Source organism: Rhodococcus sp. PvR099, assembly GCF_017833315.1.
In the GTDB taxonomy this organism is placed as follows: Bacteria; Actinomycetota; Actinomycetes; order Mycobacteriales; family Mycobacteriaceae; genus Rhodococcus_G; species Rhodococcus_G oryzae.
In genome coordinates this window covers 2836109-3059967 of record NZ_JAFIBV010000001.1, presented here as the reverse complement: position 1 = coordinate 3059967, position 223859 = coordinate 2836109, and the positions used below count along the sequence as shown (strand labels likewise).

The following is a 223859-nucleotide window of genomic DNA, read 5'->3' as shown; positions in this document are numbered from 1 at the left end:
GGTTGGCTCGGAGTCCTCGGCGCCCGCCGGCGTGCAGATGGATCAGGCGACGACCGCGAAGCTGGATTCGGCAATAGCGGAGGCGGTCCGGAAGACCGGGGTACCGGGCGCGATCGTGGGCGTGTGGGGACCGAACGGCAGCTATGTCAGAGCAACGGGGACGGCGGACACCGCGACCGGGGCTCCCATGAAGACGGACTTCTACAGCCGGATAGGTAGTGTGACCAAGACTTTCACCGCGACGGCTCTGCTACAGCTGGTCGATGAGGGCAAGGTCGGACTCGATGATCCGATCTCGAAGTACGTCGACGGTGTGACCGAGGGCGACAGAATCACCCTGCGCCACCTGGCGGGCATGCGAAGCGGGCTGGCCGACTACACGTACGACGAACAGTTCGGCACCGATTTCCTTGCCGACCCCAAGGGTGATTTCAGCCCTTGGCAGCTGGTGGGATACGTCAAGGGCGACCCGTTGCATTTCGAGCCGGGTGACCGGCTCGAATACTCCAACACCAACTTCATCCTGCTGGGGATGGTCGTCGAGAAGGTATCGGGGGACTCGATGACGAACATCATCAAGGGGAAGATCCTTGAACCGCTGGGGATGAAGGACACCAACTTTCCCACGTCGAACGCTTTCCCGGAGCCGCACGCCCAGGGTTACACGACGCAGACGAAGGACGAGACGCTCGGGGTCGCGACCGATTGGAATCCGTCGTGGGGGTGGGCTGCCGGTTCGATGATCTCGACGCTCGACGATCTGCGGACCTGGGCGCACGCGCTGTACAAGGGCGACCTGCTCGATGCGGATACCCAGAAGCAGCGATTGCAGATGCTGCCGGCTGAGGGGATCGACGGGGTCGGGTATGGCCTCGGGGTCTTCGATGTGCAGGGATGGATCGGGCACAACGGGAGCCTGCCCGGCTACAAGAGCGTCGTCGTATACCTGCCGGAGAAGGATCTGACCATGGTCATTCTGATCAACTCGGACGTCGACACGCTGGACACCGGGTCGAGCGGTGTCCTCGCCACCGCGATCACCGAGGTGATCAGTCCCGATCACCTCTACACGTTGAGCGGATAGGTCCGGTAGCAGGCCAGGCGCGCATCCGTGCTGTCGGTTTCGGGGCCTCGGAGGCGGCCAGATATGATGGGCGCGCTTTGTCCGCCTCCTTAGCTCAGTGGTAGAGCACTCGCCTTGTAAGCGAAAGGTCGTCAGTTCAATCCTGACAGGGGGCTCCACGGGATCCGGCGTCTACCAGCGCGAATAGTTGGTGGCGCCGGATTTCTCGTTACAGGATCCGGCGAAACTGTCACGGGTCGTCACAACTGATTGCAAACCCGCGGTGGCGAGCGTGAGCGAATCGTCCTGCGAGTGCATGTAGGTGCGCGTCGTGGATGTCGAGTCAGCGTGCCCGAGCCGCGCCGAGATGACCGCGGTGGGGACGCCCTGCAGGTGCATGAGCGTGCCGCAGGTGTGCCGCGCATCGTGCAGCCGGATCGGCGGAACCTTCGCCGCTGTGCAAATCGTCCGCGGCACAATCGCCTCGATCGGGTGCATTGATAATGGGCCACAGTCACCAACATGTTGCGCCGCGTCGAGGTGACCAGTTGGTAGACCCGCTTGAGATCTTCCTGATGTGGACGTACCCCGACCTGGAGTTGGCAGGAAGATGACTTCGACGGCGGCCGTCACTGACCAATTGCTGGCCACTAAGAGCCAGCCGACCCACACAGCAGAGCTGTCCGCCTAACGTCGTGACCTAACGGGGAGTCCAAAACTGACCAGGAGGCAGACGGTATGCGTGTTCTTATCAGTGGAGACGCGACATCGTGCTGCTGAGCACCTCCGATACCGACTGGCACGACGACTCGACGCCAGCGTAGACGTTCCTGCCGTGCATCCGCCGCGCCGGTCGGCCAGACCGGCGACTCGGTCGCGGTCGAGCACCGTCAACAACACCTCCATGACGAAGGGCACTCCCGCAACACATTGGGGATTGGTTCAGCGCGCGGCGCTCATCCATCTCGGGAAGGCGTGTAGATGGATTTCAGTTTTGATGAAACGCAGCTTGCCGTCGAGGAAACGGTCCGAGGGGTCCTCTCCCGGGAGTCGCCCTCTGCGCAATTGTGGTCAGTGCTTCAGGATGCAGGATTGCATGTGCTCAGCATTCCGGAGGAGCATGGTGGCGCCGGCCTGGGCGCAGTCGAGGTCGGCATCGTTGCTCAGGCATTGGGTGAAGCTGCCGTAATAAGTCCATTCGTGGGTGCCGGTATTGCTGGCCTGGTGGCATCGCGGACTGCTGCGGGAATCGAGATCGACGACTGGTGCAAGGGCATCGCTTGCGGAGAGGTGACTGCAGTCAGTGCGCGGGCGCCAGGGCGCATGGGCGTTCCTGAAGCAGTCCCGGTCGAGGGCGATGCCGTTGTGAAAATCGATGGTGACTTCAGCGCGGCGCAGTGCGCTGAGAACGCCCGATGGTTACTCATCCCGACTACGACTGGGCCGGGCCTGATCGATGCAACGCAGCAAGGCGTGACGGTCGTACCGATCGCGAGTTCGTTGGGAACTGAAGATCCCAGTGCACCGATCGACAGTCAATTCCGACTCGTAGACGTTCGGTCCAAGCCGGTGTTCGGCGACCGTCCTGATGCACCGGATCTGTTTGCCGATCTTCACCGCACGGTATTCCTTTCCTATGCGAGCGGTCTCCTGAATGGTGCGTTGAAGTTGACGGCGGATCATCTCAGGAGTAGGACACAGTTCGGGCGCCCCTTGGCAACGTTCCAGGCCGCATCGCAGGAGATTGCCGACATCTACGTCCTAGCGACCGCCTTGGAATCGACGTCCCTGTATTGCAACTGGACTCTCGACAACGGTGGGAGTGCCAGCACCGAACTCGATGCTGCCCTGTTCATGTTCGCGGGCGAGGGGCGCGCGGCGATGCAGATGTGTCACCACTTGCACGGGGGACTGGGTGTAGACGTCACTTACCCAATGCACAGATACTTCTCATTGGCCAAGGATGTCGTGCGCCATTGTGGTGGTGAGAGACAGAATCTCAGAAGGTTGGGTAATCGATGTTCATTGGTCTGACTTCGGAACAAGAGTCACTGCAGAGCGAAATCCGTTCGTATTTCGAATCTCTCGTGAGTGAAGGCGATGTTTCTTCGCTGCTACACGACCGTCACGGCCCAGTGGCCAAACGGATCGTTCGTCAACTCGGACAGGACGGTTGGCTGGGGGTCGGCTGGCCGAAAGAGTTCGGTGGCCGAGGTTTCGGCTCGTTAGAGCAGCAGATCTTCGAGTCGGAGGCGGTGCGCGCGAGCATCCCACTGTCGTCCGTCACCCTGCAAACGGTCGGACCGACTCTGCTGCGATACGGCACTGACGAACAGAAGCAACGCTTCCTGCCGGGCATACTGCGTGGCGAAATCGAGTTTGCGATCGGATACACCGAGCCCGACGCGGGTACCGACCTTTTCTCTTTGTCCACCACGGCGAAGAGGCAATCCGACGGGTCGTACGTCGTCAATGGTCAGAAGACTTACACCACCGGCGGGCATAGCGCGGACTACATATGGTTGGCCGCACGGACCGGCAGCGTGGAATCGCGCCACCGCGGTCTGTCGATACTGATCGTCGACACCAACGATCCGGGATTCAGCTGCACCCCGGTCATCTCACTCGACGGCGCACATCACACCAATGCCACCTACTACGAGGACGTGCATGTTCCGGCGTCGATGTTGGTCGGTGAGGAGAACAAGGGGGTAAGGTACCTGATCTCCCAGCTCAATCACGAGCGAGTGATGCTGAGTCCGTCCGGGCGTATCGCTGCTGTCTACGACCTCGTGCACCGTTGGGCCGCATCAGAGGGGTTGTTGGACATTGACGACGTGAGGGAATGTCTTGGAGAAATCGTCGCGGTTCTGAAGGTCAACAACGTATTGAACTGGCGTGTGGTGGCGTCCGCAGGCCCCGAAGGGCCAAGTCAGGCGGACGCGTCTGCTTCCAAGGTGTTTCACACCACCCGCGTGCAACGCGTGGCCCGGATCGCCGAAGACATCATCTACTCGTGGGGTGACCTCGCTGATCCATACACGGCCCAGACCTTGAAATCACTGGACGTTCATTCCAAGCGGAACGTGGTGATTACCTTCGGCGGCGGTGTCAACGAAGTGATGCGAGACATGGTCTCAGAGGTTGGATTGGGCCTGCCGAAAGTCACCCGCAGGTGACGATGATTCACGGTCAAGCACGGCAGGCGACCGATCCGTGCGTTGTTGCGCGATCCAGCGATGGTGAACAGGATCCGCGAGAGCAGTTACACAAGTCCCTGTGAAATCACTGGAATCAGTGCATGACCGCCGTCTACGCAGTGGCACGCCCTGCGTGCTGAAAGCTGGGTGAGCGGCCCGATGACCGTCACCGCCAGGACGACAGGAGAAGCTGAGTTGGACTCTGGCGTTTCCTCTGGAAGCGCCAGATGCGGCCGCAGGGGTCGCATTTCGCCAATCGATGGCAATGCCAGGAGCTCTCGAAACTTGTGGCGCACGGCTACGTGGATTGTCTGGGTATGTCAGCGTTTCGCTGAGATCGGGCAGGTAGATCAACTCACGCGCGACAACCGACAAACGGTGGGAACTTCGGCCGTTTGTGTCAACGCCCTCGCCAATCGTGACTGAGAACTTCGGTGGCGCAGTTCGACTCGGACCTGCGCCACCGGATACGGCTCCCGGGCGCCGCTATTCGCTACGTCCGCTGGGTCTCGGTGAGGGTGTCGGCCAGCGTTCGAAGTTGTTCGGTGGCAGCACCGAACAGAAATTCGGTGCGTTTGGCGGCCGTAAAGTAGCGATGTACCTGGTAGTCCAGGAAGATGCCGATGCTGGCGTGCACATGGACCATGGTGTGCGCCACCCGATGGCCGGCCTCGGCCGCCCAGAATTTCGCGGTGGCGATTTCGGCATCCGCGAGAAGGCCCTCGGATTCGCGCCAGGCCGCTTGCCAGAGGCTCAGTCGTACCGCCTCGACGTCGAGGTAGGCGTCGGCCAGACGTTGTCTGACCGCCTGGAACTCGCCGATCGGCCTGTCGAATTGCTTTCGGGTGATGGCGTATTCGCTGGTGAGTTCCAGGCCGCGCTCCAAGACGCCGAGTTGGTAGGCACAGGCGGCGATGGTGGCGCGGCGATGCGCCCATCCGGCTGAGCCGTCGCCGGGCGCGCCGAGCGCAGCGGTGCGGCCTACTGCCGTGTCCAGTTCCAGCAGAGCGGCGTCGGAGCCGTCGACGACTTGCTGTTGGGTAGTGCGCAGTCCACGGGTAGCGCGATCGAGCACTAGCAGCAGCGGGCCGCCGTCGGCTACCGCCTCGACGAGGAAGGCATCCGCGAACGCGCCCGCCGGAACTGCGCTGTGCGAGCCGTAGATGCGCCAGCCGGCATCGGTGCGCTCGGCGGTGAATCGGTGGTCTTCCGTGGAGAGAGCCACGGCGACAGTGGCGGTGCCCGCCGCGACCGGAGCGGCCCACCGTGTCTGCTGTTCTTTGTCGCCGAATTGCGCGATCGCGGCAGCTGCGACCGCCGCGCTGGTCAGGTACGGTGCGGGCGCGACTGTGCGGCCGATCTCGATAAGCACGCTGCACTGTTCGAGCACGCTGAACCCGCCGCCGACCGAGGCGGGCAGCGCGGCCTCCAGGAGTCCGGCGCGGGCGAGGGCCGACCATAGCGTGCGGTCGAAACCCGTCGCGTCCGGGATGTTCTTGGCGGTCCAGTCGGTGAGCACGGTGCGGGCCAGTCCGGCCAGGTCGTGCTGGGCATCGGTGAGGGTGAAGTCCATGAGAAGTCCTCGAAATAGGTCAGCGGGTAACAGGCAGGCCGAGCGCGGTCTTGGCGATGATGTCGCGCTGGACCTCATTGGTGCCGCCGCCGAAGGTCAGGATGAGCGATGATCGGTGGAGGCGTTCAATTCGGCCGCGCAGCAGCGCGCCAGCGGAGTTCTGCCGTACCACCGATGCGGCGCCCAGCACCTCCATGAGCAATCGGTAAGCTTCCGTGGCCAATTCGGTGCCGAAGACCTTGGTCGCGGAGGCATCCGCGGGGTGGAGTTCACCGGAGTCCGCAGCCCAGGCTATGCGCCAGTTGCGCAATTTCAGATACTCTATGTGGGCGTGCACGCGAGCGAGATGTAGTCGCGCCCACTCTGAGTCGATAACCCGGGTACCGTCGGCGCGGGTGGTGGTCTCTGCCCATTCCCAGACCTGGCGAAGCGATTCCTGAAGTGGTGCAGCGGAAGTCAACGCGACTCGCTCGTGATTGAGCTGGTTGGTGATCAGCGGCCAGCCGGCGTTCAGTTCGCCCACCACATTCGTGACGGGCACCCGCACATCGTTGTAGAATGTTGCGCTGGTGCCGGGACCGGCCATGGTGTGAATCCTGCTCCAGGAGAAGCCCGGTGCCGTGGTGGGCACGATTAGAATGGACATGCCGCGGTGCTTGGTCGCCTCCGGATCGGTACGGGCCGCCAGCCAGATGTAGTCGGCGTATTCGATGAGGCTGGTCCAGGCCTTCTCGCCGTTGATGACGAACTCGCTGCCCTCGTGTACCGCTCGGGTGCGCAGTGACGCCAGATCGGTGCCTGCGTCGGGCTCGGAGTAGCCGATGGAGAAGTGCAGCTCGCCCTTGGCAATTCGGGGCAGGAAGAATGCCTTCTGCTCGGGGGTGCCGAAGCGCATGATGGTCGGGCCGACCGTGTTCACGGTCAGGAACGGGAAGGGGACGCCCGCGGCGGCGGCCTCGTCATTGAAGATCAGTTGGTCCATGGCCGGCCGGTTCTGGCCGCCGAATTCCTCGGGCCAGCCCAGGGTCAGCCAGCCGTCGCGGCCGAGGGTGCGAACGACCTCTTTGTAGGCGTCGGGATCGCCGTATTCGCCACCGGATCCAGCTAGAGTCTCGCGGATTTCGGGTGTCATCAGGTCGGTGAAGTAGGAGCGCAACTGCTTGCGCAGCTGTAGTTGTTCGTCGTTGAAGTCGATGTGCATCGTGGTCCTTGGATTCGGATGTCTGAGCTCTTCCGAAAATAGAACAGGCTCACCTCGAAGAAGGGCTGTTGTGTAGCAGGAAGCTGCCGTCCCGCGTGGCAGAGAATTGCCACGCCACAGAGTGCTTTAGTGATCTGATCACTTAGATTGACAGCTTGTCGGGGGTGCCAGTAAGCCTGGTTTTCATAGTCGAAGGTGGGGTCATAGAGCTATGTATCCAGAGGGGACGCAGCACTTTGAAATTGGAGCGAAGCAACCAGACCGGGGTGGGGTGGATGTGGGTTCACTGCTGGCGGAGGCGCGTCGCCTGCTCGATCACGCGATAGCCGAACATCACAGTGTCCGCAGTGCGGCCGGAGACGTCGTCCGGTTGCGCCCAGGTGAGGGGTGGGAACACGATCTACAGCAATTGCTACAACGTGTTCGCAAAGAGGCCATGCTCGCGGTGGCGAGCCCGCTGCGGATCCAGCGGCATTACCAGCCAGGTCGGCGAACGGTCGCGGATATGCTCTCGACCGGTAAGGAAGTCCGTCTGCTGTACACCCAGCACTACGCCGAGACACGCGATTATGAATCGTTGCGGCAACAGCCCGAACTGTGCGACCGGATCCGGGTGTCCAACGCCGACTTCCACAATATGGTCATCATCGATCGACAGGTCGCAGCGGTTTGGGGCGGGACCGGTGAGCAACGGCCCTATGGGTACGTCATCAGCGATCCCGACCTGCTCCGGGTGCTGCATCAATTCGCCATGGTCCTCTGGGAATCGGCGCCGGGGCTGTCCAGGCACTTCACATTGCCGCAACCGGAATTCGCCCAGATGACGCTGGCTGTGTTGCGCGCACTCGACCTCGGATTGAAGGACGAGCTCGCCGCGCGCCGGCTCGCCGTGTCGCTACGAACTTACCGCCGCTACGTTGCCGACATTATGGTTCGACTCGGGGTCACCACCAGGTTCCAAGTCGGCGCTCGCGCGGCAGAGCTTGGTCTGCTCAAGGCATTCTCGGAACAGTGACGTCGAGCGTTGGAGTCGTCGGGTGACCTGTGTACCGACTATGCGGGAACGATGTGATTCCGGACCCTACCGATGACGACTTGTGTCGAGTCGTGCGGCGAACGGCGGCGGACCACGCTCGGCCGCGCAGCTGCGTCGGGCAGATTTCCCCGACGCTGTGGCCCGGCTACATGCCGATCCTCTCGGCGACATAAGTCGCCGAGAGGTGCCGCCTCTGCTTGTGCATGGCGCCGGACCTGCCGCACGGTGACCGCCACTGCGCCGGCCCAGATGACGGCGGCCGAGCCGATCGGCCTCATCCCTTTGCGGCTCCGTACGCGACCATGCGCCGCTCGCGACCGCAAGCGCGACCCGCCCGCTGTTGCGCCCATCGGGACCTTCGCAACGGTGAAGAGTGGAAATTGCCGCTCGGCGCGCGCTGATCGGCGGATACTCGACATGACCTGGTAGCCCGGCGAGGTGAGTGGGGCGGTGGCGGCATGACATGGGCGCTACCCGTGATCGCTGGGGTCCTGCTCGTCTTCGCGGCGCTGTCCCGGCGCCTCGCCGGCACGCCGATCACGGCTCCGATCGTCTTCACCGCGGCAGGCCTCCTGCTCGGGGGGAGGTCTGCGGGTCTGATCGACGTGCACGTCACCGCCGAGACGGTCAAGCTGCTCGCCGAGGTGACGCTCGCGCTGGTGTTGTTCTCCGATGCCGCCCGGGTGGACCTGTCCGCCCTCCGCACCGAGATCTCCCTTCCTGCTCGGTTACTCGGCATCGGCCTGCCGCTGACCATCCTGGCGGGCTTCGGTGCCGCGGTGGTCGTGCTCGGCGACCTCGCCTGGCCCGAGGCACTGCTGCTCGCGGTGATTCTCGCCCCGACCGACGCCGCGCTCGGGCAGGCCGTCGTGACCCTCCGGTCTCTGCCGCTGCGGGTCCGGCAGGGCCTGAACGTCGAGAGCGGGCTCAACGACGGCATCTGCGTGCCGCTCTTCCTCGTCGTGCTGGCCATCGCGGAGGCGGAATCCGGTGCGCTCGGCGGCGGTGCCGCGGCCCGGCTGGTCACCGAGCAGATCGGGTACGGGATCGCGGCGGGCGTCGGAGCGGGCGCGATCGCCGCCACGATCCTGGCCGCCGCGCGTCGGCGCGGCACGATCGACCCGCTGTGGGCGCAGATCGTCCCCGTGACGGCGGCCCTGCTCGCCTACACCGCCGCCGTGCCACTGGGTGGCTCGGGTTTCATCGCCGCGTTCATCGGCGGACTGACCTTCGGCGCGATCCGACGCAGAAGCGGCGGCGGCGAGGAAGAGGGGGCACGCCTGCTCGACGAGGCAGGCGACATGTTCAGCGCCGTGACCTTCATCGTCTTCGGTGCCGTGCTGCTCGGCCCCGCCCTCGGGCACCTGTCCTTGGCCGTGCTCGGCTACGCGGCGCTGAGCCTGACCGTCGTCCGGATGGTCCCCGTCGCGCTGTCACTGGTCGGCACGCACCCGCGTGCGCCGACCGTCGCGTTTCTCGGTTGGTTCGGTCCCCGCGGACTCGCCACGATCGTCTTCGTCATCCTCATCCTCGAGGAACCGGGGCAGCTGCCCCACGAGGACCTGCTCGTGACGACGGCGGTGATCACGATCGGGGCCTCGGTGCTGGCCCACGGGCTCAGCGCGGCGCCGCTGGCCGACCGCTACGCCGCCTGGTTCCGCCGCCACCCGCGCGACGAGGACGACCTCGCGAAGCGGGGTTCGCCGTGAGTCCTTCTGGCGGCGAATCGCCCCAGTGCGGTGGCACCGCCAGCGCGGCGGGCAGGCGGGTCGTCGCGTCGCCCTGTGCGGCGTTGACCTGGAACTGAGTCAGGAAGATGGTCTCGGTCAGATCCGCGCCCCGAAGATCCGCTCCCCGGAAGTCGGCGCCGATGAGATCGGACGACCGCAGGTCGGCCTTACGCAGGTCCGCGCCGATCAGGTACGCGCCCCGCAGGTTCGCGCCCCGCAGGTCCGCACCGCGCAGCTTGGCGCCGATGAGGTCGGCTCCCCGGTGCTCGCGCTTGCGGCCCGGCACGGCCCCGCGGACCAGCTCACTGACCCGGAGCAGGAGCACGTTCACCTCCTGACGGTGGCGATCGACGTCGATCCGGGCCACCGTCGCGGGGTCGCCCTCGGTCAGCTCCACCGTCCGGTCCCAGGCGTCGCGGAGTTCGGCGTGGACCGGTTCGGCGGCCGCGATCGTCAGCGACTCGTTCAGGTACCAGAGCAGCTCGTGCAGCTGCCGCATGATCGGGAAGACCTCGAACATCGCGCCTGCCCCGGCCGGGTCCCGGCGCCAGTCGCGCCCCTCGAAGGTCTGCTGCGACACCTTCTGGCCTGCGCCGAAGCAGTCGTAGACGGTGCAGCCCGTGAACCCCCTGTGCCGCAGGTCCGTGTGGATCCCGCACCGGAAGTCGTCCAGGAGGTTCGTGCACGGCCGGCCCGCGGACTTGTCGACGGCAAAGTCCGCCGACTTGGCGAAGGGCAGCGCCACGCAGCACAGCGCGAAGCAATTGCCGCAGTCCGCATTCAGGCTAGGGGTCGTCGGTGGGGGCAGCTGGTCGGCAGGCACGGAAGGCGATCTCTCGGTCGGGTGATTGCCCGCGAGTCTAGTTGCCCCGCGGGGGCGCCCAGCCGCCGAAGGCGCGCTCCAACTCGAGCGCGGCGGCGATCGTCAGGTGATCGTTGCCCATCCCGCCGACGATCTGGACGCCCAGCGGCAGCCCGGCCGAGCCCAGCCCGAGCGGTGCCTGGGTGACCGGCAGCCCGGCGAGGCTGAACGGGGCGACCGCGTTGGTCCGCCACGGCTGGCCGGTGGACGCGCCGTGTCGCGGCGCGACGGCGGGCATCGTCGGGTGCAGCAGCAGGCCGTCCCCGATGATCGCCGTCACCTCGTCCGCCGCCGTGTGGGCGGCGGTGGCCAGCCGCCGCACCAGCGGCTTCGGCAACAGCTTCTCGAGAACCTCGCCGATCACCAGCGACCGCATCGGCGCCGTGTGCTTGCCGCGCGGCGCGACCAGTTCCGGCAGCGAGAGGGGATGGGCGCCCTCCCCGCGCATGATCTCCGCGAAGCTGATGCCCGTCTCCTCGGCCAGGACGATGGTGGTGAACAGGCCGATCTGGCGCAGCGACGTCATCGTGACGTGCTCGACCTTTGCGCCTGCGTCCTCCAGCGCGGCGGCGGCCCGGTCCCGCGCGCGCAGCATCTCGCGGCCGGTGCCCGGCAGGAACGCGTCATCGACGAGGGTCACCCGGACGCCGGTCAGCGAGGTCGACGCGGGGTCGTGCAGCGGCACCTCCCGTACGAGGGGGTCGACGCCGTCGGGGCCCGCCATGATCTCCAGCAGGGGCATCAGGTCCTGGGCGCGGCGCGCCAGCGGACCGTTCGCGCACATCCGCGCGACCCCGTAGGGCGGTGGCCAGGATCCGGTGACGGGCAGCAGTCCGGTCGAGGGCCGGTGCCCGAAGACCCCGTTGCAGAAGGCCGGGATGCGAATCGACCCCAGCGTGTCGGTGGCGATCCCGATCGGGGACCCGCCGCTGCCGATCACGGCACCCTCGCCGCCGGAGGAGCCGCCCGCGCTGCGCCGACGGTCGTAGGCGTTGTTGGTGCGCCCGTAGACCCGGTTGTTGCTCTCGATCCACATGCAGCCCTCGGACGTGTTCGTCAGGCCGAGCACGATCGCGCCCGCGTCGAGGACGCGCTGCACCACCGGCGCGTGTGCCGCGGGGCGGATATGCTTGCGCGCAACGACTCCCGCGGTGTTGGGCATGCCTGCGACGGCGAGCGACTCCTTGACGGTCACCGGAACGCCCGCGAGCGGCGGGAGTGCGTCCGGCCCATCGGCGGCCAATCGCGCGTCGACCTCGTCCGCCTCCCGCCGGGCGGCGTCGTACCGTTCGACCACCACCGCGTTCAACGCCGGGTTGACCCGATCGAGCACCGCGATGTGCGCTTCGACCACCTCGCGCGAACTGAGCGACCCCGCCCGGATCGCGCCCGCCAGCGCGACGGCCGACTCCTCGGTGATCTCCACGTACCCTCCTGACCCTGCACTCTGGACGAGCCCGGCCGACTCGTGCGTGACAGTTTGACATGAGATGTCAACGTGCATCGAGGGCGGTCGGGGACCGACGAGAACGCCCCCGCCGAGCAGGTCGGCGGGGGCGTTCTCGTCACGGTGGGGGAGCGGTCAGCACTCGCCCTTGATGCCGGCGTCCACGCCGCGCTGGAAGTCCTTCTGGTCCTGCTCGGACTTGGTGGCCCAGTCCGGCGCGGCCTTCGCGAGGTTCGCGAACTCGGCGCCGATGGCCTCCGGCGTGGCGGCCTCGTCGGTGATGCCTGCGTCCTTGAGGGTCTTGATGTACTCGCTGATCCCGACGCAGGTGTCGTGGTAGATGTCGCCGGTCAGCTGCGGGGTCTCGCCGATCGCCAGCTCCTCGACCGTGCTGGCGGCGGAGTCGCTCGTCTTCTCCTCGGAATCAGAGCTGCAGCCGACGAGGAGGAAGGGCACGGCGGCGGCCGCGACGGCGGCGATCAGGGTTCGTTTCATGCCCGTATCAGTACCAGACGATCGGGCCGGCTCCGACAGCGCACCCCGTTCCGTCCGCTCCCGGATCCGTTGTCCCACAAGAGCTAGTCGGTCGGGGCGAGCTCGGCGATCAGGGCTTCGACGCGGGATCGGATCTCGTCGCGGATCGGGCGCACCTGCTCGACGCCCCGACCGGCCGGATCCGCCAGCTGCCAGTCGCGGTAGCTCACGCCGGGGAACACCGGGCAGCTGTCCCCGCAGCCCATGGTGATGACCACGGTCGAGGACTCGACCGCGTCGGGGGTGAGGATCTTCGGAGACCGTGCGGAGATGTCGATCCCGAGCTCGGCCATCGCGGCGACCGCGGCCGGGTTGACGGCGTCGGCGGGCGCGGAGCCTGCGGAGCGGACCTCGATCGCGTCGCCCGCGAGGTGGGTGAGGAAGCCGGCGGCCATCTGGGATCGGCCGGCGTTGTGGACGCAGACGAACAGGACGCTGGGTGTGGCTGCCATGATCGGCCTTTCGTCAGGCGGGGAGGTTGGCGGAACGGAAGCGCCCGCGCAGCGCGAGCGAGACATAGACGAGCCCGACCAGGACAGGAACCTCGATCAGCGGTCCGACCACCCCGGCCAGCGCCTGCCCGGAGGCGGCGCCGTAGGTGGCGATCGCGACGGCGATGGCGAGCTCGAAGTTGTTGCCCGCGGCGGTGAACGCGAGGGTCGTGGTGCGCTGATAGCCGAGGCCCAGCCCGGCGCCGAGCGCGTAGCCACCGCCCCACATCACCGCGAAGTACACCAGCAAGGGGATCGCGATGCGGACGACATCGAGGGGATGTGAGGTGATCTGATCGCCCTGCAGGGCGAAGAGCACCACGATGGTGAACAGCAGTCCGTACAGCGCCCACGGCCCGACCTTGGGCAGGAACGTGCCCTCGTACCAGTCTCGGCCCCTTGCCTTTTCGCCGAATCGGCGGGACAGGTAGCCGGCGACCAGCGGGATGCCGAGGAAGATCAGCACCGACCTCGCGATCTGCCACGGCGAGGTGTCGATGGTGGTCTGCTCGAGACCGAGCCAGCCGGGCAGAACGGAGAGGTAGAACCAGCCGAGGGCGGCGAACATGATCACCTGGAACACGGAGTTGATCGCGACCAGGACAGCGGCGGCCTCGCGGTCCCCGCAGGCCAGGTCGTTCCAGATGATGACCATCGCGATGCAGCGGGCCAGCCCGACGATGATCAGTCCGGTGCGGTACTCGGGCAGGTCGGGAAGGAAGATCCAGGCCAATGCGAACATCAGCGCGGGGCCGAGCACCCAGTTCAGCACCAGCGAGCTGATCAGGAGCTTGCGGTCGCCGGTGACGGTGTCGAGTCGGTCGTAGCGGACCTTTGCCAGCACCGGGTACATCATGATCAGCAGGCCGAGGGCGATCGGCAGCGAGATGCCGTCGATCTCCACCGCGCTGAGCACGTCGCCGAGTCCCGGGATCATGTTGCCGAGCAGCAGCCCAGCGACCATCGCGGCGCCGATCCACACCGGCAGGAAGCGGTCGAGGGTGGAGAGTTTGCCGACGACGGCCGGATGGCCCCCGGTGGTCGCTGGCGCGCTCACGCGGTCACCGCGGCGGTGGGATCGGCGTCCGCGAGTGCCGACGAGAGTCGGTGCAGCGCGGCGGGGATCACCCGGTAGTAGACCCAGGTGCCGCGGCGCTCGGAGTCCAGCAGGCCCGCCTCGCGCAGCACCTTGAGGTGATGCGAGATCGTCGGCTGGGACAGATCGAAGGAGGGGGAGATGTCGCAGACGCAGGCCTCGCCGCCGTCGTGGCTCGCGATCAGGCTCAGCAGGCGCAGTCGGACCGGGTCGCCAAGGGCCTTGAACGTGCGGGCGATCTCGTGTGCGTGGCCCTCGCTCAGCGGCTCGCGGACCAGCGGCGAGCATCGCTCGGTGACGTCGGTCAGCGTCAGACCTTGATTCGACATGTGTCTATATTGACACCTGTCGATGTAAAGCGCTACCGCAACTGTGCGCGATGCGTACCCCAGTCGGGGTACGGATCGCGCACAAGCGGCTATGCCGCCTGCACCGCCTGCTCCTCGGCGGACGTGATGGCCGACCGCAGCAGGTCCGCGACGTCGGACACCAACCGCACCTCGACGGACTCGAGCACGTCAGCGGGGACGTCGTCCAGGTCCGGCTCGTTGCGGGCGGGCAGGAACACAGTGCTCAGCCCCGCCCGCTGCGCCGCCAGCAGCTTCTGCTTGGCGCCGCCGATCGGCAGCACCCGCCCGTTGAGCGTGACCTCGCCGGTCATGCCGACGTCCGAGCGCACCGGGCGGCCCAACGCCAGCGACACCAGCGCCGTCACCATCGTCACCCCCGCGGACGGCCCGTCCTTGGGCACCGCCCCCGCGGGGACGTGGATGTGGATGCTCCGGTCCAGGGCGGCGGGGTCGACGCCCAGTTCCTTCGCGTGCGAGCGGACGTAGGACAGCGCGATCTGCGCCGACTCCTTCATCACGTCGCCGAGCTGCCCGGTCAGGGTCAGCCCCGCCTTGCCCTCGGTGGCGTTCGCCTCGATGAACAGCACGTCCCCGCCGAGCCCGGTGACGGCGAGACCGGTCGCGACCCCGGGAACCGAGGTCCGCTCGTGTGCCTCGGGGGTGAAGCGCGGCCGGCCCAGGAGGTCCCTGAGCTGGTCGACGCCGATCACGACCCGCTCCGGCGCGGCGATGCCCGCGAGCCGGGTCGCGGCCTTGCGGAGCGCCTTCGCCAGCAGCCGTTCGAGCTGCCGCACCCCGGCCTCCCTGGTGTAGTCGGCCGCGATCTCGCGCAGCGCGTCCTCGGTGACCTCGACCTCGTCCGCGGTGAGCGCGGCGCGTTCGAGCTGGCGCGGCATCAGGAAGTCCCTGGCGATCGCCACCTTGTCGTCTGCGGTGTAGCCGTCGACGGTGACGAGCTCCATACGGTCCAGCAGGGCGGCCGGGATCGACTCCACCACGTTGGCCGTCCCGATGAACACCACATCGGACAGGTCGAGGTCGAGATCGAGGTAGTGGTCGCGGAAGGTGTGGTTCTGCGCCGGGTCCAGCACCTCGAGCAGGGCCGCCGCAGGGTCGCCGCGGTAGTCCGAGCCCACCTTGTCGATCTCGTCGAGCAGCACGACCGGGTTCATCGAGCCGGCCTCGTTGATCGCGCGGACGATCCGCCCGGACAGCGCGCCGACGTAGGTGCGCCGGTGCCCGCGGATCTCCGCCTCGTCGCGGACGCCACCGAGCGCGACGCGAACGAACTTGCGTCCCAACGCTCGTGCGACGCTCTCGCCCAGCGAGGTCTTGCCGACGCCGGGCGGGCCGGCGAGCACCATGACCGCGCCCGAGCCGCGACCGCCGACGACCTCCATGCCCCGCTCCGCGCGGCGCGCGCGGACCGCCAGGTACTCCACGATCCGGTCCTTGACCTCCTCCAGGCCGTGGTGGTCGGCGTCGAGGACCGCGCGGGCGGCCGCGACGTCGGTGCTGTCCGTGGTGCGGACCGTCCACGGCAGTTCGAGCACCGTGTCGAGCCACGTGCGGATCCAGCCGGACTCGGGGCTCTGATCGCCCGCCCGTTCCAGCCGGCCGACCTCGCGTAATGCGGCCTCGCGCACCGAATCCGGCAGGTCCGCGCCCTCGACGCGGGAACGGTAGTCGTCCGCCCCGTCCGCCTCGCCCTCGCCGAGTTCCTTGCGGATCGCGGCGAGCTGCTGCCGCAGCAGGAACTCGCGCTGGCTCTTCTCCATGCCCTCGCGGACGTCGTCGCCGATCTTGTCGGCCACCTCGACCTCGGCGAGGTGCTCCTTCGTCCAGTCGATCAACACGGTCAGACGCTCTGTCGCCGAAGGCGTTTCGAGGAGCTGTCGCTTCTGCAGGTCGGTCAGGTAAGGGGCGTATCCGGCGGTGTCGGCGATGGCCGAGGGGTCGGTGAGCCGGTTGACCGAGTCGATGACCTGCCAGGCCTCGCGGCGCTGCAGGACCGCGACCACCAGGTTCTTGTACTCGTGGGCGAGTTCGGTGGTCCGGCCGTCGGGCGCGTGGTCCTCGACGAGTTCGGCCTCGACCCACAGCGCGGCGCCCGGTCCGGTGACGCCGGTGCCGATGCGGGCGCGCCTGCCGGCCTTGAGCACGGCGGCCGGGGCCCCGCCGCTGAGCCTGCCGATCTGTTCGATGGAGGCGACCACGCCGAACGCCGCGTATCGGTCCTCGAGGCGTGGGGCGAGCAGCACGCGGCCGTCGCTGCTGCTGCGGGCCGCGTCGATGGCGGCCTGTGCCGGTTCGTCGAGCTCGATGGGGACGACCATTCCTGGCAGCACCACCGGTTCCGCCACGAACAGCACGGGGAGACGTTCGGTTGTTGTCATGACCCTGCCCTTCTGAAGTTGAGCGTGCGATGCTCAACCTCGTCGATTAGGGGTCTGTTCCCGCCACTGCGGCGTTTCGCCGTGGGCGGACGCGGCGCCGAAGTGTGGCGCGAGAGATAGGTGAGGCTACCCTGTGTTTCTGTTCACGCTTCGCCCTGTTCGGCGGCGACCTCTTCAGCTTCGCGATCCACGTCAACCTCTGACGCACGCAGCGCGACAAAGGGGCGCCTCCCGGCGGGGAGGCGCCCCTTCTGCCTGGGTCACGGGGAGGTCGTGTGCCGCCTGGCCGCGTACACCAGCGCACCCACGCCGAGCACCGCCAGCCCGCTGAGCACGGAGGCGAGGGGCAGCGCGAAACCCAGCACCACGCAGCCGAGGGCGCCGAGGATCGGGACCCCCGGCCACGCCCTGCCCTCCGCGCGCGTCAGCGTCAGCGCCGAGCAGTTCGCGATCAGGTAGTAGGCCAGCACGGCGAACGAGGAGAACCCGATCGCGTGCCGCAGGTCCGCGACGGCGGCGAGCACCGCGACGACCACACCCACCATCAACTCCGCGCGGTGTGGCACGCCGAAGCGCGGGTGCACGGCGGCCAGCCCGCGCGGCAGGTGGCCGTCGCGCGCCATCGCCAGGGTGGTGCGCGAGACCCCGAGGATCAGCGCGAGCAGCGAGCCGAGCGCGGCCAGCACCGCACCGACCCTGACCACCGGCTCCAGACCGGGCGCCCCCGCGGCCCGCACCACCTGCGCCAGCGGATCGGTCGCCGCCGCCAGCCCCTGCGGGCCAAGGGTTTTCAGGGCCGCCGCCGCGACCAGGGCGTACACCACCAACGTGATGCCCAGCGCGATCGGGATGGCAAGGCCGATGGTGCGGCGCGGGTCGCGGACCTCCTCGCCGAGGGTGGCGATCCGGGCGTAGCCTGCGAACGCGAAGAACAGCAGTCCGGCGGCCTGCAGCACACCCAAGGCGCCGCCCGAGCCGCCGTCCGCCCAGTGGCTCGGCGCCGCGGAGCCCAGGCCCACGACGACCACGACCGCCAGCACGGCGAGCACCACCGCGACCAGGACCCGGGTCAGCAGCGCCGACTTCTGCACTCCCACATAGTTGACCGCGGTCAGCGCGAGCACGGAGGCCACAGCGACGGCGTGCGCGTGCGCGGGCCAGGCGTAGGCCCCGACGGTCAGGGCGATCGCGGCGCAGGACGCGGTCTTGCCGATCACGAAGCCCCAGCCGGCCAGGTATCCCCAGAACTCGCCGAGCCGCTCGCGGCCGTACACATAGGTCCCGCCCGAGCTCGGGTATCGGGCCGCGAGCCGGGCGGACGAGGTGGCGTTGCAGTAGGCGACAATCCCGGCGACCGCCAGCGCGAGGGGCAGCGCTGTCCCGGCGGCCTGCGCGGCAGGGGCGAGGGCGGCGAAGATCCCGGCCCCGATCATCGAGCCGAGGCCGATCAGCACGCTGTCGCGGACCCCGAGCGTGCGGGCGAGTTCGGGCACCGTCACACGGTAGGGGTGGATTCGGCGCAGCGCCACCGGAACCGGTTGCCGCGGCGTCTAGCTGTATTCGGTGCCGTTGCCCCGGCCGCCCTTGAGCCAGCGGCCGGGCAGCCGGCCGGCGAGGTCGCCGAGCGGGCCCACCGCCGCGCTGAGGACCCCAACGGTCTCGCGGAGCAGTTCGATGCTGTCGCCCATCTTCTCGAGGTTGGGCGCCAGGGACGCCAGCGTCTCGGAGAGGCTGACGATCTGGTCGAGCGGTCCGCCGTCCGCGATGATCCGTTCGAGCGCGCCGTCCTTGGCCAGCAGCGTCTCGAGGATGCCGTCCTCCTCGAGCGCGCGCTCGATGAGTCCGCCCTCGCGGGTGAGGGTTTCGAGCGGACCGGCGGTGGCGGTGAGGCGTTCGAGCGGTCCGTCCTCGGCGGTGAGCCGGTCGAGCAGCCCGCCGGGGGCGAGCAGCCGCTCCACCGGTCCGTCCACGTCGAGCAGTCGGTCGACAGGGCCGCCGGTGGCGAGCACACGCTCGAGCGGCCCGCCCGGTTCGATGATCCGTTCCAGGGTGCCGCCGGGTGCGGTGAGCCGGTCGACAACGCCGCCCGGTTCGAGGAGTCGGTCCAGTGGCCCGCCGGGGCGCATCGCCTGGCCGAGTGGACGCTGGTCCGAGGCGAGCTCGGCGACCTGTTGCAGCAGCTTCAGCGGTCCGGAGGGGTTGGCCGAGGCGAACCCGCCGAGGCTCGCCGCCGCCCCGGGGGAGGTCGAGGCGGCGAGCATGACCCGGGCGGCGCCGAGGGCGGTTTCGGCCACCCCCAGCGCCGAGTCGGTGATCGCGAGACTGGCCCGCACCGGGAGTGTGACCATCGCCACCAGGTTCATGAAGTAACTGTAACCCTGGGGTGACGGGCAACACGCCCGGTCCGGGTGCGGCGGGTTGTCAGTGCAGGACCTTGAGTCCGATCACGCAGCCGACGATGCCGAGGATCAGCAGGACCTTGACGATCGACGACGATTCGGAGCCGGTGATCATCGCGTAGGCGACCGTGAGGGACGCGCCGATGCCGACCCACACCGCATACGAGGTACCGATGGGGAGAGAGCGCATCGCGTAGGCGAGCCCGCCCATGCTGATCACGAGGGCGACGCCGAACACGATCGAGGGGTTGAGCTTCGAGAAACCCTCGGACTTACCGAGAGCGGTGGCCCAGATGGCCTCGAAGATTCCAGAAATGACGAGCACGATCCATGCCATGGTGTGATTCTCCCAAGGCACCGTCTTGTCGCTGGCCGGGTACGGTGCTGCTCGTCCGGATGTCATGTTGACGTCTTTACCGTAGCAAACGAAATGCCCCGGGTGCGGGTGTCTTCGGTCACCACCGCCGCAAAGGCGGACGTCAGCTCCGCGGCACCCGCGAGATCTGAACGATCGCAAGCCGATTGCCCAGCCCGCCCGGATACGGCGAGATGCGCAGGCTGGACAGCGCCCACTCGTCCTCGCCCGCCCGAAGCCGTGCCACCGCCTCGACGGGCTCGACGGATCCGGAATCGAAGCGGGCGCGGGCCAGCTCCAGCACGCCCTGATCCTCCGGGTGGATGACCCGGTTGCCGCCCTCGATGCCGCGCCAGTGCACCCACGGGGCCGGCTCTGCCAGCCACATGGTCAGCACCCCCAGCTCGGTCTCGAACAGCGCTGTGTAGATCCCGGCCCCCCGCATCACCTCCTGCATGCCGAGCTCGGCGAGCGTCGGCCTGCGCGGCTCGACCGTGTCGGTGACGTCGTGCCAGAGCAGGCGCAGGCCCGCCTGCCCCGGTTCGGTCCTGGCCCTGGCCCAGCAGTGCCACCGCATGATCCGGCCGTCCGCGTGCAGCACGCTCATGTCGGCGTCCCATCGGGCGCCCGGCTGCGGATTGAAGGCCAGTGCGAACAGCGATTCCGACTCGTCGAACTTGACCGCCTTGGCGTAGTACTCGGCCGGCGTCCGTTCGGTGACGTGGTCGGCGGGGCTGACCCCGGACATCATCGACGCCTCGAGCGTCTGCGCGATCATGAGGCGCTCGAGCAACCAGGAGATGCCGGACGCCATCCGCGGCGGCGAGGGCGGGGCGTCGGCCTCCCCGATCCACAGTTGGACGCCGTGGGTGTCGCCGGACGGTCCGAGGACGGGGAAGGCCTCGAGGCGGTACCGCTTGCGTTCGCCCCTCTGGCTCTGCGCCTCGAGGACCTCGCGGCGGCGGCCGGACCGCACGGCCTCGACCAGTGGTTCGACCCGGACGCCGGGGGCGGGCGACAGCCGGCCGGCCGAGGTCCACGCGCGCACCGTTCCGCCGGTGCTGACCACGGTGGGCGAGTCCTCGGCCAACGTTTCGATCAAGTGCCATTCGTTCACGGTGTCTCGACGCTCCCGGTCATCGCGATCGGATCCGGAGCGTGAAGCCGCGTGGCTTGAGGGTGACCGCTTCCTGGATGTCCAGTGTGTACGCCGGGTCGCCGGTGAACTCGTACCGGCGCAGCAGTTCCGCCAGCGTCAGCACGGCCTCGTGGAGCGCGAACTGGCGCCCGATGCAGGACCGGGGGCCGGTCCCGAACGGCCGGTACGCGTCGCGCGGCCGCTTGCGGGCCTGTTCCGGCAGGAAACGGTCCGGGTCGAAGGTCTCGGTGTCGTTTCCCCACACCGGGTCTCGATGCAGCTGCGGTAGCAGCACGAACACCCAGGATCCCATTGGCATCGCGTACCGGCCGCCGAGCATCGTGTCCGTCCGGACCTTGCGGAAGTAGCCAGGCGCGGCGGGCCACAGGCGCAGGGTCTCGTCGACCACCCGGCGCAGGTACCGCAATTTCCCGATCTGGTCGAAGGAGAGCGGGGCGTCGCCGGGGGCCACGGCGTCGATCTCCGCGCGGGCTGCGGCCGCGATCTCCGGGTGCTTGGCCAGGTAGTAGAGGGCGAATCCGAGTGTCCCCGCTGTGGTCTCGTTGCCAGCGACCAGAAACGTGAGTACCTGGTTGCGGATGTTCACCGGGTCGAGGGATTCCCCGCTGGCCGGGTCGACGGTGCCCAGCATCAGGTCGAGGAGGTCGTCGTGACCACCCTGGTGTCGGCTCCGCTCCGCGATCACGTCGTCGACGACCGAGCGCATCAGAGCGATATCGGCCTTATGCTGTTCGGCGGCCTTCCGGCCGAACAGCTTTCGCACGAAAGGAAGGTCGTTCGAGGTGCGGTTGATGTGAGCCAGCGCCCGCGACATGGCCGTCACGAACGGGTCCTCTGACACTGGTCGCTCCGCGGGCTCCGCTCCTGCGGACTTCGTGAACGAGCCGAAGTCGTAGCCGAACCCGGCCAGTCCGATCACATCGAGGGTGAGCCGGTTCATGTCCCGGGAGACGTCGACCGGGTCGCCGGTGGCCGCGGCACCGTCCCACGCCGACCGGAGGCCGTCGAGGGCCCGGAGCATCGAACCGTGATAGCCGCGCAGCGCGGCCTGGCTGAAGCCGGGGGCCAGGATGTTGTGTGCCTTGGCCCAGTTCGGCTCGTTGTTGAACGCCGTGAACAACCCGTCCTCCGCAATGCTGCGGAGTTTGCGGATCGGCTGGCCGAGGGACTTCGCCCAGGTCGATTCGTCGTTGACCTCCGACACCAGGTCGACGCCCGAGACGACGACGAGGCGCTGGCCGACGATCTTGCGCTCGAAGATCGGGCCCAGTTCGGCGGCCATCCGCATTTCCTTCTGCACCGGCTTGGCCGGGTCGACGCTCAGCAGATCGCCCAGCACAGGTAGCCGGTGGCGGGGCCTCGGGATGACGGCTGCCGGCCCCACCGGCGCGGCCGGCGCCGGATCGGTCGCAGGGGTCGGCCCGGCGATGGTGTGCGGGCACTTGTCGGCGGTCACACCCAGAGTCTGCCGCATCGCCGGGTGCGGGGATCCGCGGTGTCGGCAGGTGCTCGTCGGTGGGTCGTCCGCCGGGCGAATCCCAGGTGGGACCGCCCGGCGGGCGCCTCGCGATCCGGACCCCTCGAGAATGCGTGAGCACCCGATTTCCGGATCGAGTCGGAGGACGGCACGAAAGGGACGCCGGACGGCGCGCGTCCGGTGCTGTGACCGTCGAGGTCGGCGTGGCCCTGAGAGAATCAGGCAAGCCACACCGTGAGTGCTGCATCCGGTTCCGACGTCGACAGGAACCGGGGAACTCCCGAGGGAGCGCAAGGGAAACTCTAGCGCACGGGTCCTCGAGCCGACTCACAGGAAGTTCACAGCCGATGTCCAGCCTCCTGGCAGCGATCACGAACAAGATGGGGGAGTGAGCGCCACCAGAACCGAGGCCAGGGTGTTGGTCGTCGACGACGAGCCGACCATCGTCGAACTGCTGTCGGTGAGCCTGCGGTTCCAGGGCTTCGAGGTCGAGACCGCCGCCACCGGGCCGGAGGCCCTCGACCGGGCGCGCGGCTTCCGGCCGGACGCGGTGATCCTGGACGTGATGATGCCCGGCATGGACGGCTTCGGCCTGCTGCGCAGGCTGCGGGCCGACGGCGTCGACGCGCCGGTGCTGTTCCTCACCGCGCGGGACGCGGTGGAGGACAAGGTCGCCGGGCTCACCCTCGGCGCCGATGACTACGTCACCAAACCGTTCAGCCTCGAGGAGGTGGTGGCCCGGCTGCGGGTGATCCTGCGACGGGCGGCGGGCGGCGCGCAGTCCGCCGAGTCCGCACGTATCCGGTTCGCGGACCTCGAGCTCGACGACGACACCCATGAGGCGTGGAAGGCAGGCGAGCCGGTGTCGTTGTCGCCGACGGAGTTCACGCTGCTGCGGTACTTCATGGTCAACGCAGGCGTGGTGCTGAGCAAGCCGCGGATCCTCGATCACGTGTGGCACTACGACTTCGGCGGCGAGGTCGGGGTGGTCGAGTCGTACGTGTCGTACCTGCGGCGCAAGGTCGACACCGGGGACCGGCGGCTGATCCACACCCTGCGCGGGGTCGGCTACGTGATGCGCGAGCCCAGGGAGCCGTGATGGCGCGCCAGGTCCCGCTGCGGTTGTCGCTGGTGGCGGCGCTCGTGCTGCTCGCGGGCCTTGGGTTGCTCGTGTCAGGGGTTGCGGTCACCTCGTCGCTGGAGAACTCGTTGGTCGCCCGCACCGACGAGGTGCTGCGCGACGCGGCGCACGGCTGGGCGAAGCCCCAGGCGCTGCCGTTGCCGCCGCCTCCGTTCGCGCTGCCCGCGCCCGGGCCCGACCGGCCGCCGACCCAGTTCTTCGTCCTCGTGCAGGCCCCCGGCGGACAGCCCCAGTTCGTCATCAACGACGACGCCAGCCAGCCGGATCTGCCGCAGGATCTCGGTTCGGAGCCGGTCACGGTGGGCTCGGTCGGTGACCCAGGGGAGCGGTGGCGGGTGCTGGCCAACACCTCGCCGATGGGCACGGTGACGGTCGCGGTGAGCCTGTCCGACGTCGACGCCACCGTGCAACGGCTGGTGATCCTCCAGCTCGTGATCGGGGCCGTGGTTCTGCTGATCCTGGCCGTGCTCGGGTACTTCGTCGTTTGGCGCAGCCTGCGCCCGCTGGTCGAGGTGGAGCACACGGCCGCGGCCATCGCGGCCGGGGACCTGCACAGCCGGGTGCCCGAGTACGGCGGCAGGACCGAGGTCGGCAGGTTGTCGGCGGCGCTCAACGGGATGCTCGCCCAGATCCAGACCGCGTTCGCGGCCACAGAGGCCTCCGAGGAATCGGCCCGCCGGTCCGAGCAGAAGATGCGACGCTTCGTCGCCGACGCCAGCCACGAGCTGCGAACCCCGCTGACCACCATCCGCGGGTTCGCCGAGCTGTACCGGCAGGGCGCGATGACCGACACCGGGCTGCTGATGTCGCGGATCGAGGGCGAGGCCGCCCGGATGGGCCTGCTGGTCGAGGACCTGCTGATGCTGGCCCGGCTCGACGCGCAGCGCCCGCTCGAACGCGCGCCGGTGGATCTGCTCACCGTCGCCTCCGACGCGGTCCACGATGCCAGAGCAGTTGCCCCACAACGCGAGATCGGGCTCGAGGTGCTCGGCGGCCCCGGGCAGGCCGAGGTGCTCGGCGACGAGGCGCGGCTTCGCCAGGTGCTCGGCAACCTGGTGGGCAACGCGCTCAGCCACACCCCGGCCGACGCCGCGGTCACCGTCCGGGTCGGGACCGAGGGGCCGGACGCCGTGCTGGAGGTCGCCGACACGGGGCCTGGACTGGACGCGGAGACGCGGGAGCGGGTCTTCGAGCGGTTCTACCGCGCGGACAGCTCTCGCACCAGGGAGTCCGGCGGCAGCGGGCTGGGCCTGTCCATCGTGTCGGCGCTGGTCGCCGCGCACGGCGGCACGGTCGCGGTGGAGTCGCCGGAGGGCGGCGGCGCGGTGTTCCGGGTGCTGCTGCCGCGGATCGAGCGGCCCGACTAGCCCCACCGGCCGGCGGCGGCAGCGTGCCCCGCCGAGTGTGCACCTGTGTGCGCACCCACTCGACGTTTGCGACAGCAGGTGCACACTCGGCGGAACCAGCGGCGGTGTCAGGCCGGGACGTTCGCCCCGTGGCCGAGCTCGCGCAGCGTCGCCTTGATGGTGGCCTGCGCCTCGTCCAGGGACTCCGGCGAGGGGTTCGGGTCGGCGCCCGAGATGTTGAAGTCGCCGAGGCTGAATGCCGGGAACACGTGCAGGTGCAGGTGCGGCACCTCCAGCCCGGCGATCAGCAGTCCGGCGCGCGGGGCGTCGAAGCCCTTGCGCACCGCCTGCCCGACGATCTGCGCGACCTTCGTGCACTTGGCGAGCACCTCGCCGTCGAGGTCCTGCCACTGGTCGATCTCGGCGCGCGGGACCACCAGCGTGTGGCCCTGGGTGATCGGGTTGATGGTGAGGAAGGCGACGACCTCGTCGTCCTCCCAGACGAACCGGCCCGGGAGGTCGCCGGCGATGATCATGCTGAAGACGGATGCCATGCCGCGATTATGCCGGGTGACCCGATACGTCGGCGAGATGCACTTTGGCGTCGTCGTAGCCGGCGGAGCCAGCGGCTTCGGCGGAGGTGTAGATCAGGTGCAGCACCCCGGTGGTGAACGTCTGGGCGGAGATCAGGCGCAGTGGGATCGGCGCGCCCTCCTCGAACAGCCGCTTGCCGCTGCGCAGGGCGATGGGGTGCACGAGCAGATGCAGTTCGTCGATCAGCCCCGCTGCCAGCAACTGCTGGACGATCGACGGGGAACCGCTCATGGCGATATCCGTCGCGCCCGGCTGCTGCTTGAGCTCGGTGACGGCGTCGACCAGCTCGCCCGCCAGCTGTTCGGAGTTGCGCCAGGTGAATTCGAGATCCCGGCGGGAGACGACGATCTTGCGGGCATCGCCGAGGGCCTTGGCCATGCCGGCGTCCTCGCCGCCCGTGGCTTCCCGCCCCGGCCAGGCTCCGGCGAAACTGTCGTAGGTCTCGCGGCCGAGGAGCAGGGTGTCGGCTGACGCGAGCTGCGAGCCGACGGCCGCGCCCATCTCGTCGTTGAAGTAGGGGAAGTGCCAGTCCTGAGGTTCGCCGACGACGCCGTCGAGCGAAATGAACAGGCCTGCGGTGATTCTGCGCATGGGAGTGCTCCTGGCGGTGTGGTCGGGCGCGGCTGCGAGCGGATCAGACGGCGTATTTTGCTGTACCGGTGAGGAATTCGCCTGCGGGCGGGGTGAGGAGCGCGATGTTCGGGTTGTGACTCAGCTTGGCCAGTTCCACGTGCTGGGCGTTGGGCAGGGCCGCGGTGATCGCGCGAGCGGCGGTGCGCAGCAGATCGCCGCTCTTTCCGCCGGAGATGACCAGGGTCGGCACGGTGATGTCGGACCAATCCGCCGCGCGCAGCGGTTCGCCGCGCATGTAGTCGCCCATGACGGCCCAATCATGTGCGGTCGCAGGGGCGGTCGCCTTCAGGCTCTTCCAGAACGGTGTGAACCGCATGACGGCGACGAAGGGGCGGGGCATGCCCATGGCGTGGGTCATGTAGAACTTCACGACGTCGGCGCGGCGGTCCTCGGCGATCAGCTTGTGCAGCGTCACATCAAGATCCGCGGCGGGAACGAAGTCCTCGTGGTTCACGACGAACGGCGGTTCGAAGGCGATGACCTTGGTGATGCCGGGCACCCGGCCCGAGGCGGCCGCCAGCAGCGCGAGTCCCGCGCCGGAGGACCAGCCGAACAGTGCGGCGGATCCACCCGTCGCCTCCACCAGGGCGGCGATATCGTCGATCTCGTTCTCGACGTCGTACACGCCCGGCGAATCGCTGCTGTCGCCCCGGCCGCGACGGTCGTAATTGATGACGGTGAGACGGTATTCATCGGCCAGCTTCTGGGCCAGCTCCACCATTTTCGGGAATGCGCGGTAGCTGAATGCACCACCGACGAGAATGACTGTTCCGGCATCGCCACCGACGTAGCGGTCGAAGGCGAGCGTGATTCCGGCTGGCGTGGTGATGGATTCCATGATCTGAGTCCTTTCGTCGAACTCTCTTGTCACCGTTCGGTGGGTTCAGCAATAGAGACGGCGGTCGGCTCCGGTACTCATCGCCACCGACGTGTGACATAAGTCACATCATGTCCGCAGGAAGTTGCCAGCCTCGGTCCAGGGACACCACAGGTTCGGCCGCGAGGGTGGGCCGCATGACGAAATCACTGGTCCGGGGCGAGACGGCACCGGAACCGCCACCGGACGCCCAGACCGTGGCGCTCGACGTGGTCATCCCGGTGTACAACGAGGAACGCGACCTCGAGCGCTGCGTGCGGCGGCTGCGTCAGCATCTCGACGCGTCGGTTCCGTACCCGAGCCGAATCACCGTCGCGGACAACGCGAGCACCGACTCGACCCTCTCGGTCGCGGCGCGGCTCGCCACCGAGTTCGACGGGGTCCGCGTGGTCCACCTCGACGAGAAGGGCCGCGGCCGGGCACTGAGCGCGGTGTGGGGCGGATCGGACGCACGGGTCGTCGCGTACATGGACGTGGACCTGTCCACCGACCTCAACGCGCTGCTGCCGCTGGTGGCGCCGCTGCTGTCCGGGCACTCGGACCTCGCGATCGGATCGAGGCTCTCGCGCTCGTCACGGGTGGTGCGCGGGCCCAAACGCGAGGTGATCTCCCGCTGCTACAACCTGATCCTGCGCGGAGCCTTGCGAGCGAAATTCACCGACGCCCAGTGCGGTTTCAAGGCGATCCGGACGGACGTCGCGCGACGGCTGCTGCCGCTGGTGCAGGACACCGGCTGGTTCTTCGACACCGAACTGCTGGTGCTGGCCGAGCGGGTGGGTCTGCGGATCCACGAGGTGCCGGTGGACTGGGTCGACGACCCCGACAGTTCCGTCGACCTCGTCGCCACCGCGCTCGCCGACCTCAGGGGGGTGGTGCGGGTCGGACGGGCGCTGGCCACCGGCGCCCTGCCGGTCGCCGCGCTCCGGGAGGGGCTCGGCCGCGAGCCGCTGGTGCCGGGGGTGCCGCGCGGGATGGTCGGGCAACTGGCCCGGTTCGCGGTCGTCGGGGTCGCCTCGACCCTCGCCTACGCGCTGCTCTACCTGGCACTGCATCCCGTGATCGGCGCCCAGGCGGCGAATCTCGTCGCGCTGCTCGTCACCGCGGTGCTCAACACCGCCGCCAACCGGGCGTTCACCTTCGGGGTGCGCGGCCGGTCGGACGCCGCCAAACACCAGGCCCAGGGCCTCGCGGTCTTCGCGTTCGGACTGCTGCTCACCAGCGGATCCCTGTTCGCCCTGCACCGCTGGCTGCCAGACGCCTCCAAGCATCTCGAACTCGCGGTGCTCGTCGCCGCGAACCTCGTCGCCACCGTCACCCGGTTCGTCGCGCTGCGCTGGGTGTTCCGCAATCACCACGAAGGAGTCACTCCGTGACCACCACCACCGCTGCACCGCAGATCGTGACGGCGCACCCCGATCCAGCACCGCCGCGCTTTCGGTGGGAACCGTGGCTGCTGGCGGCGCTGCTGATCGGGACCGCCGTCGCCTACATCTGGGGACTCGGCGCCTCCGGCTGGGCCAACTCGTTCTACTCCGCCGCGGTGCAGGCGGGTTCGGTGTCCTGGAAGGCCTTCTTCTTCGGCTCGTCGGACGCCGCGAACTCGATCACCGTCGACAAGCCGCCCGCCTCGTTGTGGATGATGGCGCTGTCGGTGCGCGCGTTCGGCCTCAGCTCGTGGAGCATCCTCGTGCCGCAGGCCCTGATGGGGGTCGCCACCGTCGCCCTGCTGTGGGCGACGGTGCGGCGGTATTTCGGCGCCGCGGCCGGGCTGCTCGCCGGGCTCGTGCTGGCGCTCACGCCGGTCGCGGTGCTGATGTTCCGGTTCAACAACCCGGACGCGTTGCTGGTGCTGCTCATGGTCGCCTCCGTCTGGGCGCTGCTGCGCGGCGTGTCGGACGGCCGGACCCGGTGGCTGGTGCTCACCGGCGCGTTCGTCGGGCTGGGCTTCCTGACCAAGCAGCTGCAGGTGATGCTCGTGGTGCCGCCGCTCGCGCTGACCTACCTGCTTTTCGGGCCGCCGAAGCTGGGCAGGCGGGTGCTGCAGCTGTTCGCTGCGCTGGCCGCGATGGTCGCCGCCGCCGGCTGGTGGCTGCTGACCGTGGAGCTGTGGCCCGCCGACTCCCGTCCGTGGATCGGCGGCTCGCAGGACAATTCGATCCTCGAACTCACCCTCGGGTACAACGGGCTCGGCCGACTCAGCGGCAACGAGCGGGGCAGCGTCACGCCGGGACAGGGGCCGGGGCCGGGCACGGAGGCCGCCGGGATGCCGCCCTTCGTCGAACTGCCCGGTGGTGGTCCTGGCGGGATGTGGGGGAGTACCGGCATCACCCGGATGTTCGACCTGGAGCAGGGCGGTCAGATCGCGTGGCTGATACCCGCCGCGCTCATCCTCGGCATGCTCGGAATCGTGTTGTGTGGCAGGAGTGCCCGCGTCGATCCCCGGCGGGCGGCTTTCGTGCTGTTCGGGTCCTGGCTGGTCGTCACGGGGCTGGTGTTCAGCTTCATGGCCGGGATCTTCCACTCGTACTACACGGTCGCGATGGCCCCGCAGGTCGGCGCTCTGGTCGGCGCGGGCGCGGTGCTGGCCTGGCGCAGGCGGGCCGACTGGTGGGTCCGCGTCGTGCTGGCGGGCACCCTGGCCGCGAGCGCCGCGTGGGCATGGGAGTTGCTCGGTCGAAGCTCGTCCTTCCTGCCGTGGCTGCGCTGGACGGTGCTGGTGGTCGGCGCCCTCGCGGCGGTGGCCCTGCTGTGGCCGCGCCTGAGCGGGCGGGTGGCAGCGGCGGCCGCGGTGGCGGGGATGCTCACCGGGCTGGCGGGCCCGGCCGCGTACGCGGCAGACACCATCGGGACCCCGCACGGCGGCGCGCTGCCCACCGCCGGGCCGAGCGCCCGGGGACTGCCGTTCGACCTCGGCGAATACGCCGGGGCGGGGTGGATGATCGTCCAGGACGGCAAGGTGATGGTGGGTCCGCCGCAGACGGGCGCCGCCCCCGGGACCCCGGGGACCGGGCCTGCGCCGGGCGGACCTGCCGGGAACCCGCCGGGAGGACGCGCGGGAAAGCGGCCGGGCGGGCCAGAACAGATGAGTGGGGGCGGCCCCGGCGGCGGGTTGCTGAACGGCAGCGAGCCCAGCGCTGACATGACAGAACTGCTCGAACAAGACGCAGACCGGTACACCTGGGTGGCCGCCACCGTCGGCTCCAACAGCGCCTCCGGGTACCAGCTGGCCACCGGGGATCCGGTGATGCCGATCGGCGGCTTCAACGGCAGTGACCCCTCGCCGAGCCTGGCGCAGTTCCAGCAGTACGTGGCCGAGGGGAGGATCCACTACTTCATCGGGGGTGGCGGCATGGGCCCCGGCGACTCCGGCGGCAGCGGTGCACAGATATCCGAATGGGTCGCACAGACCTTCGCCGCCACCACGGTTGATGGCGCAACTATGTACGACCTGACCGCGCCTCGGGTACAGGCCGGGCCGTAGTCTGAGGTCCGTGCGCGTACTCGTTATCGGCTCCGGAGCCCGTGAACATGCCCTTCTTCTCGCCCTCGGGCGCGACCCGGGTGTGACGGCCCTGTTCGCCGCACCCGGCAACGCCGGGATCGCCAAGATCGCCGAGCAGCACCCCGTGGACGTCGCGTCCGGGGAGGCCGTGGTGGCACTGGCGCAGAAGGTCGCCGCGGACCTGGTCGTGATCGGCCCCGAGGTGCCGCTGGTGGTCGGCGTCGCCGACGCCGTCCGCGCGGCCGGGATCGCGTGCTTCGGGCCGTCGGCCGATGCCGCGCGGATCGAGGGTTCCAAGGCATTCGCGAAGGACGTGATGGCGGCGGCGGGCGTGCGGACCGCGCACAGCGAGATCGTCGACAGCCCCGCCAACCTGGACGAGGCCCTTGATCGCTTCGGCCCGCACTGGGTGGTCAAGGACGACGGGCTGGCCGCAGGCAAGGGCGTCGTCGTCACCACCGACCGCGGCGCCGCCCGCGATCACGCCGCCGAGCTGCTCGAGACCGGGCACCCGGTCCTGTTGGAGTCCTACCTCGACGGGCCGGAGGTGTCGCTGTTCTGCCTGGTCGACGGCGAGACCGTGGTGCCGCTGCTGCCCGCGCAGGACCACAAGCGGGTCGGCGACGGCGACACCGGGCCGAACACCGGCGGCATGGGCGCCTACACCCCGTTGCCGTGGCTGCCCGAGGAGACGGTGACCCAGATCGTCGACGAGGTCGTCGTCCCGGTGGCCGCGGAGCTGGTCAAGCGCGGCAGCGGCTTCTCGGGTCTGTTGTACGCCGGACTGGCGATCGGCAAGGACGGCCCCGCCGTGGTCGAGTTCAACTGCCGCTTCGGCGACCCGGAGACCCAGGCGGTGCTGGCGCTGCTGGAGTCCCCGCTCGGTAAGCTGCTGAACGCCACCGCGACCGGAACCCTCGCCGAGGTGGCCCCGCTGCGCTGGCGCGACGGTGCCGCGGTGACCGTGGTGCTGGCCGCCGAGAACTACCCCGGACGCCCCCGCACGGGCGACGTGATCAGCGGTGCCGATGCGAAGGATGTGCTGCACGCGGGCACCGGCCTGCGCGAGGACGGCGCCGTGGTGTCCTCCGGCGGCCGGGTGCTCAGCGTCGTCGGGGTCGGCGCCGACCTGACCAGTGCGCGCGAGGACGCCTACGCCAAGCTCGCCGAGGTCCGGCTGGCAGGCGGGCACTTCCGCCGCGACATCGGGCTCGCCGCCGTCGAGGGCCGCATCACCATCTAGTTGGTCGCTGGTCCAGGTCGTCGATGCGTAAAACAGTACTGGCGATTGTGTTCTCGCACTGTCGTTTCCGCGATCCATTCCGGACTGTGAGCGGCGTCAGGATTACCGAACGGTAACGTGCGACTTCTCTCGTATAACAGGTTCCAGTTTTATTGGCCCTGACAGAGAGGTTCCGTTGAGCGAGTACCAGGCGTCGCGAGGCACGGCAGCGACCACTTTCAATCCCCAGCTTTCCCGCAGGAAGTTCATGGCGGCAACGGGTTTCGCGGTGGGGGCCGCGGCGCTCTCCTCCTCGTGGGCCTCGGCGGCGGCATCGCCGCGGCGCGCCCTCAACACCGGCGACCGGGTGCCCGCCCTGATCATCGGCAGCGGGTACGGCGGCGCGGTGGCGGCGCTGAGGCTGACACAGGCGGGAATCGACACCCACATCATCGAGATGGGCCGGGCGTGGACGACGCCCGGCTCCGACGGCAAGATCTTCTCCCCGATGCTCACGCCGGACAAGCGGGCCTACTGGTTGAGGACGCGTACGGCGCAGCCGGTTTCGCACTTCTCGGGCGGCTCGGTGGACAAGGATATCGAGAAGTACGTCGGCGTGCTCGACTGCGAGAACATGGGCGGGATCAACGTCTACCAGGGTCGAGGGGTCGGCGGCGGTTCGCTGGCCAACGGCGGCATGGCCGTGACGCCCAAGCGGGGCTACTTCGAGGAGATCCTGCCCTCGGTCGACTCCAACGAGATGTACGGGACCTTCTTCCCGAGGGCGAATGCCGGTCTCGGGGTGAACAACATCGACCAGGCCTGGTTCGAGTCCACCGACTACTACCAGTTCGCCCGGGTCGGCAGGAAGACCGCGCAGCGCTCCGGATTCCAGACGACCTTCGTGCCCAACGTCTACGACTTCGACTACATGAAGAAGGAGGACGCCGGTCAGGTCGCCAAGTCCGCGCTGGCAGGCGAGGTCATCTACGGCAACAACGCCGGGAAGAAGTCGCTGGACAAGACCTATCTGGCGCAGGCATCGGCCACCGGCAAGCTCACCATCACCACGCTGCACGAGGTGACCAAGGTGGCGCCGGCCGCCAGTGGCGGCGGGTACTCGGTCGAGATGAAGCAGATCGACGAGCAGGGCAATACCGTCGCGACCAAGACGGTCACCGCGGACAAGGTCTTCTTCGCCGCAGGCAGCGTCGGTACCAGCAAGCTGCTCGTCGCGATGAAGGCGCAGGGTCACCTGCCGAACCTTCCCGGTGCGGTCGGTCAGGGCTGGGGCAACAACGGCAACGTCATGGTCGGCCGCGCCAACCAGGGCTGGGACCCGACCGGCGCCAAGCAGTCGTCGATCCCGACGATGGGCATCGACAACTGGGCCGACCCGGCCGGTCCGGTCTTTGCGGAGATCGCGCCGTTCCCGGCGGGCACCGAGCTGTGGGTCAGCCTCTACCTGGCGATCACCAAGAACCCGGAACGTGCCCAGTTCCAGTACAACTCGTCGACCGGCAAGGTGGGGCTGTCCTGGCAGGCCTCGCAGAACCAGCCCGGCATCGACATGGCCAAGCGGGTGTTCGACAAGATCAACTCCAAGGAGGGCACGATCTACCGCACCGACCTGTTCGGTGTGTACAAGACGTGGGGCGACGGACTGACCTACCACCCCCTCGGTGGTTGCATCCTGAACCAGGCGACCGACAACTTCGGGCGGCTCCCGGAGTACCCGGGCCTGTACGTGATGGACGGGTCGCTGGTGCCGGGCAATGTCGGTGTCAATCCGTTCGTCACCATCACCGCCCTCGCCGAACGGAACATGGCCACGATCGTCGCGAACGATCTGCATTAGTTCCACCCGTTGGTGATCGTGTTCCCGCAATTGCCGGGGGCGCCGCGGTGTGGGCCTGGGCCCACATGGGGCGCCCCCGGTGCATGAGAATCGTTGAACAGTACTGGTGATAATGCTGCGGCACAGGCATTTCGAGCATTTCGATATGTGCTGCGGGGTTTCGATTTATTACCGGTCGGTATTGCGAATCTCGACGCTGTCACGGCTGTATAACGAGTTCTACTTTATTGGCCCGTGATCAGAGAGGTTCCGTTGACCGAATACCAAGCGTCACGAAGCTATACAGCGACCACCAAGTCGCAGTTTTCCCGCCGTAGGTTCATGGCGGCGACGGGCCTGGCGGCGGGCGCCGTTGCGCTCGCGCCGTCGCTGGCTGCCACCACGGCCGCGGCATCCCCGCGTCGCGCACTCAACACCGGTGACCGGGTGCCCGCCCTGATCATCGGCAGTGGCTACGGCGGTTCGGTGACCGCGCTGCGGCTGGCGCAGGCGGGTATCGACGCCCACATCGTCGAGATGGGACGGGACTGGGGTACGGCCGCCTCCGGGGTCTTCACCTCCACCACCTCGCCGGACAAGCGCGGGTTCTGGCTGAGGAACCGTACGGCGCAGCCGGTCTCGCATTTCATGGGCGTCTCGATCGACAAGGACATCGAGAAGTACGTCGGCATCCTCGACTGCGAGAACATGGGCGGGATCAACGTCTACCAGGGCCGCGGCGTCGGCGGCGGCTCCCTGGTCAACGGCGGCATGGCTGTCACGCCCCGACGCGGCTACTTCGAGGAGCTCCTGCCCTCGGTGGACTCCAACGAGATGTACGGGACGTTCTTCCCGAGGGCGAACGCCGGGCTCGGCGTCAACAACATCGACCAGGCCTGGTTCGAGTCGACCGAGTGGTACAAGTTCGCGCGCACCGGGCGCAAGACCGCGGAACGGTCTGGCTTCAAGACCACCTTCGTGCCCAACGTCTACGACATGAACTACATGAAGCAGGAGGCGGCGGGCGCCGTGCCCAAGTCCGCGCTGGCGGGCGAGGTCATCTTCGGCAACCATGCGGGCAAGAAGTCGCTGCCCAAGACGTACCTCGCGCAGGCGGCCTCGACCGGCAAGGTCACCATCACCAGCCTGCACCGGGTCACCAAGGTCGTGCCGAGCGGGGCCGGCTACTCCGTCGAGATGGAGCAGATCGACGAGCAGGGCAACGTCGTCGCGACCAAGACGGTCACCGCGGACAAGGTGTTCTTCGCGGCAGGCAGCGTGGGCACCAGCAAGCTGCTGGTGGCGATGAAGGCGCAGGGGCATCTGCCGAATCTGTCCGGCGAGGTGGGTCAGGGCTGGGGCAACAACGGCAACGTCATGGTCGCCCGCGCCAACCACCTGTGGGACCCGACGGGTGGCAAGCAGTCGTCGATCCCGACGATGGGCATCGACAACTGGGACGACGCCGGGGGACCGGCGTTCGCGGAGATCGCGCCCTTCCCTGCCGGAGCCGACCTGTTCATCAGCCTGTACCTGTCGATCACCAAGAACCCGGAACGCGCCCAGTTCCAGTACAACTCGTCGACCGGCAAGGTCGGGCTGTCATGGCAGACCTCGCAGAACCAGCCCGGCATCAACATGGCGAAGCGGATCTTCGACAAGATCAACTCCAAGGAGGGCACGATCTACCGCACCGACATGTTCGGTGGCTACAAGGTCTGGGGCGACGGACTGACCTACCACCCCCTCGGCGGCGCGATCCTGAACAAGGCCACCGACAACTACGGCCGGCTGCACGGACACCCGGGCCTGTACGTGATGGACGGCGCGCTGGTGCCGGGCAACCTGGGCGTCAATCCGTTCGTCACCATCACCGCTCTCGCGGAACGGAACATCGCCGCGATCGTCGCGAACGACATGCACTGACATGAGCACGACCGGTACCGAATAGCAGCACCCCCTGCCGACAGCGGCCCCGAGGATTCGATCCTCGGGGCCGCTGTCGTCGCGGTTGCGGTCGGCCAAACGGCCCGGGCGCTCAGTGCCCCGCGCCCGAAGTCTTCTTGCGCTTGCCGGGGATCCACGCGGCGCCTCGCGGCGTTGTCGCAGGTCCAGGTAGAACCCCGCTACCTGGACCTGCTCCGCCTTGCGACGCATCCACGTGGATCCCCGGCAATCATCAATGGACTTCGAGCGCAAGGCACTAGCCTCGTCCCGGTGCGAGAAGAGTCCCAGCGATCCCAGGTCCCCACCTTCCATGTGATGGACGTCTGGAAGGCCGCCACCGAGCGGGCCCGAACCCACGGCGATGTCCTGACGCTGGCCGCGGGGCAGCCGTCCACCCAGGCGCCTGGCCCCGTGCTGCGTGCGGCGCACGAGGCCCTCGGCGCCCAATTGCTCGGCTACACCGAGACGTTCGGGATCCTGCCGCTGCGGGAGGCGATCGCCGGGTACCACAGCGCGAAGTCGTCGATCGCGGTCGATCCGGACGAGGTCGTGGTGACCACCGGCTCGTCCGGCGCCTTCACCCTGATCTTCCTCGCGGCATTCGACGCGGGCGACACGGTGGTGGTGGCGCGGCCCGGATACCCGGCGTACCGCAACACGCTCACCGCGCTCGGCTGTCGGGTGCTCGAACTCGACTGCGGGCCGGAGACCCGCTTCCAGCCGACGGTCGCGATGCTCGAGGCGCTGGACGAGCCGCCCGCAGGACTGGTCGTCGCGAGCCCGGCCAACCCGACCGGCACCGTTATCGACCCGACCGAACTCGCCGCCCTCGCGCGCTGGTGCGAGGAGCACGGCACCCTGCTGATCTCCGACGAGATCTACCACGGGATCGAATTCGGCTCCGGCCACTCGGCGACCGCGTCGGCCTGGGAGACATCGCGCGAGGCCGTCGTGGTCGGCTCGGTCTCCAAGTACTTCTCGATGACCGGCTGGCGCCTGGGCTGGATGCTGGTGCCTGCGTCGCTGCGCCGCGCGCTGCAGCGACTCGCCTCGAACATGACGGTGTGCCCGCCCGCGATCTCGCAGCACGCGGCGGTCGCGGCCTTCACCGACGAGTCCATGGCCGAGCTGGACGGGCACGTGCGGCGGTACGCGGCGAACCGTGACCTGGTGCTGGCCGCGCTGCCTACACTGGGAATCACGGACCTGGCCCCGGCGGACGGCGCCTTCTACGCCTACGCCGACATCGGCCATCTCACCGACGATTCGACGTCCTGGTGCGCGGAACTGCTCCGGGAGACCGGGGTGGCGCTGGCGCCGGGCGTCGACTTCGACACGGTCCGCGGCGACCGGACCGTGCGGATCTCGTTCGCCGGCGCGACGGCCGACGTGCAAGAGGCCCTGGAGCGATTGGGGCGAAGTGCTGCACTCGGACACTGACGGGACGGCGGCCTCGCCCGCGCCCGCTCAAACGAAATCGACTCGGCGCAGCGCTTCCGCTGGCACGATGGGCCGGGTGTCTTCCGCGGCGACTCCCAAGGGCGAACGACGCCGGATGGCGCTCGTCGAGGCCGCGGCCGACCTGATGCTCGAGGGCGGGTTCGAGGCGGTCCGCCATCGGGCGGTGGCCCAGCGCGCCTGCCTGCCGCTCGCGTCGACCACCTACTACTTCGATTCCCTCGACGACCTGATCGCGCGGGCGGTCGAGCTGAGCGGCAGCCGGGAGATGGACGCCATGCGCGCCCGGATCGACCGGATCACACAGGCCGACCGCGACTCCGCGGCCGTCGTCGAGCTGATCATCGAGCTGTTGGTCGGCCCGATCGAGGGCGTCACGCGGGAACACCTCATCGCCAGGTACGAGTGCTTCATCGCGTCCGCGCGGCATCCCCAGCTGCACGAGGTACAGAAACGGCTGCGGGTCCAGTTCGACGATGCGCTCGGTGAGGTGTTGCGCCGGTCCGGACGGCAGGTCCGGCAGGAGGGACTGCGCAGGCTGATCTGCGTGGTGGACGGGGCCATCGTCGGGGCGCTGAGCGAGTCCGACCCCGACCCCGAGAAGTTGGCAAGGGAGATGCTGTCGGACGTCATCGAGGTCGCGGCGCCGCCGCTCCCGCCGCTCCCGCCTGAGGAGCCGGAGCTGTAGCCGCACGCCCCGGGTGGCGCGGCTGCCGGTCCCGCGGGCGGCGGCCGTAAACTGGGCGCTCGTGAGCCGCATCCCCAACGTCCTTGCCAACCGATACGCCAGCCCCGACCTGAGGGAGCTGTGGTCGCCCGAGCACAAGATCGTGCTGGAGCGTCAGCTGTGGCTGGCGGTGCTGCGGGCGCAGGCCTCGCTCGGCATCGACGTGCCCGAGGACGCGCTCGCCGACTACGAGCGGGTCCTCGAGCAGGTGGACCTCGATTCCATCGCGGACCGCGAGCGGGTGACCCGGCACGACGTCAAGGCGCGGATCGAGGAGTTCAACGCCCTCGCCGGACACGAGCACGTGCACAAGGGCCTGACCAGCCGCGACCTCACCGAGAACGTCGAGCAGCTGCAGATCTTCCGTTCGCTCGAGCACGTGTATGCGCACGGCGTCGCGGTCGCCGCGCGGCTCGGGGAGAGGGCCGCCGAGTACTCGTCGCTGGTGATGGCGGGCCGCAGCCACAACGTCGCCGCGCAGGCCACCACCCTCGGCAAGCGGTTCGCCTCCGCCGCGGACGAGCTCCTCGTCGCGCTGACCCGCCTGCGCGAGCTGATCGACCGGTACCCGCTGCGCGGCATCAAGGGCCCGATGGGCACCGCCCAGGACATGCTCGACCTGCTCGGCGGCGACACCGAGAAGCTCGATTTCCTCGAGGCGAAGGTCGCCGAGCACCTCGGCTTCGCGCACGTGCTGACCAGCGTCGGCCAGGTGTACCCGCGCTCGCTGGACCACGACGTGCTGTCCGCGCTGGTCCAGGTGGGCGCAGGCCCGTCCTCGTTCGCGCACACCATCCGCCTGATGGCGGGCCACGAGCTGGTCACCGAGGGCTTCCAGCCCGGCCAGGTCGGCTCGTCGGCGATGCCGCACAAGATGAACACCCGCTCCTGCGAGCGCGTCAACGGCCTGCAGGTCGTGCTGCGCGGCTACGCGTCGATGGCGGCGGAGCTGGCAGGCGCGCAGTGGAACGAGGGCGACGTGTTCTGCTCGGTGGTCCGCCGGGTGGCGCTGCCCGACGCGTTCTTCGCGATCGACGGACAGATCGAGACCTTCCTGACCGTGCTCGACGAGTTCGGTGCGTACCCGGCGGTCATCGAGAAGGAGCTCACCCGCTACCTGCCGTTCCTGGCCACCACCCGGATGCTGATGGCCGCCGTGCGCGCGGGCACCGGCCGCGAGACCGCGCACGAGGTCATCAAGGAGCACGCGGTCGCCGTCGCGCTGGCGATGCGCGAGGACGGCCGCGAGCCCGACCTGCTCGACCGCCTGGCCGCCGACGACCGGTTCCCGCTGGACCGCGCGCAGCTGGACGCCGCGCTGGCCGACAAGTCCGCCTTCATCGGCGCGGCCGAGTCCCAGGTGGCCACGGTGGTCCGCCGGGTCGGTTTGCTGGTGGAGCAGAACCCCGAGGCGGCGAAGTACTCGCCTGCGCCCATTCTGTAGGCGGCTTCGCCGCCCGTGCGCGGTTGACGAGTGTCTGGACTCGTCAACCGCGCACAGGCGCGTCAGCGCAGTTTGTCGAGGATGCGGCGCAGCTCGGCGCGATCGTGCCCGTCGAGCGCCGCGAAGAAGTCCTCGGCGTCGTCGGCGCGCGCCGTCTCGAGCTCGCCGATGATGCGGCGACCGGCGTCGGTCAGGCGGACGCACGTGGCGCGCCGGTCGGCGGCGTCCGGGACCCGTTCGGTGAGCCCGCGTTCCTCGAGCCTGTCGACGACCTCGGTCGCGGACCGCGGCGCGATGCGCAGTGCCTTCGCGACGTCGCCGAGCCGAGGATGCCGGTCGGTGTCGCGGTCGATCACCTGCAGCGCGCGGTATTCGTGCGGCGACAGCTGCCAGGGCTCCAGCGCGACGAACCAGCGTCGGCGCAGGGCGCGGGCGCTGGACATCAGGAGATCCCGGAGGGTGTCGGGGTGCTGCTGGTCCATGGTGACCTAGGCTACCTCACTTGACAGTCACCTCATAGTGAGGGAACCTCAGTATGTCTTACCCCGACATACCGAGAGGGGTGGTTGTATGACAAGCCCCCGAAGCGGCGAGCCCGGACCGGGTCCCCGCTCACGCAAGATCGATCCCGCCGACCGCGCCCAGCTGGCCGAGTCGCCGGTGAGCCTGCGCCGGATCGGCGCCCTGTTCTCGCCCTACCGCCCGCAGATCGCCGTGGTCACCGTGCTGATCGTCGCGGCCTCCGCCGTCTCGCTGGCCAACCCGTTCCTGGTCCGCGCCGTCATCGACAAGGCCATTCCCGACCAGGACGTCACGCTGCTGATGTGGGCGGTGATCGGCATGCTCGCCGTGACCGTCGTCGGCTCGGTGCTCGGTGTCGTGCAGACCTGGATCTCGACCACGGTCGGCCAGCGCATCATGCACGGACTCCGGACCCGGGTGTTCGCGCACCTGCAACGGCAGTCGCTCGGCTTCTTCACCCGCACCAGGGGAGGGGAGATCCAGTCCCGCCTCACCAACGACATCGGCGGCATGCAGACCGTGGTCACCTCGACCGCCACCTCGATCGCCTCCAACGTCACCACCGTCGTCGGCACGGCCATCGCGATGGCCGTGCTGAGCTGGCGGCTCTCTCTGCTCTCGCTGATCGTGCTGCCACCCGCGATCTGGTTGACCCGCAAGGTCGCCCGGATGAGGCGGGAGATCACGGCGCAGCGCCAACGCACCCTTGCCGACATGCAGACCCAGATCGAGGAGTCCCTGTCGATCAGCGGAATCCAGCTCGGCAAGACGCTGGGGGCGGGTCCCGCGATGTCGGAACGCTTCGCAGACACCTCGCACCTCCTCGCCGATCTCGAGGTCAGGTCGCAGCTCTCCGGCCGCTGGCGGATGGCCACGATGAACATCGTCTTCGCCGCCATCCCGGCGCTGCTCTACCTCGCGGCGGGCCTGCCAGCGACGTCCGGCGGCATGACCATCGGCACCCTGGTCGCCTTCACCGGGCTGCAGGCGGCGCTCTTCCGGCCGCTGATGAGCCTGCTCGACGTCGGTGTCTCGGTGACCAGTTCGCTCGCTCTGTTCAGCCGCATCTTCGAGTACCTCGACCTCCCCGTCGAGATCGACGACCCCGAGCACCCCGTGCACCTGCGCCGTGAGGACGTGGCGGGCGCGGTTCGGTTGGACGACATCTGTTTCCGCTACGAGGGGTCGGACCGGAACGCCCTCGACTCCGTGAGCATCGATGTGCCCGCCGGATCCTCGCTCGCACTGGTCGGCGAAACCGGTTCGGGCAAGACCACTCTCGCCTCCCTGGTGGCGCGCCTCCACGACCCGAGCATGGGTTCGGTGCGCATCGACGAGGTCGACCTGCGGTCGATCCCGCTGGCGGAACTGTCCGAACTGGTCGGCGTCGTCTCCCAGGAGACGTACCTGCTGCACGCCACCATCCGCGAGAACCTGCGGCACGCCAGGCCCGACGCCACCGACGCCGAGATCGAGGCGGCGGCGCGCGACGCCCAGGTGCACGAGCTGATCGCGTCACTGCCCGACGGCTACGACACCGTCGTCGGAGCGCGCGGTCACCGGTTCTCGGGCGGCGAGAAGCAGCGCATCGCGATCGCGCGCACCCTGCTGCGCGACCCGCGGGTGCTGATCCTCGACGAGGCGACCAGCGCGCTGGACAACGAGACCGAGCGGGCCGTGCAGGCCGCGCTCGACACTGTCAGCCGGGGACGCACCACGATCACCATCGCGCACCGGCTGTCCACGATCCGCGACGCGGACCAGATCGTCGTGCTCGATCGCGGACGCGTCGCCGAACGCGGTACCCACGATGACCTGATCGAGCTCGGCGGTAGGTACGCGGCGCTACTGGCGCGTGGCGGCGGCCACGCCGGCGCGGCGGCCGAAGAACGTGCCGTCGCCTAGCGACGTGCCGCTGATGTAGCCCCAGGAGTGCAGCCCCGACGTGGCGCGGCCTGCGGCGAACAGCCCATGGATCGGGTCTCCGTCGAGGTCGAGAACCTGGCCGTCGACGGTGGTGCACAGCCCGCCGATGGTGAACACCTCCGCGCCGCCCCGGCCCGCCTCGCCGTACTCCGGCGGGGCGATGCCGCGCTGGACGTCGATCGCGGCGAACGGCGACTGCAGCGGTCGCAGCCACGTCGCGGACTTGTGGAAGTAGGGGTCCTCGCCCTCGGCGGCGTGCCGGTTGTACTCGCCGACGGTGGTGACGAGCGCGCCGGGCGGCATGCCGATCTGCTGCTCTAGTTCCTCGAGTGTCTCGGCCACGAAATGCGGTTGTACGCCCCAGCGTTCGTTGACCGGCACCTCCTCGTAGGCTCGCTCGTCGAGGATCACCCACACCTTCAGTCCGTGCTTGTACAGCGCCGCCTGCCCGACCAAACCGGGGTAGACGTCCTCGTTGATGAAGCGCTGGCCGACGCTGTTGACGATCATGCCGCGCACCATCATCCCGGGGATCAGCGAGATGCCGACCTGGCCGGCCGACATGTGCTTGACGGCGGCGCCGACGGCCTGGGCCATCACGATGCCGCGGCCGTCGTCGCCACCATCGCTGTTGACGCCGAGCCCCACCAGCTGCGGGGCGTGCTGCGCGACCATCTCCGCGTTGTCGGCGAATCCGCCGGTGGTGAGCACCACCCCGCGGCGCGCCCGGTAGGTGTAGGTCTTGCCGTACTGGCGGGCGAGCACACCCACCACCCGGCCGGCCTCCACGATCAGTCGGGTCGCGTAGGTGTCGGTGTGCACCGCCGCGTCGGTGGCCGTGACGGCCTCGGACAGCTTGTGCATCAGGACCTTGCCGCCGAACCCGTCCGAGGTGACCCGGTGTCCGCGGGGCGCGGGCCTGGCGAGCTCCGCGAAGGGATAGGAGTTCTCGCCCATCCACATCAGGCCGTCGTCGGTCGGCGGCACCCATGTGGGCGAGTTCCACAGCGACGGCTTGAACGGCACTCCGTGGTCGACCAGCCACTGGTAGTGCGCGACGCTGTCCCGGCTGTAGAGGCCGACCTTCTCCTTGTCGGCGTCGGGTCCGAGGGCGGCCAGCAGGAACGCCTCCATGTCCTGCGCGGAGTCCTCGAATCCGCAGGCCCGCTGGATCTCGGTGCCGCCGCCGAGGTACATCTCGCCACCCGACAGCGCCGACGATCCGCCGCCGCCGCTCGCCTTCTCCAGGATGACGACCTCGGCGCCCGCGGCCGTCGCCTCCAGGGCCGCGGCCGCGCCTGCGCAGCCGTAGCCGACGATCAGCACGTCGGTCTCGTGATCGAAGTGTTCGACGTCGCCCGCATCGAGGGGCGTCACCGGATTGCGTGCGCTCATGTCACAACTCCCATCCACTGTCGGTGGGCATACCCTAGGACCGCCGCGCCGGCGCGAGAAGGGGATTGCCCGTCAGCCGGGATGGCCCGTGGGGCCTATCATCAATCCCCATGAGCCACTGCATTTTCTGTGCCATCATCGCGCGCGAGGCGGAGGCGAGCCTCGTGTACGAGGACGAGCACACCGTGGCGTTCATGGACATCCGCCCGTTCACCCCCGGCCACCTGCTGGTGGTCCCGAAGCGGCACGCGTCGGGGCTCGCGCAGCTCGACCCGCAGGACGGCGGCCGGATCTTCGCCGTCGGTCAGCGATTGGCGGCGGCGTTGCGGGACAACGGCACCGACGCGGCGGGCCTGCCCGCCGACGGCCCGGGCGCCGATGGGGTGAACCTCTTCCTCGCGGACGGCGCCGTCGCGGGCCAGGAGGTCTTCCACGTGCACCTGCATGTAATCCCGCGCACCTCCGGCGACGGGTTCGGTCTCCGCGGTCGCCCCGTCGCCGCGCGCAGGCCGGATCTCGACTACCTGGCCGGTGCGCTCCGCCGCCGGCTCGATTCGGTCTAGGCGATCACATGGACCAGACGACCGGCCCCGCGCTGTACCGGCTCTTCCCGGAACTCGAGGCGACCCTCCCGTACCGCAGGCTCGGCTCCGGCCCGACCCCGATCACCCACCTCGAGGGGCTCGGCCCGGCGAACCGGCTGTGGTGCAAGGACGAGGGCGTGTACGGGGCAGGCGGCTGGGGCGGCAACAAGGTGCGCAAGCTGGAGTGGATCATCCCGGACGTCCTCGCCCGCGGTTCCCGGCAGATCTTCAGCGTCGGCGGCCAGGGCACCAACTGGGGGCTGGCGACGGCCCTGTACGCCCACGAGTTCGGCATCGACACGGCCCTGGCCCTGATCGATCAGCCGATGGACGAGCACGTGCACGCGCAGCTCGAACGGCTGCGGCACTCCGGTGCCGCACTGCATTTCACCCGGACGAAGGCCCGCACGATCGCGGCGGCGCCGTGGCTGTTGCTGCGGCACGCGCGCGGCGGCCGCCTGCCCTACTTCCTGCCCGCGGGCGGATCCTCGCCGCTCGGGACCCTCGGCTATGTCGAGGCCGCGCTGGAGCTGGGCGCGCAGGTCGAGGCAGGCGCGATGCCGGAGCCGACGCACGTGGTGACCCCGGTGGGCTCGGGCGGCACAGCCGCTGGGCTGCTGCTGGGACTGCGCCTGGCAGGCCTGCGCACCCGGGTGGTCGGGGTGGTCGTCAACGACACCCTGCCGCTGGCCGAGCGGGACCTCGTCGGGCTGGCGCGCAAGACCGCGCGGCTGCTCACCCGGCGCGGGGCCGCGCTCGGCCCGGTCGAGTTCGAGCCGGGAGCGATCACCGTGACCCGCGACTGGCTGGGGCCCGGATACGGGTTCGCCACGCCCGAGGGGTCGGCCGCGGAGCGGATCGGCGCGGACCACGGGCTGACCCTCGATCCCGTCTACACCGCAAAGGCACTCGCGGGCGCGCTGGCGATGGACGCGGACGGCGCTCTCGGCGACGGGCCGGTCCTGGTGGTCGACACCTACGGCCCGCGGGGGGACTGAGCGATCAGTCGCCGCGAGCTCGGTCCGCGTGACCCAGGTCCCGCTCCGGCGCCACCACGTCGCGCACGCGCTGCTTGAGCGTGACGATGTCGGGAAAACCGCCGTCGCGCTTGCGGTCCCACAGCAGTTCGTCGCCGATCGCGATCCGGAATACGCCGCCGGTGCCCGGGATCAGGGCCACCTCGCCGAGGTCGGTGCCGAACGTGTTCAGCAGTTCCTGCGCCATCCAGCCGGCCCGGAGCAGCCAGTTGCACTGCGTGCAGTAGGTGACGGTGACGCGGGGCGCGGCGGTGGTCATGCCTCCAGGGTGTCAGACGACCGCCGCGCGCCGCTCCACTCGGTGATGGGCCTGCCCTCGACCAGGTGCTCGTCGACGAACCGTTCGACCCGGTCGGCGCGCAGTTCCGCGTACCAGGAGTTGTCGGGATACACCGCCACGACGGGGGCCTGCGAGCACGGGAACAGGCAGCCGGTCTGGGTGACGAGGACATCCTCGTCGCCGAGGCCGCGGGTCTCGAGCGCGCGGTCCAGTGCCTGCGCGGCCTCCGGGCCGCCGCGGGCCGAGCAGCGCGGACCCCGGCACACCAGGACGTGCCGAGTGAAGCCCGGCACCTCGTCCCACGCGGGGGAGGTCAGGGGAGCGGTGGTGGTGCGGGCCGCGGAGGTGGGGCCCGAGATCGCGGCGTCGAGCAGGTCGACGTACGTGTCGGTGTCGCTCAGCGGCCCGGCGAGGCGGATGTCGGGGACATCCGGTCCGCGCTCGCGCAACCAGTGCCCGATGACGCGGCGGAACCACGCGTCGATTTTGCGGTCCAGCACGGTCTGGGCACTGATCACCACGACCTCGGTGGCGCCCGCCGCGGCCGCCTCGTCGAGCGCCGTGGTGACGGATGTCCCCGAGCCGCCGAGCACCGCCGTCACGAAGTCGGTGTCCGGGTGCCGGTCCCGCAGCACCCGCAGCGCCCCGTTCACCTGGTCGCGGGGATCGGCGCCGCGGTCGGTGGGCGCGGTGACGATCACCCACCGGGACTGCTGAATCATGTTCACGGCGTGACCCTTTCGGTGGTGTCGGCGGTGGTGCCACACAGCACCACCAGCGGGCGGCCGGTCCGTGGATGGGGCTGCACCAGGGCGTCGAGGCCGTACACCTCCGCGAGCAGCTCGGCGGTGAGCACCGACTCCGTCGGGCCCTCGGCGACCACCCGGCCATCGCGCAGCACCACCAGGTGATCGCAGTACATCGCGGCCAGGTTCAGGTCGTGCATCGCGGCCACCGTGGTCAGCCCCCTGGCCCGGATCAGTTCCAGGAGTTCGAGCGAAGCCGAGACGTCGAGGTGGTTGGTCGGCTCGTCCAGCAGCAGCACGCAGGGTCGCTGCGCGAACGCCCGGGCCAGCTGGGTCTTCTGCTTCTCGCCGCCGGACAGGCTCTGCCACAACCGGTGTCGCAGATCGGTGATCCCGGCCGTCGCGAGGCATTCGGTGACGAGTTCGCCAGTGCCGCGTGCGGCGGGGCGGGCCCAGCCGCCGCGCTGCGGGATGGTGCCGAGTTCGACGATCTGTTCCACCGTCAGGTCCAGTTCGGTGGCCGAATGCTGTTCCACCAGTGCGACGGTCCGCGCGAACTCGCGCCGGTTCATCCCGGCCGCCGGTTCGTCACCGAGCAGCACCCGGCCGCTCTCGGGACGCTCGAGCCGAGCGATGGCCGACAGCAATGACGTCTTGCCCGAGCCGTTCGGCCCGATCAGCCCGGTGACCTGTCCGGCCGGGGCAGTGCACGCCACCCGGTCGAGGATCCGGCTGCCCCCGGCCGACCAGGTGACGTCCTCGACCCGGATCTCCGGGGTGTGGTGGCTCATGCGCGAGCTCCCTGGCGTCGGAGCAGCCACACGAATGCAGGCACCCCGACGATGGCGGTGACGATGCTGATGGGCAGTTCTCGCCCGGGCATGACGGTGCGGGCGGCGATGTCGGCCCACACCAGCAGCAGCGCGCCCATCAGCGCCACCACCGGGAGCAGGCGTGCGTGCAGTGGCCCGACGAGCATGCGGGCTGCGTGCGGCACCACGAGCCCGACGAACCCGATGATGCCTGCCTGCGCGACCAGCGCCGCCGTGCACAGCGACGCCACCGCGTACAGCACCCAGCGGGAGCGCTCGACGTTGGTGCCCAGGCTCGCGGCCGCACGCTCACCGAAGGCGAACGAGTCCAGCACCCGGCTGTAGGCGAGGACGATCGTCATCGTCACCGCGACGACGACCAGGATGCCGACCAGACCGGACCAGCGCACGCCTGCCACCGAGCCGAGGGTCCAGCTCAGCACCCGGTGGGCGGCGTCCCGGTCGCCGAACAGAACCAGCGCCGACGTCAGCGCCGCCGCCAGCTGCCCCACCGCTATCCCGGCGAGGACGAGCCGGCCGGGCAGCAGCACCCCGGACCGGGACGTCGCGATGAGGAACACCAGCAACAGACTCCCCAGGGCACCGAGGAACGCGGCCGTCGAGACGGCACCGAATCCGAGTGCGCCCACCGCACTCGCGCCGGTGGTGAGCGCCAGGACCGCGCCCAACGACGCGCCCCCCGACATGCCGAGCAGGTAGGGGTCGGCCAACTGGTTGCCGGTCAGTGACTGGAGCACCGCGCCGCACAGGGCGAGCCCCGCGCCGATCGCCGCGGCCGCCAGCACCCGCGGCAACCGCAGGTCGACGACGATGTGCGTGGTCAACAGGTCGGTGCCGCGGCCGATGCCGAGCCGTCCCGCGATCGACTCGACGACCGTGCCGATCGACAGGTCGGCCGCGCCGATCGCGACCCCGGCCGCGCAGCTCACCGCGAGCAGCGCGACCAGGATCACCGACCATGCGGTGCCGGTCGTGGTGGCTGCCCGGGCGGGGGCCCGGGTGGACGCGGTCACGCCCCGTCGCCGCCCAGCTGCCCGGCGACCAGCGTCGCGCCCTCGATCGTGCGCGGACCCGGCGTGGTCGTCGAGAACGGGAGGACGACGAACGCGTCCTCGCGCACGGCCTTCAGATCCCGCAGCGCGGGGTCGCCGCGCAGGTAGTTCTTCTTCTCCTCGGCCGTGTCCCATGAGGCGTCGGCGAGCACGATGACGTCCGGGTTCGCGGCGAGCACCGTCTCCCAGCTGCCGTCGGCCCAGGATCCGTCCAGGCCGGCGAAGATGTTGGTGCCGCCGACCGCGTCGATGATCAGCTGCGGCCCGCCGGCATTGGCACCCACGTACGGCGTCGTGGTCTTGCTGTCGTACCAGAAGATGCTCTTGCCCTTCGCGGGCGCCGCCGCCTCGATGCCGGTCAGCGTCTCGCGCATCTGCGCGACCACCGCGTCGGCCTCGTTTTCGCGGCCGAACATGATCCCGTAGTCGGTGATCTCGGTCGCGATCGAATCCCAGGCGACCGCGGGCCGCTTCGACCTGTCCTTGCAGCCGAACGGGGAGACATAGGTGGCGACGCCGAGCTCGTCGAACGACTCGTGCGAGCCGACGGCCTTGTCGTCGAACGCGCTCGAGTACGACGCCGTCACCAGGTCGGGCTTCGTCTCGAGCAGGGCCTCGCGGCTCGGGAAGTCCTTCTCGTCGAGAGCCGGGACCTCGGCGTACGCCGCCTGCCACTGGGGGGCGATCGTGTCGTCGAGGTAGGCCGTGCCCGCCATCTGGCCTTGGGCGCCGATCGACAGCGCGGTCTCGGTGGCGCCCTGGTTGAGGGTGACGCCCCGTTCGGCAGGCCCGCTCATGGTGACGGTGCGGCCGCAGTTCTCGAGGGAGATGGTCGCGGCTTCGGAGTTCGACGATCCGCCGCACGCGGACAGGGTGAGCGCGGCAGCGAGCGATGCCGCGGCAGACGCGATGACTCGGTGTGAAACAGGGGTGCGCAAAGCGACCCGCCTTCCATGACTCGTGGAAAACATGCAGGTATGCGTCACGGCCGGTCTCCTGGCTCGGCAGGGATGGCCGCCGGCTACGCCTTCCCGGACGCTTGCGCATCCAGTGGCTGGGGCGGACCCCGAGTAGCCGACGTACCTGCTCACAGTGGCGAGTACCGCGCCGGCTTTGCACCGGACTTCCCGAACACCGCGACAACGGTTGCAGGATAGACCAATGCCCGCGCAGGGCGATCGCCCGCGAATCGGTGGGGGAGTGACCGGATAGGGTGCCGGTGTGCGCCCCTCACTCAGCGACTACGCCCACCTGGCCGGCGGCAAGGTCCGCGACCTCTACACGATCGACGACGAGCACCTGCTGCTGGTCGCGAGCGACCGGATCTCCGCCTACGACCACGTGCTGAGCACCCCGATCCCCGACAAGGGGCGTGTGCTCACCGCGATGAGCGTGTTCTTCTTCGAGCAGCTCGGCGGCATCAACCACCTGGCCGGTGCACCCGACGACGAGCGGATCCCGGCCGAGGTGCTCGGCCGAGCACTCGTGGTGCGCAAGCTGAACATGGTGCCGGTCGAGTGCGTGGCCCGTGGTTACCTCACCGGGTCCGGGCTCGCCGACTACCAGCGCACCGGCGCCGTCTGCGGCGTGGAGCTGCCCGAGGGTCTCGTCGAGGCGAGCAAGCTGCCCGAGCCGATCTTCACCCCGGCCACCAAGGCGGTGCTCGGCGAGCACGACGAGAACGTCGACTTCGCGACCGTGATCGATCAGCTCGGCCAGGAGCTGGCGATCAAGCTGCGCGAGGACACCCTCGACATCTACTTCCGGGCGGCCAGCTTCGCGGCGGACCGGGGCATCATCCTGGCTGACACCAAGTTCGAGTTCGGCCTCGACGCCGATGGCAACCTGGTCCTCGCCGACGAGGTGCTCACCCCGGACTCGTCCCGCTACTGGCCCGCCGAGGGCTACGAGCCGGGCCGGGTGCAGCCGAGCTTCGACAAGCAGTTCGTCCGCAACTGGCTCACCGGCCAGGAGTCCGGCTGGGACCGGGCGAGTGACACGCCCCCGCCGCCGCTGCCCCAGGAGATCGTCGACGCCACCCGGTCCCGCTACATCGAGGCCTACGAGCGTATCTCCGGGCTGTCCTTCGACGACTGGGTCCAGACCCCGGTGTAGCCCGTCACGCCGCGGCACGCACCGCCTAGGCTGGCGGCATGACTTCGTCCGTCACCCCGGTCAGCAGCCCCATCGCAGCCCCGGTCGCCAAGAAGGTCCCCCTCCAGCGCACCCACCACGGCGACACCTTCGTCGACAACTACGAGTGGCTGCGCGAGAAGGACGACCCCGAGGTGCGCGCGTACCTCGAGGCGGAGAACGCCTACACGGAGCAGCAGACCGAGCACCTCGCGCCGTTGCGGGAAACGATCTTCCAGGAGATCAAGGCCCGCACCCAAGAGACCGACCTGTCGGTGCCCTCCCGGATGGGTCAGTGGTGGTACTACTCCCGCAGCTTCGAGGGCAAGCAGTACGGCGTGCAGTGCCGGTGCCCGATCTCCGGCCCGGACGACTGGACCCCGCCGGTGCTCTCCACCGACACGGAGATCGAGGACGAGCAGGTGCTGCTCGACAGCAACCTGCTCGCCGAGGGGCACGACTTCTTCTCCCTTGGTGCGTTCTCGATCACCCTCGACGGCCATCTGCTGGCGTACTCCGTGGACACCGCAGGCGACGAGCGGTACACCCTGCGCTTCAAGGACCTGCGCACCGGCGAGCTGCTCGCCGACGAGATCCCCGGCACCGCACCCGGTGCCACCTGGTCGGTGGACAACGAGCACGTCTTCTACATGACGGTGGACGAGGCCTGGCGGCCCGACACCGTCTGGCGGCACAAGCTGGGCACCGCGCAGTCCGAGGACGCGCAGGTCTTCCACGAGCCGGACGAGCGGTTCTGGGTCGGCTTCGGGTCCACCCGCAGCGAGAAGTACCTGATGATCTGGATCGGCTCCAAGATCACCTCGGAGATCCGCTGCCTCGAATCGGACGACCCCGAGGGCGAGTTCCGGGTGGTGCTGCCCCGCGTCGACGGCGTCGAGTACAGCGTCGAGCACGCGGTCGTCGCGGGCGAGGACCGGTTCCTGATCCTGCACAACGGCGACGTCGACGGCGTGAAGGCGGAGAACTTCACCCTGGTCGACGCCCCGGTGGCCGACCCGACCGACCAGCGGACGCTGCTCGCGCCGCGCCAGGATGTCCGGCTCGAGGACGCCGAGGCGTTCGCCGGTCACCTGGTGCTGAGCTACCGGCGCGAGGCGCTGACCCGGCTCGCGGTGTGGCCGTTGACCGCCGACGGCTACGGCGAGATGCGCGAGCTCGAGTTCGACGAGGAGCTGTACTCGGTGGGCGCCGGGTCCAACCCGGAGTGGACGGGCCCGCTGCTGCGGATGGGCTTCACCTCGTTCATCACGCCCAGCCGGGTCTACGACTACGACGTGGCGACCGGCGAGCTGATGCTGCGCAAGTCGCAGCCGGTGCTCGGCGGCTACGACCCCGACGACTATGAGCAGCATCGGGATTGGGCCACCGCGGCGGACGGGACCAAGATCCCGATCTCGATCGTGCAGCGCAAGGGAGTGACCGCGCCCGCGTCGATGCTGCTCTACGGCTACGGGTCCTACGAGTCCAGCATGGACCCGGGCTTCTCGGTGGCCCGGCTCTCGCTGCTCGACCGCGGCGTTGTCTTCGTGGTCGCGCACGTCCGCGGCGGCGGCGAGATGGGCAGGCACTGGTACGACAACGGCAAGATGCTGACGAAGAAGAACACCTTCACCGACTTCGTCGACTGTGCGCGGCATCTCATCGACGCCGGTCGCACCACGCCCGCGCAGCTGGTCGCGGACGGCGGCAGCGCCGGCGGACTGCTGATGGGCGCGGTCGCGAACCTGGCGCCGGAGCTGTTCGCGGGCATCCTGGCGAACGTGCCGTTCGTTGACCCGCTCACCTCGATCCTCGACCCCTCGCTGCCGCTGACGGTGATCGAATGGGACGAGTGGGGAAACCCGTTGGCGGACAAGGACGTCTACGAGTACATGAGGTCGTACAGCCCTTACGAGAACGTCGCGGCCAAGGACTACCCGGCGATCCTCGCGATCACCAGCATCAACGACACCCGGGTGCTGTACGTCGAGCCGGCCAAGTGGGTGGCCGCGCTGCGGGCGACCAAGACGGGTGACGCGCCGCTGCTGCTCAAGACCGAGATGAGCGCCGGTCACGGTGGGGTCAGCGGCCGCTACGAGAAGTGGAAAGAGGTCGCGTTCGAGTACGCCTGGGTGCTCGCCACGGCGGGCGCGGTGAGGTAGTTCGCGCCGCGAACCACTACCTTCATCCCATGACCGACGCAGCGACCCGCCACCACCGCGACCCGGTGCCGCGAGAGGAACGGGACGACTGGGTGCCGGTCGACCGCCGGATCCTCGGCCTCGATCGCCGAACCCTGTTGCCTGCTCTGGGAATTCTCGTGCTGGCGTTCCTGTACGCCACCGTCGTCCCGGCGATCGACCGGTCGATCGATTATGACGACCCGGTTGCGGCGGGTGAGGTGCTGGTGCTCAAGGCCGGGGTGACCGTCGACCCGCCGGACGGGTGGAATCTCGTATCCGGACTGCGCGAGACCGATGCCACCACGAGTGGTATCAAGGGCACCGACGCGGTGTTCGGTAGCGGGACGATGATCCTGTCGATGCACGCCACCGACTTCAGTGGGTCTGTCGACGCGCTGCTCGACGAGGCCGCCGAACGCAGCGAGGGCATGAATCGCGCGGCGGGTATGCGGCTCACCGGGGAGCGGCACGAGATCTACTCGACCATGGGCACACGCGGGGTGATCGAGAAGTTCACCGAGCCCAATCGGGAGGGGTTCCTCGCGGCCTTCGTCGACGACGGGACCGCCGTCACGATCACCGCGGCGGGACTGCCTGGCGACGTCATCGCCGACAATGCCGACGTCGAGGCGACGCTCGGCAGCATCCGGTTCGAGCGCCAGGAGGCCGGCGAATGACCGCACTTACAGGTGACGCCACCGGTGATGTGGACAAGCAGCTCCAACTGACCGCGATCGTGCGGTCCGGGTACGGCCGTCCGTACCGGATCTACCAGCCGCGCAACCTCGCGTTCTGGGTGTACTGGCTGATCATGGCGGCGGGGGTGGTCCGGCTGCTGGAGAACCTGGCCCCCGGAGCGCCCGTGCTGACCACCGCGCTGGTTGCCGGGGTGATCGTGTTCGCCCTCTACACGGTGCCGTTCTGGCTGATCATCAGCCATGTCGACCGGTTCAGGAGCGTGCCCGTCAAGGTGCGCGTCCTGGCCTTCCTGTGGGGCGGCATAGGCGCGACCTTCGGCCTGGCGATCGCCGCGAACGACCCGATCCGGTCGATCTACACCAAGCTCTACGGTCAGGCCTTCGCGCTGGACTGGAGCGCCGCGCTGACCGCGCCGTTCACCGAGGAGATCGGGAAGGCCGCCGGATTCGTGCTGATCCTGCTGCTCGCGCCGCGGGTCGTGCGGACCGCCTTCGACGGGGCGATCATCGGCGCCTTCATCGGACTCGGCTTCCAGGTCTTCGAGGACCTGCTCTACGCCGTCTCCGCCGCGGCCGGGGCGTTCGGCGCGGAGCAGGGGCCAGCCGTCGTGCAGACGATCGTCATGCGCGCCGCCACCGGCATCGCCTCACACACCGTGTTCAGCGCGATCTTCTGCATGGGCCTGGTGTGGTTGATCGGCAGGCCGGACGAGCCCCGGCGCATCGGCCGTGGCTTGGCGCTCATGGTGGGCGCCATGGCGCTGCACGGCGTCTGGGACTGTGCGGCCGCGCTCTCGCACGGCACGATCGTCGGCGTGATCGGGGTCTGGATCCTGGTGCCGATCGTGATGTTCACCCTGCTGGTGATGGGCCTGCGCAGGGCCGCCGAGCCCGAGCGCGCCTGGGTTCGCGCGATCCTCACCCCCGAGGTCGATCGCGGGGTCCTCACCGGACCCGAGCTGGCCGCGGTGAGCGGCACCGGCCGCGAACGCAAGGCATTCCTCAAGGCCACGGGTGATCGCGCCGCGCGACAGCGCGCCGGCCACGTGCTGACCGCGGCGGGCGAGCTCGCCGAGCAGATCGCGGAGGACGGCGGGCGCGAGACCCCCGCCACCGCGTTCGCCCGATCCGAGGTCGCCAGGCTTCGCTGATCGATCTCGGGGCCGCGCCTACCGAGCAGGTGGGGGACCGGCCACACCGCCGAGGAGGATGTCCGGCATCCGGCGGGCGAGCGCGTCGGCCTCCTCGTCGGCCATCAGCAGTCGCATCACCATGCTGCCGCCGACGATGAACAGCATGGTGGCCTGGGCGTCCAGTGCCGCGGCGTCGGGTTCTCCCGCGCCCCGGTCGTCCGCGCCGCCCCTGCGCAGGGTGTCGGCCAGCATGCCGACGCCTGGCCCGCCGAAGTCGGTCCACAGCGCCGTCAACAGGTCCTCGCGATCGCGGAACGCCGCCAGCAGGCCGGGCAGCGCGGCCTTCACCTCCGGTCGGCCGAAGAGCTCGAGGGTGTAGGCGCAGGACCGGCGGATCCACGCCGCCGGGTCGGCGGCGTCGGCGACCGGCGTCGCGTCGTCCACCCAGCCGAAGATCGCCTCGAACACCAGGTGCGTCTTGGACGGCCAGCGGCGGTAGAGGGCCGGCTTGCCCACCCCCGCGCGCTCGGCGATCGCCACCATCGTGGTCTGGTCCCACCCCGTCTCGGCCAGCAGCTCCCTGGCGGCGGCCAGCGCGGCATCGTCGATCGCCGGATTCCGCGGCCGCCCGCGCCTGCGCTCGCCGTCCTTCTCCGCTGTCTCTTCGCCAGAAGTCATTGTCAATAGCGTAACGCGGTGTTACGTTGCAAAAATCGTAACTCGAAGTTACGTAATGACTTGTATCACACCGGAGGAAGCTGACATGGCGGAGCTGTTGGAGGGCAAGACGGTCGTGGTCTCGGGGGTCGGCAACGGCCTCGGGCGGGAGATCGCGCTGGCCGCGTACCGCGACGGCGCGAACGTCGTGCTCGGCGCGCGGACCGAGGCGAACCTCAAGGCGGTCGCCGAGGAGGTCGACCCCACCGGGGAGCGGGTCGCGTACGCGGTCACCGACATCCTCGAGAAGGAGGCCTGCGGTGAGCTGATCCGCACGGCCGCCGATCGCTTCGGGGGAGTGGATGCCCTGGTGAACGTGGCCGCGAAGGAGGACGTCTTCGGCGGGCTGGAGGGCGCCGACCTGGACGCATGGAAGTCGATGCTCGACGCCAACGTGATCGGCACACTCACCCTGACCCAGGCCGCGCTGCCGGAGCTGAAGAAGCGGGGCGGCTCGGTGGTGTTGATCGGTTCGCAGGCGATGTTCCATCCGCAGCTCCCGCAGTCCGCGTACGCCACGTCGAAGGGTGCGCTCCACGCGGCGATGTGGTCGCTGGCAAAGGAGCTCGGTCCGTACAAGATCCGGGTGAACACCGTCGTCCCCACCTGGATGTGGGGCCCGCCGGTCGAGCTGTATGTCGGTCTCGCGGCCGCAGAGCGCAAGGTTCCCGAGGAGACCATCATCGGCGAGATCACCAAGAACATGCCGCTCGGCGAGGTGCCCGCCGACGATGACGTGGCCAACTCGGTGGTGTTCTTCGCCTCCGACCGGGCCCGGATGCTCACCGGTCAGACCCTGTTCGTCAACGCAGGCGAGTACTTCCGCTGATCGGCGAAACCTGTTGATGCACATCGATATTTGAGAGGCAGCAAGGCATGAAGCACAAGGTCATCGTCTGGGGCACCGGCGTCGTCGGCAAGCTGGTCATCCGTGAGCTGATCGATCACCCGGCCTTCGAGCTGGTCGGCGTCATCGTGCACGACCCCGCCAAGGACGGCGTCGATGTCGGCACCCTGATCGGTGTCGACCCGGTGGGGCTCGCCGCCACAACAGATTTCGAGGCCGCCCTCGCAGTGGAGGCCGACGCGGTGGCCTACTACGGTCCGACCGCGGAGTACGCAGTGCAGAACATCGACAACATGACCGCCGCGCTGCGCTCCGGCAAGCACGTGGTGTCCACCTCGATGACGCCGCTGGTCTACCCCGAGCCGTGCCCGCCGGAGATGAAGGTCGCGCTCGAGCAGGCCTGCCAGGAGAGCGGAAAGTCCTGTTTCACCACGGGAATCGACCCCGGGTTCGCCAACGACCTCTTCCCGATGACACTGATGGGTGTCTGCGGCCGGGTCGACAGCGTGCGGGTGCAGGAACTGCTGGATTACGCCACCTACGAGGGCGACTACGGCCCCACCATGGGCATCGGCGCGCCGATCGAGCAGGCCGCTGTGCTCGAGATCCCGGAGGTGCTGATCTTCGCGTGGGGCCACACCATCCCGATGATCGCCGATGCGGTGGGGGTGAAGCTGGACCGGATCGACACGGTCTACGAGAAGTGGGCGGCCACCGAGCCGATCGAGTACAAGTTCGGCGTCATCGAACCCGGCCAGTGCGCCGCGGTGCGATTCGAGATCCGCGGCTGGGTGGGCGACGAGGCGAAGATCGTCATCGAGCACGTCAACCGGATCACCAACGACGCGGCGACGCACTGGCCGCGGGCCACCTCGGTGGACAACGACGTGTACCGGGTGATCATCAAGGGCAGCCCGAACATCACCCAGGAGACCGTGTTCCGAGGCGAACAGGATGACAACCCGATCACCGGTGGGTGCCTGGCAACCGGGATGCGCGCCATCAATGCGATCCCGTTCCTTGGTGACGCCAAGCCCGGCCTGCTCTCGGCGCTCGACTTGCCGCTGATCGCAGGCAGGGGCACCATCCGATCATGAACCTCCTGCTGACCGGCGCGTTCGGCAATATCGGCTCGCACGTGCTCGCCGAGTTGCTGGGCCGCGGTCACCGGGTGCGATGTCTTGCCCTCGACACCCCCGAGGACGGGCGCCGGGCGCGCGGGTTCGCGGGGGTGGACACGGTGTGGGGCGACATCCGGGACGCCGAGGTCGTCGCGGCGGCCGTCGAGGGCGTCGAGGTGGTGCTGCACCTGGCGGCGATGATCCCACCCGGGAGCGAGCTCGATCCGGAGCAGGCCAGGCAGATCAACGTGGACGGCACCCGTAATGTCATCGATGCCTGCTTGGCGCAGCCGCGTCCGCCGAAGCTGTTGTTCGCCTCCACCTTCGACGTGCACGGTCATACGCTGGACCGGGACCCGCCGCGGCGGGTGGACGACCCGAGGGTCGCCACCGATGCGTACACGGCGCACAAGATCGAGGGCGAGGACATGGTGCGGGGGTCCGGCCTGGACTGGTTCATCCCGCGCTTCGCGGATGTCCCGATCCTGGGGCTCCGCAAGCCGGACCCGATCATGTTCGAGATCGGCCTGGAGAACCGGATCGAGGTGCTGCACCCCGCCGACGCCGCGGTCGCGGTCGCGAACGCCCTCGAGACCCCGGCGGTGTGGGGCCGGGTGTTGTTCCTCGGCGGCGGCGCGGGCTGTCAGATCACCTATCGCCAGTTCCTGACCGAGATGCTGGGCGCGATGGGCCTGGACATGCTGCCGGACGACGCGTTCAGCGGCAAGGTCTATGCCACCGACTGGGTGGACACGGCGGCCAGTCAGCGACTGCTGGGCTACCAGCGTCGCGTCTTCGACGACATCGTCTCGGACATCGCCGCCACCCTCGGGTGGCGGCGGCACCTGATGCCGCTCGCCAGGCCTTTCGCGCGGCGGGCCATGCTGCGGATGAGTCCCTACGCTGGCGCCACACGGGTGGCCGCCGCGCCGCGGTGAGGCGTCACCGCCAGACATAGCGCACCTGCGGCCTGCCCGCGCGCCCGTACTCCGTGTGCCGGTCCACCAGTCCGTCCTCGGCCATCCGCTCGAGATACCGCCAGGCGGTGACCCGGGAGACCCCTGCGGCCTCCGCCGCCTGCGATGCGTTCAGGCCGGACTCCGAGGCTCGTACGGCCGAGGAGATCTCCTGCAGGGTCTGCGGCGCAACACCTTTCGGTGCGGAGGAGCGCTCGTCGGTGCTTCGCAGGACGGCCATCGCGCGGTCCACGTCTCGCTGGCTGACCGCCTTCTCGCCGGTCGGCAGCGCCCGGCGGAACTCGAGGTACCGCTCGAGCTTGTCCCGGAAGGCGGCGAAGGTGAACGGTTTGAGCAGGTACAGCACGACGCCCTGCGCCACGGCCGCGCGGACCATCGACAGGTCGCGGGCCGAGGTGATCGCGATGATGTCGGGGGTGGGCCGCACCCCGCCGAGCGCGGCGGCGACGTCGAGGCCGCTGCCGTCGGGCAGCCCGAGGTCGAGCAGGATCAGGTCGATCGGCTCGTCGGTGGCGTTCGCCGCGGCGACCGCCCGGATCGCCGCACTGCCGGTGTGCACCACCGAGTGCACGGTGAACCCGGGTACCCGGCCGACGTAGGTGCGGTGCGCCTCCGCGATGAGGGGCTCGTCCTCGACGACCAGTACGCGGATCATTCGGTGTCTCCGAGGGGGATGCGGACGAGGACCACCGAACCGTAGGTCATCTCGGCGGTGATGGTGCCGCCGTGCCTGGTGATCACCTGCATCACCAGCGCAAGGCCGAGCCCGCGTTGATCGGACTTGGTCGAGTATCCCCGCGCGGTGGCCCGCTCCAGTGCCTCGGGTGACATCCCTGGTCCGCTGTCCGCGACCCGGATGCTGAGCTCGGGGCCGTCGGAGCGCATCGTGACCTCAACCCATGGCCGTTCGTCCTCGGCGCTCGCGCCCGCCGCGTCGATGGCGTTGTCGACGAGATTGCCCACGAGCGTGACCAATTCGCGGGCGGTGAGGGGACCGGTGGCAGGCAGCGCGGTGTCATCGGTGACCGTGAGGTCCACACCCCGCTCGGCGGCCTGGTTCACCTTGCCCAACAGCAGGGCCGCAAGGGCCGGCTCCGCGATGGCCGTGGTCAACCGGTCGATGAGCTGCTGCGACAGCGCGAGCTCGGCCGTGGCGAACGCGACGGCCTCCTCGGTGCGGCCGAGCTCGACCATGGTGACGACGGTGTGCAGCCGGTTCGCCGACTCGTGCGCCTGGGAGCGGAGCGACTCGGTGAACAGTCGCACGGAATCGAGTTCCCCGGTGATGCTCTGCAATTCGGTGTGGTCGCGCAGGATGGTCACCGTGCCGATCACCCGGCCCTCGAAGGACACCGGATCCTGGTTCACCACGAGCACGCGGTCCCCGGTCAGGTGGACCTCGTCCTTCACCGGGCCCGGCCCCATGATTCGCAGCGACTCCGGCAGCTGCGCGCGGGTGACCGGGCCGTCGGGCAGCATCAGCAGGCGTCGCGCCTCGTCGTTGACCACCTCGGCGACGTCCGAACCCGCGTCGAAGACGAGCAGCCCCTCGCCGATCGAGTGCAGCACCGCGTCGTGGTGTTCGTAGAGGGTGCGCAGCTCGGCCGGGGCGAGGCCGAGCGTCTGGCGGCGCAGTCGCCTGCTGAGCAGGACCGAGCCGAGGGCCGCCACGACGAGCGCGACGGCCGTCACCCCGAGCAGCAGCGGCAGTCCGTGCAGGAACTGGTCGATGATCTTCTCCCTGGTGACACCCGCCGCCACGAGGCCGACGATGTGGCCGTCGGCGTACACCGGCGTGACCGCGCGTATCGACGGGCCGAGCGATCCGGTGTAGGTCTCGGTGAAGGTCTCGCCTGCCAGCGCGCGGTCGATGTGGCCGCTGTACTCCTGCCCGATCATTGCGGGATTGGTGTGGGTGTACCGGGTTCGGTCCGGCGCCATCACGACGATGAAGTCGATGCCTGTGGCCAGTCGGATCCGCTCGGTCTGTGGCTGCAGCGCCGCGCTGGGGTCGGGGGAGAGCAGGCCCGCCGCCGTCGAATCGGTCCAGGCGATCGATTCGGCGACCGCCGTCACCTCGCGCTCGGTGGCCGCGTCGGCGTCGCGCCGCTCGTCGAGAATCGTCACCACGCTGCCGGTCAGCACGACCACGGCCAGCACCAGCAGTTGCAGCACCAATACCTGGCCGGCGAGGCTCGCGCGCCGTCGGGACCTGATCATTCGTCCGTCCTCTCGTGAACGAAATGCACGCAACCGTGACTGCCGTCGCGGCGCGCTACACCATTCTTCATGAGGCGAAGTGATGCAGCTCACTTCCTTGAGAGGCAGTCAAGAGGACCAGTCATGACCATCGATTCGAAGCGGGACGATACGCCACCACCGCCGACCGCGGGCAAGCGTGACCGGACCCATTGGCTGTACCTGGGAGTGATCGTCGCCGTCGTCGCCGGTGTGCTCGTCGGCTGGCTCGCACCGGAATTGGGCAAGTCCCTCGGGGTGCTCGGCACCCTGTTCATCAGCCTGATCAAGATGATGATCAGCCCGGTCATCTTCTGCACGATCGTGCTGGGCATCGGCTCGGTGAAGGCGGCGGCCAGCGTCGGCAAGGTCGGTGGGCTGGCACTGGCCTACTTCCTCGGGATGTCCACGGTCGCGCTCGGTATCGGGCTGCTCGTCGGCAACCTGCTCGACCCCGGCAGCGGGCTGCACCTGAGCGCCGCGACCTCCTCGGCCGGCGCGGACCTCGCCGAGAAGGCGCACGGCGCGGGCGGCACCATGGACTTCATCGCCGGGATCATCCCGACGTCGCTGCTGTCCTCCCTCACGGTCGGCAGCGTGCTGCAGACGCTGTTCGTGGCGCTGCTCGTCGGGTTCGGGCTGCAGTCCATGGGCAAGCAGGGCGAACCGATCCTGCGCGGGATCGGCTACGTCCAGAAACTGGTGTTCCGGATCCTGGCGATGATCCTGTGGCTGGCGCCCATCGGCGCCTTCGGGGCCATCGCGAATGTGGTCGGCCAGACCGGTCTCGGCGCCGTCGTGCAGCTGGGCACGCTGATGGTCGGCTTCTACATCACCTGCGCGATCTTCGTCTTCGGTGTGCTCGGCCTGATGCTGCGGGCGGTGTCCGGGTTCTCGATCTTCAAGCTGGTCCGCTACCTGGCCCGGGAATACCTGCTGATCTTCGCGACCTCCTCCTCCGAGTCGGCGCTGCCGCGGCTGATCGCCAAGATGGAGCACGTCGGGGTGCAGCGCACCACCGTCGGCATCGTGGTGCCGACCGGGTACTCCTTCAACCTCGACGGCACCGCCATCTACCTGACGATGGCCTCGATCTTCATCGCCGACGCGATGGGGCAGCCGCTCGCGCTCCCCGAACAGCTCTCCCTGCTGGTGTTCATGATCATCGCCTCGAAGGGCGCGGCGGGCGTCAGCGGAGCAGGCCTGGCGACCCTCGCCGGTGGGCTGCAGAGCCATCGACCGGAACTGCTGGACGGCGTCGGGCTGATCGTCGGCATCGACCGGTTCATGTCCGAGGCCCGCGCGGTCACCAACTTCTCCGGCAATGCGGTGGCGACCCTGCTGATCGGGACCTGGACGCGCACCATCGACGCGTCGAGGGTGCGGACCGTGCTGGACGGGAAGCTGCCGTTCGACGAGACGACAATGGTGGACGACCACCTGCCCGAGGACGGTCCGATCGCCGTCCCGCACGATGGCAGCGAGAAGGTCGGCGCCGCACGAGTTCCCGTACCGTTGGCCTCATGACGAACCCCCTGAACATCGAGATCAACACCCTCGGCGGGTCCCCGACCTCGCTCGGTGCCTACGACGGAAACGCGATCCTGTTGGTCAATGTCGCCTCCAAGTGCGGGCTCACGCCGCAGTACACGGCGCTCGAGCAGCTGGCCAAGGACTACGCGGACCGCGGCCTCACCGTGGTCGGCGTGCCCTGCAACCAGTTCATGGGGCAGGAGCCCGGCACCGCCGAGGAGATCGAGACCTTCTGCTCGACGACCTACGGCGTCTCGTTCCCGCTGCTGGAGAAGATCGAGGTCAACGGCGAGGGCAGGCACCCGCTGTACGCCGAGGTCACCAAGGCCGCCGACGCCGAGGGCGCGGCAGGCGACGTGCAGTGGAACTTCGAGAAGTTCCTGCTCGCGCCCGACGGCACCGTGGCGAACCGCTTCCGCCCGACGACCGTGCCGGATGCGCCCGAGGTCGTCGCGGCCATCGAGGCCGTGCTGCCGAAGTAGCGACGCAGCCGACGAAGGCGGTCACGCACCTGGTGCGTGACCGCCTTCTCGCGTTCACCCGAACAGTGCGGCGAGCCGCTCGACGCGCGCGGCCTCGTTGTCCGGCGCGAGCCGCTGCCCGCGCGTGAGCACGCACATTCCGTGCAGCGCGCTCCAGAAGACCTCGGCCCTGGTCCCGGCGTCGCCGGTCGAACCGCCTCCGATCGCCGACACCAGCGTCTCGAACCCCGCCCGTAGTTCCGGCGGGGTCGATTCGTGTGCGAACCGCACCCCCAGCCGCATCGAGAACATGGCCTCGTAGGTCGCGGGATTGTCCGCCGCGAAGTCCAGGTAGGCGCGGATGAACGCCGTCAGCCGTCCCGCCTCGTCGGCGCCCTCCAGTGCCCGCCGCATGGCCGTGGTGAAATCCGCGAATCCGACCAGCGCGACCGCGCTGACGATGCCGTCCCTGCCCTCCGGGAAGTGCCCGTACAGCACCGGAGGGCTGTACTCGATCTCATCGGCCAGGCGCCGCGTGGTCACGGCGGGCCAGCCCTCCTTCTCGGCGATGGTCCGAGCGCATTCGACGATCCTGTGCGCGCGATCCTGCCGCTCCCTCTCCTTGCGTTCTCGAACTCCCATGCCAAAACTCTATCACTGATAGACAAGCGTTCATCGGTAAGTTAACGTTGGTAGAAATACTACAAACGAAAGGCTTGGCCATGTTGAACTGGATCGGACTCGTCATCAGCTGGATCGGTGCGCTCGGGATCATCGCCATCGGTGTGGCCTATATGGGGAAGAACGCGAAGAACGCGGCCGGCTTCGGTCTGCCCACCAGCCCGGCGCCGGATGCCCGCGGCTGGTGGCAGGTCAAGGGCATCCGCGACATCGCCTCGGGCCTGCTGGTGATCGTCTTCACCTTCGCCGCGCGCGACCAGCTCGCGCTCCTGATGCTGCTGCTCGCCTTCGTTCCCCTCGGCGACATGTGGATCGTGTTGACCAACGGTGGTCCGCGCAAGGCCGCGTTCGGAATCCATGGGGCCACCGCGGTCGCGATGATCGCCGCTGCAGGGCTGCTGGTCGCATGACCGGCGAGGAGTGGGCGGCCTCGGCACGGGCGGACCGGGCCGAGGTGGTGGGGAACGACAGGGCCTCGATGCATCTGCTGTACGACGCCTCGGACACGGCGGGTGCGCTCAGCTCGCTCGAGGTCCACCTCGGGGTCGGGGCGGACGGCGCCGCGCCACATTTCCACACCAGGTCGTCGGAGCTGTTCTATGTCCTCGACGGCGAGCTGCGCGTCATGGCAGGCGACGAGATCGTGACCGTGGCGGCGGGTGGCTCCCTCGTGGTGCCCAAGCTCATGCCACATGCGTTCGGTGCGACGCCGGACTCCGCGGCCCGGGTGCTGATCGTGCTGACCCCCGGGGTGCAGCGGTTCGAGTACTTCCGGCTGCTCGCGAGGATCCAGGCGGGGGAGGCGTCGGTGGAGGAGCTCGCGCCCGCCCAGGAGGAGTACGACAACCACTTCGTCGATGCGCCGCAGTGGTGGCGGGACCGCAACGGGTCGCGCACCCGCCCGTAGGTCCGGCCGAGGGCGCTGCTTCTCGCCGAATGCTCACGTCGGCGTCAGCGGCCGTACATCTTCGGGTGCGACCCTGGGCGCATGGCCGGACAGCTGATCGTGTCGCTCTCGGGGATCCGGGCCGAGACCAGGGACCTCGCCGCCGACTTCGCCAGGGAGATGGACGGGCGCGGGGTTCAGCTCTCGCTGCTCGTCGCCCCGCGCCTGAAGGACAAGTACCGGCTGGTCCGCGACGAGGGCACCCAGGACTGGCTGCGGCGGCGGCAGGCGGGCGGCGACGCCATCGTGCTGCACGGATACGACCAGGCCGCCACCAAGAAGCGCCGCGCCGAGTTCGCGGCCCTGCCCGAGCACGAGGCCGCGCTGCGGCTGCTGGCCGCGGACCGGGTGATGGAGGAGACCGGGCTGCGCACGCGCGCGTTCGCCGCGCCCCGCTGGCTGGCCTCGCCCGGCGCGGTGGCCGCGCTGCCCCGCACCGGGTTCCGGCTGCTCGCCGGGGCCGCGGGCATCCACGATCTCGAGCGCGGCACGGTGGTGCGGGCCCGGGTTCTCGGTGTCGGCGAGGGTTTCCGGGCGGAGCCATGGTGGTGCCGGGCGCTGGTGCTGGGCGCGGGCCGCACCGCCCGTCGCGGCGGGGTGGTGCGCCTCGCGATCTCCGCCAAGCAACTCGGGCGGTCCGGGCCGCGGCAGGCCCTCCTCGACGCCGTCGACCTGTCGCTGCACCACGGCGCGCAGCCGACCGGATATCGCTGGCAGGCCAAGGGTTCCGGATCGCGGGTGGCCTGAGTCGACATTATCTCGAGACCTGCCACGTCAACTGGACGTTTGGTCTACAGTCCGATTCGTTTGACGTACGGATCGATCGGACAGTGGAGGTCGCGTGACCCGGAATTCTCTCTCCCGGCGGAGGTTTCTCACTGCCGGTGCCGGCGCGGCCGCAGCTGTCGCCGCCACCTCGATGCTGCCGCCGTCGCTGCAGCGTGCGCTGGCTACGCCGGTCCGCCCGGGAGGACTCGAGTCGGTCGAGCACGTCGTCCTGATCATGCAGGAGAACCGGTCGTTCGATCACTACTACGGAATGCTGCGCGGGGTGCGCGGATTCGGTGACCCCAACTCGTTGCGGTCGCGGACCGGGGCCTCCGTATTCGAGCAGCCGGGCCCGAACGGTCCGGTGCTGCCGTTCCCGATCAGGGACTCCGCCGCCGCCCAGCGGATGGACACCCAGAACGTCACCGGGCTCGACCACAGTTGGGAGGGCGGACACCAGGCCCTCGCCGACGGCTGGCACGACGGCTGGATCGCGGCGAAGACGGGCACGACGATGGCCTACTACGACCGCCAGGACATCCCGTTCCACTACGAGCTCGCGGACGCGTTCACGATCTGCGACGCCTACCACTGCTCGGTGCCGACGTCGACCAGCCCCAACCGCAACTACTGGGTGTCCGGGTACACCGGATTCGAACCCGCAGGCCTGCTCCCGGCCGGGGCGGCCGGGTTGACCGGGTCGGCGGGGCCGGCCGGGTCGTCGGAGCCGGGTCCCGAGGGGCGCGCCGTCACCAACGCCGCCTACGACCCCTGGCATGCCGGGTACGGGTGGACCACCGTCCCGGAGCGGCTTCAGGCCGCAGGCATCTCCTGGAAGACGTACCAGGAGTGGGACAACTTCGGCGACAACAACCTCGAGTACTTCGCCACCTTCAAGAAGGTGGGGTCCCACCTGCTGGGGAACCCCGGCCTGGTCCCGTACGAGCTGCAGACGCTGGCCGGCTTCTATCTCGCGCTGCCCGAGTTGCCACCCGCCGCCCAGGACGTGGCGCTGGGGGCGCTCGAGGTCGCGGTGAACGGGCTTTCCCCCGCCGACCGTCAGCTCTACGACCGCGGGCTGTACCGGTCGCGGCCGGGCACGCTCGCCGCCGAGTTCCGCAAGGACGTCGAGTCGGGCAAGCTGCCGCAGGTCAGCTACCTGGTTCCGCCCGAGGTGGATTCGGAGCACCCGTCCGGATCGTCGCCTGCGGCGAGCGCGACGCTGCTGTACCAGGTGCTCGACGCCATCGCCTCCGACCCGGATCTGTGGGCGAAGACGGCCGTGATCGTCAACTTCGACGAGAACGACGGTTACTTCGACCACGTGCCGCCGCCGCGTCCGCCGCTCTCGGTCGACTCGGAGTGGGTGGCCGGTCAGCCGCTCGGTCTCGGACCGCGGGTGCCGATGACGATCATCTCGCCCTGGACCGTGGGCGGGTTCGTGTGTTCGCAGGTGTTCGACCACACGTCGGTGAACCAGTTCCTGGAGAAGCGGTTCGGGATCACCCAACCGGAGATCGACCCGTGGCGGCGCACGGTGAGCGGCGACCTGACCTCGGCCTTCGACTTCGCCAACCCGCGCAGTCGGCCGAACGTCGCGCAGCCGCGGCCCACCCCGCCGCTGGAGCCGCGGTGGACGCCGACGCCACCGGCCCTGCAGCGAATGCCGGTGCAGGAGGGCGGTACCCGGCCCGCCCGGGCGCTGCCGTACCAGCCCGACGCCTACGCGACCGCGGACCCCGGGGCTCGTTCGGTGACGGTGCACCTGGTGAACTCCGGTGCCGCCTCGGCGCACCTGGCCCTGTACCCCTATGCGGGCGAGTTCGGCGCGCCGCGGCACTACGACGTCCGCGGCGAGATCGAGGACACCGTCGCCCTCCCCGGTCCGCGCTACAGCCTGACCCTGTTGGGCCCCAACGGTTTCAGGAGGGAGTTCGCCGGCTCGACCGATGGCGCGGCGGCCGCGCTCGAACTGTCAACCAGGGTCGACGCGGCGGCGGGAGCGCTCGACCTGACGGTGAAGAACCCTGGGGAGCGTGGGCTGACCGTCGTGATCGACGGCCAGCGCCGTCGACTCGCGGCAGGCGGCAGGGAATCGATGAGGGTGCAGTCGGTGGACGGCTGGTATCAGGCGACCGTGACCGTCGACGAGGACCCGGACTTCAGGCGCACGCTCGTCGGACACATCGAGAACGGCCGGGCCGGCGTCAGCCAAGCAGTCTGAATCGGCGAACGGGGCGCGACCCGATGGGTCGCGCCCCGTTCGCACGATCAGAGTCGGGTGACCTTCAGCCCACCCTCGTGATAGTCGGCGCGCAGGCGCTTCTTGTCGAACTTGCCGACGCTGGTCTTCGGGACCGCGTCGATCAGCGTCCAGTTCTCCGGCACCTGCCACTTGGCGACCTTGCCGTCGAGGAACTGCTGCAGCTCCTCGACGGTCGTCGTGGTGCCCTCGCGCAGCACCACCGCAACCAGGGGGCGTTCGTCCCACTTCTCGTCGGGCACGCCGATGACGGCGGCCTCGGCGACGGACGGGTGTCCCATCACGGCGTTCTCCAGGTCGACCGAGGAGATCCACTCGCCGCCGGACTTGATGATGTCCTTCGAGCGGTCCGAGAGGCTGAGGTAGCCGTCGGGCGTGATCGATCCGACGTCGCCGGTCTTGAGCCAGCCGTCGTCGAACTTGTCCGCCGCGTCGACCCCGTAGTAGGACGCGGTGATCCAGGGCCCGCGGACCTCGAGCTCGCCGACGGAGGTGCCGTCGCAGGGGAGGACGGTGCCGTCGTCGCCGATGAGTCGGGCCTGCACGGAGGCGGGGAACCGGCCCTGGGTGTAGCGGTACTTCCACATCTCGTCGCCGGTGGTGCCCGCGGGCGGACGGGCAACCGATCCCAGCGGGGAGGTCTCGGTCATGCCCCAGGCGTGCAGCACCGAGACGCTGTGCTCGTCCTCGAAGGCGTGCATCAGGGCGGGCGGGACCGCGGATCCGCCGATCAGCACCTCCCGCATCGAGGAGATGTCCTGCGGGTGGTGCTCGAGGTGCAGGTGCAGGCCCTGCCAGATGGTGGGCACCGCGGCGGCGAGGGTGGGCTTCTCGGCCGCGATCAGCTCGGCGAGCGGGGCGGGCTGCAGGAACCGGTCCGGCATGATCAGCGAGGCGCCGATCATGAACGCGGCGTACGGCAGGCCCCAGGACATGGCGTGGAACTGCGGCACCACCGCCAGCGCGCGGTCGCCCTGGGCGAGGTTCGGGCCGTCGGACATGCACACCTGCATCGAATGCAGGTAGATCGAACGGTGCGAGTAGACAACACCTTTCGGGTCACCGGTGGTGCCGGAGGTGTAACACATCGCCGCGGCGCTGCGCTCGTCGACCTCGGGCCAGTCGAACTCGCCGGGCTGTCCCTCGATCAGGCCCTCATAGGTGTGGACCTGCACCCCCTCAGGCGCCTCGAGCCCGGCGGTGGAGGAGCCGGTGACGATCACGTGCTTGACGGTGGTCAGCTGTGGCAACTGCGGCGCCAGCAGCGGGATGAGGGACGGGTCGACGATGATCACGTGGTCTTCGGCGTGGTTGGCCACGTGCACCAGCTGCTCCGGGAACAGTCGGATGTTCAGCGTGTGCAGGACCGCGCCCATCGACGGCACCGCCAGGTACGCCTCGAGGTGCTCGGAGTTGTTCCACATGAACGTCGCGACCCGCTGGTCCCCGGTGACACCGAGGCCGCGCAGGGCGTGCGCCAGCGCCGCGCACCGCCTGCCCACCTCGGCGTAGGAGGTCCGGCGGGGCCCCGACTCGGTCCACGTCACCACCTCCGCCGCACCGTGCACCGTGCTCCCGTGCCGTAGCAGTTGGGCGATCGACAGCGGGGCGTCTTGCATCGTGCTCAGCATGGGTGGCTCCTGTGTGACGGCGACTGATGACTGTGACCGTAGTCACCTCGCCGCGCGGGCGCTCGTCCGCCCCTTGGCCGCCGAAGCGGTCAGCTCACCTCGGTGCCGGACTCGGCGGGGAGCACCAGGAACTCGGTTCCGGCCGGCCCCATCTCGCGGAGCCGGCCGTAGTAGATGCCGGTCGCGGGGTCGTTGATGATGCCCTGGTGGATCGGCACCGCGACCCGCGGCGCGACGGCCCGCAGGTAGTCGACGGTCTCCGAGATCTTCATCCACGGCGCGACGGCGGGGATGGCCAGCACGTCGATCGGCTGCTCGGGCACGAACAGGGAATCGCCAGGGTGCAGCAGCCGCGCGGGCGCGGCGGGGTCGCCGAGGAGGTAGCCGGTGTTGTCGATCACCGGGATCTCCGGGTGGATCACCGCGTGCCGCCCGCCGACGCCGGTGACCTGGACGTCGCGGATGGCGAACGTGTCGCCCGCATGCACAGCCGTCCACCGGCCGCCGAGCTGCGCAGCCGTCTGCGGATCCGCGTACAGCGCCGCGCCCGGGTTCGCCTCGACGAGGGCGGGCAGCCGCGCCGGGTCGGCGTGGTCGGGATGCTGGTGGGTGATGAGGATGGCGTCCAGGCCGGTGATGCCCTCGAAGCCGTGCGAGAAGTTGCCGGGATCGAACAGGACGGTTGCCCCGTCGATCTCGGCGAGCACGCAGGAGTGGCCGAAGTGGGTCAGTCGCATGGGTTCGAGTATGCGCCGGTAAACTGCCTGTTGCCCGGCGGATCATTCCCGGGCGCACCGGAGCACCTAGCGAGGAGCAGCACGTGGCCCGTGTCGTTGTCGATGTCATGCCCAAGGCCGAGATTCTCGATCCCCAAGGGCAGGCAGTTGTCGGCGCCCTGCCCCGACTCGGGTTCACCGGAGTGTCGGATGTTCGCCAGGGCAAGCGTTTCGAGCTCGAGGTCGACGACAGTGTCGACGACGCCGAGCTGGAGAAGATCGCCGAGTCGCTGCTGTGCAACACGGTGATCGAGGACTGGAAGGTCACCCGAGTCCAGTGAACATGAGCGAAGCGACGCGGAGTGGCTCGGGCGCCCGCATCGGAGTCATCACTTTCCCCGGCACCCTCGACGATGTCGACGCTGCCCGCGCGGTGAATCTGGCAGGCGGCGAGGCGGTCAGCCTCTGGCACGGCGATGCCGATCTCAAGGGCGTCGACGGGGTCATCGTGCCCGGCGGCTTCTCCTACGGCGACTACCTGCGCTGTGGCGCCATCGCCCGGTTCGCGCCGGTGATGGAAGAGGTCATCAAGGCCGCGGCAGGCGGCATGCCGGTGCTCGGCATCTGCAACGGCTTCCAGGTGCTGTGCGAGGCGGGGCTGCTCCCTGGCGCCCTGACCCGCAACGAGGGCCTGCACTTCATCTGCCGGGACCAGTGGCTGAAGGTGGAGTCAACCTCGACCGCGTGGTCCTCGAGGTACGAGTCGGGCGCCGAGATCCTCATCCCGCTCAAGTCGGGAGAGGGCCGGTACCAGGCCTCGGAGAAGGTCCTCGACGAGCTCGAGGGCGAGGGCCGCGTGGTGTTCCGCTACTCGGGCGACAACCCGAACGGCTCGCAGCGCGCGATCGCGGGTATCGCCTCGGCGAACGGCCGGGTCGTCGGCCTGATGCCGCATCCCGAGCACGCGACCGAGTCGCTGACCGGACCCAGCGACGACGGCCTCGGCATGTTCTACTCGGCGCTGGACGCGGTCCTCACCGCCTGAGCAGAGCTCGAGGCGAATCCCGCACAAAGGGCGGACCGGTCATCCGGTCCGCCTTTTTGCTACCGTCCGGCCATGATCTCGACGATCGTGTGGGGGACAGGGAACTTCGGGCGCGCGGCGATTCGCGCGGTCGACGCGCACCCTGGTCTGGAACTGGCGGCCGTGCTCGTGCACGACCCCGGCAGGTCCGGGCGGGACGCGGGCGACCTGGGCGGCCTCGGCCGGGCGCTCGGGCTGCAATCGACCGACGACGTCGCGGCCGTCCTGGCGACCGGCCCGCGTGCGGTGGTGTACGCGGCCTCCGGTGACATCCGCTCGGCCGAGGTGGTCGCCGACATCTGCGCGGCGCTCCGGGTCGGCGCGATCGTGGTGACCCCGTCGATCTACCCGCTGTACGACCATCGCGACGATCGGCACGAGCTGCGCGAGGAGATCCGCGCCGCGATCGCGGAGGGCACCGGCTCGCTCTTTGTGACCTGTGTGGACGCCGACTGGACGAACGAGATGGTGCCGCTGCTGCTCGGCGGGCTCGGCGCGGGTGTCGACCGGATCCACTGCCAGGAGATCGTGGACTATTCCGGGTTCGACCAACCCGACTCGGTGCGCTTCCTCGCGGGCATGGGCGAGCCGCTGGACTACCTGGCGCCGATGATCGCGCCCAGGATGCCGACGACGGTGTGGGGCGGTCAGGTGAGGTTGATGGCCCGGGCGCTCGGTGTCGAACTCGACGAGATCCGCGAGACCCTCGAACGGCGGCCGCTCGAGGCCTCGATCGAGACCGACGCGATGGGCAAGTTCGACGCCGGTGGGCAGGGCGCGCTGCGCTTGCAGGTGCAGGGCATCGTCGGCGGGGAGCCGCGCATCGTGATCGAGCACGTCAACCGTATCGACCCGACCTGCGCGCCGGACTGGCCGAGCCCGCCGAACGGGCAGTCCGCCGCGCATCGGGTGATCGTCGAGGGCGACGCGCAGATCGCGATGATCGCGGTGAGCGCCGCCCCCGCAGGCGGCGACGAGGCGATGTCGGTGGGTCGGCTGGTCGGCGCCATCGACTGGCTCGCCGGCCAGGCCCCTGGCCTCTACGACGCGCTCGACGTCCCGCTGTGCCCGGCGCGCGCACCGGTGTTGGCGGACGCCCCAGCCTGAGTCGGCCGAACGCCCACGAGAACGTGTTCCAGTTGGGTAGCGTCCCGGCCATGATCTCAACGGTGGTGTGGGGTACCGGAAATGTCGGCCGGGCGGCCATCAGGGCCGTCGATGCGCACCCGGCGCTCAAGCTCGAGAACGTGATCGTGAACAACCCGGACAAGGTCGGCCGCGACGCGGGGGATCTGTCCGGGCTCGGCTCCGAGCTGGGGGTCGCGGCGACCGACGACATCGAGGCGGTGCTGGCCGCCAGCCCGGGCGCGGTGGTATACGCGGCCTCCGGCGACATCCGGCCCGACGACGCGCTCGCGGACATCTGCCGGGCGATCCGCGCGGGCGCGGTCGTCGTCAGTCCGGCGCTGTACCCGCTCTACGACCCGACCAACGCACCGCCCGAACTGCGGGACCCGGTGCTGGCCGCCATCGCGGAGGGCGGCGGCTCGCTGTTCGCCTCGGGCGTCGACCCCGGCTGGGGCAACGATGTGCTGCCGCTGCTGCTCAGCGGACTGGGCAGCACCGTCGACGTGATCCGTTGCCAGGAGATCTTCGACTACTCCACCTACGACCAGCCCGATTCGGTGCGCTACCTGGTGGGCATGGGTCAGCCGATGGACTACCTGCCGCCGATGATCGCGCCGACGATCCCGACCATGGTGTGGGGCGGGCAGATCCGGATGATGGCGCGGGCGCTTGGCGTCGAGCTCGACGAGATCCGCGAGACCCTCGACCGGCGCGCGCTCGACGCGACCGTCACCACCAAGACGATGGGCGAGTTCGAGGCGGGCACCCAGGGCGCGGTGCGGTTCGAGGTGCAGGGCATCGTCGACGGTGAGCCCCGGATCGTCATCGAACACGTCACCCGGATCCACCCGACGTGCGCCACCGACTGGCCGATGCCGCCGGACGGCGACGGCGCCCACCGGGTGATCATCGAGGGCCGCCCGCGCATCGAGGTGTCGGTCGAGTGCACCGACGAGGACGGCAGCCGGTCCGCGGGCGGAAACGCCACCGCGGTCGGGCGGTTGGTGAGCGCCATCGACTGGCTGGTGGCGGCGGAACCCGGAATCTACGACGCGCTCGACGTCCCGCTGCGCCCCGCAGTCGGCAAACTCGGAAAACGGTAGTCACGAAAGGACGAGCCATGCTCATCGACATTCCCGAAGACAAGGACCCGATCGGGTACGTGTGGGGCGAGATGGTCCCCGGCATCGGGATCGCGGCCTCGAAGTTCTCGCTGTCCGTGTACGAACACTCGACCATCGACCTGCGTGCGTTCGAGGCCGCCCGGCTGCGGATCGCGCAGATCAACGGCTGCATCTTCTGCCAGGACTGGCGCACCGAACGGGACGGCAAGAAGGTGGAGGCCGGTTTCGACGATGCGGTCGAGAACTGGCGCACCACCGACGTTTTCGACGATCGCACCCGGCTGGCGGCGGAGTACGCGGAGCGGTACGCGCTCGACCACCACGGGCTGGACGACGAGTTCTGGACCCGGATGTTCGAGCACTACACCCAGGCCGAGGTCGTCGAGCTCTCGATGAGCATCGGCTCCTGGCTGGCGTTCGGCAGGCTCAATCACGTGCTCGGACTCGACAGCGTCTGCGTGCTGCCGGGCCACTGAGGACCCGCCGGGGCGCGGCCGATCAGTCGGTCGGCGCCCCGGGCAGGGCGTCGAAGAAGTCGGCGCTCGGGGTGAAGAACGCGGATCCGGTGACCGGGACCGAGAAGTCGAGCAGCCGGTCGTAATTGCCGGGCGGATCGCCGAGGAACATGTTCGCGAGCATCCGTTCGGTGATCGCGGGCGTGCGGCAGTAGCCGATGAAGTACGTGCCCATCTCGCCGTCGCCGACGCGGCCGAACGGCATGTTCGCGCGCAGGATCTCCAGCGACTCGCCCTGCTCGTCCTTGATGGCGTTCAGTGCGACGTGTGAGTTCGCCGGCTTGACGTCGGCGCTCATCTCGATGTCCTCGAGCTTGGTGCGCCCGATCACCTTCTCCTGCTCGGGAACCGGCAGCGCCTCCCACGTCGACATGTCGTGCAGGTACTTCTGCACGTGCACGTAGGAGCCGCCCGCGAAGGCCGGGTCCTCGTCGCCAACGGTGACCGCCGCGACGGCGCCTCGCCCAGACGGGTTCTCGGTGCCGTCCACGAAGCCGATCAGGTCGCGGTTCTCGAAGTACTGGAAGCCGTGCACCTCGTCGACCACGGTGGCCGCGCCCGCGAGCCGCTTGGCGATCTGGTGTGCGAGCTCGAAACAGGCGTCGAGGCTCATCGCCCGGATGTGGAAGAGCAGGTCGCCCGGAGTGGACGGGGCCTGGTGCTTCCCGCCGCGCAACGCCGGGAACGGGTGCAACTGCGCGGGTCGCGGCCCGGCGAACAGTCGGTCCCAGGCGTCCGAGCCGATGCTGACGATCAGTTCCAGACCCGAGCCCGGCACCCGCAGCCCGACCGCCCGGCGGAGGCCTGCGGCGTCCGCGAGCAGCGAGCGAGTGAGCGCCTCCCCCCCGGCGTCTACGGTCGCGACGAGGAAGATGGCCGCAGGGGAGAGGGGGCTGGTCACCGTCTGGGACTCGGGAGCCCGTGGCGGGCGAGGCGATTCGGTCATCGTGGGCTCCGGTCTGCGTCGGGTGTGGCTCATCCTGTGCGCCAACGGTAGTCGACCTCGGCGGCGGTCCCCGCGAACGAGTTCGCGCCGAATGTCGGTGCCCGGCGGTAGCGTTCGGGCATGACACTGACACTGGGCATGATCACCTTCGACAGTGCCGAACCGGGTCCGCTCGCCGCGTGGTGGGCCGAGCGGGTCGGTGGCCGGATCGAGCAGGAGAACGACGGCTGGTTCTACATGGTCGAGGTGCCGGGCGCCGCGCACAAGCTGGCCTTCCAGAAGGTGCCGGACCCCACGCCGGGCAAGAACCGGGTGCACCTCGACATGATCGCGGAGGACCTCGACGCGGAGGTTGCCGAGCTGACCGCTGCCGGTGCGCAGGAGTACGAGCGGCACGACATGGACGGCTTCCGGTGGGTCACCCTCACCGACCCGGACGGGAACAGGTTCTGCGTGTCGGGCAGCCACTGACGGGGTCGACCCGGTCACTAGGATCGACTCATGCCGCAGCTCACCGACGCCACCGCAACCGGGCTCTGCTCCTTCGTCGACGCGTCGCCGTCACCGTTCCACGTCTGTGAAACGGTCGCGGCCGAGCTGACCGTCGCGGGCTTCGTGCGGCTGCGGGAGACCCAGGGCTGGCCGTCGGCTCCCGGTCGATACTTCCTGGTGCGCGGCGGCTCGCTGGTCGCATGGAGCACCGAGGCCAGCGGGCGGGAGGCGGCGCCGTTCCGGATCGTCGGCGGCCACACCGACAGCCCGAACCTGCGGGTCAAGCAGCACCCCGACCTCGATTCCGCCGGCTGGCAGCTGGTCGGCCTCGAGCCGTACGGCGGCGCGTGGCTGAACTCCTGGCTGGACCGAGATCTGGGCATCTCCGGCCGGTTGAGCATCCGCGACGGAAACACGCTGCAGGAGAAGTTGATCCGGGTGGATCGGCCGATCCTACGGGTGCCGCAGCTGGCCATCCACCTGTCGGAGGATCGCAAGGGGGTGCAACTCGACCCGCAGCGGCACGTGAACGCGATCTGGGGTGTCGGCTCCTCACCGCGGCGGTTCCTCGGTTTCCTGGCCGAGGAGGTGGGCGTCGATCCGGGTGCGGTGCTCGGCTGGGAACTCATGACCCACGACCTGGCGCCGAGCGCGGTGGTCGGGCTACACGACGAACTGGTCAGCGCGCCGCGCCTGGACAACCAGGGCACCTGCTACGCGGGCAGCCGGGCGTTGCTCGCCGCGGTGGAGAACCCGGCCGAGGCGATTCCCGTGCTGGCCCTGTTCGACCACGAGGAGGTCGGCAGCATGTCCGACCGCGGTGCCTTCTCCGACCTGCTGAACTCGGTGCTCGAGCGGATCGTGCTGGCGCGCGGCGGCGGCCGGGAGGACTTCCTGCGCGCGATGGCGGGCTCGGTGTGCGCGTCCGGGGACATGGCACATGCCACCCATCCGAACTACCCGGACCGGCACGAGCCCGCGCACCGGATCGAGATCAACGGTGGCCCGGTACTCAAGGTCAACCAGAACCTGCGGTACGCCACCGATGCGGCCGGTGCGGGCGCCTTCGCCCTCGCCTGCGATCAGGCGGGCGTGCCGCTGCAGCGCTACGTGCACCGCGCGGACCTGCCGTGTGGTTCCACCATCGGACCGATCACCGCGTCGCGGACCGGGCTGTCCACCGTCGACGTGGGAGCCGCGCAACTCGCGATGCACTCGGCGCGAGAGCTGATGGGTGCGGCCGACGTGACCTCGTACGCCGAGGCGCTGGCGGCTTTCCTGACGCCCGCGGAATAAGGCCGGTCGGCGAAGGTGTTTGTTGACGTTTAGTAACAATTGCCCCAACAGGCACCTCAGTAACAATTTTCTCGTGGTTGGCTGGGCCGCGCTCATTTCCGCGCGCCCTGTCCAGCCCCGAGAGGAACATCTCCGTGCACGCACTGAGTCGGTCGTGGTCGTCCGCCCTGTCCGCGACGGTGGTCGCGGTTGCCCTTGCGGCGTCGGCGGTCTCGCCGGCCTCGGCGGCGGAGGGCGGCCCCTGCGGTCAGGGCGGATCGGGCAGTTCGAGCGGCGGGAGCAGCGGTAGCAGTACCGGATCGCTTGCCGGGGCGCTGCCGTGGCTCACCGGCCCGCCGGACGGCGGCGTCCCGCAGTTGACCGGCAAGACCAAGGCGATCGAGATGGTCACGGGTCCGGGCAGCCCGAACAACACCATCTCGCGCTTCAACGTCTCGGGCACCGACCTGGGCATCATGTGGGACAACGGAAACGCGCTCGGCCGCCACGACGTGATGATGGCGTTCGGTGACACCGTCGGCGACTGCGAGGCCGACGGCGACGACTGGCGGAGCAACGTCCTGTTCCGCAGTTCCGACACTGTGCTGTCCGACGGCATGCGGATCGACAGCTCGCCGCTGGCCGGCCCGAACAATTCCAAGGAGATCATCCCCGGCTTCGCCATCCCCGGCGAGTACACGACCATTCCCACCGCGGGCATCGCGGTGAACGGGGTGCAGTACGTCCGGTTCATGTCGGTGCGGTCCTGGGACACCCCCGGCAACTGGACCACCAACTACTCGGCCATCGCGTACTCGACCGACAACGGGGAGAACTGGACCGCGGACCCGGCGACCGTCCGCGCCAACACCGAGGGCATCGGTATCCCGGGCATCCCCGCGGTGAACCCGGCCAATTCGAAGTTCCAGCAGAGCGCCTTCGTCGACGGTAAGGACGGCTTCGTCTACGAGTACGGCACCGAGTCCGGCCGGCAGGGCACCCCGCTGCTCGCCCGCGTCCCCGCCGCTCAGATCCGCGACCTGAACGCCTACACGTACTGGAACGGCAGCGCTTGGGTCGCCGACCTCGCGCAGGCCACACCGGTGATCGGCTCGCCGGTCAGCGAGCTCGCGGTGCAGTGGAACGACTACCTGAACAAGTGGGTGGCGATGTACACCGACGAGACCAACTCGCTCGTGATCCGGCAGGCGGACCGGCTCGAGGGCCCGTGGAGCGGCAAGCAGACCATTCTCAGCGGGGTGCTGGTGCCCGCGCTCTACGGCGGGTTCATGCACCCGTGGGCCACGGGCCAGCACCTGGAGTTCGTTGCCACCACCTGGGACCGCTACAACGTCATCTACATGCGCACAGACCTGAACGGTCTGCAGATGAGGGCCACGGATCAGGCCGACCGTCCCGACCCGGCGACCACAGGAGACGCGCGGCTGCTGCGGGTGGAGTACCCCGACGAGCAGTGACGGCGCGGGTGGCCGCTACCAGTGCGGGGGCACGCTGTCCTGGCAGTTAGACTTTGCCCAGGCAGCGTGGCGCCAGCCGCGGCCGATTTGACTCCTCCAGGGAAGGGACCCGACTCCCCGTGTCTTCAGAGACGAGCACCGTGCAGGTCGACACCGTCACCAAGGCCGCAGCGACCCCGGATGTCGCCCAGCCCTTCAAGGAACTGGGACTCAAGGAAGACGAGTACACCCGGATCAAGGAGATCCTCGGTCGGCGCCCGACCGATGCCGAGCTCGCGATGTACTCGGTGATGTGGAGCGAGCACTGCTCCTACAAGTCCTCCAAGGTGCACCTGAAGTACTTCGGCGAGACCACCACCGACGAGATGCGCTCCTCGATGCTCGCGGGCATCGGTGAGAACGCGGGCGTCGTCGACATCGGCGACGGCTGGGCGGTCACCTTCAAGGTGGAGTCGCACAACCACCCCTCCTACATCGAGCCCTACCAGGGCGCGGCGACCGGCGTCGGCGGCATCGTCCGCGACATCATGGCGATGGGCGCCCGCCCGATCGCGGTCATGGATCAGCTCCGCTTCGGCGCGGCGGACGCGCCCGACACCCGCCGGGTCGTCGACGGCGTCGTGCGCGGCGTCGGCGGCTACGGCAACTCCCTCGGCCTGCCGAACGTCGGCGGCGAGACCGTCTTCGACGCCTCCTACGCGGGCAACCCCCTGGTGAACGCGCTGTGCGCGGGCGCGATGCGGGTCGAGGACCTGCACCTGGCGTTCGCCTCCGGCGCGGGCAACAAGATCATCCTGTTCGGCGCGCGCACCGGCCTCGACGGCATCGGCGGCGTGTCCGTGCTCGCCTCGGAGACCTTCGACGAGTCGTCCGGCGGTCGCCCCAAGAAGCTGCCCGCCGTGCAGGTCGGCGACCCGTTCACCGAGAAGGTGCTCATCGAGTGCTGTCTCGACCTGTACAAGGCGAAGCTGGTCGTCGGCATCCAGGACCTCGGCGGCGCCGGGCTGTCCTGTGCCACCTCCGAGCTCGCGGCCGCGGGCGACGGCGGCATGCACATCGACCTGGACAAGGTGCCGACCCGCGCGACCGGCATGACCGCGGCGGAGATCCTCTCCAGCGAGTCGCAGGAGCGGATGTGCGCTGTGGTCACCCCCGAGAACGTGGACGCGTTCATGGAGGTCTGCCGCAAGTGGGACGTGCTCGCCACCGTCATCGGTGAGGTCACCGACGGAGACCGGCTCACCATCGACTGGCACGGCGAGAACGTGGTGGACGTGCCGCCGCGCACCGTCGCGCACGAGGGCCCGGTCTACGAGCGTCCCGTGCAGCGTCCCGCCACCCAGGACGCGCTCGTCGCGGACACCACCGCCTCCCTCGCGCGTCCGACCACGCCGGAGGAGCTGAAGACGACGCTGCTGAACATGGTGGCCTCGCCGCAGCTGTGCAGCCGCAACTGGATCACCGAGCAGTACGACCGCTACGTGCGCGGCAACACCGTGCTCGCCGAGCAGGCCGACGCGGGCGTCATCCGGATCGACGAGAAGACCGGCCGCGGTATCGCGCTGGCCACCGACGCCTCCGGCCGCTACACCGCATTGGACCCGTACGCCGGTGCCCAGCTCGCGCTGGCCGAGGCGTTCCGGAACGTCGCGGTCACCGGTGCGACCCCGAAGGCCGTCAGCAACTGTCTCAATTTCGGATCGCCGGAGGACCCGGGCGTGATGTGGCAGTTCCAGCAGGCCGTGCGCGGCCTCGCCGACGGCTGCGCCACCCTCGGCATCCCGGTCACCGGCGGCAACGTCAGCTTCTACAACCAGACCGGCTCGACGGCCATCCTGCCGACCCCGGTGGTCGCCGTCCTCGGTGTGATCGACGACGTGCACCGCCGCATCCCCACCGGACTCGGCCTGGAGCCGGGCGAGACCCTGATCCTGCTGGGGGAGACTCGCGATGAGCTTGATGGCTCGATCTGGGCCCAGGTCGAGCACGATCACCTCGGTGGCGTGCCGCCGAAGGTCGACCTGGCGCGCGAGCAGCTGCTCGCCGACATCCTGCTGGCCGGCTCGCGGGACGGGCTGGTCAGCGCTGCGCACGACCTGTCCGAGGGCGGCCTGGCCCAGGCGGTCGTCGAGGCCGCGCTGGCAGGCGAGACCGGCTGCCGGATCCTGCTCCCCGAGGGCGCGGACCCGTTCGTCACGCTGTTCTCCGAGTCGGCAGGCCGAGTCCTTGTCGCGGTGCCGCGCACCGAGGAGACCCGGTTCACCGGCATGTGCACCGCTCGCGGCCTGCCGTGGGTGCGCATCGGTGTCGTCGACGAGGGCTCGGACTCGATCGAGGTCCAGGGCCAGTTCTCGGTGAGCATGGCCGAGCTGCGCGAACTGTCGGAGGCGACGCTCCCCGAACTCTTCGGCTGAGTCCTTGACCGGGGGAGAGGTCGGGACCAAGCAGGCCGGGGGAGCGGTCGGGACGAAGCACGAGCAGTCCAGCTGGGTCGAGGTCCTCGCCTCGCCCGAGGAACTACGAGAACGGCACCCCTTCGTGGGCTGGGCGTGGGGTCTGCTGCGGCTGGACTACACGGGTATCGCGTTCGCGGCGCTGTTCTTCTGCTGGTCGCTGACACCGTCCCTGCTGCCCCGGGACTGGCTCTACCAGGGCCTGATCGGTGGCATCACCGCGGCCATCGGCTACGGCGTCGGAACCGCGGTCGGGTGGGCGGTCAACCGGCTCCTGCTGGCGCGGTTGCCCTGGTGGCCGCCGCCCACCAAGGTGCAGCTGGCGCTCAAGATCGCGGTGCCGATCCTGTCGCTGCTGGTGTCGATCGGCATGCTCATCGCCTCGGCGGCCTGGCAGCGTGAGCTGGCCGCGCTGACCGACGCCGAGGGCACCACCACCACCGGCTACCTTCGCACGCTGCTGCTCAGCATGCTGGTGGCGGCGCTGCTGATCTCGTTGTGGCGGGTGCTCCGGGACCTGGTGAGGTTGGTCGCCCGCTACCTGAACCGGTGGCTGAAGGTGCCGCGTTCCGCCGCCGCACCGATCGGCGTGGTGCTGGTCGCGTTCCTCAGCTACACCATGGTGACGGACGTGCTGTTCGACGCCGCCTACGCGGCGATCAACTCCGCGTTCAGCCTGCAGAACAACACCACCCGCGAGGGCGTCGAGCAGCCGACCGCCCTCGAGCGGTCCGGCAGTCCCGACTCGTACGCGAGCTGGGAGTCGCTCGGCTTCGAGGGCCGGAACTTCGTCTCGCGGGGCATGCACGCCGACGAACTCACAGCGGTGAACGGGAAGCAGGCGCTCGAACCGATCCGTGTGTACGCGGGGCTGGAGACGGCGGCGGACACCGACGCCCGACTGGACGTCGTGATCGCCGAGCTCGAGCGCACCGGAGCCTTCCACCGCAGTGTCCTGGTGGTCATACCGACCACCGGCACCGGCTGGGTCAACCCGACCGCGGCCGAGGCGATCGAGCTGGTGCACAACGGCGACAGCGCCCTCGTTGCCAACCAGTACTCGTACCTGCCCAGCTGGATCTCGTTTCTTGCGGACCGGAACAAGGCCGCCGAGGCGGGGCGGGCGCTGATCGGCCGCGTGCACGAGCGCTGGCTGCGCGAGCCCGCGGAGACCAGGCCCAAACTGCTGATCTACGGGGAGAGCCTCGGAACGCAGGCAGGCGAGGCGGCGTTCGACGGGCTCGCCGACATCCGGGAGACCGTCGACGGGGTGCTGTGGGTGGGTCCGCCGAACTCGAACACCCTGTGGAGCCAGCTCGAAGCACGGCGGGACCCGGGCACTCGGCAGGTCGAACCGATGTACTCCGACGGGCTGGTGGTGCGTTTCGCCAATGACGCGGCCTCGATCGGGAGTCCGGCGTCCCCGTGGATGAAGCCCCGGGTGCTCTACATCCAGCATCCGTCGGACCCGGTGGTGTGGTGGAGCCCGGACCTGATCTTCAACCGCCCGGACTGGCTGTCGGAGGCGCCGGGCGACGACCGCCTGCCGGACATGCGCTGGTTCCCGTTCGTCACGTTCTGGCAGGTCGCGGCCGACCTCGCCAACGCGGCGGGGGTGCCCGACGGCCACGGCCACAACTACGGCACCACCGTGCTCGACGGCTGGGTCGCGGTGGCCGCGCCCGACGGCTGGACCGCCGACGACACCGAACGCGTCCGCGCGGCGATCGACGCGAGGGCAGGCACGCAGGGACCGGAGAAGTGACGTGGACAGCGGGGGGGAACGTGACGGACCACTGGAGCAAGCCGCCGACATTGCGCGGTGAGTTCGTGCTGCTGCGCCCGACGACGCCTGCCGACGTCGACGGGTTGGCGAGGGCGCACGACGATCCCGAGACGTTGCGCTTCTTTCCGTATGGGATCGAGTCGGAGCCGCCGTCCGTGGCATCGGTCGACCACGCGCTACGGTCCGGGCGGCAGACACTCACGCAGGTGGACGCCGCGACCGGTGAGATAGTCGGTACCACCTCGATCTACAACATGAGCGAGCTGCACGGTCGGGTGACGGTGGGCTACACATGGCTCGCCTCCCGTGTGCGGGGCACGGCGATCAATGCGGAGTCGAAACTACTTGTGCTGGAACATGTTTTCGGCACTCTCGGGGCGCGCCGGGTGGAACTGAACGTCGACGACCAGAACGTGCGCTCGCGCGCCGCCGTCACCGCGATCGGCGCAACGGAGGAGGGTGCGCTCCGTCGGCATGCCCGCAGGCGCGATGGCACGGTACGGACCACGATCGTCTACTCGGTGACGGACGAAGAATGGACTCGGGTGCGGGACGGTCTGCTCGCCCGCATCTCGCGCCGATCAGCGAACCGGCCCGCCGCCGACGGGTTGGCGCGGTGACCGCACGCAAGAAGATCGACCCCGCCGACCTGAGGGCGGCGCTGCTCGAGGTCCGCGACTGGCTGGCCGACACCGACGCTCCTGCGCCCAGCCGGGCCCAGCTCGCGGCCGCCGTCCGGCTCAGCGCCAGGACCCTCGAGAACACCGCACCGGGGTCCTCGGTGGAGGTGCGGGTGCCGCCGTTCGTCGCGGTGCAGTGCGTCGCGGGACCGCGGCACACCAGGGGCACCCCGCCGAACGTGGTGGAGACCGATCCGCGGAGCTGGCTGCTGCTGGTGACCGGGGGACTGACGTTCGACGACGCCTCGGCGACGGGCGCGCTCACGGCGTCGGGCACCAGGGCCCGCGAGATCGAGCACTGGCTGCCGCTGCTCCGCTTCTGAGACCGGGAGGCCTGTGGTCAGTACGCCCGCCGTTAACCCGTAGAATGACCTTGCCCCCCATCCCACCCCCTAGGGAGCAACCCCGGTGACTCCAGCCGAATTGTCGGTCAACAGCCCGAATCTTCTCGCACCCGCAGACCTGTCGGATCAGGACGAGCAGCCGCCCCGCGAGGAGTGTGGCGTCTTCGGCGTCTGGGCTCCCGGTGAGGATGTGGCGAAGCTCACCTATTACGGCCTCTACGCGCTGCAGCACCGTGGTCAGGAGGCGGCGGGTATCGCCGTCGCCGACGGCTCGCAGGTGCTGGTCTTCAAGGACCTCGGCCTGGTCAGCCAGGTGTTCGACGAGCAGACTCTCGGCGCGATGCCGGGGCACGTCGCTGTCGGGCACTGTCGGTACTCGACCACCGGGTCCACCACCTGGGAGAACGCCCAGCCCATCTTCCGGACCACCGCGGCAGGCACGGGCATCGCGCTCGGCCACAACGGCAACCTGGTGAACACGGCGGAGCTGGCGACCAGGGCGCGCGAGGCCGGGCTCATCAACCCCAAGCAGCCGGGCCGAGGCACCTCCGACTCCGACCTCGTCGGCGCGCTGCTCGCGCACGCGGCGGCCGACCGCACCATCGAGCAGGCCGCGATGGAGCTGCTACCCACTCTGCGTGGCGCGTTCTGCCTGACCTTCATGGACGAGCACACCCTGTATGCGGCACGCGATCCGCACGGCGTCCGCCCCCTCTGCCTCGGCCGTCTCGACCGCGGCTGGGTCGTCGCCAGCGAGACCGCCGCGCTCGACATCGTCGGCGCGTCGTTCGTCCGCGACATCGAGCCGGGCGAGATGCTGGCGATCGACGCCGACGGCGTCCGTTCCTCGCGTTTCGCGAACCCGACGCCCAAGGGCTGTGTGTTCGAGTACGTCTACCTGGCCCGCCCGGACAGCGTCATCTCCGGCCGTTCGGTGCATGCCACCCGCGTCGAGATCGGTCGCAGGCTCGCCAAGGAACACCCGATCGAGGGCGACCTGGTCATCCCCGTTCCCGAGTCCGGCACCCCGGCCGCGGTCGGTTACGCGCAGGGTTCCGGGATTCCGTACGGCCAGGGCCTGATGAAGAACGCCTACGTCGGCCGCACCTTCATCCAGCCGTCGCAGACCATCCGGCAGCTCGGCATCCGGCTCAAGCTCAACCCGCTCAAAGAGGTCATCCGCGGCAAGCGCCTGATCGTGGTGGACGACTCCATCGTCCGTGGCAACACCCAGCGCGCGCTGATCCGGATGCTCCGCGAGGCGGGCGCGTTGGAGATCCACGTGCGGATCGCCTCCCCGCCGGTCAAGTGGCCCTGCTTCTACGGCATCGACTTCGCCTCACCCGCGGAGCTGATCGCCAACGGCGCGGGGGCCAGCGAGGCCGGCGGCGTGACCAGCCACAGCATGGACGAGATGCTCGAGGGCGTCCGCCGCTCGATCGGCGCCGACACCCTCGGCTACGTCTCGATCGAGGGCATGATCGCCGCCACCGAGCAGCCCGCGTCCCGACTCTGCTCGGCGTGCTTCGACGGTAATTACCCGATTGCGCTGCCGACCGAGACCTCGATGGGTAAGAACGTGCTCGAGGGAATGCTGGAGAGCACCGCGGGCGTCGCGGCGAAGCAGGACAACGACAACGCGAGCGCGTTGAGTCGACCGTAGGCGCTCAGCGCCCACACGTAGATCACCATGCGGTGCCCCAAGGCGCCGCCGAGAAGATGGCTGGAGCAGCGAATCCGATGACCGACGACAACGACCGCCCCACCGGCGCCTCCTATGCGGCGGCGGGGGTGGACATCGAGGCCGGAGACCGGGCCGTCGAGCTGTTCGCCCCGCTGGCCAAGAAGGCGAGCCGCCCCGAGGTGATCGGCGGCCTCGGCGGATTCGCCGGGCTGTTCGCGCTCAAGGGCGGGTACAAGGAGCCGCTGCTCGCGGCCTCCACCGACGGCGTCGGCACCAAGATCGCCGTCGCGCAGGCCATGGACAAGCACGACACCCTCGGCCTCGACCTGGTCGCGATGGTCGTCGACGACCTCGTGGTGTGCGGCGCCGAGCCGCTGTTCCTGCAGGACTACATCGCCGTCGGCCGGGTCGTGCCGGAGCGGGTCGCCGAGCTGGTCAAGGGCATCGCCGACGGCTGCATCATCGCCGGCTGCGCGCTGCTCGGCGGCGAGACCGCGGAGCACCCCGGACTGATGGCGGACGGCGACTACGACCTCTCCGCCACCGGCGTCGGCGTCGTCGAGGCGGATGCCGTGCTCGGCCCGCAGCGGGTGCGCCCTGGCGACGTGGTGATCGGCATGGGCTCGTCGGGCCTGCACTCCAACGGCTACTCGCTGGCCCGCAAGGTGCTGCTCGAGATCGACCGCATGTCGCTCGGGGGCCACGTCGAGGAGTTCGGCCGGACCCTCGGTGAGGAGCTGCTCGAGCCGACCAAGATCTACGCCAAGGACTGCCTGGCCCTGATCGCCGAGACCGACGTGCGAACGTTCTGCCACGTCACCGGCGGCGGCCTGGCGAACAACCTCGCCCGGGTGATGCCGAAGGGGCTCGTCGCCGAGCTCGACCGTGGCACCTGGAGTCCGGCGCCGGTGTTCGCGATGATCGCGCAGCGCGGCCGGGTGGAGCGGGCCGAGATGGAGCAGACCTTCAACATGGGCGTCGGCATGGTCGCCATCGTGGCGCCCGAGGACGTCGACCGTGCGCTGGCGGTGCTGACCGCCCGCCACATCGACTGCTGGACGCTCGGCACCGTCGCCAAGGCATCGGACAAGCAGGAAGGATCCGACCTCGTTCGCATGGTCGGAGACCACCCGCGCTTCTGATCCCACAGCACAGAGACGAACGGACCGTCGACCCCCTTCGTGGGAGGTCAACGGTCCGTTCGTTTATGTGTTCAGCAGATCGAGATTGCGCGCCGACCGTACATGCCGAAATGCGGGGGAGCCGGTGGGCTTCCCCGCATTCCTGTACTTCGCCGTGTCAGCGGCGCCAGTCGTCGCTTTCGTCGTCGTCCCAGCGCGACGCAGTGTCGTCGGAACGCTGGTCGGCGAGGACCCCGTTCCGGTGGGAGCTGGACGAACCTCCGGACAGTTCCTTTTGCAGGCTGTCGAAGTTCGTGGACGGCGAGCTGTACTTGAGCTCGCGTGCAACCTTGGTCTGCTTTGCCTTAGCCCGGCCGCGGCCCATGGCCAACCCCCTCGCGCTTCCGCGGGGCGGCCTGGGAATTTTTGGCGGCCCCGTTTGAGTGTGTATTTCTTCCTGAGACACACTCTAGCCTGAGAACTCGGCGTGCGCTCCCACCCCAGGCCGCGTTGGGTGTCTGATTTATCTCAGAACGCCGGGAATCGCCCGAATTGTGCCCACCCGAACACCCCCACCCAGTACCGGTGGCGAGGCGAGTTCCGCCAGATCCTCGGTCCAGGCGACCCCGAGTCGGTGCAGCAGCGCGGCCGTGAGCGGCAGGCGGGCGCGTTCGCCGCCGTCGTCGATCTTGAGCGCGAAGGAGGTGCCGTCGGGCAGCGCACCCGCGTGCACGCCGTCGGCGCCCACCTTGCAGAGCAGGCCCGGTACGGCGCTCATCAGCAGGAAGTCGTCGTGACCGGTGCCGGACACCAGCCACGGTTGCTCGCGGACGGCATCGGCCACCGCTCGTTCCTCGCTGTCGGCGGCCGCGGTGGCGAGCGTGGCGAATCCGCGCGCGAGGGCGGAGAGCGAGAGCGGCACGATCGGCAGGCCACAGCTGTCGATGCCCAGCTCGTAATCCGTCTCACCGGCCAGTTCGGCGATGGTGTCCATCACCGCCAGCTGGATGGGGTGTGTGGGCTCCAGGTAGCTCTCCAGCGGCCAGTCGCGCGCCACGCAGGCCGAGAGCATGGCCGCGTGCTTGCCGGAGCAGTTCATGAAGATCCGGCGCGGCAGCGCCCCGGAGGCGAGGACGCGGGCGCGGGCGGTCTCGTTCGACGGCAATTCGGGAGGGCACCGCAGTTGGTGCTCGGCGAGCCCGCTGCGGGTGAGCAGCCGGTGCACCACAGCGACGTGCTCGGGTTCACCCTCATGCGAGCCGGCGGCGATCGCCAGTTCGCGGTTGTCGGAGGGGGCGAATCCACTGCGCAACAGGGCCACGGCCTGCATGAGCTTGTTCGACGAACGGGGATAGATCGGGGTGTGTACCTCGCCGAGGGCCAGGATGACCTCGCCGTCCGGGTCGAGCACGACCACCGAACCGCGGTGCACGCACTCGCGGAAACCGGAGCGATCCACTTCGACCAGTTCGACGCTCAATACTCCACCTGCACCTTCCGTCCGGCGATCCGTCGGCGTGCCTTGTCTGCGACAGTAGGCGACAGGTCTGGCTGCTGCTCGAGCAACGCGACCAGATTTTCCGGGTCCCGCCCGGTGAACAGGTCGCGCACGGTCACCCCGTGGGCCGGCACGTGCACGCGGTGGATCGCATCGCCAGCGGTCACCAGGCCGCCGCGCACCACCCGCAGGTAGGCGCCGGTGTCGGCGCGGTCGGCGAAACGCTTGACCCAGCGAGGTTCCCCGGCCCACACACCGAAGGTGCCGCACGGGGTCCGCGGGCCGGTCACTTCCAACTCGGCGGCGAGATCGCCGTCACCCAGGCGCCAGCGTTCGCCGATCACCGCGTCGCTCGCGGCGATCCCGCTGATCCGGAGGTTCTCGCCGAACCAGCCGGCGGGCAGCTGCCGTCCCAGCTCCGACTCCCACCGCTGCGCCTCGTCCTGCTGGTACGCGTACACCGCCTTGAACGTGCCGCCGTGGAACTCGGTGTCGCAGATGTGGTCCCCGTCCATGCCCGCGGGGCCGATCCGTACCGGCCCGTCGACGGGCCGCTTGTCGATCGCGGTGCGCGGCACCCGCTTGGTGCCGCTGTCGCGCTCGGCGTGCACGACGCAGACGGCGTCGACGCGCCCCGCGCCGCTCACCGGCCGCGCAGCCGGTCGACGGCGGCCCGGCCCGCCTGCACAGCGTCGTAGCTGGGCACGGAGTCGGCATCGATCGAGGCGGCCACCGAGCCGGCGAGCAGCGCGGTGTCCACCGGAACGGTCCGCTTGACCAGGGCCAGTGCGATGGGGCCGAGCTCGTGGTGGTCGACGACGGTGCCCAGGTGCCCGACGGTCCTGCCGTCCGCGGTGACCGCGTCGCCTGGCTCCGGGCGGGTGTCCGCGGACCCGTCGAGATGCAGCAGCACCAGGTGGCGCGGGGGCTTGCCGAGGTTGTGCACCCGGGCCACGGTCTCCTGGCCGCGGTAGCACCCCTTGTCCAGGTGCACGGCCCCGTGCTCGGCGATGCCGCCGATCCAGCGGGCCTCGTGCGGGATGGTGCGCTCGTCGGTGTCCACGCCGATCCGGGGGCGCACAGCGGCCACCCGCAGCGCCTCGAACGCCCAACTGCCCGCGGGCGCGGCGCCCGCGGCGGTCAGCGTCTCCCACCAGCGGGCGAGCTGGTCGCGGGGCACGATCAGATCGAAGGCGTGTTCGCCGGGCCACGGCATCGAGCGCAGGAAGCCGCCCCCGGGCAGCGCGACCGCGCCGTAGACCGGCGGAAGTGAGGCGATGCCGAGAGCGGCAAGGATTTTCGGCCGGCGTACGTCGGGCCCGAGCAGGCTCAGGACGGCCATCTCGGGCGCGGCGGCGGGCTCGGCCTTCGCCCAGAACACCATCTTCTGGAGGAATGCCAGCAGGCCGGGGCCGTGGGTGCGCTCGGTGTCGATCCAGGTGGTTCCGTCCAGATCGGTCAGCACGAAGTGCTCCTCGACCCGGCCCTGCAGGTCGAGGCTCAGGTTCTCCGCGGAACCGCCGTCGGGCAGCTGCGCGATGTGCTGGCTGGAGATGGTGTGCAGCCAGGTGAGGCGCTCGTCGCCGCCGATGGAGAGCACGAAACGGTTCGAGCGGTCCACGATGGCGGCGGCGTTCTCGGCGCTGCGCTGCTCGCGCAGCGGGTCGCCGTAGTGCCAGGCGACCCCGGCGTCGAGGGAATCGTCGGGACCGGCGACGGCACCGGGATAGGACAGCAGCGGACTGGGGGCGACGCTCGGCGACTCGGACACAGCTCCATAATAGGAGCGTCCGGCCGCGGCCGGACGGTCGTCCTAGGCTGTTGGCATGGCTCCTCGCGTACTGGTGACCCTCGACGGCAAGGTGCACGACCCCGACGTCCCGCTGCTCTACGCGGACGACCTGGCGGCCGTGCGTGGTGACGGAGTGTTCGAGACCGTGCTGGTCCGGGGCGGTTCCCCGTGCACCATCGAGCTGCATCTCGAACGGCTGAACAACTCCGCGGCGGCGATAGACCTGCCGGAACAAGACCTGGACCGCTGGCGCGCGGCCGTGAAGACCGCCCTCGCGGAGTGGGACGGCGACGGCGAGGGGTTGATGCGGCTGGTGCTCAGCCGTGGCCGCGAGATCGGCGGGGGGCCGACCGGTTATCTCACACTCGGCCCCATCGACGATCGCGTCGCGGCCGTCCGGCGCGACGGGATCGCGGTGGTCACCCTGCCCCGCGGGTTCTCGGTGGACCTGGCGGCGCTCGCGCCGTGGCAGTTGCTGGGCGCGAAGACGCTGTCCTACGCGACCAACATGGCGGCGCTGAGGCATGCGAACTCGCTTGGCGCCGACGACGTGATCTTCACCAGCAGCGAGGGTCTCGTGCTCGAGGGCCCCCGCTCCACGGTCGTCATCGCTCGCGGCCGCACGCTGATCACCCCGCCGATCGAGCAGGGGATCCTGCCGGGAACCACTCAGCGGGCGCTTTTCGAGATCGCGGGCGAGCACGAGTTCCGCACCGAGGTGGCGCCGCTGCGGCCCGCGGATCTCATTCTGGCGGACGGTGTCTGGCTGCTCTCGAGTGTGACTCTCGCCGCACGGGTGCGGGCCTTGAACGGCCGGGTGACGACGGTGCCGGAGATCGCCGAGGAGCTGTCGGCGCTGGTCGACCTGTCGGCGGAGACGGTTGGGGCGATGCCGGACGCCGTCTGAGTGCGGTCCGGGACGAGCACGGGCGACTTGACTCCGCTACTACTGTCGGTAGTAGATAAAGGCCTGCGGCAAAAGGTCGCAGGACGTACCTTTTGAAGCGGGACTGAGGCGTCAGCCCACGACTCGGCCCCGGTCACGCCTGTTCAACGGGCACTGCATGGGAGAAGCCATGGACGCACTGGACGTATCTCGGTGGCAATTCGGAATCACGACCGTCTACCACTTCATTCTCGTCCCGCTCACGATCGGGCTCGCCCCGCTCATCGCGATCATGCAGACGATGTGGGTGATCACCAAAAAGGATCACTGGTATCGGCTCACCAAGTTCTTCGGCAAGTTCTTCCTCATCAACTTCGCACTCGGCGTCGCCACCGGCATCGTGCAGGAGTTCCAGTTCGGCATGAACTGGAGCGAGTACTCACGCTTCGTCGGTGACGTGTTCGGGGCGCCGCTGGCGCTGGAGGGCCTGGTCGCCTTCTTCCTCGAATCCACCTTCCTCGGCCTGTGGATCTTCGGCTGGGGACGGCTGCCGAAACTCGTTCACCTGGCGACGATCTGGTTGGTCGCGATCGGTGTCAACGCCTCCGCGTTCTTCATCATCGCCGCGAACTCGTTCATGCAGCACCCGGTGGGTGCTCGGTACAACGCGGAGCGCGGTCGCGCCGAGCTGACGAGCATCTGGGAACTGCTCACCAACAACACGGCCTTGGCGGCGTTCCCCCACGTGGTGGCGGGCGCGCTCCTCACCGCGGGCACGTTCGTCGCCGGTATCGGCGGCTGGTCGATGGTGCGCAGCATGCGCAGGGCAAAGGAGGCCACCGATCCGGCGGTCTCGGGTGAACACGAGAACACCGCCCGGACGATGTTCCGCCCGGTCACCATCCTCGCCCTGTGGGTGATGGTGGCCTCGGGTGTCGGCCTCGCGATCACCGGCGACATCCAGGCCAAGCTGATGTTCGAACAGCAGCCGATGAAGATGGCATCCGCGGAATCGTTGTGCCACACCGAGACCGGTGCCGATTTCTCCATCCTGACGGTCGGAACGCAGAACAACTGCGAGAACATCACCCAGCTCATCAGCATCCCCGGGCTCACCTCGTTCCTGGCGAACGGCGACCCCAACTCCACCCTCCAGGGCGTCACCGAACTCCAGGCCCAGTACGAGGAGCAGTTCGGACCGGGCAACTACAAGCCCAACCTGTTCGTCACCTACTGGACCTTCCGCGCGATGATCGGCTGGGCGGCCGGCTCGGCCATCCTCGCGGTGGTCGGGCTGTGGATGACCCGCGGCGGCCGGGTCCCGGACAAAAAGTGGTTCGGGTGGCTGTCCCTCCTGGCCATCCCCACGCCGTTCCTCGGCAACAGCGCCGGATGGGTGTTCACCGAGATGGGCCGCCAGCCCTGGGTGGTGCACCCGAATCCGACCGGGGTGGACCAGATCCGGCTGACCGTGGATCAGGGCGTGTCGGACCATCCGACCGGTCTCGTGGTCTTCTCGCTGATCGTCTTCACCCTCCTCTATGCCGCGCTCGGCGTGGTGTGGTTCATGCTGATCCGCCGCTATGCGATCGCAGGCCCGTCCGACCACGACAAGCATCCGCCAGGTGACGAAGAAGAGCCCGAGGAACCGGGCGAGCCCAAACAACTGTCGTTCGCGTACTGAGGCGGGAGAAGACCATGGGACTTCAGGAATTCTGGTTCATCCTCATCGCGGTGCTCTTCGTCGGCTACTTCGTCCTCGAGGGCTTCGACTTCGGTGTCGGCATGCTGTTCCCGGTGCTCGGCCGCACAGACACCCGCCGACGGGTCATGCTCAACACCATCGGCCCGGTCTGGGACGGCAACGAGGTCTGGCTGATCACCGCGGGCGGTGCGTTGTTCGCGGCCTTCCCGGACTGGTACGCGACCCTGTTCTCGGGGTTCTACCTACCGCTGCTGTTGATTCTGGTCGCGCTGATCCTGCGCATCTGCGCGATCGAGTGGCGCGGCAAGATCGACGATCCGACCTGGCGAGCTCGCTGCGACATCGGCATCATGATCGGCTCGTGGGTGCCCGCCGTCCTCTGGGGCGTCGCGTTCGCGAACATCGTGCGCGGCGTGGCCATCGACGAGAACAAGAAGGTCGTCTCCGGCTTCTTCGACCTGCTCAACCCGTACGCGCTGCTCGGCGGCGCGACGACGGCCATCGTGTTCGCGCTGCACGGCGCGGTGTTCCTCGCACTCAAGACCTCCGGTGATGTTCGCGAGGACGCGGTGAAACTCGCTGCGCGACTGTCGATCCCGACGGTCGTGGTGGCCGGGGCGTTCGTGCTGTGGACGCAGCTGTCCTTCGGCAAGGGCTGGACATGGATCCTCGTCGCGGTGGCGGCCGCCGCCCTGGTCGGGGTGGTCGCGCTGACCGCCGCGGCACGGGAGGGCTGGGCCTTCGTGCTCACCACGGTCGCGGTCGTCGCCACGGTGGCGCTGCTCTTCGGCTCGCTCTACCCGAACCTGATGCCGTCCACCATCGACGAGGCATACAACCTGACGATCTACAACGCGTCGTCGAGCCCGTACACACTCAAGGTGATGACCTGGGCTGCGGTGTTCATGACGCCGGTGGTCATCGGTTACCAGGCCTGGACGTACTGGGTGTTCCGCCAGCGGATTTCGACCAAGCAGATCCCGCCGTCGATCGGTCTGCCCCTGAAGACGCGTTAGATGTCGCTCGACGCACCGGCCGCGCCCGCGGAGCACGCCCGCAGGCGCGGTCCGGTGGACCCCCGGCTCTGGCACTACTCGAGATCGGCCCGCGGCTACCTGCTGCTCACGGTGGCGCTGTCCCTGGTCACCGCGGGCACGGTCATCGTGTCGGCGCTGATGATCGGCACCGTGCTGGCCGGGGTGATCACCGACCCGGCCGCGCGGACGCCCGCCGCGTGGGGGACCGAGCTGGCGGTGCTGGCCGCCGCGGTCGCGGTGCGGACGGCGTCCACCTGGGCGCACTCCCGATACGCGCACCGTTCGGCGTCGAGGGTGATCGGGGAGCTCCGCGGCGAGGTGCTCGAGGCCGCCGCCGAACTGCCCCCGCGGAAGCTGGACCCGCGGCGCGGTGAGCTCGCCACCGTCCTCACCCGCGGGATCGAGGGCCTGCGCGCGTATCTCACCGGCTACCTGCCCGCCCTGATGCTGGCGGTCACCGTCACGCCGCTCACCCTGCTGGTGATCCTGTTCGCTGATCGGACCTCCGCGGTGATCATCGCGCTCACGTTGCCGCTGGTGCCGGTCTTCATGATCCTGATCGGGCTGCTGACCAAGGGCAAGGCGGCCGCCTCGCTGACCACGATGACCGCGTTGTCCGCGCAGCTGCTCGACCTGTTGGCGGGCCTGCCCACGCTGCGGGCGCTCGGTCGCGAACGGGGCCCGGCGGCACGGGTCCGGGCCCTCGGGGACGCGCACCGGCACACCACCATGTCGGCGCTGCGGATCGCGTTCCTGTCCGCGATGGTGCTCGAGCTGTTGGCCACGCTCTGCGTCGCGCTCGTCGCGGTGAGCATCGGCCTGCGACTCGTGTTCGGCGGCATGGAACTACGCGGAGGCGTGATCGCGCTGATCCTCGCCGCCGAGGTGTACCTGCCGTTGCGGATGGTCGGCGCGCAGTTCCACGCCGCCGAGGACGGGATGGCGGCCGCCGAGAAGGCCTTCGGGGTGCTGGACGACAGGGAACCGGTCGTCGCGGGGGACGGCGACCGCGCCGTGCCCCTCGGCCCGATCGTGCTGCGCGCGGTGGGGGTGCGGGCCCGCGGACAGTGGGCCCCGCGCGGCCTGGACGCGGTCCTGGAACCGGGCCGGGTCACCGTGCTCACCGGCGCCAACGGATCCGGCAAGTCCACCGTGTTGCACCTGATCCTCGGTCTCGCCGACCCCGACGAGGGGGAGGTGTCGGTCGGTGGGGTGCCCGTGCGCGCACTCGACGCCGAGCAGTGGTGGCGCGAGGTGGCGTGGCTGCCCCAACACCCGGTGCTGATCCCCGGCACCCTGCGCGAGAACCTGGAACTCACCGGTCCGGTGGCGAGCGATGCCGACGCCGTGGACAGGGCCTGCGCGGCAACGGGATTCGATTCGGTGCTGGCCGATCTCCCGGACGGCTGGCGGACGCGGGTGGGGGTTGGTGGCCTCGGCCTCTCGCTAGGGCAGCGGCAGCGGCTGGCGCTGACCCGCGTGCTGCTCTCCGATGCCACGGTGGTGCTTCTCGACGAGCCGACCGCGCACCTCGATCCCGCCACCGAGGCGACGGTGCTCCGGTCGGTGTGCGGTCTCGCCGCCCGCGGCCGCACCGTGGTGATGGTCGGGCACCGGGACACGGTGCTCCGGGCCGGCGACGAGGTGGTGCTCGTCGAGGCCGCCGACGGTGCGGACCTGGACTCGGAGGTGCCGGCATGAGCCGCGATCCGCTCCTGCGTGCCCTCCGACTGCTGGAACTGCGGCCGGGCCGGGTCCTGTCCGCGGTCGCGGCCGGGGTCGCCACCCTCGGCAGCGCGCTCGCCCTTGCCGCGTTGTCAGCCTGGCTGATCACCAGGGCCTGGCAGATGCCGCCGGTGCTGGATCTCTCGGTCGCGGTGGTCTCGGTTCGCGCCCTTGGCATCTCGCGGGGTGTGTTCCGCTACCTGGAACGGCTCGCCACCCACGACGCCGCGCTGCGCGGCACCACCGCGGCCCGCGAACGGATCTACCGCCGGCTCTCCACCGGAGACCCCGCCGCCCCTGCCGGACTGCGCCGTGGGGACCTGCTCGCGCGCACCGGGGCGGACGTCGACGCGCTCGGCGACGTGGTGGTCCGGGCGCTTATCCCGATGGCCGTCGCCGCGATTCTGGCCGTCGCGGCGACCGTCGGGCTCGCGCTGATCTCGCCCGCCGCGGCGCTGGTGCTGGCCGCCGCGCTCGTGGTCTCGGGGGTGCTCGCGCCGGTGCTGTCCGCACGGGCCGCGCGGATGGCGGAGGCGGACGGCGCCGTCGCGTCGGCGCGCTTCAGTGAGACCGCGGTGCTGGCCCTCGATCACGCCGCCGAACTCCGCGTCGCGGGCAGGCTCGGCGAGACGGTCCGGGCGGCCAACGACTGGGAGGCCCGCGCGATCCGCGCCACCGACCGGTCCGCGGTCCCGTCCGCCTTCGCCGCGGCCGCGACACCGCTCGCGATCGGGGCGAGCGTGCTGGGGTCGCTGCTGATCGGTATCTCGCTGTACGGCCCCGACGGCGGGGCCCCCGGCGAGATGACCCCGATGGCGTTGGCGATCCTGGTGTTGGTGCCGCTCGCCGCGTTCGAGGGCACGGCCGCGTTGCCCGCGGCGGCGGTCGCGCTGACCAGGGCGAGGCTTGCGTCGGTGCGCATCGTGGACCTGCTCGACCGGTCGGGGGATCCGGTGCCGACCGGGGGTGTGCCGGTGGAGGGGCCGGTGCACCTGCGCACCGAGAACCTGCGCTGCGGGTGGCCGGGCGGCGCTGTGACCGAGCCGCTGGACCTGCACCTGGCACCGGGCGCCCGGGTCGTGATCGTCGGACCAAGCGGCGCGGGCAAGACCACCCTGCTGATGACGCTGGCGGGGCTGCTCGCCCCCGTTGCCGGGGCGCTGACGGTGAACGGGACGCCGGCCGGATCGGTGGACGCAGACTCGCTGCGTCGCACGGTGGGGTTCTTCGCCGAGGACGCCCACCTGTTCGACACCTCGTTGCTGGAGAACCTGCGCGTTGCGGACGGGGAGCTGGACGAGGAGGGCGCGCGGGCGCTGCTCGAGAAGGTCGGGCTGGGGGACTGGGTGTCGGGGCTCCCGGACGGCGTGCACACCTCGCTGGCATCGGGCGGCCGGTCGGTGTCCGGTGGCCAGCGTCGACGTCTGCTGCTGGCCCGGGCCATCGCCTCGCCCGCGCGGGTGCTGCTGCTGGACGAGCCGACCGAGCACCTCGATGCGGAGGCGGGCGCGGCGCTGCTGCGGGGCCTGCTCGATCGCGACGGCACGCTGGTGGCGCCGGGCCGGACGGTCGTGTTGGTGACCCATCAACTGCCCACGGGTACCGCTACCGACCAGGTGCTGGCGGTGCGGCGCAACGAAACGCACGTGTCGGGCCGACGTTCCCTGGCATAGTGGCCACGCGACCGTGTCGATGATCAGGGGGGATCTATGGGATTGTCTGCTCGCGGACTTGTCGGTGGTGTGGTCTTAGCGCTCGCATCCGGACTGGTTGCGGCGTTGGTGGGGGGCGGGACGGCAGGGGCGATCCCGGTCTACCCTGTGGCCGATCCGGATCCCTTCTTCAGCGCACCCCCGGACCTCGCGGAGCGCGCCCCCGGTGACGTGCTCAAGGTCCGGCAGATGCCGCCCAACCTGTACTTTCCCGGGAGCCAGGTCTGGGAGGTGCTCTTCCGCACGAAGGACTCTGAGGGGCTTCCGATGGCGGCGAACACCACCTACCTGCTGCCACCGAACCACGTCCCGGACGGTCCGCTGGTGTCGTACCAGCACATCATCAACGCGCTCGGGAACAAGTGCAAGATCGCGACCGAGCTCTACACGACCGACCCCTTCACCCAGATCCGGGAGGCACCCGGCCTGAACATCGCGCTCGCGCGTGGCTGGGCGGTCGCCCTTCCCGATCACCTCGGGCCGAGGATGGCCTACGGTGCCGCGAAGCTCGGCGGCCAGATCACCCTCGACGGTCTGAAGGCAGTGCGGAAGATCCCCGAGTTCCAGGCGGCGAACAGCCCGATCGGTCTCGCCGGCTACTCCGGGGGCGGGATGGCCACCGGCTGGGCTGCCGCCCTGGCACCCACATACGCGCCCGAGCTGAACATCGTCGGCGCGGCCCAGGGCGGCGTCCCGATGAACATAGGAAAGATGGCCCAGGCGCTCGGTGCGAACCCGCACCCGGCGTTCGGCCTCGCGATGGCGGCCGCGCTGGGGCTCGAACGCGAGTACCCAGACCGGGTCGATGTCTCGGGCCAGCTCAACGACCAGGGCCGGTGGCTGCAGCAGATGATCCAGAACGGCTGCACCAACGAGATCATGTTCTGGGGCATCGGGCGCAGCGCGATGCAGGTGACGGACAACAAGGACTTCATGAACAATCCCTCCGCCTGGGTGGTGATGGACGAGAACAGTCTCGAGCTCTACCCAGGGGTCCCGGACTTCCCGATCTTCGAATGGCACAGCCCCACTGATGCTTTGATTCCGGTCGACTCCATCGACAACACCCTGCGGCGCTACTGCGCGGCAGGCACGCCGGTGGAGACGCTCCTGACCCCCACCCCGGACCACCTCTCCGCCGCGGCCCTGGGTCTGCCGCAGGCACTCGATTGGATCGACGGCCGGTTCCGCGGTGTGCCTGCCCCGTCCACGTGCTGACCTGCGCACGGACGGAGAATAATCCGTTGCGCACCCCCGGGGCCGGGCGTACCTTCGTCCGTACACGAGGAAGGAGGTGGTCTGAAGTTGAAGAACTACAGGACGCGTGAGGTGGCTGTCAGCTAGCCGCTACCGCTGACGGTGGGGTTCCATCAACCGCGCACTGCGGCTGGCGAATCCCAGGCAGCTACCCGGCCCCCGAGTCCCCGGTCGAGTCCCGACCGGGATCCGTGCGACAAACGTCCGCGCACGGGTACGGCTCGGGGGTCGTTCTGCGCTCCGCGCCCGTGCGCGCGTCTCACCCCGATTGGGGTATAAAGCGCGCACAGTTCGGGCAGGGATTTGCACCCCGCCACCCGCCGCGCTCGAGGAGAGCGCGTACCTCGGCCGCCACCTGACACGGCTCCTCGTTCACCTCCTCCCATCCGAAGACCAGTTGGTCCCGGCCGGCCAGGGAGGCCGCGTTCGAACGGCGACGATCGCGTCGGCGCACCTTCCGCGACGAATGCCACCTGTGTCCGTCCAGACGCACGACGAGAACCGCCGCCGACCCGGTGTACGTGACGTCCTCGTAGAGCGTCACGCCGTCGACCGTCACCGGGCCCTGCCGCACTGCGTCCGGGAGTCCGTGCGCTCGTTCGACATCGACTGCGTAGTGGAATTCGAGTACCGACTGGATCCCGTTCGCAAGCATCGAGCATGCGTCGGCGATGGCCCGGTTGTACCGTCGCGGTTTGCGGTCGACGATCCGTGATTGGAGCCGGGACAGTCGGATTCCGCCGTTGGTGACGCTCGCGACCACCGATCCGTAGGCGAGTCGGGCAGTCGGCTGATCGACGGCGAGGTCGATCGCGGTGTCCGGCGGCGAGGTCCGTGGCGGTTCCGTTTCGACACCGATGCGGGAGAAGGCGCGGGAGCGATGCACGATCACCCCGGGATGCAGCAACTCGCCGATCGACGGGACGGGTTCGTGGGCGCGCGGTGGCCTGCGGATTGCCGTCGCATACTGGTTCACGGCGGACGAGCCGTACGGCACCGTGATATGTACCGGTCCGCCGCGCGCCAGTGGTAGCAGTCCCCACTCCTCCGCCGCGGTGTCGTGGCTGAGCATCGCGACGCCGCCATAGAGCAGCGCCGCGCGTAGGAGCATGGGGCGGCTCAAGGGTCCCGTCGTGACGGCGTAGACGCCGTGCAGCGGACGCTGCCACTGGCCGGATTCGAGAAGGTACTGGACATGCTTACGCGTGTAGCCCGACCGGTGTGCTTGTGCGGCCGATAGGAGGCCGTCCTGCGACCCGAGCAGCTGCTCCAGTGATTCGAGATCTGTGGCGTTGGACATAGGCCGGACGTTGTCGGCCGGCACCGACCGTCAACGTCACGACAGCCGCAGCACCGTCACTGCCTGTGGATGATTCCGGGCCTGTTGGTAACGCGAGAACCGTGCGTGGTTCTTACCCCGACTGGGGTGCAACACGCGCACGGGCGGCGCAGCCGCTGCTAACCGATGTAGCGGGCGAGGCGGGCCGAGAGGTGTGGCTTCAGCGGACCGTCGGCGAGGATGCGCTCCTCGACGTAGGCGAGGTCGCCGCCCTCGACGATCCCGTACAGGCGCTTGGCGCCGCCGACCACGGCACCCTGCTTGCTGCGGATGACCACGTCGGTGGCGAGCTCCCAGCTGGACTGGGTCAGCGCCCGGCCGTAGTACAGCTCGACGACCCCGGAGCTGTGCGTGAGCAGCAGCTCGACGGTCTCCTCGTCGATGCTCCCCGGGATGCCGTCTCCCGCGACGCGCCAGTACCCGCTCTCACGCAGGTCCGGCCGGACATACTCGCCGTCGGAGTCGAGGACCCAGGTCTGTGATTCCCAGTGCAGGTAGTTGCCGCCGTTGTGCGAGACCACGATCTGCTGGCCGAAGCGGTACTCGCCGTCGGCAGGGTTATTGGCCTCGCCCTCGCCGCGCCAGACGCCGACCAGGGGGAGCAGCGCGAGCATGCCCGGGTTCAGGTCGGGGCCGAGCCGCAGGTTGGCGGTGTCCTCGGGGATGGGGAGATCGGGCAACACCGGGATGTTGCGTGCGCTGGTTTCCTTTGCGCGCTCCTCGGCGGCGGCCACGGCACGATCGCCGCTGCCGCGCTGCACGGACACTGCATCAGACGGTGCGCCCTCGCCCGATTGGGCCTGCGCATCGTCGTCCGGACCGGACGTCTGGCTCACGACTCGTCGGTCACCAGGCGGTACACGACATACAGCGAGAACCAAGCAATCAGCACGGAGGCGAAGGCGAGTAGAACCTCGAAGAAGATGACCACGGCATCAGTGTAAACCGCTGCGTCGCAGCCGCATGCCGTGGGTGCCGACTGCACCGGAAACGCCGAAGCGGCCCCGCTCCCTGGTGGGGGAGCGGGGCCGCGGGGTCGAACTGTGCGCGCTTTTCACCCTGGTTGGGGTGAGACTCGCGCACGGGCGCCGGAGGCGCTACTTCGAGACGGTGATGTCCACGTTGTGGACGCCGTTGCCCTCGGGGGTGACGGTCGTGTCGCCGTTGCCGGTGCTGGACAGCGCACGCACGGTCCAGGTGCCGGGGGCGGCGAAGAACCGGAAGTCGCCGGTGCCCGAGGCCACGACCTCGGCGGTGAACTCGCCGGTGCCGTCCAGCAGACGGACGAACGCGCCGCCGACCGGCTGGCCGTCAGCAGCCAGCACGCGGCCGGTGATGACGGTTTCCTTCTCGACGTCCACGCCCGCGGGCAGGGTCTGACCCTGAACAGGTGCTCCACACATAACTAGGCTCCCAACTCGATCGGTGCACCCACGAGGGAGCCGTACTCAACCCAGCTGCCGTCGTAGTTCTTGACATTGTTCTTGCCGAGGATCTCCTGCAGCACGAACCAGGTGTGGCTCGAGCGCTCGCCGATGCGGCAGTAGGCGATCGTTTCCTTGCTCTCGTCGAAGCCCTTCTCGGCGTAGAGCTTCGTCAGGTCCTCGTCGGACTTGAAGGTGCCGTCCTCGTTGGCGGTGGTGCTCCACGGGATGTTGATGGCGCCGGGGACGTGGCCACGCTGCTGCGCCTGCTCCTGCGGGAGGTGCGCCGGCGCGAGGATCTTGCCGGAGAACTCGTCGGGGGACCGCACGTCGACCAGGTTCTTGCTGCCGATGGCGTTGATGACCTCGTCGCGGAAGGCGCGGATGGAGGTGTCCGGCTCGCCGGCCTGGTAGGTGGTGGCCGGGCGGACGACCTCGTCCTTCGACAGCGGGCGACCGTCGAGCTCCCACTTCTTGCGGCCACCGTCGATCAGCTTGATGTCCTGGTGGCCGTACAGCTTGAAGTACCAGTACGCGTACGCGGCGAACCAGTTGTTGTTGCCGCCGTAGAGCACGACGGTGTCGTCGTTGGCGATGCCCTTGGCGGACAGCAGTGCGGAGAACTGCTCGCGGTTGAGGAAGTCACGACGGACGCCGTCCTGCAGGTCCTTGCGCCAGTCGAGCCGGACAGCACCCTCGATGTGGCCGCCGTCGTAGGCCGAGGTGTCTTCGTCGACCTCGACGAAGACCGTCTTCGGTGCGTTGAGGTTCTGCTCGGCCCAGTCGGCAGAGACCAGGACGTCGGAGCGAGCCATGGTTTTCCTTTCGATACTTCTTGCGGGGTATGTGGGGGTGGTGCGGCCGAGGCCGGTTGGATTGCGCGGCTACGCCGCGGTGATCGATGTCGACCTGCGGAAGCGGGCCACGAGCGGGTAGATCTGGCAGCCGAGGCAGAACGCGAAGGCCGCGTTCAGCAGTGCGGCGAAGAGGGCGAACCCGGTGGCCACGGTGCCGACGACCGTGAGGCCGGTGAGGAAGCCCGCCACGCCGACGACGGCGAAGACGAGGCCGACGAGCTGGGCGAACCGCAGCGGGGCGACCGGCTCGCGTTCGGTGGTCGGGGACAGCCGCGGCGCGACGAACCGGGCGAACACCTGGCCGTACGGGCTGTTGCGGGGGCCACGGGCCGCGCCGAGTCCGAAGACCACGGCCTGCGCCGCGAGCAGCAGACCGGCCGCGACCAGGGAGAACGTCGACAGCACGAGCACGGCCACGAGGACACCGGTGGTGATCCAGGCCGCGAACCGCGGACCGCGGACGTCGACCTGGTCGGCACTACCGGTGCGGGACCGGGAGGTGGTGGAGGTGGACATGGGAGAGAACTCCTGCGCTTGAAACGGATGCCTTGACGTGCGGAGATGAACCGCGGGTATTCCGGATTGCGATCACGGCGCGGTGCTCAGGCAGGAGATGCCGGATGAGCGGAGAACGTCAGCCGTGGAATCAGCAGCAGGTACAGCAACAACCGCCGAGGCGGCACAGATCAACTGTGCGGCGTCGGGTGAGCATGAGCTCCTGGCTGGTTTGCACGAGAGGCAGCTTACCCGTTTTCGGGCGGGTGTGAATCCCCGGGCCCGCACAGGGGGAGCAGCGCGGCCCGCAGGTCGGCGGCGGTCGGAACCCCGGACACCCGGTACCGCTGCACGCCCGCGGCGTCGAAGATGAACGTGGTCGGCAGCGACAGGACGCCGAGTTCGGCTGCGAGCGCGGGGTTCTCGTCGATGTCGACCTCGATCTCCACGGCCCGCGTCGACGCCGGGTCGAGTTCCCCGTCGAGCGTCTCGAGCACCTGGCCGATCACCCGGCGGACGGCCGCACAGGGCCCGCACCAGTCGGCGGAGAAATGCAGGACGGCCGGGCCCGCGCCCGCCACCCCGGCCTCCGCGAGCAGGGCGCGGCGGGTGTCGGAGCCGGAATCGGACGGTGCGGTGGCCCGCACGGCGCCCGACCGGGCCCGCAGCACCAGCCCCGCCGCCGCGGCAGCGACGAGGACGAGCGCGAGGACGAGCAGACCGGTCATGGTGTCTGCAGATCGTCGAGGTTGATCACCACGTTCTCGCCGGAGCCCTCGATCACGACCTGCGAGCCCTCCGCGTAGACCTTGGTCGGCAGCACGCCGAAGGGCAGCTGCTGGGCCTCGACGGTGCGGGTGAACAGCCCGAGCACGGCGGGTTTGAACGGTCCGGGGACGGTGAAGTCCGCATTGCCCTCGGGGCCGAAGTAGAGGTCGGTGGCGACGATCTTGACGTCCTCGCCGTCGAGGAGGAGGTCGGCCTGCACGCTGACGGCCGCCGACAGCGGACCGATCGGAACCGTGCCGGTCAGCACCACGCCGCCGGAGGTGGTCATCCCGGAACCTCCGGATCCGCCGGTGCCGTCGGACTTGTCCGCGGGCGGCGCGGACACCTGGAGGTCGGGGATCCCGAGGAACTGGCCAAGAGCGGTGGCGTCGATCAGGATCCGGCCGTCGAGCTGGTCGACGGGGACCGTCTTGACGGTGCCGTTCACCAGGTCGGATGCGGGGATGTTGACCCCGCGCAGGTTCGCCTCGACGGTGACCTCGCCGAGGACCTGGCTGTCGACGCCCCGCGCACGGATCTCGACGTTCTCGTATTTGCCGTCCACTGCCTGGGTGAGGAAGGGGAAGCCGCCGATGGTCACGTCGGGGTCCGAATTGAGCTCACCGCCCTCGCGCAGGCTCCGTGAGACCCGATACTCGGAGTAGGCGGCCGCGCCGAAGTCGACGACCACCGCGAGCGCCAACAACAACACGAGGCTGAGAATCAGTTTCCGCACCGCACCATTGTTGCTGACCCGAACGGGGCTGTGTGGGGTGCCCACCGGGCGCGGCACGTTAGTCTGTTCGAGTATCGCGTCACTGTCGGCCGTGCCCGGGCACATGAAACGGCGAGAAGGGGAGGCCGCGTGGAGCTGCTCCTGCTGACCTCGGACCCACACCCTGAGTCGGTGCTGCCTTCACTTGCGCTCCTGGCACATACCGTGCGACCGGCCCCGACGGAGGTCGCCTCGCTGCTCGAGGCCGGATCCGCCGACATCGCGCTGGTCGATGCCCGGACCGATCTGGCCGCCGCGCGCGGCCTGTGCCGGCTGCTCGGCAGCACCGGATCCGCGGTTCCCGTCGTCGCGGTCCTCACCGAGGGCGGCCTGGTCGCGGTGAACGCCGACTGGGGTCTCGACGACATCCTGCTGCCCGGCACCGGGCCCGCCGAGCTCGACGCCCGGCTGCGGCTCCTGGTGGGGCGCAGCGGCGGCGTCGCCAGCGCGGAGAGCTCCGGCAAGATCACACTCGGCGAGTTGGTCATCGACGAGGGCACCTACACGGCCCGGCTCCGCGGTCGCCCGCTCGACCTCACCTACAAGGAGTTCGAGCTCCTCAAGTACCTCGCGCAGCACGCGGGCCGGGTGTTCACCCGCGCACAGCTGCTGCAGGAGGTCTGGGGTTACGACTTCTTCGGCGGCACCCGCACGGTGGACGTGCACGTCCGACGGCTCCGCGCCAAGCTCGGCCCCGAATACGAGGCCCTCATCGGTACGGTGCGCAACGTCGGCTACAAGGCCGTCCGGCCCAGCCGCAAGTCCGGCGCCGCGCCGCAGCCCGTCGACGACGGTGGCGATGACGACGGCGGCGCGGTCGACGATTCGGAGCTGACCCCGGCGAACGGGACGGTCCTGTAGATGCCAGAGGCGGCCAGGAGCTGGTTCTATCTGCTCGACGAGGACCAGGTCGCGCAGGTGCACGGTGTGCTGGACCGGGCGCTCGCGGCCGACGGGACCGCGCCGCTCTCCGAGCAGGCCGTGCACCACGTCGTGGGTAAATCGGAGTCGTCGCGGCATCTGCTGTGGACGCTCGACGATTCGATCGTCGGTTACGCGAGCCTCGAGCCGCCGCACGGAGAGCATCCGGCGATGGTGGAGGTCGCCGTCGACCCGGCGCATCGGGGTATCGGGATCGGTCGTGGCCTGGTCAGGGAGGCCCTGGCACAGGGCGGCGAGGGCACCCGGTTCTGGGCCCACGGAGACCTGCCCGCCGCCCGTGCCGTCGCCGCGCACCTCGGTCTGAGTCCCGTCCGCGAGCTGCTGCAGCTGCGCAGGCCGTTGGACCGGCCGGAGTTGCCGGACGTCGCGGTGCCCGACGGCGTGATCCTGCGGACCTATGCGGGGGCGGAGGACGACGCCGAGTTGCTGCGCGTCAACGCCGCGGCCTTCGACTGGCATCCCGAGCAGGGGTCCTGGACCGAACGGGAGATCGCCGAGCGCCGCGCCGAATCCTGGTTCGACCCCGAGGGTCTGTTCATCGCGGCCGATGCGGGGACCGGCGCCGTCCTGGGATTCCACTGGACCAAGGTGCACCCGGCGACGTCCGAATCGGGCGAACTCGGCGAGGTGTACGTGGTGGCGGTCGACCCGGCGGCGCAGGGCAGGGGCCTCGGCCGGCTGCTCACCGTCGCGGGTCTCCGGTATCTGCGCGATCGTGGGCTGGGGACCGTGCTGCTGTACACCGAGGCGGACAACGTCGCCGCCCTGCACACCTACGAACGGCTCGGATTCGAGCGGTTCCACGTGGATGTCGCCTACGCCTGAGGGCCTGTTCGCCGTGGCCAAGGGTGAGATCCGCCTCACCCGGTCATGAGTTCACCCTCCGTTCACCATTCTGGGACGCTCTGTCCACCACCTGCCCCTACCTTTCTCGTTGGGCGGCGCCGTGCTGCCTGGTGCAGCGCTGATGCGGACTGCGCCACGGAACACCGCCCGACACGGGCGTGAAGTTGAGCCTCCCGGAGGAAATAGCGTGAACCTCAAGCGCAGTGCTGCGATGTTCGGTGTGCTGGCCGCAGGTGCCATGGCCCTGACCGCGTGCGGCAGCGACGACAACTCCGCCTCGGGCACGACGGTGGACACCTCCGCCTCGAACGCCGCCTGCGAGGGCAAGGACACGCTGTCCGCGGCCGGTTCCTCCGCGCAGAAGAACGCGATGGACGCCTTCACCTCCACGTACATCGCGGTGTGCAAGGACAAGGGCAAGACCGTCAACGTCGCCTACAACCCCAGCGGTTCGGGTGACGGGCGCACCCAGTTCATCGCCAAGCAGATCGACTTCGCCGGCTCCGACTCCGCCATCAAGGCCGAGCAGGCCGCCGCGGCCAAGGAGCGTTGCGCGGGCAACGACGCCTGGAACCTGCCGCTGGTCTTCGGTCCGGTCGCCCTCGCCTACAACATCGACGGCGTCGACAACCTGACGCTCAACGGCGAGGTCATCGCGAAGATCTTCAACGGTGGCATCAAGAAGTGGAACGACCCGGCCATCGCCGCGCTCAACAGCGGTGCCACCCTCCCGGACCAGGACATCACCGTGATCGTCCGCTCCGACTCCTCGGGCACCACCGACAACTTCCAGCAGTACCTGACCACCGCCTCGAAGGGCGCGTGGACCCAGGGCGCAGGCTCCGACTTCGTCGGCGGCATCGGTGAGGGTGCGAAGGGTTCGGCAGGCGTCGCGCAGGCCGTCGCAGGCGCGCCCGGCTCGATCACCTACGTCGAGAAGTCCTTCGCGGACCAGAACAAGCTCAAGGCAGCCCAGATCGACAGCGGCGCGGGCGCGGTTGCGCTGACCGAGGACTCGGCCGCCAAGGCCATCAGCGGCGCCGCCTTCAAGACCGAGGGCGTCGGCGACCTCACGCTGGACCTGAAGTCGATCTACGGCACCACCGAGGCCGGCGCGTACCCGCTGGTCCTGGCGACCTACGAGATCGTGTGCTCCAAGGGCTACGACGCCGACACCTCCGCGGCCGTCAAGTCGTTCCTGACCAGCGCGGCCAACGAGGGCCAGGCCGAGCTGTCCGCGCAGGGCTACGTGCCGCTGCCCGCCACGGTCAAGGACAAGCTGAACGCGTCCATCTCGGCCATCGGCTGAGTCTTCCGACCGGTCCAGGCTCTATATTCGACGAAGAAGATTGCGAGCGCAGATGAGCGACGCGCCCACCCAATCGGCACCTCGCACCCCCGACCCCGGTGACGCCGGGGCGGGGGTGGGGGGTCCGCTCGGAACACCGGAGGCACCGATCACTCCAACAACCGCAGCCCCGTCCAAGACGGTGACGCGCCCGGGTGACCGGGTCTTCACCTCGATGGCGACCGGCTCGGCCGTGTTCATCTCGGTGCTGATCGGCGCGATCGGTGCGTTCCTGGTGTGGCGGGCGGTGCCCGCACTCGCCCGCAACGAGGTCAACTTCCTCACCAGTTCCGAGTGGGTCACGCAGGACATCAACAACATGGCGTTCGGTGTCCTTGACCTGTTCCAGGTCACCGTGCTGGTGTCGTTGTTCGCCCTGGTGCTGGCCATGCCGGTGGCGCTCGGCATCGCGATCTTCCTCACCGAGTACTCGCCGAAGCGGCTCGCGCGGCCGCTGGCGTACGTGATCGACCTGCTGGCCGCCGTGCCGTCCATCGTGTACGGCCTGTGGGGCCTGCTGATCTTCGCCCCCGCCATCAAGCCGCTGGCCGTCTGGCTCAACGAGAACCTGTCCTGGATCCCGTTGTTCGCCACCGGCTCCGGCTCGATCGCGGGCGGCGGCACGATCTTCACCGCGGGCATCGTGCTCGCGGTGATGATCCTGCCGATCATCACCGCGGTCACCCGCGAGGTCTTCGTGCAGACCCCGACCTCCCAGATCGAGGCGGCGCTGGCGCTCGGCGCCACCAAGTGGGAGGTCGTCAAGACCACCGTCATCCCGTTCGGAAAGTCCGGCTACATCAGCGGTTCCATGCTCGGCCTCGGCCGGGCGCTCGGCGAGACGATGGCGCTCTACATGATCCTGCGCACCACCTCGAAGGCGTTCGGATGGTCGCTGTTCGACAGCGGCTCCACGATCGCCTCGAAGATCGCGCTCGGTTACGCCGAGTTCAACAACGAGATCCAGGCCGGCGCCTACATCGCGGTCGGACTGGTGCTGTTCATCCTGACCTTCGTGGTCAACGCAGCGGCCCGCGCCGCGATCGCCGGAAAGAGGGCCTGACATGACGGTGACCCTCGATCGACCCGTCAAGAAGCCGACCTTCCAGGGGGTCAGCAAGCGGCGACGCTTCGCCGATCTGACGGCGGCGGTGCTCGTGACCCTCGCGGTGCTGGTCGCGCTGGTGCCGCTGGTGTGGGTGCTCTATACGGTGATCGTCCGCGGCTTTCCCGCCATGGCCAGCGCGACCTGGTTCACCAACTCGTTCAGCGGCCTGTCCGCGTCCGCCACCGGCGGCGGCATCTACCACGCCCTGATCGGAACCCTGATCCAGGGACTGGTGTGCGCGGTGCTGTCGATCCCACTCGGACTGTTCGTCGCCATCTACCTGGTGGAGTACGCGGGCCCGTCCAAGCTCGGCCGGCTGACCACGTTCATGGTCGACATCCTCAGCGGTGTCCCGTCCATCGTGGCCGCGCTGTTCATCTACGCGCTGTGGATCGCGACCTTCGGCTTCCCCAAGTCGGCGTTCGCGGTGTCCCTGGCCCTGGTCCTGCTGATGGTCCCCGTCGTCGTCCGCAGCACCGAGGAGATGCTCCGCATCGTGCCGCAGGACCTGCGCGAGGCCTCCTACGCGCTCGGCGTGCCGAAGTGGAAGACGATCATGCGGATCGTCGTCCCCACCGCGCTGCCGGGCATCATCACCGGCGTCATGCTGGCCCTGGCCCGTGTGCTCGGTGAGACCGCGCCGCTGCTGATCCTGGTCGGCTACGCGCCCTTCATCAACTTCGACATGTTCAACGGCGAGATGGGGTCGCTGCCCGGCGTCATGGTCGCCGAGATGAACAACCCGACCGACGCGGGTGCCAGCCGTATCTGGGGCGCGGCGCTCACGCTGATCATGCTGATCGCGGTGCTGAACATCGCGGCAAAGGCGATCGGTCACCTCTCCCGGGTCCGGAGCAAGTGACCCCATGACGACCACCACGCTCACACAACCCCGAGGGAGCCACCATGGCCAAGCGTCTTGATCTCAAGGACGTCAACATCTACTACGGCAAGTTCCACGCCGTCGCGGATGTGGGTCTGTCCGTGCCCCCGCGCAATGTGACCGCGTTCATCGGCCCCTCCGGCTGCGGAAAGTCCACGGTGCTGCGCTCGCTCAACCGCATGCACGAGGTCACCCCCGGTGCCCGCGTCGAGGGCGCCATCCTGCTCGACGGCGAGGACATCTACGGCTCGCAGGTCGACCCGGTCGGCGTCCGCCGCACCATCGGCATGGTGTTCCAGCGTCCGAACCCGTTCCCCACCATGTCGATTCGCGACAACGTGGTGGCCGGGCTGAAGCTACAGGGCGTGCGCAACAAGAAGCAGCTCGACGAGGTCGCCGAGCAGTCACTGCGCGGCGCCAACTTGTGGAACGAGGTCAAGGACCGCCTCGACAAGCCCGGTGGCGGGCTCTCCGGCGGCCAGCAGCAGCGTCTGTGCATCGCCCGCGCGATCGCGGTCTCGCCCGACGTGCTGCTCATGGACGAGCCGTGTTCGGCGCTCGACCCGATCTCGACGCTGGCCATCGAGGACCTGATCACGGAGCTGAAGAAGGACTTCACCATCGTGATCGTCACGCACAACATGCAGCAGGCCGCCCGGGTCAGCGATCAGACCGCGTTCTTCAATCTCGAGGCCACCGGCAAGCCCGGCCGGCTCGTCGAGATCGACGACACCGAGAAGATCTTCTCGAACCCGACGCAGAAGGCCACCGAGGATTACATCTCCGGTCGCTTCGGCTAGACAGCCCTCGTCGAACGGGCCGTTTTCGGGTATCGCTCTCGGGCGATGCCCCGGAAACGGCCCGTTCGCTTTTCGGTGCCTGCCGATACGAGAACGCCCCGACCGGTGATCCGGTCGGGGCGTCGTGGTCGTGTGGTCAGGATTCCAGCGAGGTGGTCTCTTCGGGGTCGACGGGCATCTTGCCGGTGACCAGGAAGATGACGCGGCGGGCGACCTCGACCGCGTGATCGGCGAAGCGCTCGTAGAACCGGCCAAGCAGGGTCACGTCGACGGCCGCGGCCACGCCGTGCTTCCACTCCCGGTCCATCAGCACGCTGAAGAGGTGGCGGTGCAGATCGTCCATCGCGTCGTCCTCCTCGCGGAGCTTCGCGGCCCGCTCGGGGTCGCGGGTCTCGAGGACCTCACGCGCGCCTGCGCCGAGGGCGACCGCGATCCGGCCCATCTCGGCGAAGTAGCCGTTGACCTCCTCGGGCAGCACATGGTTCGGATGTCGGCGGCGAGCGATCTTGGCGACGTGCAGCGCCAGCGCCCCCATCCGGTCGATGTCCGCGACGATCTGGATTCCGCTGACCACGGACCGGAGATCCCCTGCGACCGGCGCCTGCAGCGCGAGCAGGGCGAACGCCCGCTCCTCGCATGCGACGCTGAGTTCGGTGATCTGGTCGTGATCGCTGATGACCTGTTCGGCCAGCGAGAGGTCGGCCTGGAGCAGCGACTGGGTCGCCCGCTCCATGGCCGCGCCCGCCAGGCCCGCCATCTCGCCGAGCATGTCGGCGAGCTCGGTCATCTGTTCGTTGTAAGCCACGCGCATGGAATCAAAGCCTACGGTGTGTGGGATACCAAGTCACGGTCATTGGGTTAACGCGGCATGAATGACGGTGCACGTCAGGGCGGTAAAAGCCGGTCAGGCGCAGGAATCGTCTGCCGCATTGGTGAACGCCAGATCAGCGGGCAGGGCGTCGGCCGCGGCGCCGCTCGCGGAGGAGTTCTTCGGGGCCATGGTCGGGGTCAGGGCGGCGCCGACGGACTTCGGCGGGGCCACCTTCCCGGAGAAGCTCGACCCGAGCACCACCTCGACGATGCCGCCGAGATCGGAGGACTCTTGTAGCACCGCGCCGGGCAGCGAGGACGCCACCGTAGCGGCCTCCGCCTCGAGCTCGGGCGAGTAGCGGACCAGCGTGTTCGTGCTGGTGCCGCTGTAGTTCCCGACGCTGTAGATCTGGAATCCGTACGCGCCGAGATCGTCGGAGGCGGTGGCGGCGAGCCCGGTGACACCGGACCCGTTGGACACCTGCAGCGAAACGTCCATCGGGCTGACCGCCTCGAGCGCGGGCGGCGCGGGTGCGGCGGGCTTCGGGGCCGCGTGCGCGGAGGAGGGAGCCGGGTCCTTGCGCTCCTCGCCCGGTAGGGGCTCGTCGTCGATGATCGCCTGGAAGATCGCGTCGATGTCGTCCTGGCGGGGGATCTCGTTGCCCAGCTCGTTGGTGCCCGCGGTGGGGACAGTGAGGAACGTGACAGCGCCCGCATCCACGTTTTGCAGCGACCTGCCCAGCATCACGAGCGACTTGGTGTCGATGTTCTGGACGAAGGTGTCGCGGGTGAAGGCGTTGATGAAGCCGTTGAGCTTGCCCGGGTCGAACAGCACCTTGTTCGACAGCGCCCCGCGCAGCAGTGAGGAGAGGAACATCTGCTGGCGCTTGATCCGGCCGTAGTCCCCGTTGCCCTCGGCCTCGACCTTGCGCGCCCGCACGTAATTCAGCGCGGTGGCGCCGTCGATCGTCTGCTTGCCCGCATTCGGCAGAACCGTTCCGAGTTCCCCGTCGACCAGGGGTGTGGTCGTGCAGACCTCCACCCCGCCGACCTGGTTGACCATCGACTCGAATCCGGAGAAGTCCATGGCCACGAAGTGGCCGATCTTGAGGCCTGACATCTTCTGGATCACCTTGACCAGGCACTTCGGCCCGCCGAACGCGTAGGCCGAGTTGAGCTTGTCGTTGTCCGCCGCGGGATTCATCTCGGTCGAATACTGGCCCGTGTCGCTGTTCCAGTCCGCGCAACTGGGCCGAGCGATGTCCAGGTCGCGGGGGAACGACACCGCGACGACCCGGCTGCGGTCCGCCGGGATGTTGACCAGGATCACGGTGTCCGCGCGGGCACCCTCGGCGTCTTCGACCGAACCGGCGCCCACGCCGCCGTTCGCGCCCGCCCTGGTGTCGGTGCCGACGATCAGGTAGGTCTCGTCGCCGGTCTGCCCACCCGGGTCGACGACGTCGGTGCTGTCGAGGTCGAGCGCGGCCACCTGGCTGAAACCGTTGTCGGTGTTGCGCAGGTAGCCCCACGCGACACCGGTGATCCCCACGGAGGCCGCCGCGGCCACCGCGACCGCGCTGCGGCCGAGCACCCGCCACCGCTTCTGCTTGCGGCTCTTGCTCGCGGCGAGCCGGGTTTCGCCGGGCGCGCCGACGCGGACAGGGTCACCCGCGGCGGGACCGACGTGTTCGGGCTCCGCCCGGCGCAGCCAGCCGGTGGTCGGCGCGGGCGGCGGGTCGGGCACCGGATCCTGCCGCGGACGGGCGGGTGGCAGCGGCGACACCGCGGGAGTCTTCATCCGGCCGCTGTCAGCCGGCGGCGGGCTGTCGCGGTTCACCAGGTCGGAGACGGAGATCCGCTCGGTGTGCTCGCCGGGTTCGGCGTGCCTGCGACCGATCCGGCCGCTGTCGGTCCGCTGCTGGTCGGGAGGGCCGGGAGGTCCGGGAGGCTGCTGTGATTCGGGACGGTACTGGGGCCTGCTCACGTGCGAGAGCGGTCGTTCCCAGGGAGCGCGACCTTCAGGCACTTGGCCCGGAGTCTGATCGTCGCTCACCTACTTGAACCCTGCCTCTCACGTTTGCATCCACCGCCGCACCGGACGGTCACAACATGATACTTATCGGGACCGCTGGTTCCACTCAGGCTCGAGAGCGACCAGAGGTCACTGGTCAGCCGCCCGAGTGCATCAGGTCGGCGCCCGCCGGGACCAGGCAGTCCTCCGGATCGTCGAGCCAACCCTCGGGCAGGGAGACCTTGCCGGGCGACCCCTGGCGGCCGCGCGGACCCTCGGCGTCCTTGGGGAAGGGCACCGTCGGGTCGAGCTGGGCGAGGAGGTCGTCGAGCTCGGTGAGGGTGGACACCATGGCCATCGCCACCCGCATCTCCGATCCGGCGGGGAAGCCGCGGAGATACCAGGCGACGTGCTTGCGCAGCTCGCGCAGGCCCTTGTCCTCGCCGTGGTGGTCCGCCAGGAGTTCGGCATGCCGTCGGATGATGGACGCGACCTCGCCGAGGTTGGGCGGGGTCGGCTCGGGGGTGCCCGCGAGTGCGGCGCTCAGCTCGGCGAACAGCCACGGCCTGCCGAGGCAGCCGCGGCCGACGACGACGCCGTCGCAGCCGGTCTCCGCCATCATCCGGACCGCGTCCTCTGCGGCGAAGATGTCGCCGTTGCCGAGGACCGGGACGTCGGTGACGTGCTCCTTGAGCCGGGCGATCTCGTTCCAGTCCGCGGTGCCCGAATACCGCTGGGCGGCGGTGCGCGCGTGCAGGGCCACCGCGGCCGCGCCCTCGCCGGCGGCGATGCGCCCGGCATCCAGGTGGGTGTGGTGCTCGTCGTCGATGCCGACCCGGAACTTCACGGTGACCGGGATGTCGGTGCCCTCGGTCGCGCGGACCGCGGCCGCGACGATCTGACCGAACAGGGTGCGCTTGTACGGCAGGGCCGCGCCGCCGCCCTTGCTGGTCACCTTGGGAACCGGGCACCCGAAGTTCATGTCGATGTGGTCGGCCATGTTCTCGTCGACGATCATCTTCGCGGCGGCGTAGGTGGTCGCGGGGTCCACGGTGTACAGCTGCAGCGACCGTGGCGTCTCGGTGGGCCCGAAGGTGGTCATGTGCAGGGTCGCGGGCTGGCGCTCGACCAGCGCCCGCGCGGTCACCATCTCGCAGACGTACAGCCCGGAGGTGCTGCCCGAGCGGGCGAGCTCCAGCTCACGGCACAGGGTGCGGAACGCCACGTTCGTGATGCCCGCCATCGGGGCGAGCACGACGGGGCTGCGCAGCTCCAATGAGCCGATTCGGAGGTGCTGGCCGGCGGGTGATGACATTCGATACCTCTATAGAAAGGGCTGTGCCCGGTACCTGTTTCGGTACCGGGCACAGAATAGCTGGCGCTGTCAGCGCCGGTGTTCGCTGCGCGGGCTCCGCTCAGGAAGCCTGCTGCTCGCGCTTGGCGGCCTCACGGGCCAGCATGCGGTCGCGCTGCTCCTCGAACTTGGTGGCCTGTGCGTCGAGGTTCTCGAGGAACTTGGCGAGGTCCTCGCGGGTCTGCTCGCCCTCGGCGGTGAAGTCGGTGCGGTCGAAGATGTTCCACTTGCGGAGCACCGGCATCACCACCTCCTCGAGGTGCTGGCGGAGGTCGTAGATCCCGTGCTTGGCCATCAGGACGCCGTTGCGGCGGAAGTTGGGCATGCCCGCCCCTGGCATCTGAAAGTTCTGGACGATCGTGTTGATCGATCGCAGCGCCTGATCGGGCGCCAGGTCAAGGGCCGCGCTGCAGATGTTGCGGTAGAAGATCATGTGCAGGTTCTCGTCCGCGGCGATGCGCTGCAGCATCTTGTCGGCGACGGGCTCGTTGCAGGCCTTGCCGGTGTTGCGGTGCGAGACGCGGGTCGCGAGTTCCTGGAAGGTCACGTAAGCGACGGAGTGCAGCAGCCCGGCGGCGCCGCCGTCGGGCAGCGAGGAGTAGCCGTTGGTCATGTGCTCCATGCGGAAGCGCTCGAGCTCGACAGGGTCGACGGCGCGGGTCACGACGAGGTAATCGCGCATCACGATGCCGTGCCGGTTCTCCTCGGCGGTCCAGCGACCGACCCAGGTGCCCCAGGCGTGGTCCATCGAGAAGTTCTCGGCGATCTCACGGTGGTAGGACGGCAGGTTGTCCTCGGTGAGCAGGTTGGTGATCATGGCCGCGCGCGCGACCTCGTCGAGCTGAGACTGCTCGATGTCCCAGTCGTCGCCACCCATGGCGGCGAAGTTGCGGCCCTCGTCCCACGGGACGTAATCGTGGGGGTGCCATTCCTTGGCCATGGAGATGTGGCGATTCACGTTCTCCTCAGCAACCTGCGCCAGCTCCTGAAGCAGTTCGAGTTGGGTCAGATCCCTGGCCATACGCATGCCCTCCAAGTGTTGTCTGAAATCGGCTCAACGTAGCCTACGGGACCGTAACCACGTTGTGAATCGTTTGAAATGCTCACAGCCTGGGAATTACCACCGGGTATGGGACACCCCGTCCGGGTCATCGGCCCCCTCCAGCTTTCCGTTACAGCCCTGCTCGGAAGGGATGTCGCGCGTACTTTCTCCGCGCACGGAACTGGCGGCGTCCCCGATTCGGGACGCCGCCAGTTCTGGAGGGATTCGTGCGTGCGGACTACTTGCGCCCGCCGCCGAGCAGGCCGCCGAGCAGGTCGCCGAGGCCGCCGGCCGCGCCGCCACCCGCCGCGCCGCCGAGGAGGCTGCCGAGGACGTTTCCGAGGCCGCCCGCCGACTGTCCGCCGCCGCCGAGCAGGCCGCCGAGCAGGTCACCGATGCCGCCGCCGGACTGGGCCTGTGTGGGCGCCGCCGCGCCGCCGCCGGAGAACTGCTTGGCGATGAACGCCAGCACGATGGGGGCCAGGATCGGGAGCAGCTTGCCGACGAGGTTGCTGTCACCGGCGCCGCCCGTGTTGCCGAGCGCGCTGATCACCTGGTTCTTGTTGTCACCGAACACGTTGTTGACGATCTTCTCGCCGTCGGCCTCGTCGACCTGGTCGATGTCGACGCCGCCGGTGAGCAGGGCCGGATCGGAGTGCTGAGCGAGGGCGGTTTCCAGCGATGCGGCACCCGCCGGGTCCTGGGCGTTCGCCTCGAGGCCGCCGACCAGGGTCGGAATGGCCGTCTTCACGGCCGCGGTCGCGGTCTCCTCGTCGACCCCGAGCTTGGCAGCGATCTGGCTGATCGGGATCTGGGACAGAAGGTCGTCAAGTGATGCCATGGGTGCCCGCCTTTTCGTGGACGCTCTTTTCTCGAGCGTCCGGGTGCGTCCGACACTAGTGACCGTTTCGGCAGGTTGGGAGGATCGCCGCGCGGACCGGCGCGTCGATTCAGCCGGTCGCGGAGGCCTTTTCGCGCGGCACGAGGCATGCGAACAGCGCCACGACGAGCCCGCCGGCAACGAGATTGAGCCCCATCTGATTGCTCAGCAGGTTCGATGCATGGTCGCGGAACTCGTCGCCGAAGCGTTCATTGACCCGAAAGAAGAACGCGGCCAAGGTGATCACGCCGACGATGATGCCGACCCAGCCGAGCGCCCTCGAGCCGACGAGCGCGCTGAGCAGGATGAGTGCCGCCGAGATCACCAGCAGCATCGCCATCGACTTGTAGAACGCCACCGACTGATCGCCGAGTTGCTCGAGTGCCCAGCCGGCAGGGAAACCGTTTCGGAGATCGTCGATCCCGACATCGGTGGGCGTGACGTCCTGCATGATCGGCAGGAAGGCGCCGATGCCGACCGCGATCCCGCACAGCAGCAGGACGAAGTGGACCCAGGTTCGCATGGCGCTCTCCCTCGCATCGGATCGGGTGTCACGCGTGCTACACCCACGGTAACAACACGTGCGGTCCGCCGCTGGCGGAACCCGAGCGATGCGAGCAGGATTCACGCCATGGGCGACAACATGCGACGTCTCGAGGAGATCATCGCCGATCTCCCGGAAGCCGAGCGGGTCGATGTGGCCGCGTGGGGCGACCACCCCACCTTCCGGGTGCGGGGCAAGAACTTCGTGTTCAGTGACAACACGGCCGAGCATCTCTCGTTCAAGCTGACGAAGGACGAGGCCGCCGCGGTGGTCGCCACCGAACCCGGGGCGAGTCCGTCCGGTTACGGCCTGGGCAGGCACGGGTGGGTGGCGCTCGACGTCGAAACCGATGCGGACGGGGAGCGCTGGGCGCAACTGCGCGAGTGGGTCCGGACCAGCTTCATCTTGGTGGCGCCGAAGACGCTCGCGCGCCGGGTGCTCGAGGAGGACGGTGCGAGATGAGCGAGGAGAACGCGACCACCGGTGCGGTGCCGGCAGGGAAACAAGGTCTGCCCGGCTGGGCCAGGAAGGTGTTCGCCGGGCTGGTTCTCGCTGTCGTCCTGGTGGTCACGTACTTCATCCTGGCCGCCTTCCTGCCGAGATGGTGGGCGCAGCAGGCCGGGGCGTTGTCGTCGGGCAGCTTCACGAGGGGCATCGCCTGGGGGCTGATGTACGGCGTGCTGTGCACGGTGGTGCCGCTGTTGCTGTTCTTCCTGGCCTGGCGGGTCCGCGGCCGAAAGCACAGTCGCGTGGTGCAGGTGGTGGCGGTGACCCTGGGAATCGTTGCGGCGCTACCGAATTTGCTGACGCTGACAGTGGTGTTCGGGGGGAACACCGCTGCGCATGCGGGGGAGCGGATCCTCGACGTGGATGCGCCCGGATTCCGGGGCGCGTCGCTGGTCGGCGCGATCATCGGGGTACTGGCTTTCGCGGTGTTCGTCGCGCGCAGCGTGTCCTATCGACGCCGAGGCGCCGAGCTCGCCAGGATGCGCGAGGAGGAAAGGGTGCGCCGAGAGGCGGTCGCGGCGGACGCGGAAGCCGTGCCGGGCCCGGACGAGCAGGGCTGACCCCCCGACTCAGGTCCGGCGGGCCACGAAGTCGCGGAAGCGCCGGACTGGTGGGGTCATGTGGCGGTCCGGTGCCCAGATCATCCCGATCTCGCGCGCCGCACGCGCGCCGCGGATGGGGATGATCACGATCCCGTCGGGCCAGCGGGCCGCCCGCGCGACCGGGACCAGCGCCACCCCGAGCCCGGCGGACACCAGTCCCGTCGCCGTGGCGAGTTCACTGCTCTCGAAGACGATCTCGGGCGTGAACCCGGCCCCCTCCGCGGCCTCGTCGAGCAGCCGTCGCATGCCGAAATCGGGATGCATGGCGATGAAGGGCTCGTCCGCGGCGTCGCCGAGGTCGATGGCCGCCCGGCCGGCCAGGCGATGCCCGGCGGGAACCGCGAGCGCGAGGGGCTGACGGCTCAGCAGCAGCCACTGCAGGTCGGCCGCGTCCGGTCGGGGCGAGACCACGGCCAGGTCGGCGTGACCGGACCGGACCCGTTCGCCGAGGAGCCCGGCGGCGTCCTGGTGCAGCGCGAACCGGATCTGCGGCGCCTCGGCGCGGAAGCCCCGGATCAGGTCGGGGACCAGCCAGGTGCCGAACGAATGCAGGAAGTCGAGTCGCACGGTGCCTGCCGTGGGACTGATCATCGTGGCGATCCGCTCCTCGGCGTTCGTGAGTTCGTTCAGCGCGCGCGAGGCGTGCTCGAACATCAACCGGCCGTGCTGGTTGAGGCGGAGGCGGCGTCCGTGGCGGTCGAACAGCTCGACGCCGAGCTGTCGCTCGAGCCGGGCCAACCGTCGCGACAATGTCGGTTGGGACAGTCGCAATAGGTCGGCCGCGGAGGTCACCTGGCCCTCCTCGGCGAGGACCACGAACCATTTCAGGTAGGTGGAGAGCATGTCGGTCCCGATCCGTTGGCGACTACATATGTCTTCTCTGCATATAGAACACCGAAAACTCTCATTATGTCGATAAGTGCAGGTCGGTCAGGATGGACTTCGGAGGCCATTCGATGACTATGACGACGACACTCACGCGGCAGGACGCACCGCACCGGCGCGGAACGCCCGGCTATACCCGGATCACGCTCGCCCTGTTCGCGGCCGGACTGACCACCTTCGTCTCGATGTACTCGACGCAGGCGCTGCTGCCCGCGCTGGCACAGGATTTCGGGGTGCCGCCCGGCACGGCCGCGCTCGCGGTCTCGGTGACCACCGGCATGCTCGCGCTGGCCGTCATCCCGGCGAGCGTGCTCTCCGAGCGGTTCGGACGCACCAGGGTGATGGTCTGGTCGGCCGTGCTGTCCTGCGCGGTGGGATTGGTGCTGCCCCTCAGCCCGACGATCGAATGGCTACTCGTAGGGCGCGTGGTCCAGGGGCTGGCCCTGGCTGGGATCCCGGCCGTTGCGATGGCGTATCTCGCGGAAGAGGTGCACGGCAGGGATCTGGGTGCCGCGATGGGCCGGTACGTCGCCGGAACCACGATCGGCGGACTCCTGGGCAGGCTGATCCCGTCCACGGTGCTCGACATGAGCACGTGGCGATGGGCGATGGAGGCATCCGCGGTGGCGGCGGTGCTGCTGGCGGTGGTGATGACCAAGACATTGCCGGGGTCGCGTTTCTTTCGGCCGAAGCGGGTGAGCTGGGGGACCGTCACGGCCAATCTCTTTCTGCACCTTCGTAACCGGGATCTCAGGGTGCTGTTCGCGCTCGGTTTCATCCTGATGGGCGGTTTCGTCTCCGCCTACAATTTCCTCGGTTTTCGGCTGCTGGCCCCGCCGTTCGATCTGACGGAGGCCGCGGTCGGCGCGGTCTTCCTGCTCTACCTCTCGGGGACGGTCACGGCCGCGGTGGCCGGTCGGCTGGGCGACCTGGTCGGCAGGCGATGGGTGCTCCTGGCAGCGGTATGTGTGAGCGCGGTCGGCCTGGTGGTGACGCTGCCGGACGTTCTCGCGCTGGTGTTGGTCGGCATGCTGCTGTTCACCGGAGGGTTCTTCGCGGCGCACTCGGTGGCGAGTGGCTGGGTGGGTGCACTCGCCACCGAGCACCGTGCGGAGGCGTCATCGCTGTACCTGTGCGCCTACTACCTCGGCTCGAGCCTGGCCGCCGCAGGCGCCGGCCTCGCCTTCGGGTGGGGCGGATGGACGGCGACCGTGGCCTATGTCGGTGCGCTGCTGCTGGCCGCCATCTGGCTCTCGCTGTTGATGCTGCGGGCGCCCGAGGTCAGACGCGCTGACGCGCCCGCGTGAGGGGCGGGCTGGTCTGCTGTTTCGCCGCCAGGCCGAGCGCGCCCGCAGCCGTGACGATCGCCCCAGCGGCAACGGACACGATCGCCGCCGCGGTCGTGCCGTTGGGGAAGTCCATCGCCAGCGGTGTGGCGAGCAGGAAGAGCCCGAGTGCGATGAGACCCCAATGGCTCGACCGCGATTCGGTGGACATGGCCCACAGGCCGACGGAGTAGGCGAGCAGACCGAGGATGAGGATGGCGCCGGTGATCTGCCGGTAACCCCGATCCGGCACCCACATGCTCAGCAGCACGAGGGCGATTCCGGTCGCGACGACGACCATGTCGCGGCGTACCTCGCGGACGTGTTCGGAATCGCTCATGGCAGCCTCCCTGATGGTGCGCCGCCACGCTCACCGGCTTCGGGGATCGGAGCGTGACGTCACTCGCTTCCGGTGTCCCCATTCTGGACCCGCGGTGGGTGGGTGTCGAGCCACGAATCGGATTCGGGAGGAACTCAGTCCAGGCCGGCATTTCCGCTCGACGGGCTGCTGAACAGGGGCTGCGGTGCGGGCGCAGAACTCGGCGTCGAGACCGAGGCGGTGAGGCTGGTGTTGTCGGGGTGGCTGAAGAGCGCGACCGGGGGGTCGACCATGTGTTCCATTGGGAGAGCATGCTCCAATCCGGCGCGGAAGGCCATTGACGCGGCCTGGGCGTGTCGACGGAGGTGGCCGCAACGCGGCCGGGGCCGGAGACGAAACGGTCCCGCCAGGCGATCGCCTGGCGGGACCGATGGTGCCCCCAGTAGGGCTCGAACCTACGACCTGCGGATTAAAAGTCCGTAGCTCTACCAACTGAGCTATAGGGGCGCGGTGCAGGAGTCTAGTGGCTTCGCCGCGTCGGCGAGGACAGGACCCCGGCAACGGTGACCGCGCCGATCAGGGCCGCGTCGGCACGCGTTCCCGGCCGGGTGCGCGATGATGGCGGGGAGGCCATGGGAGGGCTGATGGAGAAGCCGCGAATCGGCACGGTTCAGGTGTCGTGCGAAGTCCGTAACCGGCTCTACCGGAAGGCGGTGCTGGTCGGTTCGGATCTTCCACTCGACGAGATCGCCTCGTACCGGTCGGACGAGGACGCGCTGATCTGGGTCGACCTGCTCGCCCCGTCGGTCGGCGATATCGTCGCGCTGTCCCCGCTGATCGGCGGCGAGGTGGCCTTGCATCCGTTGGCCGTCGAGGGGGCGATCACCGGACATCAGCGTCCCCGGCTCGTCAGGTTCCGCGATCACAGTCTGTTGCATACGCGCGCTGTGCGTTTCGAGGCGAAGGGCGGTCGGCTCAGTTCCACCGACATCTCGATCTTCATCCTCGACCGTGCGCTGATCACCATCCGGTCCGATGACCGTTTCGCGATCGATCCGATCCTCGAGGACTGGGACGACAACTCTGACCTCGCGGGCTTCGGTGTCGGCTTCCTGCTGCACACGGTTCTCGACGAGATCGTGGACGGGTATTTCGTCGCACTCGATGCCCTGGACGAGGAGATCCAGGGGCTCGAGGACGAGTTGCTGATCTCGGACGGCGCGCAGAGCGCGGGACGGTCGAGGAACGCGGTCCAGTTGCAGAGCTTCACGCTCCGCAAGGCGGTGGTGCAGTTGTCCCGGTCGGTGCTCCCGATGAACGAGGCCTTCAGTGCGCTGCTCCGGCAGGGCGCGCACGTGCTCGACGCGGAGATGACGCCCTACTACCAGGACATCTACGACCATGCCCTGCGGGCCACCGAACGAATCGACGGGCTGCGCGACACCATCGAGTCGATTCTCGCGACCCACCTTGCGATGCAAGGTAATTCGTTGAACGAGATCATGAAGAAGCTCACCGCATGGGCCGCGATCATCGCCATTCCCACCGGGGTGACGGGCTATTTCGGGCAGAACATCCCGTTTCCCGGTTTCGGTCAGACGGAGGGGTTCTGGCTGAGCACGGTGTTGTTGGTCGGGCTCGCCTTCGGGTTGTGGCTGAGTTTCAAGCGCCGAGACTGGCTGTGAACGGGGGCGCCGCCGCACGGTGTCGCGAACGCAAACGGCTCGGGTGCGCACCCCCTGCGCCGCACCCGAGCCGGCTGAATCGTACCACTCGGTGTGTTCTGCGGTCTGGATACCTTACCCGCAGGTAGGTGGAATCCGCATGAGGTTCCCCCGAAATGGTCCAAATTAGGGCTAAGGTGACAACGAGGTCGTCTGGTGGCCTGTCGGGGCACGGGATAGAGCTGCACGGTTTTCGGAGGCGACTGGCTCACATGGCACGTCAACAGGAACGCGCACGTAGGACGCGCGCGGCGATCGTCGAAGCCGCTGCGGTGGAGTTCGCCCGCCGCGGCTATGCCGCCGCGTCGGTGAACACGATCCTGGAGGGGTCGCACGCCACCAAGGGCGCGATGTACTTCCACTTCGAGTCGAAGGAAGAGCTGGCCCGGGCCGTCCTCGCGTCGGCGCTCGATCACTACACGCAGACCAACGATCGTTGGAAGGCCGTCGACGCCGACCCGTTCCAGGTCCTGCACTCGATCATCGTGGAGCTGGCGGAGCGGTTCGCCAACGACGTCATCGTCCAGGCGGAGTTCCGGCTGATCGTCGAGCCCGAGTTCTACGCCGAGGTGCGGTCCGGTGGTTCGCAGGTGTGGGGGCAGACGGCGCACGAACTCGTGCTGCGCGCACAGACCGAGGGTCATCTCCGGCCGGGGGCCGACCCCGGCACGTTCACCCGCGTCCTCGGCGCGGCGCTGGCCGGCCAGCGCTACATGCTCGACCTCACCGCCGACAGCACGCCGCTGCCCGAACGGTTCGAGGAGGCGCTCGCGGTCGTGCTCGAGGCGATGGCGTCGCAGGAGTGGCTCGAGGGCTGGCATCGCACCGGTTGGCTGGACCTGCGCGCCGACACCGGTACCGAAACCCCCGAAAATGGGCCAGAAACCGGCTCTGACCATTCGATTTGAGTTTTCCCGAATCAGTGTCTTAAGCTATCCCAGCTCCCAACGGAAAGCCGTTGAGGGAATTGCCGGAGAGATCCGGCGGGGCCCCCTTCGTTTAGCGGCCTAGGACGCCGCCCTTTCAAGGCGGTAGCGCGGGTTCGAATCCCGTAGGGGGTACAGTTCGACCGGTAAGATCGAGTGTTGTTGACACCAACACTCTGCAAGGCCCTGTGGCGCAGTTGGTTAGCGCGCCGCCCTGTCACGGCGGAGGTCGCGGGTTCGAGTCCCGTCAGGGTCGCAAAGTGCCGTTGGTTAGGCACAGCGCGATAGGCATTCGGTTCGGGTGCCGCCCGGCCAGGTAGCTCAGTTGGTACGAGCGTCCGCCTGAAAAGCGGAAGGTCGCCGGTTCGATCCCGGCCCTGGCCACCATGAGTGGTTACTGAAACTCCGGCTTCGAGTTCAACTCGAGGTCGGAGTTTTTTCGTTGGTTCGCAGGGTCACCGGCTGCCCGGGCTGACGATCCCGTTGTCGAAGGCGTACACGATCGCCGCGGCCCGGTCCCGAAGCCCGAGCTTGAGGAAGATGTGACCGACGTGACTCTTCACGGTGACCCCGGAAATCCCTAGCTCCCGACCGATCTCCGTGTTGGTGTGTCCGCGCCCGATCAACGTCAGCACGTCGAGTTCGCGTGCGGTCAGATCGTCGAGGGTCGAGGTGCTGTTGCCGGGAACCGGCGCGGACGTGCGGTAGGTGGCGAGGACCCGCTCGGTGACCGCCGGGTCGAGGCAGGCACCGCCCTCGGCGATGGTCCGAATGGCGCGAATGAGTTCCTCGGCGGGCGAATCCTTGAGGATGAAGCCGGCGGCACCCGCGCGCAACGCGCCGGAGAGCAGATGATCGTCGTCGAAGGTGGTCAGCACCAGCACGGGCGGCGGTCGATCGGTCGATTGCAGCTGCCTCGTCGCCTCGATGCCGTCGACCCGCTTCATCCGCAGATCCATCACCACGACGTCGGGAGAGTGGAGCGCCACCGCGGCGGGTACCTCGGCGCCATCGGCGCACTCGCCCGCGATGATGAAGCCGTCTTTGCGCCGCAGGATCCGTCGCAGTCCCGAGCGAACCAATTCCTGGTCGTCGACCAGGAGCACCTTGACGTCCGTCGCGGTCACGAGAGCCCGGGGATGCCGCGCGAGAGCATGCAGTTGCGGATCTCGGTCCCGAGCGGGAACTCGGCGCGCACCGACCACCCGTTCGCGTCCGGGCCCGCGACCAACGAGCCGCCCAGGAGTTCGGCGCGCTGTCGCATCCCCCTCAGGCCGGAGCCGGCGCCGGGCTCGGATCGTGGCGCGCGGTGGGTGCCGTTGACGATCGACACGACGACCGCATCGTCCGCCACGCGGAGCCGGACCTTCGCGGTCTCGCCCGGCGCATGCTTGACGACGTTGGCCAGCGATTCCTGGGTGATCCGATACAGGCCGAGACCGGTCGCCGCGGACACGGCCTCCGGACTGCCGGTCAGGTCGTACTTGACGTGCACGCCCGCGCGGACGAAGTCTGCAACGAGTTCCGGGATGTCGGCGATGTCCGGCTCTGGTGCGACCCTGGACGGTCCGGCGTCGAGCAGGCCGACGGTTTGCCGGATGTCGGCCATCGCCTGCCGCCCCAGGCGCTCAGCGTCGGTGAGGGCCTCGATCGCCTCGTCGACATCGCGATCCTCCTGGAGCGCTCGGCGGGCACCGGTCAGGTGCAGCAGCGTGATGCTCAACGAATGCGCGATGACGTCGTGAACCTCGCGGGCGATGCGCCGCCGTTCGTCGCTCGCGGCCTGCTCGGCGCGGCGGGCCACGGCTTCGCGCTCCCGTTGCAGCAGGCGCAACTGGGTCTGGAGTACGAAACCCACCATCCACCCGAGCACCACGCCGGTGACGTAGGGCGGGATCCCTTCGAGATCGCCGAGGGTGGCCGCGGCCGCGATCATCGCGACCGCCGCGACGGCAAACGTGACGCTGACCCTCGGTCCGGTGGTCGCCGCGACCTGGGCGACTCCGACGATGAGAATGAACGGCGCGATGTCGTTGGGCACCGGATCCAGCAGCAGCAGTGCAGTTCCGACAAAGGTGGTGGCCATGAGGGTGACGGGCACCAGCCGGGGGTGGGGCAGCGGCAGGCCGAGCGTGAGCCACAGGCAGGCACTCATCGCGATCAGCCCGCCGAGCAGCGCCCATCCGGGAGGGATGAGGGCTCCGCGCTGCGCGACCGCGACGGTGGCGGCGGCGATCAGGCAGATATCGCTCGCGATCGGGATCGCGGGCGGGTAGTCATAGGGCAGCACCGCTATGCGGCGGTGTACGTACTCCGATACCACCTTCACCCCGCCAGCCTAAGGGCTGATCCGGCCGTCGGCATCGTGCCACGAGCGGTCACGGTCTCCACCCACGGTAGGAGACGAATCGCGACCCTGGCATGTCGATCCGGGTTCGAGGACTCCGTAGCGTCAGCGGTACCGACAGATACGGAGGTGAGTTCAGTGTCCTGGAATGACTTTCACGCACGCGGTGCCGTGCTTCAGCTGGTCTTGGAGCGGGCTCGGGTCGACCCGGGCGATCCCGGGCTGTTCGTCGACCTGCCCGACATACAGAAGCTGTTCGGCGGACCCGACGGTGTCCTGCTCGCGCTCGAGCATCGATGGACCACCCACCTCGCGGCGAAACTCGATCAGGCGATCGAGGACGGCGCCCCGCCGAACACCGCCTGGAACGAGCTGACCGCCGAGCAGCCCGAGCTGCGAGCGGTGCTGGACCGCTATGCCCGCCGTTCGCCGTCCCTGCGCGCGGCCCAGCACGCGGAGCGGGGAATGATCGGCGCGCACTTCAACGCCCAGGTCCATGCCGACGACAGCGGCGGGCTCGGCGGCGGCCGCCAGGAGTCCGGTGCCGCCGCGGCCTCGCCCGCCTCGGAGTCGGTGGTCAGCCGATGCTGAAGGGCTGTCCCCAGAGGGTGACGGTGCCCTTGACGTTCTCGGTGTCGACGGTGACGTTGACGTAGGAGCGGGCCTGCGCGTAGCCGGCGCAGCCCTCGACGCCCATGGTGGAGTCGGCCCAGGTGACGCTGCCGGTGGCGCCCTCGAAGGAGTGCTGGCCGGAGTGCGACTCGCCACCGAAGTCGTCGGCGGACTCGAGGTCGAGGACCGAGAAGCTCGCGGCCTCGCCGGGTCCGATGGAGACGTTGCCCGCGGTGGCGGCCTCGGGCTCGCCCGCGGTGCCGTCCCAGCCGGCACCCATACCGGACTCACCGCCGGCCTCGCCGCCGAGGGTGAGCTGGCAGGCCACGACGTAGCCGGGCTCGATGTAACCGCCCTCGGCGCCGGAGCCGCCGGAGATCTCGACCTTCGCCGAGCCCGACACCCACACGTTGCGGTGCAGCGGGGTCGCGCCCATCGAGCCGGAGATGTTCGCGGACTCGCCGGTCATGGTGACGGTGACGACGGTGCCGTCGGCGAGCGTCTTGGTGATGGTGCCGCCGGGCAGCGGCACGAAGGTGTCGGCATTCGCCGCACCCGCCGACAGGAAGCCGACCGCAATCGCGGCGGCCGCGCCGACGGCGGAGATCCGCAGCCCGCGACGCAGGCCGATCGTGCTGGAGTTCATGAAATCCCCTCTGAGGGTTCAGGTATCGAGTTGAGGTGTGGACTGTGCGCGCCGCAGGCGCTATCCGATGCTGAAGGGCTGGCCGTACAGGGTGGTCTTGGAGTAGTCGTTTCCGACGATCTCGACCACGGTGTACGAGCGGGCCTGCGCGTAGCCGCCGCAGTTCTGGATCTCGATCTGGGTGTCCTGGTACTGCACGGCGTACTTGCCGTTCTTCTTGATGTCCTTACCCGCGACACCCACGAACTTCACCTGACCGGCCGAGACCGGGACCGTCAACGACCCGGAGATCGACGGGCCGTCCATGCTCACGCCCATCCCGATCGACCCACCGAGACCGGTGATGTCGACCTGGCAGCCCACGATGTAGCCGGTGCTGATCCGCGAGACCCCATGCGTCGAGGAGTTGTTGGTGCCCTTGTCGTTCGTCGCACCGTTCCACGGACCCGCCTCGCCCTCACCGGAGACACCGGTGACATCGGCGCTGACGGTGCCCGAGACCCACGCGGTGCGGCCGGCACCATTGGCGGCCAGCGACGGCGAGATCAGGACACTCTCACCGGTACGGGAGACCACCGCACCCGGCCCGGCCTTCTGCCCGTCCGGCAGCGGCACAAACGTGTCGGCATGCGCCGCACCGGTCGACATCAGGCCGATCGCCACGGCCGCGGCAGCACCGACGCCAGCAATACGGATGCCGCGCTTACGGATCTCGCTCATTGAATCCCCTTCATCGGCCGCGGCGCGTGGGCATGCGGCACCAGGTCACATGGAAATGATTTCCAGAAACCTAGGGATGGCAGGGGGGTGTTGTCAAATGTCCTCCCGGGGAAGGCTTTTCGATCAAATGAGTGCACGCATGCGCATTATATACTTTGACAATCATTTGCAATAAGGCCGAAGCTGGTGGGCATGACCCAGACCCTCACTCCTCGTGTTCGCGCCGCGGCGGCGTCCGCCGTCCTCGCGATCGCCCTGCTCGCCGGCTGCTCGTCCGGGATCGACCCGCAGGACCAGGCCACCGCCGCCGCTGGATCCGAAACCGCTGGACCGGTGGAGGCTTCGGGCGCGACACCGCGTCTCGCGGTGTCATACGACGGTGGCGTCCTGGTGCTCGACGCCGAGAGTCTCGAGGTGGTCGGACAGGTACCCGTCGACGGCTTCACCCGGCTGAACCCGGCGGGAGACGGCAGGCATGTCCTCGTCACCACCGGCGACGCCTTCGAGGTGCTCGACACCGGGACCTGGTCCGAGCCGCACGGCGACCACTCGCATCACTACACCGCGGCCCCGGCGCTCACCGGCACCGAGTTCGCCGCGAACAAGCCCGGCCACGTGGTCCGGCACGCCGATCGCACCGTGCTGTTCCACGATGGGTCCGGGCTGGTCGAGATGTTCGATCCGCACGGGCTGGCGGAAGGGAAACCGGCGGTGGACAGCCACACGACCGCCGAGCCGCACCACGGGGTGGCGGTGGAACTGGAGAACGGCGGACTGATCACCACGCTCGGCGACGAGAAGGCCCGCACTGGCATCGTCGTCCTCGACAGGGAGCGCCGGGAGGTCACCCGCAACGAACACTGCCCCGGCGTGCACGGCGAGGCGGCGGCCGCAAACGAGGTCGTGGTGTTCGGATGCCAGGACGGGGTGCTCGTCTACCGCGATGGCGTGGTCACGAAGATCTCGAGCCCGGACGCCTACGGCCGGATCGGCAACCAGGCAGGCACGGACACCTCCGACGTGGTGCTCGGCGACTACAAGACGGACCGCGACGCCGAACTCGAACGACCGCAGCGGGTGATGCTGGTCAACACGACAACCGCAGCGATGACGCCCGTCGACCTCGGCACCAGCTACACCTTCCGGTCCCTCGGTCGCGGCCCGCGCGGTGAGGCGCTGGTGCTGGGTACTGACGGCTTCCTGCATGTGATCGACCAGAACACGGGGGCGGTGACCAACCGGATACCGGTGCTCGGTGCCTGGACCGAGCCGGAGAAGTGGCAGTCGCCGCGGCCGGCCCTGTTCGTCGACGGCGGTACGGCCTACGTCAGTGATCCGGCCGCGAAGTCGATCCATGCGGTCGACCTCGCGGCCGGCACCGTGGCCCGTTCGGCGGTGCTGCCGCAGTCGCCCATCGAGCTGACCGGCGTCGGCGGCTAGCTGTACAGCCAACCGCCGCGCGGAGGTCAGCTTGCCGAGGCCCAGCTGTCCGGGCCGAACACCTCGTAGTGGATGTGCTCGGCCGGGACCTGGCGTTCCATCAGCGTCTCGCGGACGGAGAGCATGAACGGCAACGGCCCGCACAGGTAGACCTGGGTGTCCGGCTCGATCTGGATGGCGGACAGGTCGGCCCGGCCGAGGTGCGTGGTGTTGCCCGCGGCCCGGGTGCCCAGGTCCTCGTACCACCGGTGCATCACCGCGAACGGTATCCGCTGCACCAGCTCGGTCAGCTCCGCCCGGTGCGCATGCTGGGCCGGGGAGCGGTCCGCGTGCAGCACGGAGACCTGGCGCGGGTCGCCGGTGGCGGCGAGGTGGTTGAGCATCCCGATCATGGGGGTGCAGCCGATCCCGGCGGACACCAGCAGCAGGGGAGTGTCGTCATCCTCGAGGACCAAGTCGCCGAAGGGCAGCGAGACGGAAACCTCGTCGCCCTCGAAAAGATTGCGGTACAAGTGGTTCGAGACCTCGCCCGCCGGAGTTGCCGACCCGTCGGGCAGCGGCTGTGCCGGGACAGCCTTGACGCTGATCTGCCACTCGGACTGCGACGGCGCGCCGACCAGGCTGTACTGCCGGATCTGGCGTGCGCCGTCGGGCAGTCGGACGCCGACGGAGACGTACTGTCCCGGCCGGTACGCGGGCAGGGGTTCGCCGTCGGCCGGCTCGAGGATGAAGGTGACGGTGTCCGCGGACTGGAGGACGCGTCGGCCCACCACCATGCGACGCCAGACGTCGCCGGCCTGGACCCCGGACGCGGAGTAGAGGTCGGCCTCGAGTCCGATCAGGGTGTCGGCCATCAGCCAGTAGACCTCGTCCCATGCGGCCGCGACCTCCGGGGTGACGGCTTCGCCGAGGACCTCCACGATCGCCTCGAACAGGTACTTGTGCACGATCACGTACTGGTCGGCGGTGATGCCGAGCGAGGCGTGCTTGTTCGCGATCCGCGACATGATCAGCTCCGTGCGGGGGGCGTCGGGGCTGACCTGCAGTGCCGCGAATGCGGCGATCGCGCCGGCGAGGGCCTTCTGCTGCTGGCCCTGCTTCTGGTTGCCCCGATTGAACAGATCGCGTTCGAGTTCGGGATGGGCGGCGAACATCTTCGGATAGAAGAGCGCGGTGATGTCCTCGATGGCAGCGCCCACGGCGGGGAGGGTCGCCTTGATGACTTCGGTGGATGCGGGGGAGAGGGTCATGACCCGACGGTATTTAACTTGCATCTGAGATGCCAGTATTGTGACGCACTCCACTACGGTGCGTAGTAGGTCTCCTACCTGTGGGTTCGTCGGTATCTCAGGCGGCGTCGGGCAGGTCTGCGAGGCAGGACTCGGCGTGCGCGGACAGGAACCGGTCGGCGTCCTCCTCGTGGCCGGTGGTGGTCAGCAGCTCGGCGAGGATGTGGGCCTGGCGGAGGTTCGCGGCCCGCGCGACGGCCTCGAGGAAGTCGCGATCAGTGAAGAGGTCCGCGGTGTCGTCTGCGCGCTGGAGGATCATGCAGAGGTCGGTCATCTCGGGCTCCGATCGGTGTGCGGATCCGCCGGGGGTGTCCGGCGGGTTTTCCGATATACCGATGGTGACGGAGATCTGTGAGCGCACGGTGTGCGCTCCTTGGCAATTCGCTAAGGGTTGGGATTGCTGGTCCGCTCCCAGGCGGACAGGCGTCGCTCGCTCACGAAGCGCCGCGGCTTGCCTGTGTGTGGGTCAGCGAATTCAATCGAGCGGGCCAGCAGTTGCAGTGGACTCGAATAGTCCTCCGGTGCAACGTCATACAGTCGTGGATAGAAGCTGTCGCCGACGATCGGGATGCCGAGTGAGTTCAGGTGAACCCGCAGCTGGTGCATTCTCCCGGTGCTCGGGAGCAGTCGATAGCGCGCCAGATCGCTGCGTGCCTCGAACAGCTCGATGCGGGTGTGGGCGTTCGGTTCCCCCGGTGCCTCGATGCACTGCAGCATTCCGCGTTCCTTGATGATGCGGCTGTGCACGGTCCGTGGCAGTGTCAGCGCCGGATCGAATCCGGCGATCGCCTCGTACTCCTTGGTCACCAGCCGCTGTTCGAACAACAGTTGGTACGCCCGCCTGGCCTCCTGCCGGACCGTGAACACCAGCACGCCTGCCGTCACGCGGTCCAGGCGATGTGCGGGGGTGAGCTCGGGAAGGTCCAGGTCGCGGCGCAGCCGGACCAGCGCCGACTCGACGATGTGCCTGCCCCGCGGCGTGCTGGCGAGAAAGTGCGGCTTGTCCACGACCAGCAGGTCCCGGTCCCGGTGCAGGATCTCGATCTCGAACGGCACCCGCGCCTCGACCGGCGGGTCTCGGTAGAGGTACACGAACGAGCGCGGCGCGAACGCGGTCTCGCTGGTGACCGGCACCCCGTTCCCGCCCATGACCTCTGCCAGTGCGACCTTCTCCCGGAGCCGCGACGCATCGTCGGGGAACCGGGCGAGCAGGTACTCCATCACCGTGGTCCACGGGCCGCGTTCGGGCAGCCTCAGCCGGGTGGGGTTGAGGCCGTCGCGGACGGGGAGCGGGGCGGCGGACACACCTCGGAGGGTAGGCGGTCGCCCCCGGCCGAGGCCAGAATCGGCCGGCCTAGGGGGCCTCCACCCGCACGGACCGCCCCTCGTGTGCCGAGCGGCGAATGGCGTCCAGCACAGCCTGTCCGGCGACGCCGTCCCGGAAGGTCGCCGCCGGGGGCTCGTTCGGGTCGGGGGCCTGCCCGAGAATGCGCCTGCGGAATGCATCGGCGAGCCGGGCATACGGGGCGCGATCGAGCCCGGTCGAGTGCATCCAGTCGTAGGTGGTCTGGAAGAGGTCGTGCGGCGGCGGTTGCGGGGCAGGGTTGGTCAGGTCGGCCGGCATCGGTACCTCGTGCTCGCCGGTCGCGTCGGCGTGAAAAACCCTGTCGCCGTTGATCGACAGGGTGCCGAGCATGCCCGCGATGCGGGTGGTCATCAGCAGTGGTCCCCACGCGCCGACCGTGCTCTGCAGCACGCCGTCGACTCCGGTCGTGGTGCGGAAGTGCACGGTGAAGGAGTCCTCCGCGCTCTGCCCACGGTCGGCGACGACCGGCAGCCCGGCGCTGACCATCTCGAATTCGCCCAGGGTGCTACGGATCTGGTCGATCATGTGGGTGCCCTGCGCGCCGAGCCAGCCGCCGCCACTGTTCGCGTCGGTCCACCAGCCGGGCGCTTCGCTGCCCTCGGCGGCGAACAGCGGCAGGTGCATGAGGAAGGTGGCGAGCCGCGGGGCGCCGATCGCCCCGCGGCGGATCTGCCGGGCGAGCAGCGCCTGGGGGCTCGCGTAGCGGAACTCAGTGCCGACCATGTGCACGACGTCGGACTTCTCGGCGGCGGCCAGCATCGCCCGAGCCTCGCTCAGGTCTGCCGCGAACGGCTTCTCACACACCACATGCAGCCCTCGCTCGGCCGCCTCGACGGCCAGGGCGGCATGGGTGTGTGGCGGCGTCGCGATGGTGACTGCGTCGATGTCCGTGACCGAGAGGGCCTCGTCGAGGGAGGTCGCGGCGTGCGGTATCCCCATGCGCTCGGCGCGGTCCACGGTTCGTTCCCGATCGCGGCCGACGAGGGCGCGGACCTCGAACCCGGCATCCCGGAACGCCGGTACGTGGGTGATGCAGCCGAAGCCGGTCCCGATCACGGCCAGCCCAAGTGTCTTGTCCGTCATGTGTGTCCTTGTCCGTAGTTGGTAGTTATCCGATGTAACTGATGGGAGGTCCGGCGGAATGTTGTCCGACGGTGGACCAGGCGTCACGCGTACCGTATGACGCTTAGATCGTTTGCAGCATAACGCTATTCAAAATAGTCATGGGTGATTGACGGCTGCTGTAGCGTCCACGAAATCGAGTGCCGGTGCCGGTGCCGGTCTGGGCGCCGGAGATGACAGCATTGGAGATTGGGAAATGAATCGGCGTTTTGTTGCGACCCTCATGTTCGTCACCGCAGGAATCTTGATGGCGCCCGCGGCCGCACATGCGGAGACCGTGATCTGTGGGCCGGGTGAGACCCAGACGGACGGGGGCAACAGCTGCTCGAACGGATCGACTCAGGTCAAGCCGACCGCGGCGGACGCCGGCAACAGCTCCAGCGGCTTCGACTTCGAGGCCATCGAGGACCTCGCTTCCTTGATCGAGTCCTTCACGGGCGGTATCAAGAGCGGCCTCTAGCGGCCGTCGAGGTCCGCTGGTCTGAGCCGATAGCTGGGCTGAGGCAATATTCGTTGAAATTGCGATGAACCGAGCGTCCAGTATGTAGGGTCTCGCGCATCGAGAGCCGGCACCGTCGTGGTGGCTGGATGTTATTGCACAGGAGTACGAATGACTCGGCGTTCTATCGCGTGCCTGTTCCTCGTCGGCGCAGGCCTCATGGCCGCACCGGCGGTCGCAAATGCGACCCCGACCCCGCCCCCGGCACAGACGTGCGACAGCACGAACCAGACCCCCACGGACGATGACGATTGCGGGTTCGGTTCGAGCGACGCGCTTGACCTCGCGGCCTTGATCAAGTCCTTCACGGGTGGCTTCAAGAGCGGCATGTAGTAGCACAGCGGCACCACGGGTGTGGGCGCGGATCCATCGGGTCCGCGCCCACACTCGTCGTAAGCTGGGTTGATGGTGAAGTGGACCGCACAGGACATTGCCGATCAGCAGGGCCGCACCTTCGTGGTGACCGGCGCCAACAGCGGGCTGGGTGCGGTCGCCGCCCGCGCTCTGGGGGCGGCGGGAGCCACCGTGATCCTGGCCTGCCGCAACGTCGACAAGGGCGGTGCCGTGGCCGCCCAGATCGGGGAGAACGCGCAGGTGCGCCGCCTCGATCTGGCCGACCTGGCATCGGTGCGCGAGTTCGCCGCCGGCGTCGAGAAGGTCGACGTGTTGATCAACAACGCGGGGGTGATGGCCGTGCCGAAGGGCGCCACCGCCGACGGGTTCGAGACGCAGTTCGGCACGAACCACCTGGGTCACTTCGCGTTGACCGGGTTGCTGCTCGACCGGATCTCCGATCGCGTCGTCACGATGTCGAGCCTCTTCCACCGGCTCGGCAGCATCGATCTCGACGACCCGAACTACCAGCGCCGCACCTACCGCCGCTGGCCGGCGTATGGACAGTCGAAGCTGGCCAACCTGATGTTCGCCTACGAGCTCGACCGTCGACTGAGCCAGGTGGGATCGAGCGTGAAATCCGTTGCTGCCCACCCCGGATACGCGTCCACCGGCCTGCAGGGGCACACCGAGTCCATCTGGGACCGACTGATGGGTATCGGTGACCTGATGGCGCAGAGCGCGGAGATGGGCGCCCTGCCCGAGCTGTACGCCGCGACGGCCGCCGACGTGGCGGGCGGCACCTACTTCGGGCCTGACGGGCCCTTCGAGCAGCGCGGCTACCCCAAGGTGGTCGGCTCCTCGTCGAAGTCGCGGGACAAGACGGTGGCCCGGGCGCTGTGGGGCGAGTCCGAGCGGCTGACCGGCGTCACCTACTCATTCGAAAGCTGAGCACACAGATGTCGATTCGCCGACTGAACCATGCCGTGTTGTTCGTGGCCGACCTCGAGCGCAGCCTGGCGTTCTACCAGGACGTGCTCGGATTCCGTCCGCTCCCGGGGGGATTTCCGGGCGCGGCCTTCCTGCAGGCCGCGAACTCGGCAAACGACCACGACCTGGGCCTGTTCCAGAGCCCGAGTGGGCCGAGCCGCGCCCGCCAGGGCGACGTGGGGCTCTATCACCTCGCCTGGGAGGTGGACACCCTCACCGATCTGGCCTCGATGCGCGAGAAGCTCATCGAGGCGGGGGCGCTGACCGGTGCGAGTAATCACGGGTCGACCAAGGCCCTGTACGCCAGGGATCCGGACGGTATCGAGTTCGAGGTGTGCTGGCTCGTTCCGGACGGCCGGGTGGAGGAGGAGCTGGTGCCGGGCATGCCGCCGACCCGCCCCCTCGACATCGACGGCGAGATCGAGAGGTACGGGCCGGAGACCCCGAGCGGTCCGCGCACCGATCCCGCCGTGTGGGAACGGATCTTCGCCCGCCGGTCCTGATCTCCTTGTCGGCGAGACCTATTCGTCGGCCTCGGCCACCACGAGGGTGACCTCGATGTTGCCGCGGGTGGCGTTCGAGTACGGGCAGACCTGGTGAGCCTTCGCCGTCAGGTCCTCTGCCTCGGCGCGAGCCAGGTGCGGTAGCGACACCTCGAGGGTGACCTCGAGACCGAATCCGCCGCCGTCGAGCGAGCCGATGCCGACCCTGGCGCCGACCGCCGAGTCGGCGACGTTCGCCTTGGCCTGGCGGGCGACCAGCTGCAGCGCGGAGTGGAAGCAGGCCGCGTAGCCGGCCGCGAAGAGCTGCTCGGGGTTGGTGCCGTCGCCGGTGCCGCCCATAGCGGTCGGGATGGCGAGATCGAAGTCCAGCCTGCCGTCCGAGGAGCGGGCGTGGCCGTTGCGTCCGTCGCCGGTGGCGAGGGCCTCTGCGGTGTAGAGCGTCTTCATCTTTTCTCCTTCGGTGGTGCCAGGGAATGGGTTGGTGGGGTTCAGGATCGGGTCGAGTCCTGGAGTGCGCCTGTGACCCGGACCAGGGCCTCCCGGAGGGTGGCCAGCTCCGGCTCGGACATCCCGGTGGAATCGGCGAGCCGCCGTGGGATGCCCTGCGCGCGGTCGCGGAGGGCCCGTCCGGTGGTGGTCAGGTGGATCTCCACGCGGCGCTCGTCGGTGCTCAGGCGTCGGCGTTCGATGAGCCCGAGGCCCTCCAGTCTCTTGAGTAGGGGCGAGAGTGTGCCGGTGTCCAGGCCGAGCTCCGTGCAGATCTCGCGGACCCCGCGGCCGTCGCGCTCCCAGAGCGTCAGCATCACCAGGTACTGCGGGTAGGTGAGGCCGAGATCCTCCAGGAGTGGGCGATACGCAGCGGTGGCGGCGCGCGAGGCCGAGTAGAGGGCGAAGCACACCTGCCGGTCGAGGGCGAGTTCATCGGTCACGAGAATAAAGGTAGTGCACGGCTAAGTTGTGCACAACCAAGTGTGATGCGGCTCAAACGACCCTCGAAATATCGGTGGCCGGGTGGTTGTGGCTCGGGTATCGTTCGCGTCCGCAGTAGTCGTCCGACCGAGGAGGTGAGACCGGTGTCCGTTTTGGCAACCCGGGTGCTCTCACCGTGTGCGGTCCGACCGGCGTAGGTGATCGCGAGAGCGCCCATCGGAATTTCCCGAAAGGCGTTCCCATGTCTGCTATCTCATCGCTGTGCCCGCAAATCCCCATCGTCGCCCGGTTGCGCGCCGCCGGCTGCGTCTTCGCGGAGGACGAGGCGCGCCTGCTCGCCGCCGCCGCCGCGACCCCCGACCACCTCGAGGCCATGGTGGACCGCCGCGTCGCCGGCCTGCCCCTCGAGCAGATCCTCGGCTGGGCCGAGTTCTGCGGGCTGCGCATCGCCGTTGACCCCGGGGTCTTCGTACCCCGCCGCCGCACCGAGTTCCTCGCCCGTCAGGCGGCGGCCGTCGCCCACCGCCGGGCGGTTGTCCTCGATCTCTGTTGTGGGTCCGGTGCGGTGGGCGTCGCGCTGACCGCGGCCGGGGGTGACATCGAACTGCACGCGGTCGACGTCGATCCGGCCGCCGTCCGCTGCGCGCGCCGCAATGCCGCCGGAGCCCGGGTGTACGAGGGCGATCTCTACGATCCGCTGCCCCGGTCCCTGCGCGGTCGGGTCGACGTCCTGGTGGCCAACGCGCCCTACGTGCCCACCGGCTCGATCGGGATGTTGCCGCCGGAGGCCCGCGTCCACGAGCCGATGCTGGCGCTCGACGGTGGGACCGACGGTGTCGACATCCAGCGCAAGGTCGCCGCCGGTGCCACCCGCTGGCTGGCGCCGGACGGACACCTGTTGATCGAGACCAGCGAACGGCAGGCGCCGCTCACGGTCGACGCCTTCGCCCGCGGTGGACTGACTCCCCGGGTCGCCCGCTCGGAGGAGTCCGGCGCCACCGTCGTGATCGGAACCAGGCGCCCCGGCTGAGGACACGATGCCGGGTACCGTCAATCCTGCGGTGCGTGCGTGTCGACGTAGCCACCCACCTTGCCTTGGACCGAGTGGACCAGACCCCGCGCACGACGGCGCATGTGAGTGTCTGACGAGGTAGGAGGAATGAGGATGAGGATTGTTGTGATCGGCGGCACCGGGCTGATCGGCTCGAAGCTCGTCGCTCGATTGAGTGCGGATGGCCACCAGGCGGTTCCGGCCGCACCCAGCACGGGCGTGAACACCCTCACAGGTGAGGGAGTCCAAGACGTGCTGCGGGGTGCGAATGTGGTGGTCGATGTCTCCAATTCGCCGTCGTTCGCCGACGACAATGTCATGAACTTCTTCCGGACCTCCACCACGAACCTGCTCGAGGTCGCCGCCGCGGCCGGCGTCGGACACTACGTCGCCCTGTCGGTGGTCGGCGCGGATCGGCTGCCGGAGTCCGGGTACCTGCGGGCGAAGGGGGCGCAGGAGGAGCTGATCACAGGATCGGGCCTGCCATACTCGCTGGTGCATGCGACGCAGTTCTTCGAATTCGCTGGTGGCATAGCCGATTCCGCGACCGTCGACGGCGAGGTGCGGCTCCCGGGCGCCGGCGTCCAGCCCATTGCCGCGGACGAGGTGGCACCGGCCGTTGGCCGCGCGGCGGTGGGCACCCCGCTGAACGGCACCGTCGAGGTCGCGGGTCCGGAAGTGTTCGGCATGGACCAGTGGATCCGCACCGTGCTGGCCGCGCGTTCCGATCCGCGCACGGTGGTCACCGATCCTCAGGCGCGGTACTTCGGGGCGGTGCTGGGACCCGAGAGCCTGCTGCCCGGCAGCGGCGCAGAGCTGGCGCAGACATCACTGTCGGAGTGGCTGGCCCGCCAGTGATCTGATCGTGGAGATCACCGCTCACCGCAACGACGCCTCGGCTTACGGGGTGCTGGGGCCTCCGGCGCACAATGCGTGGTCGATCAGGGTGCTGGCCGTGATCGTTTGCTGCTGTATGTGCTCCAGGGTGTCGCCGCGTGCCTCGGACATGGATACCACGGCGCTGCGCTTGCCGTCGTCGGTCACGCCGTTGAGGGTGATGTAGCCGCCGTCCCCACCCTCGTGGCTCCAGTAGGTTCGTCCGCAGCTCAGGGGGCGTTCGACCAGGCCGAGGCCGTATCGGCCGTCTGGCCACATTTGTTGGACCTCCGCGCTCACGGGGACGGTCTGCTTCATCTCGTCCAGTTGCCGGGCCGGCAGCAGGCGGCCCGCGAGCAGCGCGCGGAAGAAGTCGTTCTCGTCGCTCGTGGTCGTCACCCACGAGAGGTTCTCGGACACTGGTATCTGATCGGTGACGTCCACCACCGAATCGGGGCCGAAGAACTGGTAGGCCCGGGCGTGCGGCTGGGGCAGGGTGGGCGAAGTGCCCATCCATCGGGTCTGGTCTAGGCCGAGTGGGCGCAGGATACGGTCGTCGATCTCCTGGTGGCCGGGTTGACCGGTGGCCTTCTCGATGATCATGTCGAGCAGGACGTAGCCGGTGTTGGAGTACTCCCAGCCCTCGCCGGGCGGGAAGGCAGGAGCGTGCGCCACGGCGCGGGCAACCAGCTGCTCGGGTTCATAGAGGTCGTGGCGCTGCTGGTAGTACTCCTCCGGCGTTGTGTATCCGGGCAGGTCGTCGTGGATGCCGCTGGTGTGCTGGAGCAGTTGGCGGATGGTGATCCGGCTGCCGTCGTTGCCGTTGCCCTGCAACACTTCTGGTAGCCAGTGGTCGACGGTGTCGTCCAGGGACAGCCCGTCCTCGGCCTCCAGTTGGAGGATCACGGTGGCGACCAGCGTCTTGGACGTGCTGGCCATGCGAAAGTAGCCGTCGGAATTGACGGGGCTGCCGGTGTTCCGGTCGGCGGTGCCGCTGGTGGCGACCGACTGCTGACCGTCAGGCTCGATCACTCGCGCCTGCACCCCGCTGACACCGAGGGCATGGATCGCCTCGGTGTCCTGGCGCAACTGCTCCACAGACGAGTCACCGGCGGAATGGACGACGGCGGCGGCCACCCCGGCGACGAGAATCGTCGCGACACCGAGTGTCACCGCGAGGTGCATTCGCTTGGTCGAAGTCATGAACTGAACGCTAGTTTCGCCAGCACCGGGGCACATCCGGGCGCACCCCTGAGACCGAATTGGGGGAAGACCCCTAGCGCGGGCAGTCGCCAACGGTGTTGTCGTTCATCTGTAGTCGGCAATTGGTCAGGCTGCGCCATCGCGCCGGCGGGTTCGCCGACTGCGAGTGAAACCAACACCCCGGCAAGTGGAATGGCGGGTGGCCTGGAGGTCGCGCAGATTTCCGCGGGGCCGGCGTTGGTCACGCGTGACAACGACACAACAACCCCAGGCCTGCCCACCGGCAGTTGGTAGCGTGATCGTCGTGACTGATCTGGAAGACCTGGTCCTGACTCCCGGTGAGCGGGCCCAGGGGGTCCGAGTCGACAGTGTGATGTTCAGGATGGACTGGACTGGTGAGGACCACCAAGGCCAGCTGGCGGCGTTCGTGGCCGGTCGGGTACGGGCCTTCGGGGCGGAGCCGACGGACATCGACACCGACGTCGTCTACCGCGCGGCCGAGTCCGACCCGACTCTGCGCCGCGGCGATCTCCCGGTCCGCCAGCTCGATCATCTCTCCGGTGTGCTGGCAAATCTCGGCTGCACGCTCGCGGTGCGGGACAACGGCACCGATACCTACGAGGTGCTGGTCGCGTTGACCGGTGAGCGTGGGCTGACCAAACTGACGCACGAGGGCCTCCCGGTGCGGGCCTGGGGCTCGGAACCCGAAGAGACCATGGTCAGCCTGAACTGCCCGGACTGCTCGGAGATGCTGGTCTGGGAGCTGCCGGCGACGGAGACCCTGGCCGACGAGCGCTGTGATTGCGGAGCCGCGTTGTTCGACGCTGGTGGCCGCCCGATGCCCAGCGTCACTCTCCACAGCTGAGCCCAGACGTCCTGCGACCGGGCGCGACACTCGGACCGGCGGTGACCTTCGGGGTGTCCCGCCTACGCCATGCCTCGCAGCTGGCCCGAGGGGCTGTAGTCGATCTTCCAGTCCGTGTACACGCCGAGCGTCCCGTCTCGCAGACACCGAAGCCCGATGCTCACCCAGCGCACGTCGTCGCTCCCGTCGCCGACTGAGGCGAAGCCGACGGCGATGGCGAACTCCTCCCCGCCGCATGGGCATTCGCACTGGACCGGTTCGGCCTCGGGCCACTGGTCCACGCTGTCGGCGATCAGGACGGCGTCGTCGCAGGCCACGCACAGCCGTTCGGCGCAACCTGCCTCGTCGTCCACACCTATCGCGAAGGCTCGTCCGCCGCATCCAGCGCACACCGACTCGGTGACGGTGTCGACGGCGTAGCCACCGGCGCGGTAGTCCTTCACATACGCGGCGAGGGTGGCAAACCCCTCGCCCTGCCCCGAAGCTGGGATCAAAGTTCTGCCGTCCAGCATCCGGCAGGGTGCTCGCTGGGCGGCAGCCACAACTGTGGCTGCGACCCCCGATGCCTCTCCTCGGCCTGGGCTTCCCAGTGGAACCGGTCATACACGTCGGGCCACGCAACTTGCAGCGCAGGGAAAGGCGTCCTCCGGTAGAAGTTGATGGCCTGCCCGAAGTAGGTCCGGTACCAGCGGGGATCAACCTGCCTGAGCGCGACGTGGCGGTCGACTATGACGTCAGTATGCTTCTGGCCGTCGGCCGGTACGGTGCCTGCGGCGGCCATCTCCCCGAGCGTATTGAGGATGCTGTGCATGGCGTGGACATCGATCCCGAACATCGCGAGTTCCGGTACACCGTGGGTGTGGGACAGACCGATCGTGTAGGCGAAACCAGGACCGATCTCGTCCTCGGGAACCATGACGACGTGCCATCCGTGCTGCCGCACATTGTCGATGATCGTCAGCTCAGCCTGGTCTGCTTCGTCTCGGTCGCCGTAGTCATGACACAGGATGCAGCGGCACTGGGACGGATCGTCGGTCATGGGCGGAGGTTACGTGGTGAGCGACTGAGTTGCGCTCCCCGGGCTTGTGAGCGGGCTCCGGTGGCCGCGAGGAGCCTGGGTGACCAACTGCCAACCACGGTGCCCGTTCGCAGCCGTCGCCGTTGTTGTCGTCGTCGGACGCGAATCACCAATGTTGTTGGCAATTCCCGAGGACCCGACCTGCGGTGTGGTCGACTCCGGGGAAGCAGCGGGGCAACCCGGAACATGGCCGAGCTCCGTAACGCGCGGCGGGAGGAAACAGACACACCGGTAGGTCAATCCGGCATGTGGGCCTCGCTGATCAGGCGACTGTTCGCGGTGACCGCACTGACTGTTGGCGCTGAAGGACGATCGGTATCAGTCGTGCTGCTCAGCACGGAACGGGGGAGGAACAGCATGAGGAAACTCATCAGGGGTCGCAGCGCGATCGTCGTGGCCGCACTGGCCACAACGATGATGCTCGGCGTCGGAACGGCAGGCGCGGCACCGGTACCGGCGCGGGCCCTTGACACGTGGGCGGTGTCGGACGACATCGGTCGGTGCGGCATCGTCCGTATCCCGATGACCGTGGGACTGGCCAGTGGATGGCCCGGCGGCGAGGCCTACATCCTGCTGTCCCCGGAGTTCTACCTCCCGGACCTGACCCATCAGCTGACCCAGTGCATGATCGCGGTGACGGTGCACTGGGAGAACCTCGACACCGGCGCCGCTGGCAGTCGCACCGTGTATCCGATGGACAGCAGGGAGAACCCGGCTGCCTACCAGACCTCCGGGAACGCCGCATATGTCGCGTCGGGGCTCGGCCGGGTCCGGTTCTGGCTCAGCACCGCGACCCCGCACGTGTCGGCGCCGCCGATCGAGACCGTCATTTCGCTCTGATCCGACCCCGCACTATCCAGCAGGCGACGCGACGTGGTCATCGCAGCTCGGGCGTGGTGGTGGATGTCGGCGTGCCGGCTTCGGTGGCAGACCGGGTGAGGAGTGCCTGCGCCCTATCCTGCGTTCTTGGCGGCCAGGTTTCGTGCCACCTCGGCCTGCCACACGTCGTTCGCGCGCGCGGTATCGATCTCGTATTCGTAGCGCGCGGTCATCTCTGGGGACACGTCGCCGACGTCGACATAGAACTGTCGGTACCACCGCCGCAGTTGGTAGACCGGACCGTCCTCCTCGGTGAGCAGAGGGTTCTCGATCCTCGTCTTCGACCGCCACACCTCGATGTCCTCGAGGAAGCCCCGGCTGAAGTTCTGGGAGAACGCTCGCGCCATCCTTTCGTTCTGCTCGTCGCTGAGCCCCGGCAGCTTCTGCACCGCAATTCCCCATTGCAACATGAAGGACTCGGACGAGATCGGATAGTGCGAATTGATCAGCGCGACCTCGATCACCGAGTCCGGCGCGACGTGATTGTGGATGAGATTCACCATGTAGGCAGGACCGAAATAAGTTGCCTCCGAACGAAGATGAGCATCCTCCGAGAAGTGTTTGCCCGTGCCGAACACATCCGGGCGGGCCTTCGAATGCATGAACTGTGATGCGCAGTGACCGTCGAGCACGTTCTTGAAGTAGGTCGGATAGGCATGGTGGATGTAGAAGAAGTGGGCCATGTCGACGGTGTTGTCGATGATCTCCCGGCAGTGCGAGCCCTCGATCCGTTCCGAGTTCCACACCCAATCGGTCCATGCCCCCGATTCGATGCCGTCGATCGCCGGTGGCAGCAGATCTGTGGATGCATCGGATCCTTCGGGGTCGTGCCAGATCAGCAGCTGACCGTTGCGCTCCGCCGTAGGCCACCTGCGGGTTCTGGCCAGCCGGGGCACCCGGCGTGCGTAGGGAACGCCCGTGCAACGACCGGTGGGCCCATCCCAGCGCCAGTCGTGGAACGGACAGGCGATCGCACCGTCTTTGATTGTCCCGCCCGACAGGTCGGCGCCCATGTGTCGGCAGTACGCGTCGAGCGCCCGAAGCTCGCCGCCGGCTTCGGCGAAGACCACGATCCGGGTCCCGAATGCATCGAGGCCGTGCGGCCGGCCGTCACGAAACGTGTCGGCGAGCCCCACGCAGTGCCAGCCGCGCGCGTAGCGGTCGATCGGCCGGCCGGTGTCTATGTCTCGATGGTCCATATCCGGATTTAAGCGTGTGTGCTTAAATCCGTCAAGGGTAAGTTCTCCATCCATGACCGTCGACGCATTGCTGCTCGCGGGCGAGCGAATGTTCGCCGAACGCGGCGCCGATGTCCCCCTGCGCGAGATCGCGATCGCCGCGGGCCAGCGAAACAACTCCGCGGTGCAGTACCACTTCGGCGATCGCCAAGGCCTGATCGCGGCGATCGTGCGATGGCGGTTGCAGTCGGTGGAGGCCTCCGGCGCCCGGCTGCTGATCGGCGTCGACCGCGGTGACACCCACGCGCTCGTGGAAGTGCTGGTGGCTTCCCTCGTCGATGCCTCGGTCGAGCAGGGCAGCACCCACTACTTCCGGTTCCTCGAGGTCATGCGCACCCAGGTAAAGGGGTGGCCGGCCGGTGAGGACACCACCTGGTCGATGATCACGAACACACTCGCCGAACTCCTCCCCGAGGGCACCCGGCGGGAGCGGATCAGCCGCACCTCATCGATGGCGACCACGCTGTTCGCGCTCCTGGCCGACTTCGAGCGTGCCCGCGAGGGCGATGACCGATTCGGGCCCACGCAGCCGCAGATCGTGGAGATGCTCGTCGGGCTCCTACGCGCACCGATGAACCCACGATGACGGCACCGCTGGTCTCAAGCGGTGTCCGATGAGGATCCGTCATGCTTTATGGCCTCATCCAACTCGGCGCGGCGGCGAACGAAGAAGCAGTTCGCTCGGAGCCAATACCTTTGGAGTAGAAGTGGATGAACCCACACGATCAAAAACTCCTCAACTTTGCGCGACGTTGGGAGCCCTTCGGTGGTCCGGAGGCCGCTGACCTCCTCATCGAATTCGGCATGACGCCGAGCCGGTTCGCTGAGCGGCTCAAGGAGCTGGGGTGGCGGCGCCGTCGATCGATCCCGGGCGGCGAGTGAGGGGAGGCTCGGTGGGGTCGTGATGTCCGAGGTGGCGAGAGTCCTGTGCCATTGTCATCGACAATGGAAAGCCGTTTCGGTCCATACGGGTCAGAGTCGAGGCCATGAAGATCTGACCTGCGGTGTGACAACTACCGTAAGGACCACCGGGCGGGCTCCTCGTCATCGGAGCTTGCAGCTTGAGCGCCATGTACTCGCCCATCTTCCGCCTTCGTTTTCAGGGTCGCTACCCCAACGTGAGCGCGCGGCATTTGCGGCAGTCCTCAGCTGCACAAGCGATTCGGCGCCGGCAACCGTGTTGCCGGGAATGCCGTAACCGCCCGACCCGAGGCTCACATTGTGAAGGTGGCGGTGGCGGCGTCCTCGAACCATCGCTCCCAGCGATCGCCATTCCAGCCTCGTTCGCCGACCAGCAACAACCACCACCGGCGATTGGCCAGTACCCACGCTGCATCGATGACGTCATCATGCGGTCGATGCCCAACAATCAGGGTCGACGCGTGTGCGACTTCGTTCCAACGGGCCGATTCCCTCTCGGCCAATCTGGATGCCGCGGCGTCGTCGGTCACCGCCGCTTGATCGAGGACATACTGGATGGCCGCCGATCGCTCGTGTGCACCTCGCAACCAGTGCCCGCCGGCGCGAATGCGAGTCGCCTGGTCGCCGACACCCATCGCCTGAAATGTCGGTTGATCACGCACGCGCAAACCGTCTCCACCAGCGAGGGCGTGTGCAATACAGGCGTCGAGGAGTGCGAGTTTTCCATTGAACTGCTGGTAGACCGTCTGCCTGGTCAGGTGTGCGGCATCGGCGACGTCGGCCATGGTCGTGGCCACCCATCCGCGGGCCGTGAACATCTCCGTTGCCACCACCACCACGGCTTCACGGTTGGCCAGGGCCAGCTGCTCCCGAAGTTTCGACCTGTACTCACGCACCACGCTGACAGCCTACCGAGATTCATCTTACGTAGTGTACGTTGAAATCTAATTTCAGTTTACTCTGAGTAATGCAGAATTCCAGGGGAGGCACCGGATCCATGACAACCGCTGAGTGGAAGACCGCACTAATCCCGACCGACCTCGGCAATCTCGCGGTACACATCGTGGGCGAGGGACGCCCGGTCGTGGCCTGGCACAGCATGTTCGTCGACTCGTCGAGTTGGTCCCGCCTGACGCCTCACCTACCGGGTCGACGCTTCTTCTTGATCGATGCTCCATCATGTGGCGCCAGTGAGGCGCTCGCCGGGCCAGTGGACATCAGTGCCTGTGCGCGTGCGGCGGCACAAGTCATTACGGCGCTCGCCGCCGAACTGGGCGGACAGCCGATCGACTGGCTCGGCAACGCCTGGGGCGGGCATGTCGGCATGGAACTCGCAGCAATCCGCCCCGACATGATCCGCAGCCTTGTCGCCATCAGTGCGCCAACTTTTCCCATTGGCCTCGCGGTACGGCTGAAGATTCGTTTGCTGCTACCGCTCTACCGCGCCTTCGGCCCACGCGGCCCGGTCCGCTCAGCGATCATGTCGACGATATTGACCGACGCCACCCGGAAGGATGACTTGGAGGCAGTGGCATTGATCGACGAGTGCCTCGCGAAATCTGGGAGCGGCGCCACCATTACCGCGATCCGATCGGCCATTCTCAATCGCACCGACCTACTGTGGGCAGCACGTGCGCTTCGGTGCCCCACCCTGTTCGTCACTACCGACGATCGAGGCGAATGGACACCCGAACAGGCACGCGCCGTGGTGGCACAGATGTCATGTGCGACAGAGGTCACGATCACGGACGCGCGCGTGATTCCAGCCCTGGAGCAACCCGTGCAAGTAGTTGCCGCCCTCCGCCAATTTTGGGCCCGTCAGCAATAGATCCTGATGTCGCTGCGTCGGCAGGTAGACAGGACAGCTGCGGGGTCGACCGCCACAGACCCGGACCTGGACAAGACCCACCGCTTTGTCAGTCGGCGAAGTTGTCGGTGTAGCCGAGGAAGAGCGTCCGCCTGTGGGTCAGGGCGTCCTCGAAGCGCGTCCATCCGGGCGCGTCACTACTGCCGTAGATGGGCTTCAGCTCCTCGATGAGCTCGTTCGCCTTCAGCCGCGACAATGGCGTATCCCGTTCGAATCCGATCCAGGACGCGCCGATGCCGAGTGGACGATAGCCGTAGGCGTCGGCGAGATGACGAGTGACGGTGTAGTTCTGGAACGTGTCCCAGTCGACGCTGAAGTACCCATTCGGGAAGCCGGCGATTGCCGCCAGACTGTCGCTGACCGGCACGTGCAGAACGTGGATTTCGTCGTCGAGAATGGTGGACGGGTCTTCGTTGACGGCGGCGATCCGGTCAATCCAGTCGGGAGGGCATTCTCGAGTGCCGTGCAGTTCGTCCCAGCTCGGTATGAGTTCGCTCCTGCCGAGCTGAGCCGCCGCATGGGCGACCTGCCGGAGCTCGAAACGCCGTTGAGCGCCTGGGTCGTTCAGAAAGTCGAGATCGTCTGTCGCAACTTCGAGTTCATCCGCCTCGCCGGCGTGCATGCTCGTGTACGAGGCTTGGGCGAGATCGTCGAGGGTGATGAAGATTCGGGAGTCGAGATGTGCGACTCGTTCTGCCGACACCAGCGTCAGAATGTCATCGAACTCCTGAACGTCAGTAAGTCGTGCGCGCGTCAAGACGCTGGTGCGGGGGTCCTGAGCTCCGTCGGGAATCCGGTCGATCTTCATCGGCTCATGCTAGGTCTGCGGCCCGTCGCTGCTGCGGCCGCCGCGGCGAGACTGACACACCGCGGCAAAGGACAATCGACTCGAGGTGATCGCCCCACCGGAGCTGCGTGCGGCTTTCGCTGAACTGTCCCGCCGTGCCGCCCGCGCCGCGGAAACCGAATAGGACGGCAGACCACATGCCGACGTGCCCGGCGGATCGGCCCCATCCCGGCGCGGAGACAACAGAACTGGCCTGTGCTGTCAGATGTGCTCACCTCTCGTGTGCTGGACGACCAAGACCGCGATCTCTGTGCGCGAGGAGAGCCCCAATTTGGCCAGAGTGTGTTCCACGTGCCCGTCCACCGTCCGCGGCGAGATCGCGAGTCGGCCGGCAATGTCCTTGTTGGTCAGGCCATCGGCGATCAGATCGGCAACCTGAAGTTCGCGTTCGGTCAGACTGGCCAGGTGCCGAACGGCCGGGGCCTCCTCGGGTGATTGCTCTCCCAGGGCAAAGGCGATCGCGCCACTGAAGTCCAACGCGCCGCCCTCGCGGTAGGCAGCCTCGAACTCGTGCACGCCGAGTGCCCGACTGATATCGCGCGTGAACAAGTCCGGATTGGCAATGAGGTCGGGGAAGCGCAAGGTGACGGTGCCCACGGTTCGGCCAAGCGCGTCAGAGGCTCCCATCAGGACGGCGGCCCGCCGCGCGTCGTGTTGCTCGCCGGCTATCGAGGCCAGCGCCTGCAGGCATATCACCGCCGAAACCGGGTCGTCTGCCAGTCGGATGAACCGAAGCGACTCCTCGAGACAGTGCACCGCACGGTCGTTGTCTCCCTGACCTCGCGCGGTAAGTGCGATCGACCACAGCGCATACGACCGATACACCGTCTCGCCGTGCGCCCGCGTGATGGCAAGCATCTCCTCATGACAGGCGAGTGCCTCTGCGATCTGTCCGCGCGCCTGGCGGGACAAACCGAGTAGCAACAGCGCCTCGACCAGTCGCTTGAACTCCCCGCGTGCCCGGGAATCCTCGACGGCCTCTTCCAGGGGTCTCAGATCTTGATCGACATCACCGCGGTGGAGCGCGACGTACCCGTCGCTGATCGCGACGAAGACATGCCAGAGCGGGTCTTCCTGCCGCGCATCGAGAGCGCGGCCCTCCTCGATCCGAGCGGTCGCCGCCGCCAGGTCACCTTGGGTCGCGGCGATCACGGCGACGGCGTATAGCGCCTTGGCTCGGTCCGCGGAGGACTTGTCGGATGTTCGTGCCAGGGCTCGGTCGAGCCATCGGCGTCCCTCGCTGAGGAGGCCGCGGGATACCCAGAATTGGTTCATGGCCGCGGCGATCCGGAGCACGCTCTCGCCGGACCCGGACAGGCTGAACTCGAGCGCCTCGCGCACATTCGGCAGGTCCCGGGCGAGGCGCGCGGTCCACTCGAGTTGATTCGGGCTCATCCACGCGTCGTCGGCGTCGAGCGCCAACTGCAGGTACCAGTCGTGATGTCGCCGGCGCAGGGCCAGTTGCTGGCCGGTGTGGTCGAGCTTGTCGCGGCCGAAGTCCCGCACGGTGTCCAGCAATCGGAAGCGGACCCCACCACTCGATTGCTCACGGAACAGGATCGACTTGTCCACCAGAGAGGCCAAGGTGTCGACCAGGTCCTGATCGGCCTCCTCATCGGCGCACACGGCCTCGGCGGCCTCGAGGTCGAGACTGCCCGCGAACACCGACAGCCGAGCCCACAGTTGTTGTTCGGCGGGTGTGCACAGGTCGTAACTCCAGCCGATGCACATTTGCAGTGTCTGCTGCCTGCTCGGAGCGTTCCGGCGGCCGCGGGTCAGCAGGGTGTATCGGTCGGTGAGCCGCTGGAGGATCTGCTCGGGTGAAAGCACTCTCAGCCGCGCCACCGCCAGCTCGATCGCCAACGGTAGCCCCTCCAGTCGCGCGCAGATCTGTGCGACGGTGTTGATGTTGTCGCCGGTGAGCTCGAAATCCGGGAGCGCCAGCGAAGCCCGTTCGGCGAACAGTGACACGGCATCGAAATGAGTCGACTTCTGAAGCGAGAGCGGGTGGTCGGCCGGTGGTGTCGTCAGGGGGGAAACCCGGATCACGGATTCGCCGCCGATGTTGAGTGGTTCCCTGCTGGTGACGAGGATGCGGAGCTTCGGGCAGGTGGTCAACAGTGTCTTGGCGAGCTCGGTCACGGCCTCGATCAGCTGTTCGCAGTTGTCGAGCACCAGCAGTCCCGTGCTCGGGTACAGGACCTCGACAAGCACCTCGAGCAGGGGGCGGGCCGAGCGGTTCTGCACCCCGACGCCGGCGGCGACCAGCTCGACCACCAACGTCGGATCGCGCAGCTCGCCGAGTTCGACCAGCCACACCCCATCGGGATAGGCCCTTCGCTCCGCCTCGGCCGCACTAATGGCGAGCCTGGTTTTGCCGACCCCCCCGATGCCGGACAACGTCACCAGACGAGAGGCCGACAGGGCTCTGCGTACCTCGGACAGTTCGGCTTTGCGGCCGACGAAGCTGGTCAGCTCCATCGGCAGAGTTGCCACGCTCACCGGAGACCCGTTTCGGCAGGAACCAAATTGACGAGCACTCACCAATTATCGACCACCGGTCAAGAAGATGCTGCGGGTTGCCAACTACGGTGACCGTTCACACCAGGTGTGAATCGTCATCGCAGTTGTCATATCCCGGCGCCCTGACCTGCGATGTGACAACTACCGTGACGACATCCGGCCGCGATCGTGGTCAAGATAGTTGGCAATTGTTCACGGTCGTTCGTTAGCTGAACCATGCCCGGCAGTGGACTACCCGAACTGTCCTGCCGTTCGTGAATGGCCGCCCCGGAGTTCGCGAAGGTCGGTGGCGCCCGGGCCGCGTCGGTGACCTAGGTGTCCGGTATCGGCGGTCAACCTTGTGTCGCACACGAGCATGATCAGCACGAATACGGCGTGCGCGCTGGGCTTCTCGTCGAGCCGGCGGTCGCGCCCCGCCTCCAGCGGGACTCGTGCTCATCCCAAGCGTGCTCATTACGGTGGTCACTGCGATTGTCTGGCTCGGTACACGGGCGAAGTGGCGCCCTCGCACACCACGCCAACCTATAGATTGTAGCTAGAAAGCTAATCTATGTAGGGTGAGTGCATGCCCCGCGCCCAACTCTCCTCTCAGGCCCTGTTCGCGATCGCCGCTGACATCGCAGACCGCGAAGGCTTCGACGCGGTGACCGTCTCGGCGGTCGCCCGCCAAGCCGGCGTTCGGCCCGCGAGTATCTACTCGCACATCCGGGACAGGGACGCTCTGCTGGACGGCCTGCAACAGCTCGCCCTGCGTGAACTCGCCGCGCGCGTCGGTGACGCCATCGCCGGACGTGCGGGGCGCGAGGCGCTGATCGGACTCGTAGAGGCGCATCGCTCCTACGCGAGTGAGCGACCCGGTGCCTGGGCGTCCCTTCAGCGTCCCGCGTCGGCCGACACCGTGGGATCGCCCGAAGCGGGACGTATCGCGTCCCTCATGCTCGCCGTCATTCGCGACTATCGGCTACCGGATGAGGAACTGGTCCACGCAGCACGATTTGTCGGCGCGACAGTCAACGGCTTTCTCGCTCTCACCCGAGCTGAAGCGTTCGAGCACCGCGACCCCGCAACGGAACTGTCCTGGGTGGCTGCGATCGACGCGGTCGATCGCGCCCTGAATACCTGGCCCACGGAAGGAGACCTCCCTTGATCTCGACGCTGTTCACTGCTGACATTGTCCGTGGTGTCGCCGAGCTGACCAGGACACCCCGCGGTGTCGCGCTGCACCGGCTCCCCGCGTGGGTACGGGAGCAGTTCCCGGATTCGCAACTGCTCGCGATGGAGGCTCAGTCTTCCGGTGCCCGCCTGCAATTCGAGACGGAGGCCACTCGCCTCGAGCTCGTCACACACTCGACCCGCGTCGCCTATCGTGGCGCCGACCGTCCGCGCGGCCGCATCGACGTGTTCGTCGACGGTGTCCTCCACACCCGTGACGCGCTGGTGGGCGGTGACCGCATCGAGATCGACCTGCAGACCTGGGAGTCCAGTGCGCACGGCGGGCCCTCACACACCACCACGGTGGTCGGCCTCGCTGCCGGCCGCAAGCGCATCGAGGTGTGGCTCCCTCACAACGAGGCGCTCGAGCTGGCCGAGCTCCGCTCCGACGCTCCGGTCAACGCCGACGTGAGTCCCCGGCCACTGTGGGTGCATCACGGCAGCTCCATCAGTCATGGATCGAACGCGCTCGCTCCCAGCGAGATCTGGCCGAGCGTCGCTGCCCGCGCGGCTGATGTGGAGCTTCGCAACCTCGGTCTCGGCGGCAGCGCCATGGTGGACCAGTTCCTGGCTCGCGTCATCCGCGATGCGCCCGCCGACGCCATCAGCGTCAAACTTGGCATCAACGTCGTGAACCTCGACGCGATGCGCCTGCGCGCGTTCGTTCCGGCGGTGAACGGATTCCTCGACACCATCCGCGACGGGCATCCCAATACACCGATCCTGCTCGTCTCCCCGATCTTCTGCGCTATCCACGAGAACACGCCCGGTCCTGGTGCATTTGATCCGGCCACGCTGGGCACTGACAACGTGCAGTTCGTCGCGACCGGAACTCCGGGTGATACGGCCCAGGGCCGCCTCACCCTCGAGGTCATCCGCGACGCCCTGCGCTCGCTCGTCGAACGTCGCGCGGCCGACGCGAATCTCCACTATCTCGACGGCACCGAGCTCTATGGCCCGGAGGACGCGGAGCGTCTCCCGCTGCCCGACGGCCTCCATCCCAGTACGGAGGCGCACCAGCTGATCGGCCGACGGTTCGCCGACTACGCATTTGCTGGGTCGGCGCCGTTCAGTGCTTCGCGAGCTGCCTGAGAGCCGCGCCACGCCACTGTGCGGGAATCAACTGCAATCACGCGAGGAGAGCGCTGACTGCGTCGTTCAGAAGGGCTGGCCGAACCTCCGCAATCCGACGAAGGATGGGGCGGCTGCACGAGTAGGTGACAGGTCGGGTCCGGCTCGCGAGTGGCAGTGCCGTCCAGCTCGCCGCTCGGCTCGTCCGAGTCGATGCCGTTGGCCAACTATCCTGACCAATGGCCAACAATGTTGACGAACTGGCCAACTAGGGTGACGAATGGCCAACTACGGTGACCGTTCACAGGGGGCTTGCGGGGCGCTGCTACAGTGGCGCCCATGCAGCGCGCATATTTCTGGTTTAGCAGGCTGGCCCCGGGTGGGCCGGTCGGCGTAACCACGCGCTGACTTCCTCCACCCCGAGCCGATATCGACCGGCTCGCGGGTGTGCACGCACTCTCCTGGGTCGGCCTGAACGAACAGGACCCCCATGACCCTCACCATCGACACCGATGTGCTCGGCCTCGACGACCAGCGCACCGTCTCGATCAGTCCGTTGGCCGCGCCTGCCGAACTGCGCCGCGAATACGCCGTCGACCCCGCCGTCGCCGCGACGGTGCGCGGCGGCCGGGACGCGACAGTGAACATCCTCGACGGCCGCGACGACCGCCTCATCGTGGTGGTCGGGCCGTGCTCCGTGCACGACACGGACGCCGCGATGGACTACGCGCGCCGACTCGCGGCGAAGGCCGAGCAGCACCGCGACAACCTGCACATCGTGATGCGGGTGTACTTCGAGAAGCCGCGCACCACGCTCGGATGGAAGGGTCTGGTCAACGACCCGCACCTCGACGGCAGCTTCGACATCAACACCGGCCTGCGGATGGGACGCAAACTGCTGCTGGACATCTCGTCGCTCGGCCTGCCGGTCGGCTGCGAGTTCCTGGACCCGATCACGCCGCAGTACATCGCGGATCTGGTCAGCTACGGCGCGATCGGCGCCAGGACCGCCGCGAGCCAGGTGCACCGCCAGCTCTGCAGCGCGCTGTCCATGCCGGTCGGGATCAAGAACTCGACCGAGGGCGACGTGCAGGTGGCGGTCGACGGGACCAGGGCTGCGGCGGCGAGCCACGTGTTCCCCGGCACCGACCTCAACGGGCTGTCCGCGCTGATCCGCACCGCGGGGAACCCGGATTGCCACGTCATCCTGCGCGGCGGCAACGACGGCCCGAACTACGACGCCGCGACCGTCGCCGACACCATGGCGCGACTGGCGAAGTCGGGCCTGCCCGAGCGGGTCGTCATCGACGCCAGCCACGGCAACAGCCGCAAGGACCACAACAAGCAGGTCGACGTGGTCACCGATGTCGCGGCACGGATCGAGGCAGGCGAGCCGGGCATCTCGGGACTGATGCTGGAGAGCTTCCTCGTCGCGGGCCGTCAGGACCTGACCCTCGGGCGGGCGGACGAGCTCACCTACGGGCAGTCGATCACGGACGCCTGCCTGGACTGGGACACCACCGACGCCCAGCTGGACCGGCTCGCGAGCGCGGTCAGCGCACGCCGCGCGTCCGGAACTGCACGCTGATCCGCGGCCCGATGGGGCGGGTGCTCTTGGGGACCGCGTGTTCCCAGGTCCGCTGGCAGGACCCGCCCATGACCAGCAGGTCGCCGTGGCCGAGCGAGTATCGAAGGGAGGCTCCGCCACCGCGGGGCCGCAGGGCCAGAGTCCTGGCGGCGCCGAGGGAGACGATCGCGACCATCGTGTCCTCGGTGCCGCCGCGGCCGATGGTGTCGCCGTGCCAGGCGACACTGTCGGCGCCGTCGCGGTAGTAGCAGAGGCCGGCGGTGGCGAACGGCTCGCCGAGTTCGCGTCGGTAGTGCGCGTCGAGGGCCATCTTGGCCTCGGTGAGCAGGGGGTCGGGGAGGGTGGCGTCCTCGGCGTAGAAGCTCACCAGCCGCGGGACGTCGACGACCCGGTCGTACATCTGCCTGCGCTCGGCCCGCCACGGGACCGTGTCGACGAGATCGGTGAACAGTCGCTCCGATCCCTGCAGCCAGCCCGGTCGCACGTCGATCCAGGCGCCCGCCGTCAGGTCCCGCCTGCGGACGCAGTCGCCCAGCGGCTCGAACCGAGCGCCCTCGGTCGGGTCGTCGAACAGCGACGCCTGCACCGCGATGTCCACGGGCGGAATTCTACGCCGAGATCGAACAATTGTTCTAGCGCCGTGCTGCTATTCGGCGGTGAGCTCCGCGAGCTGCTCGGCCGCGGTGGTGTTGCCCCGCTCGGCAAGGCGTCGCAGCTCGTCCAGGTCGTCCCGTTCGGTGGCGAGTTCGATGAGCTGGTCGGCGGCATCGGAGTTCCCGCCGTCGGCCAGGTGCCGGAGCTGGTCCATGTCGCCCAGTTCGCCGGCGAGCTGGATCAGCTCGTCTGTCGCGTCGGAGTTCCCGCCGTCGGCGAGGCGCCGCAGCTCGTCCATGTCGCCGAGTTCCACGGCGAGCTGGACCAGCTCGTCGAGGGCGGTCGCGTCGCCGTTCTCGGCGCGCTGCCGCAGCGTGGGCAGGTCGTGGTCGGGCATGATCGGCAACCTCTCAGTTGTGGGGAGCGGGAAGTGCTCCCGATCGGCGGAGTTCGTCGCGATGCGTGTGCCATTCGTCGCGCAGGGCCGGCAGCCGCTCGCTGAGGAACTCGGCAAGGGCGACCATCTCCTCGAGTGGTGCGCGACGTTCGGGCGGGGCGTCGGCCAGCAGCGCCAGTCCCTCCCGGAACAGTGCCGCGTGTTCGCGGTGGACCGCGGAATCGAAGTTCTGGGGTTGCCGGCTCACGGGGTCCAGGCTCACCCGGTCCACCCGCTCGCCGGCGACACGGGTCCGCCGCGCCAACTGATAGCCCTCGAGCAGCTTGACGGCACCGGTCACGGCGCTCCGGCTCGCCAGCAAGGCGTCGCCCAGCTCGTCGATCGTCGGCTGCGGCGGATCGCAGACGAACAGGTATCCCAGTAGTCGTCCCGCCATCGGCGGGAACCCGTACTGACGCGCGTAGAAGCGGCCGACGTGGTCGGCGAAGATCAGCTGCGTGTCGTGTGGCACCCCTCGACGGTAACAGCTTTGACTGAGATGACACAGATATGTGTCATTTGGACTGGAAGTCCAGTGGTGCTCAACTGGCCCGCGACAGCGGTGCGCGGACCGTGCGAACCTCATCGCCATGATCACCGGCGCAGCAGTTCTCGGGGTCTCGGCGGTCGCGCTCGGAATGGTGCTCACCCCGGGACCGAACATGATGTACCTCGTCTCCCGCAGCGTCACCCAGGGCCGACGCGCCGGACTGATCTCGCTCGGCGGCGTCGCCGTCGGTTTCGGCTGCTACCTGGCGGCCGCGACGGCGGGGATCTCGGCGGTTTTCGTCGCGGTGCCGCAGCTCTACCTCGCGGTGAAGCTCGCGGGCGCGGGCTATCTGGGGTGGCTGGCCTGGCAGGCGCTCCGGCCGGGCGGGGCCTCGGTGTTCTCTCCCCGGCGGTTGCCTGCCGATTCCGCCACGCGCCTTTTCACGATGGGGCTGGTCACGAACCTGCTCAACCCGAAGATCGCCATCATGTACCTGGCGCTGATCCCGCAGTTCATCGATCCGGCGGCGGGGCGGGTCTGGGCCCAGAGTCTCGGTCTCGGCGGCGTGCAGATCGCGGTCGCGCTGACCGTCAATGCTGCGATAGTCGTTGTGGCAGGCACTATTTCGACGGTCCTCGACGCCAGGCCCGGCTGGTTGAGGGTGCAACGCTACGTGATGGGATCGGTCCTCGGCGGGCTGGCCGTCACCCTCGCCCTCGACAGGTCCCGGCCTGCGGTCGCCTGACCGGCGGCGATGCGCCCCGGATTCCTTCGTCCGTTGATGGTCGGCGGGGCTTCCTGCTGCCTATGATCGACACAGCGGTAGCCGAGCGCGGATGGATCGGGGTGTCCAGATGCAAATAGCGGATGTGTTGCGGAACAAGGGCCAGGCGGTGGCGACGGTCGGGCCGGGGATCACGGTCAGCGTGCTGATCGGCGAACTCGCCAGGCACAACGTGGGCGCCCTCGTCGTGGTCGAGAACGACGAGGTGGTCGGCATCGTGACCGAGCGCGACGTGGTGCGTCGCATCCACGAGCGCGGCGCCGAGCTGCTGAACGACCGGGTCGGGGACATCATGACCACGGCGGTGTTCGCCTGCCTGCCGACCGACAGCGTCGACAGCCTCGCCGAGACCATGACCGAGCGCCGGATCCGGCACCTGCCCGTGATCGTGGACGGTCAGCTGGTCGGCATCGTCAGCATCGGCGACGTGGTGAAGAGCCGGATCGGCGAGCTGCAGGGTGAACGCGACCAACTCGAGGCCTACATCGAACACGGCTGAAGGGAGCCGACCATGGCGGAGACCATGCGCGCCGCACGATTCCATGCCGACTCCAAAAAGACTGTGGTGGAGGATGTCCCGATACCCGAGCCGGGTCCGGGGGAGGTGCTCGTCAAGGTCGAGTACTGCGGGATCTGCCACTCCGACCTGAGTCTGATCAACGGAACCTTCCCTGCGATGCTGCCGGTCGTCACCCAGGGCCACGAGTCCTCCGGCACCATCGCGGAACTCGGTGCGGGAGTGGCGGGCTGGGCGGTGGGCGACCGGGTCATCCCGTCCGCAGGCAAAGCCTGCCTCCGGTGCCGCAACTGCAGGCGCGGGGATCTCACCAACTGCTTGAACATCCAGCTGATGGCGTTCGCCTACGACGGCGCCTGGGCCGAGTACACGGTGGCGCAGGCAGGCGGGTTGACCCGGATCCCCGACAACGTCCCCTTCGATCAGGCGGCGATCCTGGCCGACGCGGTGTCCACGCCCTACGGCGCCGTCGTGCGCACCGGGGAGGTCAGGGTCGGCGAGGCCGTCGGGGTGTGGGGCGTCGGCGGGATCGGTACCCACATCGTGCAGCTCGCGCGCCTGGTCGGTGCGGTCCCGATCCTCGCGTTCGACATCAACCAGGTGGTCCTGGAGCGGGCCCTCGAACTCGGCGCGGACTACGCCTTCGACTCCCGGGATCCGGAACTGAAGGCGAAGGTCGCCGATGCCACCGGCGGCAGGATGCTCGACGTCGCCTTCGATTCGGCGGGTCTCGCGGTCACGTTCTCCCAGGCGCTGGACTGCCTCGCCGTCGGCGGCAGGCTCATCGTGGTCGGGCTGAGCGACCAGGAGGCGCTACTCGGCACCACCACCGCCTTCGGGCTGTCGAAGAAGCAGGTCAAGGGCCATCTCGGCTACAAGAACGTCGACATCGAGACCCTGGCGGAACTGCTCTCCCGCGGTCGTCTCGATGTCTCGCGCTCGATCAGCGAGATCGTCTCGCTGGAGGACGTCCTGGTCGGCATCGAGAAGCTGGACAGGCACGAGGGCGATCCGATCAGGATCCTGGTCAGGCCATGAGTTCCCGGACGCTGTCGGTCCCCGGTCGTACTGTCGCGACATGGGATACGAATTTCAGGTGACAGTGGACGCCGCCGACCCACACACCCAGGCCAAGTGGTGGGCGGAGACACTCGGTTGGCGGGTCGAGCCGAGCGACGAGGACTTCATCCGGCGGATGGTCGCGGCCGGGCACGCCACCGAGGAGGACACTCAGGTCTTCGAGGGCACCCTGGTCTGGAAGCTGGGCGCTGCGATCAGCGACCCCGAGCACCAGGAACGCCCTCGGGTGCTGTTCCAGGCGGTGCCCGAGACGAAGTCGGTGAAGAACCGGCTGCATTTCGACGTCCGGGTCGGCGAGGACAAGCAGGCGGTGGCCGATGCCCTCGTCGCCCGTGGCGCGACGTTTCTGCATCGCGGGCAGGTGGGTCCGCAGTGGTGGATCACGATGGCCGACCCCGAGGGCAACGAGTTCTGCGTCAGCTGAGCGCCTGCCCGGCGGCTAGCGGTAGGCGCCAGGGGTCTCCCCGGTCCACCGTTTGAAGGCGCGCCGGAACGCACTGGGCTCGGAGAACCCCAGCCGCGCGGACAGGTCGTCGACTGACTCGCCACGGCCGAGTCCGGAGATGGCCGCGTCGCGGAGCACCTCCTCCCGGAGCTGATTGAGCGAGGTGCCCTCCTGGCGCAGCAGCCGGCGCAGGTGCGGGACGCTGATCGAGAGCATCTCCGCGATGTCGTCGGCCGTGGAGGTGCGGCCCTTGACGCCGGACTCGAGGACCTTGCGGACCTGCGCGGAGGCCGTGCTGTCGTAATCCCGTTCGGAGAAAAGCAGATTCGGAGACTCGCGCAGGTAATCCTCCAGCGTCTCCTCGGTCTGGATGATCGGCGCACGCATCACGCCGTTGTCGAATTCGAGTGCGGCCATGTCGGCGCCGAAGGTGACCTTGACACCGAAGATGACGTCGTAATTCCTGGCCAGTGACGGATCCGGAGCCGGATACGGCACTTCCACCGAGATCAGCTTGACCCGCCTGCCGACCAGCCAGGCCGCGAACCGGTGCAGGAGTATCAGCTCGAAGTCGGTGAGCAGTCGGTCGGCGGCGTCCGCGGTCGCGGCGGGCAGCGCTTCGTCGCGCCGGGGGATCATCACCTGGAGTCGGGTGGTCGACTCGCCGGTCCGGATCCGCAATTGCGGCGGCCCAGGGAGTGCCCGCATCACGTCGGCCATCCGCTCGAGGGCGCTGCCGAGATCGGGGGTGTGGATCAGCGACAGGCAGACCAGCTTGAAGGTGCCGCGCGGCACCGGAGCGGCGCCGAGGCCGAACAGTTCGTCGCCGGTCAGTTGCCAGGCCGCCTGGGTGAACAGCGTCAGCTGGTCGGCGGTCAACCGCGCGTTCTCGTCGCGCAGCATGGGCAGGGTGATGCCCGCGGCCGCAAGGGGGATGGACATGTCGAACCCGCCGCTCGCCGCCAAGGCGGCGGCCCTGCGCACGAAGTCCGCGGGAATGGTGCGCTGACTCATCGCCGCGTCACCACCGCCCAGCCAGCCCCATGAGGCGCTCGGCGGCCTCGGCGAGCACCTCGTCGCGCTTACAGAATGCGAAGCGCACCACGTGATTCCACGGCGCCTTGTGGTCCGCGAAGACGCTCACCGGCACCGCGGCCACCCCGATCCGCTCCGGCAGCGCGCGGCAGAACGCCTCGCCGTCGGTGGTGCCGAACGGGGTGATGTCCGCACACACGAAGTAGGTGCCTCCGCTCGCGTGCACCCCGAACCCCGCCTCGCGCAGGGCCCCGCTGAGCACGTCCCGCTTGTGCTGCAGGTCTTCTCGCATACCGGTCACCCAGGCCTGCTCGTGGGTCAGCGCGTGCGCGACCGCGGGCTGGAACGGGCCGCCCGCGACGAAGGTCAGGAACTGCTTGGCCGAGCGGACCGCGTCCACCAGCTCGGCGGGGCCGCACACCCAGCCCGTCTTCCATCCGGTGACGCTGAAGGTCTTGCCCGCGCTCGACACGGTGATCGTCCGGTCCGCCATTCCCGGCAGCGCCGCCAGGGGGGTGTGAGTGCGCCCGTCGAAGACCAGGTGCTCGTACACCTCGTCGCTCAGCACCAGCAGGTCGCGCTCGACGGCGAGCTCGGCGACGGCCCGCAGTTCCGCGTCCGTGAACACCGTGCCGGTCGGGTTGTGCGGGGTGTTGAGCACCAGCATCCGGGTGTTCGGGCCGACCGCGCCGCGCACCGCATCGAGGTCGAGGGCGAAGCCGTCGCCGTCCGGGACCAGGGACACGGACCGGCGCACACCGCCTGCGAGGGCGACGGCCGCGGCGTACGAGTCGTAGTACGGCTCGATGAGCACCACCTCCTGGCCCGGTTCGACCAGCCCGAGCAGGGTCGCGCTGATCGCCTCGGTGGCGCCGACCGTCACCAGCACCTCGGTGTCCGGGTCGTACTCCAGGCCGTATCGAGCCGCGCGGTCGGCGGCGATGGCCTCGCGCAGAACGGGCATCCCCGGACCCGGCGGATACTGGTTGAGACCGTCGGCGATCGCGGATCTGGCGACCTCGAGCATCGCGTTCGGGCCGTCCGTGTCGGGAAAGCCCTGGCCCAGGTTGATCGCGCCCGTCCGCACGGCGAGCGCTGTCATCTCCGCGAAGATGGTGGAGCTGAACGGTTGCAGGCGCGAGACCGTCTGCGAGTGGCGTGCTGCGGGCATCGTCACAGCCTATTCGCCGTCCGGGCGGGTTCGGACCGCATGGTCGACGAACTGCAGGCGCCCCGACTCGGCAAACCGCAGCAGGGCGTGGCCGGACCGTTCTACCGTCGATACATGAGCGCCGCGATCGAGATCTCGGACCTGGTCAAGACCTTCGGCCGGACGCGGGCCCTGGACGGCCTCGAGCTCCAGGTGCGCACCGGGGAGGTGCACGGCTTCCTCGGACCCAACGGGTCGGGCAAGTCCACCACCATCCGGGTGCTGCTCGGCCTGCTCCGTGCCGACAGCGGCGACGTGCGACTGCTCGGTGGCGACCCCTGGCGCGAGGCGGCCGGACTCCACAAGCGCCTCGCCTATGTCCCCGGCGACGTGAACCTGTGGCCGAACCTCTCCGGCGGCGAGGTGATCGACCTGCTCGGACGGTTGCGCGGCGGCCTCGACGAGCGACGCCGGGCCGAGCTGCTCGAGCGGTTCGACCTGGACCCGACCAAGAAGGGCCGGACCTACTCCAAGGGCAATCGGCAGAAGGTGGCGCTCGTCGCGGCCCTGTCCTCCGACGTGGAACTGCTGATCCTCGACGAGCCCACCTCCGGGTTGGACCCGCTCATGGAGGCGGTGTTCCAGGAGTGCATCGCGGAGGTCACGGGGCAGGGGCGCACGGTGCTGCTGTCGAGCCACATCCTCGCCCAGGTGGAGGCCCTGTGCGACCGACTCACGATCATCCGGCTCGGGAGGTCGATCGAGACCGGCAGCATGGCCGACCTGCGGCACCTCACCCGTACCTCCATCGCCTGCGAGACCAGGAGCCCGGCGACAGGTCTGACCGAGCTGGCCGGCGTGCACGACCTGGTGGTGGAGGGGACCAGGGCCCGGTTCCAGGTGGACACGGGCGAATTGGACGAGGCGATCACGCACCTCACCCGGTTCGGCATCCGCACCCTCACCAGTCAGCCGCCGACCCTGGAGGAGTTGTTCCTGCGGCACTACGGCGACGAGCTCGCGGCGGCAGGGGTGGACGAATCGTGACCACGCTGGCCGGCACCGCGACACTGACCCGGTTCGGTTTTCGGCGCGAGAGGTTCGCGCTGGTCCTGTGGGCCCTCGCGGGCGCCTTCGTCTACTACTCGCAGGCCGTCGGAGTGGACATCGCGTATCCGACCCAGCCGGAGCTCGATGCGGTCGCTGCCAGCATGGAGGGCAACGCGGCCATGATCGCCATGGCCGGCCCGCCGCGCGCCCTCGACACGATCGGGGGCCAGGTGGCCTTCCAGGCCAGCGCCTTCGGGATGATCGTCGCGGGCCTGATGAGCATGTTCGTGATCGGACGGCACACCCGCGCCAACGAGGAGACCGGCCGCGACGAGCTGATCCGGTCCTCCGTCGTCGGGCGCCATGCGCCCTTCGCCGCGGCGGCGATCATCGCGACGGTGGCGAACGTGCTCTACGGCGCGGTGGTCGCACTGAGCCTGATCTCCTACGGTCTGGCCGCAGCGGGATCAATTGCCCTCGGCATCGGCGCCACCTGCGCGGGCCTGGCGTTCGCGGCGGTCGCCCTGCTGGCAGCGCAGATCACCGAGAACACCCGGACGGTCTACGGCATCACCGGGGCCGCGATCGGCGCGGCCTACGTGCTGCGCGCGGTCGGCGACGTCGGAAGCGGTGCGCTGTCGTGGCTCTCGCCGCTGGGCTGGGGCCAGGCGATGCGGCCGTACGACGGCGAGATCTGGTGGCCCGCGCTGCTGTCGCTCGCCGTCGCCGTGGCCGTCGGCCTCGCCGCGCTCCGCGTGTTGGACCACCGTGACGTCGGCGCGGGAGTGTTCCCCCCGCGGCCGGGCCCGGCCCGCGCTCCGCAGGGGTTGCTCGGTGAGTTCGGGCTCGCCTGGCGGCTGCAGCGCGGCACGCTTGTCGGTTGGTCGGTCGGGTTGTTCCTCGGCGGAGTGGCGTTCGGCACGATCGGCAATGACGTCGGTGACCTGCTCGGCGATGTCGACATCGGCGAGTTGCTGGGGCAAGAGAGCGCGAGCATGGTCGACGCGTTCTACGCGATGGCCGCCGCGATGCTGGCCATGATCGGGTCCGCGTACACGATCTCCTCCGCGCTCAGGCCGCGTGCGGAGGAGGCGGCCGGGCATCTCGAGCCGCTGCTCTCCACGGCGCTGACCCGGATCCGCTGGATCGCGGGCCACGCGGTGATCACGCTGGCCGGTTCGGCCCTGGTGCTGGCGCTCGCCGGTCTCGGGATGGGACTGATGTACGGGATCATCGCCGACGACATGGCGCAGGTGCCGCGGATGCTCGGCGCGACCCTCGTCTACCTGCCTGCGGCCTGGGTACTGGGCGGGCTCACCCTGCTCCTGTTCGGCCTCCTGCCGCGGCTCGCCTCCGCCGCCTGGATCGGCTTGGCCTTCTGCTTCTTCGTCCTGATGTTCGGGACGACGCTGAAGTTCCCGGACCGGCTGATGAGCGTCTCGCCGTTCGAGAACCTGCCGTTGGTGCCCGCGGTGGACTTCCGGTTGGAGCCGCTGCTGGTCACCACAGTGGTCGCGGGCACGCTGTGTCTGCTGGGGACGGCGGCCTTCCGGTGGCGCGATCTGCAGACGAACTGAGGGTTGTCACGTTTTCCTGCGCTGTCTCGTCCAAGGGGTAGGCGGCTCGAACGGTCGCCGCAATGGGAACAGGAGGGCGTCATGACTCGAATCCAGCCGGTGGCTCCGAAGGATGCCGGACCGCTGATCAAGGTGGCCTACAAGTTCGCAGGCCGCAGGTTCGGCGCGGTGCCCGAACCCTTCACCGTGTTGGCGAATCATCGCAAGCTCTTCGTGGCCTGCGCCCGGCACGAGATGGCGGCGGAGAAGGCCTCCAAGGTGCTGCCCGCGAACGTCCGCGAGCTGGCGGTGTACCGGGTCGCGTGGACCGTCGGGTGCTCCTGGTGCGTGGACTTCGGCACCATGTTGCAGCGCCTCGACGGCCTCGACATCGAGCGGCTCCAGAAGATCGGCGACTACGAGAACTCCCCGCTCTACAGCGAGGACGAGCGCGCGGCGATCGCCTACGCCGACGCGGTGACCGCAACTCCGGGGACCGTGACGGACGAGCAGGTGGCGGACCTGGAACGCCGGTTCGGCAAGGACGGGGTCGTCGAACTGACCTATCAGATCGGGCTCGAGAACATGCGGGCCAGGATGTACTCCGCGCTCGGGATCACCGAGCAGGGGTTCAACTCCGGGGACGCGTGCCGGGTGCCGTGGGCCGATCAGGCGGTCACGGGGCAGCCCGGTCCGGGAGCCTGACGCCCGCGAACTTCTCGGGGTTCGCGATGTCGTAGGCGGCGCTCACCTTGCCGTCGCGGACGGTGAAGCCCCCCACGCGCGACGGGAAGCCCGGGTGGGTCTCGTCCCCGGGCGACCCGTGCGTGTAGAAACCGAGCTGGCCGTTGACCATGGCCGGTTCGAGCGCCAGGAGTGACTGTGGCCCATAGCGATTGATCAGGCCGAGGAAGAAACGGGCGAACTTGTCGGACCCGTGGATGACGTTGACCGCCGTGCGGGTGGTGCCGTTGGCGTCGCCGATCACCAGGGCGTCCGGGTGCAGCGCGTCCAGTACGGCCTGGAGGTCGCCCGCCGCCATCGCGGCCATCAGCCTGCCGACCGCCTCCGCGTGCTCGTCGTCCGGGGTCGGCCGCTCGGCGCCTGCCGCCGCGCGCCGTCCGCGCGAGGCCAGTTGCCGGGTCGCGGCGGTCGAGGTGCCCAGGATCCCGGCGATCTCGTCGAAGGGGACGCCGAACCCGTCGTGTAGCACGAACGCGGTGCGCTGATCCGGGCCTAGGTTGTCGAGCACCACCATCGCCGCCAACCGCACATCCTCCTCGCGCACAACGGCTTCCAGTGGGTCTATCGACCCCGGGGATCCGAGGGGCGTCACGATCGGCTCCGGAAGCCACTGTCCGACATAGCTTTCGCGCCGGACGGCGGCGCTGCGAAGGTGGTCGAGGCAGATTCGGCCGACCACGGTGGTCAACCACGCTCGCAGGTCGCGGACGGAGTCGGGGTCGGTCTCGCTGAGCCGGAGCCAGGCCTCCTGCACGGCGTCCTCGGCGTCGGACACGCTGCCTGTCATCCGATAGCCGACCGACAGCAGGTGACGGCGGTGGGATTCGAAGGTCTCGGCGAGTGCGACGGTGCCCATGGGTCGATTCTACGAACGAGTTCGACTTAAAACCCCGGTGAACGGAACTGTTCCCGACGGCCGCGGCGTCCGTCATCTTTGACGCACCATCCAGCCACGCCCGACCTGAGGACTCAGACCATGGCATCACCGACGCCCAAGAGACGATCAACGCAGCCACGACCCCTGCGCGCACTCGCGGCCCTCGCCGCGCTTCTGACGATCGGTTCCCTGGTCGGTGCGTGCGCGGGGTCATCCGAGACCGAGCAGACCGCGGACGGCAAGTCCGTGCTGCGCTACCAGGGCGCGGCCGGACAGGTCACCTTCCCGGAATTGGCGGCAGACCTCGGCTACTTCCAGGACATCGAGCTGAAGTGGGTCGGTGACACCACCAGCGGGCCGCAGGACATCCAGTCCGTGGCGACCGGGCAGACGGAGTTCGGCAGCGCCTTCAACGGCGCGATCGTCAAGCTTCGCTCCGCGGGTTCCCAGATCACCTCGGTGGTGAGCTCGTACGGTGCCGATCAGGGCACCTTCACGGGGTACTTCGTGCTCGACGGCGGGCCCATCACCGGTGCGCGGGATCTGATCGGCAAAAAGGTCGGCATGAACACCCTTGGTGCCCACCATGAATTCGTCGTGCGCGAATGGCTGGCCAAGCAGGGGCTCACGCCCGATGAGATCAAGCAGGTCGAGTTGATCGTGGTTCCCCCGATCAACACCGAGCAGGCGCTGCGGGAAGGCCAGATCGACGTCGCCGCACTCGGGAGTGTCTTCCGGGAGACCGCCGTCGGCCGCGGCGGGCTGCGCCCGCTCTTCACGGATTCGGCGATCTTCGGGGACTTCAGCTACGGCACCTATGTCCTGCGTGACGATTTCATCGCCGAGAACCCCGAGGCCGCGAAGGACTTCACGCAGGGCGTGGCACGAGCCGTCCGATGGACCCAGACCACACCGCGGGACCAGGTCGTGGCCAGGTTCAAGGAGATCATCGGCGAACGAGGCCGCAACGAGAACACGAGTTTGACGGACTACTGGCGCAGTCCGGGTATCCCGGTCGCGGGGGCGGTCATCGCCGACCGCGAGCTGCAGACGTGGATCGACTGGCTGGTCAGGAACGGCGAACTGAAGCCGGGCGAGTTGACGGCGGCCGACCTGTTCACCAACGAGTTCAACCCCTACGCGAACGGGGCCTACACCGCCACCAGCGGTGCAGACGGACAGGCGCTGGGGGCAGGAAAATGACCGCAGAACCCAAGCTCCGGCTCGACCGGGTCAGCAAGCACTTCGGCATCCGCGGGTCCGATGACCGGTTCACCGCGATCGAGGACATCAGCATCGACGTCGCCGACGGCGAGTTCCTCGTCCTGGTGGGCCCGAGTGGCTGCGGCAAGTCCACGCTGCTGGATCTTCTCGGCGGCCTGACCACACCGTCGTCCGGGCGGATCCTGCTCGACGGTGAACCGATCACCGGACCCGGCCTCGACCGCGGGATCGTCTTTCAGCAGTACGCGCTGCTGCCGTGGCGGACCGCGCAGCACAACATCGAATTCGGTTTGGAGGCAAAGGGCCTGCCGAAGCGGCAGCGACGGGAGATCGCCGACCACTACCTCGAATTGGTCGGGTTGCAGGGGTTCGGCGACCGGTACCCGCACGAGTTGTCGGGCGGGATGAAACAGCGGGTCGCGATCGCACGGAGCCTGGCCTTCGACCCGGAGGTGCTGCTGATGGACGAGCCGTTCGCGGCGCTCGACGCCCAGACCAGGGAGTCCCTGCAGGACGAGCTGCTGCGGATCTGGCGCACCACCGGCAAGACAATCCTGTTCATCACGCACGGCATCGACGAGGCCGTGTACCTGGGGCAGCGGGTGGCGGTGCTCACCTCGCGGCCGGGTCGCGTGAAGACGGTGGTCGACATCGACATCGACCGCACCTCGGCGGATGTCCGCTCCGACGCGCGATTCCGGGAGTTCCGCCACCACATCTGGAGCCAACTACAGGACGAGGTGGCGCGCGCTCAGCACCAGGAACTCGAGGTGGCGGCGCCCGCACAGAAGGAGACGGCCCATGTCTAGTGTCGAACTGCTCGCGCCGCCGGTCGCCGCCCGCGGCCAGGTGCCACGCACCGCGCAGGCGGCGTCACGACGTCCGGGGGCTCTCGCCCGCGGCGGCCGCGCGGTCCGCGCCACCGCCTGGCGGGTGCTCAAGCCATCGCTGGCGATCGGCCTGTTCCTCCTGCTGTGGGAGCTGGCCCCACGCCTCGGCCTGGTGGACAAGGTGTTCCTGCCGCCGTTCTCCGTGGTGGCGGGCGCCTTCGGCGACCTGGCCGCCAGCGGAGAGCTGTGGAACCATGCCTCCGCGAGCCTGAGCCGGGCGCTGACCGGGTTCGCGGTCGCCATCGCGATCGCCATCCCGCTGGGCGTCGCCATCGCGTGGTACCGCCCGGTGGCCGAGTTCGTGAATCCGATCCTCGAGCTGCTGCGCAACACGGCCGCGCTCGCGCTGCTGCCGGTCTTCGTGCTGGTGCTCGGCATCGGGGAGACCTCGAAGGTCGCCCTCGTGATCTACGCGAGCACCTTCCCGATCCTGCTGAACACCATCTCGGGAGTCCGGACGGTCGATCCACTGCTGGTCAAGTCCGCCCTGTCGTTGGGCCTCACACCGATCCGGCTGTTCCAGAAAGTGATCCTGCCCGCCGCCGTCCCGACCATCTTCACCGGCATCCGGATGGCGGCGGCATCCTCGATCCTCGTCCTCATCGCCGCCGAGATGGTCGGCGCCAAAGCGGGTTTGGGATACCTGATCACGGCATCGCAGTACAACTTCCAGATCCCGAAGATGTACGCCGGCATCATCGCGATCTCACTTCTCGGTCTCGTCTTCAACGGAATCCTCATCCTCGCCGAGCGCCGCCTGTCCCGCTGGCGCGTCGGTCCGATCTAAGGAGATCATCGCAATGTCTCAGCGTTCCAAGCAGTTTCACCTCAATGCGTTTCTCATGGGCGTCGGGCACCACGAGGCCGCCTGGCGTCATCCGCGCACCGATGCCGACGACGTGCGGTCGGTCGAGCATTTCGCCGAGCTCGGCCGGATCGCCGAACGCGGCAAGCTCGACTCGGTGTTCTTCGCCGACGGGCTCGCGGTCGGCCCTCGCATCAAGCACAACGCGCTGTCCACCTTCGAGCCGGTCACCCTGCTCACCGCGATCGCGGGCGCAACGGAGCACATCGGGTTGATCGCCACCTCCTCGACCACCTACAGCGACCCGTTCACCACGGCCCGCAAATTCGCGTCGCTCGACCACATCAGCGGCGGCAGGGCGGGCTGGAACATCGTCACGAGCGCAGGCGAGGACGAGGCCGCCAACTTCGGCCTCGACGCGATCCCGGATCACCTCGGCAGGTATCAGCGCGCCGAGGAGTTCGTCGAAGCAGCGGTCGCCCTGTGGGACAGCTGGGAGGACGACGCCGTCGTGCTGGACCCCGACACGGGGATCTTCGCCGACCCGGACAAGGTGCACGCGATCGACCACGATGGCGAGCACTTCCGGATCCGTGGCCCGCTGAACTCACCGCGCTCACCGCAGGGCCGCCCCCTGCTGGTGCAGGCGGGCTCGTCCGAGAGTGGGAAGGAGTTCGCGGCGCGGCACGCCGAGGCGGTGTTCACCGCGCAACGCACGCTCGCCCAGGGGCAGGAGTTCTATCGGGATCTCAAGGCCCGGGTGACCGCCCACGGGCGCAACCCGGACGAGTTGAAGGTGCTGCCGGGCATCGTCCCGTTCATCGCCCCGACCGAGGCCGAGGCGAGGGCGCTGGAACGGGAGTTCACCGATCTGATCTCGCCCGACTACGCGCTTCGGCAGCTGTCCGCCATCCTCCGCGTCGACCTCACCGAGCACTCCCTCGACGCGCCCCTGCCGCCGCTGCCGCCCGTACACGAGATCCAGGGCAACAAGAGCCGCTACGAGCTGGTCAAGGAGCTGGCCGAATCCGATTCCCTGACCGTGAGGGAGCTCATCGGGTTGCTCGGGGGCGGGCGCGGGCATCGGACCTTCGCGGGCACCCCGGAGCAGATCGCGGACGAGCTCCAGTTGTGGTTCGAGCAGGGGGCCGCCGACGGCTTCAACATCATGCCGCCCTTCCTGCCTGGCGGTCTGACCGATTTCGTCGACCAGGTCGTGCCGATCCTGCAACAGCGGGGGCTGTTCCGTACGGAGTACACGGCGTCTACCCTGCGCGGGCACTACGGGCTTGCGCATCCGGCCAGCCAGTTCGCGGCGTCGCAGGCCAGGAACAGCGCATGAGCGAAGCCTGATGGGCAGGCCGGCTCCTCGGTAGGATCAGCGCATGCGTTTCGGGATGTTCGTACCGCAGGGTTGGCGTCTGGACCTGGTGGGCATCGACCCGGCCGAGCAGTGGGACGCGATGAAGTCGGTCACGCTGCGGGCCGAGGCCGGACCGTGGGAGTCGGCCTGGGTGTACGACCATTTCCACACGGTGCCCGCGCCCACCGACCAGGCCACGCACGAGGCCTGGTCGGTGATGTCCGCGCTCGGCGCGGTGACCTCCACCATCCGGCTCGGGCAGATGTGCACCGCGATCAGCTACCGCAACCCCGCCTACCTGGCCAAGATCGCCGCCACCGCGGACCTCATCTCGGGTGGCCGAATCGAGATGGGCATCGGTGCGGGCTGGTACGAACACGAATGGCGTGCCTACGGTTACGGATTCCCGTCCGCCGGTGAGCGTTTGGCGCGTCTCGACGAGGGCGTCCAGATCCTGCGGCAGGCCTGGAGCACCGGATCCGCCACCCTGGACGGCAAGCACTATCGGGTCGACGGTGCCATCGTGCGGCCGCTGCCGCTGCAGGAGGGCGGCATCCCGCTGTGGATCGCGGGCGGCGGCGAGAAGGTGACCCTCAAGATCGCGGCGAAGTACGCCCAGTACACCAATTTCGACGGCACCCTCGAGGGCTTCACCCAGAAGTCGGCCGTGCTCGAGAAGCACTGCGCGGCGGTCGGCACCGACTTCGACGCGATCGTGCGTTCGGCGAACTACAACGTGGCGATCGGCGCCACCGAGGCGGAGGTCGAGGACCGCCTGGCCGCGACCAAGGCCAGGATGGCGAGATTCGTGGGCGAGGACCTCGCGGAGGCGTCGATGGCGGCGTTCCGCGGGATGCCAGGGGTCGGGACGCCGGAGCAGATCATCGAGAACCTGACCGCGCTGCGCGATCAGGGCCTGAGCTACGGGATCTGTTATTTCCCCGAGGCCGCGTACGACACCTCGGGCATCGAGCTGTTCGAACGCGAGGTGATCCCCGCGCTGGCGGGGACGTGAGGCAGGAGCCGACATGTTCGTGGAATCGCTCAACGACGAGGGTCTGTGGCTGACGCCTCCCGGACCCGGCGACGTCGAGTCCATCGTCAGGTGCTGTCAGGACGAGGCGGTGGGGGAGTGGACCACGCTGCCGGTGCCGTACACCCACGACGACGCGCAACGCTTCGTCGAGCGGGTGGTGCCCGTCGGATGGGCGGACCGCAGCCCCACCTGGGCGATGCGGCACACACCCGCGGGCGCCGTGGTCGGGATGATCGGTCTCGCCTGCCGTGACGACTCGGCCGCGGACATCGGCTTCTGGCTGAACCAGGCGGTCCGTGGCCGCGGCCTGATGGCAAGGGCGGTGAACCTGGTGTGCGACTTCGGTTTCCGTCCGGACGGGATGGCGCTGGAACGGATCGAGTGGCGCGCGTATGTCGGCAACAAGCAGTCCGCTTCTGTGGCGCGGCGGGTGGGCTTCCGATTCGAGGGCACGCTGCGCGCGGGCGGACTCCAGCGCGGGCGCAGGCGCGACGAATGGGTGGCGGGCCTGCTCTACGAGGATCCTCGGGAGCAGGCCGAGGGCTGGCCGGACCTCGGCTAGCGCAGGTCGGCCGGGTCGACGGGGATCTGCTGGTTCTCGGCGCGCGGGACCTGCTCGGCCAGCGGGATCGACTTCGCCAGCAGCTTCCACTCCGCGCCGCTGATCGAGTCCGCCGCCCGCCGGATCACCTTCTGGTCCTTGGTGCCCCAGGCGATCGGCATCGGGCTGACCATCTGCCAGGTGTCCGCGGTGGACTTGTTGCTGCGGTCGGCGAGCACCGCGATCGAGGGCACCCGCTCGCCGACGTTGGTCAGAGAATGCCCAGGCAGCGCCCGGATGTTGCGGGTGACCAGGGCGTAGTGCGGGCGATCCGCGGACGGCTTGGCCACGTCCACCAGCGCCAGCAGCGTGGCCCCGCGGGGCCGGGCCACCGCCACCACGGCGGGCACCAGCGGGCCCTCGGCGTAGAGCTTCTCGACCGAGCCGACCTTCTTCGGGGCCCAGAACGCCACCCACAGCGAGGTCACGGCCAGCAGGGCGACCACAACGCCGACGATGTAGGACCACGGATGAGCCAGGTAGATCAGCCAGGCCGCGAGCCCGGCCAACAACATGGCCGTGACGATGGCCGAGACCCGGAGTCGCCGGACGTCGCCGACCGTCTCGTTGACGGAGTTGGCGTGGGAGTGGTCGACGGGGAACTCGAAGCTGCGCACGGTCCCATTCTTACCCGATGGCTGGGCCTACCCGATGGTCGGGCCGAGCAGGTCGTCAGCGTCGGTGATCCGGTAGGCGTAGCCCTGCTCGGCGAGGAAACGCTGGCGGTGCGCGGCGTACTCGGCGTCCAGCGTGTCGCGGGCGACGACCGAGTAGAAGTGCGCCTGGCCCCCGTCCTGCTTCGGGCGCAGCAGGCGGCCGAGACGCTGCGCCTCCTCCTGTCGGGAACCGAAGGTCCCCGAGACCTGCACCGCGACAGAGGCCTCGGGCAGGTCGATGGAGAAGTTCGCGACCTTGCTCACCACCAGCGTCTGGATCTCGCCGCGCCGGAACGCGTCGAACAGCGCCTCGCGTTCCTTGTTCTTCGTCGAGCCCTGGATGACCGGTGCGTTCAACGCCTCGCCGAGTTCCTCGAGTTGGTCGAGGTAGGCGCCGATGACCAGGGTCGGCGAATTGGGGTGCCGGTCCAGGATCGACTTGACCACCGCGATCTTGGTGTGTGCCGTCGAGCACAGCTTGTAGCGCTCCTCCGGCTCCGAGGTCGCGTACGCCATCCGCTCGGCATCGGTCAGCGTCACCCGGACCTCGATGCAGTCCGCGGGCGCGATCCAGCCCTGCGCCTCGATGTCCTTCCACGGCGCGTCGTACCGCTTGGGACCGATCAGCGAGAACACATCGCCCTCGCGCCCGTCCTCGCGGACCAGGGTCGCCGTCAGGCCGAGGCGACGCCTCGATTGCAGGTCGGCCGTCATCCGGAAGACCGGCGCGGGCAGCAGGTGCACCTCGTCGTAGATGACCAGGCCCCAGTCGCGGGAGTCGAACAGCTCCAGGTGCTTGTACTCGCCCTTGGTGCGGCGGGTGATCACCTGATAGGTCGCGATGGTGACCGGGCGGATCTCCTTGCGCTCGCCCGAGTACTCGCCGATCTCCTCCTCGGTGAGCGAGGTCCTGGCGATCAGCTCACGCTTCCACTGCCTGCCTGCGACGGTGTTGGTCACCAGGATCAGCGTGGTGGCCTTGGCCTTGGCCATCGCCGCCGCGCCGACCATCGTCTTGCCCGCGCCGCACGGCAGCACGACGACGCCCGAGCCGCCCGCCCAGAAGGAGTCGGCCGCCATCTGCTGATAGTCGCGCAGCTCCCAGTGCCCCTCCTCGAAGGCGAGGTCGATCGGGTGCGCCTCGCCGTCCACGTACCCGGCGAGGTCCTCGGCAGGCCAGCCGATCTTGAGCAGCATCTGCTTGAGGTGGCCGCGCTCGCTCGGGTGCACCACGACGGTGTCCTCGTCGACCATGGCGCCGAGCATCGGCGAGATCTTCTTGTGCCGCATCACCTCGGTGAGCACCGCCCGGTCCATGCTGACCAGGATCAGGCCGTGCACCGGACTCTTCACCAGCTGCAACCGGCCGTACCGGGCCATCGTGTCGACGATGTCGACCAGCAGCGGCTGTGGGACCGCGTACCGGGAGAACGTGACGAGCGCATCCACCACCTGTTCGGCGTCGTGTCCCGCCGCGCGCGCGTTCCACAACGCCAGCGGGGTCACCCGGTAGGTGTGCACGTGCTCGGGCGCGCGCTCGAGTTCGGCGAACGGGGCGATGGCCTGCCGGGCCTGGCCGGCGAGCTCGTGGTCGACCTCCAGGAGCAGGGTCTTGTCGGACTGGACGATCAAGGGGCCGTCGGTCACGTGCGCCTCCTACGTAGACAACCACTCCATTGTCCACACTTTGCTGTGGGGTGGTCGTCACAGGCACCGCGGTCCCGGCTGATCCGTGTCCGTGGCCGAAAAAAGTGAAGGATTCTCCCGCGATCCGGAGAATCCTTCACTTTTAGTGCGTCACCGTTGTGTGGCTACCCTTTTCTTCGTCTCCATTACGTGCACGAGCGCCTCGGAAATTCCGGAACGGTATCCGGCGTCTCGCTCGGTGCGGACCTCCGTGGTGTCGAGTTCATTTTCCAGCCTGGCCTGAATTCGGTCCAGGGCGAGAAGTGTTCTTTTCACGGATGGTCCTTCTTGTTTTTTACGGTTGGGCGGCATTCTGGAAGTTCGCACTGCCGTGCTCGTTCATCCAGCACGAACAGTCTGGCGGACCGCAGTGCGGCGTGATACCCACTGGACCGCGCATTCGAGAACATCGCCTCCCCGGCTAGTTCGTCGATCCGGCTGTGCAGGGTGTCGAGGACCAGGGGGATGGGTGGTGCGGTCGCCTCGGTGTGCATCAGTGGCGTTTCCGTTTTCTGATCAGCTCTCCGGAATCGGCTGCGCGATCCCTTTTTTCGGCACGTCGTTCCTTGAGGGACTGTGCCGGTTTCTTCAGGCTCTTGCCGGGTTTCTTGTCTGCCATTGTCGCTCCTGAATTCGAAGTGGCAATCACTTGGGCCGACCATACGTCATTTCCAGGAAAAAGCCAGTCGCGCACGCGGGCGTGCTTTTCCTGCCCGCGCGGCCCGGAATCAGTCGAGGAGGTTCACCGAGGTGATCCGGTGCAGGGTGAATCGGCGGACCGCCCCGGTGTCCGGGTCCAGTGCATCGAGCTGACCACCACCGACGCTGATCGGATCGACGACGCGCTCCGTCGCGACGCCCTGCGCGTCCACATAACCGATCGCCACGCTGCGCCGCACCTTCGCCGCCAGCTGCAGCAGTGCCATCGTCGCGGCGCCGCCCGCCCGGCTGCCGTCCGAACGCACGCCCTGACCGCGCGGGGCGGTTGCGGCCCGCTGGCCGGCCCGCAGCTGGCTGACGAGGGACCCGAGCTGGTCGTCGGTGGGTACCGCGGGCATCCGCAGCGCAGGACGCGTCCGGCGTCGCGGCACCCGGGCACCGCGCGGTCGCAGGTCCACGATCGCGCCGGAGGAGTCCTCACCCGCCGGCGCGAACCCGGCCGACCGGAGCTGGTCGAGCACCTCGCCCAGCGGCGCCTGCGAGATCGCGACGGTCGGGGCAAGGGCACGCAGCGCCAGCTGCTCGGCCACCGCGGAGGCCAGCACCTCGGCGAGCAGCGCCGGGTCCTCACAGCGGATGAACGAGGACGCCACCCCCGCCCGCAGCTGGCCGTGCCTGCGCGCGACATCGTCGATGAGGTACGTCAGGGCCTGCGGCACCGGCGTCTTCGAGCGCTTCTCGAACAGCGCGTGCAGCTCCGCGGCGCTCTTCCCGGCGTCGAGCGCCCGCCGCACGCTGTCCTCCCGGATCCGGTACATGGTGGCCGCGCCCGCCGATTCGATGTCCGCGACCAGGGTGATTTGCTCCTGGAGCTCCGGGATGAGCGGGCCGGGAGCCATCACCGTCAGGTCCGCCTGCACCAGGACGTAGTCGATGGGGGCGGGCAGGCTCGCCGTCATCTCGGCGACCACCGCCTCCGCGGTGGCCCCGTGTAGCAGTCCTCGGCCAGGTGACGCGAGCGCGCCGCGGCCGATCAGCCCGACCGCGGCCGCCTCGGCGACGGTGTGTTCGACGGCCCCCGCACCGAACCGGCCGGACCAGCGCGGGCGCCGCCACGCGACCAGCGCGGCGAGCTCGGACGTGGTCGCGCCCTGCCCCGGCGCGAGCTCGCCGAGCAGCTCGAGCACGAATTTGCGGTCGCGGGGGGCGCCGGATGCGCGCACCTCCTCGGACAGTGCGGCGATCGCCTTGTCGTTGGGATCACGCAGCCCGATCACCCATGGCCTGCGCGGCATCTCCAGCCAGCCGTGGGCGAGGGTGTACCACCGCTGGGCGGTGCCGGTGTTGAGCCAGGCATCCGCGGCGACCGTCGGTGCCCAGTAGTCGTCGCCGGTGTCGGCGGCCGGAGCCGGGTCGGGGGCCCCGCTCGCGATCAGGCCGGCCGCGGACAGCAGCTCCACGATCAGGCTCACCCGGTTCTCGTCGACGCCCGCCGCCTTCGCAAGGCGCCTGGTCTCGCGGACCCCGAGCCCGCCCGCCTTGAGGGTCGGTGCGGGCTGGTCCCCGAGGGCCGCGATCAGGTCCTCGCAGTGCCGGATCAGTTCGAGCGCCTCGCCCGCCGCGATCGCGTTCACGTCCGCGATCTTCTGCTTGTTGGTGCGGATCGGCGGCGGGGTCAGGGCCATCGGGTCGGTGATCGTCTCGCCGCGCAGCGCCTGGCCGACCTGATGGGGCAGCTCGACGGTCTGCTCGTCCACCCAGGTCAGCAGGCCGAGCGACAGCAGTCGCTGGACGGGCCGGTCGGGTGGGGTGCCGGGCGCGGCGTCGCGGGTGCGGCCGATCGGCGAGCTGGTGGCCAGGGTCTCGAGCAGCCTGCGCTCGGCATCGGTCACGGTCGCCAGGCCCGCGATGACCTGCGCGGCGGACATCGGCTCCTGTGGCCGGTCGACCCGCCAGGTGACGGCGTCGTTCGCGGTCGCGACGACCCGCAGCACCTGCGTGCCCCAGACCAGTGCCCGGGCCCGCAGTGCCTTCAGTGCCCGGTCGACGGTCTTGACCGGCGCCCGTCCGGCGAGCGCCTCCGCGAGGACCTCGCGCCGGACCCCGACCTCCGCTCCGCGTTCGAGCGAGAGCACGCCGATCACGGTGAGTTCGAGGACGTTCAGGTCGTCGGCGACCCGAAGCACCGATGCGCGCTGTTCGGCGCGGGCCGCAAGGACCGCCAGGTTCGCCGGTGGCGGCACCGCGAGATCCGGGCGCAGCCTGAGCAGTTCGGCCAGCTCCGCATCGGTCCTTGCGGTCAGCCAGGCGAGCAGGCTGTCGGGCACGGCGGTGCCGTGAGGTGATTCGGCGGCCGGGGCAGCACCTTCGGTATCGGTCATCAACTATCAGATTAGAGACCTGGGGTGTACCACGGCGCGAGCTCCTGCCAAAATGGGACTGTGGCTAACAATTCGAGCAAGCGATACGTAGATCCAGGCTGGCCGGCGCCGGAACTCCAGGATGGCGATCATGCCGTCACAGAGCTCTCGTCGAGCCGCTCCGGTGGGCTGTCCCCGTTCGGGGAGGACACCGAGTTCCCTCTCCCCGTTTCTGAACTGCCCTACACCCACCCGCACACGGTCATCAATCGCTGACCTCGGATACCGAACGCGAAAGGCCCCGCACCTCGTAGGTGCGGGGCCTTTCACGTGAAGGGGGGTCTCAGCGGGGCAGGAGACCCGAGTTGGCCTTCAGGAAGTCGATGACCTGGGGGTTCAGCTTGGCCTGCTCGAAGAGCGCCTCGATCTGCGGATCGAGCGCGACGCCCTTGGCCTGGACCGCCTCGAGGGCGCTGTCGAGGCTGTCGAGCACGTCGGCGGCGCCGTCGGTGGTCGGGAGGCTGGTCACGGCGGGCAGCTCGGCCGCGGGGGCAACCTCGGCGGCGGGGGCGGAGCGCGGGGTCGAGCCGCTGGTCAGGCCGAGGCTCGAGGAGCAGGACGGCCAGGCGCCCCAACCCTGCGAGGCGAGGACCTTCTCGGCGACCGCGATCTGCTGCTCACGGGTGGCCTGGTTGGCGGTCGCGGCGTACTGGCCACCACCGTGGGCGTTCCAGGTGCTGGGGGAGAACTGCAGTCCACCCTGGTAGCCGTTGCCGGTGTTGATGCCCCAGTTGCCGCCTGCTTCACACTGCGCGAGGCGGTCCCAGTCGGAATCGGGGGCTGCGTTGGCCGGGGCCGCGAAGGCCGCGCCGGCTGCGCCCAACACTGCGCCGGTCACGACGACCTTGGCTGCGTTGCGGCGGGTGTTCGTGGGCTTGCGGTGGCGTCCAGTGCTCATGCGGGTTTTCCTCTCCTCACGCGCCTGCGAGGTCAGCTGTCGGGTTCGGGCTGAGAGGTCGCCCGGCCTCGCCGCTCCTGGATGGTGCGGGTCTGGCTTCACCCCAAGAGGAATTCGCTTGCGCGATTTCCTCGGTGTCCACTGGGGACGTGGGTCCCCCGTCCTCGTCCCTGGGTAATTCGTAGGAATCCGGTTCCGCGGGACGAGGTTTGGCGCGGCGGATCGGATCTGGCCGAACTTCTCCGGCCGCAGATGACCGTACGTGGCCGAGGCCGTGTAGTCATCTGTTACCTAAATTTCGATTCTTTCGGCGTTTCGCCCGAAAATTCCGACGTATTCGCAGGTCAGATTGGGTCGCCTCGGCCCGAGACCGTCCTGTTATGTTACCGTGATGTGAGGTAGATCACAGTTTCGATCGGCGCTGACCTCGGGCTCCGCACGGCGCAGTCGCGGTCCCTGGCCCCGGCGCGGCCGCAGCGCGATCAGCGTGGCGACGGCGATGACGACGAACATCAGCGGATACACCGCGGCGAAGAACGGAGCCAGCGCATCGGAGGTGGGGACCATGAACAGGCCGATCGCCTGCACGCTGTCCGGGAACTCATGGGTCCAGCAGAGCAGGGGCAGCGCTAGTGCCGCGGGCAGTAGCCAGGCGGTCGCCCGCCCGGCGCCGAGCGCGCGGTGCATAGCCAGGACCAGCAATGGCACGAACCACACCCAGTGGTGGCCCCAGGAGAACGGCGAGACCGCCGCGGAGGTCAACCCGCACATGGTGGTGGCCAGCAGCGCCTGTCCGCGCTTGTGCGCCAGCCAGGAGGCGCCGAGCCCGAGAGCGGTCAGTGCGGCCGCGAAGAGCGCCCACAGCATCAGCGGCGGGTCCGCGACGTCCAGCCAGCGGGCCAGTACCCCGGCGGCGGACTGGTTGGCGGGCCACGCGGTCTCGCCGATTCGCGTCGAGTGCAGGATCACCGCGGTCCAGTAGGACCACGAGTCCGAGAAGATCACCACGAACCCGACGGCGACGGTCGCGAGGAACCCGGCGATCGCGGTCGCCGCCGCGCGCCACTGCCTGGTGACGAGCAGTTCGACGATGAACAGGCCGGGCGTCAGCTTGATCCCGGTCGCGATCCCGACGCCGATCCCGCGCAGCCTGCTGCCCTCGGGACGCCCGAGATCCCACACGATCAACAGCATCAACAGCAGATTGATCTGGCCCAGCCAGATCGTGGTGCGGACCGGCTCGAGCCAGGTGAAGATGACCGCCATCAGCCCGGTCGCCACGTACAGCCGGCGATCCGTCCGGTACCCGAGTTGCCGCCAGCACAGCAGGACGACGGCGTAGAGGATCCCGAAGTTCGCGAGGTATCCGAGGAGGGTGGTGAGCTCCGCCGAGACGGCGTTGAGCGGGGCGAACAGGACGGCCGAGAACGGCGGATAGGTGAACCACATGCCGCCGTGCAGTGCGTGGTCGTAGAGCCCGTCCGACCGCAGAACGGTGGCGCCGCCGCTGCGGTAGACCAGCAGGTCGAGGCCGTTCTGGAACAGGCCCCACAGCGGGTATCCCATCGGCACCACCCGGTCGTGCGCCACGATCACGGCGAGGGCAAGGGCACCGAGTGAGCCGAGGAACAGCGGGTGAGAGGGGAGTGCGCGCCCCGCGGCCGGGGTGGCGCGGGGCGGCGGGGTCATGCCGGGAAGCTCGTTGACGACGTGGGCGCCGCACCGACGTCCACGATCTCCTTGCCGAGCGGCATCAGCGAGATCGGGATCATCTTCAGGTTCGCGATGGCGAGCGGGATCCCGATGATCGTGATCGCCATCGCGATCGCGCTCACCACGTGGCCGATGGCGAGCCAGATGCCGGCCACGATCAGCCAGATCACGTTGCCGATCAACGAGCCGATCCCCGACGTCGGGCGCTCGACGACGGTCTTGCCGAACGGCCACAGCGCGTAGACACCGATCCGGAACGACGCGATCCCGAACGGGATGGTGATGATCAGGATGCAGCAGATGATGCCCGCGACGAAGTAGCCGAGCGCGAGCCAGAGTCCGCCGAAGATCAGCCAGATGATGTTGAGCAGGATTCTCATTGGTTTCCCTCTCTTCGAACGCGGCGGCCGGACCGCAGCGCGAAAGCAATGCCGAGCAGGAACCCGATCGGGCAGGCAAGGGCGATCAGGTACAGCGCCAGTCCCGGCTCGTGGCCGGTCGCAGCCACCACGAAGATCGCAACGATGGCGAGGACGCCGACGAAGAAGAACAGGAGTGCGGCACGGAAGAGACCGTTGCCGCGGGGAGAGGATTGGCTGACCACCTTCCAACCGTATCCCCCGCAAACCCCGGTGCTCGGGAGGGGCACGCGGGGGTAGACTTCGGTCCATCGCGTCCCGCAAACGGTGGGGCGCGTTCATTTATGTAGATGAGCAGGTGAACGCAGTGCCTACCGGCAAGGTCAAGTGGTACGACGTTGAAAAGGGCTTCGGCTTCCTCTCCCAGGAAGAGGGGGAGGACGTCTACGTCCGTTCGTCTGCGCTGCCCGACGGTGTCGAGGGCCTGAAGGCGGGCCAGCGCGTCGAGTTCGGGATGGCCGCGGGACGTCGTGGTCCGCAGGCGCTGAGCCTCAAGGTGCTCGATCCGGCGCCGTCGATCCGGCAGGGCGGTGGAGCCCGCAAGGACGACACCGTGCGCAAGCACACGCCCGACGAGCTGCACGGCATGGTCGAGGACATGATCACCCTGCTCGAGGCCAAGGTGCAGCCCGACCTGCGCAAGGGCAAGTACCCGGACCGCAAGACCGCGCAGCGCATCTCCGAGGTCGTGCGCGCCGTCGCCCGCGAGCTCGACAGCTAGCCGCACCCGACACCAACGCCGAGGGGCACCGTCACGCGACGGTGCCCCTCGGCGTTGCTGTACCCGATCAGGCGGTCTTGATGGCCCACGTCGCGTGCACCAACGGCAGGCCCTGCTCGTTGACCACGGCCGACGGCTGCTGGATCTCGATGCCGTTGAGCTGCATGCCCTCCGGGGTCTCGACGGTGATCGCGAGGGACTCGCCCGGCGAGTGGTATCGCTCGTCGACGCCCACCCGGCCGTCGTCGAGCTGGTAGACCATCACCACTCGCCACAGCCCGTCGGCGATGTCGCCGGGCAGGGAGATCTGCAGGGGCTTGCCGCGGGGGACCTGGAGCTCGGCGACGGGGCTCTCCACGCAGTCCTCCAGATAGAGGTTGCAGTACTGGGTCGGCTCCACCACGAGGGACTTGCCGCCCGCGAACGCGGTGACCGTCGGCGGCTCCTCGTCCGCGCCCCGCACCAGCGCGGTGACGACGGCCGCGAACCCGGCGAGCGCGATCAGCAGCCCCAGGGTCCCTATGAGGACGATCTTCTTTGTCTTGGTCACGACGTTCGGTTCCCTGCGTTCGCGGAGATCGGTCGAGTGATCTCCTGGTTGGCCACATTCGGGCGTTTGCCACCGAGGCCGGGGAGCAGCGTCGAACCCCGGTAGGTGAGGAAGGTCTGGACAAGGCCGAGCACGAGCAGCACCGACACCACGGAGAATCCGATCCAGTACTCGGTGGGCAGCAGCACGCCGAGCGCCCCGCCGATGACCCAGCTCAGCTGCAGGACGGTCTCCGAGCGCCCGAAGCCGGAGGCGATGGACTCCTCGGGCAGGTCGTGTTGCAGCGAGGCGTCCAGCGACACCTTGGCCAGCGCGCTCGCGCCCGACGCGACCAGGGTGGCCAGCGCCGCGGTGAGCAGGCTGTCGGTGAGGGCGGCGATGATCGCGATCGCGGTGACGGCGGCCGTGCAGCGCAGCACGATCACCGACGGTCTGCCGAGCTTGAGCCGCGCGCCGGTGGCGTTGCCCGCGAAGTTGCCGATCGCGGCCGCGGCGCCCACCAGGGCCAGCATCGCGGCCTGCGCCATCGGCTCGTGCTCGGTGCGGGACTTCGCGACGAAGGCGATGTAGAGCGTCAGGAACCCTGTCAGCACCCGGATCGTGCTGTTACCCCACAGACCCGTGATGACTGCGCGGCCGAGCGGCTGGCGCCGCTTGCTCGCCTTCGCCGCCTCGCCCGCGTCCTTGCCGATCGGCTCGGTGCGCGCGTCGTCGCCGTGATAGGTCAGGGTGGCGGGCACCTCGCCCTCCGTGACCTCCACCCATGCCGGGATCCGCATGCTCAGGTACGCGCCGAGTGCGGCGACCGCGGCGGCGAACCACAACGGCCCCGAGGACGACCTGACGATGAGCGCGAGCGCTCCTGCCACCGCCCCCGCGCCGATGGTGCCGCCGATCAGTCCGAAGACCGTCAGTCGGGAGTTCACCCGGACCAGGTCGATCTCCGGCGGCAGCACGCGCGGGGTGACGGCGCTCTTGAGCACCGAGAAGGACTTGCTCAGCACCATCATCGCGAGCGCGGCCGGATACAGGCCCCAGCTGTCGAAGTTGAAGACCAGCACGACCGCCAGCACGGTGCGCAGCGCGAACGAGGATGCAAGCGCGAGCCGTCGGCCGTGCTGCAGTCGGTCGAGCATCGGGCCGATCAGCGGGGCGATGACCGCGAACGGGGCGATGGTGATCAGCAGGTACAGCGCGACCTTGGTCTTGTCCTCGCCGGTGGCGGCCGAGAAGAACAGTGTGTTCGCCAACGCGACCGCGATGGCGGCGTCGGTGGCGAAGTTCGCCATCACCGCATAGGTCAGCGCGGTCAGTCCCGACTTCTCGGCGCCGTCGGCCTTGGCCGCCCGGTGGAAGGTGGCGATGCCCCTGTTCGTCAGTTCACGGCTGCGCATCGCCGCCACCCGGGTGACGGTGAGCTTGCGGGGAATCGGTGGCGGCTTCGGCGAGGAACCTTGCCGGGTTTCACTCGAGGAGCCCTGCCGGGTTTCACCGGAGGAACCCTGTCGGGTGTCACCCACGGGATGCAGCGGGGGCAGCGGCGCGCGGCGGGCCGAGGTCCGGCGCGTCGGCGGATAGTTCTCGAATCCCGGATGGCCCTGGCCCGGTCCGAGGTCGTCGGATGCCCGACTCCCGTCGGGATCGTTGGGCACGCGTGGTCCGGTCACGGGTCAATTCTGTCCTAGATGGGCGACAAAGGACCACACGCCTCGCCCGTCGCGGCTGTCAGGGCACGAAGCGGACCTCGAACAGGCGTGGGTAGTACTTGCCCGTGATCAGGAATCGGTCGGTGCCCGGCACTTCCGCGATCCCGTTGAGCACGTCCACCGAGCGGCTCTCCTCGTCCGTGAGCAGGCCCGACGCGTCGATCACCGCGGTGATCCGGCCGGAGTCCGGGTCGATCCGCACGATCTGCTGGGTCTGCCACACGTTCGCGTAAACCGCTGTGTCCCCGACGCATTCGAGTTCGTTCAGTCGGTCCTGCGGTTGCCCGTCGAGCGTGACCGCCCCGGTGCCACGCGGCTCGAAGGTGACCGGGTCGCGGAAGGTGAGGGTGTCCGAGCCGTCGCTCATCAGGAGGCGGTCCGACTGCGCGCACAGGCCCCAGCCCTCGCCCTCGTAGCTCGTGCGGGAGCGCTCGGCGAGAGTGTCGCGGTCGCGCGCGATCGCCACGCCGTCGCGCCAGGTGATCTGCCAGACGGTGTCGCCCGCGACGGTGATGCCCTCGCCGAACATCTGCTCGGGCACCGGCACCCGGAGCCGCTCCACGCCGGTTTCCAACGAGGCGGCCCGCATGTCCGACCGTCCGGCCATGCCGGTGCCCTCGAGCAGTTCGCCGTCCGAGACCTCGAGGCCCTGGGTGAAGGCCCCCCGGTCGTGTGGCCGCTCGCCCACGACCTCGACGCGAAGTCGCTCGACGCGGTCCGCGTCCGGTTCCGTGCCGGAATTCGTGGCCGCGTTGGTGCAGCCGGTGAGCATCAAGGCGGCCACAGCGGCCGCGATCTGGGGTAGCCGTCGCCCGGTCATCGGACCAGCATTGCAGCCCGTTGCGCCGGTGATTTGCTGCGATACGGCAAAATGGGGGTGTGAGTGCCCAATCTGCCCCCGAGCTTGCCCCCGTGCGCCCCGTCCTCGCCGATGCTGTGGACCTGGCCCGTCAGGCGTTGATCGACCTCGGCGAGGGGGAAGTCGGTGCACATCTGGGCGTCACCTCCGAGGGCGAGTGCGCCGCCACCCATCGGTTCTCCGCGCAGCTGCCCGGTTACCGCGGCTGGCAGTGGGCGGTGGTTCTCGCGGCCGACCCGGAGTCCGATCGGGCGACCGTCAGTGAGCTGGCCCTGCTGCCCGGTCCTGACGCGCTGACCGCGCCCGACTGGCTTCCGTGGGACGAGCGGATCCGCCCCGGCGACCTCTCGCCGGGCGACCTGCTGGCCCCGCTGCCGAGCGACCCGCGGCTGGTGCCCGGCTACGTGGCGACCGGCGACCCCGCGGTCGACGAGGTGGCGCTCGAGGTCGGCCTCGGCCGCAAGCAGGTCATGAGTCTCGAGGGCCGGCTGGACGCCGCGGAGCGTTGGCGCGAGGGCGACTACGGTCCCGACTCCGAGATGGCGAAGGCCGCGCCGTCCACCTGCGAGCTGTGCGGGTTCTACCTGCCGCTGTCCGGTTCGCTGAAGGTGGCGTTCGGGGTGTGTGGCAACGAGATGGCCGCCGACGGTCACGTCGTGTACGCCGAGTACGGCTGCGGCGCCCACTCGGACACCACGCTGCCCACCGGCGCGGGTAGCCCGCAGTTCGACGCCTACGACGACGGCGCGGTGGAAATGGTCGCGCTGCCGGAACCGAAGGTGGAGGCACCCGCAGCCGGGGCAGTCACGGACGAGGTGCCCGCGGACGAGGTGCCCGCAGCCGAGGCGCCCGCGGACGAGGCACCGACCTCCGACGCCGCCGGGGAACCGGCATCGACGGACTGACGGTCGCCGATCCCTTCGGCGCCGATGCGCTGAGGGAATCGACGCTGCTCGCGTGGCGTTCCTCGCCGACCAGGCTCCGCGAGGATGCCGCAACCGAGGCCGACCTCGCGGCCGCGGGATACCGCGACCGATTGCTGACCGAGCTGGCCCAGAACGCCGCGGACGCCGCCGCAAGGGCCGGGGTGCCGGGGGCGATGCGGATCACGCTCGACGGCACCCGACTGCACGTCGCGAACACCGGCGTCCCCCTCGATCAGGCGGGGGTACAGGCCCTGTCCGCGCTGCGGGTCTCGGGTAAGGACACCGACGGCGGGCCGGTGGTCGGCAGGTTCGGGGTCGGATTCACCGCCGTGCTGTCGGTGAGCGACGAGGTCGAGGTGCGGTCCCAGACCGGCTCGATCGTCTTCTCCGCCGAGCGGACCCGCGACGAACTCCGCGCCGCCGGCTTGGACGAACCCGAGCGGGGCGTGCCCGTACTGCGGTTGGTGTGGCCCACCGACGCGGCGCCCGCCGCCGGTTTCGACTCGGAGGTGGTGCTGGCGCTGCGACCGGGCGTGGACGGGGAGGAGTTGCTGCGGCAACTGGCCGAGGACGCCCCCGACCTGCTGCTGGAGCTGCCGGCGCTGGCGTCGATCGAGCTCGCCGACCAGACGTTCACCCGATCCGAGCGGCCGCTCGCCGACGGGCTGACCGAGCTCCGGGTTCAGGTCGCTCCGCTCCCGTCGGTCGGCGAGCGCACCTGGTGGCAGTACTCGGCGGCCCCGTCCGCGCGCTGGGCGGTGCCGGTCAGCGACGGACGGGTCCGCCCGGTCTCCGCCGATGTGCTGCGCGCGCCGACCCGGTCGGACGAGGAACTGTCGCTGCCTGCGATCCTGATCGCGGACGCGGCGCTGCAGCCCGACCGCAGACGGCTGATGCCGGGTGCCGCCCTCGAGCACCTGGCCGACGGATATGCCGATTTCGTTGCGGCGCTTCCTGAGTCGCAACGACTGCGGCTGGTCCCACTGCCCGGGTTCGCGCGCGGTGAGGTGGATGCGGTGCTGCGCGAGGCGGTACTGCGGGAGCTGACCGGCAACGCCTGGCTGCCGGGCGCCGACGGCATGGCGCTGGTGCCGGGATCCGCCGTCGTGCTGCCGGGGCTGACGGCGGAGCTCGCCGATCTGCTGCAGGACGTGATCCCCGGGCTGCTCGGTCCCGCGCTGTCCACCGAGCGCGAGGCCCAGGCGCTGTCCGCCGTCGGGGTGCACCGCATCGGGCTGGCGCACCTGACCGAGCTGCTCGCCGGGATCCATCGCGAACCGGGTTGGTGGGGAAGGCTTTACGTGGCGCTGGAGCCGCTGGTCGTGGATTCGGTCGCCGCGGAAGAGCTGGCCGCCATCCCGGTGCCGCTGACGGACGGTCGCACGGTGACCGGCCCGCGAACCGTCGTGCTCGGCCACGACCTCGGGGCGCTCGGTCACGGCATCGACGCACACGGGGTCCATTGGATCCGGCTGGTGCATCCCGATGCCGCCCACCGGCTGCTCGGCAGGCTCGGGGCGGGCAGCGCATCCGCGCTCGACGTTCTCGCCGACCCCGCCCTGCGGTCGGCGATCGAGGACATTGATCTCGACGATCCCACCGCCGCAAGCGAACTCGCTGAACCGGTGCTGTCGCTGTCCGCGGTCGCCGCCGCGGCGGGTGACCTGCCCGGCTGGCTCGGCCAACTGCCCCTGCCGGATGAGGACGGAATGCTGCGCGCCGCGGACGAGTTGCTGCTGCCGGGCGCGCCGCTCGCCCGCGTGCTGGCGGCGGACTCGCCGTTCGGGACGGTGTCGCCGAAGTTGGTCGAGCGGTTCGGCGAGGCAGCGCTGCGCGGAGTCGGGGTCGGCTGGGGATTCACCGTGCTCCGGGCGGACCTGCCGACCGGACCCGAGCAGGACCTCGATGACGAGGACGCCTGGTGGTCGACACTCGAGGAGGATCCGGAGGTGCTGCTCGCCGTCCGTGACCTCGACCTCGTGGACTCCTGCGCCTGGCCGGAGGCGCTCGGCCTGCTGGCCGGTGAGCCCGCGACCGCGGCGCTGCTCTCGGATCGGATCGGGTACACCGCCTGGTGGTTGCGCAGGCACGCGCGCCTGGGTGGGGTCCGGCTGGGGTCGATGCGCCGGCCCGACGATCACACCTTTGAGGGGCTGCTCGACGTGTTCGAGCACCCGGACGCCGCGGCGTTGTCGGGGGTCGTGGCCGCCGACCGGGTCGACGGTGTCGAGATGGCGGAATTGCTGCTGGACCGGCTCGCCGACCGCGACCGGGACCCGGGCCCCGCTGTGGTGGCGCGAACGCACCGGCTGCTGGCGGAGGCGACTGCGTCGGGGATCCTCGACCTCGACGAGCTCTCGCCGCCCGCGGCGGTCCGGACGCTGTCCGGGCAGCTGGCCGACCCGGCCGAGGCCGTCGTGCTGGACCGGCCCTGGCTGGCGGCGGCCGTGCCGTCGGAGCTCCTGGTGGTCGGTGATCTGCCGAGCGCGGCCGGGCTGGCCGAGCTGCTCGACCTGCCACCCGCGTCCGAGGCGATTCGCGGCGAGGTGCTCGGCGCAGGCCGCCGCGTCAGCGCCTGGGACCGCGAGCCCGCCGCGGTGCTCGCCCACATCGCGCTTGGACTGCCCTTGCCCGAGGGCACCCTGGTGGTGCACGACCGCCTGACCGTTCGGCTGAGCGGGGCGGTGCGGGGCGACGTCGAACTGCCGTGGTGGGTGGACGAGGAGGGGCGGACGCACTGCACGGAGCGCGGGTTGCTGGCTGGAGCGGAGCCTGCGGAGCGACCATGTCCCGGAGCGGAGCCTGCGGAGCGACCATGTCCCGGAGCGGAGCCCGCGGAGCGACCATGTCCCGGAGCGGAGCCTGCGGAGCGACAGGATCTCGAAAGGGGCCGGCCGGATGCCGATTGACCAGACGGTGCTGGATTTCATGGTCGGGATCCGCACACCCTGGCTCACCGACGTCGTCACGGCGATCACGAATCTGGGTGGCACGGTGGCCTCGTGGGTGATCACCTCGGTGATCGTGCTCGCCCTGCTGGCGCGACGGCATCGACCGGAGGCGCTGCTGGTCGGAGGCGCGATGTTCACCGGCCAGCTGGTGATGTCCCTGCTCAAGCTCGCGTTCGGCCGGGAACGGCCGCCGGAGCCGGCACGGTTGGTGGTCGAGCTGACCCATTCGTTCCCGTCCGGGCACGCGATGATGTCGTCGATCCTGGTGTGCGTCGTTGCGGCGGTGATCGTCCGGATCGGCGGGCCACGCTGGAACACCCCCATTGTGTTCGTGGGGCTGGGCCTGTGGACGCTGGCGGTCGGGCTCTCCCGGGTCTACCTGGGCGCGCACTGGCTCACGGACGTGATCGCGGGCTGGCTCTTCGGCGCCGCCTGGGCGGGTCTGTGGATCTGGGCGATTGTTAAATCTTCGCGAAACTCTGCCAATGGAGCGCCGTCTTCCCTAAGGTGACCGCTTTGGACGATCGTCCAGCTTTGCGGTCACGAGAAGAGGTCACCCCATGGCGGCAGCAGCCACCCCTGGCGTTCCCGACCAGCCCACGCGTCGGATCCATCTCGGCCGTGGAGTGCTCGCCGCTATCGTGATCGCCCCGCTGGCGCTCATCGGCTTCTACATGTGGGCGCTGTGGAACCCCGGTGACACCCTCGACCGGTTGCCCGTCGCGATCGTCAACAACGACGCGGGCGCGGACATGGACGGCACCCGACTCGAGGCAGGCAAGGACGTGGCCGCCTCGCTGATCGAGAGTGGCGATGTCGCCTGGCAGGAGGTGGACCTGGAGCAGGCCACCGCGGGTGTCGAGGACGGGGAGTACTACTTCTCGCTGGTGATCCCGCAGGACTTCAGCGCCGACATCGCCAGCGCCGGGACGCCCGACGCGCAGAAGGCGCGGCTCGAGGTCGTCTACAACGACCACAACAGCCTGGTCGCGACGCCGGTCGGCGAGGGTCTGATGGCGCAGGTGCGGTCCGCGGTCTCCGAATCGATCGGCGAGCAGTCGGTGGACCAGGTGCTCGTCGGGCTCGGCGACGTGGGCAAGGGGCTCGAGGAGGCCGCCTCGGGGGCTCGCCAGCTCTCGGCGGGTACCGGGGAGGCGCTGTCGGGCACCACCCAGCTCGCTGACGGCAGCGTCGAGCTCTCCTCGGGCCTGAGCGAGGCGTACGCGGGCAGCGGGGAGCTCTCCGCGGGCGCCTCGGAGCTCGCCGCGGGCGCCGATGAGGCAGCGGCGGGCGCGGCCGAACTGAACAACGGCCTCTCGCAGCTGGTTTCGGGCACCGACGAGCTGGGCGCGGGCGCCAAGCAGATCAGCGAGGTGATCGACACGGTGGTCGGTCCGCTCGTCGACACGATGGTCGCCGCCGGGCTCCCGACCGGTGACGAGGACGTGGCTGGCCAGCTCAAGCAGCTGCAAGCGGGCGCGCGGGAGCTCGCCTTCCAGCTCTCGGACCCGGCGGCGGACTACCGGGGCGGGCTTCAGTCCGCGGCCGCGGGTGCAGGCGAACTGTCGGGCGGGCTGGGTCAACTGGCCGACGGTGCGCACCAGCTCGACGCGGGCGCGGCCGAGCTGAACTCCGGACTGGGACAGCTCGACGCGGGCGGCGTGCAGTTGCGCGACGGCCTCGGTGAGCTCCAGGTCGGCGTCGGACAGCTCGACAACGGCAGCGCGGAGCTCGCCAAGGGTCTCGCCGACGGCGCGGCACAGGTGCCTGCGTTCACGCCGGACGAGCGCAAGGCCACGGCCGCGATGCTCGCGTCACCGGTGAGCCTGAGCCCGCAGAACATCAACGTCGCGGCAGGTTTCGGTCCCGGTGCCGTGCCGGTGGTGATGTCCGTGGCGCTGTTCCTGCTCGGGATCCTCATCTGGTTCGTGATCAGGCCGACCAGGCGCGACGGGCTCCGGCGCTACCGGATGCCCGCCGCGATCATGGCAGGCGGCGCCGTGCTGGCCTCGATCGCCGCGATCACCCTGACGGGCGCGGAGCCGCCGAGCGTGGTGATGATGGTCGCGGTGATGCTGCTGATCGGCGCGGCGGCCCTCGCGCTCGCCCGGATGCTCACCGTCGTCTTCGGTGCCGTCAACGGCACCTTCATCGCGCTGGGTCTGTTGATGGTCCAGCTGTTCTCGTTCGGCGGTGTGTTCCCGATCGAGCAGATGCCGCAGCCGTTCCGGTGGCTGCAGGCACTGATGCCGCTCACCTACGCGAGGAACGCCCTCCGGATGACGCTCAGCGGCTACTACGGTCCGAGGTTCTGGTTCGCGGTCCTGGTACTGCTGGCGCTGGTGGCCGCCGCCGTGGCGGTGACGCTCTGGTGGCGCAGGCGAACGGAGGATCCGGTCGCGGGTGAGGAGTATCACGACGAGTACGACGAGCTGGAGGAGTTCGAGGCCGGGGACGACCCGACGATGGAGCCGAGCCGGGTCTAGGTCCGGTCAGCTCAGGCCGCGCTGCGCGCCCTTGCTGCCGCGGCGCGCGGCGGCCCGCTGAACGAGGAACAGCGTGAATCCGAGTGCGCCGACGGCCAATCCGGCCAGACAGATCGGCAGCGCCGCGTGCCAGCGCTCACCCGAGGCGAGCACCACCGCGGTGGTGACCAGCCAGGCGAGTGTGCCGATCGTCACCACCGGACGCGGATCGGTGAGCCTGCGAGGGATCAACGGGTCGTCGCGGGTCTCGGTCACATGATTAAGCTACCCGTTCCCCTTTGCCCTAACCTCCCAGGTGCGACGCGCACCTTCGGCGATTGGGACATTGGACGCTATGGCTGGAACCTCGAGGCTCCTGGACAACTACTTCAAGATCACGGAACGTGGTTCCACGGTCAGCAACGAGGTCCGCGGCGGCCTGGTCACCTTCGTGGCGATGGCGTACATCGTCGTGCTCAACCCGCTGATCCTCGGCAGCTTCTCTCCTGACGACGCGGCCGCGAAGACGGACGTGCTCGGCAACATCCTGCCGGTCACCCAGGTGGCGGCGGTGACGGCGCTCGTCGCCGGTGTCATGAGCATCGCGTTCGGCATCATCGCGAACTACCCGTTCGGCATCGCCGCGGGCCTCGGCATCAACGCGCTGCTCGCGGTGACGATCGCGCCGCAGGTCACCTGGCCGGAGGCGATGGGCCTGGTGGTGATCGACGGCATCATCATCGTGGTGCTGGCGATCTCGGGCTTCCGGACCGCGGTGTTCAACGCGGTCCCCGACGCGCTCAAGTCGGCCATCGTCGCGGGTATCGGCATGTTCATCGCGTTCATCGGATTCGTCGACGCCGGCTTCGTCCGGCGCATCCCGGATGTCGCGGGCACCAGCGTTCCTGTCGGATTGGGAATCAGCGGCTCCATCTCCACCTGGCCGACGGTGATCTTCGTCTTCGGCGTGCTGCTGATGGGAATCCTGGTGGCGCGCAAGGTCCGCGGTGGCCTGCTCATCGGCATCGTGGTGACGACGGTGCTGGCCGCGATCATCGAGGCGATCTGGCATGTCGGCCCCTCGAAGGGGGTGAACCCGAGCGGCTGGAACCTCAGCGTCCCGACGATGCCGGACGTGCTCGCGCAGATGCCGGATCTGAGCCTGGTCGGCGACGTGAACCTGTTCGGGGCCTTCACCCGGATCGGTGTGCTGGCCGCCAGCCTGCTGGTCTTCACCCTGGTGCTCGCCAACTTCTTCGACGCGATGGGCACCATGACCGGCCTCGGTAAGGAAGCCGGACTCGCCGATGAGCACGGCAACCTGCCCGGGATCGGGAAGGCCTTCGTCGTGGAGGGTGCAGGCGCGATCGTCGGCGGTGGCGCGTCCGCCTCCTCGAACACGGTGTTCGTCGAATCCGCCTCGGGCATCGCGGAGGGCGCCCGCACCGGGCTGTCCAACGTGGTCACCGGACTGCTGTTCCTCGCCGCGATGTTCCTGACCCCGCTGTATTCCGTGGTGCCGATCGAGGCCGCGGCGCCCGCCCTGGTGATCGTCGGCGCGCTGATGATCGGCCAGGTCCGCGACATCGATTTCACCAAGTTCGACATCGCGCTGCCGGCGTTCCTGACCATCGTCGTGATGCCCTTCACCTACTCGATCGCGAACGGCATCGGCGTCGGCTTCATCGCCTGGGTTGTGATCGGTGCGTTCAGCGGCAAGATCAAGCAGATCCACCCGCTGTTGTGGGTGGTCGCGGGCCTGTTCGTGGCCTATTTCGCGGTCGGACCCATCACGGATGCGATTACCTGAACCGCTTGTCAGGTAGTGCCGTATCCTCCGGAGGGTGACATTGGATACTCGCACCCTGGCCAGTGATCTCTCGTTGGCCGTCGTGCGTCTGACGCGGCATCTCCGCGGGCGGCGCACCGACTCTCAGGTGTCGTTGACGCAGCTGTCGGCGCTTGCCAGCCTCTCCGCGGACGGGCCGATGACGCCGGGTGCGCTTGCGGCCAAGGAGCGGGTGCAGCCGCCGTCGATGACCCGGGTCATCGCCTCGCTCGCGGAGCTGGGCCTTGTCGTGCGGACACCGCACCCCACCGACGGCCGCCAGATCATCGTGTCCCTCTCGGACCCCGGTCAGGCCCTGGTGACAGACGAGACCAGCGCCAGGGAGAAGTGGATGAACGATCGCCTTGCGGCGCTCGACGACTCGCAGATCGCCGTGCTCCGCGAGTCGGTCGAGATCATCAGTTCGATGGTCAGCGACTCGGAGTAGCGCCTCCGCGTCGGCCTAGAAGTGCCAGCCTGCGAACGGTTCCCGGTCGGCGCGGAAGGCCAGATCCAGCAGGTCGAGGACCGCCTCGTCGCTCGTCCACAGCCGCCCGGCCCGAGCGAACGAGCGCGCCCGGTGACCTCCGAGGTACAGGCTGCCGAGTACGTCTAGATCGAGACGGGCCTGCGGCGGAGCATCGGTTCGGTTGACCGTGGCCCGGCCGTCCACCACCCGCAGTGAGAAATTGCCGCCCGCGTCGAGGAACGGGTCGTGGATCTCGAGGACCACGTCCAGGTCGACGGCGAAGGTGCGCGCGGTGAGCGCGGCAGGCACGTCCATGATGCGCACCCAGACGGCGTCGTCCCGCGAGGTCACCCGCGGCAGCCGGGCATCGGTCAGCAGCCACGGCAGCGGGTCGTCCGCGGCCTGATCGACCCGGATCTCGCTCATCAGGTCCATACCCGCGAGCACCCGCCACAACGCCGCATACGACTCGTCGGTCGCGGCGACGAGGTCATCGACCACCGCGACCATCCCGCCAGGGGTCTGCTTGCGACGATAGGTCGCGTAGCCGTCCGCGTGCACCAGATAGAACAGGGCGGAGGCGCCGTCGCGGCGGTGCTCGAGATCGGCGAACATCCGGTCCCAGTACACCTTCGGCCGGGCCAGGGCCCCGGGAGTGCGCGCCTGCCAACGGTCGTAGATCGCGGGCAGCGCCGCGCGGGCGTCGGCTGGTGGCACCAGGGCCACCCCGCCCGGATCCGCTGCGGTGTCACGGATCCGGGCCGAACGCCGGTCCACCGACACCGCGAGCTCGCTGGTCGCGGGACCGTAGCCGAAGCGGCCGTAGATGGTGGCCTCGGTGGCGGTGAGGATCGACAACGGTGCGTCCGCCGCGACGAACCGCCGGTGCTGTTCGGTGAACAGTGCGCGCAGGATGCCGCGCCTGCGGTGGGTCGGCGCGACCGAGACCCAGGAAACCCCCGGCAGATCCAGCTGGGTTCCGCCGGGGACGGTGATCCGCATCGCGAAGTGCATCACCACCGCGACGGGCCGGTCGCCGTCGGTGGCCAGGATGACGTCCTCCGTTCGGGCGAACCGCCGGGTGAAGGCCATGTCCTCGTCGGTGGGGTGGAAGCCGAACGCGTGCGCATCGAGCAGCGCGACCGCGTCCCAGTCCGTCTCCGTTGCCGTCCTGATCGCGATCGCCCTTTCGGTCATCCTTCGAGGGTGGCACAGATTTGTAGGTGGCACTGTGGTGTACGGCAGGATGGCGGTGTGGTTCACGTAATCGATATCGACGATCCGGCCGACACCCGCCTGGACGACTTCCGCGACCTGAACTCGTCGGATCGGCGTCCGGATCTGCCGGAGGGCAAGGGTCTGGTGATCGCCGAGGGCGTGCTGGTGGCGCAGCGGTTGCTCGCCTCCCGGTTCGAGCCGATCAGCCTGCTCGGCGTGGATCGGCGGCTGAGCGAGCTGGCCGACGATCTCGAGGGCGTCGACGTCCCGTTCTACCGGACCTCCGCCGACGTGATGGCCGAGGTGGTCGGGTTCCATCTCAACCGCGGCGTGCTGGCAGCCGCGCACCGCCCACCCCCGCTGGAGCTGGAGGAGGTGCTGCGCGGCGCGCGCACCGTCGCGGTGCTCGAGGGCGTCAACGACCACGAGAACATCGGCTCGATGTTCCGCAACGCCGCGGGACTCGGGGTCGACGCCGTCCTCTTCGGCGGCAGCACCGCCGACCCGCTGTACCGGCGGGCGGTGCGGGTGTCGATGGGGCACGTGCTGCGGGTGCCGTTCGCGCGGGTGCCGGAGTGGCCGCGCGGGTTGCATGTGCTCAGGGACAACGGATTTCAGCTCATCTCCCTGACCCCGAATCCGTCGGCGGTGACGCTGGCCGAGGCGATGACGGGGGACAAGGTGGCGCTGCTGCTCGGGGCCGAGGGGCCGGGACTGTCGGAGTACGCGATGCGCAACACCGATGTGCGCGCGCGGATTCCGATGGCGCCGGGAACCGACTCCCTGAACGTGGCGACCGCGGCCGCGATGGCGTTCTACGAACGGGTCAGGACGGCCGGATGAGTGGTCCGGTCGGCGCCCGCACACCGTGGGCCACCGGCCTTGTGGTGTCGGGTTTCGCGGCCGTGCTCACCGGCGTCGGGGTGGCCGCCTGCGGGGCGGCGATGGCGGCGGTGCACCCGCTGCTGGCGCTGGTGGTCAATGTGCTGGTCGCGGTCGGTGTGGCGCCGACACTGTGGCAGTGGCGGACGGTGCCGGTGTGGCGCTGGGCGGTGCTCGGCGCCGTGGTGGGAGTCGTCGCCGGGTGGATCGCATTGCTGGCCGGGGCCGGCTGACCTCGGGTCAGTCGAAGCCGAACCCGAACCACTGGCGGATCCCGCGGAAGAGTCCGACCCGGGGCGCGCGGTCGGGCTTTCCTGAGAGGATCGAGGGAGGCGCCTCGCCCTCCTTGTAGACGGCGAAACCGCAGACTCCGACGGTGGCGGGGTCGATCTCGCCGTCGCGGACGGGCCCGGTGTAGCGGAACCCGAGCCACTCGGCGTTGGCCGCCTCGGCGAACTCGCCGGGATGGAACGGCAGCGCCTGCGGGTCGGGCAGCACCTCCGCCGGGTAGGCCATGGGATGTTCCCCGGCCCAGAACCCTCGTTCCCACACCAGCGGCAATCCGAAGTCCTCGTAGATGTGCACCGGCGTCGCGCTGAACGAGCGGCGCAGGGCCCCGCGTTCCCAGTACGCGAAAGATGCCCAGGCGGTGTCCGGTTCGGTACACATCAGATAGGTGCGCTCGGAAGCCAGTGGGCGAGTCCAGGATTCATCGAGTTTCGACGGATCGTGCACCGTGAGGTTCGATCCGCACACGACCGTGAGCCCGGGATAGCTGCCGACGTAGACCACGCCGGGTGACACCCCGGCCGAGGTGGCGAGGGGGCCGGGTTCGAGTGGCGTGATGATCATTTCGGGATAGAGCTTGCCGACCAGCGCGTGTGCCGCCTCGGCGTCGGGCTCGGGATGATCGCGGAGGACGGCCATGGGATCGGGGGCGTCGACGTACCAGATAGTTGATGCTTTGGCCCCCACAGCCTGCACCTCCCTTTCGTCGCTTACCTGAAAGGGTACGACCTGGGCGCGGTTTCGTGTGGGAGCGAAACCCCCACCCGTTTGGCCGCATACGCGTCCACGTATTCCTGGTCGGAGTTGGCGAGCAGGGTCCGCATCAGTTCGTCGGTCGCCTCGCGCACCGTCCCTTCGCTCGGAACGGCCGCGCGGTGATGCGCCAGATCCAGTGGCGCGCACACGGTGATGTGGACCTTGCCGAACCGCCACATCCGGGAACCGATCGGATTGACCGCGGGCGTGCCGCGCATCACCACGGGCAGGACCGGGGCGCCGGTGGGCAGCGCGACCCGCATGACGCCGGTCTTGCCGCGGTGCAACCGCCCGTCGGGTGAGCGGCTGCCCTCGGGGTAGATGCCCCAGACGCCGCCCGCCTCGAGAATCCCGGTCGCCGTCGTCAGTGCGCCCCGAGCGGCGTCCGCCCCGCTGCGGTCGATGGGGACCTGTCCGGTACAGGAGAAGAACCAGCGCGTGAGCCTGCCCTTGAGTCCGGTGCCGGTGAAGTACTCGCTCTTCGCCACGAAGGTGATGCGCCGTCGCACCATGAGGACCAGGAAGAACGAGTCGGCGACGGTCAGGTGGTTGCTTGCGAGGATCACCGGCCCGGTCGGCGGAATGTGCTCGGCGCCCTCGATCGTCGGCCTGCCGAACAGGCGCAGGACGGGTCCGATCAGGACGTACTTGAACAGCCAGTACCACACAGTGCGCGCTCCCGAGGTGATCGATCGACCGGTCGTAGACAGTGTCTACGCGTAGGTCGCCGATTCTGTCACCGAGTGTTAGACAATGTCTACGTGGACGACGAACCGCTACGGGACAAGCTGGTCAGGTGTGGTGTCGAGCTGCTCGAGCGGGAGGGCATCGCGGGGGTCAGCCTGCGCGCGATCACCAGGGCGGCGGAGGTGTCGCACGGCGCCCCGCGCCGGTACTTCCCGACACACAAGGCGCTGCTCGCGGCGATCGCGGCCGAGGGCCTTGCCGACCTCGCGGCCGTTGTCCGGTCCACCCTGGACGACGGCGACCTGCCTGCCCGGGACCGGCTCGTCGCGCTCGGCTGGGCCTACGTGCGCTTTGCCGATCGTCGGCGCGCGATGTTCGAGCTGATGTTCCGCCACGACCTGCTCGAGGGTTCGGGGGCGGAACTGCGGAGCACGAGTCTGCCGTTGTTCGGGTCGCTCGTCGCGCTGGTGGAGGAGGCGACCGCGGGCAGCGCGGATGCCAGGGAGCGGGCGCTCGGGATCTGGACGGGACTGCACGGGATGGCCGTGCTGGCGGCCGACCGCGCCCTGCAGGTCATCGGGGACCCGCAGGGCGCGGGCGCCCTCGTCGGTCGGACCGTGGACGCGCACCTCGCCCACGGATGAGCCCTCATGCCGAAAGCAAACAGGCAGCGATTCACTTTTCTGTAGTCTCCGCGTGACCATCGATCACAACTGGAAAGAGAAGCGATATGGGATCTCTCGGTGAATTTCTGCTCAGTGACGCCAACCCCCTGTCGGGCGTGATCGGGGGCATCTTGTTGACGATCGCCATGATTTTCGGCTCGACGGGGATCTAGCTTGCTCGAGGGCTCGGGTGCGGAGCTGCGACGCACCCGAGCCTGCTGCTCTTCGGCGGGTGAGCCCTCAGACCAGCTGCGGTGCGGTCTCGCTCAGGAAGTCGTCGATCTGCGCCCAGGTGGTCTGCTTCGCGCCAGGGCCCGCCAGCAATCCGAGGTGGCTGCCCGGCGCGGTCTCGAATCGGACCGATGGGGCCCCGGTCAGCAGGTCGGTGATGCGCGCGACGGAGGCGACCGGCGCGATGACGTCATCGGTGCCGCCGACCGCCAGCACCGGCACCGATAGCGCGGACAGCTCGACCGTGCGGGATCCGAGCCGGAATTGCCCCGCCGCCAGGGTGTTTCCCAGGATCAACTGGGTGCAGATCTGATGGAAGAACCGGGCCGGGTAGCCCGGCATGGCGGCCATGAACTTGTCGATGGATTCCATCCGGGCCAACGTCTCGGTGTCGTGCAGGTTGCGCGCGATGAACCACGGCTTGGTCAACTCACGCTGCAGTGCCGTGACCCGGTAGCTGGCCTGCACCACGGGGGCGGGCAGGCCGCCCAGTGCCCAGGTGGCGGTGGTGAGCGGCCGGTCTCCGGTGATCCGGCCGATGGCCCGCAGCGGTGCGATGGCCGCGATCTCCGTGTAGTCGACCGGCGTGCCGATCGCGGCGATCGTCCTGATCGGGAGGTCGGCGTGCGCCGCCCCGGTGAGCAGCGAGATCGTCCCGCCCAGGCTCCATCCGATCAGGTCGACGGGCGCGCCGTCGTGCAGCTCGGAGACGTGCCGCAGGGCCTCCGGGATGATGTCGTCGACCCAGGCCTCGAAACCGAGGCCCCGGTCCGCGGACGTCATGGTGCCGTAGTCGACGAGGTAGGGCGTACGACCACTGTCGAGCAGGTGTGCCGCGAGGCTCTGGCCCGGGCGCAGGTCGTAGCACTGGGCAGGCGCGGCGAGCGGGGGCACCAGGAGGACCGGGTTGGTGCCGATCTGGGGGCCGAACCGGTACAGGTCCCGGTGCAGGCCGCGGGTGATCTGCTCGGACGGGGTCGGCTCGGCCGCCTGGACTCCGTCGCCGAACGTCAGGCCCCATGCGTTCCGGGTCAGCGTGTTCAGCCGCGGACGCCAGTCGAAATCAAGCACAGTCTTCCCCCTGCTCACGTCAGATACTTAGTGTTACTCGGCGTAACTCTAAGTGATCCCCCGTGGCGGGAGTCGGTTCGGGTATCGGTCAGCCGCGACCGCTGCTGCGCACGCCGAGCAGGACGTCGTCCCAGGACGGCAGTGAGGGCTTGCCGCGCTTGTCCTTCGCGCCCTGGTGCTGCGGCGCCGGCTTCGGTTGGTGCTCCTCGTCCTCGGCGGGGACGATGTCCTCCTCCTCGAAGAGGGCATCCATGGCGCCGGGTTCGAGCGACTCGGACTCCGCCATCTCTTCTTCGACCTCGGCCTCGATCACGGCTTCGAGGACTGGGGAGTGCGGGTCCTCGGCGGAGATCGGGGCGAGTCCGCGCAGCGGGCGCCCGAAATCGGGATCGATCAGGTCGGTCGCGGCCGCATCGAGCGGGGCGATGGTGCCGCCGTGGGAGTCCGGCTGGAAACGCCAGTGCGCCGCATTGCGGGTGCGCCCGGCCTGCCATTCGAGCTGGGCGATCCAATGGCCCTCGTCGTCGCGCCACGCGTCCCACTCGGCCTCGTCGAGGTTGTGGCCGCGGGCGCGGAAGGCGAGGCCGACGATCTCGGCCAGGGTCAGGACGGTGGGGCCGTTCTCGCGCACCGGGTGACCGGCCTGCGCCATCTCGGCGGCACGCGAGCGTTCGAGGAGCACCGGGTGCGCGAAGGTCTCGATCTTCTTGACCGACACACCGGCCTCGGTCGCCACCTGCTCGACCGTGGCACCGGCCCGGATGCGGGCCTGGATGTCGCGGGGGCGGATGCGGCTCTCGGTCTCGATCTCGATCTGCCCGAACCGGGCGACGTCGCCCCGAGAGGCGGCGCGAAGCTTGTCGTCGGCTGGTACACGAAAGCGCTCGCCGCTCTCGCTGTCGGCACACACGATGTGTGTTCCGTCGGGCTCAAGTCCGATCACTCGAAGTTCTCGCACCGTGACCTCCCTCATCGCGTAGCTCGCGATATTGCCCTTGCCGACTGTAATCGACCCGTGATGGGGGTCGGGTCAGGACACGCCTCGCCCGGTCAACAGGTTTGGATCGGGGCGCGCTATTGTCTCTGGCCGAAATTCTGTCGAATTCGGGGCTACCCTCAGGAAATCGGACGTGGTCGGACCGGCGAGGGCACAGCGATGATCGAGAAGGCTCCGGATATGCGGGCAGCTCCCTCGCCCGCGCGTCGGGCGTGGGACGCGGTCGGCGCGATGCTCGACGGCCCCCTGACCGGGCTCGCTCCGTGGATCGTGCTCGCGGTCGTCGAGGGTCCGGGTCGCCTCGCCTGGGCTGCCGGGATCGCACTGTCGCTCTCTGTGTTGTTCGTCGCCGTCGATCTGCTGCGCGGGCGGTCCATGAAACTGCTCGGCGTGATCGACGTCGTGTTCTTCGCGGCGCTGCTGGCGGTGCACTTTCTGCTCGACCAGGCGGGGCAGGACTGGATGGAGACCTGGGTCGGCGAGATCGCGAACATCACGCTGGTGGTCATCGCGGTCGGCTCGATGCTGGCCCGGATGCCGTTCACCATCCAGTACGCGCGCGAGGAGGTGGACGAGCAGTACTGGCGGACACCGCGGTTCCTGCGGATCAACTACGTGATCACCGGCGTGTGGGCCGCGGCGTTCCTGGTCGCCGCGATCGCCGGGTTCTACGGCGATGCGGTGCTGCGCGACAGCGACAACCTGTGGACGGGGTGGGTGATCCAGACCGCGGCGATGCTGATCGCGCTGCAGTTCTCGGCCTGGTATCCGGAGGATCCGCGACCACCACTGAGCGCGTTGCTGGCCCCGCTGGCGGTGTGGCTGATCCCGGTCGGCATCCTGATCCTGACCGCCGACGGCGGCCCCGGCTGGTTGGGATACACCTTCATCGCGGCGGGGGTCGCCGCACAGGCATTTCTGCGAAAGGGAGAGTAGATGACTGGCCTCGAAGCCGATGACCTCGCGAACCTGCGCAGGGCAATCGAGCTCGCGAACGAGACCGGAGAGGCAGGCAACCGGCCGTTCGGTGCGGTGGTCGTCGGCGCGGACGGCGAGGTGATCAGCGAGGGCGCGAACTCCGTGGCCACTTCCGGCGACGTGACCGAGCACGCGGAACTCGACGCGATCACCACCGCCTGTGCGGAGGGTCGCACGGACGACCTGGTCGGCAGCACCGTGTACGCGAGCGGGGAGCCGTGCCCGATGTGCGGCGCGGCGATGGTGTGGGCGGGGGTGAGTCGGGTCGTGTTCGCGGCGTCGGCTGCGGGGTTCGGCGCGATCCTCGAGGGTGGACCGCGCTTCGGGCTCGGGTGTGCGGACGTCATCGCGTCCGCCGATGCAGGCATCGAGGTGAGCGGGCCGCACCTCGGCGACGAGGCGCTCGACCCGTTCCTGCGCTTCGTGGCGGCGAACCCGGACTAGCCTGCGGAAGGCGACTCGGCGGCTGACAGAATCAGCGCCATGTCGAATCGAAACAACATCTCGTCCGGCTCCGACTGGGAGTCGAAGATCGGATACTCGCGGGCCGTCCGCATCGGCCGGCAGGTGTCGGTGTCCGGTACCACCGCGTCGGGACCCGACGGCCCGGTCGGCGGTGACAGCCTCGCCGAGCAGACCCGTGAGGCGGTCAGCCGGATCGTCGCCGCCCTCGCAGAGGCGGGCGCGAAGCCCGAGGACGTCATCCGCACCCGGATCTACCTCACCGACATGAGCCGCTGGGAAGAGGCCGGTCTCGCGCACGGTGAGGTCTTCGGCGAGATCCGTCCCGCCACCACGATCCTCGAGGTGAGCGCGCTCATCGATCCCGCGCTGCTTGTCGAGATCGAGGCCGACGCGATCATCGCGGAGTAGATCTCCACTCGCCGCAACAGGTCAGCCCCCGACGCGAAGTCGGGGGCTGAGCTGTTTCCCGGATCAGGAGCTGAACTGCATCGCGTCGTCCTCGAGCCGGCCGTGCCGCAGCGTCACCACATCGTGCGCGTAGCTCATGCCGAGCTGCCACGGTGCCTTGGTGCCGGTCCTGGGGAACTCGTCGATGGAGCGCTGGACATAACCGGCGGCGAAGTCGAGCAGCGGGCGGGTGGACAGGGCCGGGTCGTCGTTGGTCGGCACGCACACCGTGTGACCCTGCCGGTCCATGTGCGCCCGGAGACGGCACACGTAGTCGGCGACGAGGTCGGCCTTGAGCGTCCAGGACGCATTGGTGTAGCCGACCGTGAAGGCGAAGTTGGGCACGTCGCTGAGCATCATGCCCTTGTAGGCGAGGGTGTCCGGCAGAGATACCTCGCGGCCGTCGACGGCGAATTCGATCCCTCCGAACGCGAGCAGGTTCAGGCCGGTCGCGGTCACGATTACGTCGGCCGCGAGCTCCGCGCCGGACTCGAGCTCGAGGCCCCGCTCGGTGAAGGTCGCGATCCGGTCGGTTACCACCGACGCCTCGCCGTGGCGGATCGCCCGGAACAGGTCGCCGTCCGGCACCAGGCACATCCGCTGGTCCCAGGGGTTGTAGCTCGGCGTGAAGTGGGTGTCGATGTCGTACCCGGCGGGCAGTGCTCGCTGCTGGGCTCGCCGGAGGTACCACTTGACCAGGCGTGGCTGGCGCTGGCTGAGTTGGTAGGTGGCGGTGGAGAACGCGACGTTCTTCCAACGGGCGATCGGGTAGGAGAGCCTGTCGCCGAGCAGTCGCCGCAGCCCGTTGGTGGTCGGGTCCTTGGCGGGCAGGGCGGCGATGTAGGTGGGGGAGCGCTGCAGCATCGTCACGTGCTCGGCCCGGTCGGACATCGAGGGCACCAGGGTGACGGCGGTGGCGCCACTGCCGATCACGACGACCCTCTTGCCGGTGTAGTCGAGGTCCTCGGGCCAGTGCTGGGGGTGCACGATCCGGCCCTGAAAGCGGTCGGTGCCTTCGAAGTTCGGAGTGAATCCCTCGTCGTAGCGGTAGTAGCCGCTGCAGACGTAGAGGAAGTCGCAGGTGACCGCGACGGTGTCGTCGCCGTGCGTGGCCTCCACGGTCCATCGGGTGTCTTCGCTCGACCACTGGGCACGCACCACCCGGTGTCCGAATCTGATCTTCTTGTCGATCCCCGCCTCGCGGGCGGTGTCCCGGACGTACTCCAGGATGGCCGGGCCGTCCGCGATCGACTTCTCGTCCGTCCACGGGCGGAACCGATAGCCGAGGGTCTGCATGTCGGAGTCCGACCGGATCCCGGGGTAGCGGAACAGATCCCAGGTGCCCCCGATGGCGTCGCGGGACTCGAAGATCGCGAAGGACCGGGTGGGGAACTTGGCCTGGATCTGGTGGGCGGCGCCGATCCCGGACAGTCCGGCACCGACGATCAGCACGTCGATGTGTTCGGTCACGGCGGACCTCCTCGGAGACGGGGCAATGTATGTGTGACCGAAGGTACCGCATAGGCTGTGGTTCCGAAATGGTGACCGGTCGCCACTGTGTTGACTTGTGATCCCCTGTCGCCTTTACTTAGGCAGACCTAACGAAGGGCACGCTAAGTTAATTTCTGGTGGAGGGCCTTCGTGCTCACCGCAGTTGTCAGGACCGATCTGCCATGTATGACATCTTCACCCTTGCCCGTGCGGCCGACGCCGTCGCCGACCTGTTCGACGACCCGACCTTCCTCGCCGACACGGCCCGCCGCGCATCCGCGGAGGAGGTCACCGCGTTCTCCGCGTTGCTCGAGGCGGCGGGCCGCGACGATGTCCGAGCGAGTTTCCTGACCACGATCACCGGCCCCTAGGGGCGGCTACCCGCCCGCGCCGTTGTTCGGGTTGGTGCAGATGGTGCCCTCGCACGGGACTACCTCGCCGTCGCCGTTCGGGTTCTCCATCACCGCGCCGCCGTTCTGCTGCGGGTCGGTCCCTGCGCCGTGGTCCGGGTTGGTGCAGATGGTGCCCTCACACGGAACGTACTTTCCGCTGCCATCGGGGTGCGGGATGGCGTCCGGTGCGACGTAGCTGCCGATGGGGCATCCCGGATCCTGGTTGCGCGCACAGTATTCGGTGCTCAGGTTGTTGCCGGTGGAGCCGTCCGCGCCGACGGGTCCTTGTGCCGGGGACACCACGACCGGCGGCAGCGACACCGGAGGGGTTTCCGGGGTCAGTGCGGCCGGGGTCGCCGGCGCGGCCGTGGTGGTCGGCGCGGACGTGGTCGACATCGCCGCCGACGTCGTGGTCGTGGATATGTCCGAGGAGTCATTTCCGCATCCCGCGGCGAACGCGGCCAGGGTCAGTGCGGCGAGGACGACGAAACTGCGTTTGAACATCAAGCGATTCCCTCCCAATCGATGTCAGTCGCTGCCGATCCTGTCATCCCCGGGCCGAGAAGTGCGGCAACCCATGCGGATGCGGTCTGCCGTAGAAAGCAGTCAGCCCCCGGCAGGCGATGTCGGGGGCTGACTGTTGCTGGGTTCGGCTCAGAGCTGGCCGACCACCCAATCGATGCTCTTGGTCAGCGCGGTGACGTCCTCGGGATCGATCGCCGGGAACATACCGACGCGCAGCTGGTTGCGGCCCAGCTTGCGGTACGGCTCGGTGTCCACGATTCCGTTGGCGCGCAGGATCTTCGCCACCGCAGCTGCGTCGATCTTGTCGTCGAAGTCGATGGTGCCGACGACCTGGGAGCGGTGCGCCGGATCGGCGACGAACGGGGTGGCGAACTCGCTGGCCTCGGCCCAGTTGTACAGGCGCGAGGACGAATCGGCGGTGCGCTTGGTGGCCCAGTCCAGCCCGCCGTTGCTGTTCATCCACTCGATCTGGTTCGCGAACAGCAGCAGGGTGGCCAGCGCCGGGGTGTTGTACGTCTGGTCCTTGGAGCTGTTGTCCACCGCGATCGGCAGCGACAGGAAGTCCGGGGTCCAGCGGCCCGTGGACTTGATCTCCTCGACGCGGGCCAGGGCGGCCGGGCTCATGATCGCGATCCACAGCCCGCCGTCGGAGGCAAAGCACTTCTGCGGTGCGAAGTAGTAGACGTCCGAGTCGGCGATGTTCACCGGCAGGCCGCCCGCACCGGAGGTGGCGTCGATCGCGATGAGCGCGTTCTCCGAGCCGGCCGGACGCGACACGGGGATCGCGACACCGGTGGAGGTCTCGTTGTGCGCCCAGCCGATGAGGTCGACCGACGGGTCCGACACGGGCGCGGGCGCGCTGCCCGGCTCGGCCGAGACGACGATCGGGTCGCCGATGAACGGGTTGGCCTTGGCCACCGAGGCGAACTTGGAGCTGAACTCGCCGTTGGTCAGGTGCAGGGACTTCTCGCGGATCAGGCCGAACGCGGCCGCGTCCCAGAACGCGGTGGTGCCACCGTTGCCGAGCACCACCTCGTAGCCCTCGGGCAGCGAGAAGAGGTCGGCCAGGCCGGAACGCACCCGGGCGACGACGTCCTTGACCGGCTTCTGACGGTGGCTGGTGCCGAACACCGAGGCGCCAACGTCCACGAGCGACTGGAGCTGCTCGGGGCGGACCTTGGACGGTCCGCAACCGAATCGGCCATCGACGGGCTTGAGGTCGGCGGGGATGATCGGGGTGGTCATCGGTTCGAGTTCCTTCTCGTTGGTGGTGCGAACGGGCAGAGGGCCCGAATCAGCCGGCGATCTGGTCCCAGCCCTGGACGGACTCGGGGGTGCGGGGCTCGGGTCCGGTGTAGATGGCAGCCGGGCGGACCAGCTTGCCGAGACGCTTCTGCTCCATGATGTGCGCGCACCAGCCGGCGGTACGGCCACAGGTGAACATCGCGGGCATCATGTGCGCCGGGACCTCGGCGAAGTCGAGGATGACGGCGGCCCAGAACTCGACGTTCGTCTCGATCGCGCGGTCCGGGCGGCGCTCGCGCAGCTCGGCGAGGGCGGCCTGCTCGAGCGCGGCGGCGGCCTCGTAGCGGGGCGCGTTCAGGCGCTTGGCGGTGGCGCGGAGCACGCGGGCGCGGGGGTCCTCGGCGCGGTACACGCGATGCCCGAAGCCCATCAGCTTCTCCTTGCGGTCCAGGATGCCCTTGACGAGAGCGCGGGCGTCACCGCTCTTCTCGGTTTCCTCGATCATCGGGAGGACGCGGGCCGGGGCGCCGCCGTGCAGCGGGCCGGACATCGCGCCGATGGCGCCGGAGAGCGACGCAGCGACGTCGGCGCCGGTGGAGGCGATGACCCGGGCGGTGAAGGTGGAGGCGTTCATGCCGTGCTCGGCGGCGGAGACCCAGTACGCGTCGATGGCCTCGGTGTGCGCCGGGTCCGGGTCACCCTTCCAGCGGGTCATGAAACGCGCGGTGACGGTGGGGCATTCGTCGATGACCTTCTGCGGCACGGCGGGCTGGTAGACACCGCGGGCCGACTGCGCCACGTAGGACAGCGCCATCACCGAGGCGCGGGCGAGCTGCTCGCGGGCGGTGTCGTCGTCGATGTCGAGCAGCGGCTGGTATCCCCAGATCGGCGCCAGCATGGCCAGGCCGGCCTGCACGTCGACGCGGACGTCGCCGGTGTGGATCGGCAGCGGGAACGGCTCGGCGGGCGGCAGGCCCTGGCCGAACTCGCCGTCGACGAGCAGTGCCCAGACGTCGCCGAAGGTGACGCCGCGACCGACCAGGTCCTCGATGTCGACTCCGCGGTAGCGCAGCGCGCCACCGTCCTTGTCAGGCTCGGCGATATCGGTGGTGAAGGCGACGACGCCCTCGAGACCGCTGACAAAATCCTCGGGTACTGCCGCGCTCGCTGCCATTGCTCGTGGACTCTCCTCGTCGTCTTCGGTATTCGCCCGGTCCGGGCTGCTCCGCCTAAGTCATCGCCGTCTGCGGGGCGCATGCATGGTGTGCAGGCTCTGCGCCGCCGTGACTGGTGACCCTGCCTCGCGGGAATCGCGGGTGCGATCCACGGTCGACAGGGTGGGTCAGGTCAAACTCTAGCCCGTTGCGTGGCGTGGGTGAGCGGCACATACCCGGGAGTAACGTCAGCGGCTGTGTCACCCGATTCCGAGCCCGAGTCCGCCGCGAACCCCGACCTCGCCGCGATGCGGGTCGGCTATGCCCATCAGGACCCGAATCCTGCTGTGCCGGAGGGAAATCTCGGCGCGGAATCGCTGCGCGGAGGCTGGTACCCGTTGCTGCGCCGGTGGCTGGACCAGGCGCGCTCGTCCGGCATCGCCGAACCCAATGCGATGGTGCTCGCCACGGTCGACGCGGCGGGCAGGCCGGCCTCGCGGACGGTGCTGTGCAAGGGGCTGTCCGAGGACGGGCTGGTGTTCTACACCAACTACGAGTCGAACAAGGCGCGGGAGCTGGCCGGCTTCCCCTACGCGTCGGCGACCTTCTCCTGGATCGCGTTCGCCCACCAGGTGACGATCAGGGGATCGGTCTCCCGGGTGGACCCGCTGGTCACCGAGAAGTACTGGCACACCCGGCCGCGTGGTTCCCAGCTCGGTGCCTGGGCCTCGAACCAGTCGAGCCCCATCGATTCCCGCGCCGCGCTCGAGGCGCAGCTGGCCGAGGTCACGGCCAGGTTCGCGGACGTCGACGACGTGCCGGTGCCCCCGAACTGGGGTGGCTTCCTGCTCCGTCCGGACAGCGTGGAGTTCTGGCAGGGCAGGGCGAACCGGATGCACAACCGGGTGAAGACCACGCTGACGGACGGCGTCTGGACCGCGGAGCGATTGCAGCCTTGACCGAGGTCACGCGCAGGCGGCTGCTGGCCGACGTCACGCCGCTGCAGAACCAGGACTTCCGTCGGCTGTGGGTGGCGGGCATCGTCACCGTGATCGGCGCCCAGATCAGTGTCGTGCTGGTGCCGCTCCAGGTCTACGAGATCACCAGGAGTTCGGCCTATGTCGGATTGACCGGCCTGTTCGGGCTGGTCCCGCTCGTCGTCTTCGGCCTGTGGGGCGGCGCGCTCGCCGATGTGATGGACCGCCGCAGGCTGATGACGTTCACGACGATCGGGCTCGCGGTCACCTCGGTGCTGTTCTGGGCGCAGGCCGCGGCGGGGGTGAACAACGTCTGGCTGGTGTTGGGGCTGTTCTCGCTGCAGCAGGCGTTCTTCGCGGTCAACTCGCCGACCCGTAATGCGATCATCCCGCGGCTGCTGCCCTCGCGAGCGCTGCCTGCCGCCAACTCGTTGAACATGACGGTCTTCCAGTTCGGCGCGATCGCGGGCCCGCTGCTGGCGGGTGTGCTCGTCCCGTTGACCGGGCTGGCCGTGCTGTACCTGGTCGACGCGATCGCGCTGATGGCGACGCTGTGGGCGGTGCTGCGGTTGCCCGCGCTGCCGCCGACCGGCACCGCCACCAGGGCCGGGCTCCGGGCGGTGCTCGACGGCTTCGCGTACCTGTCCACGCAGAAGGTCCTGCTCGCGTCGTTCGTCGTCGACATCATCGCGATGGTGTTCGGCATGCCGAGGGCGCTGTTTCCGCAGATCGCGCACGAGAGCTTCGGCGACCCGGTGAGCGGCGGCGTCGCGCTGGGTCTGCTGTTCGCGGCCATGTCGGCGGGCGCCGTGATCGGCGGCGTGTTCTCGGGGTGGCTGCCTGGGGTCAGGTACCAAGGACGGGCGGTGGTGGCCTGCATCGTGGCGTGGGGCCTGGCGATGGTCGGCTTCGGTGTCGCCGTCGGGTTCGCCACCCCCGAAAGCTCGGCGGTATTGCTCTGGGTTGCCCTCGGTTTCCTCGCGTTCGGCGGCGCCGTGGACATGGTCTCGGCCGCGTTCCGCAGCACGATGCTCCAGCAGGTGGCGACCGACGAGATGCGCGGGCGGCTGCAGGGGGTGTTCATCGTGGTGGTCGCGGGCGGGCCGCGGATCGGCGACGTCCTGCACGGCGCGGCGGCCTTCGCGGTCGGCACCGCGGCCGCCGCGGCCGGCGGCGGGGTGCTGGTGGTGATCGGGGTAGGACTGGCCTGCCTCGCGTTCCCGATGTTCCTGCGGTACCGGGTGCGGCGCGACTGATCTCACGCGACCGATCCCACGGGGCGGTGGCTTTGGTGGGATGGGTGCCGTCGCGCGCCGATTGGTGGACACTGTGTGCCATGTGCGAGTCGTGTCATGTCTGAGTCCGTCAACGGCGCCGTTCGCTCGTCCGGTCTGAGCAGCTTCAAGATCGAGCACGGTGATTACCGCGCCGAGGTCGTCCCCCGTGGGGCCGGTCTCCGGCTGCTGGAGATCGGCGGCAGTCCGCTCACCGAGACCTCGCCCGCGGGGGAGAAGCCGCCACTGTCCGCCGGACTGGTCCTCGCGCCGTGGCCGAATCGGATTCGCGACGGCTACTTCATCTTCGACGGCGTCGAACATCAGCTGGCCATCACCGAGCCCGCCAGGAACAACGCGATCCACGGGCTGGTGCGCCGCGACGACTGGGAGCTCGAGGAGCACACCCCGAACCGGGTGCGGCAGAGCATCCGCCTCGGCCTGCACAAGGGCTGGCCCTACCCGCTGCAGCTCACGACAACGCACGAGCTGGGACCGGCGGGGCTGACCGTCACGCACACGGCCGAGAACATCGGCGCGATGCCTGCACCGTTCGGGATGGGCGTGCACACCTTCGTCCGGGCCGGCGACACCCCGCTCGACGAGTGCACGCTGCGGCTGACCGCGGGCACCCGGTTGCCGCTGGACCAGGAGCGGATGCTGCCGGTGGGCAACTCCGAGTCGGTGTACGGCACCGAATTCGACTTCACCGCCCCCCGCTCGCTCGACGGCGTCTGGCTGGACACGCCTTTCAGCTCGATCGTCCCGGATCCGGACGGCCGTGCCCGGCATGAGTTACGCGCCCCGGACGGTTCGGGGGCGGTGCTGTGGACCGACCGCCAGTTCGGCTGGATCCAGGTGTTCACGGCGGATCCGGAGCGCGGTCAGGGCTATCCCGGCCGCGGCCGAGCGCTGGCGATCGAACCGATGACCTGCCCGCCGGACGCGTTCAACACGGGCATCGACCAGGTGGTACTGCGGTCCGGCGAGACCTGGACGGGGACCTGGGGTCTCGGCGCGCTCTAGTGGTAAATCCCACTCGGCGTGGACCCTCCCTGGGCAAGGGGGCGTAACAGCGACTAGGTTCTATCCGACTGATAGTGCTACTCGCTGATCCGAGTTTGAGAGGGATCCTTCGTGCCCGCTGCCGATGACACCACACCGACGCTCAGCTACCCCGGTGGCGAACATGCGATGACGATTGCCCGAGCAACTGAGGGCAATGACGGCATCGAGCTGGGCAAGCTCCTGTCCGCGACCGGGTACACCACCCTGGATCCCGGATTCGTCAACACCGCCTCCACCAAGTCGGCGATCACCTACATCGACGGCGAACAGGGAATCCTGCGTTACCGCGGCTACCCGATCGAGCAGCTCGCGGAGGGCTCGACCTTCCTCGAGGTCAGCTACCTGCTGATCTACGGCGAGCTGCCCTCGGTCGACGAGCTGGCCGCCTTCACCACCCGCATCCAGCGCCACACGCTGCTGCACGAGGACCTCAAGCGGTTCTTCGACGGTTTCCCGCGCAACGCGCACCCGATGCCGGTGCTGTCCTCCGCGGTGAACGCACTGTCCGCGTACTACCAGGACTCGCTGGACCCCGACGACCCGGAGCAGGTGGAGCTTTCCACCACGCGCCTGCTCGCGAAGATGCCGACCATCGCGGCCTATGCGTACAAGAAGTCCGTCGGGCAGCCGTTCCTGTACCCGGACAACTCGCTCTCGCTCGTCGAGAACTTCCTCCGGATGACGTTCGGCTTCCCGGCCGAGCCGTACGAGGTCGATCCCGAGGTCGCCAAGGCGCTGGACATGCTGCTGATCCTGCACGCCGACCACGAGCAGAACTGCTCGACGTCGACGGTGCGCATGGTCGGCTCGTCGGACGCCAACCTGTTCACCTCGGTCTCGGCCGGCATCAACGCGCTCTGGGGCCCGCTGCACGGCGGCGCCAACCAGGCCGTGCTCGAGATGCTCGACGAGATCAAGGCAGGCGGCGGCGACGTCAAGGAGTTCGTCCGCAAGGTCAAGAACAAGGAAGACGGCGTGAAGCTCATGGGCTTCGGGCACCGCGTCTACCGCAACTACGATCCGCGCGCGGCGATCGCCAAGAAGGCCGCGGACACCATCCTGGCCAAGCTCGGCGGCGACGACGAGCTGCTCGAGATCGCGAAGGCGCTCGAGGAGGCCGCGCTCACCGATGACTACTTCATCGAGCGCAAGCTGTACCCGAACGTCGACTTCTACACCGGCCTGATCTACCGCGCGATGGGCTTCCCGACCCGGATGTTCACCGTGCTGTTCGCCATGGGCCGGCTGCCCGGCTGGATCGCGCACTGGCGCGAGATGCACGAGGACCCGGCCACCAAGATCGGCCGCCCGCGTCAGATCTACACCGGCTACAACGAGCGTAACTACACCGATCTGGGAAGCAGGTGACTCGGATGAGTGACGAGCCCGTGATCGAGTTCCAGGACGGCCCCCCGCCGACCGAGCTCGTGATCAAGGACATCACCGTCGGCGACGGTGCGGAGGCCACGCCCGGCGCCAAGGTCGAGGTCCACTATCTCGGCGTCGAGTTCGAGTCCGGCGAGGAGTTCGATTCCTCCTGGAGCCGCGGCGAGTCCATCAACTTCCCGCTGTCCGGCCTCATCGCCGGCTGGCAGGAGGGCATCCCGGGGATGAAGGTCGGTGGGCGCAGGCAGCTCACCATCCCGCCGGAGCTGGCCTACGGTCCGGCAGGCGCCGGGCACCAGCTCTCGGGCAAGACCCTGGTCTTCGTCATCGACCTGCTCGATGTCGTGGTTCCGCCCGCCGCACCGGTCATCGAGCCCGCGACGGGTCCGGCCCCGGCCGAGCTGGTCATCGAGGACATCACCGTCGGTGACGGCGCGGAAGCGCAGCCCGGTGGCGTCGTCGATGTCCACTACCACGGTGTCGAGTTCGACACGAACAAGGTGTTCGATTCCTCGTTCCAGCGTGGCGAGTCCGTGAAGTTCCCGCTCGGCCGGCTGATCCCCGGTTGGCAGGAGGGGATCCCCGGCATGAAGGTGGGCGGTCGCCGCAAGCTGACCGTCCCGCCGGAGCTCGCCTACGGGCCGGCCGGCTCGGGTCACCCGCTCGGCGGCAAGACCCTGGTCTTCGTCATCGACCTGCTGGACGTCTAGCAGATCTTTGCCTCGAGAGGCCCCGTATCGCGTTGCGGTACGGGGCCTTTCGCGTGCTCAGGGTTCGAGGACGAACGGCACGTTCACGACACAGGTGATCGCGCCCGGTAGCTGGTAGCTGCCGGCGACCTGTCCGATGCCGAAGCCTCCTGCCGCGGGACCGGTCGTGACGATGATGGTCTTGATGTCGCCCGGGTCGAGACTCACCGACGGTGTCGTTCCGCCGGGGAACTGAAAGAAGTTCCTCACCACGATCCCGCCCAGGCCACTGGGGATTTGCGCGTTGTGGATCTTGATGGTCCCCGATGGACCCGCGACCACCGGTCCGCACGCAGGGTCGGTCCCGATCTGACCGCCCATCGGGGTGGCGGCGCCGGCAACCGGCGCGCTGAACAGCGCGCCCGCGGCGGCGGCTCCGGCGATCAGCAGCGCGGCGGACACACGGGTATTTCTGGTGAGCATTGTTCTTCCCTTCGCGAGTCGTCTAGGGATGATGGCGACCGCCCGGTTTGCGGGCGTGCCGTTGTCCATCGTTACTCGCTCAGGGGCGATCGCACATCCCCCGGCTCACGGCCGGTGCGGGAACTCCAGCACCAACCGGGCCCCACCGAGGTCGCTGACCTCGAAGTATGCGCGGCCGCCGTGCAGCTGCGCCTGCTGTGCCACGAGCGCCAGCCCGAGGCCGGAACCGCCCTTGCTGGCGCCGGCGCCGCGGTAGAAACGCGCGAAGACCGCCTCGCGCTCGGTCTCGGGCACCCCGGCGCCGTCGTCGTCGACGGTGATCCTGACGGTGTCGGGGGACGTGCGGCGGGCGGCGAGGACCACCAGCGTGGCGCCGCCGTGGCGGATCGCGTTGGCGATGGCGTTGTCCAGCGCCAGGCGCAGCCCGGCAGACAGGCCGCGGATCACCAGCGAGGGCTCGGATTCGACCCGGACCTGTACGTCCGGATGGTGTCGCCGCGCGTCCTGGGCGGCGAGGTCGCAGAGTTCGACGACATCGGTCGGGACGTGGTCGTCGTCGCTCGACAGTTCCCCGGAGGCGAGGCGTTCGAGCGCGGACAGGGTGGCCTCGACGCGGCCCTGGGTCCGGGCCAGGTCGGCGAGGATCTCGGCCCGCTGTGACTCGTCGAGCTCGAGGGTGCTGAGCACCTCGATGTCGGTGCGCATCGCGGTCAGCGGGGTGCGCAGCTCGTGCGCGGAGACGGCCGCGAAGTCGCGTGCGGTATCGAGGGCGGCGGTCGTCTGGGACTGGGCCTCGGCGATGCGTCGCAGCATGAGCTCGATGGCGTCGGCCAGCTCCTCGGCCTCGCGGACCCCGGACGCAGTCGGCGGCGGGCCCTCCTGCGGTGGTCCGCCGCCGATCTGGTGGGTGAGCTGCACGATCGGGCGGACGGCCCGTCCGCCGAAGATCCAGCCGAGTCCGGCCGCGGCGGCGATCGCGAGCAGCCCGGCGATCAGCACCCATTGCTGCTGATCTGCGGTCACGTCCTTGGCCTCGGCGGCGGGCACCGCCAGCGAGACCGTCGTAGTGGTGCCCGCCACTGCGGTGGTGTTCACGCGGTACGCGGTGTGGTCGACGTTCACCGTGGCCGCGCCCACGGGCAGCTCGGGGAGCTGGGTGGGGGTGCTGGCGGCGAGCGTGCCGTCGTTGCGGATCGTGACGGCGAACGCGCCCGCGTCGCCGAACCGGGGCAGGAACATCGAGGCGGTGCCGATGTTGACGATCAGCACCTTCGCGGCGGTCTCCAGCCTGCGGTCGAGCTGGCTCATGTTGTTGCGGGAGATCGCGAGGGCGACGAAGACGCCGAGCAGCGCGACGATGATGGTGGCGCCGAGGGCGGTGGCGGCCGCCACCCGGACCCGCAGCGAGTACGAGTGCCCGCGCCTCACGGCATTTCCCGGAGCACGAACCCGACTCCTCGGACGGTGTGCAGGAGGCGGGGCGAGCCGTTCGATTCGAGCTTGCGTCGCAGGTAGCCGACGAACACGTCGACCACGTTGGTGTCGGCGACGAAGTCGTAGCCCCATACGAGCTCGAGCAGCCGCTCCCGGCTCAGCACGACGCCGCTGTTGCGGGCGAGGATGGCCAGCAGCTCGAATTCTCTTTTGGTGAGCTCGATTTCGCGGTCGCCCTCGTGGGCCCGCCTGCCCAGCAGGTCGACGGTCAGCGGGCCGACGGTGATCGCGCCCTGCGGTGCGGGTGCGGCGGGCGGCGTTGTCCTGCGGCGCAGCATCGCGCGGATGCGGGCGACCAGTTCGGCGAGTACGAAGGGTTTGACGAGGTAGTCGTCGGCGCCCGCCTCGAGCCCCGACACCCGGTCGTCGACGGAGGCGCGGGCGCTGAGCACGCAGATGGGGATGTCGTTGCCCATGGCACGCAACGCCGTGACGACGCTCGCGCCGTCGAGGACCGGCATGTTCATGTCGAGGACGATGGCGTCTGGGGAGCGGTCGGCGACGACGGTGAGAGCCTCGGCCCCGTCCGAGGCGGTCAGGATCGTGAAGCCGGACAGGCGCAGGCCCCGTCGCAGGGACACGAGCACGTCCTCGTCGTCATCGACGACGAGGAGGGTGGCGTTGGCGGGTTCGGTCACCACGCCATTGTGCCCGGAACGGTGATGGAAATTCTGCGGCAAGGCGCTGGTGTCAACCTGGATTGACACTCGTCTGGGCGGCGCATAGATCTGGGTGGGTCCAACGCCGAAACTCTTGATTTCTTGTCAGACCCTCGGCATAGAATCGAATGTATGTTCGAGAACGGTGGCGGGGTCGGTGAGGTGAGGTCCGGTGTGGAGGCGGAGGCCGCCTCGCTGCTGGCCGACGTCGCCGCCCTCGACGAGGTCGTTAGGTCGTGTCGGGCGGAGAATCGGTTCGCGGCGCGGAAGGTGTTGGCGGCGGGTCGGTTCTGGGAGTCGTGGATCGAGCGCGATGTCCGGTTGGGGTCGGGTGACATCGTGGACTGTGGCAACGGTGCGGTCGCCGAGTTGGCGGTGCGGATGGGCTGCTCGAAGACGGTCGCGGAGTCTCACGCCTCACTGGGGATGGACCTGCGGTTGCGGCTGCCCCTGGCGCGTGCCGCATTCGAATCCGGTGAGTTGGATCTGCCTCGGGTGCGGGCGATCAGTCGCGAGACGACGGGGCTGAAGCCGGAGACGGTGGCCGCGTTGGAGCCGGGGATCGTGGCGGCGGCGCGGCAGCTGACGCCGGGCCCACTCGCCGGGGAGATCGGCCGGCTCGTCTCGGAGTTCTCGGCGGAGGAGGCGGCCGCGCAGCGGGAAACCGCACAGGAGTTGGGGCGCCGCATCGTCAAGCGTTCCCGCGGCACCATGTCCACCATCGAGGTGAATGTGTCGCCGGAGGAGGCCGAGCAGGTGATGCAATTGGTCGCCGAGTTCGCGGCCACGGTCTGTCCGCATGACAAGCGCGGCAAGCGGTGCCGGTTGGTGGATGCGGTGTTGGCGATGATGCATGGCGAGCCGTATCTGCGGTGCAGCTGCGACCGCACTGACTGCGCGCAGGCGGGCCGGGCGGCGTTGCCGGGGCGGCGGGCGCCGCTGACGCAGGTCACCATGGACGTCGCGACGTTGGTGGGGCTGTTGTCCGAGCCGGCGTATCTGCACGGTCATGGGCTGATCGACCCGGAGCTGGCCCGCAGGCTGGCGGCGGACGGGACGTGGCAGGCACTGCTCATCGAGGCATTGAACCTGGCGGAAGAGCTGGGGCTGGTCACCCATCGGGAGGACGACGGGACCGACAACGGCAACCACGGCGCCGCCGACTGCGACGGGGCCCACGACTCCGACGACCGACCGACGGCAGAACCGGTCGACGACCCGGCGGGAACGGTCGGAGCGGTCAATGGGATTGCGCCGGAGTCGAAGTCAGTGGAGAGGTCGGCTCGTACCGAGGCCGACCCACCCGAAGTCGTTCCTCCGCCCCCGCTGCAACCGCCGCGGTTCTGCGTGCGCTCGTACCTCGCCCGCGGCAGTCGCAGAAAAGCCGGCTACCTCCCCGAATTCGGGACGCTCCCCGTGCCGCGACCCTGCACCGCATCACCACCGAGCAGCGAGCATCAGCACCCGACACCGCCGGACGGCAGCGCCTCACCGATGCTGCCCGACCCATCGGTCCCGTCCAGCATCGGCACCATCACCGACGCGATCCTCGCCGCCATAGATGCCGACCCGACCCTGGCCCGACCGGAACATCCCGACGGACACGGCGGCCTGACCGCCCCACCCGACGGTGCCCTCACCTACCGCCCCGACGCCGCCACCACCGCGCTCGTCCACGCCCGCGACGGACACTGCCGATTCCCCGGCTGCACCAGACCGGCCGCCGGATGCCAACTCGACCACATCATCGAATACCGGCCCCACGACCCGATCGCCGGCGGTTGGACCATCGCCGCCAACCTGCACTGCCTCTGCCAGTTCCACCACCAACTCAAAACCCTCGGCCTCTGGACCGTCACCGCACTACCCGGCCACGCAATGCTCTGGACCTCGAGGACCGGCACCACCGCCCTCACCCTCCCCACCGGCGCCCACGGCAGCCACACCATGAAGACACCCGCACCACCTATCTTCGGCCGCCGCGGCCACACCCCACGACCGAGCCCGGCCACGTCACCGGACCCGCCACCGTTCTGAGCTGAGCTTCGCGGCCAATCCTGTCGTGCGAGGGGTGTAGAAATGCAGGCATGGGCCCCGCGATCGTGTGGTTTCGGCGTGACCTGCGCACCGGCGACCTTCCGACGCTGTCGGCGGTCGCCGGGGACGAGGTGCTCGGGCTCTTCGTGCTCGACGAGGCGTTGCTGCGACCGTCCGGCGCGCCGCGGCGCGACTTCCTCTACGCCTGCCTGGCAGCGCTCGACGAGGAGCTCGGCGGCAGGCTGTGCGTGGTCCGGGGCGATCCACGGGTCGTCGTGCCGCAGGTGGCCCGGGATATCGGTGCAGGCGCGGTGCACGTCAGCGCCGACTTCGGTCCGTATGGGCGTGCCCGCGACGACGCGGTGGCGAGGGAGGTCGATCTCGTCCGCACCGGTTCGCCCTACGCGGTGGCGCCGGGCCGGGTGACGAAGGCCGACGGCGCGCCCTACCGGGTGTTCACCCCGTACTTCGGGCGCTGGCTCGATCATGGTTGGCGTGCCCCCGCGGACACCTCCGCGCGCACGGCCTCGTGGCTGGATCCGGGGCTGTCGATCCGCGTGCCGATTCCGCGGACGGGCCCCGCGAGCCGAGAGCGGGCGGGGGAGCGGGCGGCGCTCGCGCGGTGGGCGGAGTTCCTGGACGATGACCTGGCGGGCTACGACACCGGCCGGGACCGGCCCGACCTCGACCGCACGAGCCGAATGTCGGTGTACCTCAAGTACGGGTGCATCCACCCGCGCACGATGCTCGCGGATCTCGCCGGTCGGCACGGCACCGGGCCTGCGGCGTTCCGGCGGCAGCTGGCCTGGCGGGATTTCTACGCGGACGTCCTGCACCACCGCCCCGACACCGCGCGGCGCGACTACGACCCGCGTTTCGGCGCGCTGCGGTACGACAGCGGACCCGATGCGGAATCGGCGTGGTCGGCCTGGTGCGCGGGCCGGACCGGGTACCCGATCGTCGATGCAGGCATGCGTCAGCTGCTGGCCGAGGGCTGGATGCACAACCGGGTCCGGATGATCGTCGCGTCCTTTCTGGTGAAGGACCTGCACCTGCCGTGGTGGCGCGGGGCCCGGTACTTCATGAGGAACCTGGTCGACGGTGATCTGGCCTCGAATCAGCACGGCTGGCAGTGGACCGCCGGATCGGGAACCGATGCGGCCCCGTACTTTCGGGTGTTCAACCCCATCAGCCAGGGGCAGAAGTTCGATCCCGACGGCGATTATGTGCGCCGTTGGGTGCCGGAACTGCGCGGCATCGCCGGTGCCCGGGTACACACGTTGGCCGACGGCCGACCCCACGGCTACCCGGACCCGATCGTGGACCACGGCATCGAGCGCCGGGAGGCGCTGGCTCGCTACGGCGAGCTGAAACGGGGCTAGGGTCGAACGATGGGCATCGTGTACTCGAGCGTGGTGGACACGCCCCGGGCCGAGGTCTTCGACTGGTACGGCAGGCCGGGCGCCTTCGCCCGGCTGTCACCGTCGTGGCAGCCGCTGCGGATCGTCTCCGAGGCGGACTCGCTCGCCACCGGACGCGCTGTGCTCGCGTTGCCCGGTGGGCTGCGGTGGGTGGCCCGCCACGACGGCGCCGCGTACGACCCACCCCATCGCTTCGTCGACGAGCTCGCCGCCGACGGGCTTGCATCGATCCCGGTCCGGGCCACCCTGTCCTGGAGGCACATTCACGATTTCACCGAGGTCACCGCGGGATCGACCCGGGTGATCGACCGGGTCGAGACCCCGGTGCCGGAGTTCCTGTTGCGGTCGACGTTCGCCTACCGGCATCGCCAGCTCGCCGGGGACCTGGCCGCACACCGCTGGGCGAGCGAGCGGGGTGTCCGGCCTGCGGTGGTGGCGGTCACGGGCGCCTCCGGTCTCGTCGGGTCGGCGCTGACAGCGTTCCTGAGCACCGGCGGGCACCGGGTGATCCGCCTGGTGCGGCGCGCACCGCGGACGCAGGACGAGCGACGATGGGATCCCGCGGACCCCGCCGCGGACCTGTTGGCGGGTGTCGACGCCGTGGTGCACCTGGCCGGGGCGTCGATCGCCGGGAGATTCACCGCGGCGCACATGCAGGCGATCCGGGACAGCCGCATCGGGCCGACCCGCCTGCTGGCGGGGCTAGCGGGCCACACCGACGGCGGTCCGCGGACCTTCGTGTCCGCCTCGGCCATCGGCTACTACGGATTCGATCGCGGCGAGGAACTCCTGTCCGAGGACAGCTCCCGCGGCGACGGGTTCCTCGCCGACGTGGTCGCCGACTGGGAGGCGGCCACCGGGCCCGTGGAGGAGGCCGGGCTGAGGGTCGTCCGGGTGCGCACCGGGGTCGTGCAGTCCGCCAGGGGCGGCACCCTCGCGCTGCTCCATCCGCTGTTCGCGGCGGGGCTGGGTGGGCGGATCGGCGACGGCAGTCAGTGGCTGTCGTGGATCGGGCTCGACGACCTGGTGGACGTCTATCACCGGGCCCTGTTCGACGAGTCCTTCCGCGGACCCGTCAACGCGGTGGCACCCGCCCCGGTCCGCAACCTCGACTACACCCGCACCCTCGCGCGGGTCCTGCACCGCCCCGCGGTCCTGCCGGTTCCGAGCCTCGGTCCGCGCCTGCTGCTGGGCGAGCGGGGTGCCCGCGAGCTGGCCGAGGCCGACCAGCACGTGGTCCCGACGAGACTCGCGCTCGCGGGGCACGGGTTCCGGCACCCCGAGGTCGAGGCGGTGCTGCGCCACCAGCTCGGCAAGGCGATCGACTCCCCATGAGCGGCTCGCACGTTCTGGTGCTGGGCGCGACCGGCTACATCGGTGGCCGGTTGACTCCGCGGCTGCTCGCGGCGGGCCACCGCGTCAGGACGCTGGTGCGTTCCCCGGACAAGCTGTACGACGTGCCGTGGGCGACCGAGGTGGATATCGTGCGCGGCGATCTGAACGATCCCGCATCGCTTGCGGGGGCGTTCGCCGACATCGAGGTCGTCTACTACCTCGTCCACTCGATGGGCGGCAGCACCGAGTTCGTCGAGACCGAGCGCCGCGGAGCGCTGAATGTGGTTGCGGCCGCGCGGTCCTCGGGGGTGTCGCGGATCGTCTACCTCGGCGGGTTGCACCCCGCCACGTCCGACCTCTCGGCGCACCTGCGCTCCCGCACACAGGTCGGGCAGATCCTCGTCGGCTCCGGTATCCCGACGATGGTGCTGCAGGCCGGGGTGGTCATCGGGTCCGGATCCGCATCGTTCGAGATGATCCGGCACCTGACGAACCGGCTACCGGTGATGACGACACCGAGGTGGGTGAACAACCGCATCCAGCCGATCGCGGTCCGCGATGTCCTGTACTACCTGATCGCGGCCGCCGAGGCCCCACTGCCGCACAGCCGCAGTTACGACATCGGGGGCCCGGACGTGCTGCGCTATGGCGACATGATGAAGGTCTACGCGCAGGTCGCGGGCCTGGCGAACCGCCGCATCGTGGTGCTCCCGGTGCTGACACCGAGGCTGGCCGGTCTGTGGATCGGGCTGGTGACGCCGATCCCCACCGGCCTGGGCCGGGCCCTGATCGAGTCGCTGCACAACGATGCCGTGATGGTCGAACACGGCATCGACGAGGTCATCCCGCCGCCTGCGGAGGGGCTGACCTCGTACCGCGACGCCGTTGGTCTGGCTCTTCGCCGCATCGAACGCGGCGAGGTGGAGACCACGTGGGCCAATGCGTCCCCGGTGGGGGCACCCTCGGACCCCCTTCCGTCCGACCCGTCTTGGGCAGGCGAGGTGGTCTACACCGACGAGCGCAGCAAGGTGTGCGAGGCGGACCAGCGGACGCTGTGGCAGGTGGTCGAGAGTATCGGCGGGGAGAACGGCTGGTACTCGTTCCCGCTCGCATGGGCGGTCCGTGGCTGGCTGGACCGACTGGTCGGGGGAGTCGGACTGTCCCGCGGCCGCCGCGACGCGCGGCGGCTCCAGACCGGAGACGCGCTGGACTTCTGGCGGGTGGAAAAGATCGAGCGCGGCACCCTGCTGCGACTGCGTGCGGAGATGCGAGCGCCGGGAGGGGCGTGGCTCGAGTGGCGTGTGCATCCCGCCGCCGCGGGCACGTCCCGGCTCGATCAGCGGGCCATCTTCTTCCCCCGCGGCATTGCGGGGCGCGTCTACTGGTACGCGATCCTCCCGTTCCATGGGGTCATCTTCAAGGGCATGGTCAACAACATCACGGGCACCGCGGCCAGGCAGTTTCCCCTCGATTCCTGAACCCGCTCGGCGCCTGTCAGACCGTGCACAGCGGGCGGATGTCTTCGCGCCCTCCGGTCGTCGGCGAGGTGAGCAGCAGGCACGAGTTGTACCCGCGTGATTCGACAACCGAGCGGATCTCCTGCCAGCGTTCGGCGGTCGCCGACGCGGACCGCGACAGCACGAATCCGGAGAATCGGGCCGGGTCCCCGACCAGTGCCCACGAGTAGTCGTCGGCGATGTGGCTCACGACGTAGTTCGTCGGCCCGTCCAGCGAGTCCTGGGTGGACACTCCGGGGAAACTCACATGTAGCTGCGCCATGGTGGCGGGGTCGTTCACCCGCGCATTGCCGGTGACGCCGCTGCTGCCCCCGGTCCACGTGGTGCAGCTGTTCTCGACACGCACGTTCTGCGCGTCGAGGAGCGAGTACGTGGCCCGGGTGTCGCTGGCACAGTTCAGGCTGAACGGTTGTGGTATCGCGGCGAGCTGATGCCAGGTACCCATGTACCGCTGCACGTCAAGCGACGGGACTGGTGCCAGGGGTGCGGCCGCGGCTGGTGCCGCGAGGAGCACGGCGCCTGCGGCTGAGAACAGGCCGACAGCGGTGCGGAGGAGCGGATTCCTCATTTGCCCGTCCCTTCGTCTATTTCGGCATCAGTACAGAGTCGATCAGATACACGGTGGCGTTCGCGGTCTGGACGCCGCCACAGATGACGCCGGCTTCGTTGACCTTCCAATTGTCGCCGGAACCGGTCACCTCTACCGTGCCACCCTCGACCGTGGTCTGGGTACCCTCGATGTCGCTCGGCGCGATCCGACCGGGCACGACGTGGTAGGTGAGGACCTTTGTCAGCGTTGCAGAGTCGGTTTTGAGACTGTCGATGGTGGCCGGGTCGACCTTCGCGAAGGCCGAGTCGACCGGCGCAAAAACGGTGAATTGTCCGCCGTTGAGGGTGTCGACCAGGTTCACATCTGGATTCAGCTGTCCGGACACCGCCGCGGTCAACGTCGTGAGCATCGGGTTGTTCGACGCGGCCACCGCGACGGGATCCTGAGCCATGCCGTCGACCGAACCCGGCCCGGTGGGTACCTGTTCGGCGTATCCGGCGCAGCCCGGGCCGACCAACGAGGAGGCCATGGCGTCGGAGCCATCCATGGATTCGGAGGTCTCCGTCTGAGGCGCCGCGGCCGATTCCGAGGCGGACGAGGAGTTCGAATCGTTTGACGAACAGGCCCCGAGTCCGAGCACGGCAACCGCACTGACGCCGAACGCCGTCAGGATCTTCCGCTTGCTGGAGTTCATAGCAATCCCTCTCCGAATGCCGACCTCTCGGTTGGAGGTCCGCTCGTACAGTGCTTCGGAGCGGATGGCCGTGCAGATTGGTCCGAATTGCCACCCATCCGAAACCGGACCTGCTCCGAACCACTCGTATGCAGAACCTCCCCGCGGGCCGGAACGTCGCCGTGATCGGTGGCGGCGTCGCCGGTCTGACCGCCGCCCACGTCCTGTCCCGCCGAGATCGCGTCACCCTGTACGAGGCCGACGACCGGCTCGGCGGGCACGCGCACACGCACACGGTGCACCTCGGCACGGGGCAGTCTGTGTCGCTGGACACCGGGTTCATCGTGCACAACGACCGGACCTATCCCACGCTGCTCCGACTCTTCTCGGAGCTCGGCGTCGACACCCAGGAATCGGACATGTCGATGTCGATCCGGTCCGACATCAACGGTCTCGAATACGCGGGCGCGCGGGGTCTGCGTGGGCTGTTCCCGACCGTAGGTTCGCTGCGGCGCACGCGGCACTGGCGCATGCTCGCGGAGGTCACGAGGTTCCACCGGTCCGCCCGCCGCGTCCTCGGCCTGCCTGTCGACGGCCCGGACGCGGACGAGACGCTCGCCGACTTCCTCGCCCGACACCGCTTCAGTCGGTATTTTCTCGACCACTTCGTGACGCCGCTGGTGGCGGCGGTCTGGTCCTGCGACCCCGCGCTGGCCGCGAGCTACCCGGCGCGGTACCTGTTCACCTTCCTCGACCACCACGGCATGCTCACCGTTTTCGGTTCGGTGCCATGGCGGACCGTCACCGGCGGATCGTCGAACTACGTCGAGAAGGTCGCATCCCGGATCGACGAGGTGCTCACCGGCACCGCGGTGACCCGGATCGACCGCCGCGACGGGGTGTGCGTGATCGACGCGACCGGCGAGGTGCGGTACTTCGATGCCGCCGTCGTCGCCGTGCACCCCCACCAGGCCCTGGCGATGCTCGGCGACCGCGCCTCCACACTCGAGAAGTCCGTCCTCGGCGCCATGCCCTACTCGACCAATCACGCTCAGCTGCACACCGATCAGTCCGTCCTGCCGCGGGCGCCGCGGGCCAGGGCCTCCTGGAACTACCTGATCCCCGATGGTGGCGCCGGGCCGCACGGGGTGATCGTCACCTACGACCTGACCCGATTGATGCGCATCGACGCGGTCACCGACCGTCGATTCCTCGTGACGCTGGGCGGATCGCACCTGGTGGACCCGGCGTCGGTGATCGCGGAGATGACCTACGAGCATCCGATCTATACCCCGGAATCCGTCGCGGCCCAGTCCCGTCTGGCGGATCTCGGCTCGGAGACACTCGCGTTCGCCGGTGCCTATCACGGTTGGGGGTTCCACGAGGACGGAGCGCTCTCCGGTCTGCGCGCCGCCGAACGGGTCGGCGGGGTGTGGGACACGGTCGCGGCCGCCGAGGTTCGGCAGGCCGCGCGGTGAACGGGTCCGTCGCCGCCCTCTACCGGACCAGGATCCGGCACGTCCGAACGGAACCCGTTCACAACGCCTTCGAATACCGCAGCTACAGCTGGTTCATCGACCTCGACGCGCTACCGCGACTGCCGTGGTGGCTCCAGCCGTTCGCCGGATTCCGGGCCGAGGACCATCTCGAGCCCGGCGGGGGCCGAACCCTCAGGGGCCGAGTCGATGCCGTGCTGGCCGCGCACGGCATCGACCTGCAGGGCGGGCGGGTGACGGCGCTGATGAACGCGCGGGTGCTGGGCTACGTGTTCAACCCGTTGAGCCTGTTCTGGTGTCACGACAGCACCGGTGACCTGCGCTGCGTGCTCGCCGAGGTACACAACACCTACGGGGGCAGGCACTGCTACCTGGTCCGCACCGATCGGAACGGCTGCGCTGCGACCGACAAGCGGTTCTACGTCTCACCGTTCAACGAGGTCGAGGGCGTCTACGCGATGCGGCTGGCGGAACCCGCCGAGGGCCTCGATATCCGTGTCGTGCTGCACCGGGACGGGCGAGCCCCCTTCGCCGCGACCATGCGTGGGCGCCGACGACCCGCGACCACCGCGAACGTGGTGCACGCACTACTGGCGGCGCCGCTGGCACCGCTGACGGTCGCGGCGCGAATCAGAGTGCAGGGCATCAGATTGTGGGCGCGTGGGGTACCCATCGCGCCCAGGCCGACCACCGACCAGAAGGAGACGGCACAGTGACCGCGGAGAGTGTGAGGACCGACATCGACGACCGGATCTGGCCGGGCCTAGCGGACGTCCCAGCGGGACCGCGTGCGCGATTCCTCGCGGCAGGGGCCGATCGACTGTTCCGCCGGGCAGCCGCTCGCCTCGCGATCCGCGTCGAGTATCCAGACGGCTCGGTCGTCGGCGCCGGCGACCGCCGAGACATCCTGCCGCGCATGATCATCCGGCGACCGGACGCATTCGCCGCGAGGCTCGCCGACGGCGGGCTGATCGGGTTCGGGGAGGCCTACATGGTGGGTGACTGGACCGCGCCGGACCTGGCCGCGGTCCTGACGGCCTTCGCTGCCGGGGTGGAGACACTGGTCCCACGTCCGCTGCAGCGGCTCCGCAGGCTGTTCGTCGTCGCGCCGCCCGCTTGCGACCTCGGCACCGAACAGAACGCACGGTCGAACGTCGCCCGGCACTACGACCTGTCAAACGACCTGTTCGAGCTCTTCCTCGACGAGACGATGACCTACTCCAGCGCATTGTTCCACGGGGGACCGGTCGGATGGGAGCAGCTGGCAAACGCGCAGCGCCGCAAGATCGATCGACTGCTGGACGCGGCGGGCGTTGGACCGGGCACCCGGCTACTCGAGATCGGCACCGGGTGGGGGGAGCTGTGTATCCGTGCCGCGCAGCGGGGAGCCACCGTCCGCTCGGTCACGTTGTCGGCGGAGCAACAGGCGCTGGCGCGCCGTCGCGTGGCCGAGGCCGGGCACGCCGACTCGGTGCAGGTCGACCTGCTCGACTATCGCGCGGTCGAGGGCGAGTACGACGCGATCGTCTCCGTGGAGATGATCGAGGCGGTGGGTCATCGGTTCTGGGAGACGTACTTCGCCGCGCTGGACCGATTGCTCGCCCCCGAGGGCACGGTGGCGTTGCAGGCGATCACGATGACGCACGACCGGATGCTGGCCACCCGGGACACCTACACCTGGGTGCACAAGTACATCTTCCCTGGCGGTTGCCTGCCGTCGACGGAGGCGATCGAGGCGGTCACCTCTCGGCACACGACACTCCGGGTGCGGGAGCTGACGTCGCTGGGCGGGCACTACGCGGAAACGCTGAGGTTGTGGAAGGACCGGTTCGCCGCGCGCAGCGCCGACGTCGCCGCGCTCGGGTTCGACGAGACCTTCCGGCGCATGTGGCTGTTCTATCTGGCCTACTCCGAGTCGGGGTTCCGTTCGGGCTATCTCGACGTCCAGCAGATCGTCTTCGACCGTGGGATCGGTCCGCGGTGAACGCCACCGGTCCCGCGGGTTTTGCCGCGGTCAGCGTGACCGGCCTGCTGGTGCTGGTGCTGCTGCAGGCGGCCACGTTCGCGATCGGCCGCAGGATCGGGCGCTACAACGTGGTCGATGTGTCCTGGGGCCTCGGCTTCGTCCTGGTAGCGGTGGTGGCGGCGACGGTCGGCGGGGGCGATGTGACGCGCCGGGTTCTGCTGGTGCTTCTGGTCGCAGTGTGGGGGCTGCGCCTGAGCTGGCACATGCACGTCAAGTCCAGGGGGCGCGGCGAGGACCCCCGCTACGAGGAGCTGCTGGCCCGCTCGGCGGGTTCCCGCACCGTGGTGGTGATACGGAAGATCTTCCTCACCCAGGGAGCCGCGCAGTGGTTCGTGTCGCTGCCGCTGCAACTATCCGCGGTGCTCGGCGCCACCCACGGGCCCGGTGTCGCGGTCCTCGGCCTCGGCGCGGCCGTGTGGGTCGTGGGGTTCGTGTTCGAGGCCGTCGGCGACAGCCAACTCGAGCGCTTCAAGGCGGAACCAGCCAACCGCGGCCGCGTCATGGACGTCGGGCTGTGGGCATGGACCCGTCACCCGAACTACTTCGGTGACGCGTGTGTGTGGTGGGGGCTGTGGCTTGTCGCCGCGAGCGTGTGGCCCGGGCCGCTCACCATCGCCTCCCCGGTCCTGATGACCTACTTTCTCGTGTACGCCACCGGTGCCCGGCTGCTCGAGAAGTCGATGTCGCAGCGTCCGGGCTACGCCGAGTATCAGGCGCGCACGGGGTTTTTCGTCCCCCGCCCGCCCCGACCGTCCTAGGCGTCCTGCCCACCCAGCAGTCGCGCCAGCGCGTCGAGCACCGCGGGATCCTCGATGGTCGAGGGCACGGTGTACTCGTCGTGGTCGGCGATCTGCCGCATGGTCTTGCGCAGGATCTTCCCGGAGCGTGTCTTGGGCAGCGCCTGTACGACGGTCACGTCACGGAAGGTCGCGACCGCTCCGATCTGATCGCGCACCATGGCCACCAGCTCGACCCGGAGCTGCTCCGGGTCGATGTCGGCGCCGGCCTTGAGCACGACATATCCGCTCGGCCGCTGTCCCTTGAGCTCGTCCTTGATCCCGATCACCGCGCACTCGGCGACAGCGGCGTGCCCGGCGACGACGGCCTCCATGCTCCCTGTCGAAAGCCGGTGCCCCGCAACGTTGATGACGTCATCGCTGCGGCCGAGCACGAACACGTAGCCGTCGGAGTCGATGTAGCCGGAGTCGCCGGTCAGGTAGTGGCCGGGGAAGGTCGCCAGGTAGGACTTGACGTACCGGTCCTCGTCCCGCCAGAGCCCGGCCAGCGTGCCGGGCGGCATCGGCAACGTGATGACGATGTTGCCCTCGGCGCCTGCGGGTAGCGGCGCGCCCTCCCCGTCCAGGATCTCGACGTGATAGCCGGGCACCGGCACGGTGGGGGAGCCTGCCTTGATGGGCATCGGCTCGAGCCCGCGCAGGTTCGCGCAGATGGCCCAGCCGGTCTCGGTCTGCCACCAGTGGTCGATCACCGGGACGCCGAGCTTCTCGGTGGCCCACTCGTAGGTGTCGGGGTCGAGTCGCTCGCCGGCCGCGAACAGCGTCGCGAGGGAGGAGATGTCGTACTGTGCAAGTTCTTTCGCCTCCGGATCGACCTTGCGGATCGCCCGGATCGCGGTCGGCGCGGTGAACAGCGCGCGCACGCCGTGGTCGCCGATCACGCGCCAGAACGCGCCCGCGTCGGGGGTTCCGACCGGCTTGCCCTCGTAGAGCACCGTCGTCGCGCCGACAAGGAGCGGGCCGTAGACGATGTACGAGTGCCCGACGACCCAGCCGACATCGGAGGCCGTCCACATCACCTGACCAGGGCCGATGTCGTAGAGGTTGCGCATCGACCAGGCCAGCGCGACCGCGTGGCCGCCGTTGTCGCGGACCACGCCCTTCGGCTTTCCGGTGGTGCCAGAGGTGTACAGGATGTAGAGCGGATCGGTCGCGGCGACGGACACGCAGCCCGCCGGTTCGGCGGAGGCGACCGCCGCGTCCCAGTCCAGCCAGCCCGCGACGTCGCCCGCCGATCCCGGGATCTGCCCGCGGTTCTTGACGATCACGGTGCCGGGTGCGTTCGCGGTCAACCCGAGTGCCCGCTCCACGATGGGCAGGTACTCGATGGTCCGGCCCGGTTCGAGTCCGCCGGACGCGGTGATCAGGGCCTTCGGCTCGGCGTCGTCGATGCGGGCGGCCAGTTCCGCGGCCGCGAAACCGCCGAACACCACGGAGTGGATCGCGCCGATGCGTGCACAGGCGAGCATCGCGATCGCGGCCTCCGGGATCATCGGCATGTACACGATCACCCGGTCGCCCGCCGTCACGCCCTGCGCGACCAGAACGCCGGCGAAACGCGATACCTCGTCGAGCATCTCGGCGTAGCTGTAGGTGCGGGTAGTGCCCAGCATCGCGGAGTCGTAGATCAGCGCCGCCTGCTCGCCGCGACCGGCGGCGACGTGGCGGTCGAGCGCGTTGAAGCAGGTGTTCAGCGTGGCGCCGGGAAACCAGCGGTACATCGGGGCATCGGAGTCGTCGAGGGCACTCGTCGGCGCGGTGTCCCAGTCGATGGCCTCCGCGGCCAGGAGCCAGAAGGCGTCCGGGTCGGCGGTGCTCTCGGCGATGGCTGACCTGTACGCGCCCGCGGTGCTCATGGCCCTCACCCTACTGATCCGAAGTACCGTGGATGCATGACTCTTCTCGCCGAAGATCTGCTCCTGCTCCTGCTCGACGACGAATCCGGCAAGCCGCTGATCGACGGCACCGCGCTGCCAAGGGCGTTGGCCGGTGCCGTCCTCCTCGAACTCGCGTTGGGTGGCCTGGTTCGCCCGGCCGGTGAGGGGGAGGAGGTGAAGAAGGGCAGGCTCGTGCTGAGCGAGGACGAGCCGCCCGAGGACCCGATCCTCGCG

At 69.0% G+C, this 223859-nt stretch carries 221 protein-coding genes, 5 tRNA genes, 1 pseudogene and 3 riboswitches (2 of these 230 running past the window's edge); of the genes and pseudogenes, 124 read left to right on the top strand and 103 right to left on the bottom strand.

Annotated features, from left to right (window positions below; genetic code table 11):
• Positions 1-1084, top strand: partial view of a serine hydrolase gene (locus tag JOE46_RS14045; RefSeq protein WP_245221046.1) — the 3' portion only. It extends 143 nt beyond the left edge of the window; 1084 of the gene's 1227 nt are visible here — the last part of the coding sequence; its start codon lies beyond the left edge, outside the window; its stop codon occupies positions 1082-1084.
• Positions 1085-1167: 83 nt separating this feature from the next.
• A tRNA-Thr gene (locus JOE46_RS14040) sits at positions 1168-1242 on the top strand.
• Positions 1243-1255: 13 nt separating this feature from the next.
• Here the strand turns inward: JOE46_RS14040 and JOE46_RS26785 are convergent.
• Positions 1256-1696 (bottom strand): tyrosine-type recombinase/integrase, encoded by a 441-nt coding sequence (locus JOE46_RS26785; protein WP_269589064.1) that lies wholly within the window; start codon positions 1694-1696, stop codon positions 1256-1258.
• Between the two features lie 348 nt (positions 1697-2044).
• Between JOE46_RS26785 and JOE46_RS14030 the strand changes: the two genes are divergently transcribed.
• On the top strand, positions 2045-3097 hold the full coding sequence (locus tag JOE46_RS14030; protein ID WP_097211892.1) for an acyl-CoA dehydrogenase family protein: 1053 nt from the start codon (positions 2045-2047) through the stop codon (positions 3095-3097).
• Positions 3082-4242 (top strand): acyl-CoA dehydrogenase family protein, encoded by a 1161-nt coding sequence (locus JOE46_RS14025; RefSeq protein ID WP_097211893.1) that lies wholly within the window; start codon positions 3082-3084, stop codon positions 4240-4242. Before JOE46_RS14030 ends, JOE46_RS14025 begins: the two co-directional genes overlap by 16 nt.
• Positions 4243-4756: 514 nt before the next feature.
• Here the strand turns inward: JOE46_RS14025 and JOE46_RS14020 are convergent.
• Together JOE46_RS14020 and JOE46_RS14015 are read right to left on the bottom strand one after the other, a co-directional pair.
• Complete coding sequence (locus JOE46_RS14020) at positions 4757-5836, bottom strand: acyl-CoA dehydrogenase family protein (protein ID WP_209927601.1); 1080 nt, start codon at positions 5834-5836, stop codon at positions 4757-4759.
• A gap of 19 nt (positions 5837-5855) precedes the next feature.
• On the bottom strand, positions 5856-7037 hold the full coding sequence (locus JOE46_RS14015; RefSeq protein ID WP_209927599.1) for an acyl-CoA dehydrogenase family protein: 1182 nt from the start codon (positions 7035-7037) through the stop codon (positions 5856-5858).
• Positions 7038-7314: 277 nt separating this feature from the next.
• Here JOE46_RS14015 and JOE46_RS14010 point away from each other — a divergent pair, with 277 nt between their 5' ends.
• Together JOE46_RS14010 and JOE46_RS14005 are read left to right on the top strand one after the other, a co-directional pair.
• Complete coding sequence (locus JOE46_RS14010; protein WP_209927597.1) at positions 7315-8052, top strand: response regulator transcription factor; 738 nt, start codon at positions 7315-7317, stop codon at positions 8050-8052.
• A gap of 479 nt (positions 8053-8531) precedes the next feature.
• On the top strand, positions 8532-9782 hold the full coding sequence (locus JOE46_RS14005) for a sodium:proton antiporter (protein WP_097211897.1): 1251 nt from the start codon (positions 8532-8534) through the stop codon (positions 9780-9782).
• Here JOE46_RS14005 and JOE46_RS14000 read toward each other — a convergent pair.
• The 12 genes from JOE46_RS14000 to JOE46_RS13945 form a co-directional block, all read right to left on the bottom strand.
• On the bottom strand, positions 9691-10548 hold the full coding sequence (locus tag JOE46_RS14000) for a pentapeptide repeat-containing protein (RefSeq protein WP_209927595.1): 858 nt from the start codon (positions 10546-10548) through the stop codon (positions 9691-9693). The two genes, JOE46_RS14005 and JOE46_RS14000, sit on opposite strands and share 92 nt — an antisense overlap.
• Before the next feature lie 115 nt (positions 10549-10663).
• Positions 10664-12091, bottom strand: a complete 1428-nt coding sequence (locus tag JOE46_RS13995; protein ID WP_179800554.1) for an amidase — start codon at positions 12089-12091, stop codon at positions 10664-10666.
• Positions 12092-12247: 156 nt separating this feature from the next.
• Positions 12248-12607 (bottom strand): hypothetical protein, encoded by a 360-nt coding sequence (locus JOE46_RS13990; RefSeq protein WP_097211899.1) that lies wholly within the window; start codon positions 12605-12607, stop codon positions 12248-12250.
• Between the two features lie 83 nt (positions 12608-12690).
• Complete coding sequence (locus JOE46_RS13985) at positions 12691-13098, bottom strand: arsenate reductase ArsC (protein ID WP_097211900.1); 408 nt, start codon at positions 13096-13098, stop codon at positions 12691-12693.
• A gap of 13 nt (positions 13099-13111) precedes the next feature.
• Entirely contained in the window at positions 13112-14194 is a 1083-nt protein-coding gene (gene arsB / locus JOE46_RS13980; protein WP_097211901.1) for an ACR3 family arsenite efflux transporter, read from the bottom strand.
• Positions 14191-14562 (bottom strand): helix-turn-helix transcriptional regulator, encoded by a 372-nt coding sequence (locus tag JOE46_RS13975; RefSeq protein WP_209927593.1) that lies wholly within the window; start codon positions 14560-14562, stop codon positions 14191-14193. The genes arsB and JOE46_RS13975 overlap by 4 nt, the downstream gene beginning before the upstream one ends.
• Positions 14563-14651: 89 nt before the next feature.
• Positions 14652-16979, bottom strand: a complete 2328-nt coding sequence (gene lon / locus JOE46_RS13970; protein WP_209927590.1) for an endopeptidase La — start codon at positions 16977-16979, stop codon at positions 14652-14654.
• 260 nt (positions 16980-17239) lie between these two features.
• On the bottom strand, positions 17240-18502 hold the full coding sequence (locus tag JOE46_RS13965) for an amino acid permease (RefSeq protein WP_280923603.1): 1263 nt from the start codon (positions 18500-18502) through the stop codon (positions 17240-17242).
• Positions 18503-18529: 27 nt separating this feature from the next.
• On the bottom strand, positions 18530-19342 hold the full coding sequence (locus tag JOE46_RS13960; protein WP_097211903.1) for an ABC transporter: 813 nt from the start codon (positions 19340-19342) through the stop codon (positions 18530-18532).
• 58 nt (positions 19343-19400) lie between these two features.
• A complete protein-coding gene (locus tag JOE46_RS13955) occupies positions 19401-19715 on the bottom strand; it encodes a multidrug efflux SMR transporter (RefSeq protein ID WP_097211904.1) in 315 nt (104 codons plus the stop codon).
• A 14-nt stretch (positions 19716-19729) separates the two neighbouring features.
• A riboswitch (guanidine-III (ykkC-III) riboswitch) is annotated at positions 19730-19792 on the bottom strand.
• Between the two features lie 65 nt (positions 19793-19857).
• Positions 19858-20850 carry a GAF domain-containing protein gene (locus JOE46_RS13950; protein WP_097211905.1) on the bottom strand — a complete coding sequence of 331 codons (993 nt, stop codon included), beginning with the start codon at positions 20848-20850 and terminating at the stop codon, positions 19858-19860.
• Between the two features lie 19 nt (positions 20851-20869).
• The gene (locus JOE46_RS13945; RefSeq protein WP_257017489.1) at positions 20870-22276 is read right to left on the bottom strand and encodes a cytochrome P450; all 1407 of its coding nucleotides are present in this window, start codon (positions 22274-22276) and stop codon (positions 20870-20872) included.
• Positions 22277-22757: 481 nt separating this feature from the next.
• On the opposite strand from JOE46_RS13945, the gene JOE46_RS13940 reads away from it, so the two are divergent.
• Together JOE46_RS13940 and JOE46_RS13935 are read left to right on the top strand one after the other, a co-directional pair.
• On the top strand, positions 22758-23468 hold the full coding sequence (locus JOE46_RS13940; RefSeq protein ID WP_179800555.1) for a response regulator transcription factor: 711 nt from the start codon (positions 22758-22760) through the stop codon (positions 23466-23468).
• Positions 23468-24877, top strand: coding sequence for a cell wall metabolism sensor histidine kinase WalK (locus JOE46_RS13935; protein WP_097211907.1), 1410 nt, complete (start codon positions 23468-23470; stop codon positions 24875-24877). Before JOE46_RS13940 ends, JOE46_RS13935 begins: the two co-directional genes overlap by 1 nt.
• Positions 24878-24984: 107 nt before the next feature.
• Here JOE46_RS13935 and JOE46_RS13930 read toward each other — a convergent pair whose 3' ends face one another.
• From JOE46_RS13930 to JOE46_RS13920, 3 genes are read right to left on the bottom strand one after another with little or no spacing between them, the layout of a single operon-like run.
• Positions 24985-25410, bottom strand: a complete 426-nt coding sequence (locus JOE46_RS13930) for an HIT family protein (RefSeq protein WP_209927589.1) — start codon at positions 25408-25410, stop codon at positions 24985-24987.
• A gap of 7 nt (positions 25411-25417) precedes the next feature.
• Positions 25418-26041: a dihydrofolate reductase family protein gene (locus tag JOE46_RS13925; protein WP_097211909.1), complete on the bottom strand. Its 624-nt coding sequence runs from the start codon at positions 26039-26041 to the stop codon at positions 25418-25420.
• A 43-nt stretch (positions 26042-26084) separates the two neighbouring features.
• Complete coding sequence (locus tag JOE46_RS13920) at positions 26085-26921, bottom strand: alpha/beta fold hydrolase (protein ID WP_097211910.1); 837 nt, start codon at positions 26919-26921, stop codon at positions 26085-26087.
• Between the two features lie 176 nt (positions 26922-27097).
• On the opposite strand from JOE46_RS13920, the gene JOE46_RS13915 reads away from it, so the two are divergent.
• The 8 genes from JOE46_RS13915 (at position 27098) to purB (ending at position 39097) form a co-directional block, all read left to right on the top strand.
• Positions 27098-28333 carry a bifunctional glycosyltransferase family 2/GtrA family protein gene (locus JOE46_RS13915; RefSeq protein WP_209927587.1) on the top strand — a complete coding sequence of 412 codons (1236 nt, stop codon included), beginning with the start codon at positions 27098-27100 and terminating at the stop codon, positions 28331-28333.
• Positions 28330-30441 carry a glycosyltransferase family 39 protein gene (locus JOE46_RS13910; RefSeq protein WP_209927586.1) on the top strand — a complete coding sequence of 704 codons (2112 nt, stop codon included), beginning with the start codon at positions 28330-28332 and terminating at the stop codon, positions 30439-30441. Before JOE46_RS13915 ends, JOE46_RS13910 begins: the two co-directional genes overlap by 4 nt.
• Positions 30442-30451: 10 nt before the next feature.
• Positions 30452-31705, top strand: coding sequence for a phosphoribosylamine--glycine ligase (purD, locus tag JOE46_RS13905; protein WP_209927585.1), 1254 nt, complete (start codon positions 30452-30454; stop codon positions 31703-31705).
• A gap of 247 nt (positions 31706-31952) precedes the next feature.
• Positions 31953-33542 carry a GMC oxidoreductase gene (locus JOE46_RS13900; protein ID WP_179800556.1) on the top strand — a complete coding sequence of 530 codons (1590 nt, stop codon included), beginning with the start codon at positions 31953-31955 and terminating at the stop codon, positions 33540-33542.
• A 321-nt stretch (positions 33543-33863) separates the two neighbouring features.
• Positions 33864-35447, top strand: coding sequence for a GMC oxidoreductase (locus JOE46_RS13895; protein ID WP_097211915.1), 1584 nt, complete (start codon positions 33864-33866; stop codon positions 35445-35447).
• Between the two features lie 291 nt (positions 35448-35738).
• On the top strand, positions 35739-36908 hold the full coding sequence (locus JOE46_RS13890) for a pyridoxal phosphate-dependent aminotransferase (protein WP_209927583.1): 1170 nt from the start codon (positions 35739-35741) through the stop codon (positions 36906-36908).
• Positions 36909-36984: 76 nt separating this feature from the next.
• Positions 36985-37614 (top strand): TetR/AcrR family transcriptional regulator, encoded by a 630-nt coding sequence (locus tag JOE46_RS13885; RefSeq protein WP_097211999.1) that lies wholly within the window; start codon positions 36985-36987, stop codon positions 37612-37614.
• A gap of 61 nt (positions 37615-37675) precedes the next feature.
• The gene (gene purB, locus JOE46_RS13880) at positions 37676-39097 is read left to right on the top strand and encodes an adenylosuccinate lyase (RefSeq protein ID WP_097212000.1); all 1422 of its coding nucleotides are present in this window, start codon (positions 37676-37678) and stop codon (positions 39095-39097) included.
• Between the two features lie 62 nt (positions 39098-39159).
• On the opposite strand, the gene JOE46_RS13875 is transcribed toward purB, so the two are convergent.
• The gene (locus JOE46_RS13875; RefSeq protein WP_097211918.1) at positions 39160-39579 is read right to left on the bottom strand and encodes a MarR family winged helix-turn-helix transcriptional regulator; all 420 of its coding nucleotides are present in this window, start codon (positions 39577-39579) and stop codon (positions 39160-39162) included.
• An 88-nt stretch (positions 39580-39667) separates the two neighbouring features.
• On the opposite strand from JOE46_RS13875, the gene JOE46_RS13870 reads away from it, so the two are divergent.
• Entirely contained in the window at positions 39668-41524 is a 1857-nt protein-coding gene (locus JOE46_RS13870; RefSeq protein WP_209927581.1) for an ABC transporter ATP-binding protein, read from the top strand.
• Here JOE46_RS13870 and JOE46_RS13865 read toward each other — a convergent pair.
• Positions 41465-42940: an FAD-dependent oxidoreductase gene (locus JOE46_RS13865; RefSeq protein ID WP_097211920.1), complete on the bottom strand. Its 1476-nt coding sequence runs from the start codon at positions 42938-42940 to the stop codon at positions 41465-41467. The genes JOE46_RS13870 and JOE46_RS13865 overlap by 60 nt on opposite strands.
• Before the next feature lie 110 nt (positions 42941-43050).
• Here JOE46_RS13865 and JOE46_RS13860 point away from each other — a divergent pair, with 110 nt between their 5' ends.
• Entirely contained in the window at positions 43051-43503 is a 453-nt protein-coding gene (locus tag JOE46_RS13860) for an HIT family protein (RefSeq protein ID WP_097211921.1), read from the top strand.
• Between the two features lie 8 nt (positions 43504-43511).
• On the top strand, positions 43512-44522 hold the full coding sequence (locus tag JOE46_RS13855) for a 1-aminocyclopropane-1-carboxylate deaminase/D-cysteine desulfhydrase (RefSeq protein WP_097211922.1): 1011 nt from the start codon (positions 43512-43514) through the stop codon (positions 44520-44522).
• Between the two features lie 4 nt (positions 44523-44526).
• Here JOE46_RS13855 and JOE46_RS13850 read toward each other — a convergent pair whose 3' ends face one another.
• The 5 genes from JOE46_RS13850 to JOE46_RS13830 are packed head-to-tail and all read right to left on the bottom strand — an operon-like array spanning position 44527 to position 48410.
• A complete protein-coding gene (locus tag JOE46_RS13850; RefSeq protein ID WP_097211923.1) occupies positions 44527-44820 on the bottom strand; it encodes a SelT/SelW/SelH family protein in 294 nt (97 codons plus the stop codon).
• Positions 44817-45563, bottom strand: coding sequence for a ferredoxin (locus tag JOE46_RS13845; protein ID WP_245221753.1), 747 nt, complete (start codon positions 45561-45563; stop codon positions 44817-44819). Before JOE46_RS13845 ends, JOE46_RS13850 begins: the two co-directional genes overlap by 4 nt.
• Positions 45564-45565: 2 nt before the next feature.
• Positions 45566-46378, bottom strand: coding sequence for an ABC transporter ATP-binding protein (locus JOE46_RS13840; protein ID WP_097211925.1), 813 nt, complete (start codon positions 46376-46378; stop codon positions 45566-45568).
• The gene (locus tag JOE46_RS13835; RefSeq protein ID WP_097211926.1) at positions 46375-47433 is read right to left on the bottom strand and encodes an iron ABC transporter permease; all 1059 of its coding nucleotides are present in this window, start codon (positions 47431-47433) and stop codon (positions 46375-46377) included. Before JOE46_RS13835 ends, JOE46_RS13840 begins: the two co-directional genes overlap by 4 nt.
• Positions 47430-48410, bottom strand: coding sequence for an ABC transporter substrate-binding protein (locus JOE46_RS13830; RefSeq protein ID WP_245221045.1), 981 nt, complete (start codon positions 48408-48410; stop codon positions 47430-47432). The genes JOE46_RS13835 and JOE46_RS13830 overlap by 4 nt, the downstream gene beginning before the upstream one ends.
• A 30-nt stretch (positions 48411-48440) precedes the next feature.
• A riboswitch (cobalamin riboswitch) is annotated at positions 48441-48626 on the bottom strand.
• Between the two features lie 67 nt (positions 48627-48693).
• On the opposite strand from JOE46_RS13830, the gene JOE46_RS13825 reads away from it, so the two are divergent.
• Genes JOE46_RS13825 through JOE46_RS13810 form a run of 4 tightly spaced genes read left to right on the top strand, consistent with a single transcriptional unit; the run spans position 48694 to position 53637 of the window.
• Entirely contained in the window at positions 48694-49587 is an 894-nt protein-coding gene (locus JOE46_RS13825; protein WP_097211928.1) for a phosphoribosylaminoimidazolesuccinocarboxamide synthase, read from the top strand.
• A gap of 38 nt (positions 49588-49625) precedes the next feature.
• Positions 49626-51767 carry a S9 family peptidase gene (locus JOE46_RS13820; RefSeq protein ID WP_097211929.1) on the top strand — a complete coding sequence of 714 codons (2142 nt, stop codon included), beginning with the start codon at positions 49626-49628 and terminating at the stop codon, positions 51765-51767.
• Positions 51768-51796: 29 nt separating this feature from the next.
• A complete protein-coding gene (locus JOE46_RS13815) occupies positions 51797-52465 on the top strand; it encodes a hypothetical protein (RefSeq protein WP_097211930.1) in 669 nt (222 codons plus the stop codon).
• Positions 52462-53637, top strand: coding sequence for a PrsW family intramembrane metalloprotease (locus JOE46_RS13810; protein ID WP_209927579.1), 1176 nt, complete (start codon positions 52462-52464; stop codon positions 53635-53637). Before JOE46_RS13815 ends, JOE46_RS13810 begins: the two co-directional genes overlap by 4 nt.
• Before the next feature lie 18 nt (positions 53638-53655).
• On the opposite strand, the gene JOE46_RS13805 is transcribed toward JOE46_RS13810, so the two are convergent.
• Positions 53656-54297, bottom strand: coding sequence for a TetR/AcrR family transcriptional regulator (locus tag JOE46_RS13805; protein WP_097211932.1), 642 nt, complete (start codon positions 54295-54297; stop codon positions 53656-53658).
• 85 nt (positions 54298-54382) lie between these two features.
• Between JOE46_RS13805 and JOE46_RS13800 the strand changes: the two genes are divergently transcribed.
• The 3 genes from JOE46_RS13800 to JOE46_RS13790 are packed head-to-tail and all read left to right on the top strand — an operon-like array spanning position 54383 to position 57242.
• Positions 54383-55165, top strand: coding sequence for an SDR family oxidoreductase (locus JOE46_RS13800; RefSeq protein WP_077043901.1), 783 nt, complete (start codon positions 54383-54385; stop codon positions 55163-55165).
• A 47-nt stretch (positions 55166-55212) separates the two neighbouring features.
• Positions 55213-56280, top strand: a complete 1068-nt coding sequence (locus JOE46_RS13795; protein ID WP_097211933.1) for a dihydrodipicolinate reductase — start codon at positions 55213-55215, stop codon at positions 56278-56280.
• Positions 56277-57242 (top strand): NAD(P)-dependent oxidoreductase, encoded by a 966-nt coding sequence (locus JOE46_RS13790; RefSeq protein WP_209927577.1) that lies wholly within the window; start codon positions 56277-56279, stop codon positions 57240-57242. The genes JOE46_RS13795 and JOE46_RS13790 overlap by 4 nt, the downstream gene beginning before the upstream one ends.
• A gap of 4 nt (positions 57243-57246) precedes the next feature.
• Here JOE46_RS13790 and JOE46_RS13785 read toward each other — a convergent pair whose 3' ends face one another.
• Together JOE46_RS13785 and JOE46_RS13780 are read right to left on the bottom strand one after the other, a co-directional pair.
• Positions 57247-57936, bottom strand: a complete 690-nt coding sequence (locus JOE46_RS13785) for a response regulator (RefSeq protein ID WP_097211935.1) — start codon at positions 57934-57936, stop codon at positions 57247-57249.
• Complete coding sequence (locus JOE46_RS13780) at positions 57933-59501, bottom strand: sensor histidine kinase (protein WP_209927575.1); 1569 nt, start codon at positions 59499-59501, stop codon at positions 57933-57935. Before JOE46_RS13780 ends, JOE46_RS13785 begins: the two co-directional genes overlap by 4 nt.
• Before the next feature lie 123 nt (positions 59502-59624).
• Here JOE46_RS13780 and JOE46_RS13775 point away from each other — a divergent pair, with 123 nt between their 5' ends.
• Positions 59625-61046 (top strand): cation:dicarboxylate symporter family transporter, encoded by a 1422-nt coding sequence (locus JOE46_RS13775; protein WP_097211937.1) that lies wholly within the window; start codon positions 59625-59627, stop codon positions 61044-61046.
• Complete coding sequence (locus tag JOE46_RS13770) at positions 61043-61534, top strand: glutathione peroxidase (RefSeq protein WP_027503422.1); 492 nt, start codon at positions 61043-61045, stop codon at positions 61532-61534. Before JOE46_RS13775 ends, JOE46_RS13770 begins: the two co-directional genes overlap by 4 nt.
• A 54-nt stretch (positions 61535-61588) precedes the next feature.
• Here the strand turns inward: JOE46_RS13770 and JOE46_RS13765 are convergent, their stop codons facing one another.
• Positions 61589-62155, bottom strand: a complete 567-nt coding sequence (locus JOE46_RS13765) for a TetR/AcrR family transcriptional regulator (protein ID WP_097211938.1) — start codon at positions 62153-62155, stop codon at positions 61589-61591.
• A gap of 80 nt (positions 62156-62235) precedes the next feature.
• Here JOE46_RS13765 and JOE46_RS13760 point away from each other — a divergent pair, with 80 nt between their 5' ends.
• The 4 genes from JOE46_RS13760 (at position 62236) to JOE46_RS13745 (ending at position 66132) form a co-directional block, all read left to right on the top strand.
• Positions 62236-62604, top strand: a complete 369-nt coding sequence (locus JOE46_RS13760) for a DUF4267 domain-containing protein (RefSeq protein WP_097211939.1) — start codon at positions 62236-62238, stop codon at positions 62602-62604.
• On the top strand, positions 62601-63101 hold the full coding sequence (locus JOE46_RS13755; protein ID WP_097211940.1) for a cupin domain-containing protein: 501 nt from the start codon (positions 62601-62603) through the stop codon (positions 63099-63101). Before JOE46_RS13760 ends, JOE46_RS13755 begins: the two co-directional genes overlap by 4 nt.
• A gap of 81 nt (positions 63102-63182) precedes the next feature.
• On the top strand, positions 63183-63887 hold the full coding sequence (locus tag JOE46_RS13750; protein WP_097211941.1) for a DUF2334 domain-containing protein: 705 nt from the start codon (positions 63183-63185) through the stop codon (positions 63885-63887).
• A gap of 94 nt (positions 63888-63981) precedes the next feature.
• Entirely contained in the window at positions 63982-66132 is a 2151-nt protein-coding gene (locus tag JOE46_RS13745) for a phosphocholine-specific phospholipase C (protein ID WP_209927573.1), read from the top strand.
• 47 nt (positions 66133-66179) lie between these two features.
• Here the strand turns inward: JOE46_RS13745 and JOE46_RS13740 are convergent, their stop codons facing one another.
• Both JOE46_RS13740 and JOE46_RS13735 read right to left on the bottom strand, forming a co-directional pair.
• Positions 66180-67802 (bottom strand): long-chain fatty acid--CoA ligase, encoded by a 1623-nt coding sequence (locus JOE46_RS13740; RefSeq protein ID WP_209927570.1) that lies wholly within the window; start codon positions 67800-67802, stop codon positions 66180-66182.
• 89 nt (positions 67803-67891) lie between these two features.
• Complete coding sequence (locus tag JOE46_RS13735) at positions 67892-68539, bottom strand: MBL fold metallo-hydrolase (RefSeq protein ID WP_209927568.1); 648 nt, start codon at positions 68537-68539, stop codon at positions 67892-67894.
• An 83-nt stretch (positions 68540-68622) separates the two neighbouring features.
• On the opposite strand from JOE46_RS13735, the gene purS reads away from it, so the two are divergent.
• From purS to JOE46_RS13710, 5 genes are all read left to right on the top strand, one after another.
• Positions 68623-68859 carry a phosphoribosylformylglycinamidine synthase subunit PurS gene (purS, locus tag JOE46_RS13730; protein WP_027503415.1) on the top strand — a complete coding sequence of 79 codons (237 nt, stop codon included), beginning with the start codon at positions 68623-68625 and terminating at the stop codon, positions 68857-68859.
• A 2-nt stretch (positions 68860-68861) separates the two neighbouring features.
• On the top strand, positions 68862-69563 hold the full coding sequence (purQ, locus tag JOE46_RS13725) for a phosphoribosylformylglycinamidine synthase subunit PurQ (RefSeq protein WP_097211945.1): 702 nt from the start codon (positions 68862-68864) through the stop codon (positions 69561-69563).
• A 72-nt stretch (positions 69564-69635) separates the two neighbouring features.
• Positions 69636-70709 carry a dihydrodipicolinate reductase gene (locus tag JOE46_RS13720; protein ID WP_209927567.1) on the top strand — a complete coding sequence of 358 codons (1074 nt, stop codon included), beginning with the start codon at positions 69636-69638 and terminating at the stop codon, positions 70707-70709.
• A 50-nt stretch (positions 70710-70759) separates the two neighbouring features.
• The gene (locus JOE46_RS13715; RefSeq protein WP_209927565.1) at positions 70760-71833 is read left to right on the top strand and encodes a dihydrodipicolinate reductase; all 1074 of its coding nucleotides are present in this window, start codon (positions 70760-70762) and stop codon (positions 71831-71833) included.
• A gap of 17 nt (positions 71834-71850) precedes the next feature.
• Complete coding sequence (locus JOE46_RS13710; protein ID WP_077042822.1) at positions 71851-72330, top strand: carboxymuconolactone decarboxylase family protein; 480 nt, start codon at positions 71851-71853, stop codon at positions 72328-72330.
• 22 nt (positions 72331-72352) lie between these two features.
• Here the strand turns inward: JOE46_RS13710 and JOE46_RS13705 are convergent, their stop codons facing one another.
• Entirely contained in the window at positions 72353-73315 is a 963-nt protein-coding gene (locus JOE46_RS13705) for a Dyp-type peroxidase (RefSeq protein WP_097211947.1), read from the bottom strand.
• A gap of 120 nt (positions 73316-73435) precedes the next feature.
• On the opposite strand from JOE46_RS13705, the gene JOE46_RS13700 reads away from it, so the two are divergent.
• The 9 genes from JOE46_RS13700 to purM all read left to right on the top strand — a co-directional run bounded on the left by JOE46_RS13700 (position 73436) and on the right by purM (position 84649).
• On the top strand, positions 73436-73786 hold the full coding sequence (locus tag JOE46_RS13700; protein WP_097211948.1) for a VOC family protein: 351 nt from the start codon (positions 73436-73438) through the stop codon (positions 73784-73786).
• A gap of 30 nt (positions 73787-73816) precedes the next feature.
• On the top strand, positions 73817-75103 hold the full coding sequence (locus tag JOE46_RS13695; RefSeq protein ID WP_209927564.1) for a M18 family aminopeptidase: 1287 nt from the start codon (positions 73817-73819) through the stop codon (positions 75101-75103).
• A gap of 134 nt (positions 75104-75237) precedes the next feature.
• Positions 75238-76560, top strand: coding sequence for a DUF4185 domain-containing protein (locus JOE46_RS13690; protein ID WP_209927562.1), 1323 nt, complete (start codon positions 75238-75240; stop codon positions 76558-76560).
• 140 nt (positions 76561-76700) lie between these two features.
• The gene (gene purL / locus JOE46_RS13685) at positions 76701-78974 is read left to right on the top strand and encodes a phosphoribosylformylglycinamidine synthase subunit PurL (RefSeq protein WP_209929102.1); all 2274 of its coding nucleotides are present in this window, start codon (positions 76701-76703) and stop codon (positions 78972-78974) included.
• A 4-nt stretch (positions 78975-78978) separates the two neighbouring features.
• Complete coding sequence (locus JOE46_RS13680) at positions 78979-80778, top strand: alpha/beta-hydrolase family protein (RefSeq protein WP_209927560.1); 1800 nt, start codon at positions 78979-78981, stop codon at positions 80776-80778.
• Between the two features lie 20 nt (positions 80779-80798).
• On the top strand, positions 80799-81419 hold the full coding sequence (locus tag JOE46_RS13675) for a GNAT family N-acetyltransferase (RefSeq protein ID WP_209927558.1): 621 nt from the start codon (positions 80799-80801) through the stop codon (positions 81417-81419).
• Positions 81416-81802 carry a sterol carrier family protein gene (locus JOE46_RS13670; protein WP_209927556.1) on the top strand — a complete coding sequence of 129 codons (387 nt, stop codon included), beginning with the start codon at positions 81416-81418 and terminating at the stop codon, positions 81800-81802. The genes JOE46_RS13675 and JOE46_RS13670 overlap by 4 nt, the downstream gene beginning before the upstream one ends.
• Positions 81803-81887: 85 nt before the next feature.
• Positions 81888-83486, top strand: a complete 1599-nt coding sequence (purF, locus tag JOE46_RS13665) for an amidophosphoribosyltransferase (protein ID WP_097211955.1) — start codon at positions 81888-81890, stop codon at positions 83484-83486.
• A 77-nt stretch (positions 83487-83563) separates the two neighbouring features.
• Positions 83564-84649 carry a phosphoribosylformylglycinamidine cyclo-ligase gene (gene purM, locus JOE46_RS13660; protein ID WP_097211956.1) on the top strand — a complete coding sequence of 362 codons (1086 nt, stop codon included), beginning with the start codon at positions 83564-83566 and terminating at the stop codon, positions 84647-84649.
• Positions 84650-84806: 157 nt separating this feature from the next.
• Here the strand turns inward: purM and JOE46_RS13655 are convergent, their stop codons facing one another.
• The 4 genes from JOE46_RS13655 to JOE46_RS13640 form a co-directional block, all read right to left on the bottom strand.
• Positions 84807-85013 (bottom strand): DUF3073 domain-containing protein, encoded by a 207-nt coding sequence (locus JOE46_RS13655; protein WP_097211957.1) that lies wholly within the window; start codon positions 85011-85013, stop codon positions 84807-84809.
• Positions 85014-85151: 138 nt separating this feature from the next.
• Positions 85152-86108 carry an asparaginase gene (locus JOE46_RS13650; RefSeq protein ID WP_097211958.1) on the bottom strand — a complete coding sequence of 319 codons (957 nt, stop codon included), beginning with the start codon at positions 86106-86108 and terminating at the stop codon, positions 85152-85154.
• Positions 86105-86773, bottom strand: a complete 669-nt coding sequence (locus JOE46_RS13645) for an MOSC domain-containing protein (RefSeq protein ID WP_097211959.1) — start codon at positions 86771-86773, stop codon at positions 86105-86107. The genes JOE46_RS13650 and JOE46_RS13645 overlap by 4 nt, the downstream gene beginning before the upstream one ends.
• The gene (locus JOE46_RS13640) at positions 86770-87897 is read right to left on the bottom strand and encodes a folate-binding protein YgfZ (RefSeq protein WP_097211960.1); all 1128 of its coding nucleotides are present in this window, start codon (positions 87895-87897) and stop codon (positions 86770-86772) included. Before JOE46_RS13640 ends, JOE46_RS13645 begins: the two co-directional genes overlap by 4 nt.
• Positions 87898-87952: 55 nt before the next feature.
• Between JOE46_RS13640 and JOE46_RS13635 the strand changes: the two genes are divergently transcribed.
• From JOE46_RS13635 to JOE46_RS13610, 6 genes are all read left to right on the top strand, one after another.
• The gene (locus tag JOE46_RS13635; protein ID WP_097211961.1) at positions 87953-88825 is read left to right on the top strand and encodes an aminodeoxychorismate lyase; all 873 of its coding nucleotides are present in this window, start codon (positions 87953-87955) and stop codon (positions 88823-88825) included.
• Positions 88826-88994: 169 nt separating this feature from the next.
• Entirely contained in the window at positions 88995-90488 is a 1494-nt protein-coding gene (locus tag JOE46_RS13630; protein WP_097211962.1) for a cytochrome ubiquinol oxidase subunit I, read from the top strand.
• A gap of 14 nt (positions 90489-90502) precedes the next feature.
• Positions 90503-91525: a cytochrome d ubiquinol oxidase subunit II gene (gene cydB / locus JOE46_RS13625; protein WP_209927554.1), complete on the top strand. Its 1023-nt coding sequence runs from the start codon at positions 90503-90505 to the stop codon at positions 91523-91525.
• On the top strand, positions 91526-93247 hold the full coding sequence (gene cydD / locus JOE46_RS13620) for a thiol reductant ABC exporter subunit CydD (RefSeq protein ID WP_097211964.1): 1722 nt from the start codon (positions 91526-91528) through the stop codon (positions 93245-93247).
• A complete protein-coding gene (gene cydC, locus JOE46_RS13615) occupies positions 93244-94944 on the top strand; it encodes a thiol reductant ABC exporter subunit CydC (protein ID WP_209927551.1) in 1701 nt (566 codons plus the stop codon). The genes cydD and cydC overlap by 4 nt, the downstream gene beginning before the upstream one ends.
• A gap of 36 nt (positions 94945-94980) precedes the next feature.
• A complete protein-coding gene (locus tag JOE46_RS13610; RefSeq protein WP_097211966.1) occupies positions 94981-96201 on the top strand; it encodes a lipase family protein in 1221 nt (406 codons plus the stop codon).
• 298 nt (positions 96202-96499) lie between these two features.
• Here the strand turns inward: JOE46_RS13610 and JOE46_RS13605 are convergent, their stop codons facing one another.
• The 7 genes from JOE46_RS13605 to JOE46_RS13575 form a co-directional block, all read right to left on the bottom strand.
• On the bottom strand, positions 96500-97540 hold the full coding sequence (locus JOE46_RS13605; RefSeq protein WP_209927549.1) for a type IV toxin-antitoxin system AbiEi family antitoxin domain-containing protein: 1041 nt from the start codon (positions 97538-97540) through the stop codon (positions 96500-96502).
• A 158-nt stretch (positions 97541-97698) separates the two neighbouring features.
• Entirely contained in the window at positions 97699-98340 is a 642-nt protein-coding gene (locus JOE46_RS13600) for an FABP family protein (RefSeq protein ID WP_209929101.1), read from the bottom strand.
• A gap of 336 nt (positions 98341-98676) precedes the next feature.
• Entirely contained in the window at positions 98677-98982 is a 306-nt protein-coding gene (locus JOE46_RS13595) for a DUF1416 domain-containing protein (RefSeq protein ID WP_027503393.1), read from the bottom strand.
• A gap of 2 nt (positions 98983-98984) precedes the next feature.
• Complete coding sequence (locus tag JOE46_RS13590; RefSeq protein WP_077042806.1) at positions 98985-99818, bottom strand: sulfurtransferase; 834 nt, start codon at positions 99816-99818, stop codon at positions 98985-98987.
• Positions 99819-99887: 69 nt separating this feature from the next.
• Positions 99888-100376, bottom strand: a complete 489-nt coding sequence (locus JOE46_RS13585; protein WP_136910645.1) for a DUF4395 domain-containing protein — start codon at positions 100374-100376, stop codon at positions 99888-99890.
• 227 nt (positions 100377-100603) lie between these two features.
• The gene (locus tag JOE46_RS13580; protein ID WP_209927547.1) at positions 100604-101083 is read right to left on the bottom strand and encodes a co-chaperone YbbN; all 480 of its coding nucleotides are present in this window, start codon (positions 101081-101083) and stop codon (positions 100604-100606) included.
• Positions 101080-101859, bottom strand: coding sequence for an LmeA family phospholipid-binding protein (locus JOE46_RS13575; RefSeq protein ID WP_136910643.1), 780 nt, complete (start codon positions 101857-101859; stop codon positions 101080-101082). Before JOE46_RS13575 ends, JOE46_RS13580 begins: the two co-directional genes overlap by 4 nt.
• Before the next feature lie 129 nt (positions 101860-101988).
• Here JOE46_RS13575 and JOE46_RS13570 point away from each other — a divergent pair, with 129 nt between their 5' ends.
• The 6 genes from JOE46_RS13570 (at position 101989) to pstB (ending at position 107825) form a co-directional block, all read left to right on the top strand.
• Positions 101989-102759, top strand: a complete 771-nt coding sequence (locus JOE46_RS13570) for a response regulator transcription factor (protein ID WP_097211970.1) — start codon at positions 101989-101991, stop codon at positions 102757-102759.
• Positions 102760-103665 carry a mycothiol synthase gene (mshD, locus tag JOE46_RS13565; protein WP_097211971.1) on the top strand — a complete coding sequence of 302 codons (906 nt, stop codon included), beginning with the start codon at positions 102760-102762 and terminating at the stop codon, positions 103663-103665.
• Between the two features lie 208 nt (positions 103666-103873).
• The gene (gene pstS, locus JOE46_RS13560; RefSeq protein ID WP_097211972.1) at positions 103874-104995 is read left to right on the top strand and encodes a phosphate ABC transporter substrate-binding protein PstS; all 1122 of its coding nucleotides are present in this window, start codon (positions 103874-103876) and stop codon (positions 104993-104995) included.
• 52 nt (positions 104996-105047) lie between these two features.
• A complete protein-coding gene (gene pstC, locus JOE46_RS13555; protein ID WP_097211973.1) occupies positions 105048-106097 on the top strand; it encodes a phosphate ABC transporter permease subunit PstC in 1050 nt (349 codons plus the stop codon).
• Position 106098: 1 nt separating this feature from the next.
• Positions 106099-107004 (top strand): phosphate ABC transporter permease PstA, encoded by a 906-nt coding sequence (pstA, locus tag JOE46_RS13550; protein ID WP_097211974.1) that lies wholly within the window; start codon positions 106099-106101, stop codon positions 107002-107004.
• A 44-nt stretch (positions 107005-107048) separates the two neighbouring features.
• Entirely contained in the window at positions 107049-107825 is a 777-nt protein-coding gene (gene pstB / locus JOE46_RS13545) for a phosphate ABC transporter ATP-binding protein PstB (protein ID WP_027503383.1), read from the top strand.
• 136 nt (positions 107826-107961) lie between these two features.
• Here pstB and phoU read toward each other — a convergent pair whose 3' ends face one another.
• The 6 genes from phoU to JOE46_RS13515 all read right to left on the bottom strand — a co-directional run bounded on the left by phoU (position 107962) and on the right by JOE46_RS13515 (position 114445).
• The gene (phoU, locus tag JOE46_RS13540) at positions 107962-108636 is read right to left on the bottom strand and encodes a phosphate signaling complex protein PhoU (protein WP_097211975.1); all 675 of its coding nucleotides are present in this window, start codon (positions 108634-108636) and stop codon (positions 107962-107964) included.
• A gap of 93 nt (positions 108637-108729) precedes the next feature.
• Positions 108730-110688 (bottom strand): LCP family protein, encoded by a 1959-nt coding sequence (locus JOE46_RS13535; RefSeq protein WP_374102893.1) that lies wholly within the window; start codon positions 110686-110688, stop codon positions 108730-108732.
• Between the two features lie 115 nt (positions 110689-110803).
• Positions 110804-111961, bottom strand: a complete 1158-nt coding sequence (dusB, locus tag JOE46_RS13530) for a tRNA dihydrouridine synthase DusB (RefSeq protein WP_077042797.1) — start codon at positions 111959-111961, stop codon at positions 110804-110806.
• Positions 111962-112061: 100 nt separating this feature from the next.
• Positions 112062-113021 carry an acyl-ACP desaturase gene (locus tag JOE46_RS13525; RefSeq protein ID WP_097211977.1) on the bottom strand — a complete coding sequence of 320 codons (960 nt, stop codon included), beginning with the start codon at positions 113019-113021 and terminating at the stop codon, positions 112062-112064.
• Between the two features lie 259 nt (positions 113022-113280).
• On the bottom strand, positions 113281-113883 hold the full coding sequence (locus JOE46_RS13520; RefSeq protein ID WP_097211978.1) for a DUF937 domain-containing protein: 603 nt from the start codon (positions 113881-113883) through the stop codon (positions 113281-113283).
• 109 nt (positions 113884-113992) lie between these two features.
• Positions 113993-114445, bottom strand: coding sequence for a hypothetical protein (locus JOE46_RS13515; RefSeq protein WP_209927543.1), 453 nt, complete (start codon positions 114443-114445; stop codon positions 113993-113995).
• Between the two features lie 108 nt (positions 114446-114553).
• On the opposite strand from JOE46_RS13515, the gene JOE46_RS13510 reads away from it, so the two are divergent.
• Positions 114554-114928, top strand: a complete 375-nt coding sequence (locus JOE46_RS13510) for an MmcQ/YjbR family DNA-binding protein (RefSeq protein ID WP_097211980.1) — start codon at positions 114554-114556, stop codon at positions 114926-114928.
• Positions 114925-115533, top strand: a complete 609-nt coding sequence (locus JOE46_RS13505) for a hypothetical protein (protein WP_209927541.1) — start codon at positions 114925-114927, stop codon at positions 115531-115533. Before JOE46_RS13510 ends, JOE46_RS13505 begins: the two co-directional genes overlap by 4 nt.
• Positions 115534-115542: 9 nt before the next feature.
• On the opposite strand, the gene JOE46_RS13500 is transcribed toward JOE46_RS13505, so the two are convergent.
• Positions 115543-116418 carry a LysR family transcriptional regulator gene (locus tag JOE46_RS13500; protein ID WP_209927540.1) on the bottom strand — a complete coding sequence of 292 codons (876 nt, stop codon included), beginning with the start codon at positions 116416-116418 and terminating at the stop codon, positions 115543-115545.
• 113 nt (positions 116419-116531) lie between these two features.
• Between JOE46_RS13500 and JOE46_RS13495 the strand changes: the two genes are divergently transcribed.
• Positions 116532-117767, top strand: coding sequence for an MFS transporter (locus JOE46_RS13495; RefSeq protein WP_097212004.1), 1236 nt, complete (start codon positions 116532-116534; stop codon positions 117765-117767).
• Here the strand turns inward: JOE46_RS13495 and JOE46_RS13490 are convergent.
• From JOE46_RS13490 to JOE46_RS13480, 3 genes are all read right to left on the bottom strand, one after another.
• Positions 117742-118125, bottom strand: coding sequence for a hypothetical protein (locus JOE46_RS13490; RefSeq protein WP_097211983.1), 384 nt, complete (start codon positions 118123-118125; stop codon positions 117742-117744). The two genes, JOE46_RS13495 and JOE46_RS13490, sit on opposite strands and share 26 nt — an antisense overlap.
• A 134-nt stretch (positions 118126-118259) precedes the next feature.
• Entirely contained in the window at positions 118260-118406 is a 147-nt protein-coding gene (locus tag JOE46_RS13485) for a hypothetical protein (protein WP_179800558.1), read from the bottom strand.
• Between the two features lie 129 nt (positions 118407-118535).
• Positions 118536-118611, bottom strand: a tRNA-Lys gene (locus JOE46_RS13480).
• 137 nt (positions 118612-118748) lie between these two features.
• Here JOE46_RS13480 and JOE46_RS13475 point away from each other — a divergent pair.
• The 5 genes from JOE46_RS13475 to JOE46_RS13455 all read left to right on the top strand — a co-directional run bounded on the left by JOE46_RS13475 (position 118749) and on the right by JOE46_RS13455 (position 121141).
• Entirely contained in the window at positions 118749-119789 is a 1041-nt protein-coding gene (locus JOE46_RS13475) for a magnesium transporter CorA family protein (protein WP_209927539.1), read from the top strand.
• Positions 119790-120040: 251 nt separating this feature from the next.
• A complete protein-coding gene (locus JOE46_RS13470) occupies positions 120041-120736 on the top strand; it encodes a ScbR family autoregulator-binding transcription factor (protein ID WP_097211984.1) in 696 nt (231 codons plus the stop codon).
• A gap of 80 nt (positions 120737-120816) precedes the next feature.
• Positions 120817-120889 (top strand) — tRNA-Glu (locus JOE46_RS13465).
• Positions 120890-120936: 47 nt separating this feature from the next.
• Positions 120937-121010 (top strand) — tRNA-Asp (locus JOE46_RS13460).
• Positions 121011-121064: 54 nt separating this feature from the next.
• A tRNA-Phe gene (locus JOE46_RS13455) sits at positions 121065-121141 on the top strand.
• A gap of 68 nt (positions 121142-121209) precedes the next feature.
• Here the strand turns inward: JOE46_RS13455 and JOE46_RS13450 are convergent.
• Complete coding sequence (locus JOE46_RS13450; protein WP_097212005.1) at positions 121210-121860, bottom strand: response regulator transcription factor; 651 nt, start codon at positions 121858-121860, stop codon at positions 121210-121212.
• Positions 121861-121877: 17 nt separating this feature from the next.
• Entirely contained in the window at positions 121878-123083 is a 1206-nt protein-coding gene (locus tag JOE46_RS13445) for a sensor histidine kinase (protein ID WP_257017487.1), read from the bottom strand.
• A 189-nt stretch (positions 123084-123272) separates the two neighbouring features.
• On the opposite strand from JOE46_RS13445, the gene JOE46_RS13440 reads away from it, so the two are divergent.
• Entirely contained in the window at positions 123273-123692 is a 420-nt protein-coding gene (locus tag JOE46_RS13440; protein WP_179800559.1) for a hypothetical protein, read from the top strand.
• Here JOE46_RS13440 and JOE46_RS13435 read toward each other — a convergent pair.
• A complete protein-coding gene (locus JOE46_RS13435) occupies positions 123679-124359 on the bottom strand; it encodes an MspA family porin (protein ID WP_209927537.1) in 681 nt (226 codons plus the stop codon). The genes JOE46_RS13440 and JOE46_RS13435 overlap by 14 nt on opposite strands.
• 60 nt (positions 124360-124419) lie before the next feature.
• Positions 124420-125079, bottom strand: coding sequence for an MspA family porin (locus JOE46_RS13430; RefSeq protein WP_209927381.1), 660 nt, complete (start codon positions 125077-125079; stop codon positions 124420-124422).
• A gap of 192 nt (positions 125080-125271) precedes the next feature.
• On the opposite strand from JOE46_RS13430, the gene aztD reads away from it, so the two are divergent.
• The gene (gene aztD / locus JOE46_RS13425) at positions 125272-126519 is read left to right on the top strand and encodes a zinc metallochaperone AztD (RefSeq protein ID WP_209927535.1); all 1248 of its coding nucleotides are present in this window, start codon (positions 125272-125274) and stop codon (positions 126517-126519) included.
• 26 nt (positions 126520-126545) lie between these two features.
• Here aztD and JOE46_RS13420 read toward each other — a convergent pair whose 3' ends face one another.
• From JOE46_RS13420 to JOE46_RS13405, 4 genes are all read right to left on the bottom strand, one after another.
• On the bottom strand, positions 126546-127769 hold the full coding sequence (locus JOE46_RS13420; RefSeq protein WP_097214181.1) for a globin domain-containing protein: 1224 nt from the start codon (positions 127767-127769) through the stop codon (positions 126546-126548).
• 97 nt (positions 127770-127866) lie between these two features.
• Complete coding sequence (locus JOE46_RS13415) at positions 127867-128169, bottom strand: hypothetical protein (protein WP_209927533.1); 303 nt, start codon at positions 128167-128169, stop codon at positions 127867-127869.
• Between the two features lie 23 nt (positions 128170-128192).
• Positions 128193-129113, bottom strand: coding sequence for a pseudouridine synthase (locus JOE46_RS13410; RefSeq protein WP_097214183.1), 921 nt, complete (start codon positions 129111-129113; stop codon positions 128193-128195).
• Positions 129114-129162: 49 nt separating this feature from the next.
• Positions 129163-130257, bottom strand: coding sequence for a Gfo/Idh/MocA family protein (locus tag JOE46_RS13405; RefSeq protein ID WP_209927531.1), 1095 nt, complete (start codon positions 130255-130257; stop codon positions 129163-129165).
• 235 nt (positions 130258-130492) lie between these two features.
• Between JOE46_RS13405 and JOE46_RS13400 the strand changes: the two genes are divergently transcribed.
• The 4 genes from JOE46_RS13400 (at position 130493) to JOE46_RS13385 (ending at position 132621) form a co-directional block, all read left to right on the top strand.
• Positions 130493-130756, top strand: a complete 264-nt coding sequence (locus tag JOE46_RS13400; RefSeq protein WP_143548526.1) for a hypothetical protein — start codon at positions 130493-130495, stop codon at positions 130754-130756.
• 150 nt (positions 130757-130906) lie between these two features.
• Positions 130907-131128 carry a hypothetical protein gene (locus tag JOE46_RS13395; RefSeq protein ID WP_143548527.1) on the top strand — a complete coding sequence of 74 codons (222 nt, stop codon included), beginning with the start codon at positions 130907-130909 and terminating at the stop codon, positions 131126-131128.
• Positions 131129-131200: 72 nt separating this feature from the next.
• On the top strand, positions 131201-132079 hold the full coding sequence (locus tag JOE46_RS13390) for an oxidoreductase (RefSeq protein WP_097214186.1): 879 nt from the start codon (positions 131201-131203) through the stop codon (positions 132077-132079).
• Positions 132080-132087: 8 nt separating this feature from the next.
• Positions 132088-132621: a VOC family protein gene (locus JOE46_RS13385; RefSeq protein WP_209927529.1), complete on the top strand. Its 534-nt coding sequence runs from the start codon at positions 132088-132090 to the stop codon at positions 132619-132621.
• 18 nt (positions 132622-132639) lie between these two features.
• Here JOE46_RS13385 and JOE46_RS13380 read toward each other — a convergent pair whose 3' ends face one another.
• Positions 132640-133068 carry an organic hydroperoxide resistance protein gene (locus JOE46_RS13380; protein WP_097214247.1) on the bottom strand — a complete coding sequence of 143 codons (429 nt, stop codon included), beginning with the start codon at positions 133066-133068 and terminating at the stop codon, positions 132640-132642.
• 41 nt (positions 133069-133109) lie between these two features.
• Positions 133110-133550: a MarR family winged helix-turn-helix transcriptional regulator gene (locus JOE46_RS13375; RefSeq protein WP_097214188.1), complete on the bottom strand. Its 441-nt coding sequence runs from the start codon at positions 133548-133550 to the stop codon at positions 133110-133112.
• Between the two features lie 242 nt (positions 133551-133792).
• Between JOE46_RS13375 and JOE46_RS13370 the strand changes: the two genes are divergently transcribed.
• Both JOE46_RS13370 and JOE46_RS13365 read left to right on the top strand, forming a co-directional pair.
• Positions 133793-134581 carry a putative protein N(5)-glutamine methyltransferase gene (locus tag JOE46_RS13370; RefSeq protein ID WP_097214189.1) on the top strand — a complete coding sequence of 263 codons (789 nt, stop codon included), beginning with the start codon at positions 133793-133795 and terminating at the stop codon, positions 134579-134581.
• A gap of 135 nt (positions 134582-134716) precedes the next feature.
• Positions 134717-135460 (top strand): SDR family oxidoreductase, encoded by a 744-nt coding sequence (locus JOE46_RS13365; protein ID WP_209927527.1) that lies wholly within the window; start codon positions 134717-134719, stop codon positions 135458-135460.
• 42 nt (positions 135461-135502) lie between these two features.
• Here JOE46_RS13365 and JOE46_RS13360 read toward each other — a convergent pair whose 3' ends face one another.
• The gene (locus JOE46_RS13360) at positions 135503-136681 is read right to left on the bottom strand and encodes a serine hydrolase (protein WP_179800713.1); all 1179 of its coding nucleotides are present in this window, start codon (positions 136679-136681) and stop codon (positions 135503-135505) included.
• 304 nt (positions 136682-136985) lie between these two features.
• Between JOE46_RS13360 and JOE46_RS13355 the strand changes: the two genes are divergently transcribed.
• Positions 136986-137546: a hypothetical protein gene (locus JOE46_RS13355; RefSeq protein WP_209927525.1), complete on the top strand. Its 561-nt coding sequence runs from the start codon at positions 136986-136988 to the stop codon at positions 137544-137546.
• 62 nt (positions 137547-137608) lie between these two features.
• Here the strand turns inward: JOE46_RS13355 and JOE46_RS13350 are convergent, their stop codons facing one another.
• On the bottom strand, positions 137609-138040 hold the full coding sequence (locus JOE46_RS13350; protein ID WP_209927523.1) for a hypothetical protein: 432 nt from the start codon (positions 138038-138040) through the stop codon (positions 137609-137611).
• Positions 138037-138585: a DUF4262 domain-containing protein gene (locus JOE46_RS13345; protein ID WP_097214192.1), complete on the bottom strand. Its 549-nt coding sequence runs from the start codon at positions 138583-138585 to the stop codon at positions 138037-138039. The genes JOE46_RS13350 and JOE46_RS13345 overlap by 4 nt, the downstream gene beginning before the upstream one ends.
• A 396-nt stretch (positions 138586-138981) precedes the next feature.
• Here JOE46_RS13345 and JOE46_RS13340 point away from each other — a divergent pair, with 396 nt between their 5' ends.
• On the top strand, positions 138982-139464 hold the full coding sequence (locus JOE46_RS13340) for a hypothetical protein (RefSeq protein ID WP_143548528.1): 483 nt from the start codon (positions 138982-138984) through the stop codon (positions 139462-139464).
• Positions 139465-139577: 113 nt separating this feature from the next.
• On the opposite strand, the gene JOE46_RS13335 is transcribed toward JOE46_RS13340, so the two are convergent.
• Positions 139578-140702 (bottom strand): Rieske 2Fe-2S domain-containing protein, encoded by a 1125-nt coding sequence (locus JOE46_RS13335; protein WP_245221043.1) that lies wholly within the window; start codon positions 140700-140702, stop codon positions 139578-139580.
• A 52-nt stretch (positions 140703-140754) separates the two neighbouring features.
• Here JOE46_RS13335 and JOE46_RS13330 point away from each other — a divergent pair, with 52 nt between their 5' ends.
• Positions 140755-141327 (top strand): TetR/AcrR family transcriptional regulator, encoded by a 573-nt coding sequence (locus JOE46_RS13330; RefSeq protein ID WP_097214195.1) that lies wholly within the window; start codon positions 140755-140757, stop codon positions 141325-141327.
• Positions 141328-141955: 628 nt separating this feature from the next.
• On the opposite strand, the gene JOE46_RS13325 is transcribed toward JOE46_RS13330, so the two are convergent.
• Positions 141956-142561, bottom strand: a complete 606-nt coding sequence (locus JOE46_RS13325; protein WP_097214196.1) for a TetR/AcrR family transcriptional regulator — start codon at positions 142559-142561, stop codon at positions 141956-141958.
• A gap of 98 nt (positions 142562-142659) precedes the next feature.
• On the opposite strand from JOE46_RS13325, the gene JOE46_RS13320 reads away from it, so the two are divergent.
• The gene (locus tag JOE46_RS13320; RefSeq protein WP_179800714.1) at positions 142660-143490 is read left to right on the top strand and encodes an alpha/beta fold hydrolase; all 831 of its coding nucleotides are present in this window, start codon (positions 142660-142662) and stop codon (positions 143488-143490) included.
• 88 nt (positions 143491-143578) lie between these two features.
• Here the strand turns inward: JOE46_RS13320 and JOE46_RS13315 are convergent, their stop codons facing one another.
• Together JOE46_RS13315 and JOE46_RS26980 are read right to left on the bottom strand one after the other, a co-directional pair.
• The gene (locus tag JOE46_RS13315) at positions 143579-144337 is read right to left on the bottom strand and encodes a hypothetical protein (protein WP_097214197.1); all 759 of its coding nucleotides are present in this window, start codon (positions 144335-144337) and stop codon (positions 143579-143581) included.
• Positions 144338-144577: 240 nt separating this feature from the next.
• The gene (locus JOE46_RS26980; protein ID WP_143548530.1) at positions 144578-146878 is read right to left on the bottom strand and encodes a LuxR C-terminal-related transcriptional regulator; all 2301 of its coding nucleotides are present in this window, start codon (positions 146876-146878) and stop codon (positions 144578-144580) included.
• 586 nt (positions 146879-147464) lie between these two features.
• Between JOE46_RS26980 and JOE46_RS13305 the strand changes: the two genes are divergently transcribed.
• From JOE46_RS13305 to JOE46_RS13295, 3 genes are all read left to right on the top strand, one after another.
• On the top strand, positions 147465-148046 hold the full coding sequence (locus tag JOE46_RS13305) for a TetR/AcrR family transcriptional regulator (protein WP_097214199.1): 582 nt from the start codon (positions 147465-147467) through the stop codon (positions 148044-148046).
• Positions 148043-149203, top strand: a complete 1161-nt coding sequence (locus JOE46_RS13300; protein ID WP_097214200.1) for a GDSL-type esterase/lipase family protein — start codon at positions 148043-148045, stop codon at positions 149201-149203. Before JOE46_RS13305 ends, JOE46_RS13300 begins: the two co-directional genes overlap by 4 nt.
• A gap of 469 nt (positions 149204-149672) precedes the next feature.
• Positions 149673-150770 (top strand): 3-deoxy-7-phosphoheptulonate synthase, encoded by a 1098-nt coding sequence (locus JOE46_RS13295; protein WP_097214201.1) that lies wholly within the window; start codon positions 149673-149675, stop codon positions 150768-150770.
• Here the strand turns inward: JOE46_RS13295 and JOE46_RS13290 are convergent.
• The 3 genes from JOE46_RS13290 to JOE46_RS13280 are packed head-to-tail and all read right to left on the bottom strand — an operon-like array spanning position 150736 to position 152272.
• Positions 150736-151368, bottom strand: coding sequence for an alpha-ketoglutarate-dependent dioxygenase AlkB (locus JOE46_RS13290; RefSeq protein WP_097214202.1), 633 nt, complete (start codon positions 151366-151368; stop codon positions 150736-150738). The genes JOE46_RS13295 and JOE46_RS13290 overlap by 35 nt on opposite strands.
• A 48-nt stretch (positions 151369-151416) precedes the next feature.
• Positions 151417-151761: a hypothetical protein gene (locus JOE46_RS13285; protein WP_245221042.1), complete on the bottom strand. Its 345-nt coding sequence runs from the start codon at positions 151759-151761 to the stop codon at positions 151417-151419.
• Between the two features lie 13 nt (positions 151762-151774).
• Entirely contained in the window at positions 151775-152272 is a 498-nt protein-coding gene (locus JOE46_RS13280) for a GbsR/MarR family transcriptional regulator (protein ID WP_097214203.1), read from the bottom strand.
• Between the two features lie 118 nt (positions 152273-152390).
• Here JOE46_RS13280 and JOE46_RS13275 point away from each other — a divergent pair, with 118 nt between their 5' ends.
• The 4 genes from JOE46_RS13275 to JOE46_RS13260 all read left to right on the top strand — a co-directional run bounded on the left by JOE46_RS13275 (position 152391) and on the right by JOE46_RS13260 (position 155095).
• Positions 152391-153035, top strand: a complete 645-nt coding sequence (locus tag JOE46_RS13275) for a LysE family translocator (RefSeq protein WP_097214204.1) — start codon at positions 152391-152393, stop codon at positions 153033-153035.
• Positions 153036-153144: 109 nt separating this feature from the next.
• A complete protein-coding gene (locus JOE46_RS13270; protein ID WP_097214252.1) occupies positions 153145-153573 on the top strand; it encodes a CBS domain-containing protein in 429 nt (142 codons plus the stop codon).
• Positions 153574-153585: 12 nt separating this feature from the next.
• Positions 153586-154629, top strand: a complete 1044-nt coding sequence (locus JOE46_RS13265; protein WP_209927520.1) for a zinc-binding dehydrogenase — start codon at positions 153586-153588, stop codon at positions 154627-154629.
• A gap of 40 nt (positions 154630-154669) precedes the next feature.
• Positions 154670-155095 carry a VOC family protein gene (locus tag JOE46_RS13260; RefSeq protein WP_097214206.1) on the top strand — a complete coding sequence of 142 codons (426 nt, stop codon included), beginning with the start codon at positions 154670-154672 and terminating at the stop codon, positions 155093-155095.
• Positions 155096-155110: 15 nt separating this feature from the next.
• On the opposite strand, the gene JOE46_RS13255 is transcribed toward JOE46_RS13260, so the two are convergent.
• Complete coding sequence (locus JOE46_RS13255; protein WP_097214207.1) at positions 155111-156130, bottom strand: AraC family transcriptional regulator; 1020 nt, start codon at positions 156128-156130, stop codon at positions 155111-155113.
• Positions 156131-156137: 7 nt separating this feature from the next.
• Positions 156138-157322 (bottom strand): pyridoxal phosphate-dependent aminotransferase, encoded by a 1185-nt coding sequence (locus JOE46_RS13250; protein WP_097214253.1) that lies wholly within the window; start codon positions 157320-157322, stop codon positions 156138-156140.
• A 114-nt stretch (positions 157323-157436) separates the two neighbouring features.
• On the opposite strand from JOE46_RS13250, the gene JOE46_RS13245 reads away from it, so the two are divergent.
• The 3 genes from JOE46_RS13245 (at position 157437) to JOE46_RS13235 (ending at position 160612) form a co-directional block, all read left to right on the top strand.
• On the top strand, positions 157437-158348 hold the full coding sequence (locus JOE46_RS13245; protein ID WP_209927518.1) for an ABC transporter ATP-binding protein: 912 nt from the start codon (positions 157437-157439) through the stop codon (positions 158346-158348).
• On the top strand, positions 158345-159928 hold the full coding sequence (locus JOE46_RS13240) for an ABC transporter permease (protein ID WP_209927516.1): 1584 nt from the start codon (positions 158345-158347) through the stop codon (positions 159926-159928). Before JOE46_RS13245 ends, JOE46_RS13240 begins: the two co-directional genes overlap by 4 nt.
• Before the next feature lie 81 nt (positions 159929-160009).
• Complete coding sequence (locus tag JOE46_RS13235) at positions 160010-160612, top strand: carboxymuconolactone decarboxylase family protein (protein WP_097214209.1); 603 nt, start codon at positions 160010-160012, stop codon at positions 160610-160612.
• On the opposite strand, the gene JOE46_RS13230 is transcribed toward JOE46_RS13235, so the two are convergent.
• Positions 160584-161507 carry a sigma-70 family RNA polymerase sigma factor gene (locus JOE46_RS13230; RefSeq protein ID WP_097214210.1) on the bottom strand — a complete coding sequence of 308 codons (924 nt, stop codon included), beginning with the start codon at positions 161505-161507 and terminating at the stop codon, positions 160584-160586. The genes JOE46_RS13235 and JOE46_RS13230 overlap by 29 nt on opposite strands.
• A 120-nt stretch (positions 161508-161627) precedes the next feature.
• On the opposite strand from JOE46_RS13230, the gene JOE46_RS13225 reads away from it, so the two are divergent.
• Genes JOE46_RS13225 through JOE46_RS13200 form a run of 6 tightly spaced genes read left to right on the top strand, consistent with a single transcriptional unit; the run spans position 161628 to position 167408 of the window.
• The gene (locus JOE46_RS13225) at positions 161628-162731 is read left to right on the top strand and encodes an ABC transporter substrate-binding protein (RefSeq protein ID WP_097214211.1); all 1104 of its coding nucleotides are present in this window, start codon (positions 161628-161630) and stop codon (positions 162729-162731) included.
• A complete protein-coding gene (locus JOE46_RS13220; RefSeq protein ID WP_097214212.1) occupies positions 162728-163561 on the top strand; it encodes an ABC transporter ATP-binding protein in 834 nt (277 codons plus the stop codon). The genes JOE46_RS13225 and JOE46_RS13220 overlap by 4 nt, the downstream gene beginning before the upstream one ends.
• The gene (locus tag JOE46_RS13215) at positions 163554-164429 is read left to right on the top strand and encodes an ABC transporter permease (protein WP_097214213.1); all 876 of its coding nucleotides are present in this window, start codon (positions 163554-163556) and stop codon (positions 164427-164429) included. The genes JOE46_RS13220 and JOE46_RS13215 overlap by 8 nt, the downstream gene beginning before the upstream one ends.
• Positions 164430-164442: 13 nt before the next feature.
• Positions 164443-165789, top strand: coding sequence for an LLM class flavin-dependent oxidoreductase (locus JOE46_RS13210; protein ID WP_209927514.1), 1347 nt, complete (start codon positions 164443-164445; stop codon positions 165787-165789).
• Between the two features lie 43 nt (positions 165790-165832).
• Positions 165833-166825 (top strand): LLM class F420-dependent oxidoreductase, encoded by a 993-nt coding sequence (locus JOE46_RS13205; RefSeq protein ID WP_097214215.1) that lies wholly within the window; start codon positions 165833-165835, stop codon positions 166823-166825.
• Between the two features lie 13 nt (positions 166826-166838).
• A complete protein-coding gene (locus JOE46_RS13200; RefSeq protein WP_097214216.1) occupies positions 166839-167408 on the top strand; it encodes a GNAT family N-acetyltransferase in 570 nt (189 codons plus the stop codon).
• On the opposite strand, the gene JOE46_RS13195 is transcribed toward JOE46_RS13200, so the two are convergent.
• The 4 genes from JOE46_RS13195 to JOE46_RS13185 all read right to left on the bottom strand — a co-directional run bounded on the left by JOE46_RS13195 (position 167405) and on the right by JOE46_RS13185 (position 172830).
• Complete coding sequence (locus JOE46_RS13195) at positions 167405-168064, bottom strand: DUF3239 domain-containing protein (RefSeq protein ID WP_097214217.1); 660 nt, start codon at positions 168062-168064, stop codon at positions 167405-167407. The genes JOE46_RS13200 and JOE46_RS13195 overlap by 4 nt on opposite strands.
• A 27-nt stretch (positions 168065-168091) precedes the next feature.
• Positions 168092-169750 carry a DNA repair helicase XPB gene (locus JOE46_RS13190; protein WP_097214218.1) on the bottom strand — a complete coding sequence of 553 codons (1659 nt, stop codon included), beginning with the start codon at positions 169748-169750 and terminating at the stop codon, positions 168092-168094.
• Positions 169751-170282: 532 nt separating this feature from the next.
• Positions 170283-170408: a hypothetical protein gene (locus JOE46_RS26780; RefSeq protein ID WP_257017835.1), complete on the bottom strand. Its 126-nt coding sequence runs from the start codon at positions 170406-170408 to the stop codon at positions 170283-170285.
• Between the two features lie 109 nt (positions 170409-170517).
• Complete coding sequence (locus JOE46_RS13185; RefSeq protein ID WP_209927513.1) at positions 170518-172830, bottom strand: helicase-associated domain-containing protein; 2313 nt, start codon at positions 172828-172830, stop codon at positions 170518-170520.
• A 60-nt stretch (positions 172831-172890) separates the two neighbouring features.
• Here JOE46_RS13185 and JOE46_RS26480 point away from each other — a divergent pair, with 60 nt between their 5' ends.
• A complete protein-coding gene (locus JOE46_RS26480) occupies positions 172891-173085 on the top strand; it encodes a hypothetical protein (protein WP_072751546.1) in 195 nt (64 codons plus the stop codon).
• A 67-nt stretch (positions 173086-173152) separates the two neighbouring features.
• Here the strand turns inward: JOE46_RS26480 and JOE46_RS13180 are convergent, their stop codons facing one another.
• The 4 genes from JOE46_RS13180 to JOE46_RS13165 all read right to left on the bottom strand — a co-directional run bounded on the left by JOE46_RS13180 (position 173153) and on the right by JOE46_RS13165 (position 176084).
• Positions 173153-173767 (bottom strand): transglycosylase family protein, encoded by a 615-nt coding sequence (locus tag JOE46_RS13180; protein ID WP_097214220.1) that lies wholly within the window; start codon positions 173765-173767, stop codon positions 173153-173155.
• 5 nt (positions 173768-173772) lie between these two features.
• A riboswitch (cyclic di-AMP (ydaO/yuaA leader) is annotated at positions 173773-173977 on the bottom strand.
• 168 nt (positions 173978-174145) lie between these two features.
• Complete coding sequence (locus tag JOE46_RS13175) at positions 174146-175456, bottom strand: glycosyltransferase 87 family protein (protein WP_097214221.1); 1311 nt, start codon at positions 175454-175456, stop codon at positions 174146-174148.
• Complete coding sequence (locus JOE46_RS13170) at positions 175453-175860, bottom strand: YccF domain-containing protein (protein WP_097214222.1); 408 nt, start codon at positions 175858-175860, stop codon at positions 175453-175455. Before JOE46_RS13170 ends, JOE46_RS13175 begins: the two co-directional genes overlap by 4 nt.
• The gene (locus JOE46_RS13165) at positions 175857-176084 is read right to left on the bottom strand and encodes a hypothetical protein (RefSeq protein ID WP_097214223.1); all 228 of its coding nucleotides are present in this window, start codon (positions 176082-176084) and stop codon (positions 175857-175859) included. Before JOE46_RS13165 ends, JOE46_RS13170 begins: the two co-directional genes overlap by 4 nt.
• A gap of 122 nt (positions 176085-176206) precedes the next feature.
• On the opposite strand from JOE46_RS13165, the gene JOE46_RS26775 reads away from it, so the two are divergent.
• Positions 176207-176620 (top strand): cold-shock protein, encoded by a 414-nt coding sequence (locus JOE46_RS26775; RefSeq protein ID WP_097214255.1) that lies wholly within the window; start codon positions 176207-176209, stop codon positions 176618-176620.
• Between the two features lie 67 nt (positions 176621-176687).
• Here the strand turns inward: JOE46_RS26775 and JOE46_RS13155 are convergent, their stop codons facing one another.
• The 3 genes from JOE46_RS13155 to JOE46_RS13145 are packed head-to-tail and all read right to left on the bottom strand — an operon-like array spanning position 176688 to position 179696.
• Entirely contained in the window at positions 176688-177170 is a 483-nt protein-coding gene (locus tag JOE46_RS13155) for a DUF2771 domain-containing protein (protein ID WP_077042755.1), read from the bottom strand.
• Complete coding sequence (locus JOE46_RS13150; protein ID WP_097214224.1) at positions 177167-178837, bottom strand: MFS transporter; 1671 nt, start codon at positions 178835-178837, stop codon at positions 177167-177169. Before JOE46_RS13150 ends, JOE46_RS13155 begins: the two co-directional genes overlap by 4 nt.
• Positions 178838-178895: 58 nt before the next feature.
• Complete coding sequence (locus JOE46_RS13145; protein ID WP_209927511.1) at positions 178896-179696, bottom strand: glutaminyl-peptide cyclotransferase; 801 nt, start codon at positions 179694-179696, stop codon at positions 178896-178898.
• A 59-nt stretch (positions 179697-179755) separates the two neighbouring features.
• Here JOE46_RS13145 and JOE46_RS13140 point away from each other — a divergent pair, with 59 nt between their 5' ends.
• Genes JOE46_RS13140 through JOE46_RS13125 form a run of 4 tightly spaced genes read left to right on the top strand, consistent with a single transcriptional unit; the run spans position 179756 to position 186098 of the window.
• The gene (locus JOE46_RS13140; protein ID WP_257017837.1) at positions 179756-180640 is read left to right on the top strand and encodes a DUF3027 domain-containing protein; all 885 of its coding nucleotides are present in this window, start codon (positions 179756-179758) and stop codon (positions 180638-180640) included.
• A 29-nt stretch (positions 180641-180669) separates the two neighbouring features.
• Entirely contained in the window at positions 180670-183570 is a 2901-nt protein-coding gene (locus JOE46_RS13135; RefSeq protein ID WP_374102920.1) for a sacsin N-terminal ATP-binding-like domain-containing protein, read from the top strand.
• A complete protein-coding gene (locus JOE46_RS13130; protein ID WP_209927509.1) occupies positions 183560-184123 on the top strand; it encodes a phosphatase PAP2 family protein in 564 nt (187 codons plus the stop codon). The genes JOE46_RS13135 and JOE46_RS13130 overlap by 11 nt, the downstream gene beginning before the upstream one ends.
• 49 nt (positions 184124-184172) lie before the next feature.
• On the top strand, positions 184173-186098 hold the full coding sequence (locus JOE46_RS13125) for a YhgE/Pip domain-containing protein (RefSeq protein WP_209927507.1): 1926 nt from the start codon (positions 184173-184175) through the stop codon (positions 186096-186098).
• A gap of 6 nt (positions 186099-186104) precedes the next feature.
• Here the strand turns inward: JOE46_RS13125 and JOE46_RS13120 are convergent, their stop codons facing one another.
• On the bottom strand, positions 186105-186353 hold the full coding sequence (locus JOE46_RS13120; RefSeq protein WP_077042749.1) for a DUF2530 domain-containing protein: 249 nt from the start codon (positions 186351-186353) through the stop codon (positions 186105-186107).
• 79 nt (positions 186354-186432) lie between these two features.
• On the opposite strand from JOE46_RS13120, the gene JOE46_RS13115 reads away from it, so the two are divergent.
• Together JOE46_RS13115 and JOE46_RS13110 are read left to right on the top strand one after the other, a co-directional pair.
• Positions 186433-187887, top strand: a complete 1455-nt coding sequence (locus tag JOE46_RS13115) for an NCS2 family permease (RefSeq protein ID WP_097214229.1) — start codon at positions 186433-186435, stop codon at positions 187885-187887.
• Positions 187888-187921: 34 nt separating this feature from the next.
• Positions 187922-188353, top strand: coding sequence for a MarR family winged helix-turn-helix transcriptional regulator (locus tag JOE46_RS13110; protein WP_097214230.1), 432 nt, complete (start codon positions 187922-187924; stop codon positions 188351-188353).
• Between the two features lie 15 nt (positions 188354-188368).
• Here JOE46_RS13110 and JOE46_RS13105 read toward each other — a convergent pair whose 3' ends face one another.
• Complete coding sequence (locus tag JOE46_RS13105) at positions 188369-189571, bottom strand: GNAT family N-acetyltransferase (RefSeq protein ID WP_097214231.1); 1203 nt, start codon at positions 189569-189571, stop codon at positions 188369-188371.
• A gap of 57 nt (positions 189572-189628) precedes the next feature.
• Between JOE46_RS13105 and JOE46_RS13100 the strand changes: the two genes are divergently transcribed.
• Positions 189629-190435: an RNA methyltransferase gene (locus JOE46_RS13100; protein WP_027500962.1), complete on the top strand. Its 807-nt coding sequence runs from the start codon at positions 189629-189631 to the stop codon at positions 190433-190435.
• Positions 190432-190707, top strand: coding sequence for a DUF2537 domain-containing protein (locus tag JOE46_RS13095; RefSeq protein WP_097214232.1), 276 nt, complete (start codon positions 190432-190434; stop codon positions 190705-190707). Before JOE46_RS13100 ends, JOE46_RS13095 begins: the two co-directional genes overlap by 4 nt.
• A 7-nt stretch (positions 190708-190714) precedes the next feature.
• On the opposite strand, the gene JOE46_RS13090 is transcribed toward JOE46_RS13095, so the two are convergent.
• Positions 190715-191449, bottom strand: coding sequence for a hypothetical protein (locus JOE46_RS13090; protein WP_097214233.1), 735 nt, complete (start codon positions 191447-191449; stop codon positions 190715-190717).
• 23 nt (positions 191450-191472) lie between these two features.
• Entirely contained in the window at positions 191473-192186 is a 714-nt protein-coding gene (locus JOE46_RS13085) for a 1-acyl-sn-glycerol-3-phosphate acyltransferase (RefSeq protein ID WP_097214234.1), read from the bottom strand.
• 93 nt (positions 192187-192279) lie between these two features.
• On the opposite strand from JOE46_RS13085, the gene JOE46_RS13080 reads away from it, so the two are divergent.
• Entirely contained in the window at positions 192280-192849 is a 570-nt protein-coding gene (locus JOE46_RS13080; protein ID WP_097214235.1) for a TetR/AcrR family transcriptional regulator, read from the top strand.
• A gap of 261 nt (positions 192850-193110) precedes the next feature.
• Here JOE46_RS13080 and JOE46_RS13075 read toward each other — a convergent pair whose 3' ends face one another.
• Positions 193111-194172 (bottom strand): alpha/beta fold hydrolase, encoded by a 1062-nt coding sequence (locus tag JOE46_RS13075; protein ID WP_097214236.1) that lies wholly within the window; start codon positions 194170-194172, stop codon positions 193111-193113.
• Positions 194173-194260: 88 nt separating this feature from the next.
• Positions 194261-195130, bottom strand: coding sequence for a septation protein SepH (sepH, locus tag JOE46_RS13070; protein WP_179800715.1), 870 nt, complete (start codon positions 195128-195130; stop codon positions 194261-194263).
• A gap of 219 nt (positions 195131-195349) precedes the next feature.
• Here sepH and JOE46_RS13065 point away from each other — a divergent pair, with 219 nt between their 5' ends.
• Genes JOE46_RS13065 through JOE46_RS13055 form a run of 3 tightly spaced genes read left to right on the top strand, consistent with a single transcriptional unit; the run spans position 195350 to position 197020 of the window.
• Positions 195350-196105 (top strand): hypothetical protein, encoded by a 756-nt coding sequence (locus JOE46_RS13065; protein ID WP_245221041.1) that lies wholly within the window; start codon positions 195350-195352, stop codon positions 196103-196105.
• On the top strand, positions 196106-196591 hold the full coding sequence (locus JOE46_RS13060; protein WP_097214239.1) for a nucleoside deaminase: 486 nt from the start codon (positions 196106-196108) through the stop codon (positions 196589-196591).
• Between the two features lie 39 nt (positions 196592-196630).
• Positions 196631-197020 (top strand): RidA family protein, encoded by a 390-nt coding sequence (locus JOE46_RS13055; protein ID WP_179800716.1) that lies wholly within the window; start codon positions 196631-196633, stop codon positions 197018-197020.
• A gap of 63 nt (positions 197021-197083) precedes the next feature.
• Here the strand turns inward: JOE46_RS13055 and JOE46_RS13050 are convergent, their stop codons facing one another.
• Entirely contained in the window at positions 197084-198529 is a 1446-nt protein-coding gene (locus JOE46_RS13050) for an NAD(P)/FAD-dependent oxidoreductase (protein ID WP_209927502.1), read from the bottom strand.
• A gap of 203 nt (positions 198530-198732) precedes the next feature.
• On the opposite strand from JOE46_RS13050, the gene JOE46_RS13045 reads away from it, so the two are divergent.
• Positions 198733-198921 carry a hypothetical protein gene (locus tag JOE46_RS13045; protein WP_209927500.1) on the top strand — a complete coding sequence of 63 codons (189 nt, stop codon included), beginning with the start codon at positions 198733-198735 and terminating at the stop codon, positions 198919-198921.
• A 6-nt stretch (positions 198922-198927) separates the two neighbouring features.
• Here JOE46_RS13045 and JOE46_RS13040 read toward each other — a convergent pair whose 3' ends face one another.
• From JOE46_RS13040 to JOE46_RS13030, 3 genes are all read right to left on the bottom strand, one after another.
• Positions 198928-199446 (bottom strand): hypothetical protein, encoded by a 519-nt coding sequence (locus JOE46_RS13040; protein WP_245221040.1) that lies wholly within the window; start codon positions 199444-199446, stop codon positions 198928-198930.
• Between the two features lie 150 nt (positions 199447-199596).
• Entirely contained in the window at positions 199597-200712 is a 1116-nt protein-coding gene (serC, locus tag JOE46_RS13035) for a phosphoserine transaminase (RefSeq protein ID WP_027500951.1), read from the bottom strand.
• A gap of 49 nt (positions 200713-200761) precedes the next feature.
• Positions 200762-201886 (bottom strand): citrate synthase 2, encoded by a 1125-nt coding sequence (locus tag JOE46_RS13030; RefSeq protein ID WP_077042735.1) that lies wholly within the window; start codon positions 201884-201886, stop codon positions 200762-200764.
• Positions 201887-202123: 237 nt separating this feature from the next.
• On the opposite strand from JOE46_RS13030, the gene pdxH reads away from it, so the two are divergent.
• The 6 genes and pseudogenes from pdxH (at position 202124) to JOE46_RS26465 (ending at position 207281) form a co-directional block, all read left to right on the top strand.
• A complete protein-coding gene (gene pdxH, locus JOE46_RS13025; protein ID WP_257017840.1) occupies positions 202124-202825 on the top strand; it encodes a pyridoxamine 5'-phosphate oxidase in 702 nt (233 codons plus the stop codon).
• Positions 202822-204099 carry an MFS transporter gene (locus JOE46_RS13020; RefSeq protein ID WP_209927498.1) on the top strand — a complete coding sequence of 426 codons (1278 nt, stop codon included), beginning with the start codon at positions 202822-202824 and terminating at the stop codon, positions 204097-204099. Before pdxH ends, JOE46_RS13020 begins: the two co-directional genes overlap by 4 nt.
• Before the next feature lie 96 nt (positions 204100-204195).
• Positions 204196-205143, top strand: a complete 948-nt coding sequence (locus tag JOE46_RS13015; protein WP_097214243.1) for an aldose 1-epimerase family protein — start codon at positions 204196-204198, stop codon at positions 205141-205143.
• 111 nt (positions 205144-205254) lie between these two features.
• Positions 205255-206553, top strand: a complete 1299-nt coding sequence (locus tag JOE46_RS13010) for a citrate synthase (protein WP_077042733.1) — start codon at positions 205255-205257, stop codon at positions 206551-206553.
• Positions 206554-206558: 5 nt separating this feature from the next.
• Positions 206559-206909: pseudogene (locus JOE46_RS26470) on the top strand (FKBP-type peptidyl-prolyl cis-trans isomerase); the annotation flags it as partial.
• A 30-nt stretch (positions 206910-206939) separates the two neighbouring features.
• Positions 206940-207281: an FKBP-type peptidyl-prolyl cis-trans isomerase gene (locus tag JOE46_RS26465; protein WP_246045248.1), complete on the top strand. Its 342-nt coding sequence runs from the start codon at positions 206940-206942 to the stop codon at positions 207279-207281.
• A gap of 57 nt (positions 207282-207338) precedes the next feature.
• On the opposite strand, the gene JOE46_RS13000 is transcribed toward JOE46_RS26465, so the two are convergent.
• The 3 genes from JOE46_RS13000 to JOE46_RS12990 all read right to left on the bottom strand — a co-directional run bounded on the left by JOE46_RS13000 (position 207339) and on the right by JOE46_RS12990 (position 209875).
• Positions 207339-207743, bottom strand: coding sequence for a hypothetical protein (locus JOE46_RS13000; protein ID WP_143548531.1), 405 nt, complete (start codon positions 207741-207743; stop codon positions 207339-207341).
• 105 nt (positions 207744-207848) lie between these two features.
• On the bottom strand, positions 207849-209135 hold the full coding sequence (locus JOE46_RS12995) for a HAMP domain-containing sensor histidine kinase (RefSeq protein WP_209929100.1): 1287 nt from the start codon (positions 209133-209135) through the stop codon (positions 207849-207851).
• Positions 209136-209167: 32 nt separating this feature from the next.
• Positions 209168-209875, bottom strand: coding sequence for a response regulator transcription factor (locus JOE46_RS12990; RefSeq protein WP_097214258.1), 708 nt, complete (start codon positions 209873-209875; stop codon positions 209168-209170).
• Positions 209876-210028: 153 nt separating this feature from the next.
• Between JOE46_RS12990 and JOE46_RS12985 the strand changes: the two genes are divergently transcribed.
• The 4 genes from JOE46_RS12985 to JOE46_RS12970 are packed head-to-tail and all read left to right on the top strand — an operon-like array spanning position 210029 to position 216167.
• Positions 210029-211933, top strand: coding sequence for an HNH endonuclease signature motif containing protein (locus tag JOE46_RS12985; protein WP_209927496.1), 1905 nt, complete (start codon positions 210029-210031; stop codon positions 211931-211933).
• Positions 211934-211983: 50 nt separating this feature from the next.
• Positions 211984-213315 (top strand): deoxyribodipyrimidine photo-lyase, encoded by a 1332-nt coding sequence (locus tag JOE46_RS12980; protein WP_097213890.1) that lies wholly within the window; start codon positions 211984-211986, stop codon positions 213313-213315.
• A 9-nt stretch (positions 213316-213324) separates the two neighbouring features.
• Positions 213325-214689, top strand: a complete 1365-nt coding sequence (locus tag JOE46_RS12975) for a TIGR01777 family oxidoreductase (protein WP_209927494.1) — start codon at positions 213325-213327, stop codon at positions 214687-214689.
• Positions 214686-216167: an SDR family oxidoreductase gene (locus tag JOE46_RS12970; RefSeq protein ID WP_097213892.1), complete on the top strand. Its 1482-nt coding sequence runs from the start codon at positions 214686-214688 to the stop codon at positions 216165-216167. Before JOE46_RS12975 ends, JOE46_RS12970 begins: the two co-directional genes overlap by 4 nt.
• A gap of 16 nt (positions 216168-216183) precedes the next feature.
• Here JOE46_RS12970 and JOE46_RS12965 read toward each other — a convergent pair whose 3' ends face one another.
• Entirely contained in the window at positions 216184-216774 is a 591-nt protein-coding gene (locus JOE46_RS12965) for a lipocalin family protein (RefSeq protein WP_209927492.1), read from the bottom strand.
• Between the two features lie 16 nt (positions 216775-216790).
• Positions 216791-217450, bottom strand: a complete 660-nt coding sequence (locus JOE46_RS12960; protein ID WP_097213894.1) for a fasciclin domain-containing protein — start codon at positions 217448-217450, stop codon at positions 216791-216793.
• A 128-nt stretch (positions 217451-217578) separates the two neighbouring features.
• On the opposite strand from JOE46_RS12960, the gene JOE46_RS12955 reads away from it, so the two are divergent.
• From JOE46_RS12955 to JOE46_RS12940, 4 genes are read left to right on the top strand one after another with little or no spacing between them, the layout of a single operon-like run.
• The gene (locus JOE46_RS12955) at positions 217579-218907 is read left to right on the top strand and encodes an NAD(P)/FAD-dependent oxidoreductase (RefSeq protein ID WP_097213895.1); all 1329 of its coding nucleotides are present in this window, start codon (positions 217579-217581) and stop codon (positions 218905-218907) included.
• Entirely contained in the window at positions 218904-219641 is a 738-nt protein-coding gene (locus tag JOE46_RS12950; RefSeq protein ID WP_209927490.1) for a DUF1365 domain-containing protein, read from the top strand. Before JOE46_RS12955 ends, JOE46_RS12950 begins: the two co-directional genes overlap by 4 nt.
• On the top strand, positions 219638-220909 hold the full coding sequence (locus JOE46_RS12945; RefSeq protein ID WP_209927488.1) for a class I SAM-dependent methyltransferase: 1272 nt from the start codon (positions 219638-219640) through the stop codon (positions 220907-220909). Before JOE46_RS12950 ends, JOE46_RS12945 begins: the two co-directional genes overlap by 4 nt.
• Positions 220906-221709 (top strand): DUF1295 domain-containing protein, encoded by an 804-nt coding sequence (locus JOE46_RS12940; RefSeq protein ID WP_209927487.1) that lies wholly within the window; start codon positions 220906-220908, stop codon positions 221707-221709. Before JOE46_RS12945 ends, JOE46_RS12940 begins: the two co-directional genes overlap by 4 nt.
• Here JOE46_RS12940 and JOE46_RS12935 read toward each other — a convergent pair.
• Entirely contained in the window at positions 221706-223604 is a 1899-nt protein-coding gene (locus JOE46_RS12935; RefSeq protein ID WP_209927486.1) for a propionyl-CoA synthetase, read from the bottom strand. The genes JOE46_RS12940 and JOE46_RS12935 overlap by 4 nt on opposite strands.
• 36 nt (positions 223605-223640) lie before the next feature.
• On the opposite strand from JOE46_RS12935, the gene JOE46_RS12930 reads away from it, so the two are divergent.
• Positions 223641-223859: the beginning of a GPP34 family phosphoprotein gene (locus tag JOE46_RS12930; RefSeq protein WP_097213899.1), read on the top strand. 459 nt of this gene lie beyond the right edge of the window; the window shows 219 of its 678 coding nt (coding positions 1-219); it begins with the start codon at positions 223641-223643; its stop codon lies off the right edge, out of view.

Bases quoted from the DNA above. Each gene is read 5' to 3' on its own strand.
- JOE46_RS14030 (WP_097211892.1), top strand. From the start codon at position 2,045: ATGGATTTCAGTTTTGATGAAACGCAGCTTGCCGTCGAGGAAACGGTC.
- JOE46_RS14025 (WP_097211893.1), top strand. From the start codon at position 3,082: ATGTTCATTGGTCTGACTTCGGAACAAGAGTCACTGCAGAGCGAAATC.
- JOE46_RS14020 (WP_209927601.1), bottom strand. From the start codon at position 5,836: ATGGACTTCACCCTCACCGATGCCCAGCACGACCTGGCCGGACTGGCC.
- JOE46_RS14015 (WP_209927599.1), bottom strand. From the start codon at position 7,037: ATGCACATCGACTTCAACGACGAACAACTACAGCTGCGCAAGCAGTTG.
- JOE46_RS14005 (WP_097211897.1), top strand. From the start codon at position 8,532: ATGACATGGGCGCTACCCGTGATCGCTGGGGTCCTGCTCGTCTTCGCG.
- JOE46_RS13990 (WP_097211899.1), bottom strand. From the start codon at position 12,607: ATGAAACGAACCCTGATCGCCGCCGTCGCGGCCGCCGCCGTGCCCTTC.
- JOE46_RS13985 (WP_097211900.1), bottom strand. From the start codon at position 13,098: ATGGCAGCCACACCCAGCGTCCTGTTCGTCTGCGTCCACAACGCCGGC.
- JOE46_RS13975 (WP_209927593.1), bottom strand. From the start codon at position 14,562: ATGTCGAATCAAGGTCTGACGCTGACCGACGTCACCGAGCGATGCTCG.
- lon (WP_209927590.1), bottom strand. From the start codon at position 16,979: ATGACAACAACCGAACGTCTCCCCGTGCTGTTCGTGGCGGAACCGGTG.
- JOE46_RS13960 (WP_097211903.1), bottom strand. From the start codon at position 19,342: ATGAACCTGGTGGCGATGGTCACACTCCCGGTGCGGGCCAGTCTCGCG.
- JOE46_RS13955 (WP_097211904.1), bottom strand. From the start codon at position 19,715: ATGGCATGGATCGTGCTCGTCATTTCTGGAATCTTCGAGGCCATCTGG.
- JOE46_RS13935 (WP_097211907.1), top strand. From the start codon at position 23,468: ATGGCGCGCCAGGTCCCGCTGCGGTTGTCGCTGGTGGCGGCGCTCGTG.
- JOE46_RS13930 (WP_209927589.1), bottom strand. From the start codon at position 25,410: ATGGCATCCGTCTTCAGCATGATCATCGCCGGCGACCTCCCGGGCCGG.
- JOE46_RS13925 (WP_097211909.1), bottom strand. From the start codon at position 26,041: ATGCGCAGAATCACCGCAGGCCTGTTCATTTCGCTCGACGGCGTCGTC.
- JOE46_RS13920 (WP_097211910.1), bottom strand. From the start codon at position 26,921: ATGGAATCCATCACCACGCCAGCCGGAATCACGCTCGCCTTCGACCGC.
- JOE46_RS13915 (WP_209927587.1), top strand. From the start codon at position 27,098: ATGACGAAATCACTGGTCCGGGGCGAGACGGCACCGGAACCGCCACCG.
- JOE46_RS13900 (WP_179800556.1), top strand. From the start codon at position 31,953: ATGGCGGCAACGGGTTTCGCGGTGGGGGCCGCGGCGCTCTCCTCCTCG.
- JOE46_RS13895 (WP_097211915.1), top strand. From the start codon at position 33,864: ATGGCGGCGACGGGCCTGGCGGCGGGCGCCGTTGCGCTCGCGCCGTCG.
- JOE46_RS13875 (WP_097211918.1), bottom strand. From the start codon at position 39,579: ATGGACCAGCAGCACCCCGACACCCTCCGGGATCTCCTGATGTCCAGC.
- JOE46_RS13870 (WP_209927581.1), top strand. From the start codon at position 39,668: ATGACAAGCCCCCGAAGCGGCGAGCCCGGACCGGGTCCCCGCTCACGC.
- JOE46_RS13865 (WP_097211920.1), bottom strand. From the start codon at position 42,940: ATGAGCGCACGCAATCCGGTGACGCCCCTCGATGCGGGCGACGTCGAA.
- JOE46_RS13860 (WP_097211921.1), top strand. From the start codon at position 43,051: ATGAGCCACTGCATTTTCTGTGCCATCATCGCGCGCGAGGCGGAGGCG.
- JOE46_RS13855 (WP_097211922.1), top strand. From the start codon at position 43,512: ATGGACCAGACGACCGGCCCCGCGCTGTACCGGCTCTTCCCGGAACTC.
- JOE46_RS13850 (WP_097211923.1), bottom strand. From the start codon at position 44,820: ATGACCACCGCCGCGCCCCGCGTCACCGTCACCTACTGCACGCAGTGC.
- JOE46_RS13845 (WP_245221753.1), bottom strand. From the start codon at position 45,563: ATGATTCAGCAGTCCCGGTGGGTGATCGTCACCGCGCCCACCGACCGC.
- JOE46_RS13840 (WP_097211925.1), bottom strand. From the start codon at position 46,378: ATGAGCCACCACACCCCGGAGATCCGGGTCGAGGACGTCACCTGGTCG.
- JOE46_RS13820 (WP_097211929.1), top strand. From the start codon at position 49,626: ATGACTTCGTCCGTCACCCCGGTCAGCAGCCCCATCGCAGCCCCGGTC.
- JOE46_RS13815 (WP_097211930.1), top strand. From the start codon at position 51,797: ATGACCGACGCAGCGACCCGCCACCACCGCGACCCGGTGCCGCGAGAG.
- JOE46_RS13810 (WP_209927579.1), top strand. From the start codon at position 52,462: ATGACCGCACTTACAGGTGACGCCACCGGTGATGTGGACAAGCAGCTC.
- JOE46_RS13805 (WP_097211932.1), bottom strand. From the start codon at position 54,297: ATGACTTCTGGCGAAGAGACAGCGGAGAAGGACGGCGAGCGCAGGCGC.
- JOE46_RS13800 (WP_077043901.1), top strand. From the start codon at position 54,383: ATGGCGGAGCTGTTGGAGGGCAAGACGGTCGTGGTCTCGGGGGTCGGC.
- JOE46_RS13795 (WP_097211933.1), top strand. From the start codon at position 55,213: ATGAAGCACAAGGTCATCGTCTGGGGCACCGGCGTCGTCGGCAAGCTG.
- JOE46_RS13790 (WP_209927577.1), top strand. From the start codon at position 56,277: ATGAACCTCCTGCTGACCGGCGCGTTCGGCAATATCGGCTCGCACGTG.
- JOE46_RS13785 (WP_097211935.1), bottom strand. From the start codon at position 57,936: ATGATCCGCGTACTGGTCGTCGAGGACGAGCCCCTCATCGCGGAGGCG.
- JOE46_RS13780 (WP_209927575.1), bottom strand. From the start codon at position 59,501: ATGATCAGGTCCCGACGGCGCGCGAGCCTCGCCGGCCAGGTATTGGTG.
- JOE46_RS13775 (WP_097211937.1), top strand. From the start codon at position 59,625: ATGACCATCGATTCGAAGCGGGACGATACGCCACCACCGCCGACCGCG.
- JOE46_RS13770 (WP_027503422.1), top strand. From the start codon at position 61,043: ATGACGAACCCCCTGAACATCGAGATCAACACCCTCGGCGGGTCCCCG.
- JOE46_RS13765 (WP_097211938.1), bottom strand. From the start codon at position 62,155: ATGGGAGTTCGAGAACGCAAGGAGAGGGAGCGGCAGGATCGCGCGCAC.
- JOE46_RS13760 (WP_097211939.1), top strand. From the start codon at position 62,236: ATGTTGAACTGGATCGGACTCGTCATCAGCTGGATCGGTGCGCTCGGG.
- JOE46_RS13755 (WP_097211940.1), top strand. From the start codon at position 62,601: ATGACCGGCGAGGAGTGGGCGGCCTCGGCACGGGCGGACCGGGCCGAG.
- JOE46_RS13750 (WP_097211941.1), top strand. From the start codon at position 63,183: ATGGCCGGACAGCTGATCGTGTCGCTCTCGGGGATCCGGGCCGAGACC.
- JOE46_RS13740 (WP_209927570.1), bottom strand. From the start codon at position 67,802: ATGCTGAGCACGATGCAAGACGCCCCGCTGTCGATCGCCCAACTGCTA.
- JOE46_RS13735 (WP_209927568.1), bottom strand. From the start codon at position 68,539: ATGCGACTGACCCACTTCGGCCACTCCTGCGTGCTCGCCGAGATCGAC.
- purQ (WP_097211945.1), top strand. From the start codon at position 68,862: ATGAGCGAAGCGACGCGGAGTGGCTCGGGCGCCCGCATCGGAGTCATC.
- JOE46_RS13720 (WP_209927567.1), top strand. From the start codon at position 69,636: ATGATCTCGACGATCGTGTGGGGGACAGGGAACTTCGGGCGCGCGGCG.
- JOE46_RS13715 (WP_209927565.1), top strand. From the start codon at position 70,760: ATGATCTCAACGGTGGTGTGGGGTACCGGAAATGTCGGCCGGGCGGCC.
- JOE46_RS13710 (WP_077042822.1), top strand. From the start codon at position 71,851: ATGCTCATCGACATTCCCGAAGACAAGGACCCGATCGGGTACGTGTGG.
- JOE46_RS13705 (WP_097211947.1), bottom strand. From the start codon at position 73,315: ATGACCGAATCGCCTCGCCCGCCACGGGCTCCCGAGTCCCAGACGGTG.
- JOE46_RS13700 (WP_097211948.1), top strand. From the start codon at position 73,436: ATGACACTGACACTGGGCATGATCACCTTCGACAGTGCCGAACCGGGT.
- JOE46_RS13695 (WP_209927564.1), top strand. From the start codon at position 73,817: ATGCCGCAGCTCACCGACGCCACCGCAACCGGGCTCTGCTCCTTCGTC.
- purM (WP_097211956.1), top strand. From the start codon at position 83,564: ATGACCGACGACAACGACCGCCCCACCGGCGCCTCCTATGCGGCGGCG.
- JOE46_RS13655 (WP_097211957.1), bottom strand. From the start codon at position 85,013: ATGGGCCGCGGCCGGGCTAAGGCAAAGCAGACCAAGGTTGCACGCGAG.
- JOE46_RS13635 (WP_097211961.1), top strand. From the start codon at position 87,953: ATGGCTCCTCGCGTACTGGTGACCCTCGACGGCAAGGTGCACGACCCC.
- JOE46_RS13630 (WP_097211962.1), top strand. From the start codon at position 88,995: ATGGACGCACTGGACGTATCTCGGTGGCAATTCGGAATCACGACCGTC.
- cydB (WP_209927554.1), top strand. From the start codon at position 90,503: ATGGGACTTCAGGAATTCTGGTTCATCCTCATCGCGGTGCTCTTCGTC.
- cydD (WP_097211964.1), top strand. From the start codon at position 91,526: ATGTCGCTCGACGCACCGGCCGCGCCCGCGGAGCACGCCCGCAGGCGC.
- cydC (WP_209927551.1), top strand. From the start codon at position 93,244: ATGAGCCGCGATCCGCTCCTGCGTGCCCTCCGACTGCTGGAACTGCGG.
- JOE46_RS13610 (WP_097211966.1), top strand. From the start codon at position 94,981: ATGGGATTGTCTGCTCGCGGACTTGTCGGTGGTGTGGTCTTAGCGCTC.
- JOE46_RS13605 (WP_209927549.1), bottom strand. From the start codon at position 97,540: ATGTCCAACGCCACAGATCTCGAATCACTGGAGCAGCTGCTCGGGTCG.
- JOE46_RS13595 (WP_027503393.1), bottom strand. From the start codon at position 98,982: ATGTGTGGAGCACCTGTTCAGGGTCAGACCCTGCCCGCGGGCGTGGAC.
- JOE46_RS13590 (WP_077042806.1), bottom strand. From the start codon at position 99,818: ATGGCTCGCTCCGACGTCCTGGTCTCTGCCGACTGGGCCGAGCAGAAC.
- JOE46_RS13585 (WP_136910645.1), bottom strand. From the start codon at position 100,376: ATGTCCACCTCCACCACCTCCCGGTCCCGCACCGGTAGTGCCGACCAG.
- JOE46_RS13580 (WP_209927547.1), bottom strand. From the start codon at position 101,083: ATGACCGGTCTGCTCGTCCTCGCGCTCGTCCTCGTCGCTGCCGCGGCG.
- mshD (WP_097211971.1), top strand. From the start codon at position 102,760: ATGCCAGAGGCGGCCAGGAGCTGGTTCTATCTGCTCGACGAGGACCAG.
- pstC (WP_097211973.1), top strand. From the start codon at position 105,048: ATGAGCGACGCGCCCACCCAATCGGCACCTCGCACCCCCGACCCCGGT.
- pstA (WP_097211974.1), top strand. From the start codon at position 106,099: ATGACGGTGACCCTCGATCGACCCGTCAAGAAGCCGACCTTCCAGGGG.
- pstB (WP_027503383.1), top strand. From the start codon at position 107,049: ATGGCCAAGCGTCTTGATCTCAAGGACGTCAACATCTACTACGGCAAG.
- phoU (WP_097211975.1), bottom strand. From the start codon at position 108,636: ATGCGCGTGGCTTACAACGAACAGATGACCGAGCTCGCCGACATGCTC.
- dusB (WP_077042797.1), bottom strand. From the start codon at position 111,961: ATGTCATCACCCGCCGGCCAGCACCTCCGAATCGGCTCATTGGAGCTG.
- JOE46_RS13525 (WP_097211977.1), bottom strand. From the start codon at position 113,021: ATGGCCAGGGATCTGACCCAACTCGAACTGCTTCAGGAGCTGGCGCAG.
- JOE46_RS13520 (WP_097211978.1), bottom strand. From the start codon at position 113,883: ATGGCATCACTTGACGACCTTCTGTCCCAGATCCCGATCAGCCAGATC.
- JOE46_RS13515 (WP_209927543.1), bottom strand. From the start codon at position 114,445: ATGCGAACCTGGGTCCACTTCGTCCTGCTGCTGTGCGGGATCGCGGTC.
- JOE46_RS13510 (WP_097211980.1), top strand. From the start codon at position 114,554: ATGGGCGACAACATGCGACGTCTCGAGGAGATCATCGCCGATCTCCCG.
- JOE46_RS13505 (WP_209927541.1), top strand. From the start codon at position 114,925: ATGAGCGAGGAGAACGCGACCACCGGTGCGGTGCCGGCAGGGAAACAA.
- JOE46_RS13500 (WP_209927540.1), bottom strand. From the start codon at position 116,418: ATGCTCTCCACCTACCTGAAATGGTTCGTGGTCCTCGCCGAGGAGGGC.
- JOE46_RS13495 (WP_097212004.1), top strand. From the start codon at position 116,532: ATGACTATGACGACGACACTCACGCGGCAGGACGCACCGCACCGGCGC.
- JOE46_RS13490 (WP_097211983.1), bottom strand. From the start codon at position 118,125: ATGAGCGATTCCGAACACGTCCGCGAGGTACGCCGCGACATGGTCGTC.
- JOE46_RS13485 (WP_179800558.1), bottom strand. From the start codon at position 118,406: ATGGAACACATGGTCGACCCCCCGGTCGCGCTCTTCAGCCACCCCGAC.
- JOE46_RS13475 (WP_209927539.1), top strand. From the start codon at position 118,749: ATGGAGAAGCCGCGAATCGGCACGGTTCAGGTGTCGTGCGAAGTCCGT.
- JOE46_RS13470 (WP_097211984.1), top strand. From the start codon at position 120,041: ATGGCACGTCAACAGGAACGCGCACGTAGGACGCGCGCGGCGATCGTC.
- JOE46_RS13435 (WP_209927537.1), bottom strand. From the start codon at position 124,359: ATGAACTCCAGCACGATCGGCCTGCGTCGCGGGCTGCGGATCTCCGCC.
- JOE46_RS13430 (WP_209927381.1), bottom strand. From the start codon at position 125,079: ATGAGCGAGATCCGTAAGCGCGGCATCCGTATTGCTGGCGTCGGTGCT.
- aztD (WP_209927535.1), top strand. From the start codon at position 125,272: ATGACCCAGACCCTCACTCCTCGTGTTCGCGCCGCGGCGGCGTCCGCC.
- JOE46_RS13420 (WP_097214181.1), bottom strand. From the start codon at position 127,769: ATGACCCTCTCCCCCGCATCCACCGAAGTCATCAAGGCGACCCTCCCC.
- JOE46_RS13405 (WP_209927531.1), bottom strand. From the start codon at position 130,257: ATGACGGACAAGACACTTGGGCTGGCCGTGATCGGGACCGGCTTCGGC.
- JOE46_RS13400 (WP_143548526.1), top strand. From the start codon at position 130,493: ATGAATCGGCGTTTTGTTGCGACCCTCATGTTCGTCACCGCAGGAATC.
- JOE46_RS13395 (WP_143548527.1), top strand. From the start codon at position 130,907: ATGACTCGGCGTTCTATCGCGTGCCTGTTCCTCGTCGGCGCAGGCCTC.
- JOE46_RS13390 (WP_097214186.1), top strand. From the start codon at position 131,201: ATGGTGAAGTGGACCGCACAGGACATTGCCGATCAGCAGGGCCGCACC.
- JOE46_RS13385 (WP_209927529.1), top strand. From the start codon at position 132,088: ATGTCGATTCGCCGACTGAACCATGCCGTGTTGTTCGTGGCCGACCTC.
- JOE46_RS13380 (WP_097214247.1), bottom strand. From the start codon at position 133,068: ATGAAGACGCTCTACACCGCAGAGGCCCTCGCCACCGGCGACGGACGC.
- JOE46_RS13370 (WP_097214189.1), top strand. From the start codon at position 133,793: ATGTCTGCTATCTCATCGCTGTGCCCGCAAATCCCCATCGTCGCCCGG.
- JOE46_RS13365 (WP_209927527.1), top strand. From the start codon at position 134,717: ATGAGGATTGTTGTGATCGGCGGCACCGGGCTGATCGGCTCGAAGCTC.
- JOE46_RS13360 (WP_179800713.1), bottom strand. From the start codon at position 136,681: ATGACTTCGACCAAGCGAATGCACCTCGCGGTGACACTCGGTGTCGCG.
- JOE46_RS13345 (WP_097214192.1), bottom strand. From the start codon at position 138,585: ATGACCGACGATCCGTCCCAGTGCCGCTGCATCCTGTGTCATGACTAC.
- JOE46_RS13340 (WP_143548528.1), top strand. From the start codon at position 138,982: ATGAGGAAACTCATCAGGGGTCGCAGCGCGATCGTCGTGGCCGCACTG.
- JOE46_RS13335 (WP_245221043.1), bottom strand. From the start codon at position 140,702: ATGGACCATCGAGACATAGACACCGGCCGGCCGATCGACCGCTACGCG.
- JOE46_RS13330 (WP_097214195.1), top strand. From the start codon at position 140,755: ATGACCGTCGACGCATTGCTGCTCGCGGGCGAGCGAATGTTCGCCGAA.
- JOE46_RS13320 (WP_179800714.1), top strand. From the start codon at position 142,660: ATGACAACCGCTGAGTGGAAGACCGCACTAATCCCGACCGACCTCGGC.
- JOE46_RS13315 (WP_097214197.1), bottom strand. From the start codon at position 144,337: ATGAAGATCGACCGGATTCCCGACGGAGCTCAGGACCCCCGCACCAGC.
- JOE46_RS13305 (WP_097214199.1), top strand. From the start codon at position 147,465: ATGCCCCGCGCCCAACTCTCCTCTCAGGCCCTGTTCGCGATCGCCGCT.
- JOE46_RS13295 (WP_097214201.1), top strand. From the start codon at position 149,673: ATGACCCTCACCATCGACACCGATGTGCTCGGCCTCGACGACCAGCGC.
- JOE46_RS13285 (WP_245221042.1), bottom strand. From the start codon at position 151,761: ATGCCCGACCACGACCTGCCCACGCTGCGGCAGCGCGCCGAGAACGGC.
- JOE46_RS13275 (WP_097214204.1), top strand. From the start codon at position 152,391: ATGATCACCGGCGCAGCAGTTCTCGGGGTCTCGGCGGTCGCGCTCGGA.
- JOE46_RS13270 (WP_097214252.1), top strand. From the start codon at position 153,145: ATGCAAATAGCGGATGTGTTGCGGAACAAGGGCCAGGCGGTGGCGACG.
- JOE46_RS13265 (WP_209927520.1), top strand. From the start codon at position 153,586: ATGGCGGAGACCATGCGCGCCGCACGATTCCATGCCGACTCCAAAAAG.
- JOE46_RS13260 (WP_097214206.1), top strand. From the start codon at position 154,670: ATGGGATACGAATTTCAGGTGACAGTGGACGCCGCCGACCCACACACC.
- JOE46_RS13255 (WP_097214207.1), bottom strand. From the start codon at position 156,130: ATGAGTCAGCGCACCATTCCCGCGGACTTCGTGCGCAGGGCCGCCGCC.
- JOE46_RS13250 (WP_097214253.1), bottom strand. From the start codon at position 157,322: ATGCCCGCAGCACGCCACTCGCAGACGGTCTCGCGCCTGCAACCGTTC.
- JOE46_RS13245 (WP_209927518.1), top strand. From the start codon at position 157,437: ATGAGCGCCGCGATCGAGATCTCGGACCTGGTCAAGACCTTCGGCCGG.
- JOE46_RS13235 (WP_097214209.1), top strand. From the start codon at position 160,010: ATGACTCGAATCCAGCCGGTGGCTCCGAAGGATGCCGGACCGCTGATC.
- JOE46_RS13230 (WP_097214210.1), bottom strand. From the start codon at position 161,507: ATGGGCACCGTCGCACTCGCCGAGACCTTCGAATCCCACCGCCGTCAC.
- JOE46_RS13225 (WP_097214211.1), top strand. From the start codon at position 161,628: ATGGCATCACCGACGCCCAAGAGACGATCAACGCAGCCACGACCCCTG.
- JOE46_RS13220 (WP_097214212.1), top strand. From the start codon at position 162,728: ATGACCGCAGAACCCAAGCTCCGGCTCGACCGGGTCAGCAAGCACTTC.
- JOE46_RS13215 (WP_097214213.1), top strand. From the start codon at position 163,554: ATGTCTAGTGTCGAACTGCTCGCGCCGCCGGTCGCCGCCCGCGGCCAG.
- JOE46_RS13210 (WP_209927514.1), top strand. From the start codon at position 164,443: ATGTCTCAGCGTTCCAAGCAGTTTCACCTCAATGCGTTTCTCATGGGC.
- JOE46_RS13205 (WP_097214215.1), top strand. From the start codon at position 165,833: ATGCGTTTCGGGATGTTCGTACCGCAGGGTTGGCGTCTGGACCTGGTG.
- JOE46_RS13200 (WP_097214216.1), top strand. From the start codon at position 166,839: ATGTTCGTGGAATCGCTCAACGACGAGGGTCTGTGGCTGACGCCTCCC.
- JOE46_RS26780 (WP_257017835.1), bottom strand. From the start codon at position 170,408: ATGGCAGACAAGAAACCCGGCAAGAGCCTGAAGAAACCGGCACAGTCC.
- JOE46_RS13185 (WP_209927513.1), bottom strand. From the start codon at position 172,830: ATGACCGATACCGAAGGTGCTGCCCCGGCCGCCGAATCACCTCACGGC.
- JOE46_RS13180 (WP_097214220.1), bottom strand. From the start codon at position 173,767: ATGAGCACTGGACGCCACCGCAAGCCCACGAACACCCGCCGCAACGCA.
- JOE46_RS13175 (WP_097214221.1), bottom strand. From the start codon at position 175,456: ATGACCCCGCCGCCCCGCGCCACCCCGGCCGCGGGGCGCGCACTCCCC.
- JOE46_RS13170 (WP_097214222.1), bottom strand. From the start codon at position 175,860: ATGAGAATCCTGCTCAACATCATCTGGCTGATCTTCGGCGGACTCTGG.
- JOE46_RS13145 (WP_209927511.1), bottom strand. From the start codon at position 179,696: ATGACCGGGCGACGGCTACCCCAGATCGCGGCCGCTGTGGCCGCCTTG.
- JOE46_RS13130 (WP_209927509.1), top strand. From the start codon at position 183,560: ATGCCGATTGACCAGACGGTGCTGGATTTCATGGTCGGGATCCGCACA.
- JOE46_RS13125 (WP_209927507.1), top strand. From the start codon at position 184,173: ATGGCGGCAGCAGCCACCCCTGGCGTTCCCGACCAGCCCACGCGTCGG.
- JOE46_RS13115 (WP_097214229.1), top strand. From the start codon at position 186,433: ATGGCTGGAACCTCGAGGCTCCTGGACAACTACTTCAAGATCACGGAA.
- JOE46_RS13105 (WP_097214231.1), bottom strand. From the start codon at position 189,571: ATGACCGAAAGGGCGATCGCGATCAGGACGGCAACGGAGACGGACTGG.
- JOE46_RS13095 (WP_097214232.1), top strand. From the start codon at position 190,432: ATGAGTGGTCCGGTCGGCGCCCGCACACCGTGGGCCACCGGCCTTGTG.
- JOE46_RS13065 (WP_245221041.1), top strand. From the start codon at position 195,350: ATGCGGGCAGCTCCCTCGCCCGCGCGTCGGGCGTGGGACGCGGTCGGC.
- JOE46_RS13060 (WP_097214239.1), top strand. From the start codon at position 196,106: ATGACTGGCCTCGAAGCCGATGACCTCGCGAACCTGCGCAGGGCAATC.
- JOE46_RS13055 (WP_179800716.1), top strand. From the start codon at position 196,631: ATGTCGAATCGAAACAACATCTCGTCCGGCTCCGACTGGGAGTCGAAG.
- JOE46_RS13045 (WP_209927500.1), top strand. From the start codon at position 198,733: ATGTATGACATCTTCACCCTTGCCCGTGCGGCCGACGCCGTCGCCGAC.
- JOE46_RS13040 (WP_245221040.1), bottom strand. From the start codon at position 199,446: ATGTTCAAACGCAGTTTCGTCGTCCTCGCCGCACTGACCCTGGCCGCG.
- serC (WP_027500951.1), bottom strand. From the start codon at position 200,712: ATGACCACCCCGATCATCCCCGCCGACCTCAAGCCCGTCGATGGCCGA.
- JOE46_RS13030 (WP_077042735.1), bottom strand. From the start codon at position 201,886: ATGGCAGCGAGCGCGGCAGTACCCGAGGATTTTGTCAGCGGTCTCGAG.
- JOE46_RS13015 (WP_097214243.1), top strand. From the start codon at position 204,196: ATGTCTGAGTCCGTCAACGGCGCCGTTCGCTCGTCCGGTCTGAGCAGC.
- JOE46_RS13000 (WP_143548531.1), bottom strand. From the start codon at position 207,743: ATGCTCACCAGAAATACCCGTGTGTCCGCCGCGCTGCTGATCGCCGGA.
- JOE46_RS12985 (WP_209927496.1), top strand. From the start codon at position 210,029: ATGTTCGAGAACGGTGGCGGGGTCGGTGAGGTGAGGTCCGGTGTGGAG.
- JOE46_RS12980 (WP_097213890.1), top strand. From the start codon at position 211,984: ATGGGCCCCGCGATCGTGTGGTTTCGGCGTGACCTGCGCACCGGCGAC.
- JOE46_RS12975 (WP_209927494.1), top strand. From the start codon at position 213,325: ATGGGCATCGTGTACTCGAGCGTGGTGGACACGCCCCGGGCCGAGGTC.
- JOE46_RS12970 (WP_097213892.1), top strand. From the start codon at position 214,686: ATGAGCGGCTCGCACGTTCTGGTGCTGGGCGCGACCGGCTACATCGGT.
- JOE46_RS12965 (WP_209927492.1), bottom strand. From the start codon at position 216,774: ATGAGGAATCCGCTCCTCCGCACCGCTGTCGGCCTGTTCTCAGCCGCA.
- JOE46_RS12960 (WP_097213894.1), bottom strand. From the start codon at position 217,450: ATGAACTCCAGCAAGCGGAAGATCCTGACGGCGTTCGGCGTCAGTGCG.
- JOE46_RS12955 (WP_097213895.1), top strand. From the start codon at position 217,579: ATGCAGAACCTCCCCGCGGGCCGGAACGTCGCCGTGATCGGTGGCGGC.
- JOE46_RS12935 (WP_209927486.1), bottom strand. From the start codon at position 223,604: ATGAGCACCGCGGGCGCGTACAGGTCAGCCATCGCCGAGAGCACCGCC.